We start from the raw sequence: 228652 nt of genomic DNA on the forward strand, positions 1-228652 counted from the left end.
GCCCGGTTGCAATCCACTCGGTGACGAGGCGCTGGCGATCCTGGCCCCCGAACCTTCAATGTCGGGTGTTCTGCCGGGGGAACATTGGCCGGCGGCAGGTGTGGCGCGTCGGCGATGGTGTGCCAGAGCGACGTGTACCAGGGATCGGTGTTGGCGGGTTTCGCCGCCTGGCTTCCGGGCTCGGAAGGTGTCGCCGCGGTCGGCGGCAGCTGGACCTGGAAGGGGATGTCGCCCGGCTTCACGAAGCCGAGCCGCTCGCGGGCCTGCGCGGCGATGTAGGCCGGGTCGCCGAGTTTGGCCTTCTTCTGCTCGAGTTCGGCGATCTGAGCGCGCAACGCGGCTTCGCTCGCCGTCAACTGATTCATCTCCGTGCGCTGTGCGAAGTAGGTCCGCACCGGGCCGGCGATGGTGAGCGTCAGCACGCAGACGACCGCGGCGAGCACCGCCGCCCGCCGCGCGGTGAATCCCAGCCGCTGCTCGGACCGCTGTTCGACCGATTCGACCGCCTGTCGCTTGATGGGCTCGACGACATGCTCGACCGACCTCGCGCCGGGCTGCTTCGCGGTTTGGGACGGCTTGGAAGACGGCTTGGCCGTGCGGCGGCGCCGAACCGAATCCCCGGCCTTCCCCGGACGCGATGCCGGGGAGCGCCGTTTCGGATCCGGCTTGGCGGGCAAGCTATTTGGCCTCCGGCGCATACCGCGGGAACGCCAGGTCGCCGGCGTAACGAGCAGCGTCGCCCAGCGCCTCCTCGATCCGCAGCAGCTGGTTGTACTTGGCGACACGCTCACTGCGGGCGGGTGCACCGGTCTTGATCTGCCCGCTGCCGACGGCAACCGCCAGGTCGGCGATCGTGGTGTCCTCGGTCTCGCCGCTGCGATGGCTCATCATCGTGCGGTACCCGCTGTGGTGCGCCAGCGCAACCGCATCGAGAGTCTCGGTCAGCGTGCCGATCTGGTTCACCTTGACCAGCAACGCGTTTGCGACACCTTTCTCGATGCCTTCTTCGAGGCGCTCCGGATTGGTGACGAAGATGTCGTCGCCGACGATTTGCACGCGGTCGCCGATCGCCGCCGTCAACGCCGCCCAGCCATCCCAATCGTCTTCGGAGAGCGGGTCTTCGATCGAGATCAGCGGGTAGGAGCCGAGCAGATCGGCGTAGAACTCCGCCATGTGCTCGGCGCTGCGGGTGCTGCCCTCGAAGATGTATCCGGTGCCCTTGTTGTAGAACTCGGTGGCCGCCGCATCGATGGCCAGCGCCACATCGGCGCCGAGTTTCAGGCCGGCCGACTCGATGCCCTGGCAGATCAGGTCCAGGGCGGCTTTGGTGTGCGCCACGTCGGGCGCGAAGCCGCCCTCGTCGCCCAGGGCGGTGCTCAACCCCTGCTTTTGCAGCACCGACTTTAGTGAGTGGTACACCTCGGCGCCCCAGCGCAGCGCCTCGCTGAAGCTGGGGGCGCCGATCGGGGCCACCATGAACTCCTGGATGTCGACAGCGGTGTGGGCGTGCGCACCGCCGTTGACGATGTTCATCATCGGCACCGGCAGGATGTGGGCGTTGGGTCCGCCGACATAGCGGAACAGCGGCAGCTCGGCTGAGTCGGCGGCCGCTTTGGCGACGGCCAGGGAGACGCCCAGGATCGCGTTGGCGCCCAGCCGGGACTTGTCGGGGGTGCCGTCCAGGTCGACGAGCGCCTGGTCCACCAGCCGCTGGTCGTCGGCGTTGAGCCCGATCACCGCCGGGCCGATCTCGTCGAGAACGGCTTGCACCGCCTTTTGCACGCCCTTGCCGCCGTAACGCTCACCGCCATCGCGCAACTCATGGGCCTCGTGCTCACCGGTCGACGCGCCGGACGGCACCGCCGCGCGGGCAAAAGTTCCGTCGATCAGGGCAATCTCGACCTCGACCGTCGGGTTACCGCGGGAATCGAGGATCTCGCGGGCCCCGACCTGCTCGATAATCGGCACTGAGTTTCTCCTTGCGTTGTAGCTGGTGCCGGCCTCGCCGCCGTTAGCGTAGAGCCTGATACATCCTGCTACAGCGGGTGACCCGCCGCATAAGCGGTCGCCCAGTCGCGCACCGCTCGCGCGTAGACGCCGGAGTTGTTGTAGGCCCGCAGCGCCGTAATCCAGCCGCGCGGCGTCCCCAGATCCTTTCCCCGCCAACACAGGTAACCCGCGGCCGCGAGCGCGGCGTCGTCGATGTTGTCGGGGCTGACGCGGCCGTCGTTGTGGGCGTCGACGCCGTACAACCGCCAGGTCTCGGGGATGAACTGCATCGGCCCCATGGCCCGCACCACCCCGTCGTCGTCGGTCACCGGTTCCTCGCTGTCGACGATGCGCAGGGTGCCCCCGCTGCCGTCCAAGCGGACACCGCGAATGGGGGGGCTCACGTCACCGTTGGGCGCCAGCCGCGCGCCGCGATAGGTGCCATGGTGGCTCTCGACCTGCCCGATGCCCGCCAGCGTGGTCCACGCGATGTGGCACTTCGGGTTCTCGACCTCGGCGACCCGGGCGGCGTAGGCGTAGGCCTCCAGCGCGATCACCGGGATCTCCAGGGTCGGGGAGCGCTGTTCGGCCCAGGCCCGAAGCTGGTCCGCGGGTCTACCGCTGGCGTGCGTGTCCACCGGCGGCACCGGAGCCCCGGCAGGCGGCGGGACGCCCTCCGGGATGAACAGGCTGAGCTGCCACGTGCAACTGGAGGCCAGCAGCATCGCGGTCGCGCCTATCACGGCGGCCGCGCGCAACCAACGCCTCGGCGACACCATGCTGGTTAAAGCTCCCTCGACTCCCCTGCACCAACTTCGCACAACCATCGTCCCATGGGTCGCGGTGCTGCCCGGCCGTATCGGGGCGCGAGCGCAGGATTTCCGCTAATTATCGGTTAGCTGACGCAGCTTTGGCGGTCAGGCGTCGTCGGCGACCGCACCCGTCGCAGACTCGTCGACCACCTCGTCCGACGGCCAGTGCTCACGCCACTCGTCTTCGGTGACCTCGCCGAGCGGGGTGACGTCGAATTCCTCCGGAACACCCGCGCCGCGGCGCGTCGCGGCGATCGCCCGCTCGACCGCGCGGACCGTGTCCACGAACTCCAGAACCGCCGTGCGAAGCGCGCTTTCCGCATCACCGTCGGCCGACACCGCGATGGAGGTGATCTCGGCGGGGATGAGATCGGCCGGCAGGCCGGCCTTCTCGGCACGCTGAATCACCTTCTGGGCCAACGCCAACGCCGGCTGACCGGTATGCACCTCGTCCATCACGTACTTGCGCGGCTTTTCGGCCGCCTTGCGCTCTTCCCATTGGGCCAATTGCTCTTCGAGCGAAATGGTCTGACCCGCAAGCACACCCGGAACCCGATTGCCCAGCTTTCGCATCAGCGTGACGGCGACGTCGTCGATGGTGAAGGGAAATTGCGGGGCGTCCTCCGCGATGCGCGCGTGAAAGAGCACCTGCAACAACACGTCGCCGAGTTCTTCGCGCAGCTGGTCGGCGCTGCCGCTGCGGACCGCGTCCAGCAGTTCGTAGGTCTCCTCCAGCAGGAACCTGCGCAGCGAGTCGTGGGTTTGCTCACTCTCCCACGGCCCGGCGGTGCGCAGCTTGTCCATCATGGCCACCACGTCGACCAGTCGCTCGCCGCGCGGTGTCTCCGGCGCGGAGATCAACCGGGCGCCGGCCGCCAGCCGGGCGGTGACGGCGGGATGCTCGGGGTCCGACGACAGCAGCACCGGCGCTGGATCATCGGGGTCCCCGGCATGCACCGGACGCGCCGCGGGCAGCGACCACGGCACCGCGACGGGCATCTCCTCGGTGTACTGCACCTCACCGCTGAGGTGTTCGATGGCCTCGACCGGCACCAGCGACGGGCGACGGGGGTCGAACAAGACGACGATCATCGCGCCTGTCGCTCCTCCCCCGACATAGGTGCCGACTGTGAACCCGTTATACCAATCTCTATCTGGGATTTACCCTGCAGCGCCGTCACCAGGTTGGCCACCATCTGCACCAACTCCACGTCGCGGATGCGTGCCGCACCGACGCCCCCGTCCCGCGGGATGGGCACCTGCACCGTCGAGGTCGTGGCGCGGTAGCCCGCGGCCGGATACATCCGCTTGAGGCGCACCTGGGCCGAATCGGGCAGCGTTATCGGCGACAGCCGCACCGTCGCCGCCGACGGGGCCGACACCTCGGTGATGCCGGCGGCGCGGCAAAGCAGCCGCAACCGCGCGACCGCCACCAGGCGCAGGGCCGGTTCGGGCAACGCACCGTAGCGGTCGACGAGTTCCTCGATCACGGCCGCGATCTCGCCGTCCGAGCCCGCCGCGGCCAGCCGCCGATAGGCCTCTAACCGCAGCCGGTCGCTGGCGATGTAGTCCGGCGGCAGGTGGGCGTCCACCGGCAAGTCGATCCGCACATCCTTGGGCTCCTCGGCGGTGGTGACGGTCTGGCCGTCAGCCGCCGCCCGGTAGGCCTCCACGGCCTCACCCACCAGCCGCACGTACAGGTCGAACCCGACCCCGGCGACGTGGCCGGACTGCTCGACGCCCAGCACGTTGCCGGCGCCACGGATTTCGAGGTCTTTCAACGCGACCGCCATGCCCGCGCCCAGCTCGTTGTTCTGCGCGATGGTCGCCAACCGGTCATAAGCCGTCTCGGTCAGCGGGGCGTGCGGCGGATACAGGAAGTAGGCATAACCCCGCTCGCGGCTGCGCCCCACCCGGCCGCGCAGCTGGTGCAGCTGCGAAAGCCCGAAGGTGTCGGCGCGCTCGACGATCAGCGTGTTGGCGTTGGAGATGTCCAGCCCGGTCTCCACGATCGTCGTGCACACCAGGATGTCGTATTCGCGGTTCCAGAACCCCTGCACGGTGCGTTCCAGCCGCTCCTCGGGCATCTGCCCGTGCGCGACAACCACCCGCGCCTCCGGCACCAGCTCGCGGATCCGGGCCGCCGTCCGGTCGATGGAGCTCACCCGGTTGTGCACGTAGAAGACCTGCCCGTCGCGCAACAGCTCGCGCCGCAGGGCGGCCGCCACCTGCTTGTCGTCCTGCGGCCCGACGTAGGTCAGCACGGGATAGCGCTCTTCGGGCGGGGTCAGGATGGTCGACATCTCGCGTATCCCGGCCAGGCTCATCTCCAGCGTGCGTGGGATCGGGGTGGCGCTCATGGTCAGCACGTCGACGTGGGTGCGCAGCGACTTGATGTGTTCCTTGTGCTCGACGCCGAACCGCTGCTCCTCGTCGACAACGACCAGGCCCAGGTCCTTCCAGCGCACCCCGGTCTGTAGCAGCCGGTGCGTGCCGATCACCACGTCCACCGACCCGTCGGCCAGGCCCTCGATCACGGCGCGGGACTCGACGTTGTCGGTGAACCGGGATAGCCCCTTGACCGTCACCGGGAAGCCGGCCATCCGGTCGGTGAATGTCTGCAGGTGCTGGTCGGCCAGCAGCGTGGTCGGCACCAGCACGGCGACCTGCTTGCCGTCCTGGACGGCCTTGAAGGCCGCGCGCACCGCGATCTCGGTCTTGCCGTAGCCGACGTCGCCGCAGATCACCCGGTCCATCGGGACCGGCTTCTCCATGTCGGCCTTGACCTCGGTGATCGCGGTGAGCTGGTCGACGGTCTCGGTGAAGCCGAACGCGTCCTCCATCTCCGCCTGCCACGGGGTGTCCGGGGCGAAGGCGTGCCCGGCGCTGGCCTGCCGCTTCGCGTACAACGCGACGAGCTCGCCGGCGATCTCGCGCACGGCGCGGCGGGCCTTGGTCTTGGTGTTGGCCCAGTCGCTGCCGCCCAGCTTGGAAAGCGCGGGCGCCTGCCCGCCGACGTACCGGGACAGCTGGTCCAGCGAGTCCATCGGCACATACAGCTTGTCGGACCCACCGCCCCTCTTGCTCGACGCGTACTCGAGCACCAGGTACTCGCGCCGGGCACCGCCGACCGTGCGTTCCGTCATCTCGACGAACCGGCCGATGCCGTGCTGGTCGTGCACCACCAGGTCACCGGCCGTCAGCGCCAACGGATCGACGGTGTTGCGCCGCTTGGCCGCCAGCCGCTTGCCCTCGACGGCGGTGGCCCTGCTGCCGGTCAGGTCGGTCTCGGTGATGACGACCAGGTTGGCGCCCGGGATCACGACGCCGTCGTGCAGCGGGCCCTTGAGGACGCTGACGATCCCCAGTTTGAGCGTGGTATCGGCCGCGCCCGGTTCCAGCATCGCCGCGGGGGTGTCGGAGTCGGCCAGCCGCTCGACGACGCGATGGGCGGTGCCGGCGCCAGGGGCGACGACCGCGGCGTAGCCGCCGGTCGATACGTGGGCGCGCAGCATCGCGAAGATCCCGTCGATGTCGTGCTGATGCCCGCGGGCCGACGGCGCCGCCCGAATGTCCAGCTCCATCGCCGACTCGTCGGACAACTGGCTCAACGTCCACCAGGGATGACCCGAGCGCGCCGCCGCGGCGTGCACGTCGTCCAGCTCGGCGAACCCCGACCCGCCGAACTGCGCGACGTCGACGGGGGCGTCGGTGCCCAGCGCCGCGACCGACCAGGACGCCTCGAGGAACTCGCTGCCGGTCTTGATCAGGTCGGCGGCCCGGGTGCGCACTTTTTCCGGGTCGCACAGCAGCACCGGAGTGCCCTCGGCCAGTTGGTCGGTCAGCAGCACGTGTTCGCCGGGCCGCAGGACCGGCAGCAGCGCCTCCATGCCGTCGACCGCGATGCCCTCGCCCAGCTTGGCCAGCATGTCGGTGACGCTGCCGGTGATGGCGGGCTCGGCCCCGGAATGCCGGGCGGCCAGCGCGGCGGCCCGCTCCCGCACGTCGTCGGTCAGGAGCAGTTCGCGGCAGGCCACCGCGATGACCGTCTCCACCTCGATCTCGGGTATGGAGCGCTGGTCGGCGACGGAGAACATCCGCATCTCGCTGACCTCGTCGCCCCAGAACTCGATGCGCACCGGGTGCTCGGCGGTCGGCGGGAAGACGTCGAGAATCCCGCCGCGCACGGCGAATTCACCGCGCCGGCCGACCATGTCGACCCGCGTGTAGGCCAGCTCGACCAACCGGGCGACGACCTCGGAGAAGGCGATCTCCTGGCCGACGCTGAATGTCACCGGCTCGAGCAGGCCCAGCTGCGGGGTCATCGGCTGCAGCAGCGAGCGCACCGCGGTCACCACGACGCGCAGCGGTGGGCCCAACCGCGCGTCGTCGGGATGAGCCAGCCGCCGCAGCACCGTCAGCCGGGCGCCGACGGTGTCGACTCCCGGAGAGAGCCGCTCGTGCGGCAGGGTCTCCCAGGACGGGAAGGCCGCCACGGCGTCGCCGAAGACGCCGCGCAGCTCGGCGGTCAGGTCATCGGCTTCACGCCCGGTCGCGGTGACTACCAGCAGAGGACCCAACCGCTCCAGCGCGCTGGCGACGAAAAGCCGCGCGCTGGCAGGACCCACCAGGCACAGCTCGGCCGGCCGCTCGGCCGCGCTTTCGATCAGTTGCTGGAAGGTCGGCGCGGTGAGCGCCAATTCAACGAGCCCCGCGATCGGGAGTTCTGGGCGAGCAGGCCCCGGTGCGGTCATGATGAATCCATTCTAGGGGCGCCAGAATTCGTCAATTTTGAGCCTGCCGCCGTCAAGGGATCGTTAGGAAGACCGCCCGCGACCCCGACGCGGGCGCACGTTGGATTCATGACTTTGCTGGACATCCTGCCCTCCATCGGTGACGCGGCGCCCCCGCTGTGCGCCGGCGCCGGACCGCACGCCCCGGCCGGCGTGGCCGCCGAGGCCGATTTCCGCGATCGCGCCCGCCGTTGGCGCAAAACGCTGCGGGGTGCGCGCATCGTCCACTTCGGACGGTCGCCGCTAACGATCGAAGTCGCGCGCATGGCGCGCAAAGAGCGCCTCGGTATCGGCGTCCGCTCGGGCGCCGAGCTCGCGGTCGCCCTCGCCGCGGGGACGGACCCGGCACGCATCGTCACGCACCCGGGATCGCCCGAGTTGTTGCGCGACGCGGTGGGCGTCGGTGTCGGGCGCATCGTGCTGGACTCTCCCCTCGCGGCTCCCCACGTCGCCGGCCCACGACGGCGGGGCCGGGCGCGCCCCACCTTCGACCTGGTGGGCCTGTACTGCCGGCTGGATTCTCGGGGTCCCCGGGACGGCGCCCGGGCCCGCTACGGCGGGGAAATCCGCCGGACGATTGCCGCCATGGCGGACGTCCGCGCCCGGCACGGCCTCATCCTGACCGAAGTGCACGTAGGCGGTGACCAGGCCGGCCCGTACGTTGCTGGCGATTCGGAACTCGGTGTCGACGAGCTGGCCGCCGTCATCGAGGATGCGCTCGACGAAGCTTGCGCCGCAGAGCAATTTCCCCGGCCGATTGTCGCGGTGGGTGTGACGCTGACCGAATAAACACCCCAGGCGGGAACCGCCGTGACGTCACGCCCGCCGGGCGAATCTCTACCCGTCGTCCTGCAGCCGGGGGTCGGCTTCCAGGTGGGTCAGCCCGTTCCACATCAGGTTGACCAGGTGCGCCGCGACCACTTCTTTCTTGGGCTCACGCGTATCGAGCCACCACTGCGCCGTCATCGACACCGAGCCCACCAGCGCCTGGGCGTACAACGGCGCCAGCTCGGGATCAAGGCCGCGGCGGGCGAAGTCGCCGGCCAGGATGGAGCTGACCTGGTTGACGGCGTCATTGAGCAGGCTGGAGTAGGTGCCCGAGCTGATCGCGGCCGGTGAGTCGCGGATCATGATGCGGAAGCCGTCGGTGCGCTCTTCGACGTACGTGAGCAGCGCCAGCGCGACTCGCTCGACCCGGACCCGGGAACGGTTGTTGGTCAACGACGAGGTGATGCCGTCCAGCAGTGCCGACATCTCGCGGTCGACGACCACGGCGTACAGCCCCTCCTTGCCGCCGAAGTGCTCGTAGACGACCGGCTTGGACACGTTGGCGCGTAACGCGATCTCCTCGATGGAGGTGCCCTCATAACCGCGTTCGGCGAACAGCGAGCGTGCGATGCCGATGAGTTGTTGTCGGCGCTCGGTACCGGTCATCCGGGCGCGCGGCGCGCGTGCCTCTTTGTCCGGCTCCTTATCGAGAACAGCCACGTCAATCAGCGTATAGGGTCGCCCGCACCGAACCGCCCGTCTTTCCCTCGGCGCCGCGATCGGCCCGCATACCGTCTAAAGTCTGTTGGTGGCGCGGGCCCAAAGGGCCGGCAATCCGTCGTGGTGTAATCGGCAGCACCTCTGATTTTGGTTCAGATAGTTCAGGTTCGAGTCCTGGCGACGGAGCTTGGCTCGTCGAGTGTGGGGCCTATGCACGAATTCGAGGCGGCGGTTTCCATAGTTAGGGCAGTGATCGCCCAGGGCGCGGTCTTTGCGTCAACATCAGGTGAAGTGCCACGCTTGACGGCGTGTCGTCGTGCCAGCGCGCACGCCGGGGTTGAGGAGAGTTGATGGCGTCTCGTGGTGATACCGCGGTCCTGGTGCTCGCGGCCGGGCCCGGCACCCGGATGCGGTCGGACACCCCCAAGGTGCTGCACACGATCGCCGGTCGCAGCATGTTGTCCCACCTGCTGCACGCGATCACCAAGGTCGCGCCGCAACACCTGGTGGTGGTCCTGGGCCACGACCACCAGCGCATCTCCCCGCTGGTCGCCGAGTGGGCCGACGACCTGGGGCGCGGCATCGAGGTCTCCCTGCAGGACCGCCCGCTCGGCACCGGCCACGCGGTGTTGTGTGGCCTGTCCGCGCTGCCCGAGGACTACGCCGGCGTGGTCGTCGTGACCTCGGGCGACACACCGCTGCTGGACTCCGACACCGTGGCCGACCTGATCGCGACCCACAACGCGGGGTCGGCCGCCGCGACCGTGCTCACCACGACGCTTGCCGACCCCACCGGGTACGGCCGCATCCTGCGCACCCAGGACAACGAGGTCAGCGCGATCGTGGAACACGCCGACGCGACACCCTTCCAGCGGGAAATCCGCGAGGTCAACGCCGGCGTCTACGCCTTCGACGTCGCCGCGCTGCGCTCCGCGCTCAGCCGGCTGAGCTCCAACAACGCCCAGCGGGAGCTCTACTTGACCGACGTGATCTCGATCCTGCGCGGCGACGGGCAGGCCGTCCATGCCCAGCGCGTCGACGACAGCGCCCTGGTCGCCGGCGTCAACAACCGCGTCCAGCTCGCACAACTGGGCGCCGAACTCAACCGCCGGATCGTCGCCGCCCACCAGATGGCCGGGGTGACCATCGTCGACCCCGCGACCACCTGGATCGACGTCGACGTCACGATCGGGCGCGACACCGTCATCCACCCGGGCACGCAACTGCTGGGCCGCACCCAGATCGCTGGCCACTGCGTCGTCGGCCCGGACACCACGCTCACCGACGTCACCGTCGGCGACGGCGCATCGGTGGTGCGCACCCACGGCACCTCATCGGCCATCGGCGCCGGCGCCACGGTCGGCCCCTTCACCTACCTGCGGCCCGGGACGGTGTTGGGCGACGAAGGCAAGCTCGGCGCGTTCGTCGAGACCAAGAACTCGACGATCGGCGCCGGCACGAAAGTTCCGCACCTGACCTACGTCGGCGACGCCGACATCGGCGAGCACAGCAACATCGGAGCGTCCAGCGTCTTCGTCAATTACGACGGCACCAGCAAGCGGCGCACCACGATCGGCTCGCACGTGCGCACCGGGTCGGACACCATGTTCGTCGCCCCGGTGACGGTAGGCGACGGCGCGTACACCGGCGCGGGAACCGTGGTCCGCGACGACGTCCCCCCGGGCGCACTGGCGGTGTCCGCCGGTCCGCAACGCAACATCGAGGGCTGGGTGCAGCGCAAACGGCCGGGCAGCGCGGCCGCCGAAGCGGCCGAGAAGGCGGTCAAGCTCAACGACGACACATCCGAGCCCGAATCGACATCGTGACTTTGGTATCTGGTAACCCGGCCACATTTCCGTACCATTCGCTACGTACGATTGGCATCCACTTCTGATCCGAACGGCGAGGGCAGCGCGTTGAGCCACGACTGGACCGACAACCGCAAGAACCTGATGCTCTTCTCCGGCCGTGCACACCCGGAGTTGGCCGAGCAGGTGGCAAAGGAGCTCGACGTCCACGTCACCGCTCAGACGGCGCGGGAGTTCGCCAACGGCGAGATCTTCGTCCGGTTCCATGAGTCGGTCCGCGGGTGCGACGCGTTCGTCCTGCAGTCGGCCCCGGCGCCGGTGAACGACTGGCTGATGGAACAGCTGATCATGATCGACGCGCTCAAGCGGGGCAGCGCCAAACGGATCACCGCCGTCATGCCGTTCTACCCCTACGCCCGCCAGGACAAGAAGCATCGCGGCCGCGAACCGATCTCGGCGCGACTGGTCGCCGACCTGCTCAAGACGGCCGGCGCCGACCGGATCGTGACCGTGGACCTGCACACCGACCAGATCCAGGGTTTCTTCGACGGCCCGGTCGACCACATGCGCGGGCAGAACCTGCTCACCGGCTATATCCGGGACAACTACCCGGACGGCAACATGGTGGTCGTCTCCCCGGACTCGGGCCGGGTGCGCATCGCCGAGAAGTGGGCCGACGCATTGGGTGGCGTCCCGCTGGCCTTCATCCACAAGACCCGTGATCCTCGGGTGCCCAACCAGGTGGTGTCCAACCGCGTCGTCGGCGAGGTGCAGGGCAGGACCTGCGTGCTGATCGACGACATGATCGATACCGGCGGCACCATTGCCGGCGCTGTGCAGCTGTTGCGCGATGACGGCGCCGCCGACGTCATCATCGCGGCCACCCACGGGGTGCTGTCCGACCCGGCCGCCGAGCGGCTCGCGGCCTCGGGTGCTCGCGAGGTGATCGTCACCAACACTCTGCCGATCGGCGAGGAGAAGCGCTTCCCCCAGCTCACCGTCCTGTCCATCGCGCCGCTGTTGGCCAGCACCATTCGCGCCGTCTTCGAAAACGGCTCCGTCACGGGGCTATTCGACGGGGATGCCTAGATGGCTGCACGGCCAGGCGAGGCGGTCATCTACCACAATCCCCGGTGCAGCACCTCGCGAAACACGTTGGATCTCTTGCGCGACAGTGGGTTTGAGCCGACCATCGTCGAGTACTTGAAGAACCCACCGTCGCGCGACGAACTGGTGCAGATGATCAACGACGCCGGGATCGACGTGCGCACCGCGGTGCGCAAGCGGGAATCGCTGTACTCCGAGCTCAACCTCGCCGATGCGACCGACGACCAGTTGCTGGACGCCATGGTCGAACACCCGATCCTGATCGAACGACCGTTCGTCGTCACGCAGAAGGGCACCCGGCTGGGTCGGCCGGCCGACACGGTCCGCGAGATTCTGTGAGACGTGCCTGCGCGGCCGCGGCCATTGCGCTGACGCTGCCCGCGGTGGCGTGCGGCCCGAAAGCGCCCGACTATCAATCGATCTGGTCCACGACGCCGACAACCACGACCACCACGACACGGGTCGCCAAGCCCGTGCCGCTGTCGCAATATCTGCAGAACATCGGCGTGACCGGGCAGCAGGTCGCGCCGGGCGACCTGCCCGACCTGAAGGTGTCGATACCGACGCCCCCGGGCTGGTCGGTGGCGAGCAATCCGCACATCTCCCCGCAGACGCTGATGATCTCCAAGGGCGGCAAGTATCCGACCGCCAGGCTCGTGGTGTTCGCCCTGCACGGCGATTTCGATGCCGCCCAGGTGATTCAGCACGGCAACGACGACGCCCAACTGTTCGAGGACTTCAAGCAGCTGGACGCCTCGACGACGCCCTACAACGGCTTCCCTTCGTCGATGATCCAGGGCAGTTACGACTTGGATGGCACGCGGCTGCACAGCTTCAACCGGATAGTGATCGCCACCGGTTCGGGGCCGGCCAAGCAGCGGTACCTGGTTCAGCTCACCATCACCGGCCTGGCCAACGAGGCGGTCACGCAGTCAACCGACATCGAGGCGATCATGCGAGGGTTCGTCGTCGCGGCGAAGTGATTTCAGTCCTTCGAGCCCGGCGAAATTGCCGCCAGGGTCGTGCTCGACTCCCGAACGGCTGCAATCTCAGCGAAATCATGTTGAGCGCTGGTCCTTGAAGAGCTCCACCCGCGAAGAGATGCCGAGCTTGGCGTAAACGTGGGTGAGGTGGGTCTGCACCGTGCGCGGTGAGGTGAAAAGCCGCGCGCCGATGTCCTTGTTGCCCAAACCTTCCCGGGCCAGACGCACCACGTCCTGCTCCATGGGGGTCAGCGATCCCCAGCCGCTGGCGGGGCGCTTACGCTCGCCGCGGCCGCGCTGCGCGTAGGCGACGGCATCCTCGGTGGACAGCGCCGCGCCTTCCGTCCAGGCTGCATCGAAGTCGTTGTCCAGCAACGCCTCTCGGGATTTCACCAGCGTGGCCTGATGGCCGGGCTCATAAGTCGGGCGCCGCGCCTCCCCCGTCCGCTGGCGCATGCCGTCCGCCGCGCCGAGCAGGCGTGCCGCGTGCGCGTTGTTGCCCACGTCCGCCGCAAGGCGTGCCAGGCATTCCAGGGCGTCGGGCACTCGCAGATACCCCTGCACCCGGGCGGCGACCGCGAGGGCGTCGTGGGCGTCGCGCTCGGCCTGGCCGTAATCGCCTTGTGCGAGCGCGACATAGGCGCGCGCAACCAGGGCGACCATCTGCTGGTATCCCGGAACGATGGCGACGTTCTCGTCCGCCCAGCGGCGAGCGACCTCGAGCTCACCGCACGCCAGAGCGGCCTCGCCGATCGGGTTGACGCTTCTGGTGAACACTTCACGCGGCGGACTGGTGCGCTGCCAAGCCGTCTCACAGAATCGCAGCGCCGCGGCGCCGTCGCCGGCGGTCAGCGCGGCATCGGCGAGCATGGCGTGCACCGTGTCTTCGGCCTCCCCGCCCACCGCCTCCGCGGCCACCAGCGCCGATTCCGCCGCGGCCCGCGCGTCAGCCGCCCGCCCAAGGCGCGCGAGCACCACGCTGTGGACGGTGTGCCCGTAGATCTTCATGACAACCTCGTCGGCCGCATCAGCCTCCTCCGCCAAGGATCTGCCAACTTCCTCGGCTTCGGCGAGATGTCCCTGCATCATCAGCGCGATGGTGAGCCAGGTTCGGCAATTCCGCGAGAAGAACCGGTCGCCCAGCGTGTCCGCCAGGCCACGCCCCATCTCGGCGGCCGCACGCGCCTCGATTGGTTGCCCGGCAAAGGCGCCCACTGTTGCCTGGTGACTGTAGATCTGGCACAGGCTCCAGCGATCACCGGCGGCGCGGGCGAGGCTGATCGCCTCCGCGAAGTAGGGCTGCGCCACCTCGGGACTGAAAACGGCGCTCATGCCACATGCGATCAACGCCCGAGTGAGCAGCGTCGGATCATCGAGCTGTCTCGCTATCCCCAGGGCGTCCTCGGCGGGGCCCAACTCCGTTGGGATTCCTATCCATGCCGCGAGGACCTGCCGCTCGACCACTGCTCCCGCCCACACCGCCGGAGGAATCTCAGAACGGCCCACTTCATTGAGGATCGCGTCCAGTCCGGCGATGCCCTCGAGGGTGCGGCCACCTCGCAGCCACAACGGCCGGAGTAGCGAGATAAGCCTCAGCCCGGTCTCCAGGTCCGAATTCTCGCGGCACCAACCGAAGGCGGCCCGCAGGTTGTCGACTTCCGTTTCTCCCCAATGCAACAGCTGCTCATCGCGGGAATGGCCCTTTGACTCCAGTTCTGCGGCCTTCGCGGTGTAGTAATCGCGGTGGCGGGTGCGCACATCATCGGACTCACCGGACTCACCGAGTTTTTCCTGCGCATATTGGCGCACCGTCTCCAGCAACCGGTAGCGCATCCCGGCGGCGGTCTCATCGGCGGCCACCAAGGACTTGTCGACCAGCAGGCTCAGCTGGTCGAGCAGCTGGTAGCCTTCGACCTCGCTGCTGGCGCCGACTGCCTGTGCCGCTTCGAGGTCGAAAGTTCCAGCGAAAGCGGCCAAGCGGCGGAACAAGATTCGTTCGGGTTCGGTGAGCAGCGCGTGCGACCAATCAACCGAGGCACGCAGCGTCTGCTGGCGGCGCACCGCAGTGCGCGCGCCCCCGGTGAGGAGCCGAAATCGATCGTGCAGGCTGTCGAGGATCTGTTGTAACGACAGCGCCCGAACTCGTGCCGCGGCGAGCTCGATCGCCAACGGCATGCCGTCCAGGCGCCGGCAGATCTCCTCAACCGGCGCGCGATTTGCTTCCCCGACACAGAAGTCGGGGCGCGTGCGCCGAGCGCGGTCAGCGAACAACTCGACCGCCTCGTCGGCCAGGCCCAACGACGGCACGCGCCAACCGAATTCGCCCGGGACGCCGAGCGGTTCGCGGCTGGTGGCGAGGATGGTCAATCGCGGGCACGCCTTGAGCAGCTCATCCGTCAGCGCCACGGAGGCGTCGAGCAAGTGCTCGCAATTGTCCAGTAGAATTAACATGTTCCGCTGCGCGCAGAACCGCACCAGCAGCTCCGTGGTGGAACGCCCCGGCTGGTCGGGCAGGCCCAGCGTGCGCGCGACCGCCACGGGAACAACGGCGGGAATGGTGATTGGTGCGAGGTCGACGTACCACTGCCCGTCGGGAAAGTGGTCGATCAAACCGGAGGTGACCTCGACGGCGAGCCGGGTCTTACCCACACCGCCGGCACCGGTCAGGGTAACCATGCGGTTGTCGGTCAAGACCTGCCGCAACTGCGCGATTTCGGCTTGGCGCCCAACGAAACTCGTCAGCTGCGCCGGAAGATTATGGGACACCACGACCCCACGGACGCGCAGTGGCGGAAATTCATTGGCCAGGTTGGGGTGGCACAGCTGCACGACGCGTTCCGGGCGTGGCAGATCCCGCAGCGGGTAGCTGCCCAGCTCGGCCAGCCACACGCCTTCGGGCAGCCGGTCCACCACCATCGATTCGGTCGCGCCCGACAGCACCGTCTGCCCACCATGCGCGAGATCGCGTAGCCGGGCCGTGCGGTTGATGGTGGGACCCGCGTAGTTGGCGTCGTCGCGCAACTGGATCTCGCCGGTGTGTATCCCGATCCGCAGCCGAATGGGCGCCAGCGGGGCGCGCTGCACGGCAAGCGCGCACGCCACCGCGTCGGACGCCCGGGCGAACGCCGCCACGAAGCTGTCACCCTCGCCCTGCTCGAGCGGGCGGACCCCGCCATGCGCGTCGACCGCGTCGTTGACCGTCTTGTTCAGCCGGGCCAGCGCGGCCGTCATCTCCTCAGCCTGAGTTTCCCAGAGCCGCGTCGAACCCTCGACATCGGCCAGCAGCAACGTCACCGTGCCTGTCGGCAGCAACTCGCTCACGCCCAATTCGTTCCAGTTCAGCAACGGCATCTCCGCGTGTTGGCTCATGGTAGCCAGCATCGTGGCCGCGCAGCACGCAAACATCGGCCACAGCGCGTAGATCTTCCCCGAACGCGCCGCCGGAACCTACGCGGTCGACCGCGCACATTTACGCGCTGCGGCGGATGGTCTTTGTCTCCCGCCCCCCGATAGTCGACTCAACGCCGACCGAGGAGACCGTTATGACCACCGTCCAAACCAGCGAGTGCCCGAGCGTGTTCGACGCCGGGCTGCCCTTCTTTTCCTACGACCACCTCACCGATCCCGACGAGGCGCACCGCGCGATTGCGGCCGCCCGCGAGCAGTCTCCGATCGCCATGGGGCCACGGGGGCCGGAGGTGCTGAGCTACGAACTGGTCCACCAGGTGCTGCGGGACCCCCGCTTCGTCACAGCCCACGGCCTCGGACTCGACCTGCAAGGCGTCACCTCCGGCCCATTATGGGACCGGGCCACCACCAACATCCTCGGGCTCGACGGCGCCCAGCACAACCGGCTGCGCCGGCTGGTATCCAAGGCGTTCGCGCCGCGTGCTGCCGAGCGGCTGCGTTCGCTGATCGTCGAGGTGATCAACGGATTGGTCGATCCGCTGACCGAGGTCGGGCACTGCGACGTCGTCTCCGACATCTCGCGCCGCTACCCCACCCCGATCATCTGCGCCCTGCTCGGCGCGCCGCCCGAGGACTGGCAGCTGTTCTCCGACTGGACCGACGACATCAAGAAGCTGTTCGACTGGAACGTCGCCGAGGACGGCCCGGCGATCCTGGCCGCCTGGGACCAGCTCGACGCCTACCTCGAAGACCTGATCGCCGGCCGGCGCGCATCACTGACCGACGACCTCGTCTCCGATCTCATTCGCGCCGAGGAGGACGGCGACCGGCTCACCCACGACGAGCTGCTCATGCTGTGCGGCACGCTGCTGGGAGCCGGCACCGACACCACGCGCAACCAGCTCGCGGCCGGGGTGCAGGCGCTCTGCGCGCACCCCGACCAATGGGCGTTGCTCGCCCGGCGCCCCGAGTTGGCGGCCAACGCGGTGCACGAGCTGATGCGTTACTCGCCAATCATTTTCGGGACCATCCGGCGGGCAGCCGAAGACGTCGACCTGGCGGGGGTTCGCGTCCCGGCGGGCACGCTCGTGCTAGCCAACACCGCCGCGGCCAACCGCGACGCCAATGTCTACGACCGCCCGGACCGCCTGGACATCACCCGCGGGGGCGCCGCGCCCATGCTCACCTTCGGCGGCGGCGTGCACTACTGCCTCGGCGCTCACCTGGCGCGCTTGGAACTGACAGAGGCGCTTCGCGTCATCACCCAGCGCATGCCCAACCCCCGCGCGGCCGGCCCGGCGCAGTGGAAGGCCATCACCGGCATCACCGGGCCTACCACGGTGCCGCTGGAGTTCGACCCCGGGCACTGAGGGAGTCCGATTAGGCTCGTCAGCCATGACCAACTGGACGGCCGCAGACCTACCCTCGTTCGCGGGGCGCACCGTGATCGTCACCGGCGCCAACAGCGGGCTGGGCGCCGTGACGGCCCGCGAGCTGGCGCGGCGGGGCGCGACGCTCGTCATGGCGGTCCGCGACGTTCGCAAGGGCGAGAAGGCCGCGCTGCAGATCCGGGGTTCGCAGACCGGCCCGGTCGAGGTGCGCGCACTCGACTTGCAGGATCTGTCGTCGGTGCGGGATTTCGCCGCGGGTGTCGACAAGGTCGACGTGCTGATCAACAACGCGGGCATCATGGCCGCGCCGTACGCCCGGACCGTCGACGGGTTCGAGAGCCAGATCGGCACCAATCACCTCGGTCACTTCGCGCTGACGAACCTGCTGCTGCCCAAGCTCGCCGACCGGGTGGTCACGGTGTCGTCGATGGCGCACTGGGCGGGGCGGATCAGCCTCGACGACCTGAACTGGGAGCGGCGGCGATACTCGCCGTGGCTGGCCTACAGCCAGTCCAAGCTCGCCAACCTGTTGTTCACCAGCGAGCTGCAGCGACGCCTGGGTGCGGCCGGTGCCACGCTGCGGGCGCTGGCGGCCCACCCCGGTTACTCGCACACCAACCTGCAGGGCGCCTCCGGCCGCAAGCTGGGCGACGCGCTGATGTCGGCCGTCACCCGCGTGGTGGCCACCGATGCCGACTTCGGCGCCCGGCAGACGCTGTACGCGGCGTCGCAGGACCTGCCGGGCGACACGTTCGTCGGCCCGCGGTTCGGCCAGACCGGCCGCAGCCAACCGGTCCGGCGGAGCCGTCGGGCGCAGGACCCGGCGATGGCGGTGGCGCTGTGGGAGCTGTCCGAGCAGCTCACCGGCACCAAATTTCCGCTCTGAGCCCCACCGCCCCACTGGTCCCTCAGGTCGGACGGCCGACGAGTTGCCCGCCTCCGAGCGACAGCCTTCGTGACGCGGGGACTGTCGCTGTGAGGCGGGCAACTCGGGCATCGCCCGGGCCAGGTAATGGAGTGACGGATGTGACACACACCGCCGGGACCAAATTTCCGCTCTGAGGTGCGCATGCGCTAACCTGACCGGGCGTCACGGCGAGGGTGGCTGGCCAGCCAGCACCGTTATCGACGGAGACCGACGAATTGTCGCGATCCTCGCCGTGCCCCCACACTCAGGCACTGAGCACACAGGAGCGACACGATGGCCAAGTCCGCAGGCAACCAACTCACCGCCACGGTGCGAACCGAGACCGGCAAGGGCGCGTCCCGCCGGGCCCGCCGCGACGGCAAGATTCCCGCCGTCCTCTACGGCCACGGCGCCGCCCCGCAGCACCTGGAGCTGCCCGGACACGACTTCGCGGCCGTGCTGCGCCACGCGGGCACCAACGCCGTGCTGACCCTGGACATCGACGGCAAGGAACAGCTGGCGCTGACCAAAGCGCTCGACATCCACCCGATCCGCCGGAGCATCCAGCACGCCGACCTGCTCGTCGTGCGCCGCGGCGAGAAGGTCGTCGTCGAGGTCCGGGTGGTCATCGAGGGCGACGCCGTCCCCGGCACCCTGGTCACCCAGGACACCAACACCATCGAGATCGAGGCCGACGCCATGTCGATTCCCGAGCAGTTGACGGTGTCCGTCGAGGACGTCGAACCCGGCACCCAGATCACCGCCGGGCAGATCACCCTGCCGAAGGGCGTCAACCTGATCTCCGACCCGGAGATGCTGGTGGTGAACGTCGTTACCGCGCCGACCGCCGAGGACCTCGAGGAAGAGGGCGCGGGCGAGGTCGCCGAGGCCGAAGCGGCCCCCGCGGAAGAGGAAGCCGCCGAGGCCGAGGCCCCCGCGGACGAGTCCGAGTAGGCGGACCGCAACGTGGCCGAGCCCTTGCTGGTGGTCGGCCTGGGCAATCCCGGAGAAAACTACGCCCGCACCCGGCACAACCTCGGGTTCATGGTCGCCGACCTGCTCGCCGACCGGCTCGGCTCAAAGTTCAAGGTGCACAAGCGTTCCGGCGCCGAAGTAGTCAGCGGCCGGCTGGCCGGACGCTCGGTGCTGGTGGCCAAGCCGCGCTGCTACATGAACGAGTCCGGCCGCCAGGTCGGGCCGTTGGCGAAGTTCTACTCGGTGACGCCGGCCGACCTCGTCGTCGTCCACGACGACCTCGACCTCGACTTCGGCCGCATCCGACTCAAGATCGGCGGCGGCGAGGGCGGCCACAACGGGCTGCGCTCGGTGGCGTCCGCGCTGGGCACCAAGGAGTTTCAGCGGGTCCGCATCGGGATCGGCCGACCGCCGGGACGCAAAGATCCGGCGGCGTTCGTGTTGGAGAACTTCACCGCCGCCGAGCGCGGCGAGGTCCCCACCATTTGCGAGCAGGCCGCGGACGCCACCGAGTTGCTTGTCGAGCTGGGCCTCGAGCCGGCGCAGAACCGGGTCCACGCCTGGTAAACGGCGCGGCCTAGGTGACCAGGGTGGCGGAGTGGGACCGGCGCAGTTTGCCCGACGGTGTCTTCGGGATGGTGCCCGGCCCGAGCACCACGACGTTGCGCGGCCGCATGTCGACCTCGGCCACCACCTCGCGGGCGACCTGGTGCTCGATGCGGCGCACCTCGGCGGGGTCCTGCCAGGCGTTGGACTCGACGGCGACGGCGAACGTCTCGCGTGAGTGGCCGGCGTCCAGGCGCACCGCGACGGCGCAGCCGGGCCGCACCCCCTCGACGCGGCAGGCGGCCCGCTCGATGTCGGTGGGGTAGATGTTGCGGCCCGCCATGATGATGACGTCCTTGACGCGGCCGCACACCACGACGTGGCCGTCCTCGGTCATGTAGCCGAGGTCGCCGGTGTCATACCAGCCGTTCTCGTCCTGCGCCGGGATGAAACCGCCCATGGTCAGGTAGCCGGGCGTCAGCGACTCCCCGCGCAGCTCGATGACGCCGACGCCGCGCGGCGGCATCACGTCGCCGTTCTCGTCGATGATGCGCGCCTCGAGGTCCTGCAGGAGCGGGCCGAGCGTCGCCAGCCGGCGGGTGTTGCCCTTGGTGGAGGGCACGGCGCGGCGCAGGGCGGCCAGCAGGTCGGCGTCGACCTCGTCGACGACCAGACCTGCGTTGCACTCCGAGAACGACACGGCCAGCGTCGTCTCAGCCATGCCGTAAGCCGGCAGGATCGCCGACGGCTGCAGGCCGAACGGCTTGCCGGCGTCGAGCAGGTCCTCCACGTCGGCGGGTTCGACGGGCTCGGCACCCGAGAGCGCGAAACGCAGGGTGGACAGGTCGAAATCGCCCGGCTTGGCGTTGCGCCGCAACCGCTTGGCCAGCAGCGCGTAGGCGAAGTTGGGCGCCGCGGTCATGGTGCCCTTGTACTTGTCGATCAGCTTGGCCCACAGCAGCGTGTCACGCAGGAAGTCCATCGGCGTGACCTTGACCAGCTCCGCGCCGAAGTACATCGGGATGGTCAGGAAGCCGACCATGCCCATGTCGTGGAAGCAGGGCAGCCAGCTGACCATGACGTCCCTGTCGACGTCGTACTCGGCGCCGATGAACATCGCCTCGGCGTTGGAGTAGATGTTGCGGTGGGTGATCTGGACGGCTTTGGGGGATCCGGTGGAGCCGCTCGTCAGCTGCATGAGCGCGAGGTCGTCCTCGCCGACCTCGACGGGGTCGATCGGCTCCGACGCCAGCAGGTCGGCGACGGTGAGTACCTTGATCCCCTTCTCCTCCAGCACGGGGATGGCCACCAGGAACGGCTCGGAGACGATGACGGCCTTGGCCTCGATCATGCCGATGACGTTCATGGTGTCTTCGGCCCACACGCCGAGGTCGGTCCGCGGCGTGGGCTGGTGCAGCATCGTCAGGCTGGCCCCACGCATCCAGAGGCCCTGCGCCGTCGGGGCGATCTCCACCGGGAAGCCGGCAAGGACACCGACCGCGTCGCCCAGCCCGATGCCGGCGGCGGCCAGGCCGCCCGCGATGCGACTGGCGCGTTCGTGGACCTCGCCCCAGGTGTGCCGGACCGGTTCGTGCGGTTCACCGGTGACCATGCCCGTCGTCGCGTTGCGGGCATTGCGGTACATCTTCTCGGTAAACCTGCTCACGCAAACCTCCTCGGTTCCGGCGCTTGGCCCAACGCCCGGGATTTCATATTCCGCCCACTGGGTAACGCTTCGGAACAGGCGCGCAAACACAGTCGGGCAGCGGTTAGGTCTCGAATCGGCGATGAGTCGGCCACCTGCCGTTCGGCCGGCCGATGAGCGCGAAGCGGGCCCGAAAACCGCCGGTGGGCCCGAAGCATCAGTCGCCCGCCGGAGACCCCGGCGGACGACGATAATGAGTGGTCTTGCTCAGCGCGACTCGTCACCGCGCATATCTTAAACTCCTCTTAGGGAACAGCCCAAACGAATGCAAGTTTTGGGTTGCTTTTCACACTTCGGTGGGCGTCGGCACCACACGCGCACCCACGACCGGCCCACTGGCGACCCGTACCGTGCGACAGACGCCCGCCCCGGACACCTGGGCGCCCACGTCGACCGCCGAGGCGGCCGACCGGCACAGGAAGGCGCATGTCGGGCCCGAGCCGGACACGATGCCCGCCAGCGCACCGGCCTCGACTCCGGCGCGCAGGGTCCGGCGGAGCTTCGGATTCAGGCTCACTGCGGCCGCCTGCATCTCGTTGCCCAGCAGTGACGCCAGCTGTTCCGGGTCGCCCGCGGCCAAGGCAGCCAGCACCGGGCCCGGGCCGGCAAGCCGCGGCGGGTCCCCCGCTTCCCGGAGCCGGTCCAGCTCGACGAACACCGCCGGGGTCAGCAGCTCGCCGTCGGCGAAGGCCAACACCCAGTGGAAGGTGTTGCGCGACAACACGGTCGCCAACTCCTCGCCGCGGCCGGTGCCCAGCGCGGTGCCGCCATGCAGCGCGAAGGGCACGTCGCTGCCCAGCCGTGCGGCGAGCATGCGCAGGTCCCGCCGGGGCACGTTGAGCTCCCACAACGAGTTCATCGCGACCAGCACCGCGGCGGCATCGGCGCTGCCACCGGCCATCCCGCCGGCCACCGGGATGGATTTGTCGATCATGATCGAGACGTCGGGCGCCCGGCCGACGTGTTCGGCCATCAGTTCGGCGGCCTGCCAGGCGAGGTTGCGTTCGTCGGTGGGCAGTGTGTCGGCGCCCTCGCCGACGAGCTCGAGCGACAGCACGTCGGCGTTGCGGACCGTCACCTCGTCGAGCAGGGAGATGGCCTGGAAAACGGTGGTGAGCTCGTGATAGCCATCTTCGCGACGGTCGCCGACCGCCAGATAGAGGTTGACCTTTCCGGGCACCCGAACGGTGACCGACCCGGTGGGCACCCACTGGGCGGCGGTATTGCCGTCAGATGCGGACACCGCAGCAGACTATCGCTGCCGCCGGTCAACTACACGCAGCGGCGCCCCGAAGAAACCACAGTCAGCTCCGGGAAGGCTGCTGTTCGGCCGGGGGCGGCCCGGCGGTGGCGGCGTCGGCCGGGTCGGCCGATCGCCGCAACAGCCGCACGAAGTCCTCAATGGACAGGGTCTCGCCGCGACGGGCCGGGTCGATGCTGGCGGCCAACAGCCGGTTCGCCGACTCGTTGCCCGAGCCGGCCCACTCCGCGAACGCGTTGCGAGTCGTCTTGCGCCGCTGCGCGAACGCGATGTCCACCAGCTGGAATACCTGACGCCGGAAGGCTTCGTCGGTGGGCCACCTCGGGGTGGCGTGGCGGTCGATGCGAACCAGCCCGGAATAGACGCGCGGAATCGGCCAGAAGACCGTCGGCGACACCATGCCGCACCGCCGAACCGCGCCGAAGAAGCGGACCTTGACGCTTGGCACGCCGTATTCCTTGCCGCCCGGTTCGGCGGCCAGCCGTTCGGCCACCTCCGCCTGCACCATGACGGTCAGGGTCTGAATGGACGGGAATTCCGCGAGCAGATGCAAGATCGCGGGCACCGCGACGTTGTAAGGCAGGTTGGCGACGAGGGCGTTGGGCTGGGCGGCCAACTCGTCTTTCCGGAGGGTCAGGACGTCGCGGTTGAGCACGGTGAGCCGGTCGATTTCGCTGCGCGAATGCTCGGCGACGGTTTGCGGCAGCCGATCGGCCAGCACCGGGTCGATCTCGACGGCGGTGACGATGGCGCCGCGGTCGAGCAGGGCCAGCGTGAGTGAGCCCAGTCCGGGGCCCACCTCGAGGACGTGGTCGGAACGGCCTATCCCGGAAGTCGAGACGATCCGGCGGACCGTGTTGGCGTCGTGAACGAAGTTTTGCCCGAGGGATTTCCGTGGCCGAAGGTCAAGTTCTTTGGCAAGCCGCCTGATCTCGGTGCGACCGAGCAGCCGGATGGTCAGTTGGCACCAGCTCTTCCGCTGCACACCGGCCACGCGCCCCAACCCTGGCGTGCTCGGGTCACCTCGGCAATGGCGATCTGTTCTTCGCGGGTGGCCAAGTCGGCGCGCGACGCGAACCGCAGCCCACCGTTGCGCTCCCAGGTTCCCTGGTCGAACTGGACACCGCCGTAGTAGCCGTTGCCGGTGTTGATCGCCCAGTTCCCGCCGGCCTCGCAGCCCGCGATCGCGTCCCAGATGGAGCCGTTGGTGACCGCTGGCACATCGGTGCCGGGCCGGGTGCCCACCCGCACCACGGCGTCACGGGCCGGGGTGATCACCGTGTTGGCGATCGGCAACCGGCCGGTCTCGACCCCGTTGACCGTGGCCACCGCGAACGTGACGTCCTGGGTGCCCGGGGCGCCCGGGTCTTCGACCACCTGGCGGCTCATGTTCATGTCCGGGTCCTCGACCCGACGGGCATTCGGCGGCAAGGGCATCCGCTCGGTTACCCGTTGGATCCGATTACGGGTCACCTGGATTTCCATGCCATCGACGATGGGCGACGCCGCATTGGGCACCGCCTGATCCCCCTCGAGCAGCGGCGCGCCGGCGGCGCTGAGCAGCCCCCCGACGTTCGGCGCCGGCAGGTGGACCGTGCGGATCGCGCCGCCGTCGTTGATGCGGACCGTCTTCGCACTGACGACGGGCAGCGCCATCCCGGCGAGCGGGACCCGGCTGCCACGGGAGGCCGCGGCGGGGGCGGTGTCGGTCATGGCGAGTTGGGCCAGCGCCTCGTCGACGGTCGACGCCGTCGTCCACACCTGCTTGGTGTCGTGGCCGTCCAGCGAGATCTGCAGCGGCCGGCTGCGCCGCAGCACGATGTTGGCGGTGTCGTGCACCTTGACGTCTCCGGCGGGGTACAGGTCGTCGCGCTCGTCGACGGCGAAGCCGTTCTCCTGGACGATGTCGATCACCCGCGACTTCATTGTCGTCACCCGCATCGCGATCCCGTCGACGGTCAGCGTCACGGTCTTAGCCGCGGAGACCGCGTACCCACCGGCGAATGCCAGAACTACCAGCAGTCCTCCGACAACGAGCCGCAACATCGGAGATGGGGTCTGATGAAGTTTTGTTAATACAGTCAACGCGCGTCTATCCCGACCACAGCAAGCAACTCCAACGACCTAATCAGCACCAAGCGACAAATAAGGGCCCGTAGGCCCCACCCTTTCGATCACAAGACGGTAACGAACCGGCCAATGTTGAGCAACTCCGGCGCGAGTTTGTTTACGGAATCGCCAAGTTCGGCGTGTTAACCGTGAGCCAGTCCGTAGACCCGCCGAGCGTTGTTCGTGGTGGCCTGTGCCAGCTCTTCGGCTGGACGACCGACCAGTTCTGCGACCGCTCGCACAGTATAAGGAAGGCAATACGGCTCGTTCGGCGCCCCGCGGTAGGGGTGCGGCGTCAAGTACGGCGCATCGGTTTCCACCAGCAGCTGCTCCAGCGGTATCAACGGAACGGCTTCCCGCAGGTCGCGGGCGTTGCGGAAGCTCGCCGTCCCGGACAGGCTGAGCAACCATCCGGCGTCCACGCAGCGGCGGGCCATCGCGGCATCCGACGAGAAGCAGTGGAAGATCACGGCGTCGGGGGCGCCCTCGGCCGCCAGCACGTCCAGCACCTCGGCGTCGGCGTCCCGGTTGTGGATCATCAGGGGTTTCCCGCAGCGCTTGGCCAGGTCGATATGCCATGCGAAGGCTTCCCGCTGCGTCTCCGGGGCCGCGCAACCGTCCAGCCGCCCGGGCCAAAACAGGTCCAGGCCGGTCTCGCCGACGGCTACCACCCTGGGATGCGCCACCAGTCGCTCGATCTCGGCGCGTGCGCCCTCGTCCAGCGCGTCGGCGCGGGTCGGGTGCAGCGCCACCGCGGCATACACCCGCGGATCCCATTCGGCGGCCCGCGTCACCCACCGCGCCGAGTCCAGGTCGTCGGCGATGGTGACCACCGCCCCCACCCCGACCGCCGCGGCGCGGTCCACGATGGCGCGCACGTCCGCCGCGTCCTGCGCACCGCAGGCGTCGAGGTGGGTGTGGGCGTCGACCAGGGGCGCCAGCGGCTCCGGCGCGGGCGGGGCTTCTCGTTCTCGTCGGTTGGAGCTCACGCGCACACAATAAGGTGGACTCTCGATGAAGCCCTTCTACGTCACGACCGCGATCACCTACCCCAACGGCGATCCCCACGTCGGGCATGCCTACGAGTACATCGCCACCGACGCCATCGCACGGTTCAAGCGACTCGACGGCTTCGACGTGCGTTTCCTGACCGGCACCGACGAGCACGGCCTCAAAATGGTCGAGACGGCGGCCGCCGAGGGCGTACCGACCGCCGAGCTCGCGCGGCGCAACTCCGACGCGTTCCAGCGGCTTCAGGAGAAGCTGAACATCTCCTTCGACCGATTCATCCGGACCACGGACGCCGACCATCACGAAGCGTCCAAGGCGATCTGGCGGCGGATGGAGGCGGCGGGCGACATCTATTTGGACAGCTACTCCGGCTGGTACTCCGTGCGCGACGAGCGTTTCTTCGTCGAATCCGAGACCGCCCTGGTCGATGGGACCCGTGTCGCCGTCGAGACCGGCACACCGGTGACCTGGACCGAGGAGCAGACCTACTTCTTCCGGTTGTCGGCGTATGGCGACAAACTGTTGGCCCACTACGACGCCAACCCGGATTTCATCGCGCCCGAGGTACGGCGCAACGAAGTGGTCAGCTTCGTCTCCGGCGGCCTGCGCGACCTGTCGATCTCGCGCACCTCATTCGACTGGGGCGTGAAGGTCCCCGATCATTCCGACCACGTCATGTATGTCTGGGTCGACGCGCTGACCAATTACCTGACCGGGGTGGGCTACCCCGACACCGAGTCGGATTTGTTCCGGCGTTACTGGCCCGCCGATCTGCACATGATCGGCAAGGACATCATCCGGTTCCACACCGTCTACTGGCCCGCGTTTCTGATGTCGGCCGGGATCGATTTGCCGCGAAGGGTTTTCGCGCACGGGTTCCTGCTCAACCGTGGCGAGAAGATGAGCAAGTCGGTGGGCAATATCGTTGACCCCGTTGCCCTGATCGATACCTTCGGCGTGGACCAACTCCGCTACTTCCTGTTGCGGGAGGTCCCGTTCGGCCAGGACGGCAGCTACAGCGAGGACGCGATCATCACCCGGATCAACACCGATCTGGCCAACGAGCTGGGCAACCTGGCCCAACGGTCGCTGTCCATGGTGGCCAAGAACCTCGACGGAGTGGTGCCGGTCCCCGGCGAATTCACTGCCGACGACACTGAACTGCTCGACATCGCCGACGGCCTGCTCGAACGGGTTCGCGCCGAATTCGACAGCCAGGCAATGCATCTGGCGCTGGAGGCGATCTGGCTGATGCTGGGCGCGGCCAACAGATATTTCTCGGCTCAGCAGCCGTGGGTGCTGCGCAAGAGCGAGTCGGAAGCGGACCAGAAGCGATTCGCGACAGTGCTTTACACCACGTGCGAAGCGGTTCGCATCGCGGCGCTGTTGATCCAGCCGGTGATGCCCGGCTCGGGGGGCAAGCTCCTCGATCTGCTCGGCCAACCGTCCGAGCGGCGCACCTTCGACGCCATCGGTACCCGGCTGGCCCCCGGCACCGCGCTGCCGGCGCCCACCGGCGTCTTCCCGCGCTACCAAGTCGACTAACCGCCCCGCCGCCGGCTCCTGAGAGCAACACCGACGTCCACTCGCGTTTGCGCCAATAGCAACGCTAGCGCTCATATCGGCGCTAGCATGGACGTATGGCTATCGAAGACCGCCGGGCACGCGAACGGGCCGCCCGCCGTCGGCTGATCACCGCCACGGCGCGCAAGCTGGCCGAACAGGAGGGTTGGGACGCCGTCACCACCCGCCGGCTGTCCGCCGAGATCGAATACAGCCAACCGGTGCTCTACAAACACTTCTCTGGCATGGAAGACATCGCGGCGTCGGTCGCCGTCGAGGGATTCGGCGAACTGGCGGACGCGCTCCGCACCGCCCGCCGGGGCGCCACCGACGGCCGGGACGCCCTGGCGCGAGTCGCGCACGCGTTCATCGGCTTCGCCCGTGACAATCCCGCACTCTTCGACGCGATGTTCACCCGTACGACGACGCTGCAGTTCGCCGCCGCGGACACCCCTGCCGAGCTGACCGCGGCCTTCGCGGAACTGCGGGCGGCGGTCGACATGGTCGCGGGCACGCGGGACCCCGACACGCTGACCGAGGTGGTGTGGGCCGCGCTGCACGGCCTGGTAACCCTCGACCGCAGCGGCCGGTTGCGCCCGGACCAGCACGCCGGCCGCGTCGACATGCTGATCAGCGGATTCTGCGACGCCGGCACACCGGCGAGGTGAGGCGGTCACGCCTGCTCTGGATGCCGTCGCAGGTTCCGGATCGAGTGGCCAAACGGGACGGCCCGCCACGTTCGGCGCGCTCATCTGGGCGAAGACCTCGTGTATAGCCTATGTTATGCGCCATAATCGGCCGGTGGAGCGACGACGTAATCGGCAACATGGGGATTCGCCGATGACGACCTTGAAGCAGCTGCCGGCACTTGTTGTGCTCGAGCGGATCCCGATTCCCGTGCTGGCCATCGAACATGACGGCGCCATCCTGTTTTCCAACGCCGCGTTCGCCGAGATGACGGGCTACGAGCCCGAGGAGGTCTTGTCCCTCCGGTTCCATCAGATCTTCCATCAGGCGCCGGCCTCGGATTCGTTGTTATCGGTCGTTCACTCCCTGGCGAACATGGTCGTCGAACTGGCGCACAAGGACGGCTCGGTCGTGCGGGCCCTGATGAGCAAGTCGGCAGCGATGCGAGCCGACGACCAATTCGTCCTCGCGGCTTTCCAGGATCTGACCGAGCAGCTGTGGCAGGAAGACCGCTAGCCCTTCAGCGGCCGGTCGCGGCGGCCGGGCCGCGCCGTCCCCGGTAGCGGCCCGGCAGGCCGCCGGAGACCATCAGCCGGAAGTGGCCGAACGACGCGTCGCTGGCCACCGCCAGCCGCGGCAACGCCAGCGGGTCGCACTGGCGATCCGCCAAGCCCGCCGTGGTGGACAACGCCCAGCGGATGCCGCGACGGCGCAGCACATCCCTGGCCCGGTTGTCGAAGTCCTGCGGTCGACCGTTGGGGTAAGCGAAAACCTTGGCCGCACAACCGGTCTCGCGTTCGAGCGCCGCGCAGGAAGCAGCGATCTCCCGCTCGACCTTGTCGTCGTCGCAGCGGGCCAGGATCGGGTGGGTCACCGAGTGCGGATGCAACGTCACCAGGCTGTCGCCGACCATAGCCCGCGCTTCGTCCCAGGTGAGCATCCGGAAAGGACCACCGTCGCCGTCGTCGCGGTACCCCAGTGCGCCGAGAATCCCGTCCAGGGCGGCGATGCGGTCCGCGTCGGCCAAGTCTTTCAATCCCTCAACCGCGGCGGCGTAGGCCTTCCCGCGGTTCGCGCTTCCGTTCAGCGAACAAACACCGCGTCCCAACGCGGCAAGGTCGATCTCGCTCGCGGCGGTGTGGGCGATCGCGAGCCAAAGCCGGTCAGGCCATAAGGTTCCGCCGCTGTCCAGCGGGCCGGTCGCCACGAACACCGCCGCGGGCAGTCCCAGCTCGCGCAGCACCGGGACCGCGTGCGTGGCGAGGTTGCGGGTGCCGTCGTCGAACGTGATCGCCAGCGCGCGCGGCGGCAACGTTCCCTCGGCAAGCCGATCGAGCGCCTCCTCCAGCGGAAGAACGTTGAAATGCTTACGGATGTAATCCAATTGACGGCGGTACAGCCTCGAGTCGAGCACGTGCCGGCAGACCGGTGAAAGCGGTTCGTCTTCCACCCCGTGGAACATCACGATGGCGACCGCATCGCGGTGCCGCCGCCGCGCGAACGCCGGCACGCCGGCGGCGCAGAGCAGTCCGGCCGCCACGTTCTTGACGGCCGGGCGCGTCGCCAAGCCTTTCACCCGTACCATCAGGCGCCAAACTTCAGCGGCGCCGCCATGATTCGCGCCGGGTACGCCACACGATCACGCCTGCGCCGACGATGGCTACGACGATCCAGCCTGCGCCGAACCACCACAGCCAGCCGAGATCGGAGTGGCTCTGCGAGCCCGCGGCCGGGCTGGCCATGGGCGAGTGTTCGACGGTCACCGGGTCCTGTCCCCCCGGTGCGGACACCACCGCGACGCCCTTGAGTCGTTGCCAGCGCTTGTTATCGGCGTTGAGCCACCGCAGCAGCTCGTCGAGCTGCCCCGGCGCGCCGTTCGACGTCGCCACCAACAGAGACCTGCCCCGGTCGAAAACCGTTTGGAGAGAGGCGAACCGAAGATTCGGGTCCAGGGCGAGCTTGGCGGGCTTCCCGTCCGATTGGACGGCGTTGACGGTGATCGGCCCGCTGGGCCCCGCGGACACCGGCAGCACAACATTGGAGTGGTTCCACCCGTCGGCGGAAATCAATATCGCGGGATCCGACGAGTCGATCGCCTGCTGCACACTCGTGGCCGTGGTGTAGATCGGCACGGAGCTTATTCGCTGTAGACCCACCACGAGATTGATCGCCCGCACGGTGTCGATCAACGAGTGCGGCTCGATGCCCACCTGCACCCGGGGCATCAACGACTGCGGCACCGACTGAAAGCCGTCCGGCACCGGCGGTGCGGCGGGACTGCTCTGTATCGTGCTGTCGCCGTTGATGTTCAGCGTGAGGAGCTGATTGCCGGGACCGGCAGTGTAGAAGTCACCGCAATGTCCGACGTTGGCCGCGACGTCGAGAACGAGGTCAAGGCTGGTGTACCGCTGCAGCAGTCGGTCCGGCACGTCGACCCAGCGGTCGATGGTGCCATGGCCGTCGGTCGGCCAGTGGTCGATGGTCTCCGGGCCGACCGCCACGGCAATCTGGCCGGCGACATTGCCCGGTGTCGGGGTGTAGGAGCCCTGGAGATGGACGCGCAGGTCGTGCACGGATCTGCCGAACCTGGTCTGGTCCAGTCCGATTGACAGCCGCGGTTGTAGCGATGTGGCGTTGACGACGGGCTGCCCCAATTCGCGCAGCGCGACGCTGTCGCCGGGCCGCTGCAGGCTGGGCTTCAGTTGTTCCACCGCCGCCTTGGAAGACAGGGCCAGCTGCGACACGTCGTTGAACAGCACGGCAGTGTTCGATTCGTCGGACTGGCCGAGCGGGCCCGACATCAATAGCCACGGCACACCGGCGGCGCCCTGCAGGGAAAGCCCGTTGTCGGGGCCCTCTTTGACGACGATCTGACGTTCCAGCGCCTGCGGCGGCGTCGGCGGCGCCGCCTGCCCTTCGGGCAACGGCGTCACGGATATCTCGGGAGTCTGCCTGCCGTAGTGACTGGCCACGGAGGCGGCCAATTGGATGGCGGTGTCGGATTCGTTAGCGGACGGCGATTGTGGCAGGAAGATGGACAGCTTCCGCAGCACCGGGGGCAGGAAATGGGCCACCGTGGTGGGCGGCAGTTCGACCCCGGTGTAGGTGATCGACCCGTTGGTCAGGCGCAGCGGGCTCTCCGGGTACAAGCAATACCCGTCGAGCGGCACCAGGTAGGAACGCAGTGTCACCGTCAGCCAGTTGTCGTTGACTTCCGCTCCGGCCAGCGGAATGACGAGCGGCGCCTGATCGGCGGAGGGCAGATTCAGTCGCGCGATGGTGCGCTCGCCCTGCGTCACGGTGATCAATCCCGACCGCAAGTTGATCGGAAGCTCGACGGTGGTGTTCACCGCTGTCGGTGTCAGCCCGTGCAGCACGGGCACGGTCAGCTGCTGGCTGCTCGTCAGGCCCCAGAACTCCAGGGTGGGCGCGGACCCAATGTCGGTCAGCGACAGGGTCGGCGAGTCGGCCGCCGTCGCCGGGTCGCCGGGCGCACCCCACGATGCCGGGGCGCTGATCACCAAAAACCCAGCCACAGCGGCCAGCGCAACCGCTTTGCCCAGACGTCTCGGGTACATCACCGAAACAGTATGCATCGTTGGGTGCGCGTCAAGCCCCACTTACCGGATCACCGTCTAGAGGACCGCGAAAGAGGGTGTGGCACATCCGGCCCGACCTTCGGCACGCGGAGCACCAGCCGATCAGGCCTCCGTGGAGGCGTCGGTGCGGGCGGCGACGGCCGGGGCGTGGCGCATCATTTCGCGACCAAGGAATTGCCGGAAATAAGGGAGCGACGCTTCCGTGACGGTGCCGGGCAGCAGGAGTTCCAAGATCTGGCGCAGGCGCCCGGCGATGTCGACACCGACGCCCCTGTTCGTGTCATGGCGCGCTATCGCATTGGATACCAACCGCGTTCCGAACATCGCCCCGACGAGGAACTCGGAGAGCACTTCGGGGTCGACATCCTGGCGAAGGTCTCCTTCGCTGATCGCTCTCCTGGCCTCCTCGGCGATCTTCGCAGCCAGGTCGGCATAGAAGCCCGCGGCGGCCTCGTTCAATCCGCTTAAGGCAGAGGCCAATTGCTCGGCGGTGCGAACCATCTTGTCCGAATTCAGCACTTCGACGATGGTGAAGGCGCCGTGCAACATGTTCTCCAGCCCCGGCGACGACGGCCCACATACGTTCCGGAAAGCCGTGAGAAGAGCGGCGGAGCCCTCCTTGAGGATGTCCGACGCCAGCGATTCCTTCGAATCAAAGTGGTGATACAGGGCGCCCTTGGTCATCCCTGTCCGCTCGATGATCGCCCCCCAACCGGCGGCCGCATATCCGACTTCGCCGAACACCTCGATCGCGGCATCGAGAATCTTGCGACGAGTGGCTTCGGATCGGACCTGGCGCGGCATCGTGTTGCTCCTCCAGATCCGCGATGGGTGCGAGGACGTCGTCACCGTGGTCTCACATCGACCGCCAAGACGTCCAAGGTTAGCAGCCGCGAGCGCGCCGTCCGGCCGGCCTCGCTGCGGTTACGGCGAATCTTCCTCGGTCGAGCTGGCGTTGACGGCGAGCGCCGCACGCCGCCTTAGGAATTGGCGGAAGTAATCGGTTCGGTCCGGTTGCAGGATGCCGCCCAGGATGAGCATCCAGCATTTCTCCAGGTCGAGCAGGAATCTTTCCGGTTCGTCCAGATTGCTGGTCTTCCGAAGCCCCATATGCAGGGACACCATCAGGCGGCCGACGTCGTGGGGATCGCAGCTGTCGCCGATGTCACCCTCGTCGATGGCCTGCTGGACGACGCCCGACAGGGCTTCCACCCATCCGCTCAGCAACGTGTCCTGCAGGCCCTCCGGCTGCCCGACCGACTCGATCAAATTCAGGCCGGCCCTGACCAGATCCGTCTTGATGTCTTGAACGGCGATCAGGTACGAGAAGTCGATGAGGGTTTCCAGGCCCGAAAGCCCCCTCGTCAACAGGTCTTCGACCGCTACGGTGGCCGCCGCGATCTGCTTGTCGATGAGCTCCACCGCCAGGGCGTGTTTCGACTTGAAGTGGAAATACATCGCGCCCTTGGTCAGCTGAGCCTCGGCCAGGATGTCGTCGAGACCGACGTCGTGATACGGCCGGCGCGCGAACTGATGCGACGCGGCCCGCAGAATCTGTCGCCGCGTCGCGTCGGCGCGTCCATCGGTCGAGTGGGTCGTCATCGGGATGCCAGCTCAGTTCTCGTCGGCCGCGAAGACGCGACCCTCATGTGAAGGCGGGAACCCGGCAGGAATGCCGGGGCCTCCCACGTCGGCCGGGCAACGCGAGCGTCCTCGTCGGGGGTTGCGACCCTGACCTGGTCGATCGCCATCAGGTTGATGAGCAGGGCATACACCTCGGTTCTTCGGCGGTCTGAAGCAAACCGACCGGCCACCCCCGGGCAGTACTTGGGCCGCTTCTGAGGTTAGCAGCCGCAAGCGCCCGGCTTGACGGTCCCGTAAATACCTGTAGTGCGGATCACAGCACCTTTACAAACTATTAGTATGCTTTATACGCTATTATCAGTTTGTCAGTTTGTAGCCTGGAACGCCCCAAACCCACGGTTCAGGCAGTTGAGCAGCCAATACGCCCGGTCCCGGGCCACCTGCAGGTTGTGAGGAGAACTAGATGCCGGTCGTGACCACGAGGCCACGTGCGCGGGCAGCGGCACCAGGTGGACCACCAGGGAAAGGACTAAGTGCCTTCGCCGCCGTAGGCGAAATACTCTTCGCTAGCGGTATGGTCCTATTTCATACTTTGAGTATGTTTAGTTGCGGATTGCCGGTGCTGCAGTACGGTGCGCCCACCGCCGAGGCCGGTCTTCCTCCGTCCGGAGTCAGCGGGGCTTCGCGCGCGGCGAGCGGGCCCGCCGATAAGGGCAGGGCCTGAAGTGATCGATTTCGGCGCGTTTCCCCCGGAGTTCAACTCCGCGCGGATGTATGCCGGTCCCGGTCCCGTCTCGCTGGTGGCCGCCGCGGTGGCCTGGGACGGTCTGGCCGCCGAATTGCATTCCGCGGCAAGCTGTTACCGGTCGGTGATCGCGGGATTGACGACCGGGCGCTGGATGGGGCCCTCGTCGTTGACCATGGCGTCCGCCTTCGCTCCCTACATGGCGTGGACCGCCGGCGCGGCCGCGCGGGCCGCCGAGGCGGCCGGTCAGGCCAGGCTCGCTATCGAAATCTACGAAGCCGCCTTCGCGATGACCGTTCCTCCCCCCGCCGTCACCGCTAACCGGGTCCAGCTCGCGACGCTGATCGCCACCAACTTCTTCGGCCAGAATTCCGCGGCGATCGCGGCCACCGAGGCCGAATACGGCGAGATGTGGGCGCAGGACGCCGCCGCCATGTACGCCTACGCCGCGGGTTCGGCTGCCGCGTGCGAGGTCACCCCGTTCAGCCCGCCGCCCGATGTCACCAGCCCGGTGGGGCTGGCCGGCCAGAGCAGCGCCCTCGCCCAGGCCGAAACGTTGACGGCGACCCACACGTCGCTCTCGAACGTGGTGTCCTCGGTGCCCAACGCCCTGCACGGGCTTTCGTCGCCGCTGATCGCCAGCACCCTCAGCGACGCCGGTGCCGGCACCGCGAGCACCGTGACCAACTCGGCCAGTTCGTCGCTGATGTCGAGCCTCGTATCCAGCCTCCCCAGCTCCATTCCCACCTACTTCATGGCCGCAGCGACCCCGCTGTACGGGATGTCCTCCATCCTCGGCATGGCCCAGACCGGGCAGGGCTTGGCGAACGGCGCGATGGCTGCCGCCAACGCCGCGGGCGCTGCCGCCTCGGGGGCCGCGAGCGCGGCCGCGGGTGCGGCGAGCGCGGGCGCGGGGGCGCTCGGCTCGCTCGGATCCGGCGTGATCGGCAGCCTGGGCAGCGCGGCCTCGCTGGGCCCGCTGGCGGTGCCGGCCAGTTGGACCAGCATCATCCCGGCGGCGCACAGTGCCGCTTCCGCTTTGCCGACCATCAGTCTCGCCGGTGCCAATACCCCGCCCAGCATCATGGGGTCGCTGCCGCGTCTGGCCGCCGCGTCGGGCAAGAACCTTGGGCCCCGGTATGGGGTCATCCCGACCGTGATGACACGCCCGCCGTCCGGTGGATACGCATAGGCCAGCACATGAACCGACCAAGCACTCGTTACGGAAGGAGCGGTGAGTGAAGTACACGCCCACCCAGATCGCCGGCGTGACGATCATCGACCTCGAACCGCAACGTGACCACCGCGGCTTCTCCTCCCGTTCCTTCTGCGCCGACGAATTCGCCAGCCGCGGGCTGACTTTCGACGTCACCCAGACGAATATCTTCTTCAACTACACCCGTGGCACCGTGCGGGGTCTGCACCACCGAGTGCCGCCGTACGCCCAAACCCAACTGGTCCGCTGCACCCGCGGCGCGATCGCCGCCGTTGCGGTAGACATCCGCCCCGGGTCGCAGACCTACGGCGACCACGTGATGGTCGAGTTGAGCGCCGACAACTACCGGACGCTGTTCCTGCCGCCGTTTGTCGCGCACGGCTTCCAAACCCTCATCGACGACACCGAGGTCAGCTACCACGTCAGCGGTGAGCGGGCGCCGTCCGACGAGCAGGGATTCCACTGGAACGACCCGGAATTCGGGATTGTGTGGCCGCTGCCGGTCACGGTCATTTCCGAGCGAGACGCCAGTTGGCCATCGCGAACGCCGACCTTCACGCCAATCGAGAGGGCAGCGTCATGTCTAAGCCGTTGATGACCCGGGAATTGGTGGACGTCGTGCCCGCGGAACCGGGGCCACACAAGCGGAGACCCGCCGGCATGATGCCGTTGGCTCGCCCCCAAACCAGCGCTTTACCGGTCACCGCCGCTTCGGCGCCCTCCCCCGCGGGGAATGCCGTCCGGCGCTGGCAGCACCAGTATTCGCAGCATCTGCGCATCAGTGACACCGTGATCGTGTGCGTGTCGGTGTTGCTCGCGCAGTACGTCCGATTCGGCGAAATCGCCAACACCTCGGGTTATTCGGACGTCGTGATGACGATGTTGTCATTGCTGTTCGCGGCGCTGTGGCTGTCATCGCTGGCGGTATTCCAAACGCGCTCACCGCGAGTCATCGGTGCCGGCATCGACGAGTACCGGCGGATCGGCAGCGCGTCATTCTGGACGTTCGGAATCATCGCGATGGTGACCTTGCTCGCCAAGGTCGACCTGGCCCGCGGTTATCTCGCCATCGCGCTTCCCGTCGGAACCATGGGCTTGCTGGGGAGTCGCAGCCTGTGGCGCAAGCACATCCGCCAGATGCGCGCGGACGGCCAATGCCAGACGACGGTCCTGGCGATCGGGGACCGCCAGGCGGTTTCCCACCTTGCCCACGAACTGACGCGCAACCCGCTGGACGGCTACGTCGTAGTCGGTGTCTGCATTCCCGGCTATGGGAGACCGCGGGGCAATACCCTCACCCTCGGCGGCCGCGTGGTGCCGATTCTCGGTGACGTCACCGACGCGGTGGCCGCGATCCGGCACTGCGGCGCGGACACCGTGGCGGTCACCCAGACGGATCACTTTGGGATGCATGGGATCCGGGAGCTGATGTGGCAGTTGGAGACGATGGACGTCGACGTCGTGGTGTCGCCCGGGGTGATGGACGTGGCGGAGACGCGGTTGACCCTTCGGCCCACCGCCGGTATGCCGTTGCTGCATGTCGAGAAGCCGCAATACGAGGGGACGCAACGCTTTCAGAAGCAGGTCTTCGATTTCCTCTTCTCGCTGGCGGCCCTCATCGGGACGGCGCCCATTCTCATCGCGGCGGCTATCGCCGTCAAGCTCACCAGCAAGGGTCCGGTGTTCTACCAATCCGAACGGATCGGCATCGACGGCAAGCCGTTCAGAATGCTCAAGTTCCGGACCATGATCGACGGTGCTGACACACAGATCGAGCACCTCTTGGCGCTGAACGAAGGCGCCGGCGGCATGCTGTTCAAGATGCGCCAGGATCCGCGGGTCACTCCAGTCGGCAGGATTCTGCGCAGGTTCAGCATCGACGAGCTGCCGCAGTTCATCAACGTGCTCAAAGGCGAGATGAGCGTCGTCGGCCCACGCCCACCGTTGCGGCGCGAAGTCGAGAACTACGACGGTGACGTCAAGCGGCGGCTGCTGGTGAAGCCGGGCGTCAGCGGGTTGTGGCAAGTGAGCGGCCGATCCGACCTGTCCTGGGAAGAGTCGGTGCGGTTGGACCTGTCCTATGTCGACAACTGGTCGATGTCGGGTGATCTCATGATCATCGCCAAGACGATTAAGGCCGTTCTCACCAGTCACGGCGCATACTAGGGAGTCATGACTGAGCCGACGACCCCTGGTGCGGTCGTCCCATCGGTGCCGCTCTCGCGGATGGCTCACGCGTTCTCGATTCAACTGATCTGCCGGGCACTGGGGATGCTGGCCTCGGTGGTCTCGGTGGCGATGACGGCGCGCTATCTGGGTCCCGGCCGCTACGGCCAACTCTCCATCGCGGTGCTCTTCATCGCCGTGTGGACCAGCATGGCCGATCTCGGTATCGCGACCGTGATCGTGCGCCGCGTGACCTCCGGCCAGGGTGACCTCGAGCGTCTGGTGCGCGTCAACAGCGGCATGGCCCTGATCTATTGTGTTCCGCTGGCGTTGTTGGCGGCCGGGTCGGGCTTGCTCATCTATCACGACGCCGACATCCGAGTGATGCTCGTCGTGCTGTCCGGGGCGCTGCTGATGCAGACCATGACGACACGGTTCGAGCCGGTGTTCTTGGCCACCGTCCGGTTCTCCGCGGTGGCCATCTCCGACGTCGCCGGGCGCCTGGCCGCGCTGGCCATGGTCGCCTGCTTGGTCGCGGCGCGGGCGGACGTCATCTGGTTCGCTGTCGTGCAACTGATTCCGCCCGCCCTGCAATTGGTGATCCAGGGCACCGCGGCGATGCGGCACATTTCGGTGCGCCCGGTCTTCGCGCCGCGAGAGGCCGCGGATCTGTTGCGGGAAAGCCTGCCGTTGATGGGGTTTCTGGTCGTCGGCCTGCTGTACTGCCGCGCCGACGGGGTAATCCTGTCCCTGCTGAGCACCCACTCCGAGGTCGGCGTGTACGGGCTGGCCTTCACGATCGCGTTCAACACCATCGTGGTGTCGCTGGTCTTCTTGAAGTCGACGCTGTCGACGGCCACCGAGCTGTTCGCGCGTGACGTCGCCGCGTTCGCCGCCTTCCTGCGTCGCAGCGTGGAGCTGATGTACTTCGTGGCGGTCCCCGTCGCGGTTGTCGGCGCGCTGTTGGCCGGACCGCTGATCGGACTGTTCGGCGACAAGGCTTTCGTCGCCCGCGGGACGCCGACGCTGGCGTTGCTGTTCGTCGCGGCGGCCCTGCGATTCGTCAGCGGCACGCTGGGCCAGGGTTTGGTCGCCAGCCACCACCAGCGGGTCTTGCTCTGGCTGACGGTCGCCACCCTCGTGCTCAACGTCGCGCTCAACGTCGCGCTCGCCGGGCGGTTCGGCGCCGTCGGCCCCGGCATCGCGCTGGTGTGCACGGAGTTCTTCAACCTGGTGGTCAGCAGCTGGTGGCTGCACCGGCACTGCGGTTTCCGTACGCCCGTGATGTTCTTGCTGCGAGTGCTGATACCGACGGGAGCCAGCGTCGCGGCGGCGCTGTTGCTCCGGGGTCACCACGTGGTTCTCGTCCTCGCGGTCGCCGCCGTTGTCTACCTGGCCACCAGCGCGGCGGCCGGCCCGCTGCGCTGGTCGGACCTGGCCTCCTTGCGCCGAAATCAGCTGGCGGCATGAAGCCCGAATTGGACCGGCAATATCTGAAGAGTCCGGTCGGCGACGCGGCCGCGCTGCCGCCCATCCGGTCGATCGCCGTGCTGATCGTGGCCGGTTGCGGCCACCATGCGCTCGAGAGGTGCCTCGCCGCCGTCGCCGAGCAGCTGCCCGGGTCGCCGGTCTATGTCTACGAGCCCGGCGACTGTAAGGAACTGACGGCCCGACACCCGCGCGTTCACTGGGTGTCGGGCGCGGCGAAAGTTGGCTTCGCCGAGGCCTTCAACACCCTGGTGGAGCGCGCCCCGAGCGACGCGGATCTGCTGCTGCTCGACGCCAGAGTCCGCCTGCTGGGACCGTTGACCCGCACCCGCGAATTGCTGCGCCAGCCTCGGGTGGCCGCGGTTTCACCGATGGCGCGCGACGACACCGCACCGGGCTGGAGGCCGTGGGACATCGCAACGCGGCGCCGAACCCTGGCTCGCGAGCTGGTCGCGGGCAGGCTGCGCGGCGCACCGATTTCATGCCGCTATGCCCGCCAACCGGCCGAATCACAAGGCGTGGACGGGGAATTGGGTGCCATCTGCCTGGCGATCAACCGCGCGGCGTGGAACACCGTCGGCGGTTTCGACGAAGAGTTTCTCGGGGCCGAAGCGGCGGCGGACTGGCAGGCCCGGGCCCGCGCGGCGGGCTGGCGGATGCTGCTGGCCGATGAGATCGGCGTCGACCGTGCCGGTCTCGGCGACGAGGAGGGCACTACCGCCGAGCGCCGCCGCGAGCGAGATCTGGCGCGAGCCGATACCGCGCTGCTGCTCGAGCATCAGCGCAGCGTGCACCACGCCGACGCGTATCTGGCCGGTACCACCCTGCTGCGGTCGCGGCGGACCATTCACTGCGGCCGCCGCAAGGACCTGCCCGCGATCGTGATCACCACCAATCGCCTGGTCTACGGCGGCGCCGAAAGGCAAAAGGCGTTGCTGGCAACGGAGTTGGTTCGCCGGGGCTATTCGGTCACGATCGTCTGCGTGCAACGGTTCGGCCCGATGATCTCCGAGATTCCGGACACCGTGCGCGTGGTGCGCCAGCCGTGGTGGGCGCCCGCCGTCGATATCCCTGAAGGCCCGGCGGTGCTGATCACCGCCGACACCAACACGGAGGCGGGATTCGCCTCACTGTGGCGTGCGGGCGCTCGCGGCCGGCGGTGGTTGGTGGCTCCGCATGTCCCTCCCGAGCAGGACCGGCCCATCTACTCGCGGCCGCTGACCGCCGCCATGCGCCGCGCCGACGGTTTCATCGTGTTGGCCCAACGGCATTGGGACATGCTGGTCGCCCAGCATCGGTTATGGGGACGGCGCTTCGTTGCGCCAAACGGCGTCGCCCTCGCCGGTGACCCGGCGCCCCGGGTCCGCACGGCCGGTGAGCCGCTGCACTTGGTCATGCTCTCGCGCATCGTCGAGCACAAGAACCCGCACCTGCTGATCGGGGCGCTCGGCGAGCTGCCCGATTTGCCTTGGCGGCTCTCGGTTTTCGGTGACGGCCCAGATCGCGAGAGGTTGGAGGCGCTTACCCCGGCCGGCTTGCGCGATCGGGTGCAGTGGCGGGGATGGTCCGCCGGGCCCGGGCCCGCGCTGGCGGATGCGGACCTGCTGTGCGTCCCGAGCCGGTCCGAGGCGTTTCCGCTGGTGATTCTCGAGGCGATGGCCCGCGCGGTTCCCGTTGCGGCGTCGGCGATTTGCGCCGTGCCGGAAATGCTCGATTTCGGCAGGGCGGGATTCCTGGTCGAGCCCGTGTCGGTGGCGGGATGGCGGAACAGCCTCGCCCGAATCCTGGCGGACCCGGACGCATTGCCGTCGGTCGGGCGACGAGGCTTCGAACGGATGCGCAAGCACTACACCGTCGAGGCGATGACCGACGCCTACCTCGACGCGATCAATGCGGTGCTGTGAATGCGTGCTGGAGGCAATGACTCTCGCGCAAGGCCCTACCGCTCGTATCGGAGGATCTTGGCCACCGTGCGGCGGGACGTCTTGTGCTGTCCGAACCCGCTGTACAGGAAATACCTCGGCTCCACGTAAAGCTGCTCGATGTCCGTCGGCACATCGGCGAAGGACTCGGACAGGGCGGTATCGATGAAGAACGCGTCGGAACCGGAGTGGGAGTTGCAGCAGACCAGGCGGTAGTCGAAGCGGGCGAACAGCTCGGCATAACTGCTCAGCGACGCCCCGAAATAGTCGTCGGACTGCCACACGTGCTCGGGGTCGTAGGCGATCTGAAACTTCACCGGCGGGGGGAACTTCCCGTTGTATTCGACGATGAAGAGTTTGGGACGGATGCCATTGGCCAAGACCTTCTCGACCAGGTAGATGTCGTTGCCGTCCAAGTCGAGGGAGACCACGTCGACCTCGGTGGCGTCGATCCTCTGCAGGCAGGACCGGGCCAGCGCAACGATATTGTCCGCCGTTATCCACGCCTTCTCGTAGGCGAACCGCGGGTGGCCCTCGACGGCCACGGCCAACTCCTGTCCCCCGACCCAGAAGCCCTTCCAACCGAGGGCCGCAAGGATCAGGGTGTTGTTCTCCGTCCCGTCGCCGACGCCGAACTCCGCGAAGACACCGCTGTCGAGCCGGCCGATGCGGCGCAGGATCTCGAGCGTTATTCCGTCCTCGTCGGTCGCCGAAAAACACTTTTTGCCGGCGCGGTTGAGCGGGTTGGGATGGTTCGCCTTCAGCGACTGGGAATGATCGAAAAGGATCAGATCCTTGAGCTGGTCCCGCGTTTCACTGCCGAGAATGCGCCGGACCTTCTGCCGGAGCTTCTCTTTCGGCGGCGGTGTAGCGCTTCTGGCCATTGGAGACCAAAGCTATCACGGCCCCGCGCGACTATTCCCGGCATTCGGTGAATAGCGGTGCTGCACAACGCACGTCCGCGCCGAAATTCGGCCCCGATTTGCTTGCCGATAGCGTTGCAGGTGCCGTAGGTTCTCCATTGTCCCGGTGTTTGCTCAAGGCGCGGGTCATGCTCGGGAGGGTTTGAATAGGCGTGTTGTGCCGCATCTGCAATTCGAGCACCAGTCTGGCGTTCACGCATCAGATCCTCGCCAAATACGACTGCAAGTACTACTTCTGCGGCAACTGCGGCGGCCTGCAGACCGAAGAGCCGCATTGGCTGGACGAAGCCTATGCCAGCCCCATCGCGGCGGCGGACACCACCATGCTGTGGCGCAATCAGTATCTTGCACGGGCGATGTCGGTGCTGCTGTACTTCTTCTTCGATCGCCGCGGCCGGTTTCTCGACGCGGCCGGGGGCTACGGCGTTTTCACCCGGCTGATGCGGGACATCGGCTTCGACTATTACTGGACCGACAAGCACTCCCCCAACCTGACCGCGCAAGGCTTCGAGGCGGACGCGGGTCCGGGCCCGCCGTACACGGTGGTCACCGCCTTCGAGGTGATGGAGCATCTCGCCGACCCGGTCGGATTCGTCGCCGAATTGCTGGAGACCACGGGCACCGACTCCATCGTGTTTACGACCGAACTCTTCGACGGCCGGCCCCCGCCCCCGGAGGACTGGATGTACTACGCGTTTGCCACCGGCCAGCACATCACCTTCTATCAGAAATCGACGTTGGCCCTCATTGGAGAGCAATTCGGCATGCAGTTCCACACCTCCAAAACGCGGTGGTGGCAGCTCGGGGGCATGGGTCTGCACATTTGGACCCGGGCGAAAATCAATCCGCTGGCCTGGCGGCTGCTGGCCTCGCCCCGCATCACCGGCCTCCTCGAGGGCCTGCCGCGACGCGCGCTTCAGACCCGGATGTGGACCGACGCCGACGTCTTCCTGAAGGCCGCCGACGAGCAATGAAATCGCCCCGGGTGCTTTGGCTTTCGCCGTGGACACGACCGGCGGTGCGCGTGCAGGCCGAGGGGCTGCTGCGGCGCGGAGCCGACGTGTTGCTGGTGACCTCCGACCGGCACCCCGAGTCGGACGCCGCCCGTGAGTACGAGCTCGTGCTCGATCCGCGGTTCAAAACCGCCGCGACTTGGCTCCCGACCTTCAAGGCGTGGCGCCGGATCCGTGAGTTTCGACCCGACGTCGTGATCGCCGAGATCGTCCGCGATCCGCGCTGGATCGCGTTGGCCGGGCGGGTTCCCCGCATCCAGGTGGTGCATGACGACCGGCCGCACGACCCCGGCGAACGGGTCCCGTCCTACGAACGCGCGGTGTTCGACCGGTGGGGCGCCCGCTCGGCGGCCACCATTACCTACAGCGAGTACGTCGCGACGGCCGTCGCCGCGCGCCGCGACGTCGCCGGCACGCCCGTGTATGTTGTGCCGCTCGCCAGTGATATTGACCCGCACCGCGTTCCACCATTCGTGGCGCCCGAGGGACGCCGGGATTTCGTCATGTTCGGCCGGCTCAACCCGTACAAGAACGTCGACGTCGTGCTCGAGGCGTGGCAGCGCCATATCGGCGGCGGCGGCTGGCGCGGTGACAACCTGGTGCTCATCGGCGACGGGCCCTTGGACCCCGCCGCCCTGCCCAAACACACGCGCTGGCGCAACGGCAGCTACCGCTACGCCGACGTCATCCCGGTCCTGGCCGCCGCGAAAGGTTCGGTCTCGCATTACCGGCGCGCGTCGCAAAGCGGCGTGCAGGTGCTCTCCATGCAGCTGGGGGTGATGCCGATCGTGTCAACGTCCGGTGGCCTGCCCGAGTACCAGCCGCCCGGCTGTCCCCCGATCGGTGTCGACGATGTCGCCGGGCTCGCCGCCGCCTTCGACCTGCTGGCCGACCCGTCGGTCGCGGCGCAGCGCGGCGCCGAGGCGACGCGCTACTACGCGCAGCATTGCGACGTCGACATCGTCGCGGAGCGCTTTTTGGATGTCATCGCCCGGGTGCTGGCCAGTCGGCGCTGACTTACTACGCCATCCTGGGATCTGAACGCTCGCAGGCCATTCGAGCCTTCTTAAGGCGATCGGCGAGCCGGACACCCAGCGCAATGCCCACCAGCGTCGGGTTGGCCTGGCTCGACGTCGGCAGGACCGACGTGCTCGCCACGTACAGCCCGCGCACGCCGTGAACCTGTAGGTCTGGGTCGACGACGCCGCCATCGGGCGTGTGCGACATGCGCGTCGTTCCGGCCTGGTGGTAGCCGGCGTGCCCGGCCAAGAACTCGCGCACCGTGCCCTCGACATCGTCGGTCAGCCACTCCACGCGTCCGGCGCCGTGGCGACGTAGGTGTTCATCGATCGCGGCGATGGCCCTGCGCACGCTTAGGTAGTCGTCGTCGGAGAAGTGGATATGAGTGCGGATCCTGCGCATGCCGAGGGCGTCGCGGTCGTCGGCAAGCTCGACGCGGCTTTCCCAGTGCGGAAGATGCTCGCCGTGGTAGTGCAGCAGATATCGATTGTCCGCGCTCTTCACGAAAAAGCCCGGCGCCTTGCGGCCCCTGCGGAAGAAGCGGGCATAGGAGAACGTGATCGCAAACCGGATCGACGGGAACAGGTCCCGCACGACGTTGCGCAGGTGCGCGAGTATCCGCGGCGGACCGTCGGTTTGGGTGTGCTTCGCACGAATGGCCTCCGCGAGCAGGAAGCGGCCGATCGGGGAGATCAGGGTGAGATAGACGCCGGACAGGATTCCGCTTCCATGCCCGGGATCGCTGATCGGCGGATTGACCAGCCACACAGCGGCATTCGGCAACGCGGCGTCGCGCTGCAGGCCGGGATCGAGGGTGAAGCGCCGGCGCACGTACACCCCGTCGCCGTCCCGCTCGTAGGCGTAGCTGACCTGATCGGTGGCGAATTGCACGCGCGCGACCCGGCCTTCGACGTGCGACATGTACCAGCGGCCCAGGTGGCCGCCCGCGTTTCCCAGGCCCGCCGGGTGATGGCGGTCCGAGGCGAGCAGCAGGCGGGTCGCCTCCAAGCCGCCGGTCGCGATGACGTAGTCCGCGGCGACCACGCTCCCCTGCCGGCCGTCGAGCGTCTTGACCACGAGGTGGTCAACGGAAGCACCGGCCGGTGTCGTCACGATCTCGGTGCAGGTAAGGCCGGTCCACACGATCAGGGAAGTCGCGTCGCGCAGCGCCGCCCGGTACTCGTGGCCGAAACGCGTTGGTAGTGCCCAGCGCTCGAGATCGGTTGTGCGCACGTCGCCGTCGGGCAGCCCGGCGATCAGGTCGCGGTGCGCAAGCTCCGGAACCTCCCGCGCGTTGAATGCCGCCCGACCACACGCCGCCCAATCACAGGCACGCTGCAGGTAGGGCTCGACGTCGTCGTATCGGATCGGCCAAGGCGCCTGCGCGGTGAGCGGGCGGTCCTCGAAGTCGATGGGGTCGAACTTGACGCAGCGACCACCCCAGAGCGCCGTTGTCCCGCCAACCTGCCGGCGGATCATCAGCTCACTGCGCGCATGGAGATCGTCGTCCTGCCGGGAATCCAGGGCCGACAGCTCTTGGGCCGCTTCGTCTTTGCGTTCCAGGCCGCTCTCGATCAACGCCGCCTGGACGCCGGATCGCGCGAGTTCCAGCGCCGTCGCAATGCCGATCGCGCCGGCCCCGACGACCACGACGTCGGTCCGGATCGTCGTGTTCGGGGCGAACTCTCGGGGTCCACGGATCACGCGGCAGCACCCCCGGGCATCTCCGCCACCAGAGCGAGGAACCGCGCCAGGGTCTCCGGGTCCGGCGGCGCCGAGACCGCGCCGGCCGCTTCGGCGACCCGGAGCGGGTTGGTGGTGCTGTAAAGGATTGCGCGGCAACCTGTTGCGATGGCCGAGGAGCTGAGGATCAGCTTGGGCAGCGCCCCGGGAGCGAGCGGATCGAGGTGGAGGGTCTGGCGCCAGCGCCGCGCCAACTCCGCGTCGGCCCGCAAAGCGTTCGAGAGCACCGCGTACGAACGTTGCAACACGCCGAATGCGAGATCCGCTGGGCGCGGCGGGGGATGGAACAGGTCGGCGCGCACCTGGCTCACCCCTTCCGGCGCGAAGGAGGCGGCGAAATCCGTGTCGAGCCCCTCGTCCTGTGAGACACCCCAGGCGCGTATCTTGCCTTGCTGGCGAGCGCGTTCGAAGAATTCGCGAAGTTCGCCGCCGGCCACGGTGTCCCCCGGCCGCGGGCCGTGAAGGAACAGGATGTCCACGTAGTCGACGCCCAGCGCCGCGAGACTCTCGTCGAGGCTGCGGGCCGCGGTGGCCGCGTTGTACAGGCGGGCGGTTTCGGGTGCCGCCTGCTGCCGCTTGACGGCGCGCCGCAGCGCCGGGGCCTTGCGCAGCAGCGCCCGCGCCGGAGCCTGAAACCGGCCGAAGCGCCTGGCCATTCCCCCGACGTCGATGCCGAATTTGGTTGCGACGGTGACGGTGTCGCGCGGGACCGTCCGCAGGAACGCCCCAAGCTCGGCCTCCGCCCTGCCCAGGCCGTACATCCGTGCGGTGTCGAAGTGCGTGATGCCGCTGTGCACCGCGGCACCCAGCACGGCCATCCGTTCCCGGCGGGACGGCGACTGCATCAGACCGCCGCATCCGAAGCCCACCGCGCTCACTCTCAGCTGCGGCCCGTCGAGCTCAACTTGCTCCAACACCGCAACCCTCGTAAATCCGGCGCAGCTCCGCGTCGATGATCCGCGGGCTCCGTGTCGCGGCGATGTGTTCCTGACCGCGACGCCCGTCACGCTCGGCCAGCTCCGGGTCGCGCAGGTACCGGCCGATCGCCGCCGCCAACGCGGACGCGTCACCGGCGGGGACGAGCATGCCCGGGTCCGAGGCGATCTCGGGTGTGCCGCCGACCGGGGTCGCCACGAATGGCCGCCCGCCGGCGAGGGCCTCGGTCAGGATCATCGGCATTGCCTCGGCGAACGAAGGCAGCGTCACCACGCGGACCGAGCGGAGTAGCTCGCGGACCCGATCCGGATGTACCGGGGGCTCGACGCTGAGGCGCTCCGTTGGCGGCGGCGTGTAGTCGTCGACGACACCGACTATGCGGCAACGCCCTTCGACGCCCTCGGCCAGCAGCAGCCGCCAGGCCGAGACCAGCGTGTCGACGCCCTTGCGGCGACCGATGGTGCCGGCGAAAAGCACGACGGGCGGTGTCGAGCCGGCCCCGGGCGCGTCTCGATCGATGACGACCGGGTTGGCCACGATCGACACCGGCACCCCGGGTGCAACCCGTTTCGCGGCGGCACGCGCTTCCTCCGACAAGACGATGAGATGGTCCGCCTTCGTCAGCGTCGACCCCACGAAATGGGGGTGCGACCGGGAGAATTGCGGAAAGTCGGAGCCGTGGATGGTCACGACGACCCGGAAGCCTCGCGCCCGCGCGAGGCGGATCAGCGGCCCTTCGCGCAGCCAGGCGCCGCCGTTCGACATGTGGAAGTGCACGACGCTCCCGCGCGGCGCCCTAGCCAGCGCGGCCCCCGCACGCGCGGTGAGCCACAGATTTTTGGCGTGGTGGCGCCCGTTCCACGTCGACAGGACGCGAATTTCGTCGGCACCGATCCTGTTGTCGCGGATGACTCGTATCACGGACTGCGTGCCGCCGAAGCTGTATATGTCGGGCCCGACGTGAGTGACCGCAATCATTTTCCGCCGGCAGCGGCCAGCGCCGGCGCCGGGTCGGCGTCCGCCTGGTCCGCTTCGGAGTTCCTGTGCCGTAGGCCGGCGAATCCCATGGCCGTTCCGAGTGCCAGCCCCAAAGCCAGTGCGTCCATGGGCATTTCGGGTAGTGGCCAGACCGCGGATATCGCGAGCAGACCGGCGCAGACCGCGGCGCTGATCTTCGCCGGCATCGTCGCGCAGCGCAGCGCCCGGACGATCGGTGTCAACGCGATCCACGCGAACGCCGCCATGCCCACGGCCCCGGCCTTGGCCAGCCACCATTGGTAGAAGAGGTGGGAGTAGGTGGGACCCAGCGTCCAGGCGAAGGCCTTCGGATCGTTGCCGGACGGCAGCTGGTAGGCGTAACCCAGGCCGTGGCCGAACACCGGCGCCTGGGCGATTGCGGCGTTGAGCCGCGCGACTTCCCGCAGCCGGTCCAGTGTCGATTCGTCGGTGGCGAGCGCACTGGCCGAAACCCCGCCGAACACTCGCTGATTGAACGCGGTGAACTGGTCGCTGAGCCATGACCCCGCCTCCGACTGCTGCAGCAGGAACAGCGACCCCGGCAATATCAGCGCGGCCACGCCCGCGCTGACAGCGGCCACGGCGGACGTCCGCCGCAGGGCCCGCCAGCCGAAATTGGCGAAGAAGGCGACGGTCGCACCCACCGCCACGGCGATCAGCGTGTTCCGCGAGAAGGCCAGCAGCGAGATGATCAGCGCGGGCGGGCCGAAGGCGAGGTACGTCATCGGCCGGACGCGACCGATGATCGACGCGGCGACCAGCGCGGTGAGCGCGGCGGTGGCCGGCGTCTGGGTGGATAGGACGATGCGGAGGGCTTGACCTGCGCCCGTCGCGCCCTCCAGGCTTTCGGCCCGGCCGGCCAGTCGGATGGCATGCAACGAACTGAAGATCGCCATCGCCGCCGAGAACCACAGCGTCACGACCATCACGCGCATGCAGAACTTCAGGTAGCCGCCGTACACGATCAACAGCGCCAGCACGAACCCGATGACCATCTCGATCAAAGTCGTCGATTCGTGTAGCACCATCGTGGCGTCATGTCCCATCTGAAACCCGACCACGGTGAAGTACACGACCGTCAGCACGAACATCCCCGGCAGCAGGAAATCCTTGAACCGCGGTCTGACGATCGGCATGAGGTAGCCGATCGCCAGCACCGCGGCCACCTGGTACGCATAGATCGCCGCGGGCCCGATCACTTTGCCGATGTGCAATCCTTCCGGCAGCGCCGCGAACGCCAGGAACAGCGTCACCCCCGCCAGCGCCTCGCGCTTCACCCAGTAGACGACCAGGCAGAACGTTGCCGCGATGAGCAACACTCCCTCGGTGGTTCGGCGCACCGAGAGCACGCCAAAGACGAAGCAGCCGAACAGGAATACCGTCAGCAGGACGCCGTCTACTGCCAGGCGGGGGCGACCGGGCAGGTAGGGAATCACGCCGGCCCGCCGACCTTCGTCCGATAGGTCTTGGCCGCGGCCCTGATGTGCAGCGACGGACGGGCGTCGGTCAGCACGGTGCCGACCACCTGTGCACCGGCCGAGCGCAAGGCCCTCAGCGCGTCGTTGAGCTCGTCGACGGTGGTCCGGCGCGCCCGCACCACCAGCACCGTGGCCGACACGGCGCCCGCCAGCAGGCCGCTGTCCGGGGTCGCCAGCACCGGCGGCCCGTCGACCACGATCCGGTCGAAGCGTGACGACAAGTCCAGCATCACCCTGTCGATCACCTCCGGCAGAAACGCGCTGCAGGGCGGGGTCTCGCGGCGGGCAGACCGGGACGCAAGGATGAACAGCTTGGCGATCGGCGTCGGCTTCACGGCTTCCGCGGCGATCTCGGGGCTGGCCAGCGCGTTGGCCAGCCCTTCCCCCGACTCGACCCGCAGCAGACCGGCGATCACGTGCCGGCGCGTATCGCCCTCGACAAGCAGGACGTCCTCGCCGATCTCGGCGAGGGCCAGCGACAGGTTCAGTGCCGTGGTCGTGGTCCCCTCCCCACCGAACGGCGCCGCCACCAGCACTCGGCGGGCGTCGGAGCCCATCGCCCTGAGCAGCCGGGCGCGCAAGCCCCGTACGGCGTCATCGAGGGCGGAGTCGACGCCGAACCGCGGGGTGTTCCCGCGCCTGCCGGGTAGCTCGGCCAAAGTCGGCAGTCCCGAAAGCTGTTCCAGCTTCTCCCGGGATCGCACGGTGCGGTCGCTGGCCTCGCGGGCCACCGCAACCGCGATGGCCAGCAGTATTCCGGCGACAAATCCCATCGCCATGTTGCGCACCGGCACCGGCGTCACGGGGTGGTCGGGCACCCGCGGCGCCTCCACCACCCGCGCTCTGGCCACCGGCATGGGCTTGGCCGCCGGTTGGCCGGGCGCTTCCGACGGCGGGGCCGCGGGTGGATTCGGCTCGCCGACGTCGGGCCGCGAACCGGGCGTCACCGGAACGGGCCGGCCGTTCGGACCCGTGGTCGCGCCGAGCGTGGGCACCAGCGCGGCGAACTGATCGGCCATCGCTCCCGCTAGGGCCGCGGCGCGGTTCGGGTCGGTGTCCTTGACGGTGATCGTGAAAAGCTGGGACTTGGCGGTGTATTTCACCTGGGTTTGGGTCACCAGGGCGTCCGCGCTGATCGGGGCTTGCAGCTGGTTGACCGCGCGCTCGGCCACCGTCCGGCCGCCCGCGATCTGCGCGTAGGACGACAACCGTTCCTGCGCGGTCAGCGTGCCGTTGTACAACTCGGTGAGGTCGGTGGCACCGGGAAAGGAAATGAGGATGGTGGCCGTCGACTGGTAATGCTTCGTCTGCAATGCCGTGACCGCCGCGGCGCCGATCGTGCACGCCAGCAATGCCCCCAAGGCGAGTTTCCAATGCGTGAGGAGAGTCCGGACAAAGGTGCGGAAATCCATCCACTAACCTCTCTGGGGCGACGCCATGCCAATAGCGTCGAATTGATTTGCCTTACACCCGCCGCGCAAAGCCCAGTGCACATTATGCAGCACTCGCCACGCAGCATCGTCCTAATCGCAATGCGTTCTCGCCCCACGCTTGGAGGCATTTGCTGGCGCCCACGATCATTGGCGCGGGGCGGAAGTCAGCGCCTCGCGCGGGATGTCGAGGGTTGCGAGCGGATACCCCCCGGATTCGTCGCGTCCGGAGCGTGCCAGCAGCATGGGCGGATAGTTCACCACGTGCGACGCGTCCGGCTTGTGCTGTTGCCAATCCACGGATGCGCGCAGCGTGTAGTGCCCGGGCGCCAACCCCGCCAAGTCGACGGTCACCGATTCGGTGAACGACGCCGGGACAGGTTGATTACCCGAGTTCTCCCCTGAGGGGACCAGTTTGGGCAAGGCCACGGTGGTCGGCAGCGTGCGGACCACCGCGCCGGAGAAATCCACCAACCGGTAGCTGGGCACCCATTTCTCGACCGCCGCGGCGCTGCCGTAGTTGGTCCAAACCACCGATATGGTCGCCACCCGGCCGCGGAACGATTCCGAACCGGGCCGCGCTTCCACGGAGTACCGATAGCCGGCCGACACGTTGGCTTGTGCCCACAGCAGGTACAACGCCGGGTCCATCGGGGTGTTCGAATCCACGGCCGGGAAGTTGAAACTCGACGTCATCGACACGTGGTACTTCACCACGTCGCGCAGGGCCTTTTCGTAGTAGGACTGCGCAGTGGTCCCATCGGGCAGCTGGCACCATTCGGTGATCACCAATGCCGAGGCCAACCGGTCTTTCAGCTGGCCGACGACCGGATCTTTCGTGTGCACGTAGTACGAGCCATCCGACTCCGCCCACACCGGCAACGGCGCGTACACGCCGAGGCAATCCGAGCGGATGCCCACCGGCGCGGACACCTTCTTGGTGACATCGTCGGCGAGCAGCTCGCGAACGATCTCGGGATTCAGCGCGGTGGTCACCAATCGGGTATGGCGGAACGCGTTCACGTTCGCCGCGACCAGCTGTGCGATGGCCGCTTTGGTGATGCTTTGATCGCGAAACTGGCTGTAGTAACCGAGCTTTGCGATGCTCTCTTCCGGGGAGGGACCCGGTGCCCCCAGCGTGTCGCGCAGATAGGCGACGTGGTTCTCGCTGAAGTCCCCGTAACCGGAGAACTCGAACACGCTGAGGCGCTCATCGCCGTCGTAGCGGCGACCGAGCGCGGCGAGCAGCTGCCCGAAGGCGTTCAGGTACGCGGGGTCGTTCCAGTTCGGCACCACGTGCGCCACCCCGGGTGTCCACCAGTATCGTTGCGGCCCCGTGTAGCTGGTGGACGCGGAGCGCATCCAGTCCGGGATGGCGATGTTCGTGTTGTTCGCATAGGTGGCGTCGCAACAGGAGTTGTAGGCGAACACGCGAAGCGTGAGCCGCATGTTCCTGCTCGCGAGCTTCGCCAGCGCATCGTCGATCACGCTGAAGTCGAACTTGCGATCGTCGGGCGCGTCGGCGGGCAGCGTGTTCGGGTCGGTGGGCTGCAGCTGCCGCCAAGAGACGCGCAAGCTGCCGTCGTACGACGCCGGCCACGCCGGATACCGCTGCTGCGCGGAATTGCCTTGCGGGAAAAGCGGCATCATCAGGTCTTCGTACTGCCCGCGCAGCGGATTCGGTACCTCCTGAACGCTGAGCGGGATGGCGGGACTGATCACGGCAGACAGTGGATCGGGGTCGCTGCGGCCACCGCAGCCGCTCAGCACGAGCGCCGAGCACGCGACGATCACCGCCGCGCAGTTCCTCAGTTTTCCGACCATCGGTGCGATGCTAGATGGCGCTCGTCGGCAACGCCTTGAGGTCGGCCAAAAAGGGCATCGGCAGCCACCGCGCGGCCAGCAGCGCTTCCATCTCATCGCCGGGGACGGGGCGCGACAACAGAAAACCCTGCGCCCGGCGACACCCGTGCTGCATCAAAATCATTGCCGCGTCCGGTGTTTCAACTCCCTCGGCCACCACTTCCAGGCCAAACGCCTCGGCCAGCCCGATGATCGCGCGAACGATCGCCAAATCACCGGCGTTGTTGCCCAGATCGCGCACGAATCCGGTGTCGATCTTGAGCATGTCGACCGGCAGGGATTTCAGGTGCGACAACACCGCATAACCGGTGCCGAAGTCGTCGATGGCCAGCTGGACCCCGACTTCCTTGAGCTCCGCCAGGGTTTTTCGAGTGGTATCGATGTCGTGGACCACGGCGCGCTCGGTGATCTCCAGACAAATCGAGCCGGCTTCGATGCCGAACTCCTCGATGGTGTCGGCGACGTCGCGCACGAACCCGCGGCTGATGAGCTGGATGGGCGACACGTTGATCCGCATGACGGCTTCCCGCCCGACACCGTTGGCCTGCCAGCGACTGAACTCGGCGCATGCGCTGCGCAGCACCCAGCGGCCCAACTCCATCGCCAGGTTGGTCGATTCGGCGATCCCGATGAACGAATCCGGCAGCAGCAGCCCCCAAATCGGGTGCCGCCACCGCACCAGCGCCTCCGCGCCCACGATGGCGCCCGTCGACAGGTCCACCTCCGGCAGGTAGTGCAGCAGCAACGCCTCGCTGCCGATGTCGCCCTGCAGATGCAGCTCGATGTCGTTGCGGAACGCGCGTTTGAGGGACATGTCGTCGGTGGACACCGCAATCTGGTTACCGCCACCGCGTTTCGCCGTCAGCACCGCCTCGTCGGCCCGGCGGAGCAGGTCGGTGCAGTTGTCCAGCCCCGGAGCACCCACCGCCAGCCCGATGCTGACCGTCCGGCTGATCACGTGGCCGCCGACGGCCAGGCGCTCGCACAGCATCGCCGAGAGGCGACGGGCGAACGACTCCGCGGCTTCCGGTGTCATCGGCTGGTCGGGCACGACGACGAACTCGTCCCCGCCCAACCGGGCGATCGTGCTGTTGGGAGCGCAGATCCGGATGCGTTGCGCGAAGACCCGGATGAACCAGTCACCGGCGGTGTGCCCGAGGTAGTCGTTGATCGGCTTGAGCCGGTCGAGGTCGAGGTACAGCACTGCCACGGGCCCCGGGTTTCCCGCCAACAGCCGTTCGGTCAGGTGCGCGACCAGGGCACGACGGTTGTAAAGGCCGGTCAGATCGTCGTGCTCGGCGAGATAGCGGAGCTTTTCTTCGGCCGCGATGCGCGCTTGCACCTGTGCGAACAGCGCGGCGACGGCCTCGAGCGTGTTGATCTCATCTTGCTCCCACTTGCGGGCGCCGAACTTGACGAAGCCGAGCAAGCCAGTGGTGGTCTCACCCGAGACCAGTGGTGCGGCGGCCACCGAGGGCGAGGCGGCCACTTTGGCGCTGCCCGGCCGGCGCCGAAAATAGCGTTTCGACTGCGCCGGCCGGATCACCACCGGTTTGCGGCCGTGCCCGCACTGCGCGAGGACCGACTCCGCGATGTCCAGCTGGGCGAAGGTCGTCGGATCCGGATCCGCGGCGTCCGTCCTGGGTGGCCACTCGGCGACCAGCGCCGAGGCCCGGGTCTGCGGGTCGTGGTGACGCAGGAAGCTGGCGTCCACGTCGAACTGCTCGACGAGTTGCGCGAGCACCTTCTGGCTGACGAGGGTGGCCGTGGCTGCCGTGGCTTCCATCAGCTGCGTGGCGACGGAGGTGACGACCAGGTCCAGGCTGCGCGGCACGGTCTCCTCCGATACGGGCATGCATCCCAGCCGGGCGGGGGACGGTCTCGGGGCGGATCCCGTGTTTACGCGGACCCGGGCAGCAGGTCACGATCGGTTTCAGTCAGCAAAACGTATCACGCAGTACCCGCGGCATCCGGGCTAACGAGCAACTTCCCGCGGCGCTGGTTGACGGTCACAAAGGCGGTCCTCGCGGGGCCGCTGCGCGTCATTGACCGGAGGCGTCGCTCGCGATGTCCAGGGTGGCGATCGGATACAGGCCGGAACCGTCGCGGCCGTCGCGGGCCAGCGCCATCGGCGTGTAGTTCACCACGTGCGAGGCGCCCGGCTTGTGCTGCTGCCATTCCACGGACGCGCGCAGCGTGTAGTGCCCGGGCGCCAGGCCCGTGACGTCGACGCGCACCGACTCGGTCGACGACTCCGGAACCGCCTCCTCGCGTGACTGACTGGAGTCGTCGTGCGACAGCGTCTTGAGATTGACCGTCGCCGGAATGGTGCGCACCACCGCCCCCGAGAAATCGACCAGCTTGTAACCGGGTGCCCATTGCTCGGTGGCCGCCGCCGAGCCGTAGTTGGTCCAGACGACCGAGATGGAAGCCACCTTGCCCTGGATGGACTGCGATCCCGGCTTGGCCTCCACCGAATACCGGTAACCGGCCGAGGTGTTCGCCTTGGCCCACAGGAGGTAGAGCTTGGGGTCCATCGCCGACGTCGCATCCCGGTCGGGGAAGTCGGCGCTCGCCGTCATCGAGACGTGATACCTGACGACGTCGTGCAGCGCCTTCTCGTAGTACGACCGCGGGTCGGTCCCGTTAGGCAACCGGCACCACTGGCTGATCACCAGCGCCGAGGTGAGCCGCTGCTTGATCGCGTTGACGGCGGCGTCGTTGAACCGCACGTAGTGCGAGTCGCTGGACTCGGCCCATTCCGGCAGGGGGGACTGCACCCCAAGACAATCCGCGCGGACGCCGATCGGTGCGGACAGCTTTTTCGTCACGTCGTCGGCGAACAACTCGCGGACGATCTCCGGATTCTCGCCGGTGACCACCAGTTGGGTATGGGGGAACGCGCCGACGTTCGCCGCGACCAGTTGCCCGATGGACGCTTTGGTGATGCTTTGATCACGGAACTGGCTGTAATAGCCCAACTTCGGCACGCTGTCGTCCGGCGCCGGTCCGGGGGCACCGAGCGCGTCACGCACGTACGCGAGGCTGGTCTTGCCGAAATCACCGTATCCGGAGAACTCGAACACGCTGAGGCGCTCATCGCCGTCGTAGCGCCGCCCGAGCGCGGCGAGCAGCTGCTCGAAACCGTTCAGGTAGGCGGCGTCATTCCAATTCGGGACCACCTGTGCCACACCGGGTCCGGAACCGTTCGGTGCGCCGGAATAGCTGGTGGCCGCGGAGCGGATCCAGTCCGGAATCGCGATGTTGGTGTTGTCCGGATAGGAATCGTTGCAACAGGATTTGTAGGCGTACACGCCAAGGGTCAGCCGCATGTTCCGGCTGCCGAGCTTCGTCAGCGCGTCGTCGATCACGCTGAAGTCGAACCTGCGATCGTCGGCAGCGTCGGGGGGCAGCGTGCGCGGGTCGACCGGCTGCAACTGCCGCCACGAGACCCGCAAGCTGGCGTCATCCGACGCGGGCCAGGCAGCGTACCGTTGTTGCGCCGAATTGCCTTGTGGGAAAAGCGGATTCAAGCCTTCTTCGTACTGGCCGCGCAGTGGGTTGGGGATCTCCTGAGCGGTGGGCGGAATGGGCGGGCTGACCATCGCGGACAGCGGGCCGGGGTCGCTTTTGCCACCGCATCCGCTCAGCACCATCGCCGTGCACGCGACAGCGGCCAGCGCGCTCTTCCTCGTCTTCACGCTTGCTTCTCCCAACACACACCGGTGCTCACTGAAGTGGGCCCATACTGCCTGGGTTTTCCGGTGCGTGTATCCGACGCGGGGCAGGTCACGAATTGGCGTAGCGCAGCGTAACACGCACGGCCTGGGCCGCCCCCGGTCCGACGCAGTGCGGTCCTGCCCGGGAGGCGGCTCCCGTGAGACGCGTCACAATGTGGGCGGGCCTGTCACGCTCGGCCGGCCTGCGGTGTCTCGAGGGCATCAGGCCCGTGAGAACAGGAGACAGCAATGACCGAGGTGACCGCCCAGAAAATTCATGTCGTCGTGGTCGGAGGCGGGTACGCCGGAACACTGGCCGCCAACCATCTACGTCAACGTCCGGACATCGACATCACCCTGGTGAACTCCCGCCCCGTCTTCGTGGAGCGAATCCGCCTGCATCAGTTGGTGGCCGACACCGGCGCCGCGACCGCCGACTACGCCACTCTGCTGGGCGAGGGCATCCGATTGGTCGTCGACACCGTCGACCGCATCGAGGCCACCGCGCGGCGGGTCCTGCTGTCCTCGGGCGCCGAGCTCGACTACGACTACCTGATCTATGCGGTCGGCAGCACCGGCGCGACGCCGGTGGCGGTGCCCGGATTCGCGGACTTCGCGTACGCGGTGTCCGACCTGGAAAGCGCGCAGCGGTTGCGCTATGCGCTTGTCGACCTGCCGCTGGCCGCGCCCGTCACGGTCGTCGGCGGCGGCCTGACCGGCATCGAAACGGCCGCCGAGCTGGCCGAACAGGGCCGCCAAGTGACCCTGGTGTGCGGCGCCGCGCTCGGCCCGTCGCTGAGCAAGCGGGGCAGGCGCTCGGTCGCCAAGCGCCTGCGCGGCTTCGGAGTCATCGTGCTGGAATCCGCGATGGTGACCGAGGTGCGCTGGGACGCGGTGGTGCTCGCCGACGGCGCCGTGCTGCCGAGCGCGGCGACCATCTGGACGGCCGGATTCACGGTGCCGGACCTGGCCGCGCGCAGCGGGCTGAGCACGGACGCGGTGGGCCGGCTGCTCACCGACGAGACGCTGACCAGTGTGGACAACCCCTACGTCGTCGCGGCGGGGGACGCCGCCGCGCCGTCGGGACAGCCCCTGCGGATGAGTTGCCAGGCCGCCGGGCCGTTGGGCGCGCAAGCCGCCAACACCGTGCTCAACCGCATCGCCGGAACCGCCCCGGCCCCGCTCAGTCAGGCGTTCGTCGGTCAGTGCATCAGCCTCGGCCGCACCTACGGCACGGTGCAGCTGTCGCGCACCGACGACACCCCGGTGAACATGGCGCTGGGCGGCCGGACCGGCGCGTCCATCAAAGAGGTCATCTGCAAGGGAACGCTGTGGGCCATCCGGCGCGAGGCCGCCAAGCCCGGCTCCTACCTCTGGCTCAAGGGCGGCAAGAGGCCCGCGCAGACACCGGCCGAGATCGCCCTGCGATGACGCCCCCACCGGCCGGCAGTGAGCACGCGGAACGGTTCACCGTGCTGCGGCCGCTGCTGTTCACCATCGCCTACGAGATGCTGGGCTCGGCCACCGAAGCCGACGACGTGCTGCAGGACAGCTATCTGCGGTGGGCGGCGGTCGACCTGTCGACGGTGCGCGACACCAAGTCGTATCTGGCCCAGCTGGTGACCCGCCAGGCCCTCAACGCGCTGCGCGCCGACGCGCGTCGCCGCGAGGACTATGTGGGGCCGTGGCTGCCCGAGCCGCTGTTGCTCGACGAGCAGGATCCTTCCACCGATGTCGTTCTGGCGGAATCGATTTCGATGGCGATGTTGGTCCTGCTGGAGACGCTGAGTCCCGACGAGCGGGCGGTGTTCGTATTACGCGAGGTGTTCGGCTTCGACTACGGCGAGATCGCCGAGGCGGTGGGCAAGCCGGCACCGACGGTCCGGCAGGTGGCGCACCGGGCGCGTGAGCACGTGCGGGCGCGGCGGAAGAGGTTCGACGCGACGGACCCGCAACGCAACGAGCAGATCACCGCGCAGTTCCTCGCGACGGCGGCCACCGGCGATGTGGAGACGCTGATGACGATGCTCGCGCCCGACGCCACCTGGACGGCGGACAGCGGCGGCAAGGTGTCCGCGGCGCGCCGGCCGGTGGTGGGGGCCGATCGGGTGGCCCGGGCCATCGTCGGCCTGATCCGCAAGGCGACGGAGCTCGCGGAGTTCCGCGTCGACATGGTGACGTGCAACAGCGCGCCGGCCGTGCTGCTCTACCTCGGCGATCACCTCGAAGGGGTGATCACGCTGGAAATCGCCGACGACAAGATCACCAACTTCTACGTGACCCGCAACCCGGACAAGCTGGTGGCGCTGGCGACCGCCCGTGACGTCAGCCGCGGCTAGGTGACCGCACTTCTGTCAAGCTAGGGCGGTGCGTATCGACCGGCTCGGCGACTATGGCGCCGCACCGCAGGTGCTGCGCGCCGTGGGCGAGGCCACGGCACGCCTCGGCCTGCCGCCGCCGGCCGCGCTGACCGGCGACTGGTTCGGCGCGCTGGCGGTGATCGCCCCGAGCGTGTCGGCGCAGCCGGTCGATCCCGGCGCGGCCTTCGCGGTCCGGCTCGATTCGCAAACGGTCGACTCGCAAGCGGTGGGCGGCGGCTGGATCGGCTACCTCTCCTATCCCGATCCCGGCGCCGAGGGCGGTCCGAACCGGATCCCCGAAGCCGCGGGCGGTTGGACCGACTGCGTCCTGCGCCGCGACCGGGACGGGCAGTGGTGGTACGAAAGCCTGTCGGGCGCGCCGATGCCGGACTGGCTGGCGGCCGCGCTCGCGACCGCGCCGCCGCCGCAGCGCGACTGCCGGATCGACTGGGGGCCCTCCGATCGGGCGGCTCACCGCGACGGGGTGCTTAACTGCCTCGAGGCCATCCGCGCCGGCGAGGTCTACCAGGCGTGCGTGTGCACGCACTTCACCGGTACGGTCTCGGGCGCCCCGCTCGACTTCTTCGCCGACGGCATCGCCCGCACCTCCCCGGCTCGCGCGGCGTATCTCGCCGGGCCGTGGGGCGCGGTGGCGTCGCTGTCCCCGGAGCTCTTCCTGCGGCGGCGCGGCACGCTCGTGACCTCCAGCCCGATCAAGGGCACCCTGCCCCTGGACGCCTGGCCGTCCGCGCTGCGGGCGTCGGCGAAAGAGGTGGCCGAAAACATCATGATCGTGGACCTGGTGCGCAACGACCTCGGCCGGGTGGCGCTCGTCGGCACCGTGACCGTGCCCGAGTTGTTGGTGGTCCGGCGCGCCCCCGGCGTGTGGCACCTGGTGTCCACCGTCTCGGCGCGGGTTCCCGTCGAACTGCCGACTTCGGCGCTGCTCGACGCCGCCTTCCCGCCGGCCTCGGTTACCGGGACACCCAAACACCGGGCCCGCCAACTGCTCTCGCAATGGGAGCCGCATCGTCGCGGAATATATTGCGGCACAATCGGTTTAGCATCCCCCGTGGCCGGATGCGAGCTGAACGTCGCCATCCGCACGGTCGAATTCGACCCCCGGGGCGGCGCCGTGCTCGGCGTCGGCGGGGGAATCACCGCCGACTCGGATCCCGACGCCGAATGGGCCGAATGCCTGCACAAGGCGTCCCCCATTGTCGGGCAGCCGCGCATCGCCGCCGCGTTTTCGGCCGGCTGACCCCTCACCCGCGGCGGGACTGCAGGACCGCGTCGTAGAGCTGCCGCGAACGCACGCCCGGATTCGCGTCGGCCACCTCACCGCAGGCGTCCTTGACACGGGCGCCGCCGGCGACCAGCTCCTCCACCTGCGCGACCAGCGACGGCAGGTCGGCGCGGGGGGTGGCGCCGGCGAGCACGACGGTGATCTCGCCGAGCACCCCGTCGTCCGCCCACGCCGCCAGGTCGTCGAGCGATCCGCGCACCACCTCCTCGTGCACTTTGGTCAGTTCCCGGCAGATCGCCGCCCGACGGTCACCGCCGAGCCGGTCGACGGCATCGCGCAGACACGCCTCCAACCGGCGCGGCGATTCGAAGAAGACGCAGGTGCGTCGCTCGTCGGCCAGCGACTCCAGCCAGGTCCGCCGCGCCGCCTTCTTGCGCGGGGCGAAACCCTCGAAACAGAACTTCTCCGCCGGCAGACCGGACAGCGCCAGCGCGGTCATCACCGCCGACGGGCCCGGCAGACAGGTCACCGGAAGGTCAGCCTCCACGCACGCCGCTACCAGCCGAAAGCCGGGGTCGCTGATCAGCGGCATCCCGGCATCGCTGACCACCAGCACCGTCGCGCCCGCCTTGAGGGCGGCGATCAGCGAGTCCACCCGGGCCGCCTCGACCCGGTCGAACAGGCTGATCACCCGGCCGGAAATGGCGACATCCAGCGCTTTCGCCAGCGTCCGCACCCTGCGGGTGTCCTCGGCCGCCACCACGTCCGCGTGGGCGAGGGCGTCCATTAGGCGGGGCGAGGCGTCCGAAGGCTGACCCAACGGGGTCGCGCCCAGCAACAGGCGGCCAGTGGTCATGACGGACAGCCTACGATCGACACCGATGTCCGCCCCGCCCCGCGAAGCGTCCTTGAACGTAGAAGATGCCGGCCCGGAGCGTGTCGTGCCCGTCGTCAGCCCGGGTCCGATGGTTCCGGTGGCCGACTTCGGGCCCACCGATCAAATCCGCGGCTGGGTCGTCACGGGGGTGGTCGCCGTCCTGGCGGCGATCACCCGATTCCTCAATCTCGGTTCGCCGACCGATGCCGGCACCCCCGTCTTCGACGAGAAGCACTACGCGCCGCAGGCCTGGCAGGCGCTGCACAACCACGGCGTGGAGGACAACCCCGGGTTCGGCTTGGTGGTCCATCCGCCGGTCGGCAAGCAGCTGATCGCGCTCGGCGAGGCCATCTTCGGGTACGACGGCGTCGGCTGGCGGTTCACCGGCGCCCTGCTCGGCGTGGTGCTGGTGGTCTTGGTGATGAGGACCGTCCGGCGAATCAGCCGCTCGACGCTCGTCGGCGCCATCGCCGGCGTGCTGGTGATCTGCGACGGTGTCAGCTTCGTTGCCGCGCGCACCGCGCTGCTCGACGGCATTCTCACCTTCTTCGTGGTCGCGGCGTTCGGCGCGCTCATCGTTGACCGGGATCAGGTGCGCCAGCGCATGCACGTCGCGCTGCTCGAGGGGCGCGCCGCCGAGACGGTGTGGGGCCCGCGGCTGGGTGTGCGCTGGTGGCGCTTCCTGGCGGGCGTCCTGCTCGGATTGGCTTGCGGGACAAAATGGTCCGGGCTGTATTTCGTGCTGTTCATCGGCGTGATGTCGTTGGCATTCGACGTCGCGGCGCGGCGCCAGTACCAGGTGCCCAACCCGTGGCGGGGCGTTTTGCGGCGTGACCTGCTCCCCACCGCTTACGCACTCGCGCTCGTCCCGTCCGCGGTGTACCTGGCCAGTTACGCGCCGTGGTTCGCGTCCGAGACGGCGATCGATCGACACGAGGTGGGCCAGTCGATCGGCCCGCACTCGGTGGTGCCGCTGCCCGACGCCATCCGCTCGCTATGGCACTACACCGTCAAGGCTTTCGATTTTCATAAAAGCCTGACGAACGCCGCCGGGAACTACCACCCATGGGAGTCCAAGCCGTGGAGCTGGCCGATGTCGTTGCGGCCCGTGCTGTACGCGATCGATCAGCAGAACGTCTCCGGGTGCGGCGCGCAGTCGTGCGTCAAGGCGGAGATGCTGGTGGGCACACCGGCCATGTGGTGGCTCGCGGTCCCGGTCCTGCTCTATGCGGCCTGGCGCACCTTCGTCCGCCGCGACTGGCGTTACGCCGTTGTGCTGACCGGATATTGCGCGGGGTGGCTGCCCTGGTTCGCCGACATCGACCGCCAGATGTACTTCTTCTACGCGGCGACGATGGCGCCGTTCCTGGTGATGGGGATCGCGCTGATTTGTGGGGACATCCTCTACCAGCCGGGCCGCGCCCGCGGGTTCAGCTCGGAACGACGCACGCTCGGGCTGATCGCCGTCTGCTGCTACGTCGCGTTGGTGGTGACGAACTTCGCCTGGCTCTTCCCGGTGCTCACCGGCCTGCCGATTTCGCAGCAGACTTGGGACATGGAGATCTGGCTGCCCAGCTGGCGGTAGTGTGCGCGCGGCAATGTCGACGTTAAAGCGGGTCGCGGGCGACCGGACAGGACATGCAGCGGGGCCCGCCGCGGCCGGTGCCCAACTCGGACCCCGCGATGGTCAGCACCTCGATGCCCGCGTCCTGCAGCCGCGCGTTGGTCTGCGCGTTGCGCTCGTAGGCGACGACGACGCCGGGCGCCAACGCCAACGTGTTGTTGCCGTCGTCCCACTGTTCCCGTTCGGCGATGACGGGGTCCAACCCCGTGTCGATCACGCGCAGCTGGTCGATCTCCATGGCCTTGGCGGCGGCCTCCAGAAACGGCGCCTCGTCGCTGATGGCAACGCCGTCCGGCGTGCGCTCGATCGTGAACGCCGAGAGCGTGTCGACGACGTTGGCGTACATCACCACGGTGTCGGTGTCGACCATCGTGCACACCGTGTCCAAGTGCATCTGCGCGCGCCGCTGGGCGATCGGCACGGCCAGCACCTTGTGCGCGAGGTCGTCGTCAAAAAGGCTACGGGCCAACGCTTCCGCTCCCGCCGGGGTGGTGCGCTCGCCCACGCCGACCGCGACCACACCGGGGGCGAGCAGCAGCACGTCACCTCCCTCGACCGGAGCGGTGCGCGACTCGTAGGCGCGCCGCACCCCGGTGAACCGCGGGTGATGGGCGTAGATGAGATCGGTCAACGACGCCTCGCGCACCCGAGCGCGCAGCGCAAGCGTGGGGATGACCACCCGCGGGCCGATCCAAATCGACGAGTCACGGGTGAACACCAGGTTGGGCAGTGGCTCGATGACGAAGTCGGCGCCATGGTGCATGCGCAGCACCAACGACACGTCGGTGCGGATGTCCGACGGCAATTCGTTGAACGTCATGCCGGCCATCAGCACCTGGGCCAGCCTGCCCGCGTCCAGCCCCCGCAGGTACGCCGAAAGAGATTGCGCCAGCGGCACTCCGAGCCGGCGCGCGTCGACCGCGGCGGCGACGCCCTGCATCCGCGCGGCCCCGCTGTGGGTCAGCGCCTCGGCCAGCAGGTCCGACAAGAGCAGCACCTGCACGCCGCGGGAACGCAGCAGCTCGGCGAACTCGTCGTGTTCCTCTTGCGCGCGGGCGACCCAGGGCAACCCGTCGAATAGCAACTGGTCCATGTTGCGCGGATTGAGCCGACGCAACTCGCCGCCGGGGCGGTGCAGGATGACGGCCCGCAGCGTGCCAACCTCGGAATTGGTGCCCAGCTCAACCACATCCACACTGAAAACGGTAGCCGCTCACGCCGCCGGTCCCCTCTTCATCGAACGGATGTGCGATAGACTCGGCCCCGTGGAGATGGCGGTACAAGGCTCCCTGTTCCAGCACACCGAGCGCAGAGAACTCGGTGACGGCGCGTTTATCGAGATCCGCGCGGGCTGGCTCACCGAGGCCGACGACCTGCTCGAAGGCCTGCTATCCACCGTGCCCTGGCGGGAGGAACGCCGCCAGATGTATGACCGGGTGGTCGACGTGCCGCGGCTGGTCAGCTTTCACGACCTCACCGTCGACGAGCCGCCCCATCCGCTGCTTTCCCGGCTGCGGCGCCGGCTCAACGACATCTACGCGGGCGAGCTCGGCGAGCCCTTCACCACGGTCGGGTTGTGCTGCTACCGGGATGGCTCCGACAGCGTCGCCTGGCACGGAGACACCATCGGCCGCAGCAGCTCCGAGGACACCATGGTCGCGATCATCAGCCTGGGCGCCACCCGTACCTTCGCCATGCGCCGGCGCGCACGTCCTTCTAAAGGTCCATCGTTGCGGCTGCCGCAGGCGCACGGGGATCTGCTGGTGATGGGCGGATCCTGTCAACGCACCTGGGAGCACGCCGTGCCCAAGACGTCGGCACCGGTGGGCCCGCGCGTCAGCATCCAGTTCCGGCCCCGCGGCGTGCGCTAGGTCCGATTGCGCGATTCCTTGTTCGCGCCGTTCCGGCGCTCACCGTCATCGCGCTAGGTCCGATTGCGCGATTCCTTGTTCGCGCCGTTCCGGCGCTCACCGTAATCGCGCTAGGTCCGGACCGCCTTCACCGCGCTGACGAGCAAGTCGCGGGCGCGTTGCGTGTCGACCGGGACGACCGGCTGCCCCGGGGTCACCAGCGGGTTGGCGGTGACGATCACCTGGTAATCACCGAATTGGGCGGAGTAGTCGTAGAGCTCGCCGGTGCGGGGGCCCCCCGCGACCAGCGCCTGCAGGACGCGGTGCACCCCCAGCGTGTGGGTTCCGTCGATCTGCGGCGCGTCGACCACCTCGATGCCGCCCCGCAGTTGCGGACCGGAAAAGGCCACCTTGGCGCAGTCCTTACCGGGGTCGTTGAAGGGCAGGGCTTTTGAGGTCTCCACGGCGATGACCACGAACCGGTTGCCCTTGCCCTCGGCCGAAATCGCGGCCATGTTGCCCTGCAGGTCCGGTGGCATTTCCGGCCCCGCCGCCGCTTTCGCGCAATTGGCGGGGTCGAACGTCAGCCCGTCGGGGAGCTTGCGGCCGGACAACACCTTGGGATCGATCCCCCGTTCACCGATGTCGGTGACCCTGAAGTCGGGCCCGAAGCTCGACTTGACCTCGGAGACCTTCTTGATGTCGACCTTCGCCGAGGTGGCCCCCGTTGAGCAGCCGGCGAGCACACCCACCACCGCGACTGTGAACGCCACCTTGAACATCGTGGCCAATCTACCCAAGGCCGATGCGTCAGCTGCGCAACGTGGACACCGTTTTGACGAGCAGATCGGCGGCGAATTGCGGGGGCAGTGCGGCCACCACCGAACCCGGGTCGGTGGTCAACGTGGTGAACGCGTAGAAGTTGCCCAGGTAGGCGGTGAACGTGTATGTGCGCGAATCGATCTCGGTGCCCGACTCGACGGCCGACCTGACGTCGGCCACCATCCCGACGGTTTGGGCGCCATCGATGCGCGGGGCGTCGACGAGGTGCACGCTTGCTGTGGTGCGCCCGGCGGTCATGGTCCACTGGCCACACGCGGCGACGACCTCGCCGGGCAGGTCAACGGGCCCCGGCAAAGCCACCACCACCGCGTCGACGATGCCGCCGCTGCCGGAACCGGACACGCCCTGCGCCGACTGGTCGCGTCCATTCCCGGGGTCGGCGAGGGTCCCGCACTGGGGCGGCCGCGTCTTGCTATCCGACGCGTCGGGCCCCAGGCTCCAGATCACTCCGGGGGAAGCTCCGCTGGGAATGCCCGTGGTCGCCTCGTAACCGGGCGGCAGGTCGCGAACCACCCGTTTGATGTTGGCGGGGTTGACCGCCGTCGGCGGCGGCGCCTTTGCAGGCGCCCGCGACGGTGTGGGCGCCGGAGCGTGAGCGCACGCCGCCACCAGCAACGCGATCGCGCAAGTCGTCACCGGGCCAAACCGGAACGGCCGCATGCCCGTTGATAGCACAACGAGCGGGCTCAGCCGACCACCTCGATCATCTGGCGGGCGACGTGCTCGATCTTTGCGGCCATGTCACGCCGAAACCCGTGGTCGCGTCGTTCGGGCACGTCGATGACGGTGGTGATGACGCCGACGTCTTCGCGCTGCCAGACCGCTCCGTAGTGGTCCATGATTGTGCGCATCGGCAGGTTGTCGGAAAGCATTCGCGCGGAGAACTTTTCGACCCCGGCGACCCGGGCCGCGATGGACAGCGCGTTGATCAGGAACGTGCCGATCCCGCGTCCCTGGTAAGCGTCGGCGACGGTGAAGGCGATCTCGGCGACGCTGCGGTCACCTTCGTCGCGCACGAATCGCGCGTCGGCCACCGGGTCCTTCCCGTCGATCACCACCCAGACGAAGTGGTCGACGTAGTCGACCTCCGAGAGGTAGTGCATCAACGCCGGAGTGGGAAGGCGCGGCGTCATGAAGCGCCGGTACAGCGTCTCGCTGGAGAATTCGATGTGCCCGTGCACGGTTCGCTCGCTGTCACCGGGCAGCACCGGTCGCAGCATCAGATGCGAGCCGTCGCGGACCCGGATCGGGATCGGCGTGATGAACGCGGCGAGGCGCTGGCGCACCGTGCGCAGCAGACGTTCCATGACCCCGGGAATGTGGACCATGCGGGCGAAGGCGTCATTGTCGCCGATCCATCCGGTCAGCGGCCCGGCGGTGGTGACCGTCGCGGTCCGCGGGATGTGACGAAGCAGGGCGATCTCTCCGATGAGCATGCCCGGCAATGCGTGTTCAGCGATGACCACGCCGTCGTCGCCGACGTGGGTGATCTCGACGATGCCCGACGAGATGAGCAGGAAAGAGACCGCTTCTTCGCCCTGCTGCATCAGCACCTGGCCGGCCGTCGCGCGCAGCGGTTGCAGAGAGGCGGCCAACGGCACCAGATCGGAGGCGGGACATCCCTCGAAGATGTCCATTGTCGCCAGCTCGTCGGCCCGCGCGCCGGTCAAGGCCACTGCGATAGCCCGCCGATCCCACCGTCGCGCCGTGGGTCTGCGCATCGCGGTGACCGCTGTGCCATGACCTGCCCGCCTGCGTTGCCGTCGTCTACCCCGCCAGTCCCCGAACTTCCGACGCGGTCGGATGTTGCCCAGGTTATGGGCTCGGTTCCGGCCGCGGCAAGGCTGAACCGCTTCGCCAGGATGATGCCGCGGGGCATGATGTCCGGGTGAGCGCGGGCCCGGACAAGATTCAGGTCGGCGGTCTCTGGTTCGATGCCCTGACCGAAGACCAGGTCGTCGACGTCGTGCGCGAAGCGTGGGCCGCTGGTCGGGGCGGCTCGATCGTCCCGGTGAACGTCGACGTGGCCCGGGCGGCCGCGCGCCGCCCCGAACTCGCCGAGCTGATCGCCCGGGCCACCCTCGTGGTCGCCGACGGCATGCCGCTGGTGTGGGCGGCGCGGGCCCAGGGGGACAGGCTGCCCGAGCGCGTCGCCGGCTCGTCGCTGATCTTCCCGTTGAGCGCCGCGGCGGCCGCCGACGGCAAGTCGGTTTACCTCCTCGGCGGCGCCGAGGGCGTCCCGGAGCAAGCGGCCGCGGCGCTCGTCGCGCAATCGGCCGGCCTGCGCGTCGCGGGCACGTGCTCGCCGTCGTTCGGCTTCGACGACACGGAGGACGGGGCGCGGCGGGCGGTCGCCGCCGTCGCAGCCGCCGCACCCGATCTGGTCTTCGTGGGTTTGGGCTTCCCCAGGCAGGAGCGCCTCATCGAGCTGGTGCGCCAGGAGCTCCCCCATGCCTGGTGCCTTGCCTGCGGCGGCGGCATCGCGATGACCGCCGGGGTCGTCCGCCGAGCCTCCCCCGTGCTGCAACGGCTCGGATTCGAGTGGGTGCACCGGCTGGCGCTCGAGCCGCGCCGCCTCGCCCGCCGGTACCTGCGGGACGACCTACCGTTCGCGCTGGCACTGGTGATCCGCTCTGCGGCCCAACGGTTTAGGCGGGGCTAGATTCCTTGGCGCTCAAGATGAGTCGCACGGCGGCGGCGAGGTCATCGACCACAACGTCGGCGCCCGCAGCATCTCCGTCACCGCGGCGAAGCAGAACCGTCGCCGTGCCGGCCGCTCGGCCCGCCTCCACATCGCTCTCGCTGTCGCCGATCATCACCGCCTCGGCCAGGGCGAACCCATGCTCCTGTGCCGCGCGCACCAGCATGCCCGCACCCGGCTTGCGACAGTCGCAACTGGCCGCGGCGTGCGGGCAGTGGTAGGCGGCGTCCAGGCGGGCGCCTTCGGCCGCCAGGAGTTGTTCCAGGCGGTCGTGCACGGCGGCGAAACGCGCCGCGTCGGCGGCCGGCTCCGATAGCCAACGCTGATTGGTCACCAGGATGGTGCGCAGACCGGCCGCGTTCAGGGCGGCCACCGATCGGGCGGCGCCCGGCAACAACACCAGGTCTTCGGGGAACCGGATGTACTCGCCGTCGGCGGCCTTGACGTTGATGGTCCCGTCCCGATCCAGGAAGACGGTGCTCACTTTCCGTAGATCGAGCATCAGTCGCGACGGTCTCAGCAGGGCCGCGGAAACAACGCCGCTTCGACCATCTCGCAGATCGAGTGGCCCAGGTGCAGGCACGCCTCCTGGACCCGCCCGGTGTTATCGCTCGGTACCCGGATGCAGAACTCGGCCACATCGGCCACCTTTCCCCCGCGCGCACCGGTGAGCGCCACCGTCGTCATCCCGGCGTCGGCGGCCGCCTCGAGCGCGCGGACGACATTCGGTGAGTTGCCCGAGGTGGTGAGGCCGACCACGACATCCCCCGCGCGGCCGGCGGCGAGCACCTGGCGGGCAAACACCTCGTCATAGGAGTAGTCGTTGCCGATCGCCGTCATCGCCGCCGTGGCGTCCGGCAGGCTGAACGCGGCGAGACCCGGGCGGTCAAAAGCGAAGCGCCCCATCAACTCTGCGGCCAGATGCCCCGCGTCTTGTGCGGATCCGCCGTTGCCGAAGAAGATCACCTTTCCTCCGGCTCGCAACGACTCGATCATTAGTCGCGCGATCTCGACGGTCTGCTCGGCGATGGCGCCCGACAGCATCTGCTGCTTGACCGCGATGGTGTCGGCCAGTCGCTCCTGGACCAGCTCGACGCTCGGCGTGACGACATCCGAGCGGCTCATGCCTGCCATGTGGTCAATCCCTTGCTCTCAAAAGCGAATTCGGTGATGGTGGCCCCGGCCGACTCGAGGCTTTCGATCAGGCGGTGCTTCTTCGCGAAGTCGCAGAACAGCAGGATGTAACCGCCGCCGCCCGCCCCGGTGATCTTGCCGCCGAGTGCGCCGTTGCGCAGGGCCAGGTCGTAGAGCTCGTCGATGCGCTCATTAGTGATGTACGGGGACATGCGCTTCTTCTGGGTCCAGGCCTCGCCCAGCAGGGCGCCGAAATCGTTCAGCTTGTTCGTCAGCAGGGCGGCCTTCATGGCAACGGCCAGCTCCTTTTGTGCCCGGAGTCCGGCCAGGGTGTCGTCGGCGCCGGTGGTGGCGCGCCGCGTTTGGTCCTCGATCACGCGGGCGGAGTCCCGCGTGATCCCCGTAAAGCACAGCAGCAGGCTCAGTTCGAGCTCGAACGCGGTCTCCTCGCGGATACGCAGCGGGTTGACGATCACGCGGTCGGTGAACTCGATGAAGTTGAACCCGCCGAACGTCGCCGCATACAGGTCCTGCATGCCGCCCGTGATGCCCAGGTCCTCACGCTCGATGGCACAGGCCAGCTGCGCGGTCTCGTATTCGCCCATCGGCACGCCGTAGTGCTCGGCGAGCAGGCCGGTCAGCGCGACCATCATCGTCGACGACGAGCCCAGACCCGATCCTGGCGGAGCGCTCGAACGCAGCACCAGGTCATAGCCGTCCGTGCCCTCCTTGCCGAACCTGCGCACCGCGGCCTTGATCAGGTCCAGGCTGCCGTCGTAGAGGATCTCGCTGTCGAGCGTCATCTCGTGGGTGGTCTTGAAGTCCACCGACTCGATCGTGACCCGGCGATCGGTGCGCGGGGACAGCGATCCCTGCGCGTATCGGTCGATGGTCGCGGAGAGGACGCAGCCGCCTTCGGTGGTCGGGAACGGCGGTACGTCGGTGCCGCCCCCCGCGAATGAAATCCGCAGCGGCGCACGCGCGCGGATTCGGGGCCGGGGCAGGGGATTCACTCGACGTAATCCGATCAGCCGGCCGACGCGCGTCCCGCGATCGTCTGCGAAAGGTGCGCCACGTCCTAATCCCATCCGTTGCCTGCGCGAGGCCCCAATGCGTCGCCTCTCACGAAGAGCCCTAGCGTAACAGCCGGATCGGCAGAAAAATCGGGATTCACCTGCGGATTATGCCAACCCGTCCAAGCCTTCACGAAAGCGATGAAATGACCCAGGATGCAGTCGAATTGACCCGTGGTCTGCTCACCGAGGCCGCGGTACCGCGGCACGGTTTCCTCGACGTATTGGGCGAATCGATGAGTTCCCCGGCCCCGACGTTCGCGCAGCGAGCCATGAACAGCCCCTTCGTCGCGACGGTCTACGAGCGGCTGTGGCGCCCCGCCGCGTTCTATGCGGCCAGTGGCGTCACCACCGGCGCCGAGCAGCGGCGCGCGGCTACGGCGTTGCGGCTGTCCACTGCGGGACGATTGCTCGACGTCGCCTGCGGCCCAGGCAATTTCACCGGATCGCTGGCGGAACAGCTACCGGACGGTGGCCTGGCCGTCGGTTTCGACATCTCCGAGCCGATGCTGACGCGCGCCGTCCTGGACAACAGCACCCCGCGCACCTGCTATGTCCGCGGAGACGCCCGCGCGTTGCCGTTCGCCGACGCGACATTCGACGCGGTCTGCTGCTTCGGGGCCCTGTACCTGATGCCCGAGCCGTTCCGCGTGGCTCGCGAAATGGTGCGGGTGCTCAAGCCCGGGGGCCGCATCGCGGTCCTCACCAGCTACGTCCCGGACCTGCCGCCGGTGCGGCATGCGATGACCGCCGGCGCCGGCGTCATCGGGCTCACCATGTTCGACCGGCGCGCCTTCGTCGACCTGTTCTCCTCGGCCGGGCTGGTCGACGTCGAGCAACAGACGCAGCGGGCGCTGCAATTCGTCGCCGCCGCAAAGCCGGACTGACGAGACTAGGAGGCCACCTTGCACACGCCGAGGACCCGGACGACCGGCGTGCCAGCCGCGCATTCCAGCACCCAGGGGTCGCCGTCGTCGATGGGCTCCGAAGTCAGGGTGAAACTCACCGGCTGCCCGCTGCGCTGGGTCATCTGCGTGCATTCGACCTGGAAGAGGCGATAATCACCGCCCTGATCGATGGCGAGTGAGAACCCTGGCCGCACCGACTCAACCGGCACCTTCTGCAGGTAGTAGTCAACGTTCATCCGTCGACCGTAGGACCGGTATTCCGGCGCGCCGGGGGCCGCCACGCGCCTCTTAAGCAATGTTCAGGCAAATTTTGGGACCGTATTAATCTTCGCCGCGCGCATGCGCACCGGGCTGCAGGACGAACTCGGCGATCACGGCCGCCATGTCGTCGATGGCCCGGCGGGGTATGACTTCGTAACCATGCGTGCTCAGCGTGGGCACGCACAGCAGGCCCGCGCGCGGCGTCAGCCCGTTGGCCTTCGAATGCGACGCATCGGATTCGAACGCGCCCAGCACGGCGGCCTGGGGCGACAGCCCCAACTCGGTGGCGATGCTCATCAGCCGGTCGGCGACGTCTTTGTCGTAGACGCACAAGGCGTCGCTGTAGCCGACGATCGGGCCGCCGGTGACGGTGGTGCCGTATTCCTGCTCGGTGGGGCCCACCTCCAGCGCGAGGGTGAGGGTGCCGGGCAGCGACCCGCTGGCGTAGGTGCCGCCCACGCCGCCGATCTCCTCGTTGGTGGTGAACACGAGGTAGACGTCGTCGACGGGCCGCTGGCCGCGGTCGCGCAGCTGGGCGGCCGCGCGCAGCAGGGCGGCCACCGCGGCCCGGTCGTCGAGGAAGTAGCAGCCCAGGTAGCCGCCGAACTCGACCAGCGTCCTCTTGCTGCGGTCGACGCACACCCGGGTGCCCGGGCGCACGCCGGCGGCCTCGAGCTCGTCGGTGCTCAGCCCGGTGAAGACGTAGACGTGATCCCAGTCCAGCGCCTTATCGCCTTGGTCGGGCTTGGTCTGCCAGATCCGCTGGCTCTCCTGCGTGGTGTGCTCGGAACCGAGCGTGAGCACCGCGGTCAGCGTCTCGTGCTGGCCGAGCACGGCGACGGGCCCGAGGCCGAAGTTGCCCGGATACATCGTGCCCAGCTGGGTCAGGTGCAGCGTGCCGTCCGGCTCCACGCGCTTGACCAGCATGGACAGTTCGTCCATGTGCGCCATGATCCGCGTCGCCACGCCGGGTTCGGCCGCCGAGGACACCCGGTGCCGGTGGGCGCGCCCGACGCCGTCGGCGGGCGGATCGGCGGCGATGTACCCGATCAGATTCCCGGCGTCGTCGGTCCACATGTCGTCGACGACCGGTCGCAGTTCCCGGGCACACACGGCGCGCACGTCGGCTTCCTGGCCGCACGGCCCGTAGGCCCACAGGAGTTCTTGCAGCAGGCCGTCGGTGGCGTTGTCCTCGCGCGTCGCCATTCGGTCCTTTCAGGTTCGCGGCTCGTCCGAAAGGATCAGTACCCCGCTGGTGTGGTGTGCAACCTCGGGCCTGCTCGGCGCGGCGGTTACGCGTACGCGAGTTCCAGCCGTTCGAGGCGCCGAACCAGCAGACTGGGGAGCCACCTCCCGACGGCGGCGGCCGTGACGTTCGAGGTTCGCTCGAGGAGGTGGCCCAGCACAATGGTCGCCTCCAACCGGGCGAGTGCGGCTCCGACGCAGAAGTGGATTCCCTTCCCAAAGCTGATGTGGCCCTTCCCCGCAGGCCGGTCGAGTCGAAACTCTGCGGGGTTGTCGAAGTGCGAGGGGTCCCTATTGGCGGCTCCCCACAACAGGATCAGGCGCGAACCCGCCGGCAATTCGGCGCCGCACAGTTCGGTGTCGTCGACGACGTGCCGGTAGTGACCGCGGAAGGGCGGTTCGTAGCGCAGCACCTCTTCCAGAAACGCCCCGAGCGCGTCCGGCCGATCCCGCAGCTGCCGCTGGATATCCGGCCGAGTCGCCAAAACCCAAGCGGCAGAACCGATCAGGGAGGCCGTGGACTCGCCACCCGCGCTGAACAGTGTGATCATTATGGCGAGTGCCGCTAAGTCGTCCAGATCGCCGGAGGCGCAGGCGCTAGCGAGATCACCGAGCAGATTGTCTTGTCGATTGCCGGCCGCGTGCTGGAACAGTTCCGTGACGTAGCCGCTGAGTTCCAGCACCGCGATGCCCGCGGCATCCAGCTGATCTTGGGTGACCAGCCCTTCGACCACTTGGGTCGCGGAGTAACCCCACCGGATGAGCTTGTCGATGTCGGCGTCGGGAACGCCGATGATCCTGCCAACGATCATCATAGGCAGCCGGTTCGCCATTGCGCTCATCCATTCGATGCGTCCGTCTCGCGCCCGGACATCCCAGATCCGGGCTGCGGTGTCGGCGATGAATGGTTCGAAGGCGCGGATGCGCTTCGCCGCGAGTTGTGGCAGCAACGCCTTCCGATGCACGGAGTGGACCGGCTCGTCGGCCGTGGCCAACGCTTGGGTGGGTCCGCCGAGTTCGCCCATCGGCAAAGCTGCGACGCCCCCTCCTGGCTGATACATCATCGTCGCGGTCAGGTTCGACGAGAAATCGGCGCAGCGTGTTACCGCCTCGCTCACACCAGCCCAACTACTCACCGCGTAGAAGTCCGAATCTCCGATGCGATGGACGTGTCCGGCCTGATGCATCCGCTCGTAGAGCGGATACGGGTTCTGGATGAACTCGTCGTCGAAGAGCGCCAGGCCAAGACCACCGTCTCTCGATGTCATTCCTCAACGCTGAGCGGCGAGGACCTGCCGAGTCAATCGAAATCGACGAAGTTGCAATCCCCGGTACCCGCCTCCCGACCGCGTCGTCTCACCAGCGGGACATGACCTGCGGACACGGTGAAACATATCGCCAAGATCGTCTCAATTCTGAGAAGATATACATTCAGCGACTCAAGGGGGTGGAGGCCGTGGTCCGAGACGACTGGGTCGTCGGTGGCGATCGCCGGACCGCGGCGGCTGAACGTATCTACGCCGCGGCAACCGACCTCGTAGTGCGCGAAGGGCTGGATGCCTTCGACATCGACACCCTGGCGACGAGGGTCCACTGCTCGCGAGCCACCATCTACCGCTATGCGGGCGGCAAAGCCCAGATACGAGACGCGGTGCTGATTCGCCTGGCAGCGGGGATCATCGAGACGGTTCGCCGTGCCGTGGAGGGGCTCAGTGGGCCCGAACGCGTCATCACCGCCGTCACCGTCGCACTCGAGCAGATCAGATCGGACCCGTTGCGACGGTTGATGCTCAGTCCGGGCAGTTCTCCGGACTTGGGCGAGTTGCATTCCTCGCCGGTGCTCAGTCATCTGGCGGCCGAGCTCACGGGAATCACCGACGACCCGGAGGCGGCGCAGTGGATCGTACGGGTGGTGCTGTCCCTGGCCTACTGGCCGCTGGCGAGCAGTCGCGTCGAACGAAAAGTGCTGCACCGGTTTCTTGCTCCCGGCTTCACCGAAGGGTGAATCAGCCGGCCGCTAAGGGCAGTCGGTCCGGCTCTTCGATCGCCCCTCGATTCGTTGACGGCCGTCATTGACGGGCGTCAGCGACTTGCCGTACCGTGCAGCCATGGAGGCACAGGCCCCTCCCGGAGCCGCAACATCGGCACGGGGCGTCCGGGAGGCTCGACGACTCGAGACCCGGGCACGCTTGTTCGACGCCGCGCTGGCCGAGATTGCGCAGCGCGGGCTTGCCGCCGCCGACGTGAGCGCCATCGCCGCCGCGGCGGGCGTGGTGCGGGGAACCTTCTATTTCCACTTCCCGACGAAGGAGCACGTTCTCGCCGAGTTGGAGCGCAGCGAGGAGACGCGGATCATCAGCGAACTCGGCGCCGCCAACGGTGACCTGTCGTCGATCCTCTCGCAACTCGTGGCCCACGTCCTAGATGCCGAAAAACGTTTGGGCGCAGCAGTTTTCCGGGACATGCTCGGCCTACACTTCTCGTCGTCCCGTCCGGTCGAAGACGAGTTCGCGCAACACCCGCTCGCACGGTTTCTGGTGGGCCTCATCAGCCGGGCGCAATCCGCGGGGCAAGTCTCGGCCGAGGTAGACGCCGCGGAGCTCGGGACGTTCTTTCTCACCGGACTCTTCGCCCTGCTGGCCACCGGAACACACGATCCTGCGCAGTTAAGCCGTTACGTGACAACGATTGTCAAAGGAATGGAGAAACGATGAACGGCATCGAAGGGTACCGGGACTTTCTGGCCCGGCGTGACGGCGAAGCCGACCTGCTCAACAGGCGGCTGGCGAATCGCGAGCATTTCTTCAACGAGCTCGAGGCGAACCCCGTCCGGTCAGCCCATCCCGCCGACCGAGACACGTTCCTTCGCAACCTGCGCCGCCGGCGACCGGAAGCCGGGCTGGATCCGAAGATGCTGTTCCTGCTGGCAACGGCCAAACTGAACCAGGCTGAGAGGTTCGGAGTCGGACTCGGGGAAACCTACGGGCGCAACAGCGATCAGAACCTGCCGCCCGAGAACGTTTACCTCGAACTCGAAGAGCACTACCACACGCGGCTGCTCGCGTACGCCCTCGACATCTTCGATCTGACGTTTCAAGTCGTTCCCCCACCGTTCGTGATGCGCCAGTTCGTGAAGACCGGCGTTTTCCTACCCGAACGGCCGAGCTTTCTCTTCGTCGGAGCCGCTGAGATGGCGGGCTGCATCATGTTCGACGAGCTACGGCGCGCCGGCATCAAACTATTCGCGGACGAACCGGAAGTCGCCGAGCGAATCGAACTGCTGTACAGCGAGATCCTGACGGACGAGATCGGACACGTCGGCTACTGCGCATCGCGCTGCACCGCCGGGGAGCGGGCGATCATGCGGCGCCTCTACCCACTCATTGGACGAATGTTCGCTCGCCAGACCGCCGAGATCAGCCTCCTGATCGACCCGAAGGCGTTGCACGCCCGGCTCAACCGCCCCTTCGACGTCGACGAACTGACCGCCGACCTGGACAACGAAACGTATCTCGTTGCTCACCCGTGACGGGTTGAGTGCTTGAACACGGGATCCCAATTCGGGGAGTAACGTCATCAGCCTGTCCGGGGAACGAATGGCGAACTTTCTGGCGGTGCGATGCAGCTGGTCTGGCTCAACGTTGCCGATTTGATCGGCCAGGCCGGCGGCGATCCGTGGGCGATCAACCGGAGTCTGCAGGCCGGCAACCCGTTCGAGATTTCTCAATTGGCGGACGCCTTCCACCAGGCCGGCGTGTGCACCGCTGAGGCGGACCATGCGTTCGAGCAAGCCCGTAACCGATTCGACGCGGCCTGGAACCACCAGAACGGCGACCACCCGATCAACGATTCGGCCGAGGTGCAGCGGACGGTCAAATCGATTGGGGCGCAATCCCTGAAGCTACCCAAGATCGGGGTCGACCTGGAGAACATCGCGGCCGCCTTGGCCGAGGCGCAGAAGGCCGGCGCCGCCCAGATCGCCGCGCTGGAACGGCAGTTGCAGCTGCTCGACAAGCTCATCGGCGCGGCGATGAAGGATCTGGAGGACCCCAAACTCGACCCGAGCAGTCGTTCCCAGCTGGAGTCGTTGATCAAAGACGCCCGTGCCGACGCCGCCGACGAGACCAGGGATGCTCTGCACCAGCTGCAGTCGATCCGCGACGGCTACTCCAACACGCTGCAGAGGTCACTGGGCGCCTTGCACGGCGACGGATACGACCAGTCGGGTATCCAGGCGGTCGAGGGTCCGCTGTCGCCGGTACCGGACCTGCCGGATGATCCCAAGGAATTTGCGGACGTCTGGAACACTCTTACGCCCGCGCAGAAAGACCGTGAGTATCAACGGAACCCATCGATCGGAAATCACAACGGGATGCCCGCGGTGGACCGGGATCACTACAACCGGCTCAACCTTGCCGACGAACTGGGCCGCGCTCAGGCGGCCGCTGCACAGGCCGACGCGCTGAAGGCCCAGCATCCCGATTGGGCGGCGGGCAAGAACATTCCGCCGCCGAACGAGCCGGGGGCAATTTTCGACGACCGCCTCGCCTACGAGGCGTGGCAACGCCAATACGATGCGGCCCGGGACGGGGCCAAGTACCTGCCCGACCTGCAAGCCGTCGACAGAACCGTCAAAGCGAGCCCCGATCGCAAGCTGATGCTGCTCGACACCAAGACCGGTAAGCAGGCGCGCGCTGCGATCGCGGTCGGAGACCCCGACACGGCCACCCACGTATCGGTCACCGCGCCCGGCTTGAACACCACCGTCCACGGCGCCATCGGGGGCATGGTGTCCGAGGCGACCGACGCGAGAAAGGAGGCGCTCCGCCAATTGAGCCTGACCCCTGGGCACGAACACGACACCGTCTCGGCCATCGCGTGGATCGGGTATGACCCGCCGCAGGTGCCGGGCTTCGACGACATCGGCAAATCGCTTGCCGGCGGGTGGGATGTCAGCCACGACGCCGTCGCCAGAGCCGGTGCCCATGACCTGGCCGGCTTCTACGACGGGATTCAGGCCGCCCACCACGGCGGCCCGGCCGACCTCACGGCGATAGGACACTCCTACGGCTCGCTGACCACCGGCCTTGCCCTGCAAGAGCCCGGCGATCACGGGGTGTCGCGAGCGTTGTTCTACGGCTCACCCGGCATCGAAGCCTCCACACCGCAACAACTCCACCTGCAGCCTGGGCACGTGTTCACCATGGAAACGCCCGACGACCCGATCCAGTGGACCTACGACGGCCCGGCCATCGCCCACGACGTCGCGCCCTTCCTGCCGCCGCCCTTCCGGGACCTCGCTACAAGTGTCCTGGGGGCGGCGGACGCCTCCGGCGCCGGCCACTTCGGCCCGAACCCGGCGACCAACCCGAACTTCACCCACCTGGCCACCGGTCCCGCCACCGTGTCTGACGGCCATGGCGGCACCCTCACCCTTCAAGACGCGCACGGCCACAGCGACTACCCTCGCTTCCCCGACGGCGGCGGACTGAGAACGACCAACTACAACATCGCCGCCGTCCTCGCCGGACTCGGAGATAAGGCGGTTCCCACGAAGTGAGCAACAACCAGACCAGCGCCCGGAACCTGCAACGCCACGGCATGCTGTGCATCGCCATGGCCGCAATCGCACTAGCCGCAGGAGGATGTCACGTGAACCAGCCCTACGCGCCGACCCCACCCAACGACGCGACCAAGGCCCTCCAGGTGCTCAAGTCCCTGCCCTCGTTCGAGGACACCCAAACCCAGGTGCAGGCCGCGATGAACGAGATCACCGCCGCGGCAAGCAAATTGATCCCCTCGATCAGGTGGGAGACACCGCACGAGGGCTCCGGCGACAACTGCGAGCGACCGTACGAGCAAACCGACGGCAAACGCTACTTCCTCCCCGACGCCGTTGCCGCCAACGTGCCGGTCTCCGAGCAACAGTGGGCGACGATCCAGGAGACCGCCAAACAGGCGGCCGCCAAGATCGACGCCACCGACGTGCAGGTGATGCAGAACAGCCCCGGAAACCACGACGTGGGGTTCTACGGCCCCACCGGGATCTTCATCAAGGTCGGCTACCGGGGGAACCTCGTCGTCGCCGGCTACACCGGCTGCCGGCTGCCCCGCGACAAGAAATAGGTCGCGTGGTCGGCTATTCCGCGGACCAGAAATACGTGTAGTACTCCCGGACTTCCATTACCGATGACCACTGCGGAAATCCAGCGATAATCTCGGCATCGCCCAACTCCCCCATATCGGGCGGAGTATCGCCCAACCCCTCGATCTGCCCGATGTAAACACGAGCTGCTTGACCCGACACGGTCAAACGACCGAACCGCAGAACATAGTCCGGCGGTTCAGCGCCCTTCGAACCCTCAAGAGGCAGTGGCGCGCCGGCCGCATCAACAGCCCACGAATCCTCGTTCCCGGCATCCCGCGTCGGGAATGGCCCCCCGGCCCGTGCAGATCGCGTTGGCTCCCAATCACCATATTGAGCGTGCCAGGGGCGCTGACGCACCTGGTCGTCGTTCGACCAGGTCACGCCTCCCACGCCGTTCAGCACGACCAGGGCCGCGTTCGAACCCTCGAAGTCGCGACACCATTGAATGGCGCACAGAACTCCGACGCGGGAGCGCTGGGGTGACAGGCGCATATCAATGAACTCGGCTTCATCCAGCGCGCCCACCAAGACGAGGGGATTTCGTCGCGAGGACGTTGTTGCCTCCACCTCCGGTGTGAATTCGTAAAGCTGACTGACCGGATAAAGACTCATGGGTAGTAGCTTCTCCTCACTCCGGCAACGGTATATGTGCGAAGTCGTCGGATGGTGGAATCGTCCGTCCGGTAAAAGGATTCACCGTTTGACCCATGCCATTCATATACACTACATAACCATTCGGATACTGGGGCGTCGGCTCCATGACGCGAATAGTTGTCACCCGCGGATCGCAGCCCGCCTGTCCGGGCTGGATGGGGAAAAGCCACCCCTTACCGGAATCTGCTGGCCCGGTTGAACTTTCCCCGGCAGGAACGCCCGGCAGCTGCTCCCCGTGCGGGCCGGCGACGGTTTCCGGCGGATGCTGATGGAATAGGACGTCAAGATATTGCCGCTTTTCCGAGTTCAGCTGCTCAGCCTCGAAGTTGAAATCGGCTCGTCGCGGATCATTGGGCGGCAGCCGATCAATGACCGGCTTATCGATATTGTTGTGCTCCCAAATCCTCCGGTTGACATCCCGCAGGCCCGCCTTGGCTTGCTCGCGCGACATCGCCGGCTGCGGAGCGTCTTTGAACGTGTGGTTGTCGACGCCACGAACGTGGTTGTCGGCCGGGAAGGTATCGCGGATGCCGGCGACCGCGACACTGATTTTGCCGGCGACCTCTTGGTCGAGGCTCACGAGTTGCACGGCGCGCTGGCGGATATCGCTCGCCAAGGCCTGCGCCTGAGCTTGCCGAGCGGCCTGCTGCGCGGTCGAGCCGCCGACCATACGATCGCTAACTGAAAGATCTTCGCCAACAACAAACCCCGCGCTGCGCCCGTCTTCGACGGCGTAACGCACCCGGGAGCGAGCCGCGGTGAGATCTGAAGCGGCGCCGCGTGCGACGCCTGCCGCGGCTCGGAGTTGGTCGACGACCGCGCTGGTGCTTGTCATATCGGAGTGCGTCGCGCTGCGCACCGCGAGAGCGGCATCGCCGCGCCAATCGACTGACAGCGCGTCCCGCCACACCTGGTGCGCGACGCCATAACTGCGCTCGCCGACGGTCTCCCAGTAATCGGCCGCCTCGGTCAGGTGGTCGGTCGGCCAAGCCAACAGCGCGGACAAGCCGGGAACCCCAGCGACCCCCGCCATTGCTACCCGCCGTTCACCGACGGTGCCACCGCAGCGAATTCCGTGGCGGAAGCGGCTTCACTGGACGCATAGCGGTGATCCGCTTCAGCGACAGCAGTGGCGCGTGTCCCCACCCGTGCGGCCAATCCGCTACTGAACCGGGCCACGTCGCCGTGGGCGGCGGTGACCGCAGACGCGCTGGCCTGACAGGACAAGCCCAGCGTCGGGGCCGCCAGCGTCTCACCGAGATCGCCAGCCAAGGCGCTCCAACGGGTGGCCATCGCCTGCACACCGGCCGTATCCACACGCAACGGTTGAGACACGAGCGAAGTGTATGCAGGCGAATTTACGCCTGCCAGTCACCGCGACCACGCCGGACCTGGCCGCCGCGCGCGGCCGGCCAAACTGCCGCGCGGTCTCCGCAGACGGCTCCCGATATTGCTCGAACGATGGCCTGACCTGCTCAAACTCTGTGGAGCTAAGGGGATTCGAACCCCTGACCTACTCGATGCGAACGAGTCGCGCTACCAACTGCGCCATAGCCCCTGACCGCTAGCAGGCTACCAGCCGCGGCACGAACCGCCGAACTGCCGGCACTACTCGCCGACGGCGCGCGGCAGGTCCCGGGGCCAACCGAAGTTCCGCATCGGCATCGCGTAGTCCAGGTGCTCGAAGATCGGGTCCTCGTCGTCGATTTCCAGCACCACCGCGCCGGGACGCCGCAGCCGAGACGGAACCACGTCGTAGTCGCGGTCGTAGGCGTTCTCCACGCCCATCCGCGCCCGCGCCATCCGCTGCATTCGGCGGTGGCGCACCTTCTCCTCGATCCGGGTCTGGCGCCGCAGGTACGCCAGGTACAGCAGCGTCACCGCGGTGGCGGTGCCGCACGCCCACCAGGCGCTCGGCGAGATCTTGAACGCGGCTGTGGCCGTGCCGACCAGGACGACCGCCATCACCATCAGCACCCGCTTGCGGAACTTGTACTTGCGGGCGCTGACCGCGGCGGCGGTCTTCGCGTCGAACCGGCGGCGCCGGGAGGCGTTCCGCGGGACCGGCGCCGGCATTTCCTCGTCGTCGGCCTCGGCCTCCGGCTCCAGACCCGAAGAGTCCTCGACGTATTCGAAGCCTTCGTCGTCTTCTTCGTCGCCGGCGTGGGCGACGACATCGGTGTCGGAATCCTCGTCGTCCTCGGCTTCCTCCTCGACCGCCACGCCCGCCGGAAGCGCCTGTGAATCCTCGACGACGTCGACGTCGAGGTAGTCGGGCTCGTTGCGCTCGGGCGCCGCAACCTTCATCACCACCGGGCGCAACTGGCGCAGTTCCTCGGTGTCGTGCTCGTCTGCGTCCTCTTCGTTCTCCTCCTCGGCGAGGTCGCGGTCCTCGTCGAGCTCGGTTTCGGCCGACTCTTCCGGTGGCTTCCAGTCCGGGTCGGTGCGGTGACCGGCGGCCGGACCGCTGCGCTTGATCAGGCGCGAGTTCCCGCCACCGTTGAGGACCCGGGTCGCCAGGGCCACGTCGCTGGTGCGCCGCACAGCGTCGCGTTTGCTGACCAGCATCGGCACCAAGACGAACAGCCAGAGCACTACGAGCGAGATCCACAACAGTGACTGCGGAATGCTTGGCATGACGACCTGCTCTCTTCGGTTCCGATCCCCGCGAGGCCCACCGGGTCCAGCGCGGCCGGGTCTTGGTGACCAGGACAATTACACACCTGTAATTTGCCTCTCACAAGCACCATGAGTCACTCGTGTCGCGGTAGCCACATCGCGAGGGGCGGTCAAGCCCAGCTGGCGTGTCCGCCCCGGACCAGGGTCGAGGCCACCGATCCGGACACCTCTTCGGCGGTGATGGCCATCAAGAGATGGTCCCGCCACGCCTTGTCCACCTCGAGGTAGCGCTGCAACAGCCCCTCCTGGCGGAACCCGACTTTCGCCAATACGGCTCGGCTGGCGGCGTTTTCGGGCCGCACGGTGGCCTCCACGCGGTGCAGCATCACCGGGCCGAAGCAATGGTCCAGGCCCAGCGCCAACGCCGCCGTGGCCACGCCGCCCCCCGTCGCCGACCGCGGCACCCAGTAGCCGATCCACGCCGACCGCAGCGCCCCATGGGTGACGTTGCCGATGGTCAGCTGGCCACAGAACTGCCCGTCGAGCTCGATGACGTAGGGCAACATGCGGCCGGCACGGGCCTCGGCGCGTAGGCCGGAGCACAGCGCCGGCCACGCGGCGACCGTGTGCCGGACCGTCCAATCGCCCTCCGCGCTGGGCTCCCACGGCTCGAGGTGCGCGCGGTCGGCCAACCGGATGCGGCTCCACTGGGCGCCGTCGCGCATTCGCACCGCCCGCAACCGGACCACCCCCGCCGGGACGCGCAACGGCCCGACGTCCAGCGGCCAACCCGGATGACGGGCGTTGGTACGCAACAGGTTCACGAACGCGCGGAGTCGTTGCACTTAACCGCGCTGAGCCAAGAAGGCGACGTCGACGATCTCGCCGGTGCGGATTTGTTCGGCGCCGCTGGGCACCACCACGAGGCAGTTCGCTTCGGCGAGGGTGGCCAGCAGGTGCGAGGACGCCCCCGGGGCTCCACCGAGCGCCTGCACCAGATATTCACCGGTCTCCTGGTCGCGCATCAGCTGGCCGCGCAGGTAGCCCTTGCGCCCGGCGACCGACGTGATGGGCGACAGGGTGCGGGCTTGCACGACCCGGCGCATCGGCTGGCGCTTGCCCAGGGAAAGCCGGATCAGCGGCCGCACCATCACCTCGAAGACGACCAGCGCGCTGACCGGGTTGGCGGGCAGCAGGAACGTCGGGACACCATCGCGGCCCAGCTGCCCGAATCCCTGGACGGACCCGGGATGCATCGCTACGCGGACGACTTCCATCTCCCCGAGCTCGGAAAGCACCGACCGCACCCGCTCGGCCGCGGCACCCCCGACGCCGCCGGCGATCACCACCACCTCGGCCCGGTTGACCTGGCCCTCGATGACTTCGCGGAATTCGCCGGGGTCGCTGCTGACGATGCCGATGCGGTTGACCTCCGCGCCGGCGTCGCGGGCTGCTGCCGCCAACGCGTAGGAGTTGACGTCGTACACCTGGCCGTTGCCCGGGGTGCGCGAGATGTCGACCAGTTCGCCGCCGACGGCGACCACCGTCACCCGCGGCCGCGGATGCACCAGCACCCGTTCGCGCCCGACCGCCGCCAGCAGGCCGACCTGGGCCGCGCCGATGACCGTGCCCGCACGCACCGCGACGTCACCGGGCTGCACATCGTCCCCGGTGCGGCGCACGTACGCGCCCGATGGTGCCCCGCGCAGGATCCGCACCCGCGAGCTGCCGCCATCGGTCCAGCGCAACGGGATGACGGCGTCGGCCAGCGTGGGTAACGGGGCCCCGGTGTGCACGCGGGCGGCCTGGCGGGGCTGCAGGCGGCTGGGTGTGCGCGCACCGGCCTCGACGGTCCCCATCACGGGCAGGACCAGGCCCTCGCGCCGGTCTTCGTCGAGCTCCGCATCGCCGGGCGGCTCGCCCAGACTGTCGGCGCCCACTTCGCCGATGCCCAGCACGTCGACGCTGCGCACCGCATAACCGTCGATCGCGGCCTGATCGAACCCGGGCATGGGGCGCTCGGTGACTACTTCCTCGGCGCACATCAGCCCCTGCGCCTCGGCGATGGCCACCCGGATCGGCCGCGGAGCCACCGCGGCGGCCGTTATCCGGGCCTGCTGCTCCTCCACAGAACGCACAGCGCGCCTCTCTGCCCTAGACGGGCGCCGTGTCGGGCCGGGCGCATCGGCCGGCTACTTCTCGGCCAGGCCTAACCGCGCCACCAACCATCGCCGCAAATCCGGGCCGTAGTCGTCACGATCCAATGCAAAGTCAACCGCAGCCTTGAGGTAGCCGCCGGGATTTCCCAAGTCGTGTCGGGATCCGTGATGCACGACGACATGCACGGGGTGGCCCTCCGAAATGAGCAGGGCGATCGCATCGGTCAGCTGCACTTCGCCGCCCACCCCACGGTCGACGCGGCGCAACGCGTCGAAGACGGCGCGGTCGAGCACGTAGCGGCCCGCCGCGGCCAACATCGATGGGGCGTCCTCGCGCTTGGGCTTCTCGACCATGCCGTTGACCTTCAGCACGTCGGGGTTGTCGTTGCCGGGCACCGGCTCGACATCGAAAACCCCGTAGGCGCTGATCTCTTCGGGCGTCACCTCGATGGCGCACAACACCGTGCCACCGTGGTCCGCTCGCACCTTCGCCATCGCCTCCAGCACGCCCGTCGGCAGCACCAGGTCGTCGGGCAGCAGCACCATCACGGCGTCGTCGTCGGACGTCAGCGCGGGCTCCACGCAGCTGATGGCGTGCCCCAAGCCCAGGGGCTCGGCCTGCACCACGGACTCGACCTTGATCAGCTGCGGCGCGCGACGCACCTTGTCGAGCATGGCCTTCTTGCCGCGGGCCTCCAGCGTGCCCTCGAGGACCAGGTCCTCGACAAAGTGCGCGACGACGCCGTCCTTGCCCTCGGAGGTGATGATCACCAGGCGGTCGGCGCCCGCCTCAGCCGCCTCGGCGGCGACCAGCTCGATGCCGGGGGTATCGACGACCGGCAGCAGCTCCTTGGGAACCGTTTTCGTCGCGGGCAGGAAGCGGGTACCAAGACCGGCAGCGGGCACGATCGCCGTGTGTGGGACCACCACTTTTGGGCTTGACATTGTTCACACGATAACCCGAACACGGTTTGCCGAGTCGATGTGGCGCGGCCGAAGACCCGGCTGCAATGGTTAACCCATGGCAACCACCAGCAAGGCCGTGTTGCGGGGGCAGCTGCAGGCGGCCCGGCGCCGCGTTGCCGACGCCGTTCGGGCCGACGAGGCGCGCATGTTGTGCCAGCGACTGGAGGCCGCGGAAAACTTCCTGAGCAGCGGGAGCACGATCTGCGCATACGTGCCGGTCGGCGCCGAGCCCGGCTCGATCGACATGGTGGACGTGTTGCTGCGGCTGGCCGGACGGGTGCTGCTACCGGTTGCGCGCACCACCGCCGACAACACGCCCCTGCCGATGCGCTGGGGCGAATACCGGCCCGGCACATTGGCATCGGCGCGGTGGGGATTGCTGGAGCCTCCGGAACCGTGGCTGCCGGCGTCGGCGATCGCGGAGGCGAGCCTGATCCTGGTGCCGTCGTTGGCCGTCGACCGCTCCGGGGTGCGGTTGGGCCGGGGGCGTGGTTTCTACGATCGCTCCCTGCCCGGCCGCGACCCCCACGCCCGGCTGATCGCGCTCGTGCGCGACGCGGAGTTGGTGGACGAGTTGCCCGCCGAGCCGCACGACATACCGATGACCGATGCGCTCACCCCGCGGGTGGGACTAATACCACTCGATCTGGGATAACAGATCGGGAATGAGCGGCGTCACGTGGCGGTTCTAGCACTTGAGACGTTAGAGTGCTAACAGCACTTTGCAATCACCCGGAGGTTTTTGTGCCGACTTACAGCTATCAGTGCACCGAGTGCGACGATCGCTTCGACATCGTGCAGGCCTTCACCGACGATGCGCTGACCACCTGCGAGCGCTGCTCCGGGCGGCTGCGCAAGCTCTTCAACTCCGTGGGCGTGGTGTTCAAGGGCAGCGGCTTCTACCGCACCGACAGCCGCGAGTCCGGCAACAAGAAGTCCACGAGTTCTACCAACGGGTCCTCGTCGAGCGATTCCGGGTCGACCTCGGGATCCGCGGAGAAGTCCGGGTCGAGCGAGAAATCCGGCTCGACCGAGAAGTCGAGCAGTACCTCGACGGCGTCCGCCGCCGCTGCCTCGAGTTAACGGGTTATCCACAAACGCTTTTGCCGCCGGCATGCGCCGGTGACCGCGTTGCGCTTACGTTCGCGGAGTGGGCGAATCATCGCTGAATCCAAGCCTGTTCAGCCGCCTCTTGATGCTGCGTCCGGATTGGACCAAGACCGTGCTGGCGCGGCGTGTCGCCGCCGGCGGGCTCGTCGTGCTGGCCGCCCTGGCGGCGCTGCGCTGCGACCCGGCCGGTGACTATGCCGAGGTGCTGATCGCCGATCACGACCTGCGGCCGGGCGCCGCGTTGACCCCCGCCGATGTCCGTCTCGAAAAGCGTTTGGCCTCAACCGTTCCCGATGGGTCACTGACCGACGTCAGCGCCGTGGCCGGTTCGACGCTGGCCGGCCCGGCGAGGCGCGGCGAGGTGCTCACCGATGTGCGGCTGTTGGGCAGCCGGCTGGCCGAGGCCGCAATCGCGTCGAAGGCGGGTCCCGGCGCCCGCATCGTGCCGCTGCGGCTGGCGGATAGCGCCCTGATCGACCTTGTCCGCGTCGGCGACGTCGTCGACGTGCTGGCCGCACCGACAACCGGCTCACCGGAGACTCCCCAGGCCGCCCCGAAGGTGGTGGCCACCGACGCCGTCGTGGTGCTCGTGTCGGCCAGGCCAAAGGTCCAGGGCGCGGACGGTGACCGCGTAGTCTTAGTTGCGCTGCCGGCTCGCGTGGCGAATACGGTGGCGGGCTCGGCGCTGGGTCAGGCGGTGACCCTCACCCTGCACTGAGTGCCTCCCCGCCGTCGGCCACGCGGCCGACAGCAAACTCTGCCCAATCCCAGGAAGGACATCTCAATGTTCAAAGGGTTCAAGGAGTTTCTCTCGCGGGGCAACATCGTCGACCTGGCCGTCGCGGTGGTCATCGGTACCGCCTTCACCGCACTGGTCACCAAGTTCACCGACAGCATCATCGCGCCGCTGATCAACCGGATCGGCGTCAAACAGCAATCCAACGTCGGCGCCTTGAAGATCAGCATCGGCGGCGGCCAGACCATCGACCTGAACATCCTGCTATCGGCCGCGATCAACTTCGTGCTCATCGCCGCGGTCGTCTACTTCTTCGTCGTGCTGCCCTACAACACGCTGCGTAAGCGCGGTGAGGTCGAGCAGGCCGACGACGCCCAGGTTGTCCTGCTCACCGAAATCCGGGACCTGCTCGCCCAGACCGACGGAGATTCGTCGGGCAAGCACGGCGGGACGACCACTACGCCCCCACCCGAGCACGGACCACGCGCCGACGCCGAGTCACAGACCTAGGCGGTCAGATCTCCAGGCTCGACAGCTGCCCGATGATTTGAGCGGCCAGCGGATTCAGCGTCGCCATTCCGTCGCGCACCGCGTACCGGGAACCGGCCAGGTTCACCACCAACGTGCTTCCGGACACCCCGGCCAGGCCGCGTGACAGCCCGGCGTCGATGATCCCCGCGGACAGCCCCGAGCCTCGAATGGCTTCGGCAATGCCGAGGATTTCCCGGTCCAGGATTTCGCGGGTGGCCTCCGGGGTGACGTCGCGCGGGGTGACACCCGTACCGCCAACGGAGACCACCAGGTCCACGCCGCCGATCACCGCGGTGTTGAGCGCGTTGCGAATCTCGACCTCGTCCGCCGCGACCGCAACCACACCGTCGACGACGAATCCGGCCTCGGTCAGCAGTTCGGTTACCAGCGGACCGCTGTGGTCCTCGTCCCCGTGAGCGGTGCGATCGTCGACCACCACGACCAGGGCCCGGCCGACTACCAACTCCGCACCCGTATCCATGGGTGCCACGGTATAACCGAGCTCCGACAATCCCGCCGCCGAGGGTTCTTCGACTCGCATTACTGATCCGCCTTCCCCAGGGTCACCGGCACGGTACGGCTGCCACCAGCGGGATCCTGGAAGGTCAGCGAGATCTTGTCGCCGGGCGCCTTGGACCGCACGGCCGCGACCAGGGCGTCAGCGCTGCTGATCGGACGATCGTCGACCTTGGTGACGATCACATTCTTGGGCACGCCGGCGCTCGAGGCCGCACCACCCGGCACGACGTCGACGACCTTGGCGCCCGGGGAGCCCTTGTCGTTCGTCACCTGCACGCCGAGCGAGGCGTGGGACGCCTTGCCGCTGCTGATCAGCTCGTCGGCGATGCGCTTGGCCTGGTCGACCGGGATCGCGAACCCGAGCCCGATCGAACCGCTCTGGGCATCCGGCGAATCGGCACCCAGGGTGGCGATGGCCGAGTTCACGCCCACCAGCTGGCCGTTCATGTTGACCAGCGCGCCGCCGGAGTTACCCGGGTTGATGGCGGCGTCGGTCTGGATCGCGTCCAGCACGGTGTTCTGGTTGCCCGACTCACCCGTGGTGGACACCGGCCGATTCAGCGCGCTGACGATCCCGGTGGTCACCGTGCCCGACAGACCCAGCGGCGACCCGATGGCCACCACCGGTTGGCCGACGCGGAGATCCGACGAGGAGCCCAGGGAGATCGGGGTGAGGCCGGAGACGCCCTGCACGCGGATCACGGCGATGTCGCTGGTGGGATCGGCGCCGAGGACCGTGAAGGGTGCGGTGCGGCCGTCGGCGAAGGTCACCGTGGTCTTGGGCGCCGGACCACCGGGTCCGCCACCGGGGCCTCCGGGCGGACCGCCGGGGGGTGCCGCGGGGCCCTTCGGCGGCCCCGCGGCCGCCGCGACCACGTGGTTGTTGGTCAGGATCAGCCCGTCGGCGGAAAGGATGATGCCGGAGCCCTCTTCGGACTGGCGGCCCAGATCCGTCTCCAGCATGACGACGCTGGGCACCACCTTGGAGGCGACCTGTTCGACGCTGCCCGGCGGCATGTTCGCCGCCGGGACGGTGGGGGCGCCGATGACGCTGCGCCCGTTGCCGCTGGTGGTGTGCGTGCCCAGCTCGACAGCCGTCGCCGCGGCCCCGCCGATGCCCGCCGACACCACCGCGATGGCCAACGCGCCTACGGTCAACAGCCCTGCGCGGGAACGTTTTTGGGGACCCGGCGGCAGCATAGGGGGCAGCATGCCGGGAATCGGGCCGGTCCCGGTGGCCCCGGGCAGGGGGCCTACCCCGGTTCCCCCCGGCGTCCGGCCCGGACCGGTGCCGTTGTACGGGTCGTAGGGCTGCCGGAATTGGGAGGTCTGCGAACGCTGCCGCCAGTCGAATGGCTGGCTATACGGTTGCTGATGCCCCTGGCCGTAAGCAGAGGTCCCCGGGTGGGTCGGGGTGGGCGCAGGCTGATTCGGCGCGGGACGATATCCCGGCTGCTGCGGCGGTGGCGAATACCTCGGGTCATTCGTCATGTCGCTAGGTCGCACTTCCTCTATCTCAGTATCGGCTCGTCGGCTCGACTGGGTTCTTCAACAGTAGCTGCAGACCTACCTTGCCCGCGCGGACTGAGAGTCCACTGAGATAACGTTCGCGGGTTCCCGAGAGTTCGACTGGTCGCCGGCCACGGGGACGGTGGCATCGGTGCCGGACTCTTCCTCTGGGACACTCGCGGCGGGTGTCGGATACGGCGACGGGGGCATCCGCCGACCGGGTAGCAGCACATAAAACGAGGTTCCCGGCGGCTGTCCGCCGGGCACGGTGTCCTCGACACGAAGCAATCCACCGTGATTCAGCACGACCTTTTTGACGATCGCCAGCCCGAGCCCCGAGCCGGGCATGGCGCGTGCGGTCGTCGAACGGTAGAACCGCTCGAACACCAGCCGGCGTTCGTGCGGCGGAATGCCGGGCCCGTGGTCGGACACCACCAACTCGGCGTGCGACGGGTCGAGTTGCCGCATGGTGACGCCGACATGACCGCCCGGTGGGCTCCACTTGGCCGCGTTGTCCAACAGGTTGAGCACCGCACGCGACAGCCCCGCAGCGTCGCCGTGCATCTGCCAGGGCGTGATGGCGACGTCGAAGTGAATGTCGTTGCGGCGCCGCCGGACTCGCTCCAGGCTGCGATCGACCACCTCGGACATGTCGACCGGTTCGTGCACCACCTGGCCGGCATCGTCGCGGGTGAGGTCCACCAGATCGCCCACCAGCGTGGACAATTCCTCGATCTGGGCCAGCACGTCGGCGCGGAGCTCGACCATCTCCTGCTCGGGCAGCCGCGGCGCTCCCGGTTCCATCGATGCCATCAGCAGCTCGACGTTGGTGCGCAGGGACGTCAGCGGGGTGCGTAATTCGTGTCCGGCGTCGGTGACCAGCCGGGCTTGCCGCTCGCGGGACTCGGCCAGTGCTCGCAGCATCAAGTTGAATGCCTCGGTGAGCCTGGCCAATTCGTCGCTACCGAACACCGGAATGGGCCGCAGGTCGTCGGTGCGCGCCACCCGTTCGGCCGCTTCGGTGAGGCGGGCCACCGGACGTAGCCCCGCCCTGGTGACCATGCCGCCCGCCACGGCCGCGACCGCGACGCCGATGCCGCCGACGATCAGCAGCACCCAGCGCAGCTTGGTCATCACCGCCTCGGTCGGTTTGAGGCTCTTGGAGATCAGCAGCGAACAGCCGTTGGGCAGGTGGATGGCGAGGACTCGTTGATCGAGCGCGGTGCGGCGGGACATGAACAAATCACCGCGGATCACCGCCTTTTCGGGGGCGCCGACCGGCAACGTCTGACCCGGCTGCTGGGCGGTGTAGATCGAGTGACCCGGGTTCACCAGCATCGCGTTGACGTCCGAATAGGCGGTGCCTTCGATGGCCTTTCCGGGGTCGGCGGCCAGTGAACCGCTGGCGATCAACAGCTGCGCACGGCTTTGCAGCTGGTTGTCGATATCGCTATACAGCGCAGCCGAAATCACCGCATACACGGCGAATGCCATCAGCACCACGACCATCGCCACCATCGACATCGCCAGCAGCATGACGCGCCACCGCAGCGACAACGAGCTGGTGGCACGCAGCGGTACGCGTTGGGGTCGTTGGTACCGGATCATCGTCGGAGGCGGCTCATCACGGCGGTGTTTCCCGAAGGACGTAGCCCACGCCGCGCACCGTGTGGATCAGTCGTGGCTCGCCGTCGGCCTCGGTCTTGCGGCGGAGATAGCCGACATAGACCTCCAGCGCGTTGCCGGAGGTGGGGAAGTCGAATCCCCACACCTCCTCGAGGATCCGGCTGCGGGTGAGCACGCGGCGCGGATTGGCGATCAACATTTCGAGCAAGGCGAATTCGGTACGCGTCAGGCTGATTTGGCGTTGCCCGCGAGTCACTTCCCGGGTCACCGGGTCCAGCGCCAGGTCGGAGAACTGCATGGGCACCGATTCGGCGTCATCGTCATCCGGCTTGGTGCGGCGCAGCAGCGCCCGCATCCGGGCCAACAGCTCCTCCAATGCGAACGGCTTCGGCAAGTAGTCATCGGCGCCTGCGTCCAACCCGGCGACCCGCTCGGATACCGAATCGCGAGCGGTGAGCACCAGGATCGGCAGGTCGTCGCCGGTGCTGCGGAGCTGACGGCACACCTCGAGGCCGTCCAGCCGCGGCATCATCACATCGAGGACGAGCGCGTCGGGCCGGTCGCTGGCGATCATGTCGAGCGCCTCCAGCCCGTCATGGGCCAACTCGACCGAGTAGCCATTGAAGGAAAGCGATCGACGCAGCGACTCACGCACTGCGCGATCGTCGTCGACGACCAGTATCCGCACGGGCCTAGTGTCGTCCCGACGCCTGAGAGCGGGCTGAGAGGCGCGCCGGGTGTTTGCCGAGATTAACTAACGCCGGTCCAGGTCGATCAGACCGAGGCGGGCCGCCTTGAGCAGCCGGCGGGGCACCTTGTGCTTCTGGCCTGCGACCGTCACACCGACGAGCTCGGTCTTGGTGGCCTTCCACTGCGCGCGACGGCTTCGGGTGTTCGCGCGCGACATCCTGCGCTTGGGTACGGCCATGGTCGGGCCTAACTCCTCGTGTCCGGGGGCTTGTCGCGCGGGCGTGGCCCATGGGGCCGAACGTGCGACGATTGCTATCAGGATAGTCGGTGGCCTGCCCGGCACCAAAACGACGCCCACCGGCGCCGAGATTGCCGTGACGGCTGTGATCCCGGCGTGTCAACGACCGTGGCGGCAGTCTCGCCGCGCGGGCCGGGTGGGCGTCCTTGACGTGACACCGGCGCGACCCGCTAACCTACCGGTTGGTTGGTTGGTTTGCGCTCACCGGTGAAACGCAGATTGGAGGACCGCATGGCCTCTGCTCCTGGCCGCGACGCTGTCCGGATCGCGAACTGCTCCGGGTTCTACGGCGACCGGCTGTCGGCGATGCGCGAGATGCTCACCGGCGGTGACGTGGACTATCTCACCGGCGACTACCTGGCCGAACTGACGATGCTGATCCTGGGCCGCGACCGCATGAAGCACCCCGAGCGCGGCTACGCCAAGACGTTCCTGACCCAACTCGAGGACTGCCTCGGCGAGGCCCTTGACCGGGGCGTCCGCATCGTCGCCAACGCCGGCGGCCTCAACCCGGCCGGGCTGGCGGACGCCATACGCGCCCTGGCCGAGCGCCTCGGTATCCCGGCCCGGGTCGCCCACGTCGAAGGCGACGATCTGCTGGCGCGCGCCGCGGACCTCGGGCTGGGCACGCCCCTGACCGCGAACGCCTACCTGGGCGCCTGGGGCATCGTCGACTGCCTGGGTGACGGCGCCGACGTGGTCGTCACCGGACGGGTGACCGACGCCTCGGTGATCGTCGGGGCCGCCGCCGCGCACTTCGGCTGGGGCCGCACCGACTACGACCGGCTCGCCGGCGCGGTGGTCGCCGGCCACGTCATCGAGTGCGGCGTGCAGGCCACCGGCGGCAACTACTCCTTCTTTACGGAGGTGCCCGACCTGACCCACGCCGGCTTCCCGCTGGCCGAGGTCCACGCCGACGGCTCGTCGGTGATCACCAAGCACCCCGGCACCGGCGGGCTGGTCAGCGTCGACACCGTCACCGCGCAGCTGCTCTACGAGATCACCGGCGCGCGCTACGCCAACCCCGACGTCACCGCCCGGATGGACACCGTCGAGCTGTCCGCCGAAGGCCCCGACCGGGTGCGCATCAGCGGCGTGCTCGGCGAACCGCCGCCGCCCACCTACAAGGTGTCGCTGAACAGCATCGGCGGATTCCGCAACTCCATGACCTTCGTGCTGACTGGCCTGGACATCGAGGCCAAGGCCGGCCTGGTGCGCCGGCAGCTCGAGGCCGCGCTGACCGTCAAGCCCGCGGAGCTGCAGTGGTCGCTCGCCCGCACCGACCACACCGACGCCGACACCGAGGAAGCCGCCAGCGCGCTCCTGCACTGCGTGGTCCGCGACCCCGATCCCGCGAACGTCGGGCGCCAGTTCTCCTCGGCCGCCGTCGAATTGGCGCTCGCCAGCTATCCCGGTTTTCACGTGACCGCCCCACCCGGCGACGGCCAGGTCTACGGCGTGTTCACCGCCGGCTACGTCGACGCCAACGAGGTGCCGCACGTCGCGGTGCACGCCGACGGGACCCGCACCGATATCCCTTGCGCCACCGACACTTTGGAGTTGACACCCGCCGATGCCCCGGCATTGCCCGAGCCGATTGACGCGGGGCCGGTGCGCAGGGTGCCGCTGGGCCGCATCGCCGGGGCTCGCAGCGGCGACAAGGGCGGCTCGGCCAACGTCGGGGTCTGGGTGCGCACCGACGAACAGTGGCGCTGGCTGGCCAACACCCTGACCGTCGAGCTGCTCAAGGAGCTGCTGCCCGAAGCGGCGGAGTTCGAGGTCACCCGACACGTGCTGCCGAACCTGCGCGCGGTCAACTTCGTCATCGACGGCATTCTGGGCCAGGGTGTTGCGTATCAGGCACGTTTCGATCCGCAGGCCAAGGGGCTGGGTGAATGGCTGCGCGGCCGGCATGTCGACATTCCTGAAAGGCTGCTATGAAGCTGTGGACGACGCCGGAGCGCGAACAGCTGCGAAAGACGGTGCGCTCCTTCACCGAACGCGAGATCCTGCCCCATGCCGACGAGTGGGAGCGCATCGGCGAGTTGCCGCGCGACTTGCACCGGCGCGCCGGGGCGGCCGGCCTGCTGGGCGCGGGCTTCCCCGAGGCGGTCGGTGGCGGCGGGGGTGACGGCGCGGACGCGGTCATCATCTGCGAAGAGGTGCATCAGGCCGGCGCTCCGGGCGGGGTGTTCGCGTCGCTGTTCACTTGCGGCATCGCGGTGCCGCACATGATCGCCTCCGGCGATCAGCGGCTGATCGAGGAGTTCGTGCGGCCGACGCTGGCGGGCGACAAGATCGGCGCGCTCGCCATCACCGAGCCCGCCGGCGGCTCGGACGTCGGGCACCTACGAACCTCGGCGGTGCTCGATGGGGACCATTACGTGGTCAACGGCGCCAAGACCTACATCACCTCGGGCGTCCGCGCCGATTACGTGGTCACCGCGGTGCGCACCGGCGGCGCCGGCGCGGCCGGTGTTTCGTTGCTCATGATCGAGAAGGGCACACCGGGTTTCGAGGTGAGCCGCAAGCTGGCCAAGATGGGGTGGCGGTCCTCGGACACCGCCGAGCTGTCCTTCGTCGACGCGCGGGTGCCGGCGGCCAACCTGGTCGGCGCCGAGAACAGCGGATTCGCCCAGATCGCGCAGGCATTCGTAGCTGAGCGGATCGGCCTTGCCGCGCAGGCGTATTCGAGCGCCCAGCGGTGCCTGGACCTGACGCTGCAGTGGTGCCGCGACCGGGAGACCTTCGGCCGCCCACTGATCTCGCGGCAATCGGTGCAGAACACGCTGGCCGAGATGGCCCGGCGCATCGACGTCGCCCGGGTCTACTCTCACCACGTGGTCGAACGTCAGCTGGCCGGCGAGACCAACCTGATCGCCGAGGTGTGTTTTGCCAAGAACACCGCCGTCGAGGCCGGCGAATGGGTGGCCAACCAGGCCGTCCAGCTGTTCGGCGGCATGGGCTACATGGCCGAATCCGAAGTCGAACGCCAATACCGGGACATGCGGATCCTGGGCATCGGCGGCGGGACGACCGAAATCCTGACCTCACTTGCAGCTAAGACCCTGGGGTATCAATCGTGACCACTCTGCAGTCCACGCTCGATCCCAAGTCCCCCGCGTACGCCGACGCGTCGTCGACGGCAACCTCGAGGCTTGAGGAGATCGACGCCGAACTCGCCAAAGCGCTTGCGGGCGGGGGCCCCAAGTACGTCGAGCGGCACCACGCCCGCGGTAAGCTGACCGCGCGGGAACGCATCGAGCTGCTCGTCGACCCCGACTCCCCGTTCCTGGAGCTCAGCCCGCTAGCGGCGTGGGGCAGCGCGTTCACAGTCGGAGCCAGCACGGTCACCGGCATAGGCGTGGTGTCCGGTGTGGAATGCCTGATCGTCGCCAACGACCCGACCGTCAAGGGCGGCACCAGCAACCCGTGGACCCTGAAAAAGATACTGCGGGCCAACCAGATCGCATTCGAGAACCGACTGCCCGTCATTTCGCTGGTGGAATCCGGCGGGGCGGACCTGCCCACCCAGAAGGAAATCTTCATTCCCGGCGGGCAGATGTTCCGGGACCTGACCCGCCTGTCCGCGGCCGGGATTCCCACCATCGCACTGGTTTTCGGCAACTCCACCGCCGGCGGCGCCTACATTCCGGGCATGTCCGATCACGTCGTGATGATCAAGGAACGTTCGAAGGTGTTCCTCGCCGGTCCCCCGCTGGTGAAGATGGCCACCGGCGAAGAATCCGACGACGAGTCGCTGGGTGGTGCCGAAATGCACGCTCGCATCTCGGGTTTGGCCGACTACTTCGCCGCCGACGAGCTCGACGCGATCCGCATCGGCCGCCGCATCGTGGCCCGGCTGAACTGGGTCAAGCAGGGCCCGGCCCCGGGGCCGGTGATCGAGCCGCTGTTCGACACCGAGGAGCTCATCGGCATCGTGCCCGCGGACCTGCGCGTCCCGTTCGACCCGCGCGAGGTGATCGCCCGCATCGTGGATGGCTCGGAATTCGACGAGTTCAAGGCCATGTACGGCTCGTCGCTGGTGACGGGATGGGCCCGCCTGCATGGCTACCCCCTGGGCATCCTCGCCAACGCGCGCGGGGTGCTGTTCAGCGAGGAGTCGCAGAAGGCCACCCAGTTCATTCAGCTGGCCAACCGCTCGAACACGCCACTGTTGTTCCTGCACAACACCACCGGTTACATGGTGGGCAAGGACTACGAAGAGGGCGGGATGATCAAGCACGGGTCGATGATGATCAACGCCGTCTCCAACTCGACCGTCCCGCACATCTCGCTGTTGATCGGCGCCTCCTATGGCGCCGGCCACTACGGCATGTGCGGCCGGGCCTACGACCCGAGGTTCCTGTTCGCGTGGCCCAGCGCCAAATCGGCGGTGATGGGGGGCGCCCAGCTTGCGGGCGTCTTGTCCATCGTGGCCCGGGCCGCCGCCGAGGCCCGCGGCCAGCAGGTCGACGAGGAAGCGGACGCCGCGATGCGCGCGGCCGTCGAAGGGCAGATCGAGGCGGAGTCGTTGCCGCTGGTGTTGTCCGGAATGCTGTACGACGACGGGGTGATCGACCCGCGCGACACCCGCACGGTGCTGGGAATGTGTTTGTCCGCCATTGCCAATGGCCCGATCGAGGGGACGTCGAACTTCGGCGTCTTCCGGATGTGAGTCCCATGGTCACTCGAGTGCTGGTCGCCAACCGAGGCGAGATCGCCCGGCGGGTGTTCGCCACCTGCCGGCGGCTGGGCCTGGGCACGGTCGCCGTCTACACCGACCCCGACGCCGCCGCGCCGCACGTAGTCGAGGCCGACGCGCGGGTGCGGCTGCCCAAGACCAACGACTATCTGAACGCCGACGCGATCATCGCCGCGGCCCGCGCGGCGGGCGCCGACGCGGTCCACCCGGGCTACGGGTTCCTCTCGGAGAACGCCGATTTCGCAGCCGCCGTGCAGGGCGCTGGCCTGACCTGGGTCGGGCCACCGGTGGACGCGGTACGGGCGATGGGCTCCAAGATCGAGGCCAAAAAACTGATGGCCGCCGCCGGGGTTCCGGTGCTCGACGAGCTCGACCCCGACGCGGTCACCGAGGCGCAGCTGCCCGTCCTGGTCAAGGCCTCCGCGGGCGGTGGCGGGCGCGGGATGCGGGTGGTTCGCGAATTGTCTTCTCTCGCCGGCGAAGTCGAGGCGGCCCGGCGCGAGGCGCAGTCAGCGTTCGGCGACCCGACCGTCTTCTGCGAGCGGTACCTGCCCACCGGGCATCACATCGAGGTTCAGGTCATGGCCGACACCCACGGCACCGTTTGGGCCGTCGGGGAACGGGAGTGCTCGATTCAGCGCCGGCATCAGAAGGTCATCGAGGAGGCCCCCTCGCCGCTGGTGGAGCGCACCCCGGGCATGCGGGCCAAGCTGTTCGAAGCGGCGCGGCTGGCGGCGGGCGCCATCGGTTACGCCGGAGCCGGGACGGTGGAGTTCCTCGCCGATGACGACGGAGAGTTCTACTTCCTGGAGATGAACACGCGGCTGCAGGTCGAGCATCCGGTGACCGAGGAGACCACCGGGCTCGACCTCGTCGAACTGCAGCTCATGATCGCCGAGGGCGGCCGACTCGACGCCGAACCCCCTGCCGCCCAGGGGCATTCGATCGAGGCCCGGCTCTACGCCGAGGACCCGGCACGCGGCTGGCAGCCCCAGGCCGGCGTGATGCACAGGATCGACGTACCGGCGGTTCGGACCGAGTTCGCCTCACTCGGCCACCGGACCGGAATCCGCCTCGATTCGGGCATCCTCGACGGTTTCACGGTGTCGATCCACTACGACCCCATGCTGGCCAAGGTCATCTCGTACGCCCCGACCCGCCGGCAGGCGGCGCTCGTACTCGCCGACGCGCTGGCCCGCGCCGGCCTGCACGGCATGCGCACCAACCGTGAGCTGCTGGTCAACGTGCTGCGGCACCCGGCATTCCTCGAAGGCGCCACCGACACAGCGTTTTTCGACACGCACGGCCTGGACAAATTGTCGGCGCCGCTGGCAGACGCCGCCGTCGTCCGGCTGTCCGCGATCGCCGCCGCGCTGGCCGAGGCGGCCCATAATCGCGCGGCGGCGCCCGTCCTCGGAGCCGTCCCCAGCGGTTGGCGAAACCTGGCGTCTGGCTACCAGGTCAAGGCCTATCGTGACGACGGTGACACCGAGCAAAACATCGAATACCGGTTCACCAGAACCGGATTGGCACTGCCGAACGACGCAGGGGTGCAGCTGGTTTCCGCCACGGCCGATCAGGTCACTCTCGCGGACGACGGGGTGGCGCACACGTTCGCGATCGCGCGGTACGGTGACGACGTCTACGTCGACTCGGCCCGCGGCCCCGTTCACCTGGTCGCGCTGCCGCGCTTCCCGGAGCCGGGCTCTACGGTCGAAAAGGGCTCCCTGGTAGCGCCCATGCCCGGCAACGTCATCCGCCTCGCCGCCGCGGTCGGCGACACCGTTACCGCCGGGCAGCCACTGATCTGGCTGGAGGCGATGAAGATGGAACACACCATCACCGCACCCTCCGACGGAGTGCTCGCCGAGCTCAACGTCGGTACCGGTCAGCAAGTCGAGGTGGGCGCCGTCCTGGCACGAGTGGAATCGCCCCAAGCAGAAGGAGATTCGTAAATGACCGACACCAGCTTCATCGAGAGCGAGGAGCGGCAGGCCCTGCGTAAGTCGGTCGCCGCGTGGGCCGCCAACTACGGCAGCGAGTACTACCTCAAGAAGGCACGCGCGCACGAGCACACCGACGAATTGTGGTCGGAGGCGGGCAAGCTCGGCTTCCTCGGGGTGAACCTGCCCGAGGAGTACGGCGGTGGCGGCGCCGGCATGTACGAGCTGTCCCTGGTGATGGAGGAAATGGCGGCGGCGGGCAGCGCGTTGCTGCTGATGGTCGTGTCGCCGGCGATCAACGGCACCATCATCAGCAAGTTCGGCACCGAAGAGCAGAAGAAGCGCTGGATTCCCGGGATTGCCGACGGAACCCTGACCATGGCCTTCGCGATCACCGAGCCGGACGCCGGCTCCAACTCGCACAAGATCACCACCACCGCCCGGCGCGATGGTAGCGACTGGATCCTCAAGGGCCAGAAGGTCTACATCTCCGGTATCGACCAGGCGCAGGCCGTCCTGGTGGTCGGCCGCACCGAGGAGGCTAAGACCGGCAAGCTGCGGCCGGCACTGTTTGTGGTGCCCACCGATGCCCCCGGATTCTCCTACACACCAATCGAAATGGAGCTAGTCAGCCCCGAGCGGCAGTTCCAGGTCTTCCTCGACGACGTCCGGCTGCCGGCCGACGCGCTGGTCGGTTCCGAGGACGCGGCGATCGCGCAGCTCTTCGCCGGCCTGAACCCCGAGCGAATCATGGGCGCCGCCAGCTCGGTCGGGATGGGACGCTTCGCCCTCGACAGGGCCGCCGATTACGTCAAGACCCGCCAGGTGTGGGGTACGCCGATCGGCGCGCACCAAGGACTCTCGCACCCGCTGGCGCAGTGCCACATCGAGGTGCAACTGGCCAAGCTGATGATGCAGAAGGCCGCCGCACTCTACGACAGCGGCGATGACGCGGGCGCGGCCGAGGCCGCCAACATGGCCAAATACGCTGCGGCCGAGGCGGCTACCCGTTCGGTCGACCAGGCGGTGCAGTCGATGGGCGGCAACGGGTTGACCAAGGAGTACGGTGTCGCCGCCATGCTCGCCTCGGCCAGGCTCGGCCGGATCGCCCCGGTGAGCCGGGAAATGGTGCTCAACTTCGTGGCGCAGACGTCGCTGGGCCTGCCCCGAAGCTACTGATGGAAACGCTGGTCGAATACGCAGGGCCTGCCGATACCGGCGGCCCGTTCACGTGGCTGACGCTGAACTCGCCCCACAACCGCAACGCGCTCTCGACCGCGCTGGTCACCCAGCTGCACCAGGGCCTGCGCGATGCGCGGGCGGATCCGGCGGTGCGAGCGGTGGTGCTCGGTCACACCGGCGGCACCTTCTGCGCAGGTGCCGATTTGAGCGAGGCCGCCGGGGGCGACCCCTTCGACATGGCGGTGGCGCGTGCCCGGGAAATGACCGTGCTGCTGCGGGCCATCGTCTCCTCGCCGCTGCCGGTGATCGCCGCCATCGACGGGCATGTCCGCGCGGGTGGGTTCGGCTTGGTCGGTGCCTGCGACATCGCCGTCGCGGGCCCCCGCAGCACCTTCGCCCTGACCGAGGCCCGGATCGGCGTCGCCCCGGCGATCATCTCGCTGACGCTGCTGCCGAAATTGTCGCCGCGGGCCGCGGCGCGCTACTACCTGACCGGCGAGACATTCGACGCCGGCGTGGCGGCGGACATCGGGCTGATCACGATGGCGGCCGAGGACGTCGACGCCGCGGTGGCGAAGCTGCTCGCCGATGTGGGCCGCGGTTCGCCCCAGGGTCTGGCGGCATCCAAGGCGCTGACCACTGCGGCGGTGCTGGAAGGGTTCGACCGCGACGCCGAGCGGCTCGCTGAGGAATCGGCCCGGCTTTTCGTCTCCGACGAAGCCCGCGAGGGCATGATGGCGTTTCTGCAAAAGCGCGCCCCGAGCTGGACGAGTTAGCCAGGTGTCAAACAAGCGCCGCCGGACGAACCGGGCGGCGCGGGGCAAGGTTGCAGTTTGACCAATCCTCTTGCGGCAATAGCCGGACGTCGTAGGCTCGTGGGTGATGAGCAACTCCGCGCAACGCGATGCGAAGGACACGCGCGACGAATCGTCGCGCGCGGGCGACACCGATCGCATCCAGATCGCGCAGTTGCTGGCGTACGCGGCCGAGCAGGGCCGGCTGCAGATGAAAGACTACGAAGACCGGCTGACCAGGGCCTATGCGGCGACCACCTATGAGGAGTTGGATCAGCTCCGGGCCGATCTGCCGGGTTCGCCGATCAACCCGCGGCGGGGCGGCAAGCCCAACCCGGCGCCGTCCACTCTGCTGCTGGCCCTGTTGAGCGGGTTCGAGCGGCGGGGCCGGTGGAACGTGCCGAAGAAGCTGACCACCTTCGCCTTGTGGGGCAACGGCGTGGTGGATCTGCGCTACGCCGACTTCACCTCGACCGAGGTCGACATCCATGCGATGTCGATCATGGGGGCGACAAAGATTTTGCTGCCGCCCGAAGTCAACGTCGAGATTCACGGCCGCGGCGTCATGGGCAACTTCGACCGCAGCGTCCTCGGCCAGGGCACCCCCGGCGCACCGAAGGTGAACATTCGCGGCTTCTCCCTGTGGGGTGCCGTCGGCATCATTCGCAAGGCCCGCAGGCCTCGCGGCTAGCGTCAGCCGGGCACGTAGTCGAACTTATCGGGGTTGGGCCCGTTCCTGCCTGCTTCACCTTTGTCCAGGGCTGAGATCGCGTCCATGTCGGAATCATCCAACTCGAAGTCGAAGAGCTGGAAGTTCTCCTTGACCCGTTCCGGGGTCACCGACTTGGGGAAGACGATGTCGCCGCGCTGAATGTGCCAGCGCAGCACCACCTGCGCCGCCGACTTGCCCCGCGCCTCGGCGATGCGGTTGATCACCGGATCATCGAGCACCTTGCCCTGCGCGATCGGTGCCCACGCCTCGGTGGCGATGCCATGCTCGCGCCCATACGCGCGGACCTCTGTGTTCCCGAAGTACGGATGGAGCTCGATCTGGTTGACCGACGGCACGGTGTCGGTTTCGGCGGCGAGCCGCTCCAGGTGTGCGACTTGGAAATTCGAGACGCCGATGCTGCGCGCGCGCCCGTCGCGAGCGAACTCTTCGAACACCTTCCAGGTCGAGACGAAGTCGCCGTCGTAGAGGGTGGGCAGCGGCCAGTGAATGAGGAACAGGTCGACGTAGTCGGAGTCCAGCGCCTTCAGGGTTCGGTCGAAGGCACGGCGCGCGTCGTCGGGTTTGTGAAAGCCGTTGTTGAGCTTGCTGGTGACGAACACGTCGCCGCGGTCGAGACCGGCGTCGCGGATGCCTTGCCCGACTTCCTTTTCGTTGCCGTACATCTCGGCGGTGTCGATATGCCGGTAACCGATCTCGAGCGCCGTCTTGACCGCCGCAGCGGTCTCGTCGGGCTTGATCTGAAACACGCCGAAGCCCAGCTGCGGAATGCCGACACCATCGTTGAGTTCGATCGTTGGAATCTTGCTCATGCGTCTCCTCCTTCTCGCTCCGTGTACCCGGTCGAGTGAGCACCTATCCGTTGGGGGTCCGTTGGCGGCTTAGCGGCGGCGGGACCGGAGGTAGTCGCCCACCACGGCCGCGCCCAGGCCGTCGAGGTCGGGCACCACCACGCGCCCCTCGACACGCCGCGCGACCTGGTCGATGAACCGGGCCAGGCCGGGGTCGCTGCCCAGCCGGAAGATGGTGATCTGCGCGCCCAGGCGGGCCATGTCGTCGAACCCGCGCACGGTGTGCGCGATGGTCCGAGGATGCGGCGGGTAGTCGAAAAACACAGTGGTACCGTCACCTTCGAAATCCTCCAGGTGAGCGGTGGGCTCCCCGTCGGTCACCACCAGGACGACGGGCTGCGCGTTAGGATGCCGCCGGAGGTGCCGGCCGGCCAGCGCCAGGGCGTGATGCAGGTTGGTGCCCTGCTCGTAGACGCCCTCGAGACCGGTGAGCTCGGCCGCGGTCACCGTTCGGGCGTAGCGGCCAAACGCGATGATTTGCAAGGCATCCGAGCGAAACCGGGTGCACACGAGATGGTTGAGGGCCAGCGCCGTCTGCTTCATCGGCAGCCAACGGTTCTCCATGACCATGGAGAACGAGGTGTCGACCAGCAGCGCCACCGCCGCCTGCGTGCGCGTCTCGGTCTCGGAGACCTCGACGTCGTCGACGGTGATCTTCAGCTGTCCGACCGCGCCGTCCGGCGCGGCCGTTCCCGCCTGCCGCAGTACGGCATTGGTCAGCGTGCGGGAAATGTGCCACGGTTCGGTGTCGCCGAACTGCCAGGGCCGGGTGGCGCCGGTGAGTTCGCCGGCCGCGCCCGCGCGCCGATGGTCCCGCTCGCCGCGTCGGCCGGAAAGTTGTTGCGCCACATCGCGCAGCGCCGTCTCGCCGAGCCTGCGCATCGCCTTGGGCGAGAGGCGCCACTGTCCGTCGGAACCCCGGTCCAGAAAGCCCTGATTGACCAGTGCGCGCTCCAATTCGGTGAGCGTGCGGGCGTCGACGGCGGCCTGGTCGCCGAGTTGGCGTGCCAGCGCGTCAAGATCGACGTCGTCCATGGTGGCGCCCGGATAGCTTTGCGAGAGCTGCTCGGCCAGCTGCTCGAGCTCGGCGACGTCGGCCAGCGCCTGGGTGCCCTCGCCCATCCCAAACGGGTTGTCGCCGGAGAACTGTTCGGACCCGCTCCAGTCCTCCCCCGGCCGGGCGGCCTGCAGGTGCGCGTCCAGCCGATTCAGCGCCTGCATCAGCGAAGGAGACCCGAATGCCTGCTGCGCCAAGGCATCCAACTCGGCCCGCTGGTCCGGGCTCAGGCTGTTGCGGAACCGTTGCGCGGCGGCGGCGCGCTTGGCCAAGGAATCCAGCAACTCGTCGACGTTGCGCGGGTTCTCCGGGAAGAACTCGCCGTGCTTGTCCATGAAGCCTTGGAAGTCCTGCTGGCTGTCCTCACCGCGGGCATGCTTGTCCAGCAGCTCGTTGAGGTCGTTCAGCATGTCGTTGACGCGCTGGCGGTCCTCGTCGGTGGCGCCCTGCAGGGCCTCCTTCATGCCGGCGAACCGCTGATCCAGCATCTCGCGGCCGAGCAGATCCTTGATCTGGTCGTACTTCTCGCGGGCCTCGTTGCTGCGCCAGTTGTAGTCGGAGAGTTCCTGAACGGCCTTGGCCGGCGAGGCCGGCAGGGCGTCGAGCTGCAATTCGCCGAAGCGGGCGTCGTCGTCGAGCGCGCGGGCCAGTTCTTTGCGTTCGGCCAGCACCGCCTCGTCGAGCAGCTTCTTGATCTCCTGCAGCGTGCCGTCTAAATTGTTGCGGCGCAACAGTTCCCGTCGGCGACGGTTCGCCTCCGCCGCCAGCCGGTCGGCCCCGGGCATGTTCTTGGTGCCGCGGCGCAGCAACTCGGACAGCGCGCGGCGCGGCGACGTGCCGGCCATGACGTCCTGCCCGATCTGCTCGAGGGCCTCGCGCAAATCCACCGGCGGGGCCAGCGGGTCCGGCCCGCCGGTGTACGCCGAGTATCGCGACGAATGGCCTCTAGCCATAGACGGTTTGGCCCTCTCCGGATACCTTGTCGATCCGCTTGGCCAGGTACAAGGCCTCCAGCGCGAGTTCGAGCGCGGCGGCGCGCTCGCCCTCCGACTGGGCGTTGACCTTGGCGGCGATTTTCTCCACCACCGGCAGGGCCGGAACCGCGGCCAGCACGTCCTTGGCCGAAACCCGCTCACCGGTCGTGACCGCGGAGCCGCCCTCGACCGCCGACACCAACGACCCGACGTCGATGCCGCCGAGCACCCGCGACGCGGTGTCGGCCGTCGCGCGGCGCAGCAGGTGTTCGAGGACGGCCTGCTCGCGGCCTTCCTCACCGGACTCGAATTCCAGCTTGCCGCGCAGGACGTCGATCACCGTGCCCAGGTCGACCACCCGGGCCACCGGATCGGTCTCCCCCAGCATCGCGCCGCGGTGCCGGGCGGCCGCCGCCACGGTTTCGGCCGCGGCGATCGCGAACCGCGCAGACACCCCGGAGCGTTGGTCGACGGAGTTGGACTCCCGCAGGTACCGGGCGAACCGGGCGATCACCTGCATCAGGTAGTCGGGCACCTGCGCGGACAGGTGCGCCTCCTGCAAGATCACGCCCACCTCCGCCTCGAGCTCCAGCGGGTAGTGGGTGCGGATCTCCGCACCGAACCGGTCCTTGAGCGGGGTGATGATGCGGCCGCGGTTGGTGTAGTCCTCCGGGTTGGCGCTCGCGACCACCAACACGTCCAGCGGCAGCCGCAGCGTGTAGCCACGGACCTGAATGTCGCGCTCCTCCATCACGTTGAGCATCGACACCTGGATGCGCTCGGCGAGGTCGGGAAGCTCGTTGACCGCGACGATGCCGCGGTGTGCGCGGGGGATCAGGCCGTAGGCGATGGTTTCCGGATCCCCGAGGCTGCGGCCCTCCGCAACCTTGATCGGGTCGATGTCACCAACGAGGTCCGCGACGCTGGTGTCGGGGGTTGCCAGCTTCTCGGTGTAGCGCTCGCTGCGGTGCTTCCACTCGATCGGCAGGTCGTCGCCCAGGGTGGCGGCCTTGCGGATCGACTCCGGCGTGATCGGCGAATAGGGATGCTCGCCCAGTTCCGCCCCGGCGATCACCGGCGTCCACTCGTCAAGCAGCCCGGTCAGCGCGCGCAGGAGCCGGGTCTTGCCCTGGCCACGTTCGCCGAGCAGGACGAAGTCGTGCCCGGCGATGAGCGCCCGCTCCAGTTGGGGCAGGACGGTGTCCTCAAAGCCCAGAATTCCCGGCCAGACCTCATCGCCCTCCGCCAACGCGGTCAGCAGGTTTTCCCGGATTTCCTGTTTGACTCCCCGTTCACGATGGCCGGCGGCACGCAGTTCGCCGACGGTGCGGGGCAGATTGCTGGGTGATGGCACCACTCCACGCTACGCGTTGGCCAATGGCCCCACGCGCCGAGCGTTCAGTGCGCGAAGTGGCGGGCGCCGGTGAGGTACAACGTGACGCCGGCGCTGGCCGCCGCCGCGGTCACCTCGTCGTCACGCACCGACCCACCGGGGTGCACGATCGCTTTCACCCCGGCGGCGGTCAGCGTCTCGAGTCCGTCGGGGAACGGAAAGAACGCATCCGATGCGGCGACCGCACCGCGGACTCGGTCACCGCCGCGCTCGACGGCGAGCCGAGCGGCGTCCACCCGGTTCACCTGTCCCATGCCGACGCCGATGGTCGCGCCGCCGGCGGCGATCACGATGGCGTTCGACTTGACCGCCCGGCAAGCCCGCCACGCGAAGACCAGGTCGGTCAGCGTGGCCGGGTCGGCGGGTGATCCCGTCGCCAGCGTCCAATTCGCCGGGTTGTCACCGTGCGCGTCGAGCTCGTCACGTTGCTGCACCAGCAGGCCACCGCTGATCGGCCGGAGCTCGGTGCCGCCGGTCAGCGGTTCGGAGGCCACCAGCACCCGGATGTTCTTCTTGCGCGTCAAGGCTTTCAATGCCTCCGGCGCGTACGCCGGCGCGATGATGACCTCGGTGAAGATGGTGCTCACATACTCGGCCATCTCGAGACTGACTTCGGTGTTGGCCGCGATGACGCCGCCGAAGGCGCTCAGCGGATCGCATTCGTGGGCCTTGCGGTGCGCGTCGGCCACCGATTCCGACGAGATGGCGATCCCACATGGGTTGGCGTGCTTGATGATTGCGACGCACGTCTGTTCGTGGTCGAAGGCGGCCCGCCAGGCCGCATCCGCGTCGGTGAAGTTGTTGTACGACATCTCTTTTCCGTGCAGCTGCTCGGCTTGCGCCAGTCCCGGCCAGGCGGTGGGGTCGCTGTAGAGCGCCGCCTGCTGGTGCGGGTTCTCGCCATAGCGCAGCATCGTCGAGCGGTTCCAACTGCGCCCCAGCCACTTGGGGAACGCCGTCGGCGGGTGCTCGGGCGCCAGCGTCGACTCCATCCAGCCCGCGACGGCGATGTCGTATTCGGCGGTGTGCTGAAACGCCAGCGCGGCCAGCTTTTTGCGCTCGGCGAGGGTAAAGCCGCCGTGCCGCACCGCGGCGAGCACGCCGTCATAGCCGCGTGGGTCGGTGATCACCGCCACGCTGGGATGGTTTTTCGCGGCCGCGCGGACCATCGAGGGCCCACCGATGTCGATCTGCTCGACGCATTCGTCGATGCTGGCGCCGGAGTCGACGGTCTCGCTGAACGGGTAGAGGTTGACCACGACGAGTTCGAACGCCGCAACGCCAAGTTCCTCGAGCGCCGCGGCGTGCTCGGGTTTGCGGAGATCGGCCAGCAGGCCGGCATGCACCCGCGGGTGCAGCGTCTTGACCCGTCCGTCGAGCACCTCGGGAAAGCCGGTCAACTCCTCGACCCGCGTGACCGGAATCCCTTTTTCGGCAATGGTCTTCGCCGTCGACCCGGTCGAGACGATCTCGACGCCCGCGTCCGCCAGCCCCCGGGCGAGTTCGACGAGCCCGGTCTTGTCGTAGACGCTGATCAACGCGCGGCGGATCGGTCTTTTCGCCGTCTCCGGCCATTCGTCGGTGCTCATCGGTTGGTCGCCTTTCGTCCGATCGTCGCTGTTCTTCCGACCAGGGTCAGGCCGCCGGTCGCGATCTCGGCCACCACGTCCACCAGGAGCTTCCGTTCGGTGACCTTGATGCGTTCATGCAGGGTCTCTTCGCTGTCGCCGTCGAGCACCGGCACGGATTGCTGCGCCAGGATCGGCCCGGTGTCCGTCCCGGCGTCCACCAGGTGCACGGTACAACCTGTGACCTTGACGCCGTAGGCCAACGCATCGGCCACGCCGTGCGCGCCCGGAAACGCCGGCAATAAAGCCGGATGAGTATTGATGATCCGGCCGTAGAAGCGCGAGAGAAACTGGGGCCCAAGTATTTTCATGAAACCCGCCGACACCACCAGATCGGGCGAGTGCGCGGCGGTGGCTTCGGTGACGGCCGCATCCCACGCGGCGCGGTCGGGGTGATCGCCGAGCCGGGCGGTGAACGTCGGCAGCGACGCCCTCGCGGCGATCTCGGTGGCCAGGCACTCGCGATCGGCACCGACCGCGACCACGCGGGCGGGGTAGTCGCCGACGGCGGCGTCGAGCATGGAGCTCAGCAGCGATCCGGTGCCCGATGCCAATACCACCACCCGCGCCGGCGCGCTCGGGGGCACATGGAGCGGTTCGGCCACAAGCAGAGAGCCTAGTGGGAGCTACTCGTCGGGCTCGCGGTCGGGCGCGGTCGGCTGCCCTTCGTCGGGGGGCGGCAAGGTGTCGTCGCCCACCGCCTCGGCGTCGTCGCCGACCAGCGCGTCGTGCGCGGCGAACTCCTCGGGATCGGCGAGATCCGGCGGCGGTTCGTCGTCCGCCTCGTCGAAGGCCCCGGCGAAGTCCGCCGGTTGTTCGGGCGCGGCGGGCGCGGGCTTGGGCCGCCGGGGCCGGGCCCGGACGCCGCCGCTCATCACCAGGGTGATCCCGCCGACAACCGAGAACCAGAAGAACACCCCGATGAGTGAGGCGCTCTGGTCGACGCCGACATCGCCAAAGTTTCCCAGCCGGCCGCTGCCGCCGTATGCGAGCAGGGACATCGCCAACGCCCCCGCGACGGAGGCGACGAGAAGCTTGGCCGTCGCCGGAATCAGCGGGAGCGCCCGCCGAGCGCACTGCTGCCCGACCGCCACCCCGGACGCCGCGCCGATGATGAGCAGGGCGACCCACACCGGCCCCAGCGGCGGGTGGGGCGCGGCGGCCAGGATCGGCAGCGCCGGAATGTCGCCGCCGAAGACGGTGAACGAACTGAACGTCGCGAAGCCGAGGTGGGCGCTGGACCCTACCGCCATCGCCGAGGTGCCGACGATGACGTTGGGCGCGTACAACATCGACAGCACCGTAAGGCTGAACTGCCCGAATATCGAATCGGTGATCCCGTAGAGATCTTGCATCGTCGCCCAATGCACCACCAGCGACGCCGCCGTGACCAAGCCCGAAAGCCCGAGCAACGCCAGCACACCGGCCGACGCCGCGCGCAGGGCATCACCGAGCCAAAACGGCAGGGACGAGGCCGCCAACGCCCGTCGCCCCACCCGGGACCACACACCGATCGCGGCGCCGAGCGCATGCACGACGAGCACGCTGGTGAACGCGCGCAGGGCGCTGGGCGTCTGCAGCTCGGTGATCACCGACGACGCGTCGTGGATGACGGCCAGGGCGATCGCCGCAATCAGCAAGGGACCGCCCACCGCCGACGCGACCACCCAGCGGACGACCAACCACGAGGAATACGGAGAGGTCGCCCGCGCCGTGCTGCGCGCGGTCGCCCAGATCATGAGCAGCACCGGCAGCAGCGGCATCACGCCCAGTTCGCGGCCGCCGATCGAGATCGGCACCTGGTGCACGCCCAGCCACATGCTGGCGATCGCGCCCAGCGCGCCGGTCATGTCGCTGTTGGCGATCAACAACTGCAGCAACGTGACCGCGGCGATGATGACCAACGCCACCACCGCCGGACCGAACGCCACACGGACGAGGTCACGCGCCTGGCGAGCGCCCGCTGGCCGGTTGTCCGCGCCTTCCGACACCCTTTTCACTCTTCGGCGTACGTCCCGACTAGGCGCGAGGGCGCACGGTTAGGAGGGCGCGGGACCAGACGGCGACGAGGGCGGCTGCTGCTCCTGGCCGTACGGCTGCTGGCCCCCGCCCTGGCTGGAGTAGTTGGGCGCCGAACCCTCGGACCCCGAGCCGGCCGCGGGCGGCGGGCTGAAGCTGGGGAATCCGGTGGGCGGCGTGGACGGTCCTTGTTGCGCGGTCGCTTGGGGCCCGGACTGCGGCTGGGCACCGAAACCGCCGGTCGGAACCGCGCTTTGGGTCGGGGCCTGGCTGGCGGGGTAGCCGCCGTACTGCGACCCGTACCCGGGGTGCTGCGGCTGCTGCTGGCCAGGCTGACCGTAGTAGGGCTGCTGGCCGTACTGCCCGTACTGGCCGTATTGGCCGTACTGGGCGTAGGGGTCGTACTTGGGCCGCGGCGCAGGCGCCGTGATGACGCCCGCCTCCAGCAGGACGACGACGACGGCGGCGATCGCCTGGAGCACGCTGCACGCGACCAGGGGCCACATCGCCCAGCCGATCGCGACGCCGGCCGGCAGGTTGATCGTCTCGGTGACGGCCAGCAGCGCACCGAGGACCGCGATGACCGCGACGACTCCGGCGTAGGTCTTGGCCTTGGGCAGCAGGCTCAGCCCCGCGAGCAGCGCGGCCAGCACCGCGACGATGACCGCCGTACCCGCGTCACCGGCGCGTCCGCCGACGCCCGGGCCGAGCTCGGAGCCGATGGTGAACGTCGGCCCGAAGTTCAGCAGATATACCGCCAGGCCGAGCACGACCACCGCGATGTTCAGGTAAAGCGGGAGCTTCGTCGTGCCGTCGTCGTCCTTGGTGAACGACGGCGTGGCACCTGAGTAGGAGCCCCCGGGCGATGCGGGCTGATATCCGGGGCTACCGGGCGAGTAGGTCATGGCTCCTCCTGTTGCTTCCAGTGCCTTGAAGTGCCTTTGCGGGCGCCACAGTTGCGTCGCGACGCTGTGCTTGCGGGCGCGCCGTTCCATAAAACGCCGTGCCCGGCGGTTGCGTTGCGACGCGATCGATCAACCACGCTAGCGCACTTCGGAACGCCGGTGCCGTGGCCACCGGCTTGGACGCCGATCCGTGCCGCCACGACGGCGGCTTGCTCAGCGCAGGTAGAACACGTTCTAATTCTCTCCATGGATTACGGGCTTGTGCTTTTTACCAGCGACCGCGGCATCTCTCCGGCATCGGCCGCGAAGCTTGCCGACGAACACGGCTTCACGACCTTTTACGTGCCGGAACACACCCACATCCCGATCAAGCGCGAGGCGGCGCACCCGACGACGGGCGACGCCTCGCTGCCCGACGACCGCTACATGCGGACGCTAGACCCATGGGTAAGCCTGGGCGCGGCGTGCGCCGTCACGTCGCGGGTGCGGCTGTCCACCGCGGTGGCGCTGCCCGTCGAACACGACCCCATCACGCTGGCGAAAAGCATTGCCACCCTCGACCATTTGTCCGGCGGACGCGTCAGCCTCGGCGTCGGGTTCGGGTGGAACACCGACGAGCTCGCCGATCACGGCGTGCCGCCCGCGAGGCGCCGCACCATGCTGCGCGAATACATCGAAGCCATGCGGGAGCTGTGGACCAAGGAGGAAGCGGCCTACGACGGCGAGTTCGTCAAGTTCGGGCCGAGCTGGGCGTGGCCCAAGCCCGTGCAGCCACACATTCCCGTGCTGGTCGGCGCTGCCGGTAACGAGAAGAACTTCAAGTGGATCGCCCGCAGCGCCGACGGCTGGATCACCACCCCGCGCGACTTCGACATCGACGAGCCGGTGAAGTTGCTGCAGGACACCTGGGCGGCCGCCGGCCGCGACGGCGCCCCGCAGATCGTCGCGCTGGACTTCAAGCCGATCCCCGAGAAGCTCGCCAAATGGGCCGAGCTGGGGGTCACCGAGGTGCTGTTCGGGCTCCCCGACCGCCCCGAGGACGAGATCGCCGCCTACGTCGAGCGGCTGGCGGGCAAGCTGGCCGCCCTCGTCTGAGAACCCTTCGTACCGCGACCCGGCTGTCAGGCCAGCGTGCAGCGGTTGCCGTAGTCGAAGGAGCGCACCCGCACCGAGTGCCCGAGTGGGTCGCCGTCGATCAGCAGCGCGAGCAAGTCGTCGTCCTCGGTGGTGGACAGGAACCGGCTGCCGTCGTCGAGCCGGCCGACGATGATCCCGGTCGGGCGGCCATCGTCGCGGCGCACCGTGTAGGTCTCGACGGCGCCGACGCCGTCGGCCTGCTCGGTGACCGACAAGGTCGGCCAGTCGGCGACCTGAGCCTGCACCTGCGCGCTGCGGTCAGGCTTCCACTCCGCCGGGATGGTGGAGTACACGCCGACCGAGTACTTGCTCAGGATGCCGCCGTTGGCGCCCACCAGGCCGAATTCCCCTGGAACCCTTCGCATTTGCGCGACGGTCTCGGCGACGGCGTGCATCGAATAGTTGTTGCCCGCGCCGCCGAAGAACGGCAGCCCGCCGGTCAGCGTCAGGCCGCGCGGATCGTCGGGCGCGATGCCCATGCCGTCGCAGATGTTGAACACCGGCACCGGAAAGCAGCTGTACAGATCGAAGGCGGCGACGTCGTCGATGCCGATGCCGGCGATCGCCAGCGCCTCACCCACCGCCAGCACGTGCGACGGCGCATGCCCGAGATCGGGCCGCTCGAGCAGCGCCTGTTCCTCGATGTCGGCGTGGCCGTGCAGGTACACCCAGTTCTCCTCGGGCACCCCGAGGCGACGCGCCGCGTCAACCGACATCAGCAGCGCGGCCGCGCCCTGATTCACCTGGTCGCGGGCGACCATCAGCCGCGGGTACGGCTCCGCGATCATCCGGTTGCGGTCGGTCACGGTGATCAGTTCGTCGACCGAACGCTCCACCGGCGCGGCGGCGAACGGATTGCTGGCGGCGATCTTGGTGAACGGCGCGAACAGCTCGCCCATCCGCCGCCGGTATTCCGCCGGCCCCAGGCCGGTCCCGGCCCGCCGGGCGTTTTCCAGCAGCGCGTACTGGATCGGCGCGCTGGTCAGCCCGTGCATGACGGTGTAGCGCGAGACAAGCTTCTCGATGCCCTGGCCCCGGTCTTCCAAGTCCCCGTCGACCGTCTCGCTGAAGTCGGGCTTGGCTTCGGCTTTCGCGAAGTAGCGCAGCGTCGAGGTGGCATCCGAACCGAACACCATCGCGACCTGGGAGCGGCCCGCGGCGATCTCTCCCGCCAGCTCGCTGATCAGGTGCTGCGGCCCCTGTCCGCCGACGATTTCGAGGATGGCGCGAGCGGGCGCCGCACCAATGCGGTTGGCCACGGATCGCGGGTAGTTGTTCGACCGCCCCAGCGGGGCGTTGATCACACCGGAGATCTCGAACTGCCGGACGCCGGCCACGGTGTCGATGGCCGACGCGGCGTCCTCGACACCACAGTCGCCGACGGCGGCCCGGGCCGCGGCGGCGGCCAGCTCGACCGGCGACATCCCCCGGTAGTTCGGGTCGTCGATGCGTTCGGCGGCCTGCCCCACACCGACGACGACGGGGGTGTTCGGGTCGAGATTCATAGACCAACTATCTACCGCAGGTCCGTCTCCCGGCCTAATCGGGGGTCGCCGAGCCCAGGTCGATGGTGGCGACCCGCTACAGGCTCTGCAGGATCTCTCTGGCCAGCGCCGCGGTCTCCGACGGCGTCTTGCCCACCCTGACGCCGGCCGCCTCCAAGGCCTCCTTCTTGGCGGCCGCGGTGCCCGACGAGCCGGACACGATGGCGCCCGCGTGGCCCATCGTCTTGCCTTCCGGCGCAGTGAATCCCGCGACGTAGCCGACAACCGGCTTGGAGACATTGGCCTTGATGTAGTCGGCCGCGCGCTCCTCGGCGTCGCCACCGATCTCACCGATCATCACGATGACCTTGGTGTCAGGATCCTTCTCGAAGGCCTCGATGGCGTCGATGTGGGTGGTGCCGATGACCGGGTCCCCGCCGATGCCGATCGAGGTGGAGAAGCCGAAATCGCGCAGCTCGTACATCATTTGGTAGGTCAGCGTGCCGGACTTGGAGACCAGCCCGACGGGCCCGGGGCCGCTGATGTTGGCGGGCGTGATGCCGGCCAGCGCCTCGCCCGGGGTGATGATGCCGGGGCAATTCGGCCCGATGATGCGCGTCTTGTGGCCCTTGTCCAGGTTATAGGCCCACGCGTATGCGGTGTCCTGCACCGGAATTCCCTCGGTGATGACGACCAGCAGCGGGATCTCGGCGTCGATGGCCTCGATGATCGCGTCCTTGGCGAATTTCGGCGGCACGAAGACGACGGACACGTTGGCGCCGGTCTCCTTGATCGCTTCGGCGACCGTGCCGAACACGGGAAGTTCGACGTCCTTGCCGACGGGGTCGACGTGCGAGACGGTGGTGCCCGCCTTGCGGGCGTTCACCCCGCCCACCACCTGAGTGCCCGCTTTGAGCATGAGCGCGGTGTGCTTGGTGCCCTCGCCGCCGGTGATGCCCTGGACGATGACCTTGGAATCTTTGTTCAGGAAGATCGACATTGCTTGGCTCCCTTACTTGTTCGCCAGCTCGGCGGCTTTGTCGGCACCGGCGTCCATGGTCTCGGCCTGGATCACCAGCGGGTGGTTGGCTTGGGCCAGGATGCGGCGCCCCTCGTCGACGTTGTTGCCGTCGAGCCGGACGACGAGCGGCTTGTTCGCCTCGTCACCGAGCATGTTGAGCGCCGTCACGATTCCGTTGGCGACGGCGTCGCACGAGGTGATGCCCCCGAACACGTTCACGAAGACGCTCTTGACCTGCTTGTCGTTCAGGATGACGTCGAGGCCCGCGGCCATGACTTCGGCCGACGCGCCACCGCCGATGTCCAGGAAGTTGGCCGGCTTGACGCCGTTGTGCTTCTCGCCCGCGTACGCGACGACGTCAAGCGTGGACATCACCAGGCCCGCGCCGTTACCGATGATGCCGACCTGGCCGTCCAGCTTCACGTAATTGAGGTCGTGCTCTTTGGCCTTGAGCTCCAGCGGGTCGGTAGAGGCACGGTCTTCGAATTCCGCGTGCTCGGGGTGGCGGAAGTCGGCGTTCGCGTCGAGCGTGATTTTGCCGTCCAGCGCCAGGATTTGGTCTTTCGGGTCGCGCACCAGCGGGTTGACCTCGACCAGCGTGGCGTCCTCGGCGACGAAGAGCTCCCACAGCTTGTTGATGGTCACCGCGGCCGCATCGAGCACCTCGGCCGGCAAGTGGCCCTGCTCGGCGATGGAACGCGCCGTCGCGAGATCGACCCCGTTGACGGCGTCCACGGGGACCTTGGCGAGCCGCTCGGGCTTGGTGGCGGCGACCTCTTCGATCTCCATGCCGCCTTCGACGGAGCACATGGCGAGGTAGGTGCGGTTGGCGCGGTCGAGCAGGAAGGAGATGTAGTACTCCTCGGCGATGTCGCTGGCCTCGGCGACCAGGAGCTTCTGGACGATGTGGCCCTTGATGTCGAGGCCGAGGATGTTCTTGGCGTGCTCGTAGGCGTCCTCGGGCGTGGCGGCATATTTCACGCCGCCGGCCTTGCCGCGGCCACCGATCTTGACCTGCGCTTTGACCATCACCGGCCGGCCGATTTCGGTGGCGATCTCGCGAGCGCCCTCGGCGGTGTCGGTCACCCGCCCCGGCGTAGTCGGTACGTTGTGCTTGGCGAACAATTCTTTTGCTTGATACTCGAAAAGGTCCATGGACTCTCTGTCTTCGCTCGACTCAACTACTAGGCCTCTTGATGGGCGGTGCCGCGTTCGGCAACTCGCACGGACGAACTGTATCGACCCTCCTACCGGCCTTTACCGGCGCGTCCGGCGATGTGGCACAGCTCACCGCGTCCCGGCGTACCCCGTTCGTGACCCAAATCACAATTTCAATCGGATTGCGCGACGAGGTTGCCAGTTCCGCACGTCAGCGGATACCGTCCTAGGGTCCAGATAACGGTATGGTCACGATACGAGGACATTTCAGCTTGCCCCAGCATCGTTTGGCTCCTTCTACTGCTGAAACAGCAGGTGTGGTGCGGGTTGGTCGCGCGGCCGGTGGCCGAGGGATTGAGCCCCATCGCAACGAAGTCACCGAGATCCTCCCGCTCGACGGCTTCGACTTCGATGACCTGGATTGGCGCGAAGAGGTCAGCGATCTCGGCGAACTCGACTGCAGCAACGACTCAACCTTCGACAACGAAGCGCAGGTCTTGCTGGCCCCCGAACTCGACGACCTGAACGAGGCCGACGACCCGGCCCCGCTGTGGCTGGCCGCCCCGGTCACCGAGGTGCTGCCGCGGGTGATCGTCAGGTCCGCCGCCGAGTCCCGCATCGCTCGCGCGCACGACGTCGTCGGTGTGGCACGACGCGGAGGGCAGCATCGCAAGGAGCCGACGAGCGCGGCCCGCGGCCGCCTGCTGATCTCGGCGATGGCGGCCGGCGCGGCCGCCGCGGCGGCCCACACCGCCACCAGCCATGCCGACACCCCCAAGACCGAGGCCGTGCTGACCGCGAACGCGTCGGCGCTCACCGGTGGATCGGGCAACAGCAATACCGTCCGGGGCCCCCAGGTGGTCGCGCTCGAGCCGGCGGCGACCGCCGCCCTGCACAACCAGGAGCTCGCCAAGGGCGTCGCCTACGCCAACGATCGCGCTCAGCGTGAGGCGCGATTGCAGCAGCCGCTCTACGTGATGCCGACGAAGGGCATCTTCACGTCGAATTTCGGTTACCGCTGGGGCGTGCTGCATGCCGGCATCGACCTGGCCAACTCGATCGGCACACCGATCTACGCGGTGTCCGACGGCGTCGTCATCGACTCCGGGCCGGCCGCCGGCTACGGGGCGTTGGTCAAGCTCCGCCACGCCGATGGCACGGTCACGCTCTACGGCCACGTCAACACGACGCTGGTCAGCGTCGGCCAGCGCGTGATGGCCGGGGACCAGATCGCCACCATGGGCAACCGCGGCAATTCCACCGGCCCGCACCTGCATTTCGAGGTGCTGCAGGGCGGCACCGAACGGATCGACCCCGTCCCGTGGCTGGCTAAGCGGGGTCTTATGGTCGGTAACTACGCTGGTTGAGGTGACCGCGCCGAATCAACCATCTCCCGGTCCGCAGCCGCCCGAGTCCACTCCGCCGTCGGACTCCAAGACGCGGATCATCCGCCGCGCACCGACCGGGCCGATCCCGATAACACCGGAATCGCCGACGAGCTTCATCCCACCGCAGCCACCGCCGTACCCGGGCGCCGCTCGCGCGGGACGCCAAGCCACTTCGGGTGAGCCGAGCGGCCGGACGGCCGTCGCCGCCTGCGCCGTCAGCATCGTCAGCGGGTGGGCCACGTCGGTGGTGGCGACGGACCTGATCGCCGGCTGGTGGCGAACCGACCGCCTGTTTTGCATCGCCGTCGCGTTCCTGGCCCTGGTGTTCGCGACGACTACCGTTTCCGGCGTGATCATGTTGCTGCAGCACCGGCCTTTTGGGCGCTACCTCATCGTCGCCGGTGCCGTGGTCGCCGTGCTGACCTACCTGGGCGTGTTCATCGCCGGTGCCCGCGTCGCGTGGATAGTGCACCTGCTGCCGCTGCTCCCGATCGCCAGCGTGGTGCTGGCGATGCACCCGCGAACCAAACGCTGGCTGGAAGCCTGACCCGCGCCGAAGCGGTTGCCGGCCCGGCGCCCGACCATTAGGCGACTTTCAAACCCGATATCACCAGCGATATCAAAATTCCGAGTCGCCTAATGGTTCGTAGACGCCCTGCGGTTAGAGTTTGCTGATCGGGGCGTGGTTGTGCATCAGCTTCACCCGCCCCGCGCTGCCGAAGTCGATTAGAGACATGGCCGATTCGCCGACGCCGGACACCTCTTCGACGCGGCCAAGCCCGTACTTGTCGTGAGTCACCCGGTCGCCGGGCTCGAGCACCAGCAGCGGGCGCTTGCCGGCACCCGAGCGCGTCGGGGCCGCGCGCGGCGCACCGAACCGGCCGGCGCCGCTGACCGGCGCGCTGAACGACGGGGCCGGCGCCGTGCGCCGCCACTCGATGAGTTCCTGCGGAACCTCGCGCAGAAAGCGCGATTCCGGGTTGAGCATCGGCTGCCCCCAGGAGGACCGGACGATGGCCCTGCTCAGATACAGCCGCTGACGGGCGCGGGTGATGCCGACGTAGGCCAGCCGCCGCTCCTCGGACAGTTCGGTCGGGTCGTCCAGCGCCCGCATGTGCGGGAACATGCCGTCCTCCCAGCCGGTGACGAACACCACCGGAAACTCCAGCCCCTTCGCGGTGTGCAGCGTCATCAAAGTGACCATGCCGGCGTCGTTCTCGGGGATCTCGTCGCTGTCGGAAACCAGCGAGACGCGTTCCAGGAATTCCGCGAGCACGCCGGTGTCCGGCACGTCTTCGTCGTCCGGGGCCTGCAACGACTCGCCCAGCGCGGCGGCGTTGGCCCGGTCGGTGCTGAATTCGTGTGCCACACTGACGAGTTCGTTGAGGTTGTCCAAGCGGGCCAGATCTTGCGGATCGGTGGAGGATTCCAGCTCCCGCCGGTATCCGGTACGTTCGAGCACCGACTCGACCAGATCGCCGAGATCCTCGTCGAGGCGGCCCCTGAGCTCGTCGAGCAGCTCGACGAAACCGGCGATCGCCTTCTCCGCGCGCGAATTGAGCATCGGCACTTTGCCTTCGGCCGCGGCCACCAGCGCGTCGGCGAAACTCGCGCCGGTGTTCTCCGCGTACACCGCCACGCACGCCTCGGCCCGATCGCCGATGCCCCGGCGCGGGGTGTTGAGGATGCGCCGCATGCTGACCGCGTCGCCGGGGTTGTCCAGCACCCGCAGATAGGCGACGATGTCACGAATTTCTTTGCGCTCGTAGAACCGCACTCCCCCAACGACTTTGTAAGGAATGCCGGCGCGGATGAACACCTCTTCGAACGACCGAGACGAGTTGTTGGTGCGATAGAACACGGCCACGTCGTTGTAGGTGATCTCGCCACGGTCGGCGAGCGCGTCGATCTCCTCGGCCACGAACCTGGCCTCGTCATGCTCGTTGTCCGCGACGTAGCCGACGATCAATTCACCCGCGCCGGCGTCGGTCCACAGCCGTTTGTCCCGGCGCCCGGAGTTGCGCGCGATCACCGAGTTGGCCGCCGACAAGATGTTCTGCGTGGAGCGGTAATTCTGTTCCAGCAGAATGGTTATCGCGTCCGGATAGTCGCGCTCGAAGTCCTCGATGTTGCGGATGGTGGCGCCGCGGAACGCATAGATCGACTGATCGGCATCACCCACCACGCACAATTCCGCCGGCGCAACATCGTCGGGCGATCCCGTCGCGTCGTGACCGACCAATTCCCGCACCAGCACGTACTGCGCATGGTTGGTGTCCTGATACTCATCGACCAGGACGTGACGGAACCGCCGCCGGTAGTGCTGGGCGATCTGCGGAAAGGCCCGTAGCACCGCGACGGTCTCGCCGATCAGGTCGTCGAAGTCCAGCGCGTTGGCCGCGCGCAGCCGACGCTGGTATTCGCCGTACACCGACGCCACGGTGCGCGTCAGGTCGTCGGAGTCGTCCGTCAGTTTCGCCACCGCCTCAGCGGGATCGATCAGCTCGTTCTTCAGGTTGGAGATGGCGTTGGCCAGCAGCCGCGGCGAGTAGCGCTTGATGTCGAGCCCCATGTCGCGCCCGATCATCTGCAGCAGGCGGCGGGAATCGTCGGCGTCGTAGATCGAGAAGTTGGAATTGAGGCCTTCGATCAACGACGCCTGGTTGCGCAGGATCCGCACGCACGTTGAGTGAAAGGTGGACACCCACATGGCGCGGGCCCGGTTGCCGACCAGCCGCACCACCCGTTCGCGCATCTCGGCCGCGGCCTTGTTGGTGAAGGTGATGGCCAGGATCTGGCCGACCCCCACGCCGCGCGCCGCGATCAGATAGGCGATGCGGCGGGTCAACACCGCGGTCTTGCCGGAGCCCGCCCCCGCCACGATCAGCAGCGGCGAGCCCTCGTGCACCACCGCCTGGCGCTGTTGCGGGTTGAGGCCTTCGAGCAACTGATCTGCTTCGGAGGCCAGGTTGGCATCGGTTGCGTACACACTCATGTTGGTCCAAACGTACCGCCGCCCACCGACGCAACGCGCCCAGGCGTGACACCAGGCTAGTGCCCCGGCCGTTCTCCGCCGGGCAAAAGCGGGGCGGCGAAAGGCGTGTTTCGCAATCAAATGCGGCCGGATTTCAAATTGCGATTAATTAGACTCGAGTATAAAAGCTGCGAATATTCGCGGCCCGACTTTGCGTCGCCGTCAATCTCGCACAATCTCCTATAACACCGAATTTCGTGCCGTGTTAATGGATTCCGTACCCGGCAAGCCAAGCCGGGGTGGACGGTCATCGCAACCGAACACGGGCTAGCCCCACGCGGACGTCGACCGGGTAATGGCCAGCTCACGAACGCCTTTTTGCGCGAGAGCCGATTTAAGTGGCACACTCGTTTGGTGCTCAACACGCAGTGCCGTCGGCGGCCTTGCACCCCGAACTGCCGCCGATTTTTCTACGGGTACCGGTTAGCGGTCCCCGTGGTCTAGCTGCTTTCGTCAGAGCCCCGTGGTCCGCTTCCTCAAGACCGGGGCTCGTCTCTTTTTGTGAGGCCCGAAACCGGATGAGACCACAACCCCCACATCCCGAGAATGCGGAGTCAGCAGAGATGAAGGTTGAGACGGTGGAAACCCCACAGACGGCCGACGCCGAAGAGTTGAACATCGACGATTTGCGCCACGAGATCGACCGGTTGGACGCCGAGATCCTGGCCGCGGTGAAGCGCCGCACCGAGGTCTCTCAGGCGATCGGCAAGGTCCGGATGGCATCCGGCGGCACGCGGCTCGTGCACAGCCGCGAGATGAAGGTGATCGAGCGGTACAGCGAGCTCGGTCCCGACGGCAAGGACCTGGCGATCCTGTTGTTGAGGTTGGGCAGGGGCCGGCTCGGTCACTGAGGTCGCCAGTCACGGCGCCCGATGGTGACGGCCCGCAGCGCCCGGCTTCGCCGCGCTTGCGACCGTCACTAGGGTCGAACTATGACCTCCGTGCAAAGCCTCCCCGACATCACCGCCACCCCAGCGTGGGACGCCCTGCGCAGGCATCACGAACAAATCGGCGCAACCCATCTGCGCGAGTTCTTCGACGAGGATCCCGACCGCGGCCGGGAACTCACCGTCTCGGTCGGCGACCTCTATATCGACTACAGCAAACACCGCATCACCCGAGAGACGCTGCGGCTGCTGTTCGATCTGGCACGCGCGGCTAACCTCGAAGAGCGCCGCGACCTGATGTTCGCCGGCGCGCACATCAACGTCTCCGAGGACCGCGCGGTATTGCACACCGCGCTGCGACTGCCCCGGGACGCCGAACTGATCGTCGACGGCCACAACGTCGTCGAGGACGTGCACGCCGTGCTCGACCGGATGGGCGACTTCACCGACCGGTTACGCAGCGGTGAATGGACCGGGGCGACCGGGAAAAGAATCAGCACGGTGGTCAACATCGGCATCGGGGGATCGGATCTGGGTCCGGTGATGGTCTATCAGGCGCTGCGCCACTACGCCGACGCCGGGATTTCGGCCCGCTTCGTCTCCAATGTCGACCCGGCCGACCTCATCGCCACCTTGGCCGACTTAGACCCCGCCACAACGCTTTTCATCGTCGCTTCGAAAACGTTCTCCACGCTGGAAACCCTGACCAACGCGACCGCAGCCCGCCGCTGGCTGACCGACGCGCTCGGCGACGCCGCGGTGTCCAAACATTTCGTGGCGGTCTCCACCAACAAGCGCCTGGTCGACGACTTCGGCATCAACACCGACAACATGTTCGGCTTCTGGGACTGGGTCGGAGGACGGTACTCCGTCGATTCGGCGATCGGCCTCTCGGTGATGGCCGCGATCGGCAAGGAGGCCTTCGCCGATTTCCTGTCCGGATTCCACATCGTGGACCGGCATTTCAAGACCGCCCCGCTGGAGTCCAATGCGCCGGCGCTGCTCGGGCTGATCGGGCTGTGGTACTCCAACTTCATGGGCGCCCAGTCGCGCGCGGTGCTGCCCTACTCCAACGACTTGGCGCGATTTGCGGCGTATCTACAACAGCTGACGATGGAATCGAACGGTAAGTCGACGCGCAACGACGGCACTCCGGTCACCACCGACACCGGCGAAATCTTTTGGGGCGAGCCGGGAACCAACGGCCAGCATGCCTTCTACCAATTGCTGCATCAGGGCACCCGGCTGGTGCCGGCCGACTTCATCGGCTTCAGCCAGCCTCTGGACGACCTGCCCACCGTCGAGGGCACCGGCAGCATGCACGACTTGCTGATGAGCAACTTCTTCGCCCAGACCCAGGTGCTGGCGTTCGGTAAGACCGCCGAGGAGATCGCCGCCGAAGGCACGCCGGCCGACATCGTGCCGCACAAGGTGATGCCCGGCAACCGCCCGTCGACCTCGATCCTGGCCGACCGGCTCACGCCGTCGGTGCTGGGCCAGCTGATCGCGCTCTACGAGCATCAGGTCTTCACCGAGGGCGTCATCTGGGGCATCGACTCGTTCGACCAGTGGGGCGTGGAGCTGGGCAAGACGCAGGCGAAAGCGCTGCTCCCGGTGATCACGTCCGACGGCTCGCCGGAGCCGCAGTCCGACAGCTCGACCGACGCGCTGGTGCGCCGCTACCGGACCGAACGCGGGCGCACCAGCTAGCAGCCCTCAGCCCGTTCGGCTCATGACGTCCGAGCCGAGCCGCCGCACGAAGGTGCGCAAGCGTTCCACGGTCGCGGTCTGCGGCTCACTGAGGTGCAGCTGCAGCAGTTCGCGTCCGGCGGCGTGCAGGATCCGCGCGGTGTATTCGGGGTCGTGCACGTGGGGATTGGTGCGCAGCAGTTCGGTGACGAAGAACTCCAACACGACGGCCTGCGATTGGGCCAGCCGCGCATACAACTCCGGAGGAGCGCCCTGCGGCGGGAACAGGAACAGCCGCCACGTTGCCGGGTGGGCGTCAACCGCGGCCAGCACGCCGTCGAACGCAACCACCAGCGACTGGTCCCCGGCGACGGCGTCCAGCCCGGAGACCGCCTCGGCGAACTGGGCGCCGGCCCGGGCCGCCTCACGGTCGATCAGCGCGATGAACAGTCCCGCCGGGTCGCCGAACAGCTGATAGATCAACGACCGGTTGATGCCGGCCGCCTCGGCGATGCGGTTGGGCGTGGCCGCGTGAAACCCCTCGGCATCGACGATCGCGTGGGTGACGTCGAGGATCTGCTCGCGCCGGCCTTCGGCGGTCATGCGCCGCTTCGGGTTGCCCGCGCTCATGCTTGACAGCATAACTAACAACTTGTGAGTATTTACTCACGAAGTGTTAGTTACTGGGAGGCAGCGATGGTCACGTACTACCCCGAACTCGCCGAGCGAGTCCGCAGCCAGCGCGAATTGCAGCCCGCCCTGTATGGAGACTTCGACTTCGACCGGCGGCCCGATCGTCTGGCCACGGAGCCCGACGTCGAGTCGGCCCTGCCCGCCTGGATCGCCGACCGCGCACCGATCCTGGAAGACGACCGCGTGGTGGAGCTGATGAGCACGGCCACCCTGCTCGGCGACGTCGTCGCCGATCCCTATGCGGCACTGATGGCTTCGCACAGCGTCGTTCAGCTGATCGACATGCTCAAGACGGCCTGCCGAGAGGGAATCGAGGCGGTGCCCGACGCGCCCCCGGAGCTGGTTTCGTTCATCGCCGCCATGGAGGCCACCCCGGAGTGGATCGACTTCGATCTGGTCCGTGAGGGCGCCCGCCAAGAGCGGATCCCCGCAGCGCTGCTGGCCCCCTTCATCACACGGGGGGCCTTCATCGCGACGTTCACCAACACCTACGCCGCGCTGCCGATGGCCCTCACCGGCGCACTCTCGGGCAAGCGGGCCGCCCGGCGGGTAAACGAGACTGCCAGTTTCTTCGCGGTCACCACCCTGCCCGGTGCGCTGGACCGTTTCGGCCCCGGTTTCGAGGCGGCCGCGATGGTCCGGCTGATGCACTCGATGGTCCGCTACAACGCCCTGAAGAAATCCGACAAGTGGGATGCCGCCGTGTACGGCATGCCCGTGCCGCAGGTCGACCAGATGCCGGCCGGCATGATCGGCCAGTACCTGTTGGCGCGCAAGGCGCGCCAACAGGGCCGGACGGAGTTCACCGCCGAAGAGCGCGCCGTCGTCGAATTCGCCAGGTACCGCTGCTTTTTGCTCGGCCTGCCGGCGGAACTGTTGCCGGCCGAACCGGCCGACATCATCCACGTCATGCACGCGCGCTCGGCACTGCTGCGCGACGGATTCGACAGCATCTGCCAAGAACTCGTCCGCGGCACGATGGCGGCCTACCTGCGCCCCGATACCACCCTGTTCGACCGTTGCGCCGAAGCGGTCGAAAAGAGTTTCAGCAAGCTCACTTTCGTTCGCACCTTCTGCAATGGAAATCGTGAGATCGCCGAGGCCATGGGCGTCTCAATGGGGCCGACTGACCTCGTGCGCGTCGCCCTCACCGCGCCCTTCATCATCGGGCGTTTCACCGCCGTGAGCCACGCCAGCCGCATCCCGGTGCTTCGGGACATCACCGACGCCTACGTCATCGGGCTCCTCAAGCTACGGCTGGCGACCTACGGGAAGCCCGAATTCACCAGCGACGCAGCGCATTACACGCCGGTACCGCACCCACTCAGGCGAACCACTTGGTGAGCGGGGGCGGCAGCACCCGCATCACCTGCACCAGCGGCGCCCACGGCCACCACGGGACCGCCGCCCGGCCGGGCTCACGCTCCATGGCGGCGACGAGTGCGTTGACGCCGGTCTCGTTGTCCACCATCAACATTGTGCTGTTCGACTTGGCCGTCATCTCAGACTCGATATAGCCGGGCTCGATGACCGAAACCTTGATGGGGCCCTTGGCATATTCGGCGCGCAGCGATTCACCCAGCGAACTCAACCCGGCCTTGCTCGCGGCGTACGCGGCCTTGACCCCGGGCACTCCCCTGTTGCCGAGCACCGACGAGATGAGCACGAGGTGGCCCGAACCGGCGTTGTTGAACATCTCCAGCGCGGTCTCGATCTGCACCAGTGCGGCCACCAGGTTGGTCTCGAGGGTCGCCTTGTTGGCCCACAACTTGCCCGAGCCCAGCTTCGCGCCCTTGCCGATGCCGGCGTTGACGATGACCCGGTCGATGCCGCCGAGCTCGTCGCTGAGTTCGCCGAACACCTTCGGCACCTGCTCGTGATCGTTGACGTCCAGTGCCGCCACAGCGATCTTGATGCCCGGGTACTGTTGCGACAGTTCGGCTTTCAGCTCGTCCAGCCGGTCGGTGCGGCGCGCGCACAATGCCAGGTCGCGGCCCTTGGCGGCGAACGCTCGCGCCATGCCGGCGCCCAGGCCGGAACTGGCACCCGTGATGAGGATCTTCTGACGAGTCATCCGGGCAGCATATCGACAGGTGTCAAGTCGCGGGCCGTCGCCTACTTGAGCAGCCGTGACATCCGCCGGTCGGCCAGCACCTTGCCGCCGGTCTGGCACGTCGGACAGTATTGAAAAGACTTGTCCGCGAAGGAAACTTCACGCACGGTGTCCCCGCATACCGGGCAGGGCAGGCCGGTGCGGGCATGCACCCGTAGGCCGGAGCGCTTCTCGCCTTTGAGCGTGGCCGCCCCCTGGCCCACGGACCGGCTCACCGCGTCGCGCAGGACGGACACCATCGCGTCGTGCAGCGTGGTGAGCTGCTCATCGGTCAGCTTGCCCGCGGTGGCGAACGGCGAGATCTTCGCGACGTGCAGTATTTCGTCGCTGTACGCGTTGCCGATGCCGGCGATCACCTTTTGATCGGTGATGACCGTCTTGATCCGCCCGGTGTTGCCGGCCAGCAGGCCGGCGAGATCGTCGACGCCGAGCTCCAGCGCGTCGGGGCCGAGGGCGGCGATGCCGGGCACGGATTGCGGGTCGGCGACGAGCCAGACGGCCAGCCGCTTCTGGGTGCCGGCCTCGGTCAGGTCGAAGCCGGGCGCCTCGCCGGGCGTACCCAGGTGCACGCGCAAGGCGATCGGGCCCTTGCCGGGGCGCAGCGGCGCCGCGGCCAGCTTGTCCGACCACCGCAACCACCCCGCCCGGGACAGGTGGGTGATCAAGTACAGCTCTCCGGCCTGCAGCCCGACATATTTGCCCCACCGGTGGGCCCCTGTCACGGGCTGGCCGTGCAGCGCGCCGAGCGGCGGGTCGAAGGTTTTCAGCACAGAGAGCGCGCCGACGTCGACGCGCCCGATCGACAGGCCGACGGCATGGCGGCGCAGATGGTCGGCGAGGGCTTCGACCTCGGGGAGTTCGGGCACGCCCTTCAGTCTGCCGGTCTGAGTAAATAGGTGTCCATGATCCAGCCGTGCCGCGCGCGCGCCTCGGCCCGCAGCGCCGCGATGCGCGTGGCGACCTCTCCGACGGTGCCCGCCACCAGCAGCTCGTCGTCGGTGCCCAGGTAGGCGCCCCACCAGATGCGGGTGTCGGGCGGGCACACCCGAAAGGAGCACTCGGCGTCGAGCATGACCACCGCCGACCCGGTCAACCCGTGCGCGCGCAACTGTCGACCGGTCGTGATGAGCACCGGTTCCCCGACCTCGTTGAGCGGGATGCGGTGCCGGGCCGTCAGCGCCTGGACCGCGGTGATGCCGGGGATGACGTCGAAGGTGAACTCGAGCTCGGCGGCTTCGGCCTTGATGGCCTCCAGGATGCGCAGCGTGCTGTCGTACAGCGACGGGTCGCCCCAGGCCAGGAAGGCGCCGACGCCATCGGGCTCCAGCTCGGCGGCGATGGCTGCCGCCCAGACCCGCGCCCGCGCCGCGTGCCAGTCCGAGACGGCTTCGCGGTAGTCGGAGTCGGCCGACCGTTTGGGGTCGGGCAGCTCGACGAAGCGGTAGCCCGGCTCGCGGATGAACCGGGCGCAGATCTCGCGCCGCAGCGCCACCAGGTCGCTCTTCGCCTCGCCCTTGTCCATCGCGAAGAACACCTGGGTGTCGTTGAGCGCCTCGATCGCCTGAACGGTCACGTAGTCGGGGTCGCCGGCGCCGATGCCGATGACGTGGATGTGCCGGCCCAAGAAACCTCCTCGTTGCTTGCTTCAGATTGCCGAATCGAAACCTCAAGGGCCTAGTCGGGACCAAAAGTACCCAGTACCATGGGTACCGTCTGAAGCACCCAATGAAGGGACGCCAGCACCATGACTTCCGCGGTGAAACCAGGTGGGCCGAGTCGTGAAGAGTTCTCGGAGCGGCTGCTCAGGGGCTCGGTGAAAAAGTCCTACGAACCGATCGTCGACATCGACTGGGACGCCCCGCTGGATCCGGACAAGTTCTACCTGCCGCCGCGGCTGGTGTCGCTGTACGGCACCCCGATGTGGGACGAGATGACCCGCGAGCAGCAGATCGAGCTGTCCCGCCAGGAGCTGGTCAACACGCTCTCGGCGGGCATCTGGTTCGAGAACATGCTCAATCAATCGTTGCTGCGGACCATCCTGCACGAGGACCCCACGAGCCGGTCGACCCATTACAAGCTGACCGAGCTGGGCGACGAGACCCGCCACATGGTCATGTTCGGCAAGGCCATCGAGCGCATCGGCGCAAAGCCGGTGCGGCCCAGGCTGTTTCACCGGATGATCATCAACGCGCTTCCGCTGGCGTTTCAGCGCGGCTCGATGCTGTGGGTGGCGGCGCTGATCGGCGAGGAAATCTTCGACTCATTGCAGCGGCAGATGATGGACGACCCGGAATTGCAGCCGATCATCCAGCGGCTCATGCGGATTCACGTCACCGAGGAGGCGCGCCACATCCAGTTCGCCCGCGACGGCGCCCGCAAACGCGTGGCCGAAATGCCCCGGATGAACCGCTGGTTCATGGCCAACATCAACGGGCTGGGCGGATACTTCTTCAACTACCTGTTCAGCAATCCGATCCCGTACGCGCGCACGGGCCTGGACCCGAAGCGGGCGCGACGAATCGCGCGGACCAGCCCGCATCGCCGTGAGATGCAGGTCGCTGGTTTCGCCCCGCTGGCGGCGTTCCTGTCCGAGGTGGGTCTGCTGGGTCCCATCGCCCGCCGTGGCTGGAAGCGCAGCAGGTTTCTGTGACGCGGCCGCGCGGCCTCGATGAGCCCCGCCATCCCGTAGCCATCTTGGGCGCACACCCCGTCGCAAGCGCGGCATTGTCGGCGGCCGGCGTCACCGACTATGTGGTCCTGGACGGGCCGGCGTCGGCGGTACAGGCAAGGTTCGACGACGTCACGGATAGCTGGCTGCTGACGACGTCCGCGGGCGAGGATGTGCGGGCGCGTGCCGTGATCGCCGCCGATGGGACGCCCTTCGCCCCCTGGCTCCCGGACATCGCGGGCCGCGACCACTTCCTGGGCGCGTCGTTTCACGCCGCCGCCTGGGACCCCGACTTCGATCCGTCCAGTAAGCGCATCGCGGTGGTCGGCACCGACACCGCCGCCGGTCACCACCTCGGCCGGCTGATCGAGGTGGCGGCGTCCGTCACCGTCTTCGCCCACTCGCCCCGCCGGGTGGTCACCGAACTCCCGCTGTGGCCAACCCGGGCCACGCGCTGGCTGCGTCGCCGCATCCGGCCACCCGCCGCAGGCCCCCGCGTCAAGCTGGCCGGGTCGGCGATCGAGGCGGTGACCGCATCAGGCATCCGCGCCGGCGATGGCGCCGAGCACCGCGTCGACGCCATCGTCTACGGCACCGGCTTCTCGATCCCCGAAGAGCCGTCCGATCGCACGCTGATCGGTGCCGGCGGGCTGACCATCCGGCAGGCCTGGCACGACGGCATGGAGCCCTTCTACGGCGTGGCGGCTCGCGGCTTCCCCAACTACTTCTTCATCACCGGGCCCGACACCGACGCGCGGGTACGCTACATCGCCGACTGCCTGCGACTGATGGACCGCACGGGCAGCACCCGCATCGAGGTGCGCGCCAGCAGCCTGGGGGTGTTCAACGAGCGGGCCCAGCTCACAGCCGACCAGGCTCCTCCGGTGGCATCCGCCTTCGACCTGTCGGCCAGCGCGCCCGAGCGCGGCGACACCTATGACGGCGCGGCAACGCTGGAAATCGGCGGCGCCAGCCATCCGGTGCGGGTCCGGCTCACCGGGCACCTCGACCCGATCGACGGCCGCTACCACTGGCAGGGAACGGTATTCGGTTCGCCATCGCGGCCACTGCCGGACGAGGCGCTCAGGCAAGCGCGGACCGCGACGTTGACGGTGGGCCGGCGCCGCGCCCCCGCGCGCATCGTCGAGCAGACGCCGTGGGGGACGCACTCGGTCGCCGGAGTGGGCGCCCCGCCCTACGCCCCCAACTGATCGACTGCTTTCCGCTGCTCATCGCGCTATTTCTTCGAACACAAGGCCGCGTTTGGGGGCAGCCGGTAGGTGGTAAACCCGGGGGGTGCGCGCGCAGCGCAGCGAAGTCGAACAATGTGTTCGGCGCGGTAGAGGCGGGGGCCTCGAACGGGTGGGGACTAGCACGCGCCTCACTCATACCGGGCCGCCCGTGGCGTGTGCCCCGGCCGCGCCCCCGGTGGGCCGCGATTTCTGGCGGCGTCCAACCCGGTCGACCCGAATTAGACTTTTGCCGCCGAGGGCGGATACTCAAGCAGTTGGCCCGGCAGAAATTCGAGGAGCAGCGATGAAACCGGACGACAAGACCCAGCTGGAAAGCCGGATTGCGACGTCGCCTCCGTTTCGGACACCGTGTGCGCCTCGACTTGCCGGGCCCGCGAAGGCGAAGGGGTTGCGGTGGTGAGCTCGGTAGCTGAGTCCCCCAGCTCGCTGGCCGTCGCGACGCGGACGGATCAATCGGTGGCGATTTTGACCGTCGACGGCGTGCTCGACACCACCAACTCGTCGGCGCTCCGCGACCACATCCTGCAGGCCACGCAGGGCGAGCCTGTCGCCGTCATCGTCAACATCTCCGCGCTCAAGGTGCTCGCCGAATTGGCGTGGTCGACCTTCATCGGCGCGCACTGGCAGGTTCGCGGCAACCCCAACGTTCCGATCGTGCTGGTATGCGCGCACCGCGGGACACGCGAGGCGATCACCCGCAGCGGCGTCGCCTACTTCATGCCGGTCTACTCGACCGAGAAGGCGGCGATGAAGGCGCTCGGTCAGCAGAGCCGGCGCGCCGTGCGCCGTGCCGACGCCCAGCTGCCCGCCGACCTGACCAGCCTGCGCGAATCGCGTCGCCTGGTCCGCGAATGGCTCACCGCCTGGTCGCAATCCACACTCATCCCGGTCGCGTTGGTTGTGGTCAACGTGTTCGTCGAGAACGTGCTGGAACACACCGCGAGCTTCCCCGTAGTGCGGATCGAGAGCCATGGCGCGACGGCCACCATCGCGGTATCCGACGGCAGCCACGCCCCGGCGGTGCGGCTGCCGTCGCCGGCGAACGGCATCGACGTGTCCGGCCTGGCCATCGTCGACGCGTTGTCGCGCGCGTGGGGCAGCACGCCCACCGCGTCCGGCAAGACGGTGTGGGCGGTCATCGGGCCCGAAAACCAGCTCTGACGCCTTATTGTGCTGGGAACCCGGGCACGGGTAGAACTAGAACACGTTCTAATCTCGTGTGACGACCCGTTTCCAGGAAGGCAGATGACGTGCGGTTCACCTACGCGGAGGCGATGACCGACCACAGGTATTACATCCCGCTGGCCCAGGCGGCCGAGGCTGCCGGGTACCACGCCATGACGATCGCCGACAGCATCGCCTACCCCTTCGAATCCGACTCGAAGTACCCGTACACCCCCGACGGCGATCGCGAGTTTTTGGACGGCAAGGAGTTCATCGAAACCATTGTGCTGACAGCGGCATTGGGGGCGGTGACGACGAAGCTGCACTTCAACTTCTTCGTCCTCAAGCTGCCCATCCGGCCGCCGGCGCTGGTGGCCAAGCAGATCGGATCGTTGGCCGCGCTGACCAACAACCGGGTGGGCTTCGGTGTCGGCACCAGCCCATGGCCGGAGGACTACGAACTGCTGGGCGTCCCGTTCGCCAAGCGCGGCAAGCGCATGGACGAATGCATCGAAATCATTCAGGGGCTTACCAGCGGCGACTACTTCGAATTCCACGGCGAGTTCTACGACATCCCGAAGACCAAGATGACGCCGGCCCCCACCGAGCCCATACCGGTGCTGATCGGCGGGCATGCCGACGCCGCGCTGCGGCGCGCGGCCCGGCTGGACGGCTGGATGCACGGCGGCGGTGACCCGGAAGAACTCGACGGTCTCATTGCCAAGCTCAAGCGATACCGCGAAGAAGCCGGCAAGACCGGGCCGTTCCAGATCCACGTCATCTCGGCCGACGCGTACACCGTGGATGGCATCAAACGGCTCGAAGACAAGGGCGTCACCGACGCCATCGTCGGATTCCGCATCCCCTACATCAAGGGCAACGACACCGAGCCGCTGGAGAACAAGATCCGCAACCTCGAGATGTTCGCCGAGAACGTCATCGCGAAGGTCTAGCCAACGGTCACAGCGGATCCCACTTCGGAGCCCGCTTCTCCCGGTGCGCCTTGGCCGCCTCGGCCGGGTTGTTGGTGAAACCGCTGAGGATCTGGGTGCGGTTCTCGATCTCGATGGCATGCCGCAAGCTAGGCGCGTCCAGTGCCGCGTTGAGCCCGATCTTGGTCTGCCACACGCCGTAGGCGTTGTTCTCCGCGATCGACCGGGCGACCTTCAGCGCGGCCGTCATCAGCTGGTCGGGGGCAACCACCTCGTGCACCAGCTTGATGCGGTAGGCCTCGGCCGCGTCGATGATGCGGCCGGTCAGCATGAGTTCGCGAGCCACTCCCGCGCCGACGATCTTCGGCAGCAGATAGCTGGTGCCCATGTCCATCGACGAGAAGCCCGCCTTGATGAACGCCGAGGAGAACCGGGCCTGGTCGGAAGCGACACGGATGTCGGAGACCAGTGCGAACGCCAGCCCTCCCCCGACGGCGACGCCGTTGACGGCGGCGATCACCGGGATGGGCAGCTCGTAGATCCGGGTGAACAGTTCGGCCAGGCGGACCTGGGAGTCGTAGTTGACCTTGAACGGCGGGGTCGAGGGCCTTGGGCTGGTCCACGGCTCCCCGGTGCCGCTCAAGTCGGCCCCGGCGCAGAATCCGCGTCCGGCGCCGGTCAGGATCGCGGCCCTGAACTCGCCGCCGCTGAGGGCGTCCAAGGCACGCTCCACGCCATCGATCAGCGATCCGTCGATGGCGTTCAGGCGCTCCGGGCGGTTCAAGACGATGCGGGCGATGTCGCCTTCGAGGTTTTCCAATTCCACTGCGGGCATACGAGAAACCGTAAGCGACGCGCTATTCACCGACGGGGCATACCGTGGTTTGGCCGCCACATCGAAGGAGAAACCATGGCACGAACCGAAGGTGACAGCTGGGACCTGGCCAACAGCGTGGGAGCGACGGCCACTATGGTCGCCGCGGCCAGGGCCGCCGCGAGCAAGCGTCCGCAGCCGGTCATCACCGACGACTTCGCCGAACCGCTGGTACGTGCCGTCGGGTTGGACGTGTTCAGCAAGCTGGCCAGCGGCGAACTGGATTCCGACGAGCTCGAGCGGAGCGTCGGGTTCCACCGGATGGTCGACACTTTCGCCGCCCGCGCCCGGTACTTCGATGACTATTTCGCGGCGGCCGGCCAGGCGGGGCTGCTGCAGGTGGTGATCGTGGCTTCGGGACTGGATTCCCGCGCCTACCGGCTGCGCTGGCCGATCGGCACGACGGTGTACGAGATCGATCAGCCCGAGGTGATCGCGTTCAAGGCGGCGACGATGTCCGAGATCGGGGCGGCGCCCACCGCGAAGCTTCGCGAGGTGGGGATCGATCTGCGTGACGACTGGCCGGCGGCGCTGCAGGAGGCCGGTTTCGATCCGGCCCATCCCACGGCCTGGCTCGCCGAGGGGGTGCTCATCGGATGGCTGCCCCCCGAGGCCGAGGTTCGGCTGCTGGACTCCATCATCCCGCTGTCCGCCGAGGGCAGCAGGTTCGCCGCCGACTACGGAACGGTGACCGGAACTTCGCCGGAGGCCCAGGAACAGGCCCGGGTCATGAACGAAGGCTGGCGACGGTGGGGGCTCGACATGGACCTCGGCAAGCTGTCCTACCCGGGCGAGCACACCGACGTCGCCGCGCATCTTCACGAGAACGGTTGGGACATCACCGAATCCCGGCTCACCGATCTGTTCTCCGCCGCCGGGTTACCGGAGTTGGGACAGGCCGCGCAGCGGGTTCCGGCCACCACGATCAAATTCGTGCGGGCCGTGCGGCTTTAGCCCCGCTTGGCCAGCCACTCGGCCTGCATCACCAGCAGGGCCATGACCTCCAGCTGCGGGGTGTCGGGGTCGAGTTCGCGGTAGCGCTGGTAGACGTTGACGACCACCCGCTCCGCGTCCAGCCAGGTCGCATACTCACCGAGGTCGATGGTGTCCGCCGCTTCGGACCACGACTGCCCCCGGCGGTAGGCGGCCTCAGCTTGTTCGGAGACGTGCGCGAGATACCCACGGACACCGCGGATTCCGTCCGGGTCGCTGACCGGGCCATGGCCTGGCACCACTGTCGGCGCGTCGAGCGCGATCATCGCGTCGCACGCGGCGATCCAGTTGGCGATCGGGCCGGCCCACACGATCGGGGTGCAGCCGATGAACAACAGGTCGCCACCGAAGAGGACCCCCGCGTCGGGCACATGGACCACCGAATCCGCGGCGGTGTGCGCGGGCCCCAGGTTCAGCAGTTCGACGCGCCGCCCACCCACCTCGATGGTCAGCTCACGGTCGAACGTCCGATCCGCGTTGCGCACCGTAATGCCGCTGAAGTCGAAGTGCCCGAATCGGTCTCGCGTGTAGGGGGTGGCAACCGGCCCGAGGTTCGCGGTCTGCGCCATCGCCAGCATTTCGGGCGCCATCCCGTGCGCGATCTCCTCGGCGGTGCCCTGCGCGGCGATGATCCGCACCGAGGCGTCGAGCAGCTGGTTGCCGTGGGTGTGGTCCCCGTTCGAGTGGGTGATCAGGGCGTCGGTGATAGGTGCCGACGAGGTGATATCCCGCATCGCGGTGAGCATTTCGCGCGTCAGCGCCAGGTCGAACAGGGTGTCGACGAGCAGGGACGCCCCCTCGCCGGCGACCAGCCCGGCGTTGCTCCACCCATAGCCCCCGTCCGGCAGCGTCCACGCCCACACCCGGTCGGCGACCTGGTGCAGGCCGCGCGTGTAGGGCACCTTCGCGGGCGCCCGGTTCACCCGCCGCGGGGCGGGCGCCGCGTCCGGATTGGGCCGAGCCGCCAGGGGATGCGGTGCGCCGCTGGCGCGCACGGTTTGCCGGGTCTCGCCGAGCCCCTGAACCTGGAGGGTGACGACGTCGCCGTCGTGCAGCCAGCCGGGGAACGAGTCCAGCGCCGTCGGGTTCAGGTGCTCGACCAGCGTGCAGGTCGGCACGGTGCCGGAGCCGATGACGTCGCCGGGGACGAGCGACACGCCGCGCGACGCGTAGGAGATGACTTCGCCGAAGGTCCAATCCATTTGGGCGGTCGATCCGGACCCGATCACGGTGTCGTTGACCAGGGCGGTAACCCGCAGGTCGAGCCTGCCGTCCCGCCGGTAGGGCTCGAGCTCGTCGGGCGTCACCAAGTATGGGCCCAGGGTGACGCCGCTGTCTTTGCCCTTGCCCTGCCCAATGCCGAGTTGGCTTTCCATTTGCTGCAGGTCACGCGCGGACCAGTCGTTGAAGATGGTGTAGCCGATGATGGCGCGTTCGGCTTCCTCGACCGAGAGGTCCCGCCCACCCGTTCCGATGACCGCGGCGATCTCCAGTTCGAAGTCCTGCCAAGCACTCCCGGGCGCGGTGGGGGCGTCGTCGTAGGGTCCCAGAACCGTTGCTGGGCAGGCGAAATAAAACGCCGGTATCCGGTACCAACTGTCGGCGAGCGTTCGCCCGGCGCCCAGCGCGGCCTGGCAGTTGCGCATGTGGTCCAGAAAGCACAGCGAGTCCCGGATGGACGGCGGCCGCGGGATCGGTGGCAAGAGCCGCACCGCGGCCAGGGGCACGGTGGCCGCCGGTGCGCGCAGCGCCTCCTCGCCGGCCGCGCGCAACCCGTCGGCGCCACGGCCGATCAGGCCGAGCAGCGTCACGCCGGCGGGCATCGCGTGGATGGCGTCACCGGAGAGCACCCCGGTGCGTTCACCGTCGGCGTCCAGGTAGGTCACCCATTTCATTCGCGCACCACCTCACTCGGTTCCTTATCCGGTCGCAGGCCGCGCCAGCTCGATTGGCGTAGCCGGTCATCGGGGGTCCACTCGCTGTAGCGCACCTCCCCCACCAGCACCGCCTCGACGTAGGTCACGCCCCTGGCCTCGCCGCGGGGAAGCGGTGGGGTGAAGGGGGATCGGTCGGTGTGCAGCGGCGCCAGGGTCTTCTTCAGGTTCGCCAGGTCACGTTCGGTGAACCCGGTGCCGACCCGTCCGGCGAAGTGCAGTCCGCCGTCGGTCGGAATGCCCATCAGCAGCGAGCCGATGCCGCTGCTGCGGCCGCCCTCTCCCGCCTTCCAGCCGCCGATGACGACTTCCTGGGTGTTCCAATGCTTGTCCTTGATCCAGGACGCCGAGCGTCGACCCGGCTGATAGGTGGAGTCGCGCTTCTTGGCGACCACGCCCTCCCAGCCGTGCTTGGCAGAGTGCTCCAGCGCCTGTTTCCCATCGCCCGGCAACAACTCCGGGACGATGAGGTCGCTGCCGCTCGCGAGCGTTTCCAACAACTTTCGGCGGTCCTGGTAGCGGGCCCTCAGCAGGGAACGGCCGTCGAGATACAGCACATCGAATGCCCAGAATTCCACTCGGCTGCCGCGTCCGCGGTTCTGCATCGCGTGAAAGCTCGGCACTCCTGCGGCGTCCAAGACGACGGCCTCGCCGTCGAGCACCACGTGATGATCGGCGAGATCTGCTGCTAGCGAACCTAATTGAGGGTATTCGTTGGTGACCTCGCGTCCGCGCCGCGACCTCACCCGCAGGGCGCCGTGGTCGATTTCGACCAGCAGCCGGTAGCCGTCCCACTTGCCTTCGAAGGCCCACTGGCTCGCCTTGCGCGCCGACACCGAGCCGTGGGTGGCGAGCATGGGCGCTATCCCGTCGAAGTCGAAGACCTTCTGGTCTTTCATCCGGTGCGCCAGCCACTGGTCACCGTTGGTCTGGATCAGCGCATAGCGGCCGGAAACCTTGCTGCCATGCAGATTGACGATGACCTCACCCTTTTCGGCGGAGTCATTAAACTTCTCCGTCTCATAAGTCCCGGAGTCCCAGATGATCACCTTGCCGGCCCCGTACTCCCCCTTGGGGATGTTGCCCTCGAAGCTGCCGTACTCCAGCGGATGATCCTCGGTGTGCACCGCCAGGTGGTTCACCGAGGTGGTTTCGGGCAGGTTCTTCGGCACCGCGAACGACACCAGCACGCCGTCGCGCTCCAGCCGGAAGTCGTAGTGCAGCCGACGGGCATGGTGTTCCTGGATGACGAAGGAATTGCCCTGGCCCGTGGTCGGTTTCGTCCGGGGGACCGGCTCCGGAGTTTTCGACGCGTCCCGCATGCTGCGGTACTTGGTCAACCGGTCCGAGACGGCGACGTCGTTGTCCAGCGCCGCCAGCAGATCGCCGTCGCGCGCCACCCGGTCCAGCACCTCGTCGTAGCGCAATTGACGCAGCGACCCCGGAGCGGCGAGTTCCTCCCAAGTGCGCGGCGCCGCCACCGTCGGATGTTCGCGCCCGCGCAACGAATACGGCGCGATGGTCGTCTTCGCCCCGTTGTTCTGGCTCCAGTCCAAAAACACCTTTCCCGCGCGCAGGCTCCGGGTCATGGTCGACGTGACCAGCTTCGGCATCGACTTTTCCAGTTGCTGGGCAACCCGTTTCGCCAACACCGTCGCCCCCTTGCTGCTCACCGGCTCCGCCAGCGGTGCGTAGAGGTGCAGGCCTTTGCTGCCGCTGGTGAGCGGAAACAGGGTCAGCCCGATTCCGCCGATGAGATCGCGCACGGCATGGGCCACCTCGGCGAGCTGGGCCATGGTCACGCCTTCACCGGGGTCGAGGTCGAACACCAATCGGGTGGCGGGACCGGGCTTGAGCTCTTCCGCTTTGCTTCGGGTCCACTCGGCGACGAACCGCCATTGCGGCACGTGTACTTCCAGCGCCGCTTGTTGCGCGATCCAGGCCAGCCCTTCGGGGCTGTCGATGATCGGATACGTCGTGGTTCCGGACCGGTGCGTGACGCTCGCGCGCGGCAGCCAGTCCGGCGCCGACGAGGCCAGTTGCTTCTCGAAGAACGAATCCTGTTCGACGCCATTGGGCCAGCGTTTGCGGGTGGCCGGGCGCCCCGCGATGTGCGGGATCATCACCTCGGCGATCCGGGTGTAGTAGTCGAAGACGTCCCGCTTGGTGGTGCCGGTGGCGGGGTAGAGCACCTTGTCGGCGTTGGTGAGCTTCACCCGCGGTGCCATGGTGTCAACTTACGCGTTTGAGCAGCGATCATGGCTTCCCACCACGGATTATGTCTCAAACGTAAATTTGTGTGACGTCGATTACGAAGGCGTTAGACCCGCGGGCAGCCCGGGCACGGAGTACCGATGCGCATAATGTCCCGGCGTCCAGAAGGCGGCGTCCCCCTCAGCAATGCCACCCTGCAACTGCATTCTCAGCGAATCGCAATACCCACTTACGAGAGGTCGGCCCTGCAACGCGGTGTCGTTCACATCGGTGCGGGCAACTTCCACCGCGCACATCAGGCCGTTTACTTCGACGACCTTGCCCGCTCGGGCATTTCGCATCGTTGGGGTGTTACCGGCGTCAGCCTGCACTCCCCGGGTGCCAAAGACTTGCTGTCCGCACAGGACGGGCTCTACACCGTCGTGCAGCGCGGCCATGACGGCCAGACCGCCCGCGTGGTCGGATCGATCGGCTCCGTCCATTACGCACCGCATGACGGCGCCGCGGTCCGTGCCGCCCTGGCCGATCCCCAAACCCGAATCGTCAGCCTGACCATCACCGACAACGGATACTTCCTGAATCCAGTCACCGACGAGTTCGACGCGAACCACCCCGACGTGCGCGCCGACCTGGTCGCGTCCGATGGCTACGCCACCGCGTGGGGATATCTGGCAGAAGCTCTCGATCGGCGCCGCCGCGCGGGCTTCGCGCCATTCACCGTGCTCTGCTGCGACAACATTCCGGGCGACACCCGGCCGGCGAGAACCGCGCTGGTGTCGTTCGCCGCGTGCAAGGATCCGGGGCTTGCCCGCTGGATCGAAAAGCATGTCGCGTTCCCGTCGACCATGGTCGATCGCATCACCCCGCAAACCTCGAACTCGGAGCGCAAATTCGTCGAGCAGACGTTCGGCGTCGCCGACAGGTGTCCGGTCGTGACCGAGCCGTATCGCCAATGGGTGATCGAGGATTCGTTCAGCAACGGGCGGCCGCCGCTCGAGGAGGTCGGCGCCGAATTCGTTGCCGATGTCAGCGACCACAAGCTGATCAAGACACGTCTTCTCAACGGTACCCACATCGCGCTCGCGTGCCTGGCCACGCTGGCCGGCTACCAGCGCACCGACGAAGCGATGCGCGACCGCGTCATCTTCGATTACGTCGAGAAGCTGCTGCGCGACGAGATTCAACCGCTGCTGCCCGCAATCCCCGGAATGAACACCCCCGAATACCGGGCCACCTTGCTCGATCGGCTGGGCAATCCCCGCATGAGCGACCAATTGTCGCGGCTGGCCCGGCGGGGAACGAGCAAAATTACCTCGTTTGTGCTGCCCTCCCTGCAGGAGGCGATCGCGCAGGGTCGACCGCACACGCTGCTGATGTTGGCCGTTGCCGGATGGGCCAGGTATATGCGCGGCCACGACCTGAAGGGCCGCAAGCTGCGCCTGGACGACTCGCAGGCGATACCGGTGGCTAAGTTGGCCAACATGGCGGGCAACAACCCAGATCCGCTGCTGCGGCATGCGATGTTCGCCGAGCTGCGCGCAGTTCCCGGCTTTGCGGAGCGCCTCGGCGAGATGATTGCGCAGATCGACACGCGCGGCGTGGTGCCCACGCTGCGTGACGCGATGCGCAACGACGAACGAGAGTTGGTGGCACGATGACCGATGGGCTGACCATTGTGCGCACGTTCGACCCGGCGCCGATCACGACTTTGCTATGTGACGCCGATGACAACCTGTTCGCTTCGGAGCGGCCGGCGTTCGAAGCGTCGACCGAGGTGATGAATCGCTTCCTGGCCAGGTTCGGGGTGACCGCTCCGCTCGACTCGGAGGAGTTGCGTAAGCGGGCCGTCGGGAAGAACTTCCGCGCCATGGCTCTGGGCCTGGCGGTCCAGTGCCAACTGCCACTCGACCCCACGTTGGCCGACGGCCTGCCTGGGGCACTGGTCGCCTCAGCCGGCGACTTGGCGAGCGGCAACGCGTTGTCCGCCGACGAACTCGAGCAGTGGGTGCGCGAAGAGCGCGAACGGGTCACCGCGCATCTGGCGGTCACCCTGACCCCCGACCCGCATGTGCTGCAACCGCTGCGAGACCTCGCACCGCACTACGCGCTGGCGGCCGTCAGCTCCAGCGCCACCAAGCGTCTGCGCGCCTGCTTCGCCGCCACCGGCATCGACTCGCTGATACCGGAGGCCGTGACTTTCAGTGCGGAGGACTCGCTTCCAGTGCCGACAAGCAAACCCGACCCGGCGGTGTATCTGCACTCCGGTGAGGTCATGGGTGTCGCAGCGGAACAGGGGCTGGCCATCGAGGACTCCGTGGCCGGCGTGAGTTCCGCGGTCGCGGCCGGCTTCGCCACCGTGGGCAACCTGATGTTCGTGTTACCCGACGAACGGGATTGCCGCCGAACGGAATTGATCGATGCCGGCGCAGTCGCAATAACCGATTCGTGGCGTGCGCTTGCCGATGTCCTGCTGTTGTCGGCTGTGCCGGCCGGAGGTCCTCCCCCCGCGTAGGACATCACCTGGTCCGGGACTGGTCCGCCGACCGGGCCTCGGCCCTCGGGCCGTCATATCGTCGAGAGTGGCTGCGAGCCCGGTAACGATCCGGTCTGTGGCCCGGTGAGGAGTTGGCCAATGGTGGCTCGCGCGATCAACCTGAATAATGCGTCGCTTTCCGAACTGCCGATCGACGCGCCGAACTATGACCGCGGCAGCGTGACCGTCGGTATTGCGCATATCGGCGCCGGTCATTTCCACCGGGCGCATCAGGCTGCGTACCTCAACCTGCTGATGCAGCAGGGCCTGGCACACGACTGGGGCATCTGCGGCGTCGGGGTGATGCCCGCCGACTGGACGATGCGCGATGTCCTCAACGGTCAGGACGGCCTGTACACGTTGATCTTGGAGAATCCCAACGGCAGCCGGGATGCCCAAGTCATCGGGTCGATCGTTGACTACCGCTATGCCCCGGACGATCCGGAATCGGCGTTAGAGGTGCTCGTCGCGGCATCGACCCGGATCATCTCGCTGACCATCACCGAAGGCGGGTATCGCGACCCCGATGGGCCGGCGTTCGCGTTGATCACCGAGGCGCTCGCCAGGCGGCGCGATCGAGGAGTCCCCGCGCCGACCGTGGTCTCTTGCGACAACATCGAGAACAACGGTGAAGTCGCCAGGCGTACCGTGCTCGCCAGTGCCGAACGCAGAGATCCCGCGCTGGCCGAGTGGGTGGCAGAACATGCTCGGTTCCCTAGTTCGATGGTTGACCGCATTACTCCGGCAACGACTTTGGAGATGGCCGCGGAAGTACGGCGAGACTTCGGCGTCGACGACCGGTGGCCGGTGGTTGCCGAACCCTTCACCGCCTGGGTGATCGAAGACGACTTCGCCGATGGTCGGCCACCGCTTGAACAAGCGGGGGTGTTGATGGTCGACGACGTGCGCCCATACGAGCTGATGAAGCTGCGGCTGCTCAACGCGGGGCATCAGTGCCTGGCCTACTTCGCCCATCTGTGCGGCTTCCAGTTCGTCCACGAGGCGGCGCGCGATCCCCTCTTCGCCGAATTCCTGCTCTCTTACTTCGACACCGAGGCCATCCCCACCCTGCCGCCGGTGCCGGGAATCGACCTGCACGAGTACGGCCGCACGCTGGTCGAGCGGTTCGCCAACCCCGCCGTGCGCGACACCATCGCGCGCCTCTGCGCCTACTCGTCGGACCGCATCCCGAAATGGCTGTTTCCCGTCATCTGCGACAACCTGGCCACCGACGGACCGGTTCAATTGGCGGCCGCGGCGGCGGCCAGCTGGGCCCGCTACGCCGAGGGCACCGACGAATGGGGTAAGCCGTACGAGGTGGTGGACCAGCTCGCGGATTCGCTCATCCCGATCGCCCGGTCGCAACACCAGAATCCGACCGCGTTCATTGAGGTGACCGCCGTGTTCTGCGATCTGGCCCACCAACCGCGGTTCGTCGAGGCGTATTGCTGGGCGCTGGATTCGTTGCACAGCAAGGGAGCTCGGGCGACGTTGGAGGCTTTGGTGCGATGACCCGCGGGCTGGTGATCGGTGAGTCACTGATCGACATCGTCGACGGCGACGAGCATGTCGGTGGCAGTCCGCTCAACGTCGCCGTCGGACTCGCCCGGCTGGGCCGCGACGTCGACTTCCTGACCCACATCGCCGACGACCCATATGGCCGGCGCATTGTGGACTACGTGAAAGCTGCTGGTGCACAGCTAGTCCCGGGTAGCATTGCGGCTATCCGGACACCGACCGCGGTAGCTACCCTCGCCGAGGACGGGTCGGCGGACTACGCGTTCGATCTGGACTGGCGGCTCTCCGGCACACCAGAAGTTCCGCCACCACTGTTCGTCCATACCGGATCCATCGCCGCCGTGCGGGAGCCGGGCTGCCTTGCGGTCGCGGCGCTGATCGACACCTACCGCGTCTCGGCCACGGTCACCTTCGACCCGAACGTCCGGCCGTCGCTGATCGACGACCCGGCCTCGGCGCGAGCCCGCATCGCGCGTCTGGTGGAGCTCAGCGACGTCGTCAAGGTCAGCGACGAGGACCTGCGCTGGATCGACCCCGATCACGAACCGGAGCAGACCGCTCGAAGCTGGCTGGCGTCGGGACCGGCGATCGTGGCGGTGACGATGGGCGCCCGTGGCTCGCTGGCCCTGTGCTCGGCCGGCGAGGCGCGCGCGGCCGCCAGGCCGGTGCGGGTGGTGGACACCGTCGGCGCCGGTGACGCCTTCGCGGTCGGGCTCCTCGATGCGCTCTGGGGAATGAACTTGTTGGGCGCCGACCGCCGGGCCGCCCTGCGCAACATCCCGATCAATGTCCTCGCGGAAGCGCTCGAGGCGGCCAGCCTTTCGTCGTCCGTGACCGTGGGCCGCGCCGGGGCAGCCCTCCCCTATCGCGCCGACCTGCGGGCCCGGGCAAACCGGCCGTAGCTTCTCGGCAGGCCTCGATGCGGTCACGAGCTGCGGCGCAACGGCCCCGCGTCCTGTTAGCCGGCGAACAGTATGGGCATACTGACTTACATGCGCTCCATCTGGAAGGGCTCGATCGCGTTCGGGCTGGTCAACGTCCCGGTCAAGGTGTACAGCGCCACCCAGGACCACGACATCAAGTTCCATCAGGTGCACGCCAAGGACAACGGCCGCATCCGATATCAACGCGTGTGCGAGGTGGACGGCGAGGTCGTCGAATACCGCGACATCGCCCGGGCGTTCGAATCCGATGACGGGCAAATGGTCATCATCACCGACGACGACATCTCCACCCTGCCCGAAGAACGCAGCCGCGAGATCGAGGTACTGGAGTTCGTGCCCGCCGAAGAGGTCGACCCCATGCTGTTCGACCGCAGCTACTTTCTGGAGCCGGATTCCAAGTCGTCGAAATCCTATGTGTTGCTGGCAAAGACGCTCGCCGAGACCGATCGGATGGCGATCGTGCACTTTACGCTGCGCAACAAGACGCGGCTGGCGGCGTTGCGGGTCAAGGACTTCGGCAAGCGCGACGTGATGATGGTGCACACCCTGCTGTGGCCCGACGAAATCCGCGACCCCGACTTCCCGGTGCTGGACAAGGAAGTCGAGATCAAGCCGGCGGAGCTCAAGATGGCCGGTCAGGTAGTGGAGTCGATGGCCGAAGACTTCAATCCGGACCGCTACCACGACACCTACCAGGAGCAGCTGCAGGAGCTCATCGACGCGAAACTCGAAGGCGGCGAAGCCTTTACCACCGAGGAGCAACCGAAGGAACTCGACGAGACCGAGGACGTCTCCGACCTGCTGGCCAGGCTGGAAGCCAGCGTGAAGGCGCGCTCCGGTAACGGGAAGGCTCCCGCGAAGAAGGCGCCGGCCAAGAAAACGGCCGCCAAGAAGACCACCGCGAAAAAGGCACCGGCGAAAAAGGCACCGGCCAAGAAGGCCGCATCGAAATCCTGACGCGGAACCGCCGCGTGGTCAGCGCCGGCGGCTCGCCAGGAACCGGGTCGCCGCCGCGATCAGGTTGATCACGGCGACGATGATGATCAGGCTCAGCGCCGCGCCCCAGATGCGCAGGAAACCGGCGCGCTCGGGATTGGTGAGTTCGGTGTAGATCAGCAGCGGGAGAGAGGCCATGTTGCCGTGGAAGATGTCGAGGTTGATCGACCGGCTGTAGCCGACCAGCACCAGCACCGGGGCGGTTTCGCCGACGACCCGAGCGACGGACAGCAAGACGCCGGAGACGATGCCGGGCATCGCGATCGGGAACACGATCCGCATGATGGTCTTCCACTTGGGAACCCCGAGCGCGTAGCTGGCTTCGCGCAGATCGTCGGGCACCAGCCTGAGCATTTCCTCGGCGGACCGCACCACCACCGGCAGCATCAACAAGACCAGCGCCAGCGACACGGCGAACGAGCTCTGCTGGAATCCCAGGGTGGCGATCCAGAGGCTGAAGATGAACAGCGCGGCCACGATTGAGGGCACCCCGGCGAGCACGTCGACCATGAACGTCGTCAGCCGCACCAGCCGGCCGGTGCCGTATTCCACCAGGAAGACGGCGGTCATCAGGCCCAGCGGCACGGACAACAGGGCGGCGACGCCGGCCTGCACGACCGTCCCGTACAGCGCGTGATAGATGCCGCCGGCAACCTGCTCCGGCAAAATCCCGTGCAGCGAGTGGGTCCACCAACCCGTTCGGGTGACCGCGTACCAACCCCGGGCCACCACGACCGACAGCACCCAGACCAGCGGCACCAGCGCGATGAGGAACGAGGCGACGAAGAATACGGTCGCCGCGCTGTTCGTGAGCCGGCGCCGGACGCTGACGGGCCGGAACGCCTGGGTTTTGACCGGCCGGTCGAACACGCTGGCCGTCATCCGTTGACCTTCCCGCCGGCGATGGCACGCGCGAGCGCGTTGACGACGAACGTCAAGACGAACAACGCGAATCCCGCGGCGATGTAGGCCCCGGTGGGCAACGGTTCACTGAATTCTGCTGCCGCGGAGGCGATCTTCGAGGCGAACGTGTAGCCGCCGTCGAACAGCGACCAATTGCCCGGGCGCGCGGCGGAACGCAAGATGATCAGGACCGCCACCGTCTCGCCGAGCGCCCGGCCCAACCCCAACATGGACGCCGCGATAACGCCGCTGCGGCCGAACGGCAGCACGGTCATCCGCACCACCTCCCACTTGGTGGCACCCAGCGCTTGCGCCGCTTCCATCTGGATGTGCGGGGTCTGCCGGAACACTTCCCGGGAGACCGACGTGATGATCGGCAGGATCATCGCCGAGAGCACGATGCCCGCGGTGAAGATGGTGCCGCCACCGGCCAGCGAGACGTTGCCCTGCTTGAACAGGAACAACCAGCCGAGGTTGCGATTCAGGAAGGCCGCGACCGGCTCGATCCGGGGCGCCAGCACGAAGATGCCCCACAACCCGAAGATGATCGAGGGCACCGCGGCGAGCAGGTCGACGATCGCCCCGAACGGGCGGGCCAGCCGCTTGGGCGCGTATTGGGTGAGGAAGACCGCGATCCCGACCGCGACCGGCACGGCCACCACCAGCGCGGTGAGCGAACTGAGCACCGTAACCATCAACAGGTCACGAATGCCGAACGCCAGCTTCCCCGCGTCCGTGGTGCTGAACTGGGCGCTGGTGAAGAAGTTCGCGTGGTTGACCCGCAACGACGGAACGGCACGGATCAGCAGGAACACCGCGATCAGCAGGATCGCGACCACGATCGTCGACCCGGCAGCGGCAGCCGTCAGCTTGAACAGCCGGTCGCCCCGCCGAGCTGACGGCGCGCCCAGCGCCTTGAGCTCGGGTTTTTTCGGAGTCGACGGGCTGGCTACCGCTCCTCGGGTCACGACCACCTCAAATCACGTGATGGCGTTGATCGAAGCCGACAGTCTGGACTTGAACGAATCCGGGATGGGGATGTACCCATTGTCGGCGAGGCCACTCTGCCCCGCACCGATCGTACTTTGCAGGAACGCCTTCACCGCAGTGCCGACCTGCGAATCGGGATACTTCGAGCAAACGATCTCATACGTCGCCAGCACGATGGGGTACGACCCGGGCTGGGTCGGCTTGTAGAAGGAGAGCGTGTCGAGCACCAGGTCGTTGCCCTGCCCGCTGATCTTGGCCCCGGAAATCGTCTTGCCGACCGAGTCGGAGCTGATCGCGACCGCGTCGGGACCGGCGGACGTGACGACCTTGGCCATGTCCAGTTTCTGCGCCTGAGCGAACGACCATTCGTTATAGGTGATGGATCCCTCGGTGGCCTTGATCGCCGCCGACGTGCCGTCGTTGCCCTTGGCCCCCTCACCGACGCCTCCCTTGAACGTCTTGCCGGCGCCCTTGCCCCACGCACCGTTGGAGGCCGCGTCGAGGTACTTCTGGAAGTTGTCCGTGGTGCCGGATTCGTCGTTGCGGAACACGACGTGAATCGGCTCGGCGGGCAAAGTCACACCCGAGTTGAGCGCCGCAATGGCCGGGTCATTCCACGTCGTGATGGCGCCGTTGAATATTTTCGCCGCCGTCGGGCCGTCGAGGCTCAGCGAAGTCAGGCCCTTGACGTTGTAGGTGATGGCGATCGGGCCGAACACCACGGGCAGGTTCCATGCCGGTGAGCCGCAACGCTGCTGCGCCGCCGCGTACTCCTTGGCAGCAAGCGGCGAGTCCGAACCGCCGAAATCGGTTTGGTTGCCGTTGAATTCACTGATTCCCGCGCCCGAGCCATTGGCGGTGTAATTCAACGTCTGACCGGAGCAGGCTTGCTCGAAGGCATTGACGAAGCGCGTCATCGCGTTGGCCTGGGCGGTCGACCCGCTGGCCTTCAAGGTCTTCTTTCCGCCACAGGCGACCTTGCCCGACGACGAACCGCTCGTGGCGCTTCCGCCACCGGCGTTGTTGTCACTTCCGCACCCCGACAACGCCAGCGCACCAGCGGTCACGACGCTCATCGCGACACCGAATCGGTTGAGTTTCAAGTCACTTCCTAACGGTAGGGATGAAACATGATTGCCGACGTTCTTCCAGCCGCTGCGCGGCGACCAGCGTCTCTCGCAGCAACGAAGCTAACAGCAAGAAGGTTAACGTTGGGCAAATTGCTGCCGGCCGATTGTCGCTGGCCAGGACGGCTTGCGGACGGCCGCGCGCGGCTGCCGGGAGGCTCACGAAATGGCGTCGATCGCCGCCGACAACCGGGCCTTCAAGGATTCCGGAACGGGAATGTAGCCGTTGTCCGACAGGCCGTTCTGCCCCGCACCGACGGTGCTCTGCAGAAACGCCTTCACGGCGCCGGCGACCTGGGGATCCGGATACTTCGAGCAGACGATCTCATACGTGGCGAGCACGATCGGATACGAGCCGGGTTGGGTCGGCTTGTAGAAGGAGAAGGTGTCGACGACCAAGTCGTTGCCCTCCTCGACGAAGTCGGCACCGGCGATCGTCTTGCCGACCGAGGCGGCGCTGATCGCCACGGCATCCGGGCCGGCCGATGTGACGATCTTGGCCATGCCCAGTTTCTGCGCCTGGGCAAACGACCATTCGTTATAGGCGATGGATCCCTCGGTGGCCTTGACCGCCGCCGACGTGCCGTCGTTGCCCTTGGCCCCCTCACCGACACCGCCATTGAACGTTTTCCCGATGCCCTTGTCCCAGGCACCGTTGGCGGCCGAGTCCAGGTACTTCTGGAAATTGTCCGTCGTACCGGACTGGTCGTTGCGGAAGATCACCCGAATCGGCTCGGCGGGCAACGCGACGCCGGGGTTCAGCGCCGCAATCGCCGGATCGTTCCAGGACGTGATGGCACCCTTGAACACTTTCGCGGCCGTCGGACCGTCCAGATTCAGCGAAGTCACACCCGTGACGTTGTAGGTGATCGCGATAGGCCCGAACACCACCGGCAAATTCCACGCCGGCGAACCACAGCGCTGCCGCGCCGCGAAGTGTTCGATGGGAGCCAACGGTGAGTCCGAGCCGGCGAAATCCGTTTGTTTTCCGGTGAATTCGCCAATACCCGCTCCGGACCCGTTGGGCGTGTAGTTCAGCGTCTGGCCGGGGCAGGCCTGCTCGAACGCCTTGATGAAGCGGGTCATCGCGTTGGCCTGGGCGGTCGACCCGCTGGCCTTCAGCGTCTTCGTCCCGCCGCAGCTCACCTTGCCCGGCGGCGTGCCCGGCCCCGCCCCGTTGTCATTGCTTCCGCAACCCGGCAACGCCAGGGCGACGACGGCCAGGACACTTAGCGCGGCGCCGAATCGATTCAGCCCCAATACGATCCCCATCGGGATAGGTCAAACATGAACGCCACCATTCAATAGCCGCCGCGCGCCGACAAACGGTCAGCAATAAGGCTAGCGCCGGCCTTATGTTCTCGCAGTGGACGCGAACGCGGCGAGGTTGACCCGTTCCAACGGGCCCGGAAGCGGGCGCGGGGCGTTACATCGCGCCGTCGATATGCAAAAGTAGAACCTGTTCCAGAAATGCCGCATCCGAGACGGCGGGGCTTGCTACCGTGTCGGCTGACAACTTGGGCGAAGAGAGGCCGCAATGATCCTTGACAGATTTCGTCTCGACGACAAAGTCGCCGTCATCACCGGCGCCGGCCGCGGCCTCGGGGCGGCCATCGCCCTGGCTTTCGCCGAGGCCGGTGCGGATGTCCTGATCGCCTCGCGAACGGAATCGCAACTAGAAGGCGTCGCCGCACAGGTTCGTGCGGCCGGGCGTCGGGCACACATCGTCGCAGCCGACCTGGCCCACCCCGAGGTGACCGCGCAGCTGGCCGGGCAGGCCGTCGAGGCCTTCGGGAAACTAGACATCGTCGTCAACAACGTCGGCGGCACCATGCCCAACACGCTGCTGACCACCTCGACCAAGGACCTCAAGGACGCATTCACCTTCAACGTCGCCACCGCCCACGCGCTGACCGTCGCGGCGGTACCCCTCATGCTCGAGCACTCCGGCGGCGGCAGCGTCATCAATATCACCTCGACCATGGGCCGGCTCGCCGGGCGCGGCTTCGCCGCCTACGGCACCGCCAAGGCCGCGTTGTCCCACTACACCCGGCTGACCGCCCTGGACCTGTGCCCACGCATCCGGGTCAATGCGATCGCACCGGGATCGATCCTCACCTCCGCGCTGGACGTCGTCGCGTCCAACGACGAGCTGCGCGCGCCGATGGAGAAGGCCACGCCCATGCGCCGACTCGGTGATCCCGTCGACATCGCCGCCGCCGCAGTCTATTTGGCGTCTCCGGCGGGGAGCTTCCTGACCGGCAAGACGCTGGAGGTCGACGGCGGCCTCACCTACCCCAACCTCGACATCCCCGTCCCGGACCTGTGACCCCCGACCGCTAAGGAGCCCGCCATGGCAATCCCCGTCGTTCAATTGGGCACCGGCAATGTCGGCGTCCACGCGCTGCGAGCGCTCATCACCAATCCCGAGTTCGAGCTCAGGGGCGTCTGGGTGTCCTCGGACGCCAAGGCCGGTAAGGACGCGGCGGAGCTTGCCGGGCTTCCCGATTCGACCGGCGTGCTGGCCAGCACCGACCTGGACGCCGTACTCGCCACCGGACCGCAGTGCGCCGTTTACAACGCGCTGGCGGACAACCGGTTGCCCGAGGCGCTGGAAGACTACCGGCGCGTGCTGGCCGCCGGCATCAACGTCGTCGGCAGCGGCCCGGTCTTCTTGCAGTATCCGTGGCAGGTGATTCCCGAAGAGCTCATCAAGCCCATCGAAGACGCTGCGCGCGAAGGGCATTCGAGCGTATTCGTCAACGGGATCGATCCCGGCTTCGCCAACGACCTGCTGCCGCTGGCGCTGGCCGGCACCTGTCAGAACATCCAGCAGATTCGCTGTATGGAGATCGTCGACTACGCCACCTATGACAGCGCCGCGGTCATGTTCGACGTGATGGGCTTCGGGAAGCCGCTCGACGACGTCCCCATGTTGCTGCAGCCGGGCGTGCTCAGCCTGGCGTGGGGATCGGTGGTTCGGCAGCTGGCGGCCGGTCTGGGGATTTCGCTCGACTCGGTCGCGCAAGAGTACGTGCGCGTGCCGGCGCCGGAGGACTTCGACATCGCGTCCGGGCACATCCCCAAGGGCAGCGCCGCGGCGCTGCGGTTCGAGGTATTCGGCATGGTCAACGGCGACCCCGTCGTCGTCCTCGAACACGTCACGCGGCTGCGCGAGGATTTGTGCCCGGACTGGCCGCAGCCCGCCCAGCACGGCGGGTCGTACCGCATCGAGATCACCGGCGAACCCTCCTACGCGATGGATGTCTGCCTGAGCAGCCGCAAGGGCGACCACAACCACGCCGGGCTGGTCGCCACCGCGATGCGGGTGGTCAACGCGATCCCCGCGGTGGTGGCCGCCCCGCCGGGAATCGTGACGACGCTGGACCTGCCCCTGATCACCGGCAAGGGCCTTTACCTGCCGGGCTGATCGCCGGGCGCGGCCGGAAGCGCCGGCGCCAGTGACCGCGTCTGCCCGAATGGTGGGTGGCCTCCGGGTATGCCTGGAGTCTTCGGCTAACCTCACTTTCTTATTCGGACGTGTGAATCGAGGGCGACACTTGACGCAGAGCAGCCAGGACTCGCTGAAAAGCAGTTGGTATCTGCTCGGGCCCGCCTTCGTCGCCGCCATCGCCTATGTCGATCCGGGCAACGTCGCCGCCAACGTCAGCTCCGGCGCAAAGTTCGGATACCTGCTGCTGTGGGTCATCGTGGTGGCCAATGCGCTCGCCGGTCTGGTGCAGTATCTGTCGGCCAAGCTCGGCCTGGTCACCGGACGATCGTTACCCGCGGCCATCGGCAAGCGAATGAGTCGTCCGGTCCGGCTGGTCTACTGGGTCCAGGCCGAACTGGTGGCGATCGCCACCGATATGGCCGAAATCGTCGGCGGCGCAATCGCCTTGCGGATTCTGTTCGATTTGCCGCTGCTGCTCGGCGGCGTCATCACCGGGTTGGTGTCGTTGCTGTTGCTGGCGATCCAGGACCGGCGCGGGCAGATCATCTTCGAGCGCGTCATCACCGGACTGCTGCTCGTCATCGCCATCGGCTTCGCGGCCAGCTTCTTCGTGAAGACGCCTCCACCGGACGCCGTCCTGGGCGGGCTGCTGCCGAGATTCCAGGGCACCGAAAGCGTGCTGCTGGCAGCCGCCATCCTGGGCGCCACCGTGATGCCGCACGCCGTGTACATGCATTCCGGGCTGGTCCTCGATCGACACGGGCATCCCGCCGAGGGCGCCGCGCGACGCCTGCTGCTGCGGGTCACCCGGCTGGATGTCGTCCTGGCGATGGCCGTCGCGGGAACGGTGAACGCCGCGATGCTGCTGGTCGCCGCGATCAACCTGCAGCACCGCGACATCCACGCGTCCATCGAGGGCGCCTACTCCGCGATTCACCACACCCTCGGTGCGGCCATCGCGGTGCTGTTCGCGATCGGGCTGCTGGCGTCCGGGCTGGCGTCGTCGTCGGTGGGCGCCTACGCGGGCGCCATGATCATGCAGGGGTTGCTGCACCGCCGGATCCCGATGCTGGTGCGCCGCTTGGTCACCGTGTGTCCGGCCCTGGTGATCCTCGCGGTCGGGTTCGACCCCACCCGGGCGCTGGTGCTGTCCCAGGTGGTGCTGTCGTTCGGGATACCGTTTGCGGTCCTTCCGCTGGTGAAGCTGACCAGCGACCGCGATCTGATGGGCAGCGACACCAATCATCCCGTCACGACGATTGTTGGCTGGGCCGTCGGCGTATTGATTAGTCTGCTTAACGTGGTGCTCATCTGGCTGACGGTGACCGGCTGAATGCCGGCCCGCCGGCACGCCTACTTCGCATACGGGTCGAACCTGTGCGTCAGGCAGATGGCGCTGCGGTGTCCGGACGCCGCCGATCCGCGGCCGGCGGTCCTCTCCGATCACGACTGGCTGATCAACCAGCGCGGCGTCGCCACGGTCGAACCGTGCACGGGGACTCAGGTGCATGGCGTGGTCTGGCAGATCTCAGATGGTGACCTGGCCACCCTGGACAGCGCCGAGGGCGTGCCGGTGCGCTACCGGCGAGACCGGCTGACCGTGCACACCGACGACGGATCGTCGCCGGCCTGGGTGTACATCGACCATCGGGTCACACCGGGCCCGCCCCGACCGGGCTACCTGTCCAAGATCGTCGACGGCGCCGTGCAGCACGGGTTGCCGCAGCGCTGGATCGACTTCTTGCGGCGCTGGGATCCCTCGCACTGGCCTCGCAGGGTGTCGGCGTCAGGTCCTGCGCCACAATCCCTTTCAGCGTTGCTGAGCGAGCCCGGAGTAAGCGAGGCCAGTCAATTGCGTTCGCGTTTCGGCTTTCTGGCCATCCACGGCGGCGGGCTGGAAGAGATGACCGACGTGATCGCCGAACGTGCCGCCGACGCCGCTCACGCCTCGGTGTACGTGCTGCGTCATCCCGACCGCTACCCGCACCACCTGCCCTCGGCGATGTTCGACCCGGCCGAGTCGCCGCGGCTCGCCGAATTCCTCGACCATGTCGACGTTGCGGTGTCGCTGCACGGCTACGGCCGAATCGGGCGCAGCACGCAATTGCTGGCCGGCGGCCGCAACCGCGCGCTGGCCGCACACCTGGCCCAGCACATCCAGTTGACCGGGTATCGGGTCATCACCGACCTCGAGGACATCCCGCCGGAGTTGCGCGGTCTGCATCCGGGCAATCCGGTGAACCGCGTGCGCGAAGGCGGGACCCAGCTGGAGCTGTCTCCCCGCGTGCGCGGCCTGAGCCCGCGCAGCCCGATGCCCGGCGACGACGGCCTGTCGCCGGTCACCACGGCCCTGATCCAGGGGCTAGCGGAAGCGGCACGTTGTTGGTAGTTGTCCTCATCTGTTGAACGGAGTTGTTGGTGGCCAAGGAATTTCGCTTTGGAATGAGCATGCGCTTCATCAAGTCGCGCGCAACTTTCGTCGACAAGGTGAAGCAGGCGGAAGACATCGGATTCGATGTGCTTTGCGTGCCAGACCATCTCGGCGCGGTTGCCCCGATTCCGGCACTGACCGCGGCCGCCATGGTCACCGACAAACTCAAGCTGAGCATGTATGTGCTCAACGCCGCCTTCTACAAGCCCGCCCTGCTCAGCCGGGACCTGGGCGACTTGGACAAGCTCAGTAACGGCCGCCTCGAAATCGGGCTCGGCACCGGGTATGTCAAGGAAGAGTTCGACGCAGCAGAGCTCCCCTACCCCAGTGCCGGCGCCCGGGTGGACTACCTCAACCACATGACGAAATATCTGAAGGAGCATCACCCGACGACACCGATCCTCATCGCGGGCAACGGCGACCGGGTGCTGACCATTGCCGCCCGGCACGCCGACATCATCGGGCTGACGGGTTCGAGGGTGAAAGAGGCCGACGACCCGCTGACCGAACGCGTCGAGTTCGTCCGTAACGCCGCCGGCGACCGATTCGACGCGCTCGAATTGAACCTTGCCGTCACCGCGGTCCCGGCCGAGGGCGAAAGCCTGCCCGACCTGACGATGACCCGTCGCTACGCGGCCGGGTTGTCCGACGACGAGATCCTGGCCATGCACTCGGTGCTGACGGGCTCGCCCCGCGAGATGGCCGACACGCTGCGGGAGTACCGGGAGAAGTACGGCGTCACGTTCATCACCGTCCAGGACAACCACGTCGACAACTTTGCAAAGGTCATCGCCGAACTGCGCTGACCGGTTGGCTGCGGCCGCGCGGTGACCTCGGCGAGCGGTAAGGAGGCGTTGGTCCCCCGGTAAGTGGCCTTAGGGCCCTTCGGCGCGCCCGCAGACCGCGACACACTCGGGAGATGACTCGAAGCGATTGGGGGCGGCCGCTGGGGCAGCGGCTGGCTTCGCTGCGCGGCGATTCGAGACTGTTCGACGATCGTGTTGACGCCGGGCGACAGCTGGGAAAAAGCCTGGAATCGTTGCGCGGTCACGATGTTTTGGTGCTGGGCCTCCCACGCGGCGGTGTGCCGGTGGCCTTCGAGGTCGCCAAAGCCCTGGATGCTCCGCTCGATGTACTGGTGGTGCGCAAGCTCGGGGTCCCGTTCCAGCCCGAATTGGCCTTCGGTGCGATCGGCGAGGGCGGGGTGCGGGTGATCAACGACGCCGTGGTGCGTGAGGCCCGGTTATCCGCGGACGAGATTGCCGCGGTCGAGGCGAAGCAGCGGGCCGAGTTGGCTCGTCGCTCGGAAAGATTCCGCGGCGGGCGTGACCGGATCCCGTTGGCGGGACGGACCGCGGTGATCGTCGATGACGGCATCGCGACCGGCGCGACGGCCAGAGCCGCCTGCGAGGTGGCCCGCGCACAGGGCGCGAGCAGGGTTGTCCTGGCCGTTCCGATCGGCGGACGCGACGTCTTCGAACGGTTCGCCGGGTACGCCGACGAGGTGGTTTGTTTGCATACGCCCGAGTTCTTCTTCGCCGTGGGCCAGGGCTACCGCAACTTCACCCAGACATCCGACGACGAGGTGGTCGCGCTACTCGATCGCGCCCGCGACCGTTCTCGGGGGCCGATCGCCGGCGCCGCCGCGGACGACCCGCCCTTACGCGACGAAGAAGTCAGGGTCAGCACCGGATCGGTGGCGGTGGCCGGACATCTGACGATTCCCGAACATCCGGTCGGCGTGGTGTTGTTCGCGCACGGCAGTGGGAGCAGCCGGCACAGCCCACGCAACCGCTACGTGGCCGACGTGCTGAACGGCGCGGGTCTCGCCACGCTGCTGTTCGACCTACTGACCCCGGAAGAAGAACGAAATCGCGCCAACGTGTTCGACATTGAGCTTTTGGCGCGACGACTGGTCGACGTAACCGGCTGGCTGAGCCGCCAGCAAGACACCGCCGCTCTGCCGGTCGGTTACTTCGGCGCCAGTACCGGCGCGGGCGCTGCCCTGGTCGCCGCCACCGACCCGCGGGTAAACGTCGCGGCTGTGGTGTCCCGGGGCGGGCGGCCCGATCTGGCGGGCGCGTTCTTGGCCAGGGTTTACGCGCCGACGCTGCTAATCGTTGGGGGCAACGACGACGTGGTGCTGGACTTGAATCGGCAAGCACGCGCCGCGATCCCCGGCAAGTGTGAACTGGCCGTCGTGCCGGGCGCCACCCATCTCTTCGAAGAACCCGGGACGCTCGAGCGGGCCGCGACGCTGGCCCGCGATTGGTTCATCGAGCACCTGAGCCCGGCTGCTCTGACCGCGAACCCGTAGTCCGACGGCTCCGATGCCTAACTCGGCGGCACGTGCTCCCCGGCCCGCGGGCACTCGTCGGGCAGATGGATGAGCACCGCGTCGTCATCGGCCGGCGCGGCTTGGCCGCGGCGATGTGCAGTCAGGTAGAGCCATCCCGGTCCGATGGTTTGTTTGCAGCGGGCGCATAGTGGGCCTGCGGCCATTGCTGCCTCCCTTCCCGAAGTCACGACCCCGGTTGTCATTCTCCGCGTCTTGGCCATTCGCGGGCTGTCATTTGGGGACATCGGTTGCCGCGTAGCGTGATTCGGGACGTGCACGGTGCCCGGGCCGACTAGACGGCGTCGCGAGTTGGGTAAAACCATTGAACCGCAAGCTGACACGGCGCGGCCCGCTGCCAGACCGAATCCACCCGACAAAGGTGGACTCAAGACATGACTTTCGACTCTCGCCGGCAACGGGTCAGCCGCGCAGACTGCAGGGCATGACCACATCCGACGACACCGCCCAAACCTGGCGCGACGTGGCCGACCAGCTCACCGCTGCGCAGATCGCTCAGCTCGAGCGCCTCGAACGCGACGAACCGCAGACGCTGCTGGAAATGGCGCGGCAGTGGGCGGCCAAGAATGTGTCCGCTGGGATGCCATTCGACTCGATCGCGCCCCCCGACGGTGCGGTTCGGACCTTCGACTGGCAGCTGGACAGGAACTGGTTTCGCGACTTTGAGGGGACCACTCGGCGAGGCGGGCGGGCGCGCGTGCAGATCTACGGTCGACAACAGTTCGACGGCTCGACGCGCCGCTGGATCGCCGTGCATGCCCGCCACCTGGACGCGCTGGACGGGATCGCCGCGCGCGAACTCGCCGCGGCGTTGACCGACGCGGCCGACGAGATCGAGCGGCTCGGCTGAGGATGTTCCGGATGGAACTGGCCCTACCGCTCGACGAGACATATATTGCGGCAGAACAGGTATCGAGGAACGGCGAACACATGACAGGCAAATCGTGACTTCTCACTATGAGACCGGCCCCGCGGCCGGCGAATACAGCGTCGAGGACGACAATCAGCTTCAACCGGAGGACACCCTGATAGACCGCGGCGTGGACGACATCCTCGACGAGGGGTATTCGCCACCCGAGCGGCCTTACGGACGAGTCGCATTCGGTCCGGGCGAGACCATGGATCAGCTCCTCGCCGAGGAAGAGCCGGACCCGGCGGCACGCATCAATGTCGCGCTCGACGAAGCCGAGCAGCAACGCTCGGATGCATCCGAACGCGAGTGCGAATTCCCCCGGCGGCGCGAGGTGGGCCGCGCCCGAGCCGGCCGCCTCGTCGCGCCGGACGAGGGATTCGGCGGGGACTACGAGGATGAATTGGTCGCTTCGGACGTCGGGCTCGACGGGGGCGCAGCGTCCGCCGAGGAAGCCGCGATGCACGTCATCGAGGACGAGGACTGACCGAACGGGCGAGTCCGGCGGCTAGCTCGTGACTACTTCGCCGGCTGACACCCAACCGCGCTGAGCGACCACTACCGTGGACGAAGGCATGGAAGGGCACCGGTCGCCATGAGCGGACCGGCTACACTCACGGCGCAGGACGCTGGACGCACCTTCTGAACGCCTTCACGGACGCGACCCGGGTGCGGTCGGGTGTTCGCAGACGGCCCGCCCTCGTAGCTCAGGGGATAGAGCACGGCTCTCCTAAAGCCGGTGTCGCAGGTTCGAATCCTGCCGGGGGCACTCAGGGTCTAATCCCGTAACCCTCGCCGTCGTCAGCCAGGTATGTGACGTCGTACCAGCGTCGAGGCGGTTGGGCGCCGGTGTCGTACTCCTCGGTGGCGGTTGCCCGCTCCAGCCGAACATCCGTCAAAAGCGGATTGTGCACGCGGATATAGTCTTCGAGCTCAGCAAGCAGCGCATCGCCCGTCAGTGTCACGTCCGCGAGCGCCTTTGCTTCACGCTTCGCCCAACTCACGCGTACATATTGCCCCGGCCGTCGCGGCCGGCGCCGTCGCGCTGGGTTATGTCGCCATCCGCCCGTCGAGCATGATGCCGAGCCGGACGGCGCCGTCGCGGCGGCGCACGCCCTCGATGCGGATCTCGATGTCTGGCCGCCGCGGCTTGCCGGCGGTCGACGTGGCCGGGTTCTCGAAAGTGATCATCCTCGATCTCCTCTCTCGCTAGGCCCCCGATTCATCCAGGGTGCGCCTGCTTTACCGACTATTGGGGGTGCGACACGATCACGATTAGGGCAAGACGGTGTGCATCAGCATCACGTCGTATGCCGACCACAGCGACAGGTTGAAGTACAGGTCCCGCCCCGACGACCAGGGATGAATCATCGGCGCATAGATGCCGCCGGGCATCGAGAAGGACGACACGAGCGGTTGCTCGGGGCTCCACGGCCCCTGCGGTGCCGGCGCGGTGCGTGCGACCACGTCGTTGCTGCCACCGTTGGTGTAGAGCACCAGGTATTGCTTGAGATAGCTGTTGTATTGGGCCGACATTTCGCCCACCGGGCCCGGGAAGATCGGCGTCGCCGCGCCCGGGTTGTTGGGCACCCAGCGGCCGCCGTTGTCGCCGTTCCAGTACTGGTACTTGGTGAGGTCGGGCAACTGCCCCGGCGGCACCCGCGACAGGAACGCCGCGCCGCCACGTCCCGATGGGGTCCCGAATTGATACAGGTAACCGTCGTTGCCCTTCATGAAGGCGCCCATTTGGAAGTTTTCGTTACCGGGGGTGAACCCGGCTCCCGGAATGGCGTCCGCGGAGGCCGTGCGGATCGAGGTGGGGAAAATCCCCCAGTTCTGGCCGTTGTCGTTGGACCGCGCGATCGCCGAGTAGTTCGTGCTCCATTCGCCGTCTCGGCCCCACTGCCGGATCGACATGTAGCTCATGTACTGCGTCCTGCCGATCGAGATGCCGGCGGTCGGAATGATCCCCGTCTCGTGGGCGGCCTTGTGGATGGTGTTGACGACCTGCTTGGACAGGCTCGGCGCCCACACCGGTGAACCGGAGTACCGGTCGTTAGGGACGCCCTCCGCGATGTGGATTCCATGCGACAGATCCCGGTCCGAGCTGCGGAACAGCGTGTTGTAGCGCCACTGTTGACCCTTGACCTTGCAATAGCCGAAGGTGTCGCCGAAGGCCATTAGGACCTGACGGTTCCCGGGATCCCCGTTGTCCCAAGCGATACCGAGGTCGGTGCCGGAAATGCTGAAACGCTGCAGCGTCTTGTTCGGACCGTCGGGTCCGGTCACCCAGTCGACCAGCGAGGTGGGCGCCCCGGCAATCGAGACCGGCGGCGCCTCCGCCGGCGGCTGCGGCGGCGGGACGGGGGCCGCGTTGGGCTGCAGCTGACCGGCGTTGGGCGGTTGCGGCAGACCGGGGACGGGAGGATTCGGCCCGGGCGGAAGAACCTCCGCTTGCGGTCTCATCGGCGCGGCCTGCCGAGGGACCGCCGGCTTGAGGAATGAGGAGATCAGCGGTCCCAGCCTGGGCAGCGGCGCCTGGTCATTGGTGTGGGTGGGTCTGCGCCCGGTGGGCGGTTGGACGACCGGCTGCGGTGCGGGCATCGCCGGCTGCGCGGCGGGCGGTTCCACATTCGCTTCGGGCGCTCCGCACGGGGTGGCATTGGCCGCTGGCGCCGGGCCGACCACGTAGACGAGTCCGACAGCGGCCGCCGACGCCATCGATAGCGACACACTTCGAAGAATCGCCGACATCTAACACCTTTCGAGCTGCGGGGACACCGCATTGACGTCCGTAGTTGGCTCATGTGACGATAGTGATTGGCGCGACTGTTGTGACTAGTGATGCGGCGATAGGTACGCATCCGTGACCGTGTCGAAACCCACCTCGGCGGGGTAGCCCTTCGGCACCCGCGGTGCCTGCCGCAGGCGCCCCGCAAGTGTTGGCCCGCCGGTGGCAACGAGCCAACCCGGCCGTCGAAGGACGCGTCCGCACGCGTCCGATTCGCAGTGACGGGTGCGGCCCCCAAACCGTCGTGCAAGACGCCGGAGACAAACTCGAAGACCGCAAAATGTTTTCGCCCTCACTCGATGAGGTTGAGTTCCGCATGTTTGTCTGCCGCCGTACGGGGCAATGTTTCATGAGAGGCGAACGCGTCGGCCGGCCTTCGCGTACGCCTAGGTCCCGTCGGTTCAGCCCGAGAGCCGACGGGGCCGCCCCAATTTCGGGCACGTTTTCGACCGCAACCGCCCGCGATACGCCTGAACCACGAGGTTTTCCAGGAGTACCGTGCGGCGTATGGATGACTCGGCGGGTGTGTGGATCCTGGGCGGTTGGCAAACCGATTTCGCCCGCAACCTCACCAAGGAGGGCCGCGACTTCGCCGACCTGACCGCGGAGGTAGTCCAGGGCACGCTCGCCGCGGCCAAGGTGAACCCAGCCGACATCCAAGTGGTCCACGTCGCGAACGCCTTCGGGGAGATGTTCGCCGGCCAGGGCCACCTCGGGGCGATGCCGGCCACTGTCTGCGCCGGCCTCTGGGACGCTCCGGCCTCCCGCCACGAGGCGGCGTGCGCGTCCGGCAGCGTCGCGACGCTGTCGGCGATGGCCGACCTGCGGTCGGGCGCCTACGACACCGCACTGGTGGTGGGGATCGAGCTCGAGAAGACGGTGCCCGGCGACACCGCGGCCCAGCACCTGGGTGCGGCCGCCTGGACGGGCCACGAGGGCGCCGACGCGCGTTACCTGTGGCCGTCGATGTTCGCCCAAGTCGCCGACGAATACGACCGGCGCTACGGCTTGGACGACGCACACCTGCGGGCGATCGCGCAGCTGAACTTCGCCAACGCGCGGCGTAACCCCAACGCCCAGACACGTGGATGGACGGTCCCCGACCCCATCACGGACGACGACGCCACCAATCCGATCACCGAGGGCCGGTTGCGGCGCTTCGACTGCAGCCAAATGACCGACGGCGCAGCAGGATTGGTTTTGGTCGGCGACGCCTACCTGCGCGAGCATCCCGGCGCGCGCCCGATCGGGCGCATCGAGGGCTGGGGGCACCGAACGGTGGGGCTGGGTCTGCGGCAGAAGCTGGACCGAGCCGTCGACGACCCCTACGTCCTTCCGCACGTACGGGCCGCGGTGCACGACGCGCTGCGCCGCGCCCGGCTGACACTGGACCACCTCGACGGGTACGAGGTACACGACTGCTTCACCCCCAGCGAGTATCTGGCCATCGACCACATCGGGCTGACCGGCCCCGGTGAGTCGTGGAAGGCCATCGAAAACGGTGAGATCGAGATCGGCGGCCGGCTGCCGATCAACCCCAGCGGCGGACTGATCGGCGGCGGCCATCCGGTCGGGGCGTCCGGCGTGCGCATGCTGCTCGACGCGGCCAAGCAGGTCAGCGGCGCTGCCGGGGAGTATCAGGTCGAGGGCGCCAAGACGTTCGGCACCCTTAACTTCGGCGGCAGCACCGCCACCACGGTGAGTTTCGTTGTCAGCACAGCAGAAAGCGTGTGACATGGACGTTGAGATCGTCGGCAAGTTCCTGTCCACCCTGCCCGAAGACGACGACCACCCGTACCGGACCGGACCGTGGCGTCCCCAGACCACCGAGTGGGACGCCGACGACCTCACCGCCGTGGAAGGGGAACTCCCCCGCGACCTGGACGGCATCTACCTGCGGAACACCGAGAATCCGCTGCACCCGGCGCTGAAGACGTATCACCCATTCGACGGCGACGGCATGCTGCACATGGTCGGCTTCCGTGACGGAAAGGCCTTCTACCGCAACCGCTTTATCCGTACCGACGGCTTCCTGGCGGAGAACGAAGCCGGGGGGCCGCTGTGGCCGGGGCTGGCCGAGCCGGTGCAATTGGCCAGGCGCGAGCAGGGGTGGGGTGCCCGTACCCGGATGAAAGACGCCTCGAGCACCGACGTCATCGTACACCGGGGCGTCGCACTGACCAGCTTCTACCAATGCGGCGACCTCTACCGGGTCAATCCGTACTCGGGCGAGACCCTGGGCAAGGAGAGCTGGAACGGGCGCTTCCCGACCGATTGGGGTGTGTCCGCGCACCCGAAGGTGGACAGCAAAACCGGTGAACTGCTGTTCTTCAACTACAGCAAGCGGGAGCCGTACATGCGCTACGGCGTGGTCGACGAGAACAGCGAGTTGGTCCACTACGTGGACATCCCGCTGCCCGGACCGCGGCTGCCGCATGACATGGCGTTCACCGAAAACTACGTGATTCTCAACGACTTCCCGCTGTTCTGGGACCCCGCCCTGCTCGAGCACGACGTGCACCTGCCGCGCTTCTATCCCGATATTCCATCGCGGTTCGCGATCCTCCCGCGCCGCGGGGGAACTGGTGACATCCGGTGGTTCGAGGCGGACCCGACGTTCGTGTTGCACTTCGTCAACGCCTACGAGGACGGTGACGAGATCGTCCTGGACGGTTTCTTCGAGGGCGATCCCTCCCCGCTGGACACGGGCGGGTCGAAGTGGGACAAGCTGTTTCGGTTCCTGGGGCTCGATCGCCTCCAGTCGCGGCTGCACCGTTGGCGTTTCAACCTGGCCACCGGGGCGGTGCGGGAAGAGCGGCTGTCGGAGTCCATCACAGAGTTCGGCACCATCAACCCGGACTATGCCGCGGGCGACTACCGATACGCCTATGCCGCCACCGGCAAGCCGGGCTGGTTCTTGTTCGACGGGCTGGTCAAACACGACCTGCGCACCGGAAACCAACAGGAATTCCGCTTCGGCGACGGCGTCTATGGAAGCGAAACGGCAATGGCGCCACGCGTCGGCGCCACCGGTGAGGACGACGGTTACCTGGTCAGCCTCACCACCGACATGAACACCGACGCCTCCTATTGCGTGATCTTCGACGCCGCCCGGATCGCCGATGGCCCGGTGTGCAAACTTCAACTGCCGGAGCGTATTTCGAGCGGAACCCATTCGACGTGGGCACCCGGCCACCAGCTGCGGCGCTGGGATACCACCGATTCGGCGGCAAGCGCGGTCGGGTTGTGATGGCCGTCCAGCATCCCCGCCGCACCACGCACTGGCCGGCACAGCTGGCGTCGCTCGGCGGCATTCGCTTCGCGCGCCGGTCGGCGAACTTCCACGAGACGGTGCGGTTCTACCGCGAGCTGGTGGGCTTGCCGCTCTTCGAGACCTTCGGTGACAGCTACGGCAGCAACGGCGCCATCTTCGGCCTGCCCAGCTGGAACCTGACCCTGGAGATCGTGGAATCCGTCGAGCCCGTCGCCGTGGACCACCACGAACAGTTGTGCCTGTACTTCCCCGACCAGCAGGCGCAACAGGCGGCGATCGCCCGGCTGCAAGCGGCGGGGGTCGAACCCGTCGAACAGCATCCGTACTGGGCGGCGACGGGCGCCGTCACCTACCGCGACCCCGACGGTCGCGAAATCGTGTTCGCGCCCTTCGTGTTCGGCGTCAACGAGCCGAGCGACAGCTCGACCTCGGGAACGCACGAGTTCCCTTCGCCCTGAGGTCTCAGCGGCCGGACCGACCAGAAGCCAGGGCCGCGATGACCGCCGCAACCGAGCAGACCACCGCACAGACCGCCGCGACCGCGCCGACATACAGGCCATATTGAGCCGATACCGGCGGATTCACGTTGAGCTTGTAGTACCACGCCGTCAGCGCGACAATCAACAGCGAAATCACCAGCGCGCCAACCGAAGCGAGCCTGACCGACAGTCCGCGGCCGACCATCGCCCCCGTAACCAACAGCGCGGAGGACAGCAGCACGATGAGCTGGCCCGCGCCGAACCCCCGCGGCAGTTCCAAGTTCCCGTGGGCGCCCCCAATGGCGTTTGCCCAGCCTCCGCCGTTGACCGCCGTCGTCAACCACGGCAGCCAGGCGCTGGCCGAAATCACCAACGCGAAGAGCGCCACCAGCCAACCAGGGCGCAGCCGGCGAGTCATGCAAGCGAGATTAGCCGACGCGGGACCGACCTCGGCGCCGTCATGCTCGCGTGGCGGCGGTCAGCGACGACCGCCGGAGCCGTTCATCCCTGGGTCGGGGCGGGTGAATACCGTGACGAAGTTCTGCAGCGACATGTCGATGTCGCCACGCAGCGCGGCGGCGACGATCATGCCGATCGGTCCGAACAGGGCGGGGCCGCCGAGGTGGACGTCGAAGCTGACGACCGAGCCTTCTTCCGCGGGCTGAACTTTGGCCATCAGCTTGACCTTGACGCCGCCGACGCCTTCACCGTTGAGCGTCATGCCTTCCGGCGGCTTGTAGCGCACGACCGTCCACCTGATCCGGTTGTACATGCCCTTGACTTCGACGATCGACTCCACGACCGTGCCCTTGTCGATGTCGTCGGGCAGTTTGCTGCGCCATACCCGATGGATGGTCAGCCAATCCTTGTAGCGGGACAGGTCGGAGGCATGCTTCCAGGCCACCTCGGGTGGCAGCGGGACGTCGATGGATCCGGAGAGTTTCGCCATGAGCTCAGTTCTGGTCGTCGCCTTTAGTCGCGGACTCGGCCGCTTTTTTGGCCTCTTCTTGCACTTTGTGGATGGTGTCGGAGTACTTCCCCTGCGTCTTCTCGTCGACGAATTCGCCGGCCTTGTCGATCGCGGTTCCGACCTTGTCGGCGTTCTGCGACAAAAGGTCTTTGGCCTTGTCCAGGAATCCCATGTACCCGTCCTTTCCCCGCCGAAATCCTACTTGGCGGCCGTTAGCGCCACAGCCGTGGCTGCTCGCCCAGCACCCGTGCCCGGATCCACCACATCGCCTCGATGGCGCCGGCGCCCAGCAGGCCGATCCCCACCGCGGTCGACGTCACCGCCACATCGGAGGGATCGAGCAGGAACGCCCGTCGGGCCAGCGGGATGCTGAAGATGACCACGTAGGCCAGGCCGGAGCCGATGACCAGCGCGACCCGCCACCACTGGTAGGGGCGCGCGACCACCGCGAGCACCCACAGCGCCGTCATCAGGAGCGTGATCAGGGCCGCGGTCGAGGCCTGCTCCTGTTGCTGGAATGTCGCGTGCCGGCCGTGATAGGCCACCAGGTAGGACCCGAAAGTCGCGGTGCCGACGATGAACCCGGAGGGCAGCGCCGAGCTCAGCACCCGCCGTACGAAGCCCGGGTAGGCGCGTTCGTTATTGGGGGCGAGCGACAGGATGAACGACGGGATCCCGATGGTGAACCACGCCGCGATGGTGACGTGTATCGGCTGAAACGGGTACAGCAAGGGATCGGCTTTGAGCGGTTTGGAAAACAGGCATTCGATGCCGACCAGCAGCGCCAGCAGCACCGAGTAGACGGTCTTGGTCAAGAACAGGTTGGCGACCCGCTCGATGTTGCCGATCACCCGCCGGCCCTCGCCGACGACATACGGCAGGGTGGCAAAACTGTTGTCCAGCAACACGATCTGCGCGACGGCGCGCGACGCCGGGCTGCCGGCGCCCATCGCGACGCCGATGTCGGCATCCTTGAGCGCCAGCACGTCGTTGACGCCGTCGCCGGTCATCGCAACCGTATGCCCGTGCGATTGCAGGGCGTGCACCATCGCCCGCTTCTGGTCAGGCCGCACCCGGCCGAAGGTGGTGTAGGCGTCCAGCGCATCGGCCAATTGCGCGGGCTCCGCCGGCAGCCGCCGCGCGTCCATCGTCTCCCCGCGCAGCCCGAGCTTGCCGGCTACCGCGCTGACCGACACCGCGTTGTCGCCGGAAATGACCTTGACCGAAACACCTTGCTCGGCAAAATAATCCAGTGTTTCCGCGGCGTCCGGGCGCACCCGCTGCTCGAGCACCACCAGCGCGACGGGGGTGACGCGGCCCGGTGCATCCGGATGGTCAACGGCGACGTCGCCTGTGCCGACCAGCAGCACCCGCAAACCCTGCGCGCCGATCCGCTCGGCCTGTTCGGCCGCCGCCGACGCCGGATCGAGCAGCACATCCGGCGCCCCGATCACCCAGTTGCCGTTGTCCCCGAAGGAGACCCCGCTCCACTTGGTGGCCGACTTGAACGGCGCGGTGGCCGTGGCGATCCAGCCGGGTGGGCGCTGATAGCTCTCGGCGATCGCCTGCATGCTCGCATTGGGGCGCGGGTCGGCGGCGGCCAACGCCGCCAGGGCGTCGGTGACCCTGTGCCGCCGTGCCGGTTCGAGTTCCTCGACACCCGCGACGCGCATGCCGTTCTCGGTCAGGGTGCCCGTCTTGTCCGCGCACACCACATCGACCCGGGCGAGTCCCTCGATGGCGGGCAGCTCCTGCACGAGGCACCGACGCTGCCCGAGCCGCACCACCCCGACGGCGAACGCGACCGACGTCAGCAAGACCAGGCCTTCGGGCACCATCGGGACCAGCGCACCCACGGTCCGGAGCACGGACTGCCGCCAGCCCGCGTGGGTGGTGAAAAACTGGGTGTAGATCGTCAGCAGGCCGGCCGGCACCAACAGGTAGGTGATGAACTGCAGGATCCGGTTGATCCCGTTGCGCAGTTCGGATTTGACCAACGTGAACTTGCTGGCCTCTTCGGCGAGCTTGGCGGCATAGGCCTCCGGTCCGACCTTGGTGGCGCGGTAGGCGCCCGTGCCGGCGACGACGAAGCTGCCTGACATCACCGCATCGCCGGTAGCCTTGCCCATCGGGTCGGCCTCGCCGGTCAGCAGTGACTCGTCGACCTCCAGATTCGCCTCTTCGACAATCTGACCGTCCACGACGACTTGGTCCCCCGGCCCGAGTTCGATGATGTCGTCGAGCACCACCTCGGAGGGCGACAGCGTGCGCGTCCCGGACTGCCTGCGCACCAACGGTTTCGCCTGTCCGACGATGGCCAGCGCATCCAGCGTCCGCTTGGCACGAATCTCCTGGACCATGCCGATGACGCTGTTGGCGATGATGAGCAGGCCGAACATCCCGTTGATCAGCGAGCCGGTCGCCAGCACGATCAGCAGCAACACCCCGAGGATTGCGTTGATCCGGGTGAAGACGTTGGCCCGCACGATGTCGGTGATGCTGCGGGTGGCGCGTTCGCGGACCGCGTTGCTCTTGCCGTCGGCGACCCGCTGCGCCACCTCGGCATCGGTCAGACCGGCGATCATCGGGTGAACGTTCCCAGCTTGTCCGAGTCGTAGTACTCCAGGTTGAGGGTAGCGGCCCGCGAACCAGAAAATGTGGCCTTGGAAATGGTTCCGGGCGGGGCGTTTTCGTCGGTCAGACCGAAGGTGAAGGTGTCGCCGTCCCAGTGCGTCAGCGTGACCGTCCGGTTCTTGGGGCCCATCGCCAGCTGCAGGGAGCCGTCGTGTTCGGTGACGACGGCCGGGCCCCAGTAGTCGCTGGCATACACGCCGGCGTAGTCGCTGAGCGGCCTGGCCGGCGCGGGGTTGGCCGGCGGCTGCTTGCCGACCAGCGACCCCTCCGGGTTGTTCAGCCAGCCGATCGCCTTCTGGTACAGAGCCCCCCAGTCCTCACGAATCTGGCCGTACTGCACAAGATCCATGAATTCGGCGGTCAATGTTTCCGGGATGCCATAGGGCGCGCCATTCGTCAGCGCGATGATGCCCAAGTCCTCCGAGGGCATCACCACAAAGTTTGTCGCCGCCCCCAAATCGAAAGCGCCGGAATGACTGTATTCGGTGCGGCCCGACGAGTCGACCGAAGCGTTGAAGCCGTATCCGTAGAAACCCGAGCGCGCCTTGGGCGTCTTCGCGGGCACCGAAACCGTCTGCGGGCTGGTGGCGGCCAGCAAGGCTTCCGGCGACGCAATCCGCTGGCCGTTGTAAGTTCCGTTGCCCAGCAACATCATCAGCCAGTGGGCCATGTCGTTCACCGAGGAGCTCACCCCGCCCGCGGGTGACTGCGGATCGGGGTCGCGCTGGAATCGGGCCTCCCACCTGTCGGCGACCTTGATGTGGTTGACCGCATGGTTGGGTCGTGCGACGAAGTCGGCGAATCGCGAGCTGGTCGATGTCATCCCCAGGGGGCGGTAGAGCACCTCGTTGGACAGGTCCTCCCATGACTTGCCCGCGGCGGCGGCCACCGCCTCAGCAGCAGCGGTTACCCCATAGTTGGTGTAGGCGTAGCTGATTCGAAACGGAGCCAACGGCAAGTACTTCAGCCGTTCGAGGGTCTGCCGACGGTCGTAGCCCAAGTCTTCGAGTTTGTCACCGGCATGGTCGGGCAGCCCCGAGCGATGGGAGTACAGGTCGGCGACGGTGACGTGGCCCGTGACGTAGGGATCGCTCAGCGTGAACCACGGCAGCTTCGCCGCCACCGGGGTGTCCCACGCGACGACGTTGTCGCTGACTTCGTGCGCGAGCACTGTCGAGCCGACCGACTTGGACACCGAAGCCAACTGGAAAACGGTGTCGGCGTCCACCTTATTGTCCTGGCCCTGCCCCTTGCTCACATCCTTGATGCCGAACCCCTTGGCGTACAGCACCTTTCCGCCGTGGATGATGGCCACGGCCATGCCCGGTACGCCGGTGCTCTTCATCAGGTCACCGACCAGGCCGTCGACCTTGGCGACCGCCTCGTCGATGCGGCCGGTGGGGATCGCGAGACCAGGCACCTCGTTGGGCGGCGCGTCAGAGAGCGCGGGCGGGCCGGATACCTGTCGGGCGGGCCCACATCCGGTCAGGCCGAGCAGCACCGTGGCAACGGCCGCGGCCGCGCGTTTCGTCATGGCGGAACTCTAGCGTGGGCAGGTCGGCAGGCCCCCGAATCAGAGCCGCCACCAGGGGTTCGATTTCGGCGGCGCCCCGGGATCGATGCGCTGGCCGGGGGCGGGAACCGCAATTTTGACGTGCTCCGGTTCCGCGGCGGCGAGCAAGCGTTCAACCGGCTCGGCCCACGGGTGGGGGGCCAGCCGGAAAGTGCCCCAATGAATCGGCACCAGCAGTCCGTCGCCGGTGAGGTCGAGGTGTGCCCGTACCGCTTCCTCGGGGTTCATGTGGACGTCGGGCCACGCGGTGTTGTAGGCGCCGATGGGCAACAGCGTCAGGTCGAACGGCCCGTGGTCGGCGCCGATCTGCGCGAAGCTCTTGGTGTAGCCGGTGTCACCGCCGAAGTAGGCGCGATGATTCGGACCGATGAATGTCCACGACGCCCACAGCGTGGTATTGCGATCCAGGAATCGACCCGAAAAGTGCCGCGCCGGCAGGCAAGTCACGGTCAGCTCGTCTACCAGGCCACTCTGATGCCAGTCGAGCTCGACGATGCGGTGCTCCGGTATCCCCCACGCGCGCAGGTGAGCGCCGACACCGAGCGGCACGAAGAACGGGGCCCGCTGCGTGTGGGCGAGCGCCGTCACCGTGTCCATATCGAGGTGGTCGTAGTGGTCGTGGCTGATCACCACCGCGTCGACGGCGGGCAGCCCTTCCAGTTGCACCGGCGGCGGGTGCAGCCGCTGCGGTCCGACGATGTCCGACGGTGAGCACCGGTCGCTCCAGACCGGGTCGGTGAGCACCCGGTAACCGTCGATTTCCAGCAGCGCCGTCGAGTGACCGAACCAGCTGACGGCGAGCCGGCCGGGGTCACCGTCGAAGATCGCGGGAGCGGCCAACGGGATTGGCGCCGAAGGACGGCTGACGCCCCGACTGCCGATGAGCTCCCACGCGACCAGCCGCAGTTCCTCGCGATCCATCAGGAAATTGGAGGCGGGGTCGAGGTTGACGAATGCGCCGTCGCGGTAGTTGGGCGACCCCTCCGCCACCGCCCTGATCGCGGCGGGGTGGGCGCCGAGGGCCGCCGGTGCGCCGTGCAGCGCCCGCACCACCCAGCCGCCGGCCGCCAGCGATGCCGTGCCGGCGGCCAGTCGCAGCGCCCCCCGCAGCATGACGGTCAGGCCCCCTGGAACTTCGGCGGTCGCTTCTCGATGCGGGCGACCTGGGCCTCGATGACGTCCTGGCTCCCCCACGCCTTGTCGAAGAGTTCCTTGTGCACCGGGCCGGCCTCCTCGATGGCGCCGTCGTCGTTCAGCACCCGCTTGGCGTGCTGAATCGCCAGCGGCGCCAGGCCGGCGATCTCGGTTGCCCAGGCTTGGGCGTCGGCCAGCGTTCCGATGCGGTTGGCCATTCCGGTCTGCAGCGCGACGTCGGCGGTCAGCTTCTCCGCGGCCAGCAGCATCGCGCGGGCTCGCCCGTGCCCGACCAGTGAAGACAGCCGGCGGATGCTCCAGTTATCAAGTGCCAGACCGTATTTCGATGTCGGGAACTGGAAGAACGCGTCCGGTGCGACGACCCGCAGATCGCATTGCATGGCCAGCTGCAGGCCCGCGCCGATGGCGGGGCCGTTGATGGCGGCGATCACCGGGATCAGCGTGGTATCCATCACCTTGTGCAGCTCGATCAGCCGGTCGGGATAGTCGGCCGCGAACGCGTCGCCGCTCAGGTCGGCGCCCGCGCAGAACGCCGTGCCCTGGCCGGTCAGCACGATGGCCCGCACGGAGCCGTCGCTCGCCTTCTGGAACGCCTCCCGCAGTTCCTCGACGAGCTCGGAATTCAGCGCGTTGCGGCGCTCGGGCCGCTGCAGCTCAATCGTCAGCACGGCTTCGGCCTGGGTAACACCGATCATGGCAGCCACCCTATATAGCCTCGTGTCGTGAGTCGTATCACGGCTGCTCAGCTGCGCGACGCGGTGCTGGACGAGGGCTCCTTCATCCGCTGGGACGGCCAGCCGCTCGCGGTGCCGGTCAGCGAGGCCTACGCGCGCGAACTGGCCGACGCCCGGGCGGCCACCGGCCTCGACGAGTCGGTGCTGACCGGCGAGGGCCGCATCTACGGACGCCGGGTCGCGGTGGTGGTCTGCGAGTTCGGCTTCCTCGGCGGCTCGATCGGGGTGGCCGCGGCGGAACGGATCACCGCCGCGGTGCAGCGAGCGACCGCCGAGGGCCTGCCGCTGCTGGCCTCGCCGAGCTCCGGGGGCACCCGCATGCAGGAGGGCACGGTCGCCTTCCTGCAGATGGTGAAGATCGCCGCCGCCGTCCGCCTGCACAAGCAAGCCCACCTGCCCTACCTGGTCTACCTGCGCAATCCCACCACCGGCGGGGTGTTCGCGTCGTGGGGTTCGCTCGGCCATGTCACCGTCGCCGAACCGGACGCCATGATCGGCTTCCTCGGGCCCCGGGTGTACCAGCTGCTCTACGGCGAACCGTTCCCCGAAGGCGTCCAGACGGCGGAGAACCTACAGCGCCACGGCGTGATCGACGGGGTCGTCCCGGTCGGCGAGCTGCGCCGGACGCTGGACCGCGCGCTGACCGTCATCGCCGACCCGGCCGATCCCCTACCTGCGGCGGCACCGCCCGAACCGCTCCCCGACGTGCCGGCGTGGGACTCGGTGGTGGCCTCGCGCCGCCCCGACCGGCCGGGTGTCGGGCTGCTGCTGCGCCACGGCGCCACCGATCGGGTGCTGCTGTCGGGCACGGGCCAGGGAGAAGCGGCGACGACCCTGCTGGCGCTGGCCCGTTTCGCCGGCCAGCCCGCGGTGGTGCTCGGACAGCAGCGGGTGACGGGCGGGATGGTGGGGCCCGCGTCGCTGCGCGAGGCCCGGCGCGGCATGGCGCTGGCCGCCGAGCTGCGCCTTCCGCTGGTGCTGGTGATCGACACCGCCGGTCCCGCGCTGTCGGCCGAGGCCGAACAGGGCGGGCTGGCCGGCCAGATCGCCCAGTGCCTGGCCGAGCTGGTGACCCTCGATACCCCGACGGTGTCGGTGCTGCTCGGCCAGGGCAGCGGCGGGCCGGCGCTGGCGATGGTGCCCGCCGATAGGGTGCTGGCCGCGCTGCACGCGTGGCTGGCGCCGCTCCCGCCCGAAGGCGCCAGTGCGATCGTCTTCCGGGACACCGCGCACGCCGCCGAACTTGCCGCGGCGCAAGGCATCCGGTCGGTCGACCTGCTGGCGTCGGGTATCGTCGACGCCGTCGTGCCGGAGCATCCCGACGCCGCCGACGAGCCGGTCGAGTTCTGCCAGCGACTTTCGCGCGCCGTCGCCGCCGAGCTGCACGCGCTGCGGGCGCTCCCCGCGGGCGAACGGCTCACGGCCCGCCTGCAGCGCTACCGCCGCATCGGATTGCCCTGACATTTCGCCGAGCGCCTTCACGACACGTAAACCACGCACACGAACGCCGCAAAACGCCGCGGTGGTTTACGTCTCGCGAGTCAGCCGTCCGGCAGCCCGAGGTAGCGCTGGATCGTCGGGCCGAGCCAGTCGACGATGTCGTCGCGGGTCATCTCCACGATCGGGGGTAGCCGTAACACGAAGCGGCACAACGCCATCCCCAGGATCTGGGTCGCGATCAGCCCCGCCCGCACAGCGGAATCTTGCGGCGGCACGAAGGAAGCCACCAGCGGCTGGATCTGGGTTCCGAAGATCTCCTGCATCCGTTGCGCCGCTTCGCCGTTGGTGGCGCTGGACCGCAGCAGGATGACCAGCGCCTCGTCGCCCTCCCAGCGTTCGAGAAAGTGCCGGACCAGCGACCGCCCGACCTGCGCCGGGTCGGTCGAGGCGAGGTCGGGAAACCGCAAGTCGAACTCGGCCGCCGCGGCGAACAGCTTGTCCTTGCTGCCGTAGTACCGCATGACCATCGCGGGATCGATGCCCGCGTCGGCGGCTATCGCCCGGATGGTCGCGCCCTGAAAACCGGCCGCGCCGAACCGCTCGCGGGCCGCCGCCAGAATCACTGCCTTGGTCTCCTCCGACGACCTTCTCATGCCAACGAGTGTAGGCCAACAACTGTTGACATAGCGCCGGCGGCGCGCAAGCATGGAGATATGCCAACAAGCGTTGACTTAACTCCCAGGGAGAGGAGCGGACCATGAAAGACACCGATGTCCTGGTGGTAGGCGCGGGCCCCACCGGTCTCACGCTCGCCGCCACACTGCTCAGCCGCGGAATTCGGGTGGTAATCGTCGACAAGTTGGCCGAGGGCGCGAACACGTCCCGCGCCGCCGCCGTCAACGCCCGCACCCTCGAGGTGCTCGAGGAGCTCGACGTGGCCCGGCGCATGGTCAAAGCGGGGCTGATCGCGCCGCGATTCACCATGCGGGAGGGCCGGCGCATCCTGATCCCCGTCGACTTCAGCGAGCTGCCGACGGACCATCCCTACACCCTGATGCTGTCCCAGGCCGACACCGAGCGGCTGCTGCTCGAGCGACTCCGGGAGTTAGGCGGTGACGTGGTCCGCCCCAAGACGCTGAGCCGCATCAGCCAGGACGCCACCGGCGTGACGGCCACATTCGACGACGGCGACACCATCAGGGCCGGCTACGCCGTCGGGGCGGACGGCATGAACAGCACGGTCCGGACGCAAGCCGGAATCGGCTTCACCGGTGGCCAATTCGCCGAGGCTTTCACACTCGCCGACGTCCGAGTTACCGGCGAAGCGCCCCGCAACGAGGTGATCCTGTTCTACGCCAAAGACGGCCTGACGGTGCTGGCCCCGCTGCCCGGCGACATCTTCCGTGTCGTCGCGCCGACCACCGAGGCGCCGCAGCTGCCGTCGGCGGAGTTTGTGCAGGCACTGCTGGACACCCGGGGCTTCGGGCCCGGGCAGACGGTGGTCACCGAGCTGGTCTGGGGGTCGCGGTTCCACATCCACCACCGCGTCGCCGACACGTACCGGGCCGGCCGATTGCTGCTGGCCGGCGACGCGGCGCACGTGCACAGCCCGGCGGGGGGCCAGGGCATGAACCTCGGGATCACCGACGCGGTGGCGCTGGCCGGGGCGCTCGCCGACGTTCTGGGGGGCGGCCCGGACGCCGCGCTGGATGCGTACAGCACCGCGCAGCGCCGCCGCGCCGAGCGGGTGCTGAAACTGACGGGACGGCTGACCCGGGTCGCGACCCTACCGCGCCCGTTGCGCCCCCTGCGCAACACGGGAATGCGCCTGGCCGCAGGGGTTCCCGCGGTGCGCCGGCAACTGGCGGTGCGGCTGAGCGGTCTCGCCACGGAATGACCCAAACCCGCACGGAGGCAACATCAATCAGAAACCGGTCACCCCGGACGCGAATGCCGCGTCACGCCAACCGATCTCGGGGTGACCCGCCCATACCAACGGGCAGTCGCGGCCTGGCGTCGAAAACGTAACCTTTTAGGCATCGACGGCCCGGCCAGGGCACCACCGCGGTCAACAATCAGGCAAGATGGGCGGCATGGACACTGGTGGCATCTCACCCCGCGTCTTGGTCGTCGACGACGACTCCGATGTGCTCGCGTCGCTGGAACGCGGCCTGCGGCTGTCCGGATTCGAGGTGTCGACCGCGGTCGACGGCGCCGAAGCCTTGCGCAGCGCCACCGAGACCCGGCCGGACGCGATCGTGCTCGACATCAACATGCCGGTGCTGGATGGCGTCAGCGTGGTCACCGCGCTCAGGGCGATGGACAACGACGTCCCGGTCTGCGTGCTGTCCGCCCGCAGCTCGGTCGACGACCGGGTCGCCGGACTCGAGGCCGGCGCCGACGACTACTTGGTCAAGCCGTTCGTGTTGGCCGAGCTCGTCGCGCGGGTGAAGGCGCTGCTTCGCCGTCGCGGCGCGACCGCCACCTCCTCCTCGGAGACAATCACTGTGGGCCCGCTCGAGGTGGACATCCCCGGCCGGCGCGCCCGCGTCAACGGCGTCGACGTCGACCTGACCAAGCGGGAGTTCGACCTGCTGGCGGTGTTGGCCGAGCACAAGACCGCGGTGCTGTCGCGCGCGCAGCTGCTGGAACTGGTGTGGGGTTACGACTTTGCCGCCGACACCAACGTCGTCGACGTGTTCATCGGGTACCTGCGCCGCAAGCTGGAGGCCAACGGCGGTCCCCGGCTGCTGCACACCGTCCGCGGAGTAGGGTTCGTGCTGCGTATGCAGTAACCAGGCGGGCTCCATGAATTTCCTATCCCGCATCCTGACCCGTACGCCTTCGCTGCGCGCCCGGGTCGTGGTCGCGACCGTCATCGGCGCCGCCATTCCCGTGCTCATCGTCGGGATCGTCGTCTGGGTGGGCATCACCAACGACCGCAAGGAGCGGCTGGACCGCCGCCTCGACGAGGCCGCGGGCTTCGCGATCCCCTTCCTGCCGCGCGGCCTCGACGAAATCCCGCGCTCCCCCAACGACAACGACGCCATCATGACGGTCCGCCGCGGCGACCAGGTCAAGTCGAACACCGATGTGACGCTGCCCAAGTTGGACGTCGATTACGCCGACGCCTACGTCAAAGGCGTGCGGTACCGGGTGCGGACGGTAGAGATCCCTGCGCCGGAGCCCACGTCGCTGGCTGTGGGCGCGACGTATGACGCGACCCTCGCCGAAACCAACAATCTGCACCGGCGAGTACTGCTGATCTGTGGCTTCGCCATCGGCGCGGCGGCCGTGTTCGCCTGGTTGCTGGCCGCATTCGCGGTGCGCCCGTTCAAACAGCTCGCGCAGCAGACGCGATCGATCGATGCCGGCGACGAGGCGCCGCGGGTGGAGGTGCACGGCGCCACCGAGGCCGTCGAGATCGCCGAGGCCATGCGGGGCATGCTGCAGCGCATCTGGGATGAGCAGATCCGGACCAAGGAGGCGCTGGCGTCGGCCCGCGACTTCGCCGCCGTGTCGTCGCACGAGCTGCGCACGCCCTTGACGGCGATGCGCACCAACCTCGAGGTGCTGGCCACCCTGGACATGCCCGACGACCAACGCAAAGAGGTGCTGAGCGACGTCATCCGCACCCAGTCGCGGATCGAGGCCACCCTGAGCGCCCTCGAGCGGCTGGCCCAGGGCGAACTGTCGACATCCGACGATCAGGTGCCGGTCGACATCACCGAGCTGCTTGACCGCGCCGCCCACGACGCGATGCGCATCTACCCCGACCTCGACGTGTCGCTGGTGCCGTCGCCGACGTGCATCATCGTCGGATTGCCGGCCGGATTGCGCCTGGCGGTGGACAACGCGATCGCCAACGCCGTCAAGCACGGCGGCGCGACCCGCGTCCGCCTCTCGGCGGTCAGCTCGCGCGCCGGGGTGGAGATCGCCATCGACGACAACGGCAGCGGCATACCCGAAGACGAACGCCAAGTCGTCTTCGAGCGATTCTCCCGCGGGTCGACCGCCTCACACTCCGGGTCGGGCCTGGGGCTGGCGTTGGTGGCACAGCAGGCCCACCTGCACGGCGGAACCGCTGCGCTGGAAAGCAGCCCGCTGGGCGGCGCGCGCCTGGTGTTGCGCCTACCCGGCCCGAGCTAGCGCTTAGGGTGCCGGAGCGCGAGCGACGCCGTCGGGATCTTCGTCGTGGCAGGCTCCGAATCAGCTATGGCACAAGGGTTTCGCCTCCGTCGGTTGGTTGGCCTGCGCCGCTCGCCCGGTGGGCGATGGGCAACCTAGCGATCCGGCCCACGCCCCGGTCGGGCACACTGGAGCGATGGCCAACGGCAACAAACCGACCGACAACGAAACCCTGGCACACATCCGCGAGCTGGTCGCACAGGAGAAAGCCCTGCGGGAGCAGCTGCAAAACCGCGACATCTCCGAATCGGAGGAACACGACCGCCTGCGCCGGCTGGAGGTCGAGCTGGACCAGTGTTGGGACCTGCTGCGGCAGCGGCGGGCGCTGCGTGAAACCGGCGGTGACCCCCGGGAGGCCGAGGTTCGTCCGCCCGGCGAGGTGGAGGGCTACCTGAACTGAGCCATCACGCGGCAAATGGCGGGGCCTTGGACGCCATAGTGGTTGGTGGCGGTCACAACGGCCTGGTCGCTGCGGCGTACCTGGCTCGCGCGGGCCTTCGGGTGCGGTTGCTGGAGCGGCAGGGTCACATCGGCGGGGCCGCGGTCTCGGCCCAGGCCTTCGACGGTGTCGGCGTCCGGCTCTCCCGCTACTCCTACCTGGTCAGCTTGTTGCCGGCCCGCATCGTCGACGACCTGGGTGCGGGGGTGCGGCTGGCCCGGCGGCGGTATTCCTCGTACACGCCCGACCCCGACGCCGATGGCCGCGGCGGGCTGTTGATCGGTGCGGCCGGCAACACGTTCGCCGCGATCGGCGCCGGCCCCGATGAGCAAGGGTTCGCCTCCTTCTACCGACGCTGCCGACTGGTGACCCAACGGCTATGGCCGACACTGCTGGAACCGCTGCGCACCCGCGAGCAGGCCCGCCTGCATGTCTCGGGAAGCGGTGACAGCGAGGCGCCGGCCGCGTGGCGCGCGTTGATCGACGAGCCGATCGGGCACGCCATCACCGCCGCCGTCGGCAACGACGTGGTCCGCGGTGTGGTCGCGACCGACGCGCTGATCGGAACGTTCGCGCGCCTCGACGACCCGTCGCTGATGCAGAACGTCTGCTTCCTCTATCACGTACTGGGCGGCGGCACCGGGGACTGGGATGTTCCCGTCGGCGGGATGGGCGCACTGACCGATGCCCTGGCAACGGCCGCCGTCCGCCATGGCGCCGAAATCATCACTGGCGCAGAGGTTTACAATGTCGAACCCGACGGCTTGGTGCGCTACCGCACCGGCGATGAGGAACACCTGATAAGGGGTCGGTTCGTCCTCGCCGGTGTCACACCCGCGGTATTGGCAGGCCTGCTCGGCGAACGGCCGCCGACCCCCGCCCAGGGCGCGCAGGTCAAGGTGAACATGGTGCTGCGACGACTGCCCCGATTGCGCGACGACGGCGTCACCCCCGAACAGGCCTTCGCCGGGACGTTCCATGTGAACGAGACCTGGACCCAACTGGACGCCGGATATTCGCGCGCGGCGGCCGGGCATATCCCGAAACCGCTACCGTGCGAAGCCTATTGCCATTCGCTGACCGACCCGAGCATCTTGTCGGCCGACCTGCGCGAATCGGGCGCGCACACGATGACGGTGTTCGGTCTGCACACCCCGCACTCGCTTTTCGACGGCAACTACTCCGGCGCCCTGCGTGACCGGTTGACCGAGTCGGTCCTGGCGTCACTGAATTCCGTTCTGGCCGAACCCATTCAGGACGTGTTGATGAGCGACGCCCAGGGCCGGCCATGCATCGAGACGACGACCACCCTGGACTTGCACCGCACACTCGGGATGACGGCCGGCAACATCTTCCATGGCGGCCTGTCGTGGCCGTTCGCGGACGACGACGACCCGCTGAACACGCCCGCGCGGCAATGGGGGGTGGCGACCGCACATGAGCGGATCATGCTGTGCGGCTCCGGCGCCCGCCGCGGCGGCGCAGTGTCGGGCATCGGCGGGCACAACGCCGCCATGGCGGTGCTGGCCTCGCTCTGCTGATGACCCGATCGGTGGCGACCTGGCGACCCGATTCGCCCGGCTACGCCGCGCTCGCGATCGCCACTAGCTCGTCGGTGGCGACCCGCAGCGCCCGGCTACGCCGCGCTCGCGATCGCCACTAGCGCGCGTCGATGGTGGTGTAGTCGCGCTCGGTGTAACCGGTGTAGATCTGGCGCGGGCGGCCGATCTTGCTGTCACCCTCGTCGTGCATCTCACGCCAGTGCGCGACCCAGCCGGGCAGCCGGCCCAGCGCGAACAGCACGGTGAACATCCGGACGGGGAAGCCGAGGGCCCGGTAGATCAGCCCGGTGTAGAAGTCGACGTTCGGGTACAGCTTGCGCTCGATGAAGTAGTCATCGGTCAGCGCCGCCTCTTCCAGCTCCTTGGCGATGTCCAGCAGCGGGTCGCCGCCGAGCTTGGCCAGGATCTTGTCGGCCTGCTCCTTGACGATCCGGGCGCGCGGGTCGTAGTTCTTGTAGACGCGGTGGCCGAAGCCCATCAGCTTGACACCCTCTTCGCGGTTCTTCACCTTGCGGACGAACTCGCTGACGTCGTCGCCACTTTCGCGGATCTGGTCGAGCATCTCGAGCACCGCCTGGTTGGCGCCGCCGTGCAGCGGCCCCCACAGCGCGTTGATGCCGCCGGAGATCGAGGTGAACAGGTTGGCCCGCGACGAGCCCACCAGCCGAACCGTCGACGTCGAGCAGTTCTGCTCGTGGTCGGCGTGCAGGATGAGCAGCATGTCCAGCGCCCGCACGACTTCGGGGTCGGCCTGGTAGGGCTCCGCCGGTAGCCCGAACGTCATGCGGAGGAAGTTCTCCACCAGCGACAGCGAGTTGTCCGGGTAGAGGAAGGGCTGCCCGACGGACTTCTTGTAGGCGTACGCGGCGATGGTGGGCAATTTGGCGAGCAGGCGGATGGTCGACAGCTCGACCTGCCTGTTGTCCATCGGGTCGAGCGCGTCGGGGTAATAGGCGCTCAACGCGTTCACCACGCTGGACAGCACCGGCATGGGATGCGCATTGCGGGGGAAGCCGTCGAAGAAGCGCTTCAGGTCCTCGTGCAGCATGGTGTGCAGCTGGATCCGCTGGGTGAACTCCGCGAGCTGGTCCTTGTCGGGCAGCTCGCCGTAGATCAGGAGGTAGCTCACCTCGATGAAGGTCGACTTCTCGGCGAGCTGCTCGATCGGGTAGCCGCGGTAACGCAGAATCCCGGCGTCACCGTCGATGTAGGTGATGGCGCTCTTGCAGGCGGCGGTGTTGACGAAGCCGTTGTCGAAGGTGGTGTGCCCGGTTTTGGACAACAGGGAACCGAGCGCAATCCCGTCAGCACCTTCGGTGGCGCGAACGATCTCCAGATCGATCTCGCCCCCCGGGTACTTCAGAGTTGCGGTGTCGTCGGTGTCGGCCACGAGAACCCCTTTGCGCTCTGGCTGGTATGGCTGCCCTGACTAGGTGCTTATAGGTGAAGGTAGTCGTTGTCGCGTTCGCATGCCTGCCCGGGGTCGGGTCTGTCCCGTCGCACCGGCCCCCGGGACGGGCTAGGGCTGGAGGCGCTCGACGTGAGCACCGGTGACCCGGATCCGGTTATGCAACCGGTTCTCCCGGCCCTGCCAGAACTCGACCGACTCCGGAGCAAGCAGATAGCCGCCCCACCCCGGCGGCACCGGAATCTGTTCCCGGTCGGCGAAGCGGGCGGTGACCTCGGCCAGCTGGTCGAGCAGCGCCGCGCGTGACGCGATCGGACGGGATTGGTGCGATGCCCACGCGCCAAGCTGGGAGCCGCGGGGCCGCTTGGACCAGTAGTCCTCGGTGGCCTCTGGCGTGACCTTGCTCACCGGACCGCGGAGGTGAACCTGCCGGCCCAGCTGGTACCAGGGAAATGTCACCGACGCGTACGGCGTCGCCGCGAGGTCGGCGCCCTTGGCCGAGTCATAGTTGGTGAAAAATGTGATTCCGGACTCGTCGACGCTTTTGCACAACACCGATCGGCTCGTCGGCCGGCCGTCGGCAACGGTGGCCAGCACCATGGCGTTCGGTTCGGCGACGCCGGACCGCTCGGCTTCGTCGATCCATTTGCGCAACAAGGCAACCCAACCGTCGTCTAGCCAATCCGCGTCGAGATCGGGACTACCGTCCTTCTCCACCGATCCGTATTCCACGCGCATCCTCTGCAGGCGCTCGGAGTCTGGTCCTGCCATCGCGCCAACGCTACCGGGGCTTGCTACCGGCCGGTAGCGTCGGCGCGAACGTGGGGTGCGAGAATTTTCCTATGACTGTGGTCCCCGAAGACTTTGTCCCCGGCCTCGAAGGGGTCGTCGCCTTCACCACCGAAATCGCCGAACCGGATAAGGACGGCGGCGCGCTGCGCTACCGCGGTGTCGACATCCAGGACCTGGTGGATCAGCAGGTCACCTTCGGCGACGTGTGGGCCCTGCTGGTCGACGGCAAGTTCGGCCACGGATTGCCGCCCGCCGAGCCGTTCCCGCTGCCCATCCACACCGGTGACGTGCGCGTCGACGTGCAGGCGGGCCTGGCGATGCTGGCCCCGATCTGGGGTTACCGGCCCCTGCTCGACACCGACGACGACACCGCCCGCGACCAGCTGGCCCGGGCCTCGGTGATGGCCTTGTCCTACGTGGCGCAGTCCGCCCGCGGCATCTACCAGCCCGCGGTCCCGCAGCGGGTGATCGATGAATGCGACACCGTCACAGCCCGTTTCATGACCCGCTGGCAGGGCGAGCCGGACCCGAGGCACGTCGAGGCGATCGACGCCTACTGGGTCTCGGCCGCCGAGCACGGCATGAACGCCTCGACGTTCACCGCGCGGGTGATCGCCTCGACCGGCGCCGACGTGGCCGCGGCGTTGTCCGGGGCGATCGGGGCAATGAGCGGACCGCTGCACGGCGGGGCGCCGGCGCGGGTCCTGCCGATGATCGAAGAGGTCGAACGCACCGGTGACGCCCGCGGGCTGGTCAAGAAGATCCTGGACAGCGGCGACAAGCTGATGGGCTTCGGCCACCGCGTCTACCGCGCCGAGGACCCGCGCGCGCGGGTGCTGCGTGCGACCGCCGAGCGGCTGAAGGCTCCGCGCCACGAGGTCGCGGTCGCCCTCGAGCAGGCCGCCCTCGCCGAGCTGCGCGAGCGACGTCCGGACCGGGCCATCGAGACCAACGTCGAGTTCTGGGCGGCGGTGATCCTCGACTTCGCGCAGGTACCGGCCAACATGATGCCGGCGATGTTCACCTGCGGACGCACCGCCGGCTGGTGCGCGCACATCCTCGAGCAGAAGCGGCTCGGCAAGCTGGTGCGCCCGTCGGCGATCTATGTCGGACCGGGCCCACGCAGCCCGGAATCGGTCGAGGGTTGGACCCGCAGCCTCACCAACGCCTGAGGCGGCGCCGGTTGTCGGTTCCCGGCGATTAAATGAGTGTCGCCGCGATGAGTTTTCGTCGCGGGCGCAGTCATAACTCGCGAAGCCTGCCCGTTTCGGGCCGGCCTGGGAACCGACAGCAAGGAGAACCACAATGGCGCTCAACATCGAACCCGCCCTGTCCCCGCACCTGGTGGTGGACGACGCCGCCGCCGCAATTGACTTTTACGTCAAGGCTTTCGGCGCCGAGGAGCTGGGGCGTGTGCCCCGGCCGGACGGAAAACTCATCCACGCCGCGGTGCGCATCAACGGCTTTCTGGTCATGCTCAACGACGATTTCCCCGAGGTGTGCGGCGGCAAATCGATGACGCCCAAGTCATTGGGCGGCACCCCGGTCACCATCCACCTGACGGTCACCGACGTCGACGCCAAGTTCCAGCGGGCGCTGGACGCGGGCGCCACCGTGGTCGCTCCGTTGGACGACCAGTTTTGGGGTGACCGATACGGCGTGGTCGCCGACCCGTTCGGCCACCACTGGTCGATGGGTCAGCCGGTCCGCGAGGTCGGCTACGACGAAATCCAGGCCGCGATGGCCGGGCAGGGCGCCGGCTAGCCGAGCAGCCGGTCTAGCAGCCCGCGTCGCGGCGGCGGCGCGGGCTCGGCGGCGGCAGCGGCGGCGAGCATGTCGGCCACCTCGGTGAACTTGTTCCGCGGCCGACCGTCAGCGCTGCCGCGCGCGATCTCGGCGGCGTCGATGGCTCGCCAGCCGCGGGCATCAACGGCGTCAGGCTGCCGGGTGTGCACCAGCTTGGCCAGCGCCTCCGGCTCAGCCACCGGATCGCTCAGCTTGCCGGCGTTGAAATCGGCCACCAGGGCCTGAACGGTTTGCAGGGAGCACGACTTGTTCGTGCCGATGAAACCGCTGGGCCCCCGCTTGATCCAGCCCGCGACGTAGGCCCCCGGGACCGGCGCCCCGGAGTCGGGATCGACCACACGGCCGCCGTCGTTGGGGACCACCGCGGTCGACTGATCGAACGGCAGGTCGCGAATCGGCATGCCGCGGTAGCCAATCGATGTCAGCAGCAGACCCGCGTCCAGTCGACACGGCTCGCCGGTTCCGGTGACGGCGAACTCCACCCCCGTGACGCGTCGATCACCCAGCACACGCTTCGGGGTGAGCCGATAGGCCAGCCGGATACGCGGGCCCCCGGAATTGCGGGCCGGCCCCGAATCGTCACCGAGTGTGCTCAGGATTTGCAGCTTGCGCTTCGTCAAGCCGTCCGTGGCGCTAGCGAGGTCGGCCGCCACCAACTCGTGGTCGGCCGCGCTCAGCACGACGTCGGAGGAGCCCGTGAGTCCGATCAGTTCGGGCAAGGTGAATGCCGACTGGGCGGGGCCGCGCCGGGCGGCGACCACCACTTCGCGGACGGTGGAAGCGCGAAACGCCGCCAATGCGCGATCGGAGATGTCGGTGCGGGCCAGGTCGTCAGGGTTCGCCGTGAGCACGCGGGCCACGTCGAGTGCGACGTTTCCGTTGCCGACGATCACCACCCGCTCGTGGCTGAGATCGACTGGGAGATCGGCGAAGTCGGGATGCCCGTTGATCCACGCGACCAATTCGGTAGCGGTTCCGGTGCCGGGCAGGCCCATGCCCTCGATCTCCAGCCGACGGTCGTCGGGTGCGCCGACGGCGTACACCACGGCATGGTGGTGGGCCAGCAGCTCGGCGTGGCTCAGGTGCCTGCCGACCTCGACGTTGAGGTAGAACCGGAAGCGGCGATGACCGGTGACCCGGTCGAACAGCCGGGTGACCCGTTTGGTGTTCTGATGATCGGGCGCCACTCCGGCACGCACCAGCCCATAGGGCGTGGGCAGCTTCTCAAAGACGTTGACCCGCACCCCGTGTTGGGTGAGCAGTTCGTCGGCGGCATACATGGCCGCCGGCCCGGATCCCACGATGGCCACGGTTAGCGGCCGGCGGCGGGCGCGCACCTGGGCGGCCGGAATCACCGGGGCCAGCTTCGATGTGGGCGGCACCTTCTCGCCCTCGGGCCGCTCGGGGTAGAAGGACGCGTTGATCTCGACGAACGGCAGCTGCTTGGTGTCCAGCCGGCTCTCCGGCGCGATCGCGCCGACGGGGCAGGCGCTCACGCACGCGCCGCAGTCCACACAGGCCACCGGGTCGATGTAGAGCATCTCCGAGGTGGCGAAGCCGGGCTCATCGGGCGTGGGGTGAATGCAGTTCACCGGGCACGCGAAAACACAGGACCCGTCGTTACAGCACGACTGGGTAATAACATGCGGCATAAACGATTACCCGTGCGGGCCTAGGCTGCCGGCGCCGCGGCCAGGTGCTGGCGTTGTGGCTCGCTGCGGTAGCGCGACGGCTTGCCGTCGATCTTGCAGAGCCGCCACATGAGCCGCGCCGAGCGCGTCTCCATCAGCCCGGTGTCGTGGGCCAGCATCCGAACGTCACCGAACATGTCGCTCAGCCACTTTCGTGACTCCGGCGACCGGAAGAAGAGTTCCTTCTTGACCTCGCGCGGAATGTCGAACTCCTGCCAGAACGCCTTGGGCGGCACCACGATTGCCCGGCACAAGGTCTTCATCGTCAGCGGCAGGTACAGCGCGGTCCAGAACCGCTGGCGCTTGGTCAGCTCCGGCACCCGCCTACGTAGGAACTCGTGGGCGAACGAGATGTGGCGCGCTTCCTCGGCCACGTGTATGGCCATCACCCGCTCCATGATGGGATGCAGCGACTTGCCTTCGCGCAGAACGTTTTTCTGCGTGTGGTCGATCGGTTCCTCGCCCGCGAGCACCCCGATGAAGAACGCCACCGGCAGCGGGCCGGCCACTAGCGGAACCAGCGGCGAGAGCCACTTGAGCGCCCGGGGCATGCCCGGGACGTCGGTGCCGATCCGGTTGACCATCTCCTGAAACATCATGGTGTGGTTGCACTCTTCGACCGATTCGTGCAGGCAGTACCGGTATTCCGGGGAGCCGTTCGGCACCCAGAACGTGTAGTTCATCAGACCGCGGATCAGGATCGACTCGAAGTGCAGGCCGACCTTGGCGACGTTGGCCTGGCGCCACATGCCGATCTTGATCTTGCGCTCGTCGGACTGCGCCAGGTACCAGGGATGCCGTCCCAACGGGTCGGTCGCAGGCAGTATCCACCGAGGGTCGTTCTCCGTGACGGCGAATTCGGCCGAATCCCAGTCGATGTCTGTGTACGGGTTGAAGTTTCGACGCACCGACCCCTCGGACAGAGTGGCGAGCGTGTTGACGTACTCGGTGTCGTCGCGCACTTCCATATTGCGGCGCCACCGCCGAACCATGCGTGTCCTGGCCATATCCAAGCCTCCCCAGCGAGGTTTACATTAGGACGTGCTGTGTCCAGACAGTACCGCAGGTACCGCATATCTTCTAGGCCCCTCTTCGGCACTGTGGGCTGACCAGTGGTCAGCGCTTTGGTGTGTCCCGCGTCACAGCCCGCACAACCCAGCGAGTTGCGCGGCCAGGCGTTTTGCCGGGGCCCGCTGCGTCGGCAGCCGGACCGCCGTGCCGCGCGTCACGTCCGCTCACTACCCTGATGAGCATGGCTGACCAGCTCGAGGTTCCCGCTGACATCAAACCCCGCGATGGCCGCTTCGGATGCGGCCCTTCCAAGGTCCGGCCCGAACAGTTGCAGGCCCTGGCGACCACCGCGGCCCCACTGTTCGGCACATCGCACCGGCAGGCGCCCGTCAAGAATTTGGTGGGTCGGGTCCGGTCGGGGGTGGCCGAGCTGTTCTCCGTGCCAGATGGTTACGAGGTCATCCTCGGCAATGGCGGCGCGACGGCATTCTGGGACGCCGCGGCGTTCGGGTTGATCGACAAGCGCTCGTTGCACCTCTCCTTCGGCGAGTTCAGTTCGAAGTTCACCTCGGCGGTCGCCAACAACCCTTTCGTCGGCGAACCCATCGTCATCAAGGCGGATGCCGGCAGCGCGCCCGAGCCGCAGAGCGATCCCTCGGTTGACGTCATCGCCTGGGCCCACAACGAGACCTCGACCGGGGTGGCAGTGCCCATCCGCCGGCCCGCCGACTCCGGCGACGCCCTGGTCGTCATCGACGCCACCTCCGGCGCGGGCGGCCTGCCGGTCGAGATCACCGACACCGATGCCTACTACTTCTCGCCGCAGAAGAATTTTGCCAGCGATGGCGGCCTATGGCTTGCCGTCATGAGTCCGGCCGCGCTGGCGCGGGTCGAGTCCATCACCGCGTCCGGCCGCTGGGTTCCCGACTTTCTGTCGCTGCCGATCGCCGTGGACAACAGCCTCAAGAACCAGACGTACAACACCCCGGCCATCGGCACCCTGGCGCTGATGGCCGAGCAGCTCGATTGGATGCTGGGCAACGGCGGGCTGGACTGGGCCGTCAAGCGCACGGCCGACTCCTCGCAGCGGTTGTACTCCTGGGCAGAGGAGCGGCCATACACCACGCCGTTCGTCGCCGACCCCGCGCTGCGGTCTCAGGTGGTGGGCACCATCGATTTCGTCGACGACGTTGATGCGGCGGCCGTCGCGAAGGTTTTGCGGGCGAACGGCATCGTCGACATCGAGCCGTACCGCAAACTCGGCCGCAACCAGTTGCGCGTCGGGATGTTCCCGGCAGTCGAGCCCGACGACGTCAGCGCTCTGACGCAATGCGTCGACTGGGTGGTCGAGCGGCTGTAACCGCCCCGCAATCAGCACGCAACCGCCCAGCGTGTCAGCGCCGTTTACGGACGTTGGCGCACTAGAGTGCGCACGAGATGGGTCCGTCGACCTGCACACGGAGCCTGCGAGGAGAAGCCATGCGGGAACTGAAAATGGTTGAGGTCGATGCGGACGGCAAACACATCATCTGTGAGGCCGGCGACGCCGGCGAACCGTTCAAGCTCGCCATCGACGATCAGCTGAAGGCCGCCGTGCGCGGCGAGGCCGCGCCCCCGAACCAACCGCACCTCGACATCCAGGTCACCAACATGCTGAGCCCCAAAGAGATTCAGGCCAAGATCCGGGCCGGTGCGTCCGTCGAGCAGGTTGCCGCGGCGTCGGGCTCCGACATCTCGCGGGTCCGGCGGTTCGCACACCCGGTGCTGCTGGAACGCGCCCGCGCCGCCGAGTTGGCAACGGCCGCGCATCCGGTGCTCGCCGACGGCCCCGCGGTGCTCACCCTCCTGGAAACCGTGAGCACGGCGCTCGTGACGCGCGGTCTGGAACCCGACCGGCTCAGCTGGGACGCGTGGCGCAACGAAGACAGCCGCTGGACGGTGCAGCTTGCGTGGAAGGCCGGCCGGTCCGACAACATCGCGCACTTCTGCTTCGCCCCGGGCGCCCACGGGGGAACGATCACGGCTGTGGACGATGCGGCCAAAGAACTGGTGGACCCGAACTTCGACCGCCCGCTGCGGCCGCTCGCGCGGGTCGCCCACGTCTCGTTCGAGGAGCCGGCCAAGCCCGCCGCCCCCGCGCCGCAAGAGCAACCCGCGCCGCAGGAGCAACCGGTACACACCCGTCGGGGTAAGCCGGTCATCCCGGCTTGGGAGGACGTGCTGCTCGGCGTGCGCTCGGGCGGACAGCGCTAGACGGATGGTGGCGACCCGCCATGCCCGGCTACGCCGCGCTCGCTAGCCGCTACCGCGCAGCGTCAGCGCGATCAGCGTCAACCACCCGCCGGCGACACCGATTCCCGCGCCCAGCAGGAACCACCGCAGCACCAGCTTGTGCCGCCATCCCCACAGCGTGGGCGCCAGCCCGCCGGCGGCGACGACGTTGAGACCGACCGCCAGGAGCGGATGCACCCGTATCAGTCCCAAAGTCAGCACCACGATGGCGGCCCCGGTCACTGCGGCGACGAACCCGGCGACCGTCAAACCCGTTGCCCAGGGCACGGAATCGTCGGTCACGAGCCGAGCCTAACCCGTTCGTAGAACGCCAAAGCGGCCGCAGTCGCGACATTGAGGGAGTCGGTGCCGCGCGACATCGGGATACGCACCCGCACATCGCTCAAGCGCAGGGTCGCCGGCGTAAGCCCCGGCCCCTCGGCGCCCACGACCACCGCGACGCGCTGGTCGTGCGCGGCCGCCATGGCCTCCGGCAGGGCGCACGCCTTGCTGTCCGGGGTCATCGCCAGCAGCCGAAATCCGTTCTCTTTCAGCATTACCAGTTCGGCGGGCCACTCCGTCGCCCGCGCATACGGCACCAGCAAGGCGTGGCCCATGGAGACGCGAACGGCGCGACGGTATAGCGGATCGGCGCAGCCGCTGCCGAACACCACCGCGTCCACGCCCAATCCGGCGGCGTTGCGAAAAATCGAGCCCAGATTCTCGTGATCGTTGACGCCCTCGAGCACCGCGACCGTCCGGGCGTGCTCGACCAGTTCGCCCACGCCGGGTTCCGGCACCCTGCGGGCGGCCGCGAGCACGCCACGATTGAGGTGAAAGCCCACCACTTGCGCCATGACCCCGGCGGAGGTCCGGTAGAACGGCACGGCACTACCCGCCAGGTCGTCGACGAGCTCGGCGAGCCGACGGTCCGTCCCCAACAGGGCATGCGGAATGAATCGGGAGGCGAGCATGCGCTGAACGACCAGCACGCCTTCAGCGATCACCAAGCCTTTGCCGGACGGCAGATCGGGACGACGATCGACACTGTTCAGATCGCGGAAATCGTCGAGCCGGGGGTCGTCGGGATCCTCAACGTCCTGGACGTTCAGGGCATGCGTTCCGTCGCTCACGGGCCTTCGTCGACCAAAGCCAGCATCAGGTCGGCCGCGTTGCGCAGGGTGTCCCGTTGCTGGCTGTCCAGCGTGGCCAGCCGCTTGGCCAGCCACTCCTGGCGGGCGCGCCGGGTCGCCTTGACCAACTCGGCGCCAGAGTGCGAAACCGAGACCAGCACCTGCCGGCCGTCGATCGGATGCGGGGCACGGTCCACCAGGCCCATGTCGGCCAGCGACGCGATCACCCGTGTCATCGACGGCGGCCGGACCCGTTCGCGAATCGCCAGCGCGCCGGGCGTCATCGGGCCCTCGTTAGCCAGCGTGGCCAGCGCCGACAGCTGGGACAACGACACCGGCGACGAGGGGTTCCGGAACCGAAGTTGGCGGGCCAGCCGCATGACCGCCAGCGACAGATCGCTGGCCAGCCGCGCATCGCTGTCAGGCATGGCGCGAGGTTACACGCAACCTCCAGTAATCGGGATACGAACCGGCGAACGACGGACTTTGGTCCGTAGCGCTGCGCGGGCCGGTCGTTGTCGCACCGCTTGACCCGCGGCCCAGGCATTTTCGCTCGGTCTTCCCGCGCATGCGGTGGTACCGGCGGACCGCACCGGCGGCTATGTTAATCGCGATGTCTGTCGAACCCGGTCAGAACCGCGAGGCGCCGCCGCTGCCGCCCGCGCTCCTCAACGCCTGGCCGTTCGTCGCATTCGGCGCGCTCGGCTGGCTGGTCGCGGCGGCCGCCGCGTTTCTCGTGCCCGCCCTGCAGAGCTGGCGCCCCCTGACACTGGCCGGGCTCGGCGTCGGAGTGCTCGGCACGAGCATCTTCGTGTTGCAACTCGCCGCGGCCCGCCGCGGCGCACGGGGCGCACAAGACGGACTCGAAAACTATTTCGGTCACGGCTAGATTTCGCGACCAGCACGGACCCGGGAGGATCGATGGTAGCCCCACTACTGCAAGCGCAAATCGATATTGACGCACCGGTTTCCACGGTGTGGGGGCTGATTTCCGATCTGCGGCGGATGCCGGAGTGGAGCCCCCAGTGCCGTTGGATGAAGACCTTCGGTCCGCTGCGCCAGGGCATGCGCAGCCTCAACATCAATCGCCGTAACCGCATGTACTGGCCGACCACTTGCACGGTCGTCGAGATCATCCCTGAGACCAAGCTTGCGTTCCGGGTCAACGCCAACCACACGATCTGGAGCTACGAGCTCCAACCCACCGGCGAGGGCACCCGGGTGATCGAAAGCCGTCACGCCGAGAACGGCGTGACGGCAATTTCCAATCTGACGGTGAATGCCCTGCTCGGCGGGACCACCAACTTCGAACGCGAATTGGTCGACGGGATGAACACCTCGTTGGCCAAGATCAAGGCCGCCGCCGAAAAGGGCTAGTCCGCCTCGGGCTGCGACTCCGCCTCGGGCTGCTGCGACTGCGGCGCCTCGGGCTGCGACTCCGCCGTGTCGGCGCCGGACTCCGCCGCCTCGGGTGCCGCCTCCTCGGGAGCTGACGCCGACACTTCGACATCCGCGCCGCCGTCCGGCTGGGCCTCCGGGGTGTGGGATTCCGGCGGCTGGGTCGGCGACTCCGTGGGCTCCGGCTGTACCTCGGATGCCTCTGCCGGCTCGGACGGCTCGGACGGCGCTTCGACGACGTCGAGCACGCCGTCGTCGTATGGCTCGTACGCGGGCGAACCCGTACCGGCCGGAGCAGGCGTATCCGAATGCGCGCCGCAACCGTACTGCTTGTCGACGATCTGCCCGTCGGCCGACAATTCGTTGCCGCACACGCCGAACATCGCGCCGAGCGATCCCGCCAGCGGCAGGAAAAAGCCGCAGTCGCGGCACACCCGCTTGGTGGACCGCGCCATCGGTGAGTCGGGCCCGTGGTCGCCGGTGTGCCACCGTTCGGCCGCCTCCGCGCGGCCAAGGACGCTCATCACCCAGCGCCGGCCCAGCCCGATCTCGGCGGCGGTCTCGTCGACCTGAGCGTCACCGCTGGCCGTGTAGCCGGGCACCAGCCGCGGATCGTCGGCCGCGGGCGCCAGCAGGTCACCGGGGCTCAGGTCCCCCGGGCGCACCCGCTGATCCCACGGAACCCACCGTGGCGCCAGCAGCGCCGTCGGACCCGGGATCAGCACTACCTCGCTGATCGTGGCGTGGTCGGCACCGGGATGTGCGGCGACGACGACAGCCCATTGCCAACCCTGATAACCGGGTAGATGCGCCAGGAACCGGTGGGTCGCGGCCGCCGGATCCTCGTAACTGACGCCCAGGTAATCGCCGACCGCCTCCGCCCCGCTGAACTCCACGACGGCGGCCCTGGCCTGGTCCACCGCGCCAGTGAGCACGGCCGCCAGCCCCTCGTGCCACTCGGCCACGGTAGCCACGGCGGATTCCTCGATGGACCCGGTCACGCTGTCCCCTTCCTGCATTGCGTCTCCAATACTAGGTTGGCGTGCCACGCCCCGTTACCTGCAGACGCATGTCGTCGGCATAGGGGAGAATCGGAACGTGTCTGGACGGCGGCGTGACGATCCGGGCCGCGTGGCCCCCACTCCCGGCCGCCGGCCCCGCAATGGGGCTTCCAATCAGCACCCGGGCATGGCCAATTACCCCGCGGATGACGCCGGCCATCGCCGAGCGCATCGCCCGCCGCCGATGCCGAGCGCCAATCGCTACCTTCCGCCCATCGGGCAACCCCCGGAACCGGATCGAAGCGATAGCGCACCACCACGTGCCGCCGCCGGCGAGCGGGTCACCGTCACCCGCGCCGCGGCGCAGCGAAGCCGCGAGATGGGTTCGCGGATGTATTGGATGGTGCAGCGTGCCGCCACGGCCGACGGCGCCGACAAATCCGGCCTGACCGCGCTCACCTGGCCGGTGGTCGCCAACTTCGCGGTGGACGCCGCGATGGCGGTGGCGCTGGCCAACACGTTGTTCTTCGCCGCGGCCACCGGAGAAAGCAAGGGCCGGGTCGCGTTGTATCTACTGATCACCATCGCGCCGTTCGCGGTCATCGCGCCGCTGATCGGCCCGGCGCTGGACCGGCTGCAGCACGGTCGGCGGGTCGCGCTCGCCGGATCGTTCGTTTTGCGGACAGCCTTGGCGCTGGTGCTGATCATGAACTACGACGGCGCCAGCGGGAGCTACCCGTCGTGGGTGCTCTACCCGTGCGCGCTGGCCATGATGGTGTTCTCCAAGTCGTTCAGCGTGCTGCGCAGCGCCGTCACGCCGCGGGTCATGCCGCCGACCATCGACCTGGTGCGGGTCAACTCGCGGCTGACGGTGTTCGGTCTGCTGGGTGGCACCATCGCCGGCGGGGCCATCGCGGCCGGCGTCGAGTTCGTCTGCACCCACCTGTTCAAACTGCCCGGCGCGCTGTTCGTCGTCATCGCGGTCACCATCGCCGGGGCGGCGCTGTCGATGCGCATCCCGCGCTGGGTCGAGGTGACGGCGGGCGAGGTGCCGGCCACCTTGAGCTACCGCCAGGACAGCGAACCGCAGCGACGGACCTGGCCCGAGGAAGTCAAGAGGGTCGGCGGAACGCTGCGACAACCGCTGGGCCGCAACATCATTACCTCGTTATGGGGCAACTGCACCATCAAGGTCATGGTCGGCTTCCTGTTCTTGTACCCGGCGTTCGTCGCCAAAGCGCACCAAGCCAGCGGCTGGGTTCAGCTGGGCATGCTGGGCATGATCGGGGCAGCGGCCGGCATCGGCAACTTCGCCGGAAACTTCGCCGCCGCACGCCTGCAGTTGGGCCGGCCGGCCGTGCTGGTGGTCCGCTGCACGCTGGCGGTCTCGGCAGTCGCGCTGGCGGCGTCGGTGGCGGGCACCCTGGCGGCCGCCGTCATCGCCACCCTGGTCACGTCGGGCTCCAGCGCCATCGCGAAGGCCTCGCTGGACGCCTCGCTGCAAAACGACCTGCCCGAGGAATCGCGGGCCTCGGGATTCGGGCGATCGGAGTCGACGCTGCAGCTGGCCTGGGTGCTGGGTGGCGCCGTGGGCGTCTTGGTCTACACGGAGCTGTGGGTTGGCTTCACCGCGGTCACTGCGATACTCATCCTGGGGTTGGCGCAGACGCTGGTCAGCTTCCAAGGGAATTCACTCATTCCGGGCCTCGGAGGTAATAGGCCGGTCATGGTCGAGCAAGAGGGCGTGCGCCGCGGCAGCCCGGCGGTGGTGCCTGAGTGAAACGCGGCGTGGCCGTGCTGCTCGCCGGCCTGATGACTCTGTTGTGCGTGGCCGTCGGGGTCGGCACCTGGTTGTTGGCGCGCCCGTCCGGTCCGCAGCGCCCGGAGATCAGCGCGTATTCACACGGCCACCTCGCGAGGGTGGGGCCCTACCTGTACTGCAGCGTGCTCAACCTCGACCAATGCGACACGCCGCAAGCCCAGGGCGAACTGAAGGTCAGTGAGCGCTACCCGGTTCAGCTCTCGGTGCCCGACGCGATCTATCGGGCGCCCTGGCGATTGCTGCAGGTGTACGAGGACCCAACCAACACCACCAGCACCATCTTTCGGCCGAACACCCGCTTCGCGGTCACCATCCCCCCGGTCGACCCGCATCGCGGGCGGCTGGTCGGAATAGTCGTGCAGTTGCTGACGCTCGTGGTGGACCCGGCCGGTGAGCTGCGGGACGTCCCGCACGCGGAATGGTCAGTGCGCCTAAACTATTGAGCGCCGACGCCGGGCGCCAGCCCGGTCAGGCGCCATGCCCGGCGGGCACCCGCTCCCCTTCGACCGGCGGACCGGGAGGCGCCCCCTCCCCGAAAGGCTTGCCGCCCAATACCTCTCGACCATGCGGCGACAGCCAGCCCGTCAGGTCCGGCCCCTTTGGCACGATGCCGGTGGGGTTGATGTCGGCGTGCACGATGTAGTAGTGCTGCTTGATCTGAACGAAATCGATGGTGTCGCCGAACCCAGGCGTCTGGAACAGGTCGCGCGCATACGCCCACAGCACCGGCATCTCGCTCAGTTTGCTTCGGTTGCACTTGAAGTGCCCGTGGTAGACCGGGTCGAAGCGGGCGAGCGTGGTGAACAGCCGCACGTCGGCTTCAGTTATGGTGTCGCCCACCAGATATCGCTGATCGGCCAGGCGGTCGCTGACCCAATCCAACGCGGCGAACAGCCGATCGTACGCCGCGTCATAGGCCTTTTGTGAGCCGGCGAAGCCGCATCGATACACGCCGTTGTTGATCTCGGTGTAGACCCGCTTGTTCACCTCGTCGATCTCGGCGCGCAGCCGCTCGGGGTACAGCTCGGGCGCACCGTCGCGGTGGTAGGCGGTCCATTCCGTCGAGAAATCCACCGTCATCTGCGCGAAATCATTCGTGACGACCGCGCCGGACGGGACGTCGACGATCGCGGGGACCGTGATGCCTTTCGGGTAGTCGGGGAAGCGCTTGAAATAGGCGTCCTGTAGCCGCGGGATCTTCAGCACGGGGTCGACGCCCCCGGGATCGAGATCGAACGTCCAACTGCGTTCGTCGTGGGTCGGGCCGCAAAATCCAATGGAGAGAACGCTTTCCAGCCCCAGCAACCGCCGGACGATGATGGCGCGGTTGGCCCACGGACACGCGCGGGCGACGATGAGCCGGTACCTGCCGGGCTCCACCGGGTAACCGTCGCGCCCGTCGGCCGTGACGCGGGTGGTGATGTAGTTGGTGTCGCGGTTGAAGTCACCTTTTCCGGCAACGTAGGCGGCCATGTCTCCCTTGTTTCGTTCGAATGTCGGCTAGGAACCCAGAAATCGCCGAGCCAGGTTCGTCTCGGTTGATGCGCCCTGCTCCCAGTGGGCGATCCACGGGCCGGTTCCCTCGGACTGGTCGATGATGCCGTCCTCGAGCCAGGTGTAACGGCTCCGAACCACGTCGCGGGTCAGCCGGACATCGCAGTCGTCGGTATTGGTCCACAACGCGTCGAACAGCGCCTCGACCCGCAGGGCGGCCTGCCGGCAAAACATATCGGCCAGCTCGTAGGCCTGTTGACCGACCGCCGTGTCCACGGCGCGTTGGGCCTCGGCCCGCACACAGGCCGCGGACATCGCGAACAGCTCCGCACCGATGTCGACGATGCGCCCGAGGAATCCCTGACGCTGCTCCAGTTTGGCCTGCCAGCGCGCCATCCCATAGAAGGTGTTGCGGGCCAGCTTGCGGCAGGAGCGTTCGACGAACCGCAGGTGCGACGCCAGCGGTCCGAATTCGCTGTAAGCCCTGGGTCGCTGTCCTTCCCCAAAAACAAGCTGGGGCAACCACTTTGCGTAGAACCCGCTGGCACCGACCGCCGCCGCGGCCTTCTGCCGCAAACCAGCGTCAGGCTTCGCGAGGTCGCCGGCCGCCGACAGGTGGGCATCGACCGCCTCCCGGGCGATGAGCAGCCTCATGATCTCGCTGGATCCTTCGAAGATGCGATTGATCCGCAAGTCCCGCGATACCTGTTCGACCGGCACCGCGCGTTCGCCGCGCGCGGCCAGGGACTCCGCCGTCTCATAGCCGCGACCACCGCGGATCTGCATGACCTCGTCGGCGATGATGCACGCCATCTCGCTGGACCACAGCTTGGCCAAGGCCGCCTCGATCCTGATGTCGTTGCGCCCTTCGTCGGCCATCTGCCCGGAGAGCTCGAGCACCGCGTCGAGCGCATAGTTGGTCGCGGCGATGAACGAGATCTTGTGGGCCACCGCTTCGTGCTCGGCCAGCGGCTTGCCCCATTGCACGCGCTCGCCTGCCCACTCGCGCGCCACCTTCAGACCCCACTTAGCCGAACCCGTCGCGATCGCGGGAATCGACAGCCGCCCGGCGTTGAGCGTGGTCAGCGCGATCTTCAATCCGTCGCCCTCGCGGCCGATCAGGTTTTCACTCGGCACCCGAACGCGGTGCAGCCTGGTCACCCCATTCTCGATGCCGCGCAACCCCATGAATTTGTTGCGCCGCTCCACGGTGATCCCGGGTGAATCGGCCTCGACAACGAAAGCGCTGATGCCACCGCGGTGCCCGTCGCTGCGGGGCACCCGGGCCATCACGACCAGCAGTTCGGCGACCACACCGTTGGTGGTCCACAATTTCACGCCGTCGAGCTCGTAGGCGGACCCGTCTTCGACGGGTGTTGCTGTTGAGGCCAGTCGGGCCGGATCGGAGCCCACGTCCGGTTCGGTCAGCAGAAACGCCGATACGGCGCCGGCGGCACACCGGGGCAAGAACTTCTTCTTCTGCTCCGGGGTTCCGGCGAGTTTGAGCGGCTCCGGCACGCCGATCGACTGATGGGCCGACAACAGCGCACCGAGGCTGGGATGAACGGAGGAAACCATCATCAGCGCCCGGTTGTAGGCCACTTGTGACATGTTCAGGCCGCCGTATTCCGACGGGATTTTCATGCCGAAACAGCCCAGCTCGGCTAGACCCTTCACGTACTCGTCGGGAATTTGCGCGTCGCGTTCGATGACGCTGCCGTCAACGCTGCGAAGGAAGTCGCGCAACTTGTCGAGAAACGCGCGGGTGCGCGCCTCGTCGGCGTCCGATGGTTTGGGAAAAGGGTGGATGAGCTCCAACGGAAAACGGCCGAGAAACAGCTCTTTTGCGAAAGATGGTTTATCCCAACCGGTTTCGCGAGACTCCTCGGCCAGCGCCCTGGCTTGCTCCTCGGTGACTTGCGCTTGCTGTGCCATCGCAGCCTCCTTGCTCGACAACCGCGGCGAGGTGGGAGTACCCCGTGACCGGCACTTCCTCACCCCGTCCACGCAAGCGGGTAGCGCTCGGGCGCGCGGCGGCGACCGAAGCTAGGCGTCGAGCTCCCGGGCGACCGCTCGCACCACCTCGGAAACCCGTCGGGCCGTCTTGCGGTCCGGGTAGCGACCCTTGCGCAACTCGGGCTGCACGGCGCCCTCCAGCAGCGTGATCATGTCCTCGACCATGCCGTGCAGCTCGTCCGGGCTGTGTTTGTGCTCGGCGGGCACATCACGGCGACCCTGGGCCTTGGTGAGGCTGGGCGGCGGCTCAATCAGCTTGAGGCTCAGCGCCTGAGGCCCGCGCCGCCCGGATGCGATGCCGAACTCCACGCGTTGGCCCGCTTTGAGCCCCTCGACCCCAGCGGGCAACGCCGACGAGCGGACGTACACGTCTTCGCCGTCCTCTTGCGACAGGAACCCGAACCCCTTGTCGGCGTCGTACCACTTAACCTTGCCGGTCGGCACTGGTCTCACCTGCTTGTCTAACGGATCAATAGAATGGCCAACACAATAAGCGTCCCGCCTGCGCAGGACGCCGTTTGGTCTGTAGATCCTACTCGGGTGCTTGCCTCGCGAGCACCCCCGTTATTGCCTACTCGGTACGCTGGGCATTACCGGTGGAGGAGATATGCGCCTGATCCTGAACATCATCTGGCTCGTGTTCGGCGGCCTGTGGATGGCCGCCGGATACGTGGTTGCGGCGCTCGTCAGCTTTCTGCTGATCATCACCATCCCGTTCGGCTTCGCGTCGCTGCGCATCGCCTCGTACGCGTTGTGGCCGTTCGGCCGCACGATCGTCGACAAACCGACTGCTGGAACGGGGGCCCTCATCGGCAACGTCATCTGGGTGCTGTTGTTCGGCCTATGGCTGGCGATCGGTCACCTGGTCAGCGCGCTGGCGATGGCGGTCACCATCGTCGGCATCCCGCTCGCGTTGGCCAACCTCAAACTGATCCCGGTTTCATTGATGCCCCTGGGCAAGCAGATAGTCCCGGTCACTTCGCCGTCGCACTACCCGGGGGTGGTCGCATGACGGCGACCGCGTTGGGTGTGCCGTCGGTGCCGGGCCGCACCGCGGGGAACGCGCCGGACGCGCCGACCGCGGGCCCATTGGTGGACACCTACGGGCGCGTCGCCACCGACCTGCGCGTCTCGCTGACCGACCGCTGCAACCTGCGTTGCACGTACTGCATGCCGGCCGAGGGCTTGAACTGGCTGCCAGGCGACCACCTGCTCCGCCCCGATGAGCTGGCGCGGCTGATGCACATCGCCGTCACCCGCTTGGGTGTGACCAGCGTGCGGTTCACCGGCGGCGAGCCACTGTTGGTGCGGCACCTCGAAGAGGTGGTCGCGGCGGCGGCCGGCCTGCGACCGCGCCCCGAGATTTCACTGACCACCAACGGCGTGGGACTGGCGCGGCGGGCCGCCGCGCTCGCCAGGGCAGGCCTGAATCGCGTCAACGTCTCGATGGACACTGTGGACCCCGAACATTTCGCGGCGATCACCCGACGGGACCGGCTCGACGAGGTGCTCGCCGGCCTGACCGCCGCCCATGACGCGGGCTTGACGCCGGTCAAGGTGAACGCCGTGCTCGACCCCGTCACCGGTCGCGAGGACGTCGTCGCGCTGCTGCGGTTCTGCCTCGATTACGGCTACCAATTACGGGTCATCGAGCAGATGCCGCTGGATGCCGGCCACCAGTGGCGCCGGGGCGCGGCGCTGAGCGCCGACGATGTGCTCGACGCGCTGCGCCCGCACTTTCGGCTCCGTCCGGACCCGGCGCCGCGCGGCTCGGCACCCGCCGAGCTGTGGCTGGTCGACACCGGCCCGGGCACGCCGAGCGGGAAGTTTGGTGTCATCGCGTCGGTTTCCCATGCGTTCTGCTCGGCGTGTGATCGCACCCGTCTCACGGCCGATGGCCAGGTTCGCAGCTGCTTGTTCTCGGCCGTGGAAACCGATCTGCGAACCCTGCTGCGCAGCGGTGCGTCCGACGACGCGATCGAGACCGCGTGGCGCGTCGCGATGTGGGGCAAGCCGGCCGGTCACGGCATCAACGACCCGAACTTCATCCAGCCCGACCGTCCGATGAGCGCGATCGGTGGCTAGCCCGATGGGTCAGGCCGCCGTCCAGCAAGACGGGATTCAGGTGACCGTGCGCTATTTCGCGGCCGCGCGGGCGGCCGCTGGGGCCGAGTCGGAGACGCTGGTGGTGCGGCCGGGAACGACGGTGGCCGAGCTGGTTGGGCGCCTCGCCGTGCAGGGCTCTCGCCTCGCCGCCGTGTTGAGCAGATGCTCCTACCTGTGCGACGGGGTCGCGGTCCGCGACGAGACCGCAACGTTACGCGCCGGCAACACGATCGACGTTCTACCGCCCTTCGCCGGCGGCTAAAACTGTGAAATGCGTCACGTAACGGAATGATAACGGCGCAATCACGCTCCGATATCGGGCGTGGTGACCTGCGTGGATACCGCGCGTTCCTCGGGTTTTCGCACATGGCCGAGAGGGAAACGCCGGGTGTCGCAGAACGTGACGGGACCAACAGAAACCGCTACGTTTCTCCGAAGGCTCGCCAAGACAACCGAATTGGCGGACCTCCCCTCCCTATCGCGCCGAGCTCCATCCAATAGGCGGGGGCCCACCGACCTACGTGGATGGAGACGGGGGACCCACCGGTCCACCGTGATCGGACCGGGGCCGTATACGGCCCCTTGGGGTGAAGCCGACGTCGTTTCGCAGTGGATACGCACTGAGTTCGATGACGGCCGGGTGGCCTCTCCAACCCGAACCCGACAGCTGACCTCGCAGGCGCGTGACACGAGAGGATCCTTCACGGCCTATGAGTGGACGTCACCGTAAGCCCAGCACGTCAAACATCAGCGTCGCCAAGATCGCCGTCACCGGCGCGGTCCTCGGTGGCGGCAGCATCGCCCTGGCCGGCCAGGCGGCCGCGGCCACCGACGGCGAATGGGACCAGGTAGCCCGTTGTGAGTCGGGCGGCAACTGGGGAATCAACACCGGCAACGGCTACCACGGTGGTGTGCAGTTCAGCTCGAGCACCTGGGCCGCGCACGGCGGCGGCCAGTACGCCCCGTCGGCCGAATTGGCCACCAAGGACCAGCAGATCGCCGTCGCCGAGCGCGTGCTGGCCACTCAGGGCCGTGGCGCGTGGCCCGTGTGCGGTGGCCCGCTGTCGGGCCCGACGCCGCGCGAGGCTCCGGCGCCCGCCGCTCTGGACGCGCCAGGACTCAACGGCCAGCCGGCACCGCTGGCTCCCCCGCCCGCCGATGCGCCTCCGCCAGACGCCCCGCCGCCCCCCGCGCCGGTGCAGCTGACGGGATTCGACCATCCGGCACCTCCGGCGGACCTGCCGCCCGCACCCCCGGCCGACGTCCCGCCCGCGCCTCCTGCGGACCTGCCGCCCGCACCCCCGGCCGACGCCATGCCGCCCGCGCCGCCCGCCGACGTGCCGCCCGCGCCTCCTGCGGACCTGCCGCCCGCGCCTCCTGCGGACCTGCCGCCCGCGCCTCCTGCGGACGCGCCCGTCGTCGACAACGACTTCCGCGGTTTCGTGCCGGCCGACATGCCGCAGCAGGTTTCCACGGTGGGCTACACGAAGCAGCTGTGGGACGCCATCAGGGCACAGGACATTCAGGGCAACGACGCGCTGGACGCGATCGCGCAGCCGTCCGCCTGAGTTCCGCCCGCCAGACTGCCCGGCACGCCTCGAACGTTCCCGCTTCGGGGCGTGCCGGCATTCCAATCGCTACGGCCTTACGCCGAGCCGACCCACTCTTCGGTTCCGTCGTCGAAGAACTGGTGCTTCCACACCGGTAGCCGCGCCTTGATGGTGTCCACCAGAAGCGCGCAGGCGGCGAATGCCTCCTGACGATGGTCGGCAGCGACCGCGGCCACCAGCGCCGCCTCCCCGATGTGCAGCACCCCGGTCCGGTGGCTCGCCGCCACGGCGCGCACCCCGCTCGACTGCTCGGCGATATCGGCCACTACCTCCGCCATGACCTGTTCGGCCGACGGATGCGCGGAGTACTCCAGCCGCACCACCCGCCGGCCGCCGTCGTGATCGCGAATCATGCCGACGAAGCCGACGATGGCGCCGGCCGACTGGTGGCCTACGAGCTCTTCGTGCTCGGCCAGCACGATCGGATGATCGGTCATGGCCGCGCGGACGACGAGCGTCATCGCTGGTGGTCTCCGCCGGCGAGCTGATCGAGCGCATGATCGATCACATCGGCGAGAACGCCCAGGCCGTCGCGCACGCCGCCGGGCGAACCCGGCAGGTTGACGATCAGGGTCTTACCCGCCACGCCACACACACCGCGTGACAGCACCGAGGTCGGCACCTTCGGCAGGCCGGACCGGCGGATGGCGTCGGCCAGCCCCGGGATCATGTAGTCCAGCACCGCCACCGTCTGATCGGGCGTGCTGTCGCTGGGCGAGATGCCGGTGCCCCCGGACGTTATGATGACGTCGACCCCGTCGTCGACTGCCTTGCGCAGGGCCGCGCCGACCGGTTCGCCATCGGCGACCACCTCCGGCTCGGCGCACGAAAATCCGCGCTGTCCAAGCCATTCGGCGATGATCGGCCCGCACCGATCGTCGTACAACCCGGCCGACGCGCGGGTCGAGGCAATGATGACGCGGGCGGATTGGGCGCTCATCACCGCACCCACGTTCCGGTTTTGCCGCCTTCCTTGCGCAGCACCCGAATGTCATCGAGGCGCGCGGCGGGGTCGACCGCTTTGATCATGTCGTAGAGCGTCAGACCGGCCACACTCACGGCGGTCAGCGCCTCCATCTCGACACCCGTGCGGTCGGTGCTACGCACCGTCGCGGTGATCTCGATGTCGGACTCCCCCACGGTGAAGTCGACGTCGACGCCGGTGAGCGCCAACTGGTGGCAGAGCGGGATCAGGTCACTGGTGCGCTTGGCCGCCAGAATGCCCGCCACCCGGGCCGTCGCCAACGCGTCGCCCTTGGGCAGGCCCCCGGCCGAGATCAGCTCCACCACGTGCGGGGACGTATGCAAGGAACCCGCGGCGACGGCGGTTCGCTTGGTGGCTCCCTTGCCGCTGACATCGACCATGTGCGCCGCCCCACGATCGTCCAGATGTGACAGCGCGCCCGAGGGGGATTCTTCCGACGCCCAGGTCGCCGCGGGCTTGGCGGCCTCAGAGGCCCTAGCCATCCTGGCGCCTACCGGTTAACGACGGTGACCGGGTGCAGGTAGGGCAGGTCAGTGGAGGGCAGCGGAAACACCAGCTCGCCGAAGGGCGACAACGCACCCGTCCGGTCGGTCGCGAGTTCGCTCACCGCGTGGTCGTCGTGGTCCGTCGTCGGCCAGCCGTTGTCGACATACCTGGTCTTGCGCGCTTTACCCTCAGCAGTGTCAGCCACGCCGTCCATTCTGACAGGTCACTCTCGCGCGTGTCCCGCAAGACCGCCAGTTGGACCGCTCATTCGTTGCCTGCTGGCGACCCGCCGACTGTTTTACGCTGGTCAGCAATGACCGACAACACCCCGGATATCCCGCTGGGGTCGTGGTTGGCCGACTTGCCCGACGAGCGGCTGATCCGACTGCTAGAGCTGCGGCCGGACCTCGCCCAGCCCCCGCCCGGCAGCATCGCCGCGCTCGCGGCGCGCGCTCAGGCACGCCAGTCGGTGAAGGCCGCCACCGACGACCTCGATTACCTGCGGCTGGCGGTGCTCGACGCGCTGTTGGTGCTGCAGGCCGATGCCGCGCCGGTGCCGACGCCGAAACTGCTGGCGCTGATCGGTGAGCGTGCCCCCGAGGCCGACGTGGTCGGGGCGTTGGACGATCTCCGGGAGCGCGCCCTGGTCTGGGGCGACGCCGCGCTCCGCGTGGCCCCCGACGCCGGCACGGCCCTGCCGTGGCACCCGGGACAGGTCACCCTCGAGGACGCCTCGCGAAGCGGCGAGGAGATCGCCAACCTCATCGACGGCCTGAGCCAGGCCCAGCTCGACGTGCTTAAAAAGCTTCTCGAGGGTTCCCCGATGGGCCGCACCCGTGACGCCGCGCCCGGCGCACCCGCGGACCGCCCGGTGCCCCAGCTGCTGGCGATGGGGCTGCTGCGACGCATCGACGCCGAGACGGTGATCTTGCCCCGCCACGTCGGGCAGGTGCTGCGCGGCGAACAGCCCGGTCCCATGCGGCTGACGGCGCCCGATCCGGTGAGGTCGACGACCACCACCGACGACGTTGACGCGGCGGCGGCCGGGGCCACCATCGATCTGCTGCGGGAACTCGACGTGCTGCTCGGAACGCTCGCCGCCACACCGATTTCCGAGCTGCGCAGCGGTGGGCTGGGAATTCGTGAGGTCAAACGGCTCAGCAAGGTGACCGGCATCGACGAGTCGCGGCTGGGCCTGATTCTCGAGGTGGCGGCCGCGGCAGGCTTGATCGCCAGCGGGATGCCCGATCCGGAACCGGCGACGGGTGACGGACCGTACTGGGCACCGACGGTGGCCGTCGACCGGTTCGCCGCGCTGTCCACCGCCGAGCGCTGGCAGTTGCTGGCCACTAGCTGGCTGGACCTGCCCAGCCGGCCGGCTCTGATCGGAACCCGGGGACCCGACGCCAAACCCTATGGCGCGCTCACGGATGCGCTGTACTCGACGGCGGCGCCGCTGGATCGCCGGCTGTTGCTGAGCACGCTGGCCCAGTTGCCGCCGGGCGCCGGTGTCAGCGCGGTCGAAGCGTCGGCGGCACTCATCTGGCGGCGCCCCCGCTGGGCGAAGCGGCTGCAGCCCGGGCCGGTGGGTGATCTGCTGGCCGAGAGCCACGCGCTGGGCCTGGTGGGGCGGGGGGCGCTGAGCACCCCCGGCCGCGCCCTGCTGGACGAGGGCGCCGACTCCCAGGCCGCTATCGACGCCATGGCGCGGGCCCTGCCCCGACCGATCGATTATTTCCTGGTCCAAGCCGACCTGACCGTGGTGGTGCCGGGGCCACTGCAGCGCGACCTCGCCGAGCAGCTGGCCGCGGTGGCCACCGTCGAGTCGGCCGGTACCGCGATGGTGTACCGCGTCAGCGAGCAGACGATCCGGCACGCGCTTGACGTCGGGAAGACCCGCGACTGGATGCATGCCCTGTTCGCCAAGCACTCCAAAACACCTGTCCCACAGGGCCTTACTTACCTCATCGACGATGTCGCACGCCGGCATGGCCAGCTGCGGATCGGCATGGCGGCCACGTTTGTGCGGTGCGAGGACCCGGTGCTGCTGGCCCAGGCCGTTTCCGCGCCCGCCACCGAAGGGGTGCAACTGCGTGCCCTGGCCCCGACGGTCGCGGTGTCCCCCGCGCCGATCAGCGAGGTGCTCGTCGCGCTGCGTGCGGCGGGCTTCGCGCCGGCGGCCGAGGACTCCACCGGCGCCATCGTCGACGTCCGTCCCCGGGGCGCCCGGGTGGCCACCCCGCAACAGCGGCGGCCCTACCGACCGATGCCGCGGCCCAACAGCGAGAGCCTGAACGCGGTGGTGGCGGTGCTGCGGAAGGTGACCGCCGCGCCGTTCGGCAACAATCGCGTCGACCCGGCGGTCACCATGGCGTTGTTGCAGCGCGCGGCCAGGGAACAAGACACCTTGGTGATCGGTTATTTGGATGCCGCGGGTGTCGCCACTCAGCGGGTTGTGTCGCCGATCACCGTTCGGGGGGGTCAGCTGACGGCCTTCGACTCGGCGTCGGGGCGACTGCGCGACTTTGCCATCCACCGCATCACGTCGGTGGTATCGGCCGACGGCCGATAATGGATCACGCGAGAAATGAAAAGGAGCCGCGCCATTGACTGACGGCCCGTTGATTGTGCAGTCCGATAAGACGGTGCTGCTCGAGGTCGACCACGAGCAGGCCGGTGCGGCGCGCGCCGCCATCGCGCCGTTCGCGGAGCTGGAGCGCGCGCCCGAGCACGTGCACACCTACCGCATCACACCGTTGGCGCTATGGAACGCACGCGCCGCCGGCCACGACGCCGAACAGGTCGTCGACGCGCTGGTCAGCTTCTCGCGCTACGCGGTGCCCCAGCCGCTGCTGGTCGACATCGTCGACACCATGGCCCGCTACGGCCGGCTGCAATTGGTCAAACACCCGGCGCACGGCCTGACGCTGCTGAGCCTGGACCGGGCCGTGCTCGAGGAAGTGCTGCGCAACAAGAAGATCGCACCCATGCTCGGCGCCCGGATCGACGATGACACCGTCGTCGTCCACCCCAGCGAGCGTGGCCGCGTCAAGCAGATGCTGCTCAAGATCGGTTGGCCCGCAGAGGATCTCGCGGGCTACGTCGACGGCGAGGCGCACGCGATCAGCCTGGCGCAGGAGGGCTGGCACCTGCGCGACTACCAGCAGATGGCCACCGATTCGTTCTGGTCCGGCGGGTCCGGCGTGGTGGTCCTTCCGTGCGGGGCCGGCAAGACGCTGGTTGGCGCGGCCGCGATGGCGAAGGCCAGCGCGACGACCCTGATCCTGGTCACCAACATCGTCGCGGCGCGGCAGTGGAAGCGCGAACTGGTGGCGCGCACCTCGCTGACCGAGGACGAGGTCGGCGAATATTCGGGAGAACGCAAGGAGATTCGGCCCGTCACCATCTCGACGTATCAAATGATCACCCGCCGCACCAAGGGCGAGTACCGGCATCTGGAACTCTTCGACAGCCGCGACTGGGGGCTGATCATCTACGACGAGGTCCACCTGCTGCCGGCGCCGGTGTTCCGGATGACCGCCGACCTGCAGTCCAAGCGCCGCCTCGGGCTGACCGCCACACTGGTCCGGGAAGACGGCCGCGAGGGCGACGTGTTCTCGCTGATCGGCCCCAAGCGCTATGACGCGCCGTGGAAGGACATCGAGGCCCAGGGTTGGATCGCCCCGGCCGAGTGCGTCGAGGTGCGCGTCACCATGACCGACAACGAGCGCATGATCTATGCCACGTCGGAACCCGAGGAGCGATACAAGGTTTGCTCAACCGCGCATTCGAAAATCGCCGTGGTGAAGTCTATCCTGGACAAGCATCCCGGCGAGCAGACGCTGGTGATCGGCGCCTACCTCGACCAGCTCGACGAGCTGGGTGCCGAGCTGAACGCCCCGGTGATCCAAGGGTCCACCCGAACCAAGGAACGCGAAGAGCTGTTCGACGCGTTCCGCCGCGGTGAGGTGTCGACGCTGGTGGTGTCCAAGGTCGCCAACTTCTCCATCGATTTGCCGGAAGCCTCTGTGGCGGTGCAGGTTTCGGGTACGTTCGGCTCACGCCAAGAGGAAGCGCAGCGGCTAGGGCGGCTGCTGCGACCCAAGGCCGACGGTGGTGGCGCCATCTTCTACTCCGTGGTGGCGCGCGACAGCCTGGACGCCGAGTACGCGGCGCACCGGCAGCGTTTCCTGGCCGAGCAGGGCTACGGCTACATCATCCGGGACGCCGACGACCTTCTGGGCCCGGCGATTTAGGCCCGGCGAGCTGAACTCGCCCCGCTTGCTGCGTCTGCGCCCGCCAGCTACTAGAGCGACAAGATGGTCGCCGAGGCGGTTCCGGGCGCGCCGTAGACCTGGGCCAGGCCGACGCGCGGGCTGCCGGGCACCTGGCGCTCGCCCGCCTCACCGCGCAGCTGGCGCACCAGTTCGTGCATCTGCCGCAGCCCCGACGCGCCGATCGGCTCGCCGTTCGCGATCAACCCCCCGTCGGTGTTGACCGGCATCGAGCCGTGGATCTCGGTGGCGCCGTCGGCCAGCAGCTTCTCCTGCTCGCCGTCGGCGCAGAGGCCCGTCTCGGCCATATGGATGACCTCGTTGCCGGCGTCAGTGTCCTGGAGCTGGGCGACGTCGACGTCCTCGGGGCCGATGCCGGCCGCCTCGTAGGCCGCGTTGGCCGCGTAGACGGTCGGGGAGACGTCCTCGTCGAGCGGCGCGAAGGTGGCATGTACTTCATAGGCACCGTAGCGGCGGGTGCGGATCTCGCAGGCTCGCACGTACACCGGCTTGTCGGTGAACTTGTGCGCCATGTCGGCGCGGCACATGATCACCGCCGCGGCCCCCTCGTCGGGCGCACAGAACATGTATTGGGTCAAGGGGTAGTTGAGCACGGCCGAATTGAGAATCTCTTCCTCGGCAATCGGCTTGCGCCGGAACGCATTCGGGTTCAGCGCACCGTTGCGAAAGTTCTTTGCCGCCACCTTCGCCAGGGTGGCCTGCGAAATGTTGTGGTCGTGCAGGTACTTGTTGGCCTTCATCCCGAAGAACTTGGTGGTGACGAACTGCCCGTTCTGGGCGTACCACTGCGGCAGCGCCAGCTTGGCGGGGTCGTCGGTGAACGCGCCGCGCGGATGCTTGTCCAGCCCGATGGCGATGCCGATGTCGTACTTGCCCAGCCGGATGGTGTCGGCGGTCTGCTGGATGGCGCTGGCCGCGGTGGCGCACGCGTTGAACACGTTGGTGAACGTGATGCCAGTGAGACCGACCAGGCGAGTCACCGCGTCGGGGTTGGACACCTCGTGGCTGCCGCCGAAACCGAACTGGATGTCCTTCCAGTCCACGCCGGCGTCGCTCAGCGCCGACTGAATCGCCTCGGCGCCCATCTGCATCGCAGTCTTGTCGAACCTGCCGAACGGATGCAGGCCCACGCCGATGATGGCGACATCGTTGGTCATCTCAACCTTCTCCTGGGTAGCTGGTGGGCCGCGCTTGCGATCGCCACTAGACCGGCTGGAACGCGAACGTCATGATTTCGGCGCCCTCTTCGTCGGTGGTCAGCGGAATCATGGTGAGCTCGACCTCCTGGCCGAACTCCAGCTTGGCCGGGTCGTTCTCCGTCAACCGCCCCTCGACCCGGATGACGTCATCAAGCTGGACCAACCCGACGCCGAACGGAACGAAGTCCTTGCCGGTCGGGCCGGCATAGGGCGCCCCGGGCGGGAAGCCCTGCGTGGTCCACGCGACGAGGGTTCCGCGGCGCGGCAGCAACACGTCGGTCATCTCGCCAAGGCTGCAGCGCGGGCACCACTGCTGCACCGGAAAGGTGGTGGCGCCGCAGCTGCCGCACCGGCTGCCGATCAGCTGTGGGCTCTCGTCGGGCCAGGTCGAGATCTCGGGGGCGAGCGCTTTTTGCATCGGGGATCCTCCAGAAGCGTCCACGGTGTGCCGACAGAATGTTGCTCACTGAACCGTATAACAGCTTTCCGATAAGTGGAAACCGCATTCTCATTCTTGGCCGCGCCGGGCAGATAGGTTGGGATCGCCGCCGCAACCGAGGAGACGACCATGCCAGTCACGGTGATACTCGAACTGAAATTCAAGCCCGACGCCGTGCCGCAGGCGCGCGACGTCATGGGCCGGGCTCTACAAGACACCCGGGCGTTTCCCGGGAACCTCGGTACCGACGTGCTCGTCGACGAGGACGACGAAACCCACTGGCTGATCTACGAACTGTGGGACACGGTCGAGCAGGACGAGGCCTATCGCGCGTTTCGCGCCGGCGAAGGCCGCCTCACCGACCTGCCGCCGCTGCTGGCCGAGCCTCCCGTCAAGAAGAGGTATGTCACCTCCGACATCTGACGGCTAGCTGAGCGCGGGAATCACCTCGCGCTCGAACAACTCGATGCCGGAGCGGTCGTACGCGGCCTCCGGGAAATAGCAGATGGCGTATTCGCACCCGAGGTCGCGGAGCTTGGCGATCCGCTCGATCACCTGTTCCGGTGTGCCCGTCGCCGAATCGGGTCCGCTGCCGGCGGCCAGCATCGCGTCGGCGGCCGCCTCGGGCACGTACCGGACGACCCGGTCGCGGACGCGCCGCAGCCTGTCCTTGACGTCGGCGTCGGAGGTCCCGACGACCGCGTTGAAGTTGGCCGACCGCACGATGGCCTCGAAGTCGCTGCCCACCTGCTGACAGTGCTGCGCCAGCACTTCGGACTTGTGCGCGAACGCCTCGGGCTCGGGCGCGAAGTTGGTGTACTGCGCGTATTTCGCGGCGATGCGCAAAGTCACCTTCTCACCGCCACCGGCGATCCACAGCGGAATCCCGTTGTCCTGCAGCGGCTTAGGGGAAACGATTGCGCCGTCCACCTGGTAGTGCTTGCCGTCGAAGCTGACCTTGCCGTCGCGCCAGGCAGCACGCATGATCTGTACGCCCTCGTCCAGCCGGGCCAGCCGCACGCCGGCCGACGGGAATCCGTAACCGTAAGCGCGCCACTCATGTTCGTACCAGCCACCGCCGATGCCCATCTGGATCCGCCCACCGGAGATGATGTCGGCGGTCGCCGCGACCTTGGCCAGGTACACCGGATTGCGGTAGCTCATCGCGGTGCACATCTGGCCGAGTTTGATCCGCGACGTGACCGCCCCGTACGCGGCCATCAGCGACCACGCCTCGTGCGTGGCCTCACCCGTCGGCAGTGGGACGGTGTGGAAATGGTCGTAGACCCACAGCGAGTCCCACGCGCTGCTGTCGGCGTAGACAGCCAGGTCGCGCATCACCGCCCAGTGCTTCTCCGGTTCGATGTCGACCAGATCCATTCGCCAACCTTGCGGGATGAAGAGACCGAAGCGCATAGCAACGGACTCTAACCCGCCGCCCACCGCCACAGCGCAGAAGGCAATTCCCTCCGCTGCCGCGGGCAGCCCTCCCCAGGCCCCCGCTAGGCTTACCCATCGACAAGCAAGCGGGAGGTCGGCGTGCGCGTACTGGTCTCCGGCGCCAGCATCGCCGGCCCGGTGCTGGCCTACTGGCTGAACCGTCGCGGCTTCGACGTCACCGTCGTCGAGCGCGCGCCCACCCTGCGCAAGACCGGCGGCCACGCCGTCGACCTGTTCCGTCCCGCGATGGAGATTTCGGCGGAGATGGGTGTCCTGCCTCAGATCGAGGCGCTCGCCACCGGAACGAACCGCATGACCATGCATCGGGAAGGCCGGCCCCGGCCCATCGAGATCGACCTCACCAAGATCTACGCCGCCACGTCCGACCGGCACGTGGAGATCATGCGCGACGACCTCAGCGAAATCTATTACGCCGCCGGTCGCGACGACGTCGAGTACCTATTCGGGGACTCGATCACCTCGATCGACCACGACGGCGAGGTGACGTTCGAGGATGCCCCGGCCCGCCGGTTCGACGTCGTCGTCGGCGCAGACGGGCTGCACTCCAACGTCCGACAGCTGACCTTCGGCGACGAAGCCAACCTCACCCGATTCCTCGGCGGCTATCTGGCGGTGGTATCGGCGCCCAAGGCACTGGCCGGCCAGGGCGAGATGACCTGCCACGTCGGCGTGGGCCGCCTCGCGGCAATCTACACCGCCGAGCACCTGGACGACGCGCGCGCCGTCTTCCTGTTCCGCACCAAACAAGAGCTCGACTATGACCATCGGGATGCGCTGCGGCAGAAGGCAATCCTGCGCGACACTTTCGCCGACATGCACGAGCAGGTGGACGATTGGCTCGGCGAAGTCGACCGCACGGCCACGTTCTACTTCGATTCGATCAGCCAACTGCGGCTGGACCGATGGTCCCGGCGGCGGGTGACCCTCGTCGGCGACGCGGGATACTGCCCCGGACCCGCGGTGGGCGGCAGCACCAGCCTTGCCGTGCTTGGCGCCTACGTACTGGCCGGAGAGCTCGCCGGGGCGAACGGCGACCACCTGCGCGCGTTCGCGGCCTACGAATTGCAGATGCGTGAACCGGTGCACCGCAGCCGGGCCTTTGCGCGCGGCGCCGCCAAGGGCATCATCCCCGGCTCGCGACTCGGAGTGTGGGCGTTGACCCATGGCGCCCGACTGATTTCGCTGTTGCCCGGGTCGCTTTCGCGGTCGCTGGCGAAGCTGAACGCCAACGGCGTCCGGATGCACGATTCGATGGCGGTGCCCGACTACAGCGCGACCGACCTACAAGCGAACGAAAGGAAAGACCGCCGATGGAACTAGCCGGTGTGGGAATCTGGAGCAGCCAACTGCGATACGGTAATCCGTCTGAATCCGCTGAGGCGGCAGCGGAATTGGACGAATTGGGTTTTCCGGCGCTGTGGATACCCGACGTTGGCGGGCCGGTGTTCGACGCGGTCGGCAACTTGCTCGCCGCCACCAAGCGGACCGTGATCGCAACCGGGATCCTCAACCTGTGGATGCATGCGCCGAGCGATGTCGCTGACTCCTATGCGACCTTGACCGCCGAACATGGGGACCGCTTCCTACTCGGCATCGGGGTCAGCCACGCACCGCTGATCGACGCGGGCCAGCCCGGGCGGTACCGCAAACCGCTGGCGGCCACGGCGGCGTTCCTGGACGGGCTGGATGCTGCCCCACGTCCCGTACCGGCCGAAAGTCGGGTCCTCGCCGCGCTCGGTCCAAAGATGCTCACCCTGGCCGCAACCCGCGCCCGCGGGGCCCACCCTTACCTGGTCACCCCCGACCACACCGCCTCGGCCCGTTCGACTTTGGGCGAGGGCCCCCTGCTGCTGCCGGAGCAGACGGTGATCCTGACCGACAGCGCCGACGAGGCGCGACGCATCGGAACCGACTGGCTGCGGGCGTATTTGGCGTTGCCCAACTACGCCAACAACCTGCTGCGCACCGGGTTCGCCGAAGAGGACCTCACCCAGGTCAGCGATCGGCTCTTCGACGCCATCATCGCGTGGGGTGACGAGGAGGCGATCATGCGCAGGGTCGCCGAGCATCGTTCGGCCGGCGCCGACCATGTGTGCGTCCAGGTGCTGCTGGCCGACCCGAAGGTGTTCCCGCGCGAGCAATGGCGCCGAATCGCCGCCGCCTCCAAGTAACCCCGCGGCGATCACGCTTAGGGTGGGGTATGGCTTCCAAGCAGACGCTGTTTCGGATTTTCTACCGCATCGGCTTCACTCCCTGGGACGGTCACCCGCTCGCGCAGAGCGTGCGGAACCTGGTCGAGGGGACGGCCGACACGCCTGCGCTCCCGCGGGGCTCGGCCCTCGAAGTCGGGTGCGGAACCGGTGACTGCTCGATCTATCTCGCCCAGCACGGTTGGAAGGTCACCGCGGTCGACTTCGTCGCCAAGCCCCTCGAGCGGGCACGCGCCAAGGCCGGGGCCGCCGGCGCGGCGGTCGACTTCGTCCAGGCCGACGTCACACAGCTGAGCCGGACCGGCGTCGGTTCGAACTTCGAGTTGATTGTCGACAACGGTTGCCTGCACAACATGAGCGACGACGATCGTGAGGCCTATGTCCGGGAGATCAGCGCGGTGGCGGGCCCCGATGCGCGACTGCTGATCGTCGCATTCGTTCCCGGCGGCAGGGTGGGAGTGCGCGGCATCGACCACACCGAGATGGAACGACGCTTCGCGCCCACCTGGACGATGCTGTCGGCCGGCGACGAGCGCGAGCTGGACCGCGCCGAGAAGACGCCGGCACGGTACTACCTCTTCCAGCATCGAGACACATAACCAGGTGCGATGACACGCCGTACGCCGTCGCAACGTTTTATGTCCCGCGTGTCAGCGCACGCAAAAGCCCCCGAAGACAAGCGCTTCGGGGGCTTTCGCGACCGCGAGACCTAGGCCAGCGAGTCGGGCGGCAGGAAGCGGTCGCCGTACTTGGCTGCCAGCTCGCGGGCACGGGCCACGAAGGCTTCCTTGCCCGTACCGCCCGCACCCTCGTAGCCGACGATGAACTGCGCGCTCCCACCGGTGTACGGCGGAAAGCCGATGCCCATGATCGACCCGATGTTGGCGTCTGCGGTCGACGTCAACACGCCCTCGTCGAGGCACTTCTGCGTTTCCAGCGCCTCGGCGAACAGCATCCGGTCGATCATGTCCTGCAGCGGCGGCTGCGACGAACCGGACTTGAACGTCTCCCGCAGGCCCGGCCACAGCCCGGTGCGCTTGCCGTCGACGTACTCGTAGAAGCCCGCGCCCTTCAGCCGCGACGGGCGTCCGATCTCGATCATCTTCTCCACGACGGCCTCGGCCGGGTGCGGCTCGTAGGTACCGCCCGCGTCCTCGACGCCCTTACGGGTGGCGGCCGCGATCTTGTGCATCAGTTCGAGATTCAGCTCGTCGGACAGCTGCAGCGGCGGGGCCGGGTAGCCGGCCTGCGAGCCGGCGTGCTCGATGCTGGCGGGTTCGACGCCCTCACCGAGCATCGCCAAGGCCTCGTTGACGAAGGTACCGATGACGCGGCTCGTGAAGAAGCCGCGGCTGTCGTTGACCACGATCGGGGTCTTGCCGATGGCGAGCGTGTAGTCGAACACGCGGGCCAACGCCTCGTCAGAAGTCTTCTCGCCCTTGATGATTTCGACCAGCGGCATCTTGTCGACCGGTGAGAAGAAGTGGATCCCGATGAAGTCCTCCTGCCGCTTGACGCCGGTCGCCAGACCGGTGATCGGCAGCGTCGAAGTGTTGGACCCGAGCAGAGCGTTCGGCTCGACGATGTCCTCGATCTCCTGGAACACCTTGTGCTTGAGTTCCTGGCTCTCGAACACCGCCTCGATCACGAAGTCGACGCCCTTGAAGTCCGCGGCGTCGGCCGACGGCGTGATGCGATCCAGCAGCGCCTTGCTCTTCTCCTCGGTGGTCTTGCCGCGCTGAAGCGCCTTGGCCTCAAGCTTTTCCGAGTAACCCTTGCCCTTCTGCGCGGCCTCGAGGCTGACGTCCTTGAGCACCACGTCGAACCCGGCCTTGGCGGAAACGTAGGCGATGCCGGCGCCCATCATGCCCGCGCCCAGCACACCGATCTTGTTGATCTTGACGGGCTCGATGCCGTCGGGCCGCGAGCCCCCGCCGTTGATGTGCTGCAGGTCGAAGAAGAAGGCCTGGATCATGTTCTTGGCGACCTGGCCGGTGACCAGGGAGGTGAAGTAGCGGCTCTCGATGCGGCTGGCGGTGTCGAAGTCCACCTGGGCACCCTCGACGGCCGCGTCCAGGATGGCCCGCGGCGCCGGCATCGGCGCGCCCTTGAGCTGCTTCTTCAACAGCGCGGGGAAGGACGGCAGGATGCCGGCCAGCCCGGGGCTGGACGGGGCGCCGCCGGGCATCTTGTAGCCCTTGGCATCCCACGGCTGGGTGTGCGCGTCGGGGTTGGCCTTGATCCACGCCTTGGCGGCCGGAACCAGTTCGTCGACCGAGCCGACGAGCTCGTCGACCAGCCCCATCTCCTTGGCCTTGTCCGGCTTGAACCGGGTGCCCTGGGACAGCACGTTCATGAACGCGTTCTGGATGCCGAACATCCGCACCGAACGAGTGACGCCACCCGCACCGGGCAGCAGGCCCAGCGTCACCTCGGGGAAGCCGAGGACGAGGCCCTTGACGTCGGCCGCGATGCGGCGGTGACAAGCCAGGCAGATCTCGAGGCCGCCGCCCAGCGCCGCGCCGTTGATGGCGGCGACCACCGGCTTGCCCAGGGTCTCCAGGGCCCGCAGGTCGCGCTTGATGCCCTCGACCTCGGCGAAAATCTCGCCCGCGTTCTCCGGGCCGGCTTGGATCATCGACTTCAGGTCACCGCCGGCGAAGAAGGTCTTCTTCGCGCTCGTGATGACCACGCCGGTGATCGAATCCTTCTCGGCCACAAGGCGTTCGACGGCCTTGTGCATCGACTCCTTGTAGGCGTCGTTCATCACGTTCGCGGACCCGGTGGGGTCGTCGAGCGTCAGCGTGACGATGCCGTCGGCATCCTTATCCCACTGGATGGTGTTCTCTGCCATGGTCTTAAACCCTCTCGATGATGGTGGCGACGCCCATGCCGCCGCCGATGCACAGCGTGATCAGCGCGCGACGCGCGTTGCGGCGCTCGAGCTCGTCGACCATGGTGCCGGTGATCATGGCGCCGGTGGCGCCCAGCGGGTGGCCCATCGCGATGGCACCACCATTGACGTTCAGCTTCTCGTCGGGAATGTTGAGGTCCTTCTGGAACTTCAGCACCACCGAGGCGAACGCCTCGTTCAGTTCGAACAGGTCGATGTCGTCGACGGTCAGTCCCGCGCGGTCGAGGACCTTCTGGGTGGCCGGGGTCGGGCCGGTCAGCATGATGACCGGGTCGGAACCACTGGTCGCGGTGGCGACGATGCGCGCAAGTGGGGTCAGGCCCTGGGACTTGCCGGCAGCCTCCGAGCCGACCAGCACCAGCGCGGCGCCGTCGACGATGCCGGAGCTGTTGCCCCCGGTGTGGACGTGGTTGATCTTCTCGACGTAGTGGTACTTCTGCAGCGCCACGTCGTCGAAGCCGCCCATTTCGCCGATGCCGTCGAACGCGGTCTTCAGCTTGGCCAGGCCCTCCATTGTGGTGTCGGGCCGCATGTGCTCGTCGTGGTCGAGGATGACCAGACCGTTCTGGTCGCGCACCGGCACGACCGACTTGGCGAAGTAGCCGCCCGACCAGGCCTCGGCGGCCTTCTGCTGCGAGCGCAGCGCGTAGGCGTCGACGTCGTCGCGGGAGAAGCCCTCGATGGTGGCGATCAGGTCGGCGCCGATGCCCTGCGGCACGAAGCCGATCCGGTAGTTGGTCTCCGGGTCGAGTGCCCAGGCGCCGCCGTCGGAGCCCATCGGGACGCGGCTCATCGACTCGACACCGCCGGCCAGCACCAGGTCGTCCCAGCCGGAGCGCACCTTTTGCGCGGCGGTGTTGACAGCTTCCAGCCCCGAGGCGCAGAACCGGTTGAGCTGCACCCCACCGGTGGTCTCGGGCAGGCCGGCCACCAGCGCCGCGGTCCGGGCGATGTCGCCGCCCTGGTCACCGACCGGGGACACGACGCCCAGGATCAGGTCGCTGATCAGGTTCTCGTCGAGGTCGGGGTTGCGCCGGCGCAGCTCGTCGACCAGCCCGACGACCAGGTTCACCGGCTTGACCTCGTTCAGCGAACCGTTTTTTTGCTTGCCGCGCGGCGTGCGGATGGCCTCATAGATGAAGGCTTCTTCGGACATGTCGAGTTCCTCTTCGCAAGTGGGTTTCGGATCCGTATTAAAGGTAGGTCCAGATACCGCACCCTAACAAAGTGCCCGGCCAACCTGTTGGTTGGGCCGATCACCGCTGGTCAGTGAGCCGAGCTGGGGAACCCCCGCTTGCGGGGGACACGCTGGCGTGACGCTGGACGGCGAGCGCCACACTGGCGTGACATTCGAGCACCGAAGCCCCCTAAGCTCGACCAGCATGACGGTGTCGCGACTGCGTCCGTACGCGACGACGGTGTTCGCCGAGATGTCGGCGCTGGCCGCTCGGGTCGGCGCGGTCAACCTCGGCCAGGGTTTCCCCGACGAGGACGGGCCCGCGGCCATGTTGAAGGCCGCCCAAGACGCCATCGCCGAGGGAAAAAACCAGTACCCGCCCGGCATCGGCGTCGCACCGCTGCGGCGCGCCATCGCCGCCCAGCGGCAGCGGCATTTCGGCATCGAATACGACCCCGACACCGAAGTGCTGGTGACGGTCGGGGCCACCGAGGCCATCGCGTCCGCGGTGCTGGGCCTGATCGAGCCCGGCTCGGAGGTCCTGCTGATCGAGCCGTTCTACGACTCCTACTCGCCGGTGCTGGCGATGGCCGGCGCGCACCGGGTGGCCGTGCCCCTGGTGCCCCATGGTCGTGGCTTTGCCTTGGACGTCGAGGCCCTGCGCCGGGCGGTGACGCCACGGACCCGTGCGCTGATCGTCAACTCCCCGCACAACCCGACCGGCACGGTGCTCAGCGCGGCCGAGCTGGCAGCCATCGCCGAGGTCGCCGTCGCCGCCGACCTCTTGGTGATCACCGACGAGGTCTACGAGCACCTGGTGTTCGGGGACCACCGGCATCTGCCGCTGGCCGGCTTCGACGGCATGGCCGAGCGGACGATCACCATCTCCAGCGCGGCCAAGATGTTCAACTGCACCGGCTGGAAAATCGGATGGGCTTGCGGCCCAGCAGAACTCATCGCCGGGGTACGTGCGGCCAAGCAGTACCTGAGCTACGTCGGCGGCGCGCCGTTCCAGCCCGCGGTGGCTCTCGCGCTCAACACCGAGGACGCGTGGGTGGCCGCGCTCTGCAGCTCTTTGCAGGCCCGTCGCGATCGGCTGGCCGCCGGGCTGTCCGAGATCGGCTTCGAGGTGCACGACAGCGCCGGCACCTACTTCCTGTGCGCCGACCCCCGCCCCCTGGGCTACGACGACAGCACCGCGTTCTGCGCGGCGCTGCCGGAAAAGGTCGGGGTGGCAGCCATTCCGCTGTCGCCTTTCTGCGATCCGGCGGGCTCGCATCCCGACGTGTGGAATCACTTGGTGCGGTTCACCTTCTGCAAACGCGAAGACACCCTTGACGAGGCGATCAGGCGGCTGGCTGCCTTGCGGTGACGGGCCGGCTACCCGGCCGAGCCGAGGCCCCCGACCACGCGCTTGCGCAGCCCCTCCAGCGCGGAATCGAGGATCTTCTTGCGGGCCCGGTTGACCCAGAACTCGGGCAGCGGCGCAAATGGTTCGACGGTGATGGCGAACCGCACCCTGGTCTTGTCGTAGCCCTCCCTGGTCAGGGTGTACTCCCCGTGCTGGCCACGTTGCTGGGCAGTCTTCTGCGCGTCCCACACCATCCAGTCCGGCCCCCAGTGGTATTCGAGCAGTTCCGTGTCGTGGATGCCGGTGACCGCGATGGTGACCTTCACGTGGTGCGGTCGGCCGTCGGGGTGCTTGTCGACGACTTCCACCCGCTTGTGCACCGACGACCATGAGGGCACGGCGTCCATGTCGGCCAGCGCCTCCATGATCACTTCCGGAGGCGCGTCAATGACGATTTCCGACGACGCTTGAACGGCCACTACTAATAAGTTAGCAACCGCTCAGCCGCAGACGAAGGCAAAAGCGCGAGCCGCTGACTATTCCGGCTCCGTCGAACCTTTGAAGTGCTTTACCAATTCGCACAAGCCCTTTACCGATGAGTCAAGAACGCTTTCGCTGGCCCGCCGGACGATGAAGGCGGGCATCGGCCGGCCGGGCTCGACCGTCACGTCGAAGCGCACGCGGGTCTTGTCGAGACCTTCGGGTTTGAGGTTGTACTCGACGTGCTGACCGTGCTGCTGGGAAGTCCCTTTGGCGTCATAGACGACCCAATCGGGACCCCAGTGATATTCCAGGATCTCCTTGTCGACGAGCCCGAGAATCTTGATCGTGGTTTTCACATGGTGGGGCCGACCGTCGGGATAACGGTCGATTACTTCGATGTGTTTGTGGAGCGGTGACCACGATGCCAGCACGCCGACATCGATCAGCGCCTCCATGACCACTTCTGGCGGCGCGTCGACGACAAATTCCCGTGATGCTTTTACGGCCACTGCGCTCAACCTAGCAATGCCGGCCCCGGTGCGGAATGGTTCGGCGTAACAGGCTGGCTACCAGTCGATTTCGGCGAGCGGCGTGGTGGCCGCCGGTGGCCGACCCACCGGTGCGGCCGGGGTGCGCGAGAAGCGTGGACCGGGCGCGGCCTGGTCGACGCCGTGGTCGGTGATCACCGTGGACCGCGCCCGCAAGTGTTCGTCGGCCGCCGCCTCGCTCCACGTCAACACCGCAGTGACGCACGCATCGGTGCCGGCGAAGATGGTCGTCCACTCGTCACGGGTCCGGCTGCCGAACCGTTTCGCGAAGACCTCGTACATCTGCGGGTAGGACCCGATGTCGAGCTGGCCGGGCACCTGGTCGGGCGACAGGCCGAGGCCGGTCAGCAGCGCCGCGAAAAATTGCGGCTCGATGGCGCCGACGGCCAGGTATTTGCCGTCGGAGGTCTCGTAGCAGCGATAGAACGGGGCACCGCCGTCGAGCAGGAACGACTCGCGCCGGTCACGCAGCGCCCCGGTCGACTTCATCGTCCACATCATCTGGGCGAGCAGGCTGACGCCGTCCACCATCGCCGCGTCGATGACCTGCCCCTGACCCGAACGTTCACGCTCGTAGAGGGCGACCGCGATGCCGAGCAGCACCAGCATCGAACCGCCACCGAAGTCGGCTACCAGATTCAGCGGCGGCATCGGGGGCCGGTCAGCGTAGCCCAGAGCCGACAGCGCGCCGGTCCGCGAGAGGTAATTGATGTCGTGCCCCGCCGTCTGGGCCAGCGGCCCGTCCTGCCCCCAGCCGGTGATCCGCGCGAAGATCAGTCGCGGATTGACCGCCGCGCATTCGTCGGGACCGATGCCGAGTCGCTCGCAGGTGCCCGGACGGAAACAGTCCAGCAGTACGTCGGCTTTGGCGGCGAGATCCAGCAGCGCCTGCGGGTGCGCCTTGACGTCCAGGTCGACGATTCGCTTCCCGCGATGCAGCAGATCGCGGTCCTCGGGCGGCATTGTCAGGCCGCCCGGGCGCCGCACGCGCACCACGTCGGCGCCCAGGTCGGCGAGCATCATCCCGGCGTGCGGCCCCGGGCCGATCCCGCCGAGCTCGATCACCTTCACCCCGGCGAGGGGACCGCCGTCGCCCACCGCGGTTAGTTGCCCTTCTTGACCTTGAGCACCCGCTCGCGCAGCGCCTTGGTCGCCGAATCGATGGTGCCCTTCACGGCGCGTTTCAGGACGAAGCCGGGCAGTGGCACATTCGGGTCCGCAAGGAGCTCGAACTTGACCAGGGTCGCGTCGCCCTGCGGTATCAGGGTGTACTTGCCGTCTTGCGCCTTCTGCTGTGAGGAGCTCACCAGCGTCCAGCTCACCGCGTCGTCCGACCAGGTGTAGGCCACCACCTGCTCGTCGGTGATCCCGGCGACCTTCACCTTCATCTTCACTTGGCTGGGCCGCCCGTCGTCGCCGGTCGAGAGGACCTCCGCACTCTGATGGGGTTCGGACCATTCGGGCATCGCCTCGAAATCGGCGATGACGTCCAGAATCTCCTCCGGACTGGCTTCGATGACGATGTCGCGGGATTCCTTGAGTGCCATGGCCCGCACGATACTGAAACGGCGTCCCGCCCGGAACGGATTCGACCGAGGTACCGTCGTGCTTGTGCCTGAGGCAGCGACTGAGCCCGTCTACACCGTCGGCGACTACCTGTTGGACCGCCTCGCCGAACTCGGCGTCACCGAGATCTTCGGCGTTCCCGGCGACTACAACCTGGAATTCCTCGACCACATCGTCGCCCACCGCAGGATCCGGTGGGTGGGCAACGCCAACGAGCTGAACGCCGGCTACGCCGCCGACGGGTACGGCCGGCTACGCGGAATGTCAGCCGTGGTAACGACTTTCGGCGTCGGTGAACTTTCGGCGGCCAACGCCATCGCGGGCAGCTATGCCGAACAGGTGCCCGTGGTGCACATCGTCGGCGGACCGTCCAAAGACGCGCAGGGCACCCGGCGCGCGCTGCACCACTCGCTCGGTGACGGCGACTTCGAGCACTTCTTCCGGGTCAGCCGCGAGATCACCTGTGCCCAGGCCAACCTCATGCCCGCGAACGCCCGCCGGGAGATCGACCGGGTGCTCTCGGAGGTGCGCGAGCAGAAGCGCCCCGGATACATCCTGCTGTCCACCGACGTGGCCCGCTTCCCCACCGAGCCGCCCGGTGATCCGCTGCCCCGCTACGCCGGTGGCACCAGCCCGCGCGCGCTGTCCCTGTTCGCCGAGGCCGCGTCCGAGCTCATCGCCGACAACCAGCTGACCGTGCTGGCCGACTTGCTGGTGCACCGGTTGCAGGTGGTCAAGGAACTCGAGGCGCTGCTGACGGCCGACGTGGTTCCCTACGCCACGCTGATGTGGGGGAAGAGCCTGCTGGACGAAAGCTCGCCCAATTACCTGGGGATCTACGCCGGTTCGGCCAGCGTCCCGGCGGTGCGCGCCGCGATCGAGGAGGCACCGGTGCTGGTGACCGCCGGCGTGGTATTCACCGACATGGTCAGCGGCTTCTTCAGCCAGCGGATCGACCCGGCGCGGACCATCGATGTCGGGCAGTACCAAAGCAGTGTGGCCGGCGAGGTCTTCGCGCCGCTGGAGATGGGCGCCGCGCTGGAGGCGCTGTCGACCATCCTGACCAGGCGCCCGATCACGTCGCGGCCGGTGGCGGCGCCACCCGCCGGCGATCTGCCCCCGCCCCCGCCGCGCGATCAACCGCTGACGCAAGAGATGCTGTGGGACCGCCTCTGCACTGCCCTCACACCGGGCAACGTGGTCCTCGCCGACCAGGGCACGTCCTTCTACGGCATGGCCGACCACCGCTTGCCCCAGGGCGTCACATTCATCGGCCAACCCCTTTGGGGCTCAATCGGTTACACGCTGCCCGCCGCACTGGGCGCCGGGGTCGCACATCCGGACCGCCGGACCGTGCTGCTGATCGGCGACGGCGCCGCCCAACTCACCGTCCAAGAGCTCGGCACCTTCTCGAGGGAGGGGCTGTCTCCGGTGATCGTGGTTGTCAACAACGACGGCTACACCGTCGAACGAGCGATCCACGGAGAGACGGCGCCCTACAACGACATCGTGAATTGGAAGTGGACGGACATTCCCAACGCGCTGGGGGTGGCCGATCACCTGGCGTTCCGGGTGCGGACCTACGGCGAGCTCGATGACGCCTTGACCGCGGCCGCGCAGCACCGCGACAGCATGGTGCTTGTCGAGGTGGTCCTGCCGCGGCTCGAAATCCCGCCGCTGCTCGTCGAACTCGTCCAGCCGACATCGCCGGACGGCAGCGTTCGCCGCTAGGGGCGCCGTGTCATCCGGGCCCAGAGCGAGTGGGTCCGCCGGCCGGGTCGGACGAGCGCAGCATCGCCTGGACGGTTCGCCGGCAACGCCCGCAGTCGGCGCCTGCTCCGCAAGCCTGGGCGACATCCTTGGTGGTGCAGGCCCCGGCTTCGACCGCCTCGGTCACCGCTTGGCTGGTGACTCCGTTGCACAGGCACACGAACATCGCGTTGGCCGCTCAGTCCGCCTCGATGCGCATCATGTTGGTGAATCGGCCGACGAATATCGGTGGGTAGGGCCCCATTCCGGCGCCGGACATCCACTCGGCCGCGGCGTCGGGATGCTCGATCCATCGCCGCGCGCTCTCTTCGTCGGGCAGCTCCGACATGATCAGCACCTCGTGCTCATCATCGAAGGCCTGGAATATCCATGTCTTGCGGATGCCGGCCGCGACGAATCTGTCGGTGGCCGAGGCGACTTCGGCGGTAAGGGCCGACACGTCGTGGACGGACGCGATGGTGGCGACCACGACGCCTGGCGCCTCGGGCGTCGCGGTGGGCGCCGGGACGAACCTGTCGACGATCTCGCCGGCGAAGACCGCCGGAATGTCGTCGACGCCGGCCGCGTCGAACCAGTCGAAGAAGACCCGCGAGCGCAGCAGCTCCACGATCGGCTCGCGGCTGTGGACTCCGATCATCACCAGCACGCGGCCGTAGTCATGCGTCGAGGTGTAGACCAGGACGTGGTGGGCGCCGATGTCGGACAGGGCCGCCTTTCTGCGCTCGAGCAGCGGCCATACCCGGCTGGGGTCCGGGACGCGGTAGTCCGACGCGATCACCATCGAATGAATGTCGTTCGTCATCACCGCCGCCTCACACCGGATTCAACGACGAAGGTACTCGATGATCGCGGCGCCAACGGCGCCGGGCTGTTCGGGGAACAGGGCGTGGCTGGCGTCGTCGATGACGGTGGTGCTGACGCGGTCGCCATTGCGGGCGCGCAGGTCGCCCCATTCGGCGCGGTGGTGAAACGGGTCGAGGGCGGCGATGATCTCGAACACCGGCGCGTTCCCCGCGTCCCAGTAGTGCGTGACATCGGTGTGGTGTACGCAGGCCACTTGCATTGCAAGGGTTTCGGGGTACCAGCCGGTCAGCCATATCGAGGCGTCGTGGCCGGGCGCGAAGAAGGCGGTCCGCAGCGCGTCCAGCCGGGCCGCGTCGGGAAGGCTGAGGTCACCGGCGCGCATCGGGGCTGAATTAATCTGTGGATCCACGGTTTTCCCGGCTGCAGCGGCCAGAATCACCGCCTCCACCTTGTCGGGATGGTGCACGGCGGTGACGCGGGCGACGAAGTTGCCGAAGGCGTGCCCGAGGATCACCGCGGGCCCGTCGGCCAAGTCGTCGATCACCCCGGCGATATCACCAGCCATGTCGGCGAAGGTGACATCGCTCATCGGCCCGGAGGAGCCGGCGACCCCGCGCGGCTGCGGACGCAGCACCCGGTATCCCGCGGCGACGAGCGCGGCGGTCAACGCGTCGAAGTCGCCACCGGCGTCGCGTCCATAGGACGGGATGACGACGACGGCGGGTCCGTGTCCGTCGACGACGGTGTCGATCGACGCCTGCGCGGTAGTGACGACGTGCCGGGTCATGCGTCCGGGCCGCCCGTCGGGGCCGTTGCAGCGTAGTCCAATTCGACGCGAAGCACGGCGGCGCGCCGGACCACTCCGTCGGGAGGGGCCGTGGTGCCGCCGTCGGTGGTCACGTAGGCGATTCGGCCGCGCTCCCCGTCCGCCCGGCCCCAGGCGGCGCTCGACGGCCCGACCAGGATGTCGTCGAACGGGTCACCGGCGATGTGGCGGACCTCGCTGCCGTGCCGCAGCTGCAACGGCACCCGGTCGAGAGTGTTGGCGCGGTGCCTGGTGACGTATGCGAACCCGGCGCGTTCGTCGAGGCAGAAGTCGTCGGCGTTGTCGATCGCGGCGACGAATTCCGCTGAACCAGCCGGGCTTAGCGTCGACGGGTCGACCGGGACGCGCATGAACACCTTCTGCGCGGTCGAGGTGTAGTACAGGTAGCCGGTGCGTGGGCCGTAACGTACGCCGTTGACCCCCGGTTGCGGGGGCGGCGGCACCTCGCTGTCGGGATCGAAGGCCATCGTGTCGTGGGCCAGCCAGACCTGCGCGGAGGCTTGCCGCGCATCCTGGTCGAGGTCGACTCGCCAGATCAGGCCGGCGAAGCAGTCGGCGACCGCCAGCACCCCCGGCGCGAGCAGGCAGCTGCCGTTGAGTCCGCGGGCTCGCTCGTCGAAGGTGTAGATGAGCTCTGGCGTCATGGGTCGTCCGGGCGCCCAGTCGGTGAGATCGATTCTGGCCAGGTGTGATTCCCCGGTGGTGTAGGCCAGCGTCAGGTTGACGACGAAGACGTCGGGCGCGACCTCGACGATCCCCGTGACCGGGCAATCGAAGGTGTGCAGCAGAACCGGGTCGACGAGTGCGCCGGGCCGGGGTGGCGGCACCCACCACAGTTCGCGCTGTAGGACGGCGGTGATCAGCAGCGAGCCGTCGGCGCGCACGGCGAGGTTCTCCAGGAAGTACTTTTGGGGGAAGTGGGCCACGGGGGTGAGCGTCACGGTGGGCAGCGGTGGGAGCGGCATGGTGATCCTCGATGGTCAGTGGTCGTCCGGAGCGGGAATTGCGAAGGCGTTGAGAATGCCGCAGACGGTGTGATAGATCCCGGTCAGCACGGTGATGTCGAAAACCCCTGCGGCGCCGAACCGTTGCCTCGCTTCGTCATACAGCGCGTCGTCGACGTGATGATCGGTGGACAGCGCCCGGGCCAGGCGATGGGCGGCGCGTTGGTCGTCGGTGAGCGCCTCGGGTTCGGTGCCGGCGACCAGTTCGGCGATCACCGACTCCGACAATCCCACGTGGCGGGCCACCGCGGAGTGGGCGTACAGCTCGTAGGGGGCGCGCCACACCGAACCGACGGTGAGGAGCACCACCTGCCGAGTGCGCTGGTCCAGCGACGTGCATTGCTGTTCGGCCGCTTGCAGTTTCAGGAATGCCGCGGACAGCCCCGGGTTGAGCAGGCTGGGATTGAAAGGCCCGATCAGGCGCCCGTCTGCGGTGGCCGCCGCGAATCCGCAGCGCCGCGCCCATGCCAGCGCGTTGGCCGTGATGTCGTCGAACAACTCCCGCGCGGTGTCGTCGAGAGCGGCCCGGTCGGCCAGGTCGAGGCGGCCGCCCAGACCATGTGCGGGGCCGCTCACTGCTCCAGCCCCTCGGCATTGGCCGGCACGTCGAAGGCGGCCAGCGTCAGGCACACCATGGTGAACCAGCCCAGCAGCACCGCCACGTCGACGATGCCCGCGTCGCCCAAGAGGTCCCTGGCGCGCCGGTACAAACCCGTCGGCACCACCCGTGGCGCGACCAATGCGGACGCCAACTCGTAGACCACCTGCTCTCGCGGGTCGTCGAACGATGCCGGCGATCCCGCGATGAGCGCTTCGACCCGCCGGGGGTCGAGGCGGCCGGCGCGCTCGGCGATGATCTCGTGCTCATAGGTGGCGTACGCGCTGCGCCACTGCGCGGTGACCACGAGGGTGGCGATCTCGATCTCGGCTTTGCTCAACGTGGAGTGCCGCTGAAAATAGGCGCCGGTCGGCGCGATCGTCGTGGACAACGCCGGGTTGGCCAGCCAGATCTTGTGGGGGCCCGGAACGAGCCCGCGCAGCACGCGGGTGAACTCGTAGGCCTGTTTCATGGCCGGGTCCATCTGGTCGACCGGTGTCTCCACGAACCGGCCGAACGTCCCGAAGTCGCTTGCCTCACTCATCTGCCCGTCACCTCCGCTGCTGGTCGAGGGGTCGGATAACGCGAACGAACATTCACTTTTATGGTGTGCCCTGAGTCGGACGATGTCAAACGCGAACGTTCATGCTTTTTTGTGCTACGCTGAGCCGTATGCCGAAAGTCACGCCCGAATACCGCGCGGAGCGGCGCGCGCACATCCTGGCGGCCGCGCGGCGTTGCTTCATCCGTAACGGGTTCCACGCCGCCTCGATGCACGACCTGGTCGAGGAGGCGGGAATGTCCTCCGGTGCGGTGTACCGCTACTTCCCCAGCAAGGACGCTGTCATCGAGGCGATCGCCGCCGACAACCTCGAGCGGGTCGTCGCCGTCATCGGACAAGCCATCGACGATGGCGCCACCCCGCAGGCGGCCATCGCGACCGTGCTCGACTTCGTCACCCGCCGTCACGGCGAGGACGGCTTCGCCGCCATCGCCGTGCTGGTGTGGTCGGAAGCCCTGCGCAACGCGACGCTGGCCGCGCATCTGCGCGAGGCCATCGGCACCGCGCTCGCCAAGCTGAGCACCGATGCGCCGCCTCAGTCCGGTGTCCGAATCGACCCGACCGCCGTCGCCGACTTGCTGCTGTGCGTGCTGCCGGGCTATCTCATGCGGTTGGCCCTAGGCGGCCCCGAGGCTGTCGAGAACGTTCCCGCCGCCATCGAGAAGGTGCTCAATGTCCCCGAGCGGTCACCGGCTCCAGCGTAAGCATCTCCACCAGAACAGCTTTCGAAAGACGCCTATCGCTCTACGCGATGGGCGAGTGATAGATGCACCAATGCGCTTCTCCCCCACATGAATTAGATGTAAAGGTACCGCGAATACTCCAGAAATGCCGGAATATCGGCCACACAGATGTGGTTGGGGGTGGGTATGAAAGCAATCGGTTACACCGATTTCGGTGGCCCAGAAGTACTGCGGGCCTTGCAGTTACCGGAGCCCCATGCCGGGCCCGGGCAGGTCCGGGTACGCGTGCATGCGGCGGCGGTCAATCCCGCCGACACGGCGGCACGGTCGGGATGGATGAAACGCAACTATCCGCCAGATACTCTCCCGGGAGGCCGCTATCCCGATCCACCGTACGTGACGGGCTGGGACTTCTGCGGTGTTCTCGACGAGGCCCCCGACGGTGGTCCGATCGGCATTGGCGAGCGAGTCGTCGGACTCACGCTGAGCCCGATGGGCAAGGTCGGCGCGTATGCCGAATACGTCGTGACCGATTCCAGGTCGGTGGTGCGGGCGCCGAGCGACGCCACAACCGTTGCGGCGTCCACTCTTCTGATGAATGCCGTGACCGCGTACGCGATGCTCGAAGCGCTGGCCGTTCCCGCCGGCGGCACCGTCGCGGTGACCGGGGCCGCCGGAGCCCTGGGGGGCTACGCGGTAGAACTGGCGAAACATCAAGGGCTGCGGGTGGTTGCCGACGCCGCCGAGACCGACGACGAACTCGTCAAACAATTGGGGGCAGACGTCGTCGTACGCCGCGGTGACGGACTGGCCGAGCGCATCCGCGAGTGGGTACCCCCGGGGGTGGACGGTGTCGTCGATGCGGCGTTGTACACCGACGCCATCGTGCCCGCGATCCGGGACGGGGGCGCAGTCACCTCGGCCCGCCAGCACGTTGGCGCCGGTGAACGGTCCATCAGCTGGCACGTGGTGTCCGTGACCGAACACACCACGCGCACCGATGTGCTCAGCACTCTGCGAGATCTCGTGGAGGCCGGTGCCTTGACCCTGCGCGTCGCCGACACCCTGCCCGCCGAGCGGGCCGCCGACGCGCATCGGCGACTGGAAGCCGGCGGACTCCGCGGGCGCCTGGTGCTCACCTGGTGACTCGCGCCGCTTGCGGTGGCGACGGCACATTGCCGCTGACGATCTCAGGAAGGAATTCCGATGGCAGACGATATGGTCGACATCACCGGCTTGCTCACCCCGCTGACGGTGCGATCGGTGCGGTTGCCCAACCGGTTCGCGCTCGCGCCGATGACCAGATACGCAACGCCTGACGGTGTGCCCACGGCGGAGTATCCGGGGTATTTCCGTCGGCGCGCCGCCGGCGGCATGGGCCTGTTGATCACCGAGGCGACACTGATCCCCGATCCGAGCACCGCGCTGGACTTCGACATGGCGAGCTACTTCCGCGACGAGGCGAAAGCGGCCTGGAAGACCGTGGTCGACGGCGTCCACGACGAAGGTGCGGCGATCTTCTCGCAACTGCTGCACGCCGGGGTATACCGCGGGCCCAACCCTGAGAGGTTTCCCGATGTCCCGACCGTCAGTCCGTCCGGGATCGACCTCTACTGTGAGCCGGTCGGGAAAGCACTGTCTGTCAACGACATCGAAAGAATCATCGGCAACTACGTGCGAGCCGCCCGCGATGCGCAGTGGGCGGGTTTCGACGGTATCGAAGTGCACGGGGCCCATGGATACCTACCGGACCTGTTCTTGTGGGATCGCACCAACCGGCGCGTCGACCTCTACGGGGGCCCGTTGCCCGACAGGACACGGTTTGCCTCCGAACTGGTGACGGCCCTGCGCGCGGAGCTGGGGCCGCAGACGCCGATCAGCTTCCGGTTCTCCCAATGGAAAGCCGACCTGTATGACGCGAGACTCGTCGAGACCCCGCACGAATTGGAGACGCTCCTGCACCCGCTCGCCGAAGCCGGTGTCGATATCTTCCATCCGTCCACCCGCCGTCACTACCAACCGGCCTTCCCCGAACGTAGCGGCATAGACGGCGAATTGAGTCTGGCGGGATGGACCAAGAAGCTCACCGGACGGCCCACCATCGTCGTGGGCTCAATCGGTCTTACCAAAACCATTGAAGGGCAAGGTAACACGCCCGATGGACACGCCGACATCGCCTCGCTGGAGAAACTCGTCGACCAATTCGATCGCGGCGAGTTCGACATCGCCGCGATCGGCCGGGCCGCCCTGGCCAACCTCGACTTCGTCAACAAGATCCGCGCCGGACACAACGACGCGCTGATCCCCTACGACGAGGGCCGACACAAACTCACACTTTGTTGACACCGTAACCGGCAGAGAGGTATTCGACGATGCACGTGTACCGGTTCGATGGCGCCGCCGGAGGACTCGACGGGTTGGCGCTACGCGACGAACCCGTCCCGTCGCCGCAGCGGGGCGAGCTGCTGCTGCGCGTCACGGCTGTCTCGCTGAACTACCGGGACATCGCCATCCCCCTGCGTCGTTACGTGCGCGACGCCCGGCATGGTCTGGTGCCCTGCAGCGACGCCGCCGCCGAAGTCGTCGAGGTGGGTGAGGGCGTCGACGACTACCGCCCGGGTGACCGGGTCGTCAGCGCCTTCCACCCCAGGTGGTTCGGCGGCCCGATGCCGGCCACCGCCAACTCCGACAGCTACGGCAGCGGGCAGGACGGATGGCTCACCGAATACAAGGTGGTGTCGCGGGAAGCGGTCGTCGGCATCCCCGCGGCAATTCCCGACGAACAGGCGGCGACGCTGCCCTGCGCCGGGGTCACGGCGTGGAACGCGCTCGGCGGACCCACGCCGGTGCGGGCGGGCCAGACGGTGCTGACCCTTGGTTCGGGCGGGGTGTCGGTCTTCGCGTTGCAGTTGGCCAAGGTGTCGGGCGCCCGGGTCATCGCGACCACCTCGAGCGCGCGAAAGGCCGAGACACTGCGGGCGCTCGGCGCCGCGGAAGTGATCAATTACCGCAGCAACCCGAACTGGGGTGAACAGGTCCGTGACGTCACCGAAGGACGCGGTGTGGACCGTGTCGTCGAAGTCGGCGGGCCGGCCACCATCGAGCAGTCGTTGCGGGCGGTCGCAGTCAGCGGAGAGGTCACCCTGATCGGTTTCCTCAGCGATGACAACCCCGGCGTTGACTATTTTCTGCTGAAGGGCAGTGGCGCGACCACGCGCAGCATCACCGTCGGCGACCGCGCCGACTTACAAGATCTCGTCCGCGCCGTGGCCACGACGGGACTGACACCGGTCATCGACGATGTTGTCGACTTCGGACAGGCTAAATCGGCGTTCGAGCGACTGCGCGATGGCAAGCACGTCGGCAAATTGGTCATCCGGGTGAGCTGAGGACACGCCAAAAGGCACGCTGGCGGACTCCGTCTCAACGCAGGAGGCCTTTGACCACCTTCCCGGTGGCGTTGAGCGGCAGGGCCTCGAGGAACTCCACCGACCGAGGGACCTTGAAGCCCGCCATGCGTTCGCGGCACCAGTCCATCAATTCCTCAGCGCTAAGAGGGCCTTTCGCGACAACGAAGGCCTTGCCGACCTGTCCCAGCCGCCCGTCGGGCACCCCGATGACGGCGGCCTGGGCGACGGCCGGGTGGTTCAGCAGGAAGCCCTCGATCTCGGCCGGGTAAGCGTTGAAGCCGCCGACTATGTACATGTCCTTCTTGCGTCCGATGACGCGCAGCCGGCCCGTGTCGTCGATGTTGCCCAAGTCCCCGGTGTGCAGCCAGCCCTCGGCGTCGATCGCCTCGGCGGTAGCCGCCGGATCGTCCAGGTAGCCCTGCATGACGCCGTAGCCGCGGACCAGCACTTCGCCGTCATCGGCGATGCGGACCTCGACGCCCTCGCATGGCAGGCCCGCCGTGGTCGCGACATCCTCGAAGGAGTCACCGGGCCGCGAGAGGGTCACGTTGCCGGCCTCGGTCAGCCCGTATCCGGTCATCAGCGTCTGGAACGGCAGCTCGTCATGGATGCGCCGGACCAGCTCGACGGGGATGTCGGCGGCGCCGGTCACGCCGGCGCGCAACGTGGCAAGCCTGGACTTGTCGGGGACCGTCAGCAAGGAGTGGTAGAGCGTCGGCGGGCCGGGCAGCATCGTAATGCGTTCGCGCTCAACCAGATCGACGACGGTGTCGATGTCGAAGACCGCGAGCGGCAGCATCGTCGCGCCGCGCAGGAACGACGTGATGAGCCCGGCCTTCAGGCCGAACGTGTGGAAATACGGGTTGATCTGCAGGTAGCGGTCACCGCGGCGCAGGTCCGCCAGCGTCGCCCACTCCTCGTACATACGCAGCGTCTGACCGTGGTTCATCATCGCGCCCTTCGGGCGGCCGGTCGTCCCGGAGGTGAAGATGATGTCGGAGATGTCGCTGCCGCTTACCGCCCGCTCGAATGGTGAACCGCTGGACAGGAAGTCGGATGCCAGGTCGATCACCGGTATCCCCGCGGGGGCGGTGTAGTCCTGGCCCAGGAATCCCTTGCGCGCCAGGACGGCCTTCGCCCCACTGCGCGCGATGATGTCGCCGGCTTCGTCGGTCTTGAACCGCGTGTTGACGGGTACCAGCACGCCGCCGGCGGTGAGCAGACCGAACGCCGCGACGATCCACTCCGCGGAGTTGGGCGCCCAGAGGGCGACTCGATCGCCCCTCTCGACGCCGAGGTCAGCGAAGGCGCCTGCGGCGCAACGGATCCGCTCGACAACTTCGGTGAATGTGAGGCGCAGCGGACCGTCGACCACCGCTTCCGCGTCGCCGAACCGGTCCGCCGCGCTCAAGACCATCTCGGGGATGGTCTCCCACAGTTGCGTGCCTGTCACACCGTGACAAGCCGGGCGAGGTTGCCGCCCATGATCTTTGCTTGGTCGTCGGCGGGCAGGTGCGACAGCGCCTCGATGTAATAGGTCGGCTCCGCCAACCCCTCGGGGTGCGGCCAGTCCGAGCCGTACAGCACCTGATCCACACCGACGAGTTTGACCAGATCGTCGATGCCGTCCTCGAAGAACGGGCTGACGTGGATGCGGCTCTTGACCATCTCGACGGGGTCGCTGGGGAACGCCTCCGGGGCCTTCCGGAAGACCTCGGCCAGGCCGTCAAGCAGTGGGGTCATCCACTTCGAACCGGCCTCGACGATGGCAACCTTCAGCTTCGGGTGGCGGTAGAGCGCACCGTGGATAACCCACGACCCCACCGAGTCCTGAATCGGCCGCCACTCGTTGAGGATGCCCATCGCATTCGTCTGGAACGGCAGCATCTCTGCGTTGGCACCATCCCACTCCGAGGTGTACCGGGAGTAGCCACTGTCGCTGGAGTGCATGCCGACCAGCACGTCGTGCTCGACGACCCGCTCCCAGAACGGGTCGAACTCGGGCAGCGCGA

At 67.9% G+C, this 228652-nt stretch carries 211 protein-coding genes, 3 tRNA genes, 3 pseudogenes and 1 riboswitch (1 of these 218 cut by a window edge); of the genes and pseudogenes, 101 read left to right on the plus strand and 116 right to left on the minus strand.

Translation table 11 applies throughout. The features are described 5' to 3' along the window. From A5756_RS21630 to mfd, 5 genes are all read right to left on the minus strand, one after another. A partial coding sequence (locus A5756_RS21630; protein ID WP_197505812.1) for a septum formation initiator family protein occupies positions 1-677 on the minus strand: 677 nt, incomplete at its 3' end. A gap of 1 nt (position 678) precedes the next feature. After that, entirely contained in the window at positions 679-1968 is a 1290-nt protein-coding gene (eno, locus tag A5756_RS21635) for a phosphopyruvate hydratase (RefSeq protein WP_066957325.1), read from the minus strand. A 68-nt stretch (positions 1969-2036) separates the two neighbouring features. After that, complete coding sequence (locus tag A5756_RS21640) at positions 2037-2765, minus strand: lytic transglycosylase domain-containing protein (RefSeq protein ID WP_156622475.1); 729 nt, start codon at positions 2763-2765, stop codon at positions 2037-2039. Positions 2766-2906: 141 nt separating this feature from the next. Next, positions 2907-3893, minus strand: coding sequence for a nucleoside triphosphate pyrophosphohydrolase (locus tag A5756_RS21645; RefSeq protein ID WP_066957329.1), 987 nt, complete (start codon positions 3891-3893; stop codon positions 2907-2909). After that, positions 3890-7555 (minus strand): transcription-repair coupling factor, encoded by a 3666-nt coding sequence (gene mfd / locus A5756_RS21650; protein ID WP_066957331.1) that lies wholly within the window; start codon positions 7553-7555, stop codon positions 3890-3892. The genes A5756_RS21645 and mfd overlap by 4 nt, the downstream gene beginning before the upstream one ends. A 108-nt stretch (positions 7556-7663) precedes the next feature. Here mfd and A5756_RS21655 point away from each other — a divergent pair. Further along, positions 7664-8362, plus strand: a pseudogene (locus A5756_RS21655) (diaminopimelate decarboxylase); the annotation flags it as partial. Between the two features lie 69 nt (positions 8363-8431). Here the strand turns inward: A5756_RS21655 and A5756_RS21660 are convergent. Continuing rightward, positions 8432-9028 carry a TetR/AcrR family transcriptional regulator gene (locus tag A5756_RS21660; protein ID WP_156622474.1) on the minus strand — a complete coding sequence of 199 codons (597 nt, stop codon included), beginning with the start codon at positions 9026-9028 and terminating at the stop codon, positions 8432-8434. Between the two features lie 168 nt (positions 9029-9196). Between A5756_RS21660 and A5756_RS21665 the strand changes: the two genes are divergently transcribed. From A5756_RS21665 to A5756_RS21685, 5 genes are all read left to right on the plus strand, one after another. Continuing rightward, a tRNA-Gln gene (locus tag A5756_RS21665) sits at positions 9197-9268 on the plus strand. 164 nt (positions 9269-9432) lie between these two features. Then, positions 9433-10908 carry a bifunctional UDP-N-acetylglucosamine diphosphorylase/glucosamine-1-phosphate N-acetyltransferase GlmU gene (glmU, locus tag A5756_RS21670; RefSeq protein WP_066957336.1) on the plus strand — a complete coding sequence of 492 codons (1476 nt, stop codon included), beginning with the start codon at positions 9433-9435 and terminating at the stop codon, positions 10906-10908. 90 nt (positions 10909-10998) lie between these two features. Continuing rightward, positions 10999-11979, plus strand: a complete 981-nt coding sequence (locus A5756_RS21675; protein WP_066957338.1) for a ribose-phosphate diphosphokinase — start codon at positions 10999-11001, stop codon at positions 11977-11979. Then, positions 11980-12336 (plus strand): arsenate reductase (glutaredoxin), encoded by a 357-nt coding sequence (gene arsC / locus A5756_RS21680; RefSeq protein ID WP_066957340.1) that lies wholly within the window; start codon positions 11980-11982, stop codon positions 12334-12336. After that, positions 12333-12980, plus strand: a complete 648-nt coding sequence (locus A5756_RS21685; protein WP_066957342.1) for an LpqN/LpqT family lipoprotein — start codon at positions 12333-12335, stop codon at positions 12978-12980. The genes arsC and A5756_RS21685 overlap by 4 nt, the downstream gene beginning before the upstream one ends. A gap of 75 nt (positions 12981-13055) precedes the next feature. Here the strand turns inward: A5756_RS21685 and A5756_RS21690 are convergent, their stop codons facing one another. Then, the gene (locus tag A5756_RS21690) at positions 13056-16349 is read right to left on the minus strand and encodes a LuxR C-terminal-related transcriptional regulator (RefSeq protein WP_156659757.1); all 3294 of its coding nucleotides are present in this window, start codon (positions 16347-16349) and stop codon (positions 13056-13058) included. Between the two features lie 173 nt (positions 16350-16522). Between A5756_RS21690 and A5756_RS21695 the strand changes: the two genes are divergently transcribed. The 4 genes from A5756_RS21695 (at position 16523) to pth (ending at position 20228) form a co-directional block, all read left to right on the plus strand. Beyond that, positions 16523-17758 carry a cytochrome P450 gene (locus A5756_RS21695; RefSeq protein WP_066957344.1) on the plus strand — a complete coding sequence of 412 codons (1236 nt, stop codon included), beginning with the start codon at positions 16523-16525 and terminating at the stop codon, positions 17756-17758. A 25-nt stretch (positions 17759-17783) separates the two neighbouring features. Further along, positions 17784-18665: an oxidoreductase gene (locus A5756_RS21700; RefSeq protein ID WP_066957346.1), complete on the plus strand. Its 882-nt coding sequence runs from the start codon at positions 17784-17786 to the stop codon at positions 18663-18665. Positions 18666-18980: 315 nt separating this feature from the next. Then, positions 18981-19640, plus strand: coding sequence for a 50S ribosomal protein L25/general stress protein Ctc (locus A5756_RS21705; protein WP_066957348.1), 660 nt, complete (start codon positions 18981-18983; stop codon positions 19638-19640). Positions 19641-19652: 12 nt separating this feature from the next. Beyond that, a complete protein-coding gene (pth, locus tag A5756_RS21710; protein ID WP_066957350.1) occupies positions 19653-20228 on the plus strand; it encodes an aminoacyl-tRNA hydrolase in 576 nt (191 codons plus the stop codon). Positions 20229-20238: 10 nt separating this feature from the next. Here the strand turns inward: pth and A5756_RS21715 are convergent, their stop codons facing one another. The 5 genes from A5756_RS21715 to A5756_RS21735 form a co-directional block, all read right to left on the minus strand. Beyond that, the gene (locus A5756_RS21715; protein ID WP_066957778.1) at positions 20239-21873 is read right to left on the minus strand and encodes a fatty acyl-AMP ligase; all 1635 of its coding nucleotides are present in this window, start codon (positions 21871-21873) and stop codon (positions 20239-20241) included. Positions 21874-22198: 325 nt separating this feature from the next. Continuing rightward, positions 22199-23155 (minus strand): 4-(cytidine 5'-diphospho)-2-C-methyl-D-erythritol kinase, encoded by a 957-nt coding sequence (locus A5756_RS21720; RefSeq protein WP_066957352.1) that lies wholly within the window; start codon positions 23153-23155, stop codon positions 22199-22201. A gap of 61 nt (positions 23156-23216) precedes the next feature. Next, a complete protein-coding gene (gene rsmA / locus A5756_RS21725; RefSeq protein ID WP_066957354.1) occupies positions 23217-24167 on the minus strand; it encodes a 16S rRNA (adenine(1518)-N(6)/adenine(1519)-N(6))-dimethyltransferase RsmA in 951 nt (316 codons plus the stop codon). Further along, positions 24131-25258: a resuscitation-promoting factor gene (locus A5756_RS21730; RefSeq protein WP_197505813.1), complete on the minus strand. Its 1128-nt coding sequence runs from the start codon at positions 25256-25258 to the stop codon at positions 24131-24133. The genes rsmA and A5756_RS21730 overlap by 37 nt, the downstream gene beginning before the upstream one ends. 167 nt (positions 25259-25425) lie before the next feature. After that, a complete protein-coding gene (locus A5756_RS21735; protein ID WP_066957357.1) occupies positions 25426-26277 on the minus strand; it encodes a TatD family hydrolase in 852 nt (283 codons plus the stop codon). A 19-nt stretch (positions 26278-26296) separates the two neighbouring features. Between A5756_RS21735 and metG the strand changes: the two genes are divergently transcribed. The 3 genes from metG to A5756_RS21750 all read left to right on the plus strand — a co-directional run bounded on the left by metG (position 26297) and on the right by A5756_RS21750 (position 29059). Further along, positions 26297-27838: a methionine--tRNA ligase gene (gene metG, locus A5756_RS21740; protein WP_066957360.1), complete on the plus strand. Its 1542-nt coding sequence runs from the start codon at positions 26297-26299 to the stop codon at positions 27836-27838. Between the two features lie 95 nt (positions 27839-27933). Continuing rightward, positions 27934-28524, plus strand: coding sequence for a TetR/AcrR family transcriptional regulator (locus A5756_RS21745; RefSeq protein ID WP_066957362.1), 591 nt, complete (start codon positions 27934-27936; stop codon positions 28522-28524). Positions 28525-28696: 172 nt separating this feature from the next. Then, entirely contained in the window at positions 28697-29059 is a 363-nt protein-coding gene (locus A5756_RS21750; RefSeq protein ID WP_066957364.1) for a PAS domain S-box protein, read from the plus strand. Between the two features lie 4 nt (positions 29060-29063). Here the strand turns inward: A5756_RS21750 and A5756_RS21755 are convergent, their stop codons facing one another. From A5756_RS21755 to A5756_RS21770, 4 genes are all read right to left on the minus strand, one after another. After that, entirely contained in the window at positions 29064-30119 is a 1056-nt protein-coding gene (locus A5756_RS21755; protein ID WP_066957779.1) for a polysaccharide deacetylase family protein, read from the minus strand. A 22-nt stretch (positions 30120-30141) separates the two neighbouring features. Beyond that, complete coding sequence (locus A5756_RS21760; protein WP_066957366.1) at positions 30142-32139, minus strand: hypothetical protein; 1998 nt, start codon at positions 32137-32139, stop codon at positions 30142-30144. Between the two features lie 105 nt (positions 32140-32244). Continuing rightward, entirely contained in the window at positions 32245-32946 is a 702-nt protein-coding gene (locus A5756_RS21765) for a TetR/AcrR family transcriptional regulator (protein WP_066957368.1), read from the minus strand. Between the two features lie 120 nt (positions 32947-33066). Then, positions 33067-33744 carry a TetR/AcrR family transcriptional regulator gene (locus A5756_RS21770; RefSeq protein WP_066957370.1) on the minus strand — a complete coding sequence of 226 codons (678 nt, stop codon included), beginning with the start codon at positions 33742-33744 and terminating at the stop codon, positions 33067-33069. Between the two features lie 707 nt (positions 33745-34451). Between A5756_RS21770 and A5756_RS21775 the strand changes: the two genes are divergently transcribed. The 5 genes from A5756_RS21775 to A5756_RS21795 are packed head-to-tail and all read left to right on the plus strand — an operon-like array spanning position 34452 to position 41245. Beyond that, complete coding sequence (locus A5756_RS21775) at positions 34452-35663, plus strand: PPE family protein (protein WP_066957372.1); 1212 nt, start codon at positions 34452-34454, stop codon at positions 35661-35663. 46 nt (positions 35664-35709) lie between these two features. Beyond that, positions 35710-36282, plus strand: coding sequence for a dTDP-4-dehydrorhamnose 3,5-epimerase family protein (locus A5756_RS21780; RefSeq protein WP_066957783.1), 573 nt, complete (start codon positions 35710-35712; stop codon positions 36280-36282). Then, the gene (locus A5756_RS21785) at positions 36267-37853 is read left to right on the plus strand and encodes a sugar transferase (protein WP_066957781.1); all 1587 of its coding nucleotides are present in this window, start codon (positions 36267-36269) and stop codon (positions 37851-37853) included. Before A5756_RS21780 ends, A5756_RS21785 begins: the two co-directional genes overlap by 16 nt. A gap of 6 nt (positions 37854-37859) precedes the next feature. Beyond that, on the plus strand, positions 37860-39323 hold the full coding sequence (locus A5756_RS21790; RefSeq protein ID WP_066957374.1) for an oligosaccharide flippase family protein: 1464 nt from the start codon (positions 37860-37862) through the stop codon (positions 39321-39323). Further along, on the plus strand, positions 39320-41245 hold the full coding sequence (locus A5756_RS21795) for a glycosyltransferase (protein ID WP_066957376.1): 1926 nt from the start codon (positions 39320-39322) through the stop codon (positions 41243-41245). Before A5756_RS21790 ends, A5756_RS21795 begins: the two co-directional genes overlap by 4 nt. Before the next feature lie 35 nt (positions 41246-41280). On the opposite strand, the gene A5756_RS21800 is transcribed toward A5756_RS21795, so the two are convergent. Beyond that, a complete protein-coding gene (locus A5756_RS21800) occupies positions 41281-42147 on the minus strand; it encodes a hypothetical protein (protein WP_066957379.1) in 867 nt (288 codons plus the stop codon). Positions 42148-42338: 191 nt separating this feature from the next. Here A5756_RS21800 and A5756_RS21805 point away from each other — a divergent pair, with 191 nt between their 5' ends. Together A5756_RS21805 and A5756_RS21810 are read left to right on the plus strand one after the other, a co-directional pair. Beyond that, positions 42339-43160, plus strand: a complete 822-nt coding sequence (locus A5756_RS21805; RefSeq protein ID WP_066957380.1) for a class I SAM-dependent methyltransferase — start codon at positions 42339-42341, stop codon at positions 43158-43160. 11 nt (positions 43161-43171) lie between these two features. Continuing rightward, positions 43172-44215: a glycosyltransferase family 4 protein gene (locus A5756_RS21810; protein ID WP_197505816.1), complete on the plus strand. Its 1044-nt coding sequence runs from the start codon at positions 43172-43174 to the stop codon at positions 44213-44215. A gap of 4 nt (positions 44216-44219) precedes the next feature. On the opposite strand, the gene A5756_RS21815 is transcribed toward A5756_RS21810, so the two are convergent. The 8 genes from A5756_RS21815 to A5756_RS21850 form a co-directional block, all read right to left on the minus strand. Continuing rightward, entirely contained in the window at positions 44220-45923 is a 1704-nt protein-coding gene (locus A5756_RS21815; RefSeq protein ID WP_066957384.1) for an FAD-dependent oxidoreductase, read from the minus strand. Continuing rightward, positions 45920-46846 carry an aldo/keto reductase gene (locus A5756_RS21820; protein WP_066957785.1) on the minus strand — a complete coding sequence of 309 codons (927 nt, stop codon included), beginning with the start codon at positions 46844-46846 and terminating at the stop codon, positions 45920-45922. The genes A5756_RS21815 and A5756_RS21820 overlap by 4 nt, the downstream gene beginning before the upstream one ends. 16 nt (positions 46847-46862) lie before the next feature. After that, positions 46863-47876, minus strand: coding sequence for a glycosyltransferase family 4 protein (locus A5756_RS21825; protein ID WP_066957386.1), 1014 nt, complete (start codon positions 47874-47876; stop codon positions 46863-46865). Then, positions 47873-49351 carry an O-antigen ligase family protein gene (locus tag A5756_RS21830; protein WP_066957387.1) on the minus strand — a complete coding sequence of 493 codons (1479 nt, stop codon included), beginning with the start codon at positions 49349-49351 and terminating at the stop codon, positions 47873-47875. The genes A5756_RS21825 and A5756_RS21830 overlap by 4 nt, the downstream gene beginning before the upstream one ends. Further along, positions 49348-50805, minus strand: coding sequence for a polysaccharide biosynthesis tyrosine autokinase (locus tag A5756_RS21835; RefSeq protein WP_066957388.1), 1458 nt, complete (start codon positions 50803-50805; stop codon positions 49348-49350). Before A5756_RS21835 ends, A5756_RS21830 begins: the two co-directional genes overlap by 4 nt. Positions 50806-50970: 165 nt before the next feature. Further along, positions 50971-52647, minus strand: a complete 1677-nt coding sequence (locus A5756_RS21840) for a hypothetical protein (RefSeq protein ID WP_066957389.1) — start codon at positions 52645-52647, stop codon at positions 50971-50973. 10 nt (positions 52648-52657) lie between these two features. Beyond that, the gene (locus tag A5756_RS21845) at positions 52658-54520 is read right to left on the minus strand and encodes a bifunctional diguanylate cyclase/phosphodiesterase (protein WP_066957787.1); all 1863 of its coding nucleotides are present in this window, start codon (positions 54518-54520) and stop codon (positions 52658-52660) included. A gap of 208 nt (positions 54521-54728) precedes the next feature. Continuing rightward, positions 54729-56342, minus strand: coding sequence for a hypothetical protein (locus A5756_RS21850; RefSeq protein WP_066957788.1), 1614 nt, complete (start codon positions 56340-56342; stop codon positions 54729-54731). Between the two features lie 312 nt (positions 56343-56654). Between A5756_RS21850 and A5756_RS21855 the strand changes: the two genes are divergently transcribed. From A5756_RS21855 to A5756_RS21865, 3 genes are read left to right on the plus strand one after another with little or no spacing between them, the layout of a single operon-like run. After that, on the plus strand, positions 56655-57836 hold the full coding sequence (locus tag A5756_RS21855) for an NAD(P)/FAD-dependent oxidoreductase (RefSeq protein ID WP_066957390.1): 1182 nt from the start codon (positions 56655-56657) through the stop codon (positions 57834-57836). After that, complete coding sequence (locus tag A5756_RS21860; protein ID WP_066957391.1) at positions 57833-58744, plus strand: RNA polymerase sigma-70 factor; 912 nt, start codon at positions 57833-57835, stop codon at positions 58742-58744. The genes A5756_RS21855 and A5756_RS21860 overlap by 4 nt, the downstream gene beginning before the upstream one ends. Before the next feature lie 28 nt (positions 58745-58772). Then, complete coding sequence (locus A5756_RS21865) at positions 58773-60026, plus strand: aminodeoxychorismate synthase component I (protein WP_066957393.1); 1254 nt, start codon at positions 58773-58775, stop codon at positions 60024-60026. A gap of 4 nt (positions 60027-60030) precedes the next feature. Here A5756_RS21865 and rsmI read toward each other — a convergent pair whose 3' ends face one another. Then, positions 60031-60867, minus strand: coding sequence for a 16S rRNA (cytidine(1402)-2'-O)-methyltransferase (rsmI, locus tag A5756_RS21870; protein ID WP_066957395.1), 837 nt, complete (start codon positions 60865-60867; stop codon positions 60031-60033). Positions 60868-60892: 25 nt separating this feature from the next. Here rsmI and A5756_RS21875 point away from each other — a divergent pair, with 25 nt between their 5' ends. After that, on the plus strand, positions 60893-62473 hold the full coding sequence (locus tag A5756_RS21875; protein WP_066957397.1) for a dolichyl-phosphate-mannose--protein mannosyltransferase: 1581 nt from the start codon (positions 60893-60895) through the stop codon (positions 62471-62473). A gap of 22 nt (positions 62474-62495) precedes the next feature. On the opposite strand, the gene arcA is transcribed toward A5756_RS21875, so the two are convergent. After that, positions 62496-63707 (minus strand): arginine deiminase, encoded by a 1212-nt coding sequence (arcA, locus tag A5756_RS21880; protein ID WP_066957399.1) that lies wholly within the window; start codon positions 63705-63707, stop codon positions 62496-62498. Between the two features lie 70 nt (positions 63708-63777). Here arcA and A5756_RS21885 point away from each other — a divergent pair, with 70 nt between their 5' ends. Beyond that, positions 63778-64383: an alpha-ketoglutarate-dependent dioxygenase AlkB gene (locus tag A5756_RS21885; protein WP_197505485.1), complete on the plus strand. Its 606-nt coding sequence runs from the start codon at positions 63778-63780 to the stop codon at positions 64381-64383. A 110-nt stretch (positions 64384-64493) separates the two neighbouring features. On the opposite strand, the gene A5756_RS21890 is transcribed toward A5756_RS21885, so the two are convergent. Genes A5756_RS21890 through A5756_RS21900 form a run of 3 tightly spaced genes read right to left on the minus strand, consistent with a single transcriptional unit; the run spans position 64494 to position 66842 of the window. Continuing rightward, positions 64494-65144: a DUF5642 family protein gene (locus A5756_RS21890; protein ID WP_066957402.1), complete on the minus strand. Its 651-nt coding sequence runs from the start codon at positions 65142-65144 to the stop codon at positions 64494-64496. Between the two features lie 28 nt (positions 65145-65172). Continuing rightward, positions 65173-65865, minus strand: a complete 693-nt coding sequence (locus A5756_RS21895; RefSeq protein WP_066957404.1) for a DUF5642 family protein — start codon at positions 65863-65865, stop codon at positions 65173-65175. A 26-nt stretch (positions 65866-65891) separates the two neighbouring features. Then, positions 65892-66842, minus strand: coding sequence for a GNAT family N-acetyltransferase (locus A5756_RS21900; RefSeq protein ID WP_369817364.1), 951 nt, complete (start codon positions 66840-66842; stop codon positions 65892-65894). Positions 66843-67093: 251 nt separating this feature from the next. Here A5756_RS21900 and A5756_RS21905 point away from each other — a divergent pair, with 251 nt between their 5' ends. Continuing rightward, a complete protein-coding gene (locus tag A5756_RS21905) occupies positions 67094-67867 on the plus strand; it encodes a WecB/TagA/CpsF family glycosyltransferase (protein WP_066957408.1) in 774 nt (257 codons plus the stop codon). On the opposite strand, the gene A5756_RS21910 is transcribed toward A5756_RS21905, so the two are convergent. Genes A5756_RS21910 through A5756_RS21920 form a run of 3 tightly spaced genes read right to left on the minus strand, consistent with a single transcriptional unit; the run spans position 67854 to position 70044 of the window. After that, the gene (locus A5756_RS21910) at positions 67854-68408 is read right to left on the minus strand and encodes an HAD-IIIA family hydrolase (RefSeq protein ID WP_066957409.1); all 555 of its coding nucleotides are present in this window, start codon (positions 68406-68408) and stop codon (positions 67854-67856) included. The genes A5756_RS21905 and A5756_RS21910 overlap by 14 nt on opposite strands. 14 nt (positions 68409-68422) lie before the next feature. Beyond that, complete coding sequence (locus A5756_RS21915; RefSeq protein WP_197505486.1) at positions 68423-69040, minus strand: SIS domain-containing protein; 618 nt, start codon at positions 69038-69040, stop codon at positions 68423-68425. After that, on the minus strand, positions 69028-70044 hold the full coding sequence (locus A5756_RS21920) for a GHMP kinase (protein ID WP_066957790.1): 1017 nt from the start codon (positions 70042-70044) through the stop codon (positions 69028-69030). The genes A5756_RS21915 and A5756_RS21920 overlap by 13 nt, the downstream gene beginning before the upstream one ends. 215 nt (positions 70045-70259) lie before the next feature. On the opposite strand from A5756_RS21920, the gene A5756_RS21925 reads away from it, so the two are divergent. Continuing rightward, entirely contained in the window at positions 70260-71000 is a 741-nt protein-coding gene (locus A5756_RS21925; protein WP_066957413.1) for a class I SAM-dependent methyltransferase, read from the plus strand. A gap of 5 nt (positions 71001-71005) precedes the next feature. Here A5756_RS21925 and A5756_RS21930 read toward each other — a convergent pair whose 3' ends face one another. From A5756_RS21930 to A5756_RS21940, 3 genes are all read right to left on the minus strand, one after another. Next, positions 71006-71257, minus strand: a complete 252-nt coding sequence (locus tag A5756_RS21930; RefSeq protein WP_066957415.1) for a hypothetical protein — start codon at positions 71255-71257, stop codon at positions 71006-71008. A gap of 85 nt (positions 71258-71342) precedes the next feature. Further along, positions 71343-72488 (minus strand): M20/M25/M40 family metallo-hydrolase, encoded by a 1146-nt coding sequence (locus A5756_RS21935; protein ID WP_066957417.1) that lies wholly within the window; start codon positions 72486-72488, stop codon positions 71343-71345. An 86-nt stretch (positions 72489-72574) separates the two neighbouring features. Beyond that, on the minus strand, positions 72575-73795 hold the full coding sequence (locus A5756_RS21940; RefSeq protein ID WP_066957420.1) for a cytochrome P450: 1221 nt from the start codon (positions 73793-73795) through the stop codon (positions 72575-72577). A gap of 188 nt (positions 73796-73983) precedes the next feature. On the opposite strand from A5756_RS21940, the gene A5756_RS21945 reads away from it, so the two are divergent. The 5 genes from A5756_RS21945 to A5756_RS21965 all read left to right on the plus strand — a co-directional run bounded on the left by A5756_RS21945 (position 73984) and on the right by A5756_RS21965 (position 78653). Beyond that, positions 73984-74532 carry a TetR/AcrR family transcriptional regulator gene (locus A5756_RS21945; protein WP_066957791.1) on the plus strand — a complete coding sequence of 183 codons (549 nt, stop codon included), beginning with the start codon at positions 73984-73986 and terminating at the stop codon, positions 74530-74532. Between the two features lie 103 nt (positions 74533-74635). Then, complete coding sequence (locus tag A5756_RS21950; protein ID WP_066957422.1) at positions 74636-75241, plus strand: TetR/AcrR family transcriptional regulator; 606 nt, start codon at positions 74636-74638, stop codon at positions 75239-75241. Then, a complete protein-coding gene (locus A5756_RS21955; RefSeq protein WP_066957424.1) occupies positions 75238-76056 on the plus strand; it encodes a hypothetical protein in 819 nt (272 codons plus the stop codon). Before A5756_RS21950 ends, A5756_RS21955 begins: the two co-directional genes overlap by 4 nt. 90 nt (positions 76057-76146) lie before the next feature. Next, the gene (locus A5756_RS21960) at positions 76147-78087 is read left to right on the plus strand and encodes an alpha/beta hydrolase (protein WP_066957425.1); all 1941 of its coding nucleotides are present in this window, start codon (positions 76147-76149) and stop codon (positions 78085-78087) included. Next, positions 78084-78653, plus strand: a complete 570-nt coding sequence (locus A5756_RS21965) for an LppA family lipoprotein (protein ID WP_231989268.1) — start codon at positions 78084-78086, stop codon at positions 78651-78653. Before A5756_RS21960 ends, A5756_RS21965 begins: the two co-directional genes overlap by 4 nt. Positions 78654-78666: 13 nt before the next feature. On the opposite strand, the gene A5756_RS26100 is transcribed toward A5756_RS21965, so the two are convergent. The 8 genes from A5756_RS26100 to A5756_RS22000 form a co-directional block, all read right to left on the minus strand. Beyond that, positions 78667-79287 carry a hypothetical protein gene (locus tag A5756_RS26100; RefSeq protein WP_156659759.1) on the minus strand — a complete coding sequence of 207 codons (621 nt, stop codon included), beginning with the start codon at positions 79285-79287 and terminating at the stop codon, positions 78667-78669. A gap of 16 nt (positions 79288-79303) precedes the next feature. Then, positions 79304-80362: a hypothetical protein gene (locus A5756_RS26555; RefSeq protein WP_066957427.1), complete on the minus strand. Its 1059-nt coding sequence runs from the start codon at positions 80360-80362 to the stop codon at positions 79304-79306. 2 nt (positions 80363-80364) lie between these two features. Continuing rightward, positions 80365-80664 carry a hypothetical protein gene (locus A5756_RS21975; protein WP_232005390.1) on the minus strand — a complete coding sequence of 100 codons (300 nt, stop codon included), beginning with the start codon at positions 80662-80664 and terminating at the stop codon, positions 80365-80367. A gap of 150 nt (positions 80665-80814) precedes the next feature. Then, positions 80815-80887: transfer RNA gene (locus tag A5756_RS21980), tRNA-Ala, on the minus strand. 50 nt (positions 80888-80937) lie between these two features. Continuing rightward, positions 80938-81966 carry a gephyrin-like molybdotransferase receptor GlpR gene (gene glpR / locus A5756_RS21985; protein WP_066957429.1) on the minus strand — a complete coding sequence of 343 codons (1029 nt, stop codon included), beginning with the start codon at positions 81964-81966 and terminating at the stop codon, positions 80938-80940. 152 nt (positions 81967-82118) lie between these two features. Further along, a complete protein-coding gene (locus tag A5756_RS21990) occupies positions 82119-82772 on the minus strand; it encodes a GNAT family N-acetyltransferase (protein WP_197505814.1) in 654 nt (217 codons plus the stop codon). A 21-nt stretch (positions 82773-82793) separates the two neighbouring features. Continuing rightward, positions 82794-84086, minus strand: coding sequence for a gephyrin-like molybdotransferase Glp (glp, locus tag A5756_RS21995; RefSeq protein ID WP_066957432.1), 1293 nt, complete (start codon positions 84084-84086; stop codon positions 82794-82796). Between the two features lie 54 nt (positions 84087-84140). Beyond that, positions 84141-85052, minus strand: a complete 912-nt coding sequence (locus A5756_RS22000) for a UTP--glucose-1-phosphate uridylyltransferase (protein ID WP_066957434.1) — start codon at positions 85050-85052, stop codon at positions 84141-84143. A 76-nt stretch (positions 85053-85128) separates the two neighbouring features. Here A5756_RS22000 and A5756_RS22005 point away from each other — a divergent pair, with 76 nt between their 5' ends. The 4 genes from A5756_RS22005 (at position 85129) to mscL (ending at position 87429) form a co-directional block, all read left to right on the plus strand. Then, the gene (locus A5756_RS22005) at positions 85129-85728 is read left to right on the plus strand and encodes a 5-formyltetrahydrofolate cyclo-ligase (protein WP_066957437.1); all 600 of its coding nucleotides are present in this window, start codon (positions 85129-85131) and stop codon (positions 85726-85728) included. A gap of 89 nt (positions 85729-85817) precedes the next feature. Next, complete coding sequence (locus tag A5756_RS22010) at positions 85818-86156, plus strand: FmdB family zinc ribbon protein (protein WP_066957439.1); 339 nt, start codon at positions 85818-85820, stop codon at positions 86154-86156. A gap of 67 nt (positions 86157-86223) precedes the next feature. Continuing rightward, on the plus strand, positions 86224-86901 hold the full coding sequence (locus A5756_RS22015) for an SAF domain-containing protein (RefSeq protein ID WP_066957441.1): 678 nt from the start codon (positions 86224-86226) through the stop codon (positions 86899-86901). A 66-nt stretch (positions 86902-86967) separates the two neighbouring features. Further along, the gene (gene mscL / locus A5756_RS22020) at positions 86968-87429 is read left to right on the plus strand and encodes a large-conductance mechanosensitive channel protein MscL (RefSeq protein WP_066957443.1); all 462 of its coding nucleotides are present in this window, start codon (positions 86968-86970) and stop codon (positions 87427-87429) included. Between the two features lie 4 nt (positions 87430-87433). Here the strand turns inward: mscL and A5756_RS22025 are convergent, their stop codons facing one another. The 5 genes from A5756_RS22025 to rpmF all read right to left on the minus strand — a co-directional run bounded on the left by A5756_RS22025 (position 87434) and on the right by rpmF (position 92032). Next, complete coding sequence (locus A5756_RS22025; RefSeq protein ID WP_066957446.1) at positions 87434-87991, minus strand: molybdenum cofactor biosynthesis protein B; 558 nt, start codon at positions 87989-87991, stop codon at positions 87434-87436. Continuing rightward, positions 87991-89460, minus strand: coding sequence for a S1C family serine protease (locus tag A5756_RS22030; RefSeq protein ID WP_066957448.1), 1470 nt, complete (start codon positions 89458-89460; stop codon positions 87991-87993). Before A5756_RS22030 ends, A5756_RS22025 begins: the two co-directional genes overlap by 1 nt. Positions 89461-89535: 75 nt before the next feature. Further along, positions 89536-91086 (minus strand): HAMP domain-containing sensor histidine kinase, encoded by a 1551-nt coding sequence (locus A5756_RS22035; RefSeq protein ID WP_066957449.1) that lies wholly within the window; start codon positions 91084-91086, stop codon positions 89536-89538. 16 nt (positions 91087-91102) lie between these two features. Then, positions 91103-91792, minus strand: a complete 690-nt coding sequence (gene mprA / locus A5756_RS22040) for a two-component system response regulator MprA (RefSeq protein WP_066957451.1) — start codon at positions 91790-91792, stop codon at positions 91103-91105. Between the two features lie 66 nt (positions 91793-91858). Next, positions 91859-92032: a 50S ribosomal protein L32 gene (rpmF, locus tag A5756_RS22045; RefSeq protein WP_007168835.1), complete on the minus strand. Its 174-nt coding sequence runs from the start codon at positions 92030-92032 to the stop codon at positions 91859-91861. Between the two features lie 291 nt (positions 92033-92323). Between rpmF and A5756_RS22050 the strand changes: the two genes are divergently transcribed. From A5756_RS22050 to A5756_RS22080, 7 genes are all read left to right on the plus strand, one after another. Then, entirely contained in the window at positions 92324-94033 is a 1710-nt protein-coding gene (locus tag A5756_RS22050; protein ID WP_066957454.1) for an acyclic terpene utilization AtuA family protein, read from the plus strand. Further along, positions 94030-95178: an acyl-CoA dehydrogenase family protein gene (locus A5756_RS22055; RefSeq protein ID WP_066957456.1), complete on the plus strand. Its 1149-nt coding sequence runs from the start codon at positions 94030-94032 to the stop codon at positions 95176-95178. Before A5756_RS22050 ends, A5756_RS22055 begins: the two co-directional genes overlap by 4 nt. Beyond that, positions 95175-96770 (plus strand): acyl-CoA carboxylase subunit beta, encoded by a 1596-nt coding sequence (locus A5756_RS22060; RefSeq protein WP_066957458.1) that lies wholly within the window; start codon positions 95175-95177, stop codon positions 96768-96770. Before A5756_RS22055 ends, A5756_RS22060 begins: the two co-directional genes overlap by 4 nt. A 5-nt stretch (positions 96771-96775) precedes the next feature. After that, positions 96776-98752, plus strand: coding sequence for a biotin carboxylase N-terminal domain-containing protein (locus A5756_RS22065; protein WP_066957459.1), 1977 nt, complete (start codon positions 96776-96778; stop codon positions 98750-98752). Beyond that, positions 98753-99919: an acyl-CoA dehydrogenase family protein gene (locus A5756_RS22070; RefSeq protein ID WP_066957461.1), complete on the plus strand. Its 1167-nt coding sequence runs from the start codon at positions 98753-98755 to the stop codon at positions 99917-99919. It abuts the gene before it with no gap. Further along, positions 99919-100698 (plus strand): enoyl-CoA hydratase family protein, encoded by a 780-nt coding sequence (locus tag A5756_RS22075; protein ID WP_066957463.1) that lies wholly within the window; start codon positions 99919-99921, stop codon positions 100696-100698. Before A5756_RS22070 ends, A5756_RS22075 begins: the two co-directional genes overlap by 1 nt. 106 nt (positions 100699-100804) lie before the next feature. Next, on the plus strand, positions 100805-101407 hold the full coding sequence (locus A5756_RS22080; protein WP_066957465.1) for a DUF1707 domain-containing protein: 603 nt from the start codon (positions 100805-100807) through the stop codon (positions 101405-101407). Between the two features lie 2 nt (positions 101408-101409). Here A5756_RS22080 and A5756_RS22085 read toward each other — a convergent pair whose 3' ends face one another. The 7 genes from A5756_RS22085 to A5756_RS22115 form a co-directional block, all read right to left on the minus strand. Then, positions 101410-102258: an aldo/keto reductase gene (locus tag A5756_RS22085; RefSeq protein WP_066957467.1), complete on the minus strand. Its 849-nt coding sequence runs from the start codon at positions 102256-102258 to the stop codon at positions 101410-101412. A gap of 69 nt (positions 102259-102327) precedes the next feature. After that, on the minus strand, positions 102328-104307 hold the full coding sequence (locus A5756_RS22090; RefSeq protein WP_066957469.1) for a VWA domain-containing protein: 1980 nt from the start codon (positions 104305-104307) through the stop codon (positions 102328-102330). Then, a complete protein-coding gene (locus tag A5756_RS22095; protein WP_066957472.1) occupies positions 104300-105685 on the minus strand; it encodes an ATP-binding protein in 1386 nt (461 codons plus the stop codon). Before A5756_RS22095 ends, A5756_RS22090 begins: the two co-directional genes overlap by 8 nt. 41 nt (positions 105686-105726) lie before the next feature. Continuing rightward, positions 105727-107310 carry a bifunctional phosphoribosylaminoimidazolecarboxamide formyltransferase/IMP cyclohydrolase gene (purH, locus tag A5756_RS22100; RefSeq protein ID WP_066957474.1) on the minus strand — a complete coding sequence of 528 codons (1584 nt, stop codon included), beginning with the start codon at positions 107308-107310 and terminating at the stop codon, positions 105727-105729. Next, positions 107307-107954: a phosphoribosylglycinamide formyltransferase gene (purN, locus tag A5756_RS22105; protein WP_066957475.1), complete on the minus strand. Its 648-nt coding sequence runs from the start codon at positions 107952-107954 to the stop codon at positions 107307-107309. The genes purH and purN overlap by 4 nt, the downstream gene beginning before the upstream one ends. A 21-nt stretch (positions 107955-107975) precedes the next feature. After that, positions 107976-109349 (minus strand): DUF6350 family protein, encoded by a 1374-nt coding sequence (locus tag A5756_RS22110; protein WP_082948240.1) that lies wholly within the window; start codon positions 109347-109349, stop codon positions 107976-107978. 39 nt (positions 109350-109388) lie between these two features. Further along, the gene (locus A5756_RS22115; protein ID WP_066957800.1) at positions 109389-110273 is read right to left on the minus strand and encodes a DUF5336 domain-containing protein; all 885 of its coding nucleotides are present in this window, start codon (positions 110271-110273) and stop codon (positions 109389-109391) included. A 246-nt stretch (positions 110274-110519) separates the two neighbouring features. Here A5756_RS22115 and A5756_RS22120 point away from each other — a divergent pair, with 246 nt between their 5' ends. Next, on the plus strand, positions 110520-111368 hold the full coding sequence (locus A5756_RS22120; RefSeq protein ID WP_066957480.1) for an LLM class F420-dependent oxidoreductase: 849 nt from the start codon (positions 110520-110522) through the stop codon (positions 111366-111368). A gap of 26 nt (positions 111369-111394) precedes the next feature. Here A5756_RS22120 and A5756_RS22125 read toward each other — a convergent pair whose 3' ends face one another. The 3 genes from A5756_RS22125 to sucC form a co-directional block, all read right to left on the minus strand. Continuing rightward, the gene (locus A5756_RS22125) at positions 111395-112915 is read right to left on the minus strand and encodes an acetyl-CoA acetyltransferase (protein ID WP_066957482.1); all 1521 of its coding nucleotides are present in this window, start codon (positions 112913-112915) and stop codon (positions 111395-111397) included. Between the two features lie 76 nt (positions 112916-112991). Beyond that, positions 112992-113894, minus strand: coding sequence for a succinate--CoA ligase subunit alpha (gene sucD / locus A5756_RS22130; RefSeq protein ID WP_066957483.1), 903 nt, complete (start codon positions 113892-113894; stop codon positions 112992-112994). 12 nt (positions 113895-113906) lie between these two features. Then, complete coding sequence (sucC, locus tag A5756_RS22135; RefSeq protein ID WP_066957486.1) at positions 113907-115070, minus strand: ADP-forming succinate--CoA ligase subunit beta; 1164 nt, start codon at positions 115068-115070, stop codon at positions 113907-113909. A gap of 323 nt (positions 115071-115393) precedes the next feature. Between sucC and A5756_RS22140 the strand changes: the two genes are divergently transcribed. Next, positions 115394-116440 (plus strand): M23 family metallopeptidase, encoded by a 1047-nt coding sequence (locus A5756_RS22140; RefSeq protein WP_066957802.1) that lies wholly within the window; start codon positions 115394-115396, stop codon positions 116438-116440. 1 nt (position 116441) lies between these two features. Next, positions 116442-117008, plus strand: coding sequence for a hypothetical protein (locus A5756_RS22145; RefSeq protein WP_066957488.1), 567 nt, complete (start codon positions 116442-116444; stop codon positions 117006-117008). A 114-nt stretch (positions 117009-117122) separates the two neighbouring features. On the opposite strand, the gene pcrA is transcribed toward A5756_RS22145, so the two are convergent. Then, the gene (pcrA, locus tag A5756_RS22150) at positions 117123-119456 is read right to left on the minus strand and encodes a DNA helicase PcrA (RefSeq protein WP_066957492.1); all 2334 of its coding nucleotides are present in this window, start codon (positions 119454-119456) and stop codon (positions 117123-117125) included. Between the two features lie 557 nt (positions 119457-120013). Here pcrA and A5756_RS22155 point away from each other — a divergent pair. Both A5756_RS22155 and pgi read left to right on the plus strand, forming a co-directional pair. Further along, positions 120014-120346, plus strand: coding sequence for a chorismate mutase (locus A5756_RS22155; RefSeq protein WP_082948241.1), 333 nt, complete (start codon positions 120014-120016; stop codon positions 120344-120346). A gap of 81 nt (positions 120347-120427) precedes the next feature. Further along, positions 120428-122092 carry a glucose-6-phosphate isomerase gene (gene pgi / locus A5756_RS22160; protein ID WP_066957496.1) on the plus strand — a complete coding sequence of 555 codons (1665 nt, stop codon included), beginning with the start codon at positions 120428-120430 and terminating at the stop codon, positions 122090-122092. A 6-nt stretch (positions 122093-122098) separates the two neighbouring features. On the opposite strand, the gene A5756_RS22165 is transcribed toward pgi, so the two are convergent. Beyond that, positions 122099-122674, minus strand: coding sequence for a TetR/AcrR family transcriptional regulator (locus tag A5756_RS22165; protein WP_066957804.1), 576 nt, complete (start codon positions 122672-122674; stop codon positions 122099-122101). Between the two features lie 93 nt (positions 122675-122767). Here A5756_RS22165 and A5756_RS22170 point away from each other — a divergent pair, with 93 nt between their 5' ends. Next, positions 122768-124108, plus strand: coding sequence for an oxygenase MpaB family protein (locus tag A5756_RS22170; RefSeq protein ID WP_066957498.1), 1341 nt, complete (start codon positions 122768-122770; stop codon positions 124106-124108). Here the strand turns inward: A5756_RS22170 and A5756_RS22175 are convergent. From A5756_RS22175 to cobF, 4 genes and pseudogenes are all read right to left on the minus strand, one after another. Next, positions 124089-124838 carry an SDR family oxidoreductase gene (locus A5756_RS22175; RefSeq protein ID WP_066957500.1) on the minus strand — a complete coding sequence of 250 codons (750 nt, stop codon included), beginning with the start codon at positions 124836-124838 and terminating at the stop codon, positions 124089-124091. The genes A5756_RS22170 and A5756_RS22175 overlap by 20 nt on opposite strands. Positions 124839-124879: 41 nt before the next feature. Beyond that, positions 124880-125347: a zinc finger domain-containing protein gene (locus A5756_RS26560; protein WP_231989271.1), complete on the minus strand. Its 468-nt coding sequence runs from the start codon at positions 125345-125347 to the stop codon at positions 124880-124882. 153 nt (positions 125348-125500) lie between these two features. Next, a pseudogene (locus tag A5756_RS26565) lies at positions 125501-125743 on the minus strand (DNA-formamidopyrimidine glycosylase family protein); the annotation flags it as partial. Positions 125744-125748: 5 nt separating this feature from the next. Further along, positions 125749-126501, minus strand: a complete 753-nt coding sequence (gene cobF / locus A5756_RS22185) for a precorrin-6A synthase (deacetylating) (RefSeq protein WP_066957504.1) — start codon at positions 126499-126501, stop codon at positions 125749-125751. A 120-nt stretch (positions 126502-126621) separates the two neighbouring features. Here cobF and A5756_RS22190 point away from each other — a divergent pair, with 120 nt between their 5' ends. The 4 genes from A5756_RS22190 (at position 126622) to A5756_RS22205 (ending at position 130915) form a co-directional block, all read left to right on the plus strand. Then, positions 126622-127527 (plus strand): diiron oxygenase, encoded by a 906-nt coding sequence (locus A5756_RS22190; RefSeq protein WP_066957506.1) that lies wholly within the window; start codon positions 126622-126624, stop codon positions 127525-127527. 251 nt (positions 127528-127778) lie between these two features. Beyond that, complete coding sequence (locus A5756_RS22195; protein WP_231989272.1) at positions 127779-128756, plus strand: DUF4873 domain-containing protein; 978 nt, start codon at positions 127779-127781, stop codon at positions 128754-128756. 438 nt (positions 128757-129194) lie between these two features. Continuing rightward, on the plus strand, positions 129195-129959 hold the full coding sequence (locus A5756_RS22200) for an STAS domain-containing protein (protein ID WP_066957808.1): 765 nt from the start codon (positions 129195-129197) through the stop codon (positions 129957-129959). 89 nt (positions 129960-130048) lie between these two features. After that, complete coding sequence (locus A5756_RS22205) at positions 130049-130915, plus strand: LLM class flavin-dependent oxidoreductase (RefSeq protein ID WP_066957508.1); 867 nt, start codon at positions 130049-130051, stop codon at positions 130913-130915. A 7-nt stretch (positions 130916-130922) separates the two neighbouring features. On the opposite strand, the gene A5756_RS22210 is transcribed toward A5756_RS22205, so the two are convergent. Beyond that, the gene (locus A5756_RS22210) at positions 130923-131729 is read right to left on the minus strand and encodes an enoyl-CoA hydratase/isomerase family protein (RefSeq protein WP_066957510.1); all 807 of its coding nucleotides are present in this window, start codon (positions 131727-131729) and stop codon (positions 130923-130925) included. Positions 131730-131804: 75 nt separating this feature from the next. Here A5756_RS22210 and A5756_RS22215 point away from each other — a divergent pair, with 75 nt between their 5' ends. Beyond that, entirely contained in the window at positions 131805-132722 is a 918-nt protein-coding gene (locus A5756_RS22215; protein WP_066957512.1) for an SAM-dependent methyltransferase, read from the plus strand. Here A5756_RS22215 and A5756_RS22220 read toward each other — a convergent pair. Both A5756_RS22220 and A5756_RS22225 read right to left on the minus strand, forming a co-directional pair. Further along, positions 132719-134656, minus strand: coding sequence for a fumarylacetoacetate hydrolase family protein (locus A5756_RS22220; RefSeq protein WP_066957514.1), 1938 nt, complete (start codon positions 134654-134656; stop codon positions 132719-132721). The two genes, A5756_RS22215 and A5756_RS22220, sit on opposite strands and share 4 nt — an antisense overlap. After that, entirely contained in the window at positions 134653-136923 is a 2271-nt protein-coding gene (locus tag A5756_RS22225) for an ATP-dependent DNA ligase (RefSeq protein ID WP_066957517.1), read from the minus strand. Before A5756_RS22225 ends, A5756_RS22220 begins: the two co-directional genes overlap by 4 nt. Before the next feature lie 135 nt (positions 136924-137058). Here A5756_RS22225 and A5756_RS22230 point away from each other — a divergent pair, with 135 nt between their 5' ends. The 5 genes from A5756_RS22230 to A5756_RS22250 all read left to right on the plus strand — a co-directional run bounded on the left by A5756_RS22230 (position 137059) and on the right by A5756_RS22250 (position 142861). Further along, complete coding sequence (locus A5756_RS22230) at positions 137059-138567, plus strand: mannitol dehydrogenase family protein (RefSeq protein ID WP_197505489.1); 1509 nt, start codon at positions 137059-137061, stop codon at positions 138565-138567. Next, positions 138564-139421 carry an HAD family phosphatase gene (locus A5756_RS22235; RefSeq protein WP_066957521.1) on the plus strand — a complete coding sequence of 286 codons (858 nt, stop codon included), beginning with the start codon at positions 138564-138566 and terminating at the stop codon, positions 139419-139421. Before A5756_RS22230 ends, A5756_RS22235 begins: the two co-directional genes overlap by 4 nt. Positions 139422-139541: 120 nt before the next feature. Then, positions 139542-140954, plus strand: a complete 1413-nt coding sequence (locus tag A5756_RS22240) for a mannitol dehydrogenase family protein (RefSeq protein ID WP_066957523.1) — start codon at positions 139542-139544, stop codon at positions 140952-140954. After that, positions 140951-141862, plus strand: a complete 912-nt coding sequence (locus A5756_RS22245) for a carbohydrate kinase (protein WP_066957525.1) — start codon at positions 140951-140953, stop codon at positions 141860-141862. Before A5756_RS22240 ends, A5756_RS22245 begins: the two co-directional genes overlap by 4 nt. A 90-nt stretch (positions 141863-141952) precedes the next feature. Then, positions 141953-142861, plus strand: a complete 909-nt coding sequence (locus A5756_RS22250; protein ID WP_066957527.1) for a Ku protein — start codon at positions 141953-141955, stop codon at positions 142859-142861. An 18-nt stretch (positions 142862-142879) separates the two neighbouring features. On the opposite strand, the gene pstA is transcribed toward A5756_RS22250, so the two are convergent. The 4 genes from pstA to pstS (A5756_RS22270) all read right to left on the minus strand — a co-directional run bounded on the left by pstA (position 142880) and on the right by pstS (A5756_RS22270) (position 147180). Next, positions 142880-143782 (minus strand): phosphate ABC transporter permease PstA, encoded by a 903-nt coding sequence (gene pstA / locus A5756_RS22255; protein WP_066957530.1) that lies wholly within the window; start codon positions 143780-143782, stop codon positions 142880-142882. Then, a complete protein-coding gene (gene pstC, locus A5756_RS22260; protein ID WP_066957531.1) occupies positions 143779-144777 on the minus strand; it encodes a phosphate ABC transporter permease subunit PstC in 999 nt (332 codons plus the stop codon). The genes pstA and pstC overlap by 4 nt, the downstream gene beginning before the upstream one ends. Before the next feature lie 6 nt (positions 144778-144783). Continuing rightward, complete coding sequence (pstS, locus tag A5756_RS22265) at positions 144784-145896, minus strand: phosphate ABC transporter substrate-binding protein PstS (protein ID WP_066957533.1); 1113 nt, start codon at positions 145894-145896, stop codon at positions 144784-144786. Positions 145897-146079: 183 nt separating this feature from the next. Then, the gene (pstS, locus tag A5756_RS22270; protein ID WP_066957810.1) at positions 146080-147180 is read right to left on the minus strand and encodes a phosphate ABC transporter substrate-binding protein PstS; all 1101 of its coding nucleotides are present in this window, start codon (positions 147178-147180) and stop codon (positions 146080-146082) included. A 277-nt stretch (positions 147181-147457) separates the two neighbouring features. Between pstS (A5756_RS22270) and A5756_RS22275 the strand changes: the two genes are divergently transcribed. The 6 genes from A5756_RS22275 to A5756_RS22300 all read left to right on the plus strand — a co-directional run bounded on the left by A5756_RS22275 (position 147458) and on the right by A5756_RS22300 (position 154122). Beyond that, the gene (locus tag A5756_RS22275) at positions 147458-148249 is read left to right on the plus strand and encodes an SDR family oxidoreductase (RefSeq protein ID WP_066957535.1); all 792 of its coding nucleotides are present in this window, start codon (positions 147458-147460) and stop codon (positions 148247-148249) included. 24 nt (positions 148250-148273) lie between these two features. Continuing rightward, the gene (locus A5756_RS22280) at positions 148274-149350 is read left to right on the plus strand and encodes a diacylglycerol kinase (protein ID WP_066957537.1); all 1077 of its coding nucleotides are present in this window, start codon (positions 148274-148276) and stop codon (positions 149348-149350) included. Positions 149351-149399: 49 nt separating this feature from the next. Next, positions 149400-150707 (plus strand): Nramp family divalent metal transporter, encoded by a 1308-nt coding sequence (locus A5756_RS22285; RefSeq protein WP_369817365.1) that lies wholly within the window; start codon positions 149400-149402, stop codon positions 150705-150707. Beyond that, the gene (locus A5756_RS22290) at positions 150708-151763 is read left to right on the plus strand and encodes a poly-gamma-glutamate hydrolase family protein (protein ID WP_066957541.1); all 1056 of its coding nucleotides are present in this window, start codon (positions 150708-150710) and stop codon (positions 151761-151763) included. Between the two features lie 23 nt (positions 151764-151786). After that, entirely contained in the window at positions 151787-152611 is an 825-nt protein-coding gene (locus A5756_RS22295) for an LLM class F420-dependent oxidoreductase (protein WP_082948243.1), read from the plus strand. A 113-nt stretch (positions 152612-152724) separates the two neighbouring features. Beyond that, the gene (locus tag A5756_RS22300; RefSeq protein WP_082959163.1) at positions 152725-154122 is read left to right on the plus strand and encodes a phosphoribosyltransferase family protein; all 1398 of its coding nucleotides are present in this window, start codon (positions 152725-152727) and stop codon (positions 154120-154122) included. A 17-nt stretch (positions 154123-154139) separates the two neighbouring features. On the opposite strand, the gene A5756_RS26310 is transcribed toward A5756_RS22300, so the two are convergent. After that, positions 154140-154307, minus strand: coding sequence for a hypothetical protein (locus tag A5756_RS26310; protein WP_197505490.1), 168 nt, complete (start codon positions 154305-154307; stop codon positions 154140-154142). A gap of 278 nt (positions 154308-154585) precedes the next feature. Here A5756_RS26310 and A5756_RS22305 point away from each other — a divergent pair, with 278 nt between their 5' ends. The 3 genes from A5756_RS22305 (at position 154586) to A5756_RS22315 (ending at position 155840) form a co-directional block, all read left to right on the plus strand. Further along, complete coding sequence (locus A5756_RS22305; RefSeq protein ID WP_066957543.1) at positions 154586-155011, plus strand: hypothetical protein; 426 nt, start codon at positions 154586-154588, stop codon at positions 155009-155011. Positions 155012-155105: 94 nt separating this feature from the next. Continuing rightward, a complete protein-coding gene (locus A5756_RS22310; RefSeq protein ID WP_066957544.1) occupies positions 155106-155558 on the plus strand; it encodes a DUF5709 domain-containing protein in 453 nt (150 codons plus the stop codon). 209 nt (positions 155559-155767) lie between these two features. Next, a tRNA-Arg gene (locus tag A5756_RS22315) sits at positions 155768-155840 on the plus strand. Between the two features lies 1 nt (position 155841). Here A5756_RS22315 and A5756_RS22320 read toward each other — a convergent pair. The 3 genes from A5756_RS22320 to A5756_RS22325 all read right to left on the minus strand — a co-directional run bounded on the left by A5756_RS22320 (position 155842) and on the right by A5756_RS22325 (position 157825). After that, complete coding sequence (locus A5756_RS22320; RefSeq protein WP_066957546.1) at positions 155842-156075, minus strand: hypothetical protein; 234 nt, start codon at positions 156073-156075, stop codon at positions 155842-155844. 46 nt (positions 156076-156121) lie between these two features. Next, complete coding sequence (locus tag A5756_RS26105) at positions 156122-156262, minus strand: hypothetical protein (protein ID WP_156659761.1); 141 nt, start codon at positions 156260-156262, stop codon at positions 156122-156124. An 84-nt stretch (positions 156263-156346) separates the two neighbouring features. Then, the gene (locus A5756_RS22325; protein ID WP_066957548.1) at positions 156347-157825 is read right to left on the minus strand and encodes a DUF4185 domain-containing protein; all 1479 of its coding nucleotides are present in this window, start codon (positions 157823-157825) and stop codon (positions 156347-156349) included. Between the two features lie 544 nt (positions 157826-158369). On the opposite strand from A5756_RS22325, the gene A5756_RS22330 reads away from it, so the two are divergent. The 3 genes from A5756_RS22330 to A5756_RS22340 are packed head-to-tail and all read left to right on the plus strand — an operon-like array spanning position 158370 to position 161594. Then, the gene (locus tag A5756_RS22330; RefSeq protein WP_066957549.1) at positions 158370-159596 is read left to right on the plus strand and encodes an acetyl-CoA acetyltransferase; all 1227 of its coding nucleotides are present in this window, start codon (positions 158370-158372) and stop codon (positions 159594-159596) included. 1 nt (position 159597) lies between these two features. Next, a complete protein-coding gene (locus tag A5756_RS22335) occupies positions 159598-161112 on the plus strand; it encodes a carotenoid oxygenase family protein (protein WP_066957551.1) in 1515 nt (504 codons plus the stop codon). Next, complete coding sequence (locus tag A5756_RS22340; protein ID WP_066957553.1) at positions 161112-161594, plus strand: VOC family protein; 483 nt, start codon at positions 161112-161114, stop codon at positions 161592-161594. The genes A5756_RS22335 and A5756_RS22340 overlap by 1 nt, the downstream gene beginning before the upstream one ends. A gap of 4 nt (positions 161595-161598) precedes the next feature. Here the strand turns inward: A5756_RS22340 and A5756_RS22345 are convergent, their stop codons facing one another. From A5756_RS22345 to A5756_RS22375, 7 genes are read right to left on the minus strand one after another with little or no spacing between them, the layout of a single operon-like run. Next, a complete protein-coding gene (locus tag A5756_RS22345) occupies positions 161599-162033 on the minus strand; it encodes a hypothetical protein (protein WP_066957555.1) in 435 nt (144 codons plus the stop codon). Between the two features lie 60 nt (positions 162034-162093). Further along, positions 162094-162564 (minus strand): SRPBCC family protein, encoded by a 471-nt coding sequence (locus A5756_RS22350; protein WP_066957557.1) that lies wholly within the window; start codon positions 162562-162564, stop codon positions 162094-162096. Positions 162565-162568: 4 nt separating this feature from the next. Continuing rightward, positions 162569-162757: an antitoxin gene (locus A5756_RS22355; RefSeq protein ID WP_066957559.1), complete on the minus strand. Its 189-nt coding sequence runs from the start codon at positions 162755-162757 to the stop codon at positions 162569-162571. 40 nt (positions 162758-162797) lie between these two features. Further along, positions 162798-165170, minus strand: coding sequence for a cation-translocating P-type ATPase (locus A5756_RS22360; protein WP_066957561.1), 2373 nt, complete (start codon positions 165168-165170; stop codon positions 162798-162800). Further along, positions 165167-166753 (minus strand): serine hydrolase, encoded by a 1587-nt coding sequence (locus tag A5756_RS22365; protein WP_066957563.1) that lies wholly within the window; start codon positions 166751-166753, stop codon positions 165167-165169. Before A5756_RS22365 ends, A5756_RS22360 begins: the two co-directional genes overlap by 4 nt. A 39-nt stretch (positions 166754-166792) precedes the next feature. Beyond that, positions 166793-167905: an MBL fold metallo-hydrolase gene (locus A5756_RS22370; RefSeq protein ID WP_066957565.1), complete on the minus strand. Its 1113-nt coding sequence runs from the start codon at positions 167903-167905 to the stop codon at positions 166793-166795. A 5-nt stretch (positions 167906-167910) separates the two neighbouring features. Continuing rightward, a complete protein-coding gene (locus A5756_RS22375) occupies positions 167911-168642 on the minus strand; it encodes an enoyl-CoA hydratase (RefSeq protein WP_066957567.1) in 732 nt (243 codons plus the stop codon). A gap of 27 nt (positions 168643-168669) precedes the next feature. On the opposite strand from A5756_RS22375, the gene A5756_RS22380 reads away from it, so the two are divergent. Beyond that, positions 168670-170142 carry a carboxyl transferase domain-containing protein gene (locus A5756_RS22380; protein WP_066957569.1) on the plus strand — a complete coding sequence of 491 codons (1473 nt, stop codon included), beginning with the start codon at positions 168670-168672 and terminating at the stop codon, positions 170140-170142. Positions 170143-170222: 80 nt separating this feature from the next. On the opposite strand, the gene A5756_RS22385 is transcribed toward A5756_RS22380, so the two are convergent. After that, positions 170223-170774, minus strand: coding sequence for a TetR/AcrR family transcriptional regulator (locus A5756_RS22385; RefSeq protein ID WP_066957571.1), 552 nt, complete (start codon positions 170772-170774; stop codon positions 170223-170225). A gap of 104 nt (positions 170775-170878) precedes the next feature. On the opposite strand from A5756_RS22385, the gene A5756_RS22390 reads away from it, so the two are divergent. From A5756_RS22390 to A5756_RS22410, 5 genes are all read left to right on the plus strand, one after another. Beyond that, positions 170879-172018: an NAD(P)/FAD-dependent oxidoreductase gene (locus tag A5756_RS22390; RefSeq protein ID WP_066957572.1), complete on the plus strand. Its 1140-nt coding sequence runs from the start codon at positions 170879-170881 to the stop codon at positions 172016-172018. Positions 172019-172205: 187 nt separating this feature from the next. Beyond that, positions 172206-172916: a two-component system response regulator PrrA gene (gene prrA, locus A5756_RS22395; RefSeq protein WP_156349628.1), complete on the plus strand. Its 711-nt coding sequence runs from the start codon at positions 172206-172208 to the stop codon at positions 172914-172916. A gap of 13 nt (positions 172917-172929) precedes the next feature. Continuing rightward, positions 172930-174270 (plus strand): HAMP domain-containing sensor histidine kinase, encoded by a 1341-nt coding sequence (locus tag A5756_RS22400; protein ID WP_066957574.1) that lies wholly within the window; start codon positions 172930-172932, stop codon positions 174268-174270. A 175-nt stretch (positions 174271-174445) separates the two neighbouring features. Next, positions 174446-174709, plus strand: coding sequence for a DUF2630 family protein (locus A5756_RS22405; RefSeq protein ID WP_066957576.1), 264 nt, complete (start codon positions 174446-174448; stop codon positions 174707-174709). Between the two features lie 26 nt (positions 174710-174735). After that, positions 174736-176289, plus strand: coding sequence for an NAD(P)/FAD-dependent oxidoreductase (locus tag A5756_RS22410; protein ID WP_066957578.1), 1554 nt, complete (start codon positions 174736-174738; stop codon positions 176287-176289). Between the two features lie 118 nt (positions 176290-176407). Here A5756_RS22410 and A5756_RS22415 read toward each other — a convergent pair whose 3' ends face one another. Together A5756_RS22415 and pdxH are read right to left on the minus strand one after the other, a co-directional pair. Further along, positions 176408-177700 (minus strand): citrate synthase, encoded by a 1293-nt coding sequence (locus A5756_RS22415; protein WP_066957580.1) that lies wholly within the window; start codon positions 177698-177700, stop codon positions 176408-176410. A gap of 129 nt (positions 177701-177829) precedes the next feature. Further along, on the minus strand, positions 177830-178489 hold the full coding sequence (pdxH, locus tag A5756_RS22420) for a pyridoxamine 5'-phosphate oxidase (RefSeq protein WP_066957581.1): 660 nt from the start codon (positions 178487-178489) through the stop codon (positions 177830-177832). A 71-nt stretch (positions 178490-178560) separates the two neighbouring features. Here pdxH and A5756_RS22425 point away from each other — a divergent pair, with 71 nt between their 5' ends. Continuing rightward, positions 178561-179682 (plus strand): citrate synthase 2, encoded by a 1122-nt coding sequence (locus A5756_RS22425; protein WP_066957583.1) that lies wholly within the window; start codon positions 178561-178563, stop codon positions 179680-179682. A gap of 133 nt (positions 179683-179815) precedes the next feature. Further along, entirely contained in the window at positions 179816-180274 is a 459-nt protein-coding gene (locus A5756_RS22430; RefSeq protein WP_066957585.1) for a VOC family protein, read from the plus strand. On the opposite strand, the gene A5756_RS22435 is transcribed toward A5756_RS22430, so the two are convergent. Together A5756_RS22435 and A5756_RS22440 are read right to left on the minus strand one after the other, a co-directional pair. Further along, positions 180271-181968: an FAD-dependent oxidoreductase gene (locus A5756_RS22435; protein ID WP_066957587.1), complete on the minus strand. Its 1698-nt coding sequence runs from the start codon at positions 181966-181968 to the stop codon at positions 180271-180273. The genes A5756_RS22430 and A5756_RS22435 overlap by 4 nt on opposite strands. Before the next feature lie 20 nt (positions 181969-181988). Continuing rightward, on the minus strand, positions 181989-183014 hold the full coding sequence (locus A5756_RS22440; RefSeq protein ID WP_066957589.1) for a diiron oxygenase: 1026 nt from the start codon (positions 183012-183014) through the stop codon (positions 181989-181991). A 245-nt stretch (positions 183015-183259) separates the two neighbouring features. Here A5756_RS22440 and serC point away from each other — a divergent pair, with 245 nt between their 5' ends. Continuing rightward, positions 183260-184378: a phosphoserine transaminase gene (gene serC / locus A5756_RS22445; RefSeq protein WP_066957816.1), complete on the plus strand. Its 1119-nt coding sequence runs from the start codon at positions 183260-183262 to the stop codon at positions 184376-184378. A 119-nt stretch (positions 184379-184497) separates the two neighbouring features. After that, entirely contained in the window at positions 184498-185271 is a 774-nt protein-coding gene (sepH, locus tag A5756_RS22450; RefSeq protein ID WP_066957591.1) for a septation protein SepH, read from the plus strand. A gap of 42 nt (positions 185272-185313) precedes the next feature. Here the strand turns inward: sepH and A5756_RS22455 are convergent, their stop codons facing one another. The 3 genes from A5756_RS22455 to A5756_RS22465 are packed head-to-tail and all read right to left on the minus strand — an operon-like array spanning position 185314 to position 186850. After that, entirely contained in the window at positions 185314-185592 is a 279-nt protein-coding gene (locus A5756_RS22455; RefSeq protein ID WP_066957593.1) for a DUF2537 domain-containing protein, read from the minus strand. Further along, positions 185589-186422 (minus strand): RNA methyltransferase, encoded by an 834-nt coding sequence (locus A5756_RS22460; protein WP_066957595.1) that lies wholly within the window; start codon positions 186420-186422, stop codon positions 185589-185591. The genes A5756_RS22455 and A5756_RS22460 overlap by 4 nt, the downstream gene beginning before the upstream one ends. Continuing rightward, the gene (locus A5756_RS22465) at positions 186419-186850 is read right to left on the minus strand and encodes a MarR family transcriptional regulator (protein ID WP_066957597.1); all 432 of its coding nucleotides are present in this window, start codon (positions 186848-186850) and stop codon (positions 186419-186421) included. Before A5756_RS22465 ends, A5756_RS22460 begins: the two co-directional genes overlap by 4 nt. A 185-nt stretch (positions 186851-187035) precedes the next feature. Between A5756_RS22465 and A5756_RS22470 the strand changes: the two genes are divergently transcribed. Together A5756_RS22470 and A5756_RS22475 are read left to right on the plus strand one after the other, a co-directional pair. Then, positions 187036-187311 (plus strand): DUF2530 domain-containing protein, encoded by a 276-nt coding sequence (locus A5756_RS22470; RefSeq protein ID WP_066957818.1) that lies wholly within the window; start codon positions 187036-187038, stop codon positions 187309-187311. 32 nt (positions 187312-187343) lie between these two features. Beyond that, a complete protein-coding gene (locus tag A5756_RS22475; RefSeq protein WP_066957598.1) occupies positions 187344-187799 on the plus strand; it encodes an SRPBCC family protein in 456 nt (151 codons plus the stop codon). Between the two features lie 239 nt (positions 187800-188038). Here the strand turns inward: A5756_RS22475 and A5756_RS22480 are convergent. Next, positions 188039-188821, minus strand: a pseudogene (locus A5756_RS22480) (DUF3027 domain-containing protein); the annotation flags it as partial. Between the two features lie 130 nt (positions 188822-188951). Here A5756_RS22480 and A5756_RS22485 point away from each other — a divergent pair. Then, the gene (locus A5756_RS22485; RefSeq protein WP_156659773.1) at positions 188952-190601 is read left to right on the plus strand and encodes an MFS transporter; all 1650 of its coding nucleotides are present in this window, start codon (positions 188952-188954) and stop codon (positions 190599-190601) included. Then, complete coding sequence (locus A5756_RS22490) at positions 190598-191086, plus strand: DUF2771 domain-containing protein (RefSeq protein WP_082948247.1); 489 nt, start codon at positions 190598-190600, stop codon at positions 191084-191086. Before A5756_RS22485 ends, A5756_RS22490 begins: the two co-directional genes overlap by 4 nt. A gap of 25 nt (positions 191087-191111) precedes the next feature. Here the strand turns inward: A5756_RS22490 and A5756_RS22495 are convergent, their stop codons facing one another. The 3 genes from A5756_RS22495 to A5756_RS22505 all read right to left on the minus strand — a co-directional run bounded on the left by A5756_RS22495 (position 191112) and on the right by A5756_RS22505 (position 194597). Then, positions 191112-192116 carry a glutathione S-transferase family protein gene (locus tag A5756_RS22495; RefSeq protein ID WP_066957604.1) on the minus strand — a complete coding sequence of 335 codons (1005 nt, stop codon included), beginning with the start codon at positions 192114-192116 and terminating at the stop codon, positions 191112-191114. Between the two features lie 27 nt (positions 192117-192143). Continuing rightward, positions 192144-194072 (minus strand): acyl-CoA dehydrogenase family protein, encoded by a 1929-nt coding sequence (locus A5756_RS22500; RefSeq protein ID WP_066957606.1) that lies wholly within the window; start codon positions 194070-194072, stop codon positions 192144-192146. A gap of 111 nt (positions 194073-194183) precedes the next feature. Beyond that, positions 194184-194597, minus strand: a complete 414-nt coding sequence (locus A5756_RS22505; protein ID WP_066957608.1) for a cold-shock protein — start codon at positions 194595-194597, stop codon at positions 194184-194186. A 163-nt stretch (positions 194598-194760) separates the two neighbouring features. Here A5756_RS22505 and A5756_RS22510 point away from each other — a divergent pair, with 163 nt between their 5' ends. From A5756_RS22510 to A5756_RS22525, 4 genes are all read left to right on the plus strand, one after another. After that, positions 194761-195165 (plus strand): YccF domain-containing protein, encoded by a 405-nt coding sequence (locus A5756_RS22510; protein WP_066957610.1) that lies wholly within the window; start codon positions 194761-194763, stop codon positions 195163-195165. Continuing rightward, a complete protein-coding gene (gene moaA, locus A5756_RS22515; RefSeq protein ID WP_066957612.1) occupies positions 195162-196238 on the plus strand; it encodes a GTP 3',8-cyclase MoaA in 1077 nt (358 codons plus the stop codon). Before A5756_RS22510 ends, moaA begins: the two co-directional genes overlap by 4 nt. A 4-nt stretch (positions 196239-196242) precedes the next feature. Beyond that, positions 196243-196521 (plus strand): MoaD/ThiS family protein, encoded by a 279-nt coding sequence (locus tag A5756_RS22520; protein WP_066957614.1) that lies wholly within the window; start codon positions 196243-196245, stop codon positions 196519-196521. A 209-nt stretch (positions 196522-196730) separates the two neighbouring features. Next, a riboswitch (cyclic di-AMP (ydaO/yuaA leader) is annotated at positions 196731-196957 on the plus strand. Positions 196958-196969: 12 nt separating this feature from the next. After that, positions 196970-197827 carry a transglycosylase family protein gene (locus tag A5756_RS22525; protein ID WP_066957616.1) on the plus strand — a complete coding sequence of 286 codons (858 nt, stop codon included), beginning with the start codon at positions 196970-196972 and terminating at the stop codon, positions 197825-197827. A gap of 77 nt (positions 197828-197904) precedes the next feature. Here A5756_RS22525 and A5756_RS22530 read toward each other — a convergent pair whose 3' ends face one another. The 4 genes from A5756_RS22530 to A5756_RS22545 are packed head-to-tail and all read right to left on the minus strand — an operon-like array spanning position 197905 to position 199545. Continuing rightward, positions 197905-198330: a molybdenum cofactor biosynthesis protein MoaE gene (locus A5756_RS22530; protein ID WP_066957618.1), complete on the minus strand. Its 426-nt coding sequence runs from the start codon at positions 198328-198330 to the stop codon at positions 197905-197907. Next, positions 198327-198809, minus strand: a complete 483-nt coding sequence (locus A5756_RS22535; protein ID WP_066957822.1) for a molybdenum cofactor biosynthesis protein B — start codon at positions 198807-198809, stop codon at positions 198327-198329. The genes A5756_RS22530 and A5756_RS22535 overlap by 4 nt, the downstream gene beginning before the upstream one ends. Then, the gene (gene moaC, locus A5756_RS22540; protein ID WP_082948248.1) at positions 198809-199336 is read right to left on the minus strand and encodes a cyclic pyranopterin monophosphate synthase MoaC; all 528 of its coding nucleotides are present in this window, start codon (positions 199334-199336) and stop codon (positions 198809-198811) included. Before moaC ends, A5756_RS22535 begins: the two co-directional genes overlap by 1 nt. Positions 199337-199344: 8 nt before the next feature. Next, a complete protein-coding gene (locus tag A5756_RS22545; RefSeq protein WP_156744849.1) occupies positions 199345-199545 on the minus strand; it encodes a hypothetical protein in 201 nt (66 codons plus the stop codon). 108 nt (positions 199546-199653) lie between these two features. Here A5756_RS22545 and A5756_RS22550 point away from each other — a divergent pair, with 108 nt between their 5' ends. Both A5756_RS22550 and A5756_RS22555 read left to right on the plus strand, forming a co-directional pair. After that, the gene (locus A5756_RS22550; RefSeq protein ID WP_066957624.1) at positions 199654-201912 is read left to right on the plus strand and encodes a helicase-associated domain-containing protein; all 2259 of its coding nucleotides are present in this window, start codon (positions 199654-199656) and stop codon (positions 201910-201912) included. Between the two features lie 34 nt (positions 201913-201946). After that, the gene (locus tag A5756_RS22555) at positions 201947-203596 is read left to right on the plus strand and encodes a DNA repair helicase XPB (protein ID WP_066957626.1); all 1650 of its coding nucleotides are present in this window, start codon (positions 201947-201949) and stop codon (positions 203594-203596) included. A 50-nt stretch (positions 203597-203646) separates the two neighbouring features. On the opposite strand, the gene A5756_RS22560 is transcribed toward A5756_RS22555, so the two are convergent. Together A5756_RS22560 and A5756_RS22565 are read right to left on the minus strand one after the other, a co-directional pair. Then, positions 203647-204792: a thiolase family protein gene (locus A5756_RS22560; protein ID WP_066957628.1), complete on the minus strand. Its 1146-nt coding sequence runs from the start codon at positions 204790-204792 to the stop codon at positions 203647-203649. Positions 204793-204838: 46 nt separating this feature from the next. Beyond that, the gene (locus tag A5756_RS22565; protein ID WP_066957630.1) at positions 204839-205252 is read right to left on the minus strand and encodes a Zn-ribbon domain-containing OB-fold protein; all 414 of its coding nucleotides are present in this window, start codon (positions 205250-205252) and stop codon (positions 204839-204841) included. 150 nt (positions 205253-205402) lie between these two features. Here A5756_RS22565 and A5756_RS22570 point away from each other — a divergent pair, with 150 nt between their 5' ends. Then, the gene (locus tag A5756_RS22570; RefSeq protein ID WP_066957632.1) at positions 205403-205696 is read left to right on the plus strand and encodes a putative quinol monooxygenase; all 294 of its coding nucleotides are present in this window, start codon (positions 205403-205405) and stop codon (positions 205694-205696) included. 3 nt (positions 205697-205699) lie between these two features. Here A5756_RS22570 and A5756_RS22575 read toward each other — a convergent pair whose 3' ends face one another. Next, entirely contained in the window at positions 205700-206689 is a 990-nt protein-coding gene (locus tag A5756_RS22575; protein ID WP_066957634.1) for an LLM class F420-dependent oxidoreductase, read from the minus strand. Between the two features lie 123 nt (positions 206690-206812). Here A5756_RS22575 and A5756_RS22580 point away from each other — a divergent pair, with 123 nt between their 5' ends. From A5756_RS22580 to A5756_RS22590, 3 genes are read left to right on the plus strand one after another with little or no spacing between them, the layout of a single operon-like run. Beyond that, positions 206813-208054 (plus strand): FAD-dependent monooxygenase, encoded by a 1242-nt coding sequence (locus A5756_RS22580; protein ID WP_066957641.1) that lies wholly within the window; start codon positions 206813-206815, stop codon positions 208052-208054. Then, positions 208045-208905: an LLM class F420-dependent oxidoreductase gene (locus A5756_RS22585; RefSeq protein WP_066957643.1), complete on the plus strand. Its 861-nt coding sequence runs from the start codon at positions 208045-208047 to the stop codon at positions 208903-208905. Before A5756_RS22580 ends, A5756_RS22585 begins: the two co-directional genes overlap by 10 nt. A 29-nt stretch (positions 208906-208934) precedes the next feature. Beyond that, entirely contained in the window at positions 208935-209543 is a 609-nt protein-coding gene (locus tag A5756_RS22590) for a class I SAM-dependent methyltransferase (protein WP_066957645.1), read from the plus strand. 110 nt (positions 209544-209653) lie between these two features. Here the strand turns inward: A5756_RS22590 and A5756_RS22595 are convergent, their stop codons facing one another. Continuing rightward, a complete protein-coding gene (locus tag A5756_RS22595; protein ID WP_066957647.1) occupies positions 209654-211798 on the minus strand; it encodes a 3-hydroxyacyl-CoA dehydrogenase NAD-binding domain-containing protein in 2145 nt (714 codons plus the stop codon). 4 nt (positions 211799-211802) lie between these two features. After that, the gene (locus A5756_RS22600) at positions 211803-213014 is read right to left on the minus strand and encodes an acetyl-CoA C-acetyltransferase (protein ID WP_066957650.1); all 1212 of its coding nucleotides are present in this window, start codon (positions 213012-213014) and stop codon (positions 211803-211805) included. 226 nt (positions 213015-213240) lie between these two features. Here A5756_RS22600 and A5756_RS22605 point away from each other — a divergent pair, with 226 nt between their 5' ends. Beyond that, entirely contained in the window at positions 213241-214407 is a 1167-nt protein-coding gene (locus A5756_RS22605) for a pyridoxal phosphate-dependent aminotransferase (RefSeq protein WP_066957652.1), read from the plus strand. A gap of 8 nt (positions 214408-214415) precedes the next feature. Here the strand turns inward: A5756_RS22605 and A5756_RS22610 are convergent, their stop codons facing one another. Genes A5756_RS22610 through A5756_RS22625 form a run of 4 tightly spaced genes read right to left on the minus strand, consistent with a single transcriptional unit; the run spans position 214416 to position 216964 of the window. After that, positions 214416-214865, minus strand: coding sequence for an SRPBCC family protein (locus A5756_RS22610; protein ID WP_066957654.1), 450 nt, complete (start codon positions 214863-214865; stop codon positions 214416-214418). 57 nt (positions 214866-214922) lie between these two features. Then, entirely contained in the window at positions 214923-215378 is a 456-nt protein-coding gene (locus A5756_RS22615; RefSeq protein WP_082948249.1) for an SRPBCC family protein, read from the minus strand. A 57-nt stretch (positions 215379-215435) separates the two neighbouring features. Then, positions 215436-216515, minus strand: a complete 1080-nt coding sequence (locus tag A5756_RS22620) for a CaiB/BaiF CoA-transferase family protein (protein WP_082960073.1) — start codon at positions 216513-216515, stop codon at positions 215436-215438. Between the two features lie 5 nt (positions 216516-216520). Next, positions 216521-216964 (minus strand): SRPBCC family protein, encoded by a 444-nt coding sequence (locus A5756_RS22625; RefSeq protein ID WP_066957657.1) that lies wholly within the window; start codon positions 216962-216964, stop codon positions 216521-216523. A gap of 64 nt (positions 216965-217028) precedes the next feature. Here A5756_RS22625 and A5756_RS22630 point away from each other — a divergent pair, with 64 nt between their 5' ends. Then, positions 217029-218714 carry an alpha-keto acid decarboxylase family protein gene (locus A5756_RS22630; protein ID WP_066957828.1) on the plus strand — a complete coding sequence of 562 codons (1686 nt, stop codon included), beginning with the start codon at positions 217029-217031 and terminating at the stop codon, positions 218712-218714. 10 nt (positions 218715-218724) lie between these two features. Here the strand turns inward: A5756_RS22630 and A5756_RS25670 are convergent, their stop codons facing one another. Genes A5756_RS25670 through A5756_RS22655 form a run of 6 tightly spaced genes read right to left on the minus strand, consistent with a single transcriptional unit; the run spans position 218725 to position 222529 of the window. Then, positions 218725-218919: a bacterioferritin-associated ferredoxin gene (locus A5756_RS25670; protein ID WP_067791454.1), complete on the minus strand. Its 195-nt coding sequence runs from the start codon at positions 218917-218919 to the stop codon at positions 218725-218727. Between the two features lie 12 nt (positions 218920-218931). Further along, a complete protein-coding gene (locus tag A5756_RS22635) occupies positions 218932-219558 on the minus strand; it encodes a fatty-acid--CoA ligase (RefSeq protein ID WP_197505491.1) in 627 nt (208 codons plus the stop codon). 18 nt (positions 219559-219576) lie between these two features. Next, complete coding sequence (locus tag A5756_RS22640) at positions 219577-220344, minus strand: alpha/beta fold hydrolase (protein WP_066957661.1); 768 nt, start codon at positions 220342-220344, stop codon at positions 219577-219579. Then, the gene (locus A5756_RS22645; protein WP_066957662.1) at positions 220341-221348 is read right to left on the minus strand and encodes a hypothetical protein; all 1008 of its coding nucleotides are present in this window, start codon (positions 221346-221348) and stop codon (positions 220341-220343) included. The genes A5756_RS22640 and A5756_RS22645 overlap by 4 nt, the downstream gene beginning before the upstream one ends. 15 nt (positions 221349-221363) lie before the next feature. After that, positions 221364-221963 (minus strand): carboxymuconolactone decarboxylase family protein, encoded by a 600-nt coding sequence (locus tag A5756_RS22650; protein ID WP_066957664.1) that lies wholly within the window; start codon positions 221961-221963, stop codon positions 221364-221366. Beyond that, complete coding sequence (locus tag A5756_RS22655; protein WP_066957666.1) at positions 221960-222529, minus strand: carboxymuconolactone decarboxylase family protein; 570 nt, start codon at positions 222527-222529, stop codon at positions 221960-221962. The genes A5756_RS22650 and A5756_RS22655 overlap by 4 nt, the downstream gene beginning before the upstream one ends. Positions 222530-222657: 128 nt before the next feature. Between A5756_RS22655 and A5756_RS22660 the strand changes: the two genes are divergently transcribed. The 4 genes from A5756_RS22660 to A5756_RS22675 all read left to right on the plus strand — a co-directional run bounded on the left by A5756_RS22660 (position 222658) and on the right by A5756_RS22675 (position 226619). Continuing rightward, the gene (locus tag A5756_RS22660) at positions 222658-223251 is read left to right on the plus strand and encodes a TetR/AcrR family transcriptional regulator (RefSeq protein ID WP_066957669.1); all 594 of its coding nucleotides are present in this window, start codon (positions 222658-222660) and stop codon (positions 223249-223251) included. A 165-nt stretch (positions 223252-223416) separates the two neighbouring features. After that, positions 223417-224376 (plus strand): NADP-dependent oxidoreductase, encoded by a 960-nt coding sequence (locus A5756_RS22665; protein WP_066957671.1) that lies wholly within the window; start codon positions 223417-223419, stop codon positions 224374-224376. 60 nt (positions 224377-224436) lie between these two features. Then, the gene (locus A5756_RS22670; protein ID WP_156659763.1) at positions 224437-225573 is read left to right on the plus strand and encodes a 12-oxophytodienoate reductase; all 1137 of its coding nucleotides are present in this window, start codon (positions 224437-224439) and stop codon (positions 225571-225573) included. 29 nt (positions 225574-225602) lie between these two features. Beyond that, positions 225603-226619: an NAD(P)-dependent alcohol dehydrogenase gene (locus A5756_RS22675; protein WP_066957672.1), complete on the plus strand. Its 1017-nt coding sequence runs from the start codon at positions 225603-225605 to the stop codon at positions 226617-226619. Between the two features lie 34 nt (positions 226620-226653). Here the strand turns inward: A5756_RS22675 and A5756_RS22680 are convergent, their stop codons facing one another. Beyond that, positions 226654-228093 carry a FadD3 family acyl-CoA ligase gene (locus A5756_RS22680; RefSeq protein WP_255360757.1) on the minus strand — a complete coding sequence of 480 codons (1440 nt, stop codon included), beginning with the start codon at positions 228091-228093 and terminating at the stop codon, positions 226654-226656. Then, positions 228090-228652, minus strand: partial view of an amidohydrolase family protein gene (locus A5756_RS22685; RefSeq protein ID WP_066957674.1) — the end only. 628 nt of this gene lie beyond the right edge of the window; only the last 563 of its 1191 coding nucleotides appear in the window; its start codon lies off the right edge, out of view; it ends in the stop codon at positions 228090-228092. The genes A5756_RS22680 and A5756_RS22685 overlap by 4 nt, the downstream gene beginning before the upstream one ends.

Source organism: Mycobacterium sp. 852002-53434_SCH5985345 (genome assembly GCF_001667155.1).
In the GTDB taxonomy this organism is placed as follows: domain Bacteria; phylum Actinomycetota; class Actinomycetes; order Mycobacteriales; family Mycobacteriaceae; genus Mycobacterium.

Coding starts and splice junctions, on each gene's coding strand:
- A5756_RS21760 (WP_066957366.1), bottom strand. CDS start 32,139: ATGCATACTGTTTCGGTGATGTACCCGAGACGTCTGGGCAAAGCGGTT.
- A5756_RS22465 (WP_066957597.1), bottom strand. CDS start 186,850: ATGCCTGACAGCGATGCGCGGCTGGCCAGCGATCTGTCGCTGGCGGTC.
- A5756_RS22435 (WP_066957587.1), bottom strand. CDS start 181,968: ATGCCGCATGTTATTACCCAGTCGTGCTGTAACGACGGGTCCTGTGTT.
- A5756_RS21645 (WP_066957329.1), bottom strand. CDS start 3,893: ATGATCGTCGTCTTGTTCGACCCCCGTCGCCCGTCGCTGGTGCCGGTC.
- A5756_RS21935 (WP_066957417.1), bottom strand. CDS start 72,488: ATGGCGACGCGCGAGGACAACGCCACCGACGGCCTGCTGCAAGAACTC.
- mscL (WP_066957443.1), top strand. CDS start 86,968: ATGTTCAAAGGGTTCAAGGAGTTTCTCTCGCGGGGCAACATCGTCGAC.
- A5756_RS21910 (WP_066957409.1), bottom strand. CDS start 68,408: ATGCTCGATCTACGGAAAGTGAGCACCGTCTTCCTGGATCGGGACGGG.
- pdxH (WP_066957581.1), bottom strand. CDS start 178,489: ATGGCAGGACCAGACTCCGAGCGCCTGCAGAGGATGCGCGTGGAATAC.
- A5756_RS22115 (WP_066957800.1), bottom strand. CDS start 110,273: ATGACCTACTCGCCCGGTAGCCCCGGATATCAGCCCGCATCGCCCGGG.
- A5756_RS22070 (WP_066957461.1), top strand. CDS start 98,753: ATGACCGACACCAGCTTCATCGAGAGCGAGGAGCGGCAGGCCCTGCGT.
- A5756_RS21960 (WP_066957425.1), top strand. CDS start 76,147: ATGCAGCTGGTCTGGCTCAACGTTGCCGATTTGATCGGCCAGGCCGGC.
- A5756_RS22430 (WP_066957585.1), top strand. CDS start 179,816: ATGGCGCTCAACATCGAACCCGCCCTGTCCCCGCACCTGGTGGTGGAC.
- A5756_RS22035 (WP_066957449.1), bottom strand. CDS start 91,086: ATGATCCGGTACCAACGACCCCAACGCGTACCGCTGCGTGCCACCAGC.
- A5756_RS22000 (WP_066957434.1), bottom strand. CDS start 85,052: ATGTCAAGCCCAAAAGTGGTGGTCCCACACACGGCGATCGTGCCCGCT.
- A5756_RS22525 (WP_066957616.1), top strand. CDS start 196,970: ATGAGTGGACGTCACCGTAAGCCCAGCACGTCAAACATCAGCGTCGCC.
- A5756_RS22585 (WP_066957643.1), top strand. CDS start 208,045: ATGGAACTAGCCGGTGTGGGAATCTGGAGCAGCCAACTGCGATACGGT.
- pstA (WP_066957530.1), bottom strand. CDS start 143,782: ATGACGGCCAGCGTGTTCGACCGGCCGGTCAAAACCCAGGCGTTCCGG.
- A5756_RS22090 (WP_066957469.1), bottom strand. CDS start 104,307: ATGGCTAGAGGCCATTCGTCGCGATACTCGGCGTACACCGGCGGGCCG.
- pcrA (WP_066957492.1), bottom strand. CDS start 119,456: ATGAGTGTGTACGCAACCGATGCCAACCTGGCCTCCGAAGCAGATCAG.
- arsC (WP_066957340.1), top strand. CDS start 11,980: ATGGCTGCACGGCCAGGCGAGGCGGTCATCTACCACAATCCCCGGTGC.
- A5756_RS21785 (WP_066957781.1), top strand. CDS start 36,267: ATGTCTAAGCCGTTGATGACCCGGGAATTGGTGGACGTCGTGCCCGCG.
- A5756_RS22425 (WP_066957583.1), top strand. CDS start 178,561: ATGACTGTGGTCCCCGAAGACTTTGTCCCCGGCCTCGAAGGGGTCGTC.
- A5756_RS22345 (WP_066957555.1), bottom strand. CDS start 162,033: ATGACTCGCCGGCTGCGCCCTGGTTGGCTGGTGGCGCTCTTCGCGTTG.
- A5756_RS22230 (WP_197505489.1), top strand. CDS start 137,059: ATGTCCCGGCGTCCAGAAGGCGGCGTCCCCCTCAGCAATGCCACCCTG.
- A5756_RS22670 (WP_156659763.1), top strand. CDS start 224,437: ATGGCAGACGATATGGTCGACATCACCGGCTTGCTCACCCCGCTGACG.
- A5756_RS22170 (WP_066957498.1), top strand. CDS start 122,768: ATGGTCACGTACTACCCCGAACTCGCCGAGCGAGTCCGCAGCCAGCGC.
- A5756_RS22370 (WP_066957565.1), bottom strand. CDS start 167,905: ATGCTGCGGGGGGCGCTGCGACTGGCCGCCGGCACGGCATCGCTGGCG.
- A5756_RS22595 (WP_066957647.1), bottom strand. CDS start 211,798: ATGGCAGAGAACACCATCCAGTGGGATAAGGATGCCGACGGCATCGTC.
- pgi (WP_066957496.1), top strand. CDS start 120,428: ATGACCTCCGTGCAAAGCCTCCCCGACATCACCGCCACCCCAGCGTGG.
- A5756_RS21705 (WP_066957348.1), top strand. CDS start 18,981: ATGGCCAAGTCCGCAGGCAACCAACTCACCGCCACGGTGCGAACCGAG.
- A5756_RS22165 (WP_066957804.1), bottom strand. CDS start 122,674: ATGACCGCCGAAGGCCGGCGCGAGCAGATCCTCGACGTCACCCACGCG.
- A5756_RS22605 (WP_066957652.1), top strand. CDS start 213,241: ATGACGGTGTCGCGACTGCGTCCGTACGCGACGACGGTGTTCGCCGAG.
- A5756_RS22065 (WP_066957459.1), top strand. CDS start 96,776: ATGGTCACTCGAGTGCTGGTCGCCAACCGAGGCGAGATCGCCCGGCGG.
- A5756_RS22220 (WP_066957514.1), bottom strand. CDS start 134,656: ATGAAATGGGTGACCTACCTGGACGCCGACGGTGAACGCACCGGGGTG.
- A5756_RS26555 (WP_066957427.1), bottom strand. CDS start 80,362: ATGGCGGGGGTCGCTGGGGTTCCCGGCTTGTCCGCGCTGTTGGCTTGG.
- A5756_RS22565 (WP_066957630.1), bottom strand. CDS start 205,252: ATGCAAAAAGCGCTCGCCCCCGAGATCTCGACCTGGCCCGACGAGAGC.
- A5756_RS22125 (WP_066957482.1), bottom strand. CDS start 112,915: ATGAATCTCGACCCGAACACCCCCGTCGTCGTCGGTGTGGGGCAGGCC.
- A5756_RS22550 (WP_066957624.1), top strand. CDS start 199,654: ATGACCGACAACACCCCGGATATCCCGCTGGGGTCGTGGTTGGCCGAC.
- A5756_RS22660 (WP_066957669.1), top strand. CDS start 222,658: ATGCCGAAAGTCACGCCCGAATACCGCGCGGAGCGGCGCGCGCACATC.
- A5756_RS22350 (WP_066957557.1), bottom strand. CDS start 162,564: ATGGCGAAACTCTCCGGATCCATCGACGTCCCGCTGCCACCCGAGGTG.
- A5756_RS21790 (WP_066957374.1), top strand. CDS start 37,860: ATGACTGAGCCGACGACCCCTGGTGCGGTCGTCCCATCGGTGCCGCTC.
- A5756_RS21750 (WP_066957364.1), top strand. CDS start 28,697: ATGACGACCTTGAAGCAGCTGCCGGCACTTGTTGTGCTCGAGCGGATC.
- A5756_RS22575 (WP_066957634.1), bottom strand. CDS start 206,689: ATGCGCTTCGGTCTCTTCATCCCGCAAGGTTGGCGAATGGATCTGGTC.
- A5756_RS22470 (WP_066957818.1), top strand. CDS start 187,036: ATGTCTGTCGAACCCGGTCAGAACCGCGAGGCGCCGCCGCTGCCGCCC.
- A5756_RS22215 (WP_066957512.1), top strand. CDS start 131,805: ATGGCACGAACCGAAGGTGACAGCTGGGACCTGGCCAACAGCGTGGGA.
- A5756_RS22355 (WP_066957559.1), bottom strand. CDS start 162,757: ATGGGATTCCTGGACAAGGCCAAAGACCTTTTGTCGCAGAACGCCGAC.
- rsmI (WP_066957395.1), bottom strand. CDS start 60,867: ATGACCACTGGCCGCCTGTTGCTGGGCGCGACCCCGTTGGGTCAGCCT.
- A5756_RS22190 (WP_066957506.1), top strand. CDS start 126,622: ATGACTTCCGCGGTGAAACCAGGTGGGCCGAGTCGTGAAGAGTTCTCG.
- A5756_RS22665 (WP_066957671.1), top strand. CDS start 223,417: ATGAAAGCAATCGGTTACACCGATTTCGGTGGCCCAGAAGTACTGCGG.
- A5756_RS22290 (WP_066957541.1), top strand. CDS start 150,708: ATGCCGGCCCGCCGGCACGCCTACTTCGCATACGGGTCGAACCTGTGC.
- A5756_RS21700 (WP_066957346.1), top strand. CDS start 17,784: ATGACCAACTGGACGGCCGCAGACCTACCCTCGTTCGCGGGGCGCACC.
- A5756_RS22560 (WP_066957628.1), bottom strand. CDS start 204,792: ATGACCAACGATGTCGCCATCATCGGCGTGGGCCTGCATCCGTTCGGC.
- A5756_RS21690 (WP_156659757.1), bottom strand. CDS start 16,349: ATGAGCCAACACGCGGAGATGCCGTTGCTGAACTGGAACGAATTGGGC.
- A5756_RS22120 (WP_066957480.1), top strand. CDS start 110,520: ATGGATTACGGGCTTGTGCTTTTTACCAGCGACCGCGGCATCTCTCCG.
- mfd (WP_066957331.1), bottom strand. CDS start 7,555: ATGACCGCACCGGGGCCTGCTCGCCCAGAACTCCCGATCGCGGGGCTC.
- A5756_RS21915 (WP_197505486.1), bottom strand. CDS start 69,040: ATGGCAGGCATGAGCCGCTCGGATGTCGTCACGCCGAGCGTCGAGCTG.
- A5756_RS21765 (WP_066957368.1), bottom strand. CDS start 32,946: ATGCCGCGCCAGGTCCGATCCGAAGCCACTCGTCGCAAGATTCTCGAT.
- A5756_RS22590 (WP_066957645.1), top strand. CDS start 208,935: ATGGCTTCCAAGCAGACGCTGTTTCGGATTTTCTACCGCATCGGCTTC.
- A5756_RS21795 (WP_066957376.1), top strand. CDS start 39,320: ATGAAGCCCGAATTGGACCGGCAATATCTGAAGAGTCCGGTCGGCGAC.
- A5756_RS21950 (WP_066957422.1), top strand. CDS start 74,636: ATGGAGGCACAGGCCCCTCCCGGAGCCGCAACATCGGCACGGGGCGTC.
- A5756_RS22645 (WP_066957662.1), bottom strand. CDS start 221,348: ATGCCGCTCCCACCGCTGCCCACCGTGACGCTCACCCCCGTGGCCCAC.
- A5756_RS21695 (WP_066957344.1), top strand. CDS start 16,523: ATGACCACCGTCCAAACCAGCGAGTGCCCGAGCGTGTTCGACGCCGGG.
- A5756_RS22675 (WP_066957672.1), top strand. CDS start 225,603: ATGCACGTGTACCGGTTCGATGGCGCCGCCGGAGGACTCGACGGGTTG.
- A5756_RS22080 (WP_066957465.1), top strand. CDS start 100,805: ATGAGCAACTCCGCGCAACGCGATGCGAAGGACACGCGCGACGAATCG.
- A5756_RS22520 (WP_066957614.1), top strand. CDS start 196,243: ATGGGTCAGGCCGCCGTCCAGCAAGACGGGATTCAGGTGACCGTGCGC.
- A5756_RS21825 (WP_066957386.1), bottom strand. CDS start 47,876: ATGATTGCGGTCACTCACGTCGGGCCCGACATATACAGCTTCGGCGGC.
- A5756_RS22305 (WP_066957543.1), top strand. CDS start 154,586: ATGACCACATCCGACGACACCGCCCAAACCTGGCGCGACGTGGCCGAC.
- A5756_RS21660 (WP_156622474.1), bottom strand. CDS start 9,028: ATGACCGGTACCGAGCGCCGACAACAACTCATCGGCATCGCACGCTCG.
- A5756_RS22300 (WP_082959163.1), top strand. CDS start 152,725: ATGACTCGAAGCGATTGGGGGCGGCCGCTGGGGCAGCGGCTGGCTTCG.
- sucC (WP_066957486.1), bottom strand. CDS start 115,070: ATGGACCTTTTCGAGTATCAAGCAAAAGAATTGTTCGCCAAGCACAAC.
- A5756_RS22280 (WP_066957537.1), top strand. CDS start 148,274: ATGGCAATCCCCGTCGTTCAATTGGGCACCGGCAATGTCGGCGTCCAC.
- A5756_RS22005 (WP_066957437.1), top strand. CDS start 85,129: ATGGCAACCACCAGCAAGGCCGTGTTGCGGGGGCAGCTGCAGGCGGCC.
- A5756_RS22405 (WP_066957576.1), top strand. CDS start 174,446: ATGGCCAACGGCAACAAACCGACCGACAACGAAACCCTGGCACACATC.
- A5756_RS22030 (WP_066957448.1), bottom strand. CDS start 89,460: ATGACGAATGACCCGAGGTATTCGCCACCGCCGCAGCAGCCGGGATAT.
- A5756_RS22475 (WP_066957598.1), top strand. CDS start 187,344: ATGGTAGCCCCACTACTGCAAGCGCAAATCGATATTGACGCACCGGTT.
- A5756_RS21925 (WP_066957413.1), top strand. CDS start 70,260: ATGACCCAGGATGCAGTCGAATTGACCCGTGGTCTGCTCACCGAGGCC.
- A5756_RS22440 (WP_066957589.1), bottom strand. CDS start 183,014: ATGGCCAGGACACGCATGGTTCGGCGGTGGCGCCGCAATATGGAAGTG.
- A5756_RS26100 (WP_156659759.1), bottom strand. CDS start 79,287: ATGAGTCTTTATCCGGTCAGTCAGCTTTACGAATTCACACCGGAGGTG.
- A5756_RS22285 (WP_369817365.1), top strand. CDS start 149,400: ATGGTGGGTGGCCTCCGGGTATGCCTGGAGTCTTCGGCTAACCTCACT.
- A5756_RS21800 (WP_066957379.1), bottom strand. CDS start 42,147: ATGGCCAGAAGCGCTACACCGCCGCCGAAAGAGAAGCTCCGGCAGAAG.
- A5756_RS22375 (WP_066957567.1), bottom strand. CDS start 168,642: ATGATCGGTGTTACCCAGGCCGAAGCCGTGCTGACGATTGAGCTGCAG.
- A5756_RS22075 (WP_066957463.1), top strand. CDS start 99,919: ATGGAAACGCTGGTCGAATACGCAGGGCCTGCCGATACCGGCGGCCCG.
- A5756_RS22325 (WP_066957548.1), bottom strand. CDS start 157,825: ATGTCGGCGATTCTTCGAAGTGTGTCGCTATCGATGGCGTCGGCGGCC.
- A5756_RS22225 (WP_066957517.1), bottom strand. CDS start 136,923: ATGGCACCGCGGGTGAAGCTCACCAACGCCGACAAGGTGCTCTACCCC.
- glpR (WP_066957429.1), bottom strand. CDS start 81,966: ATGCCAAGCATTCCGCAGTCACTGTTGTGGATCTCGCTCGTAGTGCTC.
- A5756_RS22640 (WP_066957661.1), bottom strand. CDS start 220,344: ATGACCCGGCACGTCGTCACTACCGCGCAGGCGTCGATCGACACCGTC.
- A5756_RS22495 (WP_066957604.1), bottom strand. CDS start 192,116: ATGGCCGCCTACGTTGCCGGAAAAGGTGACTTCAACCGCGACACCAAC.
- A5756_RS21875 (WP_066957397.1), top strand. CDS start 60,893: ATGTCCGCCCCGCCCCGCGAAGCGTCCTTGAACGTAGAAGATGCCGGC.
- A5756_RS22155 (WP_082948241.1), top strand. CDS start 120,014: ATGAGACCACAACCCCCACATCCCGAGAATGCGGAGTCAGCAGAGATG.
- glmU (WP_066957336.1), top strand. CDS start 9,433: ATGGCGTCTCGTGGTGATACCGCGGTCCTGGTGCTCGCGGCCGGGCCC.
- A5756_RS22625 (WP_066957657.1), bottom strand. CDS start 216,964: ATGGCACTCAAGGAATCCCGCGACATCGTCATCGAAGCCAGTCCGGAG.
- A5756_RS22330 (WP_066957549.1), top strand. CDS start 158,370: ATGGATGACTCGGCGGGTGTGTGGATCCTGGGCGGTTGGCAAACCGAT.
- A5756_RS22210 (WP_066957510.1), bottom strand. CDS start 131,729: ATGCCCGCAGTGGAATTGGAAAACCTCGAAGGCGACATCGCCCGCATC.
- A5756_RS22175 (WP_066957500.1), bottom strand. CDS start 124,838: ATGACTCGTCAGAAGATCCTCATCACGGGTGCCAGTTCCGGCCTGGGC.
- A5756_RS22275 (WP_066957535.1), top strand. CDS start 147,458: ATGATCCTTGACAGATTTCGTCTCGACGACAAAGTCGCCGTCATCACC.
- A5756_RS22085 (WP_066957467.1), bottom strand. CDS start 102,258: ATGAGCAAGATTCCAACGATCGAACTCAACGATGGTGTCGGCATTCCG.
- A5756_RS21955 (WP_066957424.1), top strand. CDS start 75,238: ATGAACGGCATCGAAGGGTACCGGGACTTTCTGGCCCGGCGTGACGGC.
- A5756_RS22245 (WP_066957525.1), top strand. CDS start 140,951: ATGACCCGCGGGCTGGTGATCGGTGAGTCACTGATCGACATCGTCGAC.
- A5756_RS22655 (WP_066957666.1), bottom strand. CDS start 222,529: ATGAGTGAGGCAAGCGACTTCGGGACGTTCGGCCGGTTCGTGGAGACA.
- A5756_RS26105 (WP_156659761.1), bottom strand. CDS start 156,262: ATGATCACTTTCGAGAACCCGGCCACGTCGACCGCCGGCAAGCCGCGG.
- A5756_RS22055 (WP_066957456.1), top strand. CDS start 94,030: ATGAAGCTGTGGACGACGCCGGAGCGCGAACAGCTGCGAAAGACGGTG.
- A5756_RS21745 (WP_066957362.1), top strand. CDS start 27,934: ATGGCTATCGAAGACCGCCGGGCACGCGAACGGGCCGCCCGCCGTCGG.
- sepH (WP_066957591.1), top strand. CDS start 184,498: ATGCGGGAACTGAAAATGGTTGAGGTCGATGCGGACGGCAAACACATC.
- A5756_RS21940 (WP_066957420.1), bottom strand. CDS start 73,795: ATGACATCGAGAGACGGTGGTCTTGGCCTGGCGCTCTTCGACGACGAG.
- A5756_RS22240 (WP_066957523.1), top strand. CDS start 139,542: ATGGTGGCTCGCGCGATCAACCTGAATAATGCGTCGCTTTCCGAACTG.
- A5756_RS25670 (WP_067791454.1), bottom strand. CDS start 218,919: ATGTTCGTGTGCCTGTGCAACGGAGTCACCAGCCAAGCGGTGACCGAG.
- A5756_RS21895 (WP_066957404.1), bottom strand. CDS start 65,865: ATGCGGCCGTTCCGGTTTGGCCCGGTGACGACTTGCGCGATCGCGTTG.
- sucD (WP_066957483.1), bottom strand. CDS start 113,894: ATGTCGATCTTCCTGAACAAAGATTCCAAGGTCATCGTCCAGGGCATC.
- purH (WP_066957474.1), bottom strand. CDS start 107,310: ATGAGCACCGACGAATGGCCGGAGACGGCGAAAAGACCGATCCGCCGC.
- A5756_RS22390 (WP_066957572.1), top strand. CDS start 170,879: ATGAAAGACACCGATGTCCTGGTGGTAGGCGCGGGCCCCACCGGTCTC.
- A5756_RS22600 (WP_066957650.1), bottom strand. CDS start 213,014: ATGTCCGAAGAAGCCTTCATCTATGAGGCCATCCGCACGCCGCGCGGC.
- A5756_RS22535 (WP_066957822.1), bottom strand. CDS start 198,809: ATGAGCGCCCAATCCGCCCGCGTCATCATTGCCTCGACCCGCGCGTCG.
- A5756_RS21770 (WP_066957370.1), bottom strand. CDS start 33,744: ATGACGACCCACTCGACCGATGGACGCGCCGACGCGACGCGGCGACAG.
- A5756_RS21900 (WP_369817364.1), bottom strand. CDS start 66,842: ATGGACATCTTCGAGGGATGTCCCGCCTCCGATCTGGTGCCGTTGGCC.
- A5756_RS22250 (WP_066957527.1), top strand. CDS start 141,953: ATGCGCTCCATCTGGAAGGGCTCGATCGCGTTCGGGCTGGTCAACGTC.
- moaA (WP_066957612.1), top strand. CDS start 195,162: ATGACGGCGACCGCGTTGGGTGTGCCGTCGGTGCCGGGCCGCACCGCG.
- A5756_RS22335 (WP_066957551.1), top strand. CDS start 159,598: ATGGACGTTGAGATCGTCGGCAAGTTCCTGTCCACCCTGCCCGAAGAC.
- A5756_RS26310 (WP_197505490.1), bottom strand. CDS start 154,307: ATGGCCGCAGGCCCACTATGCGCCCGCTGCAAACAAACCATCGGACCG.
- A5756_RS22360 (WP_066957561.1), bottom strand. CDS start 165,170: ATGATCGCCGGTCTGACCGATGCCGAGGTGGCGCAGCGGGTCGCCGAC.
- A5756_RS21835 (WP_066957388.1), bottom strand. CDS start 50,805: ATGGATTTCCGCACCTTTGTCCGGACTCTCCTCACGCATTGGAAACTC.
- A5756_RS22500 (WP_066957606.1), bottom strand. CDS start 194,072: ATGGCACAGCAAGCGCAAGTCACCGAGGAGCAAGCCAGGGCGCTGGCC.
- A5756_RS22340 (WP_066957553.1), top strand. CDS start 161,112: ATGGCCGTCCAGCATCCCCGCCGCACCACGCACTGGCCGGCACAGCTG.
- A5756_RS21850 (WP_066957788.1), bottom strand. CDS start 56,342: ATGGTGCTGAGCGGATGCGGTGGCAAAAGCGACCCCGGCCCGCTGTCC.
- A5756_RS22510 (WP_066957610.1), top strand. CDS start 194,761: ATGCGCCTGATCCTGAACATCATCTGGCTCGTGTTCGGCGGCCTGTGG.
- A5756_RS22530 (WP_066957618.1), bottom strand. CDS start 198,330: ATGACGCTCGTCGTCCGCGCGGCCATGACCGATCATCCGATCGTGCTG.
- A5756_RS22570 (WP_066957632.1), top strand. CDS start 205,403: ATGCCAGTCACGGTGATACTCGAACTGAAATTCAAGCCCGACGCCGTG.
- A5756_RS22365 (WP_066957563.1), bottom strand. CDS start 166,753: ATGACGAAACGCGCGGCCGCGGCCGTTGCCACGGTGCTGCTCGGCCTG.
- A5756_RS21890 (WP_066957402.1), bottom strand. CDS start 65,144: ATGTTCAAGGTGGCGTTCACAGTCGCGGTGGTGGGTGTGCTCGCCGGC.
- moaC (WP_082948248.1), bottom strand. CDS start 199,336: ATGGCTAGGGCCTCTGAGGCCGCCAAGCCCGCGGCGACCTGGGCGTCG.
- A5756_RS22385 (WP_066957571.1), bottom strand. CDS start 170,774: ATGAGAAGGTCGTCGGAGGAGACCAAGGCAGTGATTCTGGCGGCGGCC.
- rpmF (WP_007168835.1), bottom strand. CDS start 92,032: ATGGCCGTACCCAAGCGCAGGATGTCGCGCGCGAACACCCGAAGCCGT.
- A5756_RS21840 (WP_066957389.1), bottom strand. CDS start 52,647: ATGGTCGGAAAACTGAGGAACTGCGCGGCGGTGATCGTCGCGTGCTCG.
- prrA (WP_156349628.1), top strand. CDS start 172,206: ATGGGCGGCATGGACACTGGTGGCATCTCACCCCGCGTCTTGGTCGTC.
- metG (WP_066957360.1), top strand. CDS start 26,297: ATGAAGCCCTTCTACGTCACGACCGCGATCACCTACCCCAACGGCGAT.
- A5756_RS22235 (WP_066957521.1), top strand. CDS start 138,564: ATGACCGATGGGCTGACCATTGTGCGCACGTTCGACCCGGCGCCGATC.
- serC (WP_066957816.1), top strand. CDS start 183,260: ATGGCTGACCAGCTCGAGGTTCCCGCTGACATCAAACCCCGCGATGGC.
- A5756_RS22400 (WP_066957574.1), top strand. CDS start 172,930: ATGAATTTCCTATCCCGCATCCTGACCCGTACGCCTTCGCTGCGCGCC.
- A5756_RS21930 (WP_066957415.1), bottom strand. CDS start 71,257: ATGAACGTTGACTACTACCTGCAGAAGGTGCCGGTTGAGTCGGTGCGG.
- A5756_RS21855 (WP_066957390.1), top strand. CDS start 56,655: ATGACCGAGGTGACCGCCCAGAAAATTCATGTCGTCGTGGTCGGAGGC.
- A5756_RS22025 (WP_066957446.1), bottom strand. CDS start 87,991: ATGCGAGTCGAAGAACCCTCGGCGGCGGGATTGTCGGAGCTCGGTTAT.
- A5756_RS21860 (WP_066957391.1), top strand. CDS start 57,833: ATGACGCCCCCACCGGCCGGCAGTGAGCACGCGGAACGGTTCACCGTG.
- A5756_RS22050 (WP_066957454.1), top strand. CDS start 92,324: ATGGCCTCTGCTCCTGGCCGCGACGCTGTCCGGATCGCGAACTGCTCC.